Consider the following 230,686-nt stretch of genomic DNA (forward strand, 5'->3'; position numbering starts at 1 on the left):
AACCATGCGTTGGTGCTGCTCTTCGCGCGAAATATTCAGGAAAATCTTCAACACCGTGGTGTCGGTTTCAACCAAAAGCCGTTCGAAATCATTGGCTTGGCGAACACGCTCCTCCACCCATGTGGGCGACACATTGTCTTGAATAATTGGCATGATGATGCCGTCGTAATGCGATCGATTGAAAATAACCGACTGCCCAGCACCAGGCACATGCGGGTGCACGCGCCACAGAAAATCATGCGCTGCCTCGTTTTCTGAAGGTTCTTTGAATGACACCATGCGCAGTGCCATGGGGTGAACTGAGCGCATGATGGCGCGGGCTGCACCGTCTTTTCCGGCCGTATCCATGCCCTGCAAAATCACAAGCAACTTTCGTTCGCCTTGCGCGTACAAGCAGGTGAGCAACTGGTTCAAACGCTCGGATAGCTGATCGATTCGCTCGTGCATGTCCTCTTTGGAAGGCATGTCACCATAGCGTGTGGGCCATTGTCTCAAACGCACCGCCTTGCCGTTCACCATGCAGGCTTGACCCAGAATTTCCCACTGGCTTTCAGGCACCAAGGCGTCGGGAAGTACTTTTTCAGAGCGCTTTGACTCTTTTTTTCTGGTGGTTTTGATGTCAGGTTTGTTGTCTGTCTTCGTCATGCTGATCCAGGTTGGTCTTGTTTTCTACGGACTTTTGAATTTCGAACCGCACTTTGTCAAATGATTCAATTCGCACCTGACCAAATCCTTTGACTTGGTTAAACAGGTCAAGGGTGTGATTCACGCTTTTGCTGTGCTGCACCATTGAAGGATTATTGTGCATCAGTTCGATCCACGATTCAAACCAGTTCATTAGTAGAGTCTGGTTTTTACGTTCTAAAGTTCCCTTGAAGGGATCGATCCAGGTGCCTCGAATCCCGCGAATTGCAGCCAGGGCCTTGAGCACAGGCCGAACCCAAACACCCAACTTTATTTTTCGAGGGCGGTCTGTGTGCCCGGCCAACCAGGCTGGTGCAAAGTGAAAATACACATTGGCACCCGGTTCAAACTGACCCAGTGTTTCTTGGCGCCATTGGGGATCAGAATGCAAACGGGCCACTTCATATTCGTCTTTGAAAGCCAGCAATTTGTAGTAGGTGCTGCACAAACGCACCCATTGGTGCATGCGCCCGCACGCTTCAAACAAAGCGCGCAAGGGCAACACTCTGGCTGTGAAACGATCAGCCAGCGCCTTGTTTTGATAACGCGCTAACTCTTGCTGGTAGCGGTCAAGTTGTTCATCCGCACTTTCTGCCCGATAGCTTGTTTTTTGCATAGGCAACAGCAATTCAAGTGCAGGCAGGTCTTGCACAGCGAGGCGCCCCATATCAAAAGCCAGTAGGTTTTCCTTCACCTTCACACCATTCAACTCGATGGCTCGGCGCAAGGCGGCCAAATGCAGGGGCAAAAATCCGTGCTGCCACACCACACCCAGCAAAAATGCATTGGCATACACGGTGTCGCCTAACAATTGATCAGCCAGCCACTGGGCTCGAATGGGATGGAATTGCTTTTCGGGGTGCTTTAGGGCCCGCGCAATGTCGGCATGCGTTTGCTCAACAGGCACACACCAGTCTCGCTGGGCAATAAAATCGGCAGTGGGCGGCGTGTCGGTGTTCACCACAGCGAATGCCTCGTTGCTGAGCAACTCCAGCGTTTTTTCGTGTGCGGAAACCAGCAAGTCGCCGCCAATCATCAGGTCAGCTTCGCCCACCGGAATTTTCGAGGAGGCCAAGGGTGTGCCTGCGGGGGCAAACTGCACATGTGAAAAAACTGCACCGCCCTTTTGCGCCAAACCAGCCATGTCCAAGCCCAGTGCCTGCATGCCTTGAAGGTGTGCGGCCATGCCCAGCCAGGCACCAATGGTGACCACGCCCGTGCCGCCCACACCGTTGATTAACACGGCGTAGCGTTTGTCCAGCGCATCAGGATGAACAACAAAACGGGGTTCAGCCAAGCCAGCGCGGGCTTTCGCCAAGGCGTCGGCGGCGGTGGTATTTTTGCGCTTGACCAATTCAGCGCCTTCTACAGTCACCAGGCTAGGGCACAGACCTTCAAGGCAACTGTAATCTTTGTTGCAGGTCGACTGGTTGATGGTTCGCTTCACGCCCCATGGTGTTGAAACCGGTTCAATCGAAAGGCAGTTGGAGTGCTTGGAGCAATCACCACAGCCCTCACACACCCGCGGGTTGATCAGCACCCGCTTGGCCGGGTTGGGAAACAGCAGCTTGCCTGTTGCCGGGTCAGTGCGTTTGCGCCTGCGTCGTTTTTCCGAGGCACAGGTTTGCTCGTACACCAGCACGGTAGTACCGGAAGTGTTGCGCAGTGTTTTCTGCACTGTGTCCATGTCCCGGCGATCAAACACCTCAATGCCTTCGGCCAGTGGATCGACGGGTGACTTGCGCCGGTGTTGTTCCGGGTTGTCGCTCACAATCACGATTTTGGCCACCCCTTCTGCTGCCAGTTGACGGGTGAGTTGCGGCACAGTCAACGTGCCATCCAGTTGTTGGCCGCCGGTCATGGCCACAGCGTCGTTGTAAAGTAGTTTGTAAGTGATGTTCACACCTGCTGACACACTGGCCCGAATCGCAAGAATGCCGGAATGAAAGTAAGTACCATCGCCCAGATTGGCAAACACATGCTGTGTTTCAGTGAAGGGAGCTTGGCCAATCCAGGGCACACCCTCTCCACCCATTTGCGTGTAGGTTTGGGTGTTTCGGTCCATCCACACCGCCATGTAATGGCAGCCAATACCCGCCATGGCGCGGCTGCCTTCAGGCACTTTGGTGGAGGTGTTGTGCGGGCAACCCGAGCAAAAATACGGCTTCCGTTCCACTGGCAAATGCACGGGGCGGCCCACTTCGTGGCGTTGCGCAATGGCCTGTATCCTGCTGGCTATGTGGTTTTGTACATCGACGGGCAATTGCAGGTGTTGCAGGCGTTTGGCAACGGCTTGCGCAATTAGCGCTGGGTCCAGTTCATAGTGGCTGGGTAGCAACCAACTGCCCTGCGGCAGCGACCATTCGCCGCCTTCGCGACCATCCTCGGAAAGCCGTTCATCAAACTTACCGTACACCTTGGGGCGCACATCTTCTCTCCATGCATACAGCTCTTCCTTGATTTGGTATTCCACCAGCTGGCGTTTTTCCTCAACCACCAGAATTTCCTGCAAGCCTTGCGCAAAGTCGCGAATGCCCACCGCATCCAAAGGCCACACCATGCCCACTTTGAACACCCGAATGCCAATTTCGGCGCAGCGTTGCGGCGTCAAACCCAGATCATTCAAAGCCTGCAGCGTATCTTGATAGGCTTTTCCAGTGGCAACAATGCCAAACCGCGCATGCGGAGAATCAATGACTGTGCGGTTGATGCCATTGGCGCGGGCAAATGCCAGTGCAGCATACAGTTTGTGGTCGATTAAACGCGCTTCCTGGGCCAGCGCTGTGTCTGGCCAACGGATATTCAAACCGCCCTCTGGCATGGTGAAGTCGGTGGGCAACTGCATGCGATGGCGCTGCGGATCAATGTCGACGGTGGCCGAGCATTCCACCACATCGGCCACGGTTTTCAGGCCCACCCAAACACCTGCATAGCGGCTCATTGAGTAACCCAACATACCAAAATCTATGATTTCCTGCACATTGCTGGGGTACAGCACAGGAATCAAGGCGGCTTTAAGCACATGGTCGGATTGATGTGGCAAGGTCGAGCTTTTCGCGGCGTGGTCATCACCAGCCACCAACAACACCCCACCGTGCTTCGAAGTACCTGCAGCGTTGGCATGTTTGAATACATCCAGGCTGCGGTCTACGCCAGGCCCTTTGCCATACCAAAGGCCAAACACACCATCTACTTTCGCACCTTGAAACAAATTCAGTTGCTGGCTGCCCCACACAGAGGTTGCGGCAAGGTCCTCATTCAGGCCAGGCTGAAAATGAATGTTCAGCGGCTTCAAGAACTTTTCGGCACCCCAGAAAGCCTGATCTACGCCCCCCAAAGGCGAACCCCGATAGCCCGACACGAAACCACCGGTATTCAAGCCGTTAATTCGATCTACTTCAGCTTGCAACAGAGTGAGGCGAACCAGGGCTTGAGCACCGGTCAGAAAAACACGACCTTTTGGAAGAGAATACTTGTCGTTAAGCTCAACAGGACGGTATGCAGGGTGATACGGGGCATTCATAACTACGGTCCTCCAAGGAACAGGTGGGTTCCAGCGAGTAGCAGGTGCCCAGTGCTTGCCTTGTGAGCGGCACTGGACTTTTAATCCACTGAATTAATCCTCTGAATTCAGTTTTACACAGAGCCCCCCGGGCTTCAAGTCCCCTGGCGGGATGAAGGATTCAATTCTGCGTCCTCAATGTCGATGTCTTTTACTTTGTCGACCTTGAACATTTCCTCGGGGCGTGGGTAGCTTTTTTTGGTTCTGCGCGCGGGCAACTTCTCGCCCGAAAACATTTCAACCGCAGTTCGCGCCACTTCCTTGGTGTCCAACGCTGCGTAGGCAGACACAATTGCCGCACCCGCAAACGGCACGATTCGAGACGCAGTGCGCTTGGCAACACGCTCAAAAATTGCCTGCCCAATCTGCTTGCCAACCCGCACTGCAATGTCTTTACTGCCACTGCGGGTAAAGCGGTCAATCATATCAAGCACGGATTTGCCCGATTTGTCGTCATGGTCCAGGGGAATGGATCGCTCATATTCCCGCATGGCAGTGCCTGCCACATGGCTAAACAGGCAGCGCATCAACTCTTCTTCGGTTAAGGGCTTTTTGTGACCAAATGCAACTGCAATGTCCACCACCATCTGGGATTGAATGCGCCACACAATCACCAAGTCGGGCAGTACAGTCAGCATACCCAGTGGCCCTACCGGCAAGGCCAAGCCGCCAGACACCGCCGCAGCCTTTGCGCATGCTTTTTGGGTAATTTCTTTGGCGCGATCATAGGGTCTTTTCGCTTTGCCAGCTTCCTTGCTTTCTGGTACGCCACCGGTAACCATTCCAAACACTGCATGCAGGGGCCCCATAAGGGCTCTGGGTAAGTTGCTCTTTTGCATTAATAATCAACCAAAGGCAAATTGTTTCTAGTCGGATTAGTGATCAAGTCACATACTTGGTTTAATATCGTAACTCACAAGGTGTAATCACATCGGTGTCAGACCCCTGACTTTTTCGTGATCCTTGGGGTCAAAATTCGGAATAGACGGTGCAATACTCACTCTATTTTGTGTTTTGATCCATTTGGTGATCCCCTAATATGGGGATCTTCGACCTTGAGTTGATGTTTTCACACAGGAGTGAATGTCATGATTAAAGCAGCAAAAAAGCAGTTGGTTCTGAAACGCAAGCAAGAAGGTGCGTCTTTGATTGAATACGCGGTAATTGCAGCCTTGGTTGTGGCTCTGGCTGTGGCCGGCTTCGCTACCTTGGGTGGCGGTTTGGATACTGCATTTGGCAACATCGTTACCTCGCTGACGGGCGGTGGTGATTAAACAAATTATCACGAATTGTTAATGAACCTCAATATTCGGGCCAGCTCAGCAACTGGATTTCGCGCTGACCGACAGCGCGGCGCTCAGCTTGTTGAGCTGGCTCTAATGTTGCCGGTTGTTCTCACAGTGATATTTGCAATTGTGGGATACAGCCTTCTGTTTATGATTCAACACACTTTAAGTTCTGCTGTATCGCAGGGCGCCCGAAGTGTGGCAGTGGCAGGAAGCACAGCAGATCCCGAAGCAGCGGCAAGACAATTGTTATTGAATGCATTACCTAGTGCGATGTACCCCGCTGGATTCAGCTTTTCAACTGACCAGCTTGCTGGTGCGGCAGACTGTGGGAATGCGCTTGGCGGCGGAACAAACCCGACTCTAAATTGTTTGGAATTTCGCGGGTTTTTCACCACCTCGGAAAATGCATTTCTCTCTAACATTCCTTTCGCTGACACTTTTTTTCCAGATCAACTGAGCGCCTCTGCAGTCGTTTTATACCAAAGTACCGACGCACTTTAATTTATCCCGGGAGCACTTCGCGACATGTCAGGCAAAACAAAAATATTCGCATTGCTCTTGTTGGGCATCGGCCTAATTTTTATGGTCATGGCATTTTTGTCAGGCCAAAATGTGCGCAAGGGTGGAGAGGCCATCAAGACCGAGATCGAACGTTTCCCGGTGGTGGTCAGCGCGGTTGAAATCCAGTTCGGCAAACCGGTTACCCCTGAAATGTTGAAGGTCGAGAAGTTTGCAATTGCGCCAAGCGGCGCTTTCACCGACATCGGCGATGTCATCGGCAAAAAACCTCTTTTTAACATTGGCAAAGGCTTGCCTGTCACCAATCAATACTTCGAATCAGGTGCAGTGGCGGCAGAGGTGCGCGAAGGCTACCGCGCCTTCGCGTTGCGGCTTGATGAAAACAATGTGGCCACCGCAAAAATCAAGGCGGGCGACTACGTGGATGTGTTTTCGATTTTCAAGTCCAATACCCGAGACATTGAAGAAACCATTTCCAGATTAATCATGCCCAAACTTCGCGTACTGTCGGTTGGCGCCCAATTGGTGAATGCGCCAGAGACCGCCAACGCAGCCAATGAGAAAGACGTGAACAATCGCCAGGTTCGTCTGAAGGCGATGATGGTGGAAGTGCCAACTGGCGATGTAAACACGCTGGCGATTGCACAAACGGAAGGTGAATTGTTCGTAGTTTTGCGAGGCCCCGAAGAAGAAGAATTGCCTGACATGAGCAAATACCCTCAGCCTGACACGGTACTGAAGCCTTCTTTGGTTAAAGGTGAAGATGGCAAGGTTTTAAAAGTGCAGCCCCCAGTTGAATTGACCGCAAGCGACAAGGCTTTTGCAGGTATTTCACTGAACAACGCGATGTTACCGGGAAGCGGCAATTCCAAAGACAACAAAAAAACTCCACAAACAGGCCAGCGCAGCGCGCCTCAACCAGCAACTGTAGAAATTATTCGTGGTGGTGAATCAACCCGGGAAACAGCGCGATGAAGAATAAAAAGATGCCCATGAAAAGACTGTTTTCAGGCCTGGCCCTGCTAACAACGATCAGCCTGCTGACTCCGCAATTTGCAACTGCACAATCGGTTGACTCGACCACCAGCAGCGCTGCGCCTTTCGTACTCACGCTGAGCACCGGATTCCAGAAGATTGTTAATCTTCCAAGTATTCCCGCGCGAGTGTCGATTGGCGACCCAAGCATTGCATCAGTGACCGTGCTGAAACCTACCGACCGGGGCGGAAAAAATGCCGGCGTTTTAGTCACGGGACTAAAAACAGGCTCAACGTCATTGCTGATTTGGGACCGTGGCGCGAGCATGGCTCGGGTGATCACGGTGTCAGTCACTGGCAAGGCGGCTGAAACCATTTCCACCATGAAAGACCTGAATCTTGAAACCGAGGGTCAGGTATTGAAATTATCTGGCTCGACTCCCAGTGTGGCAGCCTATCAACAGGCCAGGGAAAGTTTGATTCGGCCGGGCAGCGACGGAAAGCCTGCCGAACTCATCGACCAAGCGACCATACAAACCTCTGGTACGGTTCAGGTGGATGTCAAGGTTGTGGAATTTACTCGAAGTGAATTACAGCGTTTGGGAATTAATCTCGCAGGTCAATTTGGCGGTGGCCAATTCAGCTATCAGATTGCAAACCCTATTGCTTCAGGCAACACTTCTGTGGCAAATGCATTTGGTTTAACACTGGGAAGTCTTGCAGGTGATCTGACAGCAAGTCTGAATATTCTGCAAGCCGATGGCTATGCCAAGGTACTTGCAGAGCCATCCCTGATTGCACAATCGGGGCAAGACGCATCCTTCCTGGCCGGTGGCGAAATTCCAATTCCCGTCCCGTCAGGCAACGGCACAATCGGCATTGAATACAAAAAATTTGGTGTCGGCTTAAGCTTCACGCCCACCATCTTGTCCAATAAAACAATTGCACTGCGAGTGTCCCCAGAAGTAAGCGATCTTGATTTCTCGCGTGGTACCTCCATTCAAGGCGTGCTGGTACCAGCAATCCTGACCCGCCGAGCCAGCACCACAGTTGAACTGGGTGAAAATCAAAGTTTCGTGATTGGCGGGTTAATCAGCCGCAATATTATTGCCAACGCCAACAAGGTGCCATGGCTGGCAGACATTCCGGTACTGGGCGCCTTTTTCAAAGGCAACACGTACAGCCGTGAAGACAAAGAATTGCTGATTATCGTAACGCCACGTTTTGTAAAACCACGTGCGGCCGACGCACCGGCCATGGCCCTTCCAGGTCAAAATGTAGGCATGCGCCCACGCAGTGTATGGAGCCAGCTTTTCCTTCCAGCCGCGAATGAGCCCGTACCTGGCTTCACACGCAATTAAGGGGAATCAGCGATGCAACAGAGCATGCCCCGAATATTGTTTATCAGCGGATCTGACGCCAATTGGCTCTGGCTATCTGACGCAGTGGGCGACCGCTTCATGCTGGTACGTGAATCAGGCACATTCACCGAAATTACAAAACGCGTTGGCTTGGTGTCGCCAACCATGGCGGTGGTGGATTACTCGCCCCATGTGGGCCTCGATGCCAGCCTGATCGTCAAGGAACTCAGGGAACTCGCACCCGACCTTCCTGTGGTGGCCATGGGCTCCAAAGACTCCACCGAAGACGTAGTAAACGCTCTTCGTTCTGGCGTCAAAGATTTCCTGAGTCTGGACTCCAATGCAGGTGAAGTCACCAAAATTCTGGCGGGTGTGGTTGAAAAAGCACCCAAGCAAAGCAACGAAAGAAAAGGTTACGCCCTGGTAATATTGGGCGGGCGTCAAGGGGTGGGTTCCACTACCTTGGCGGTGAATCTGGCGGTGCAGTTGGCCAAACAAAACAAAGACAGTACTTTGTTACTGGATTTCGGTTTGCCCCTGGGCGATGGCCTGGTGCATCTGCCCGCTGAAGACAAGCAGGGTGCCATGGATTTCGTGGAGTGTGTTCGCAACCTGAAACGCTTTGATGCCACCTTGGCAAAAACTGCATTTCGGCGCAACAACGCCACTGGCGTGGCAATACTTTCATTGCCACGCAACCTTGCAGACCTGCGCGACATTTCCGCATCAGATGCACTGAAATTTTTGAACCTGATCAAATCTTTCTTTGAAAACATTGTGATCGATTTGTGCGGTTTCTCGAACGTTGAATTCGTCGCCAGCCTGCTTCGAAGTGCCGATGCCACAATGGTGCTCACCCCCCAGTCGGTGCCGGGCATTGTGACCGCTGCGGAATTGATCAAAAGCCTCAACGACAAAGGCATTGCCACCCAGACATTCGACCTGGTCGTAACGCCTTATCACAAAGAGGTTGCGCTGGACGCTGAATCGATTGCAAAAAAACTGAACATTCAGACGGTACATACTTTGCCCGATCGGCGCGCTTCCTTGATTAATGCAGTGAACGGTGGGCAAGTACTCTCAAGCACGGACACCAAAGACCCCTATTCGAAAGCCGTTACCCAGTTATTGGGCAAGGTCAATGCCAACAGGAAACGGGTTGATGCAACAAGCGGACTGGGATCAACCTTCAAGAAGTGGTTTAACAAATGAGCGAAATCATTTTCGGCCAGGAAGCGCCACTGCCGAAGCCTGAAAGCATCGAGCAAAACGTTGCAGTTAACGATGATGCTGCGAATTCGGCAGAGGGCTTGCAGTTCGCTGCTGCGAAAGTCAGTGACATGGACTCTGCGGTGCTGGCCGACGTCAAGGAAATGGCGCACGAACACATCCTGGCCATTATTGAAAAGAAAGGCGCCACCTTTGCAAAAATGGACAACGCCGCACTTGAGAAATTTATTCAAGGTGAAGTGCAAAGTTTGATTTATGGCAAACAGATTCCACTGAATGATTCCGAAGTGGCTTTCGTTGCCGATTCGCTTTACAAGGAAATCGCAGGTTTTGGCCCGCTGGAAGATTTGCTGGCCGATCCCAATGTTGAAGACGTCATGATCAACGGCTACAAAGACGTATACGTCTCCAAGCTTGGGCGCATGGAACGTGTTCAAGCCCGTTTCGTCGACAACGCACACCTGTTGCGCATTGTTCGCAGAATTCTTGCCCCCCTGGGCCGCAGACTTGACGAATCCAGTCCCATGGTCGATGCCCGGCTGCCTGATGGCAGCCGAATCAACGTCATTATTTCACCATTGGCGCGCGACGGTGTGGTCGTTTCTATCCGAAAATTTCGAAGCATTCCACTGCGCGCAGAAGACCTGATGGGCCTGGGTACCTTCGATTCCCGAGTGTATGAATTGATGCAGGAAGCCGTTCGCAAACGCTGCAACCTTGTAGTCAGCGGCGCAACATCCACTGGCAAAACATCGATGCTCAACGTGCTAGCAGAGTTCATTCCAGCCGGCGAACGACTAATTACGATTGAAGACACGGCAGAACTTCAACTGAACCACCACCATGTGGTGCGTCTTGAAAGTCGCCCAGGTGGCCACGAAGGCGCCGGTGCGGTTTCCATTCGGGATTTGGTCAAAAACAGTTTGCGCATGCGCCCAGACCGAGTGGTGGTGGGCGAAGTACGCGGCGCAGAAGTGTTGGACATGCTCCAGGCCATGAGCACTGGCCACGATGGTTCCATGGGCACCATTCATGCCTCAACACCGCGTGACTGTTTACATCGCCTCGAAATGCTGTCGGGATTTGCTGGCTTTACAGGCAATGAAATGAGCCTGCGCCGCCAGATCGCTTCTGCACTGGATTTGATTGTTCAGATTGTGCGTTTGCCCTCCGGCAAGCGCCGCATTTACAGCATCACGGAAGTGGCTGGCATTGTCGACGACAACATTTTGTTACAAGACCTGTACCGCCATGAAAGTCGGCTTGGGCCAGAAGGGCAAGAACTGGACAACTGGGTCCCCGTGGTGCCCTACCCGAAAAACCCGAAAATCTCGCACATTCGACTGACATGACCTTCGGACTGATCGCCGCCGCTTTGGTATTCATTTCCCTGGCCCTGCTTCTGCTGGGCAGGGGTGCTGAAGAACAAAGCCGCAAACTTGCGGAAAGCCGACTGGACATTGCGCTGAGCAAGTCGAGAGACCCCCTGGCACTTGAAAAAGACCCCCTGCGCAAAAAATACGTGCCGCAGTGGATCACCGACAGCCTGATTTCTGCGGGCCTGACCATGGACCGTGCTTTGGGTATTCGGATGGGTTCCGTGTTGCTAATACCCGCGCTTGCTGCTTTTGTATTTCGCGGCGCCACAAGCGCAGTGGGTGCACTCATTCTGGCGACTTTGGGTATCGCGGCCTATGTGCTTTATCGCCAGCGCAAACGTCGACTGCAAATGCTGAGTCAGCTTCCAAACTTTCTGGATGGTGTGGTTCGGGTCAGCGCGGTGGGTTACAGCCTCACCGTGTCATTCAATACCGCACTGGAAAACGCAGAGTACCCGTTGAAAGAAGCGTTGGGACTGGCCGTGCAAATGCAATATGCTGGCCTGGAACTAGACCAGGCCATGCACAGGCTGGCCCGTGTATACGGCTTGACCGAATTCAAGCTGATTGCTTCAGTGGTTGCGCTGGCCCTTAACTACGGAGGCAAAAGCGATATTTTGCTGGGCCGCCTTGCGCAGTACTTGCGAGATCGCGAACAACACCATCAGGAAATGCTCGCCATGTCATCGGAAGCGCGTATGTCTGCGGTGTTCATGTGTTGCCTGACCCCAGCATTGGCTGGAATTATTTTAACGCTGAACCCTGCTTACCTGGGCACCATGTGGAACGACGACACGGGACGCATGTTGCTGTTTGTCGCGGGTCTATTGCAGATCGCCGGTGCTGCCATCATCTACCGCATGGTCAAAAGTATTTAGAGGCGCCCACATGAGCATGGATACATTTTTGACGATTGGTATTTTTTTCCTGGGTGTCGGTTTCCTTGGGCTTGCCTGGAGTTTGCTAGGCCAATCCAGTCGCAAAGAAAAGGCATTGGCTCGAATTGACGAGTACACCGAGCAACGCCGCCGGGTTCAAACCTCGGTAAACGTCAGAAATCAGATTCCCACCAGCGTATTGACGGGTCGAATTGACCGACTGGGGCAGCAATTCAGCCAAACCAAGGCTTTTTCCTACTTTGTTGAAGACGAAGACAAAAAACTTCTCGGCCGTGCCGGTTTTGGTCGAGAAGAAGATTTAAGCCGATTTGTGTTGATACGAATCGCCTTGGCCCTTTTCGGCTTGGCAATCGGCCTGTTTCTGAACTTCGATTCCGGTTTCGGAGCCATTCCCATGATCCAGGTCATCGCCACGACGGGCATTGGCTTCATGGCACCCAAATGGTTTCTTAAAACAATCGGAGAAGGCCGAGAGGCCGCGTTCGAGCGTGAATTGGTTGCGGTTGTCGATGTGATGCGCCTTTTGCAAGGCGTGGGCCTTAGCGTGGATCAGTCGATCGAAATTATGGCGACCCAACTGCGCGACCTGGTGCCGATCACAGGCCGAATGCTTTATCGATCCAGGGCCCAGGTCAAATCGGGCGTGCCTTGGAACGTGATTCTGAAAAAAATGAGCACTGTGTATTCCAGCGACGAGTTCAAATCGTTCGTACAGGTTCTGGGGCAAATCGAAAAATTTGGCGGTGCCGTTCAAGAGCCGTTGAAACAGTTCTCAGACCGATTGGTCGAAAAAGAAAGAGCCAATGCAAAAGAGGCAATGGGCAAACTGACTGTTAAACTAACCGGCGTGATGGTGATTACCATGTTGCCAGCCCTTTTGATCATGACAGGGGGCCCCGGTATCATCTCCATCATTCGTGCATTTGAACGGGTCGGAGGATAAAGCGTGTCAAGCAGTAATAAACAATCGGGGAAAATAGGCGGGAAACTGGCTTTGCTTTTGTTGCCGTTGCTAATGGCGGCCTGTGCTACGCCGCAACAGACAGCAACAGGGCCGCAGACAGCCACCGCGCCCGCACCGGCGCCCGCGGAATTGCCTTCATACAACATCACAGCAACCAGCCCCACTCAGGAAGCGCTGATTGAAGCTGAAAACAAAGAACAGTTTCGCGAAGACGAAGAAAGCAGACAGGCACGGGTGCTGCGGGAAAAGAACCTTCACCTGAAATTGGTGCAAACGATGATTGATCAAGACAACGCCTACGCTGCGTTGGCCCATCTGGATGCCTACGACCAAAAATGGGGAGCCGACCGACCCAGCAAGCAACTTCGGGCTGACTCATTGCGCAAAACCAGCCAACTGGACCAGGCCGAACTAGTTTACAAATCGCTGCTGGGTGGCGGTCAGGAACAGATGAAAAGCGGGCCGATTTGGTATGGCCTTGGCAAAGTGGCCATTGAACGAGGCGACCTGCGTGGTGCAGCGACCCGGCTTGAAAAAGCGGTACAAACAGACCCTTTGCACATCAATGCCTATTCAGACCTTGGACTTGTGTATTTGCTTGAAGGGCAAAAAGAACCCTCTTACAACACCCTGATGAAAGCCAATCAACTGGCCAGTGGTGACTCCAAGGTCATGGCCAACCTTGCGCTGTGGGGCCTGGTATTTGACGATTTCAACATGGCCATGGACATTGCCGATCGCTTGCAATGGTCTGACAGCACCCGCAACCAAGTCATGTCGCAAGCGAATTCGATCAAACGGCGGTTCGACGCCAAAGGAAATCAACAATGAACCCATTCGTTACCAAGCTAACTGGCCTGCTGTTGTGCGCACTTCCTGTGCTCGCAATTGCAGAGGAAAACAAGGGAACCACCGATCAGGAAACCGGCCTGAGCACGCGCACCTGGCTGAAAGAACAGGCCGAAGGCACCAACCGTGGAGAAGTGGAGCCTTACAGTGCTGAATCAGCGGGCAAGGCATATCGGTCCTACACAGAGTCCATTGGTGCAAAAGACCAGCCAGCCCCCACATCGCAAGTGTCGACCATTCAAACGAACTAATCTTAATCCGTGTTGGGATTTTTTCTTAAACTGTTGTCCATCATCACAGGCCAACGCTTGCTAACACCGGCACAGGCCAGCGAACAACAACGCGAGCTGGATGGCTTGCGCACCAAACAATTGGCACTTGAATCGCTTTGCAATCAGCTTCGAAGTGAGATAAAACGCCACGAAGAGACTGCACTGGACCAGCTTCGCCAAGTGAGCATGCAGCATGGAACAGATTTGATGGCCAAACAAACAGAAATCCTGGGCCTGAAAGAAACGTTGAGTCAACTTAACCAAAGTGTTGACTTGGTGAGTCAGCGTCAAATCAAAGAAAACAGTGAACTGCTGGACCAATTGAACTGGCTTTCCGGCACCATTGCCCACGACTTCCGTGCACCATTGCGCGCCATCGATGCCTATTCGTTTTTTCTCGCGGACGATTTGGGCAAGAACGCCCCACCGGAGGCCAACAAATCCCTGGAAGAAATTCGCCGCAACGGCAAACGCATGGGTGTTTTGCTGGACGCACTAATCGAATATTTGCGATTGGGTGTATGCCCACTCAACATTCAACAGCATGATTTAAGCGAAGTACTGGTGCAGGTCGTTAATGAACATTTTGACTTTTCACCCGTTGCCATTGAAATTCAAGTGCATGGCACCTGGCGCTTTGACAAACCCATGATGATGCGTGCATTTAAAGAACTGATCGACAACGCCGTGAAGTTCTCAAAACCGGTGGATTCGCCCCGAATCTTGATACGTCTACCCAGCCCGGACAATCTGGAAATTGTGGACAATGGTGTCGGATTTTCAGAAACCCACGACGCACAGAAATTCCAACTGTTTCACCGCATGCACGGCAATGACGAATTTGAAGGCGAGGGCGTCGGCTTGGCCATCGCCAAACGTATCGCTTCGCGCCACCACATCACATTGAACTTGAACCGCGTGGGCAACCAAACGGTCGCCAGCTTGCAGCGAACCGACCTGTTACCCAGCTAAACCACTTTCGACATCAATTCCAGTAGGCCTGGCAATTTACCCAAGTCACGGCGGGGCAAGGCATTGCGAACCTTGTTCCCCTCAGTCGAAGAATCCACCAAAGCAGCGGCTGGCCCTGGGGCGGGCAGGTTTCTGAACACCAGCACCACGGGGCTGATGGCTGTCTCACCCCGAATCAAGCTGCAACCGATTTGATTGCCTGTCAATTGAACCAAGCTACCTGCTGGGTAAATGCCAAGTTCTTCAAGAATGATTGCAGTGAAACAACTGTACAAAGGGTCTGCATGTGCGAACAAATCCTTGACTGCCTGCTCAGCAGTAAAATTGCTTCGATAATCGCGTTGTGCCATGCGCGCATTAAACGAGTCGCACACACTGAGCAAAACCGAACCCACATTGGTGTTGGGAACCTGGTTTGGGTAACCCGAACCATCCGGCAACTCATGGTGCATCAACACCGATTGCAACCAGATTTCGTCCTTCACGCCCAATAGCTTCAACTTGTTGGCGCTTTGCTCAGGGTGCTTTCGAATTGTTTCCCGCTGATCGCGCGACAAGGGCTCGGTTTGGGCACGCAAACGCGCCTGCAAGGTCAGCATGCTGACGTTCATGGTCAATGCCGCCTTCAAATGCGACATCAACTCGGCATCTGAAAACTGGTTGCTGCACATACCAACCCGCATCAGGGTTAGCGCCACAATCATGTGGTGCATCACGGGGTAATCATCCGAGGTGTGCCAAGCCAAGTAGGCATACGCCAAATCGAAATGATGAATGGCGATGTGTTTGAAGCGCTCTGCAAGCTCGTCCAGCACCAACAAAAACGCTTCAGGCTCTTCGTCCACAAGCGCTTTGGACAATACTTTGTGGCAACAGTCCAGTTCCTCAAACAAATCCCTGGCCTGCAAATACAGCAATGTGGACTGGGCCAACTCGGTTTCCAGCGCCACGAGTCTTTCGCCGGGGCTTCCTGTGACCGGGTTGTACCGCTTTCCGGAAGACAGGTACAAATGCTCAGGTGACAAAGACTTGCGTTGAAGCAAGGGTTGAACCACTTGAACATCTGAAATATTGATCAACATGGGCAGACTCCTATTTGTCCTGTTTTTAACGAACCAGAACGCAAAAAATAGATCGCCCGAATGGTTTAGCCCGAACCGCAGATCACTTGAACTGAAACAAAAAAAACCGCTTATTCGAAAATTACCAAGTGAAAAGAAAATGAGAATCTTGAACCCTGTCCTATTCAGGTTCAAAATCATGCAAGCCATTCAATTACTCGCAACGCCCCACCAAGACTTCCGTTTTCCGGAAACTGTCGAGTTGCAAGTGGCCGCGCCGCTACAACACGCGGAAACAGATCTGGACGATGCACTTGCTGTGGTTTTAAACGCGGTACGCCAAAGCAAAAACCCAAGTGCCATGAATGCCTTGGGCACCTTGCTGGCTTACATGGAAATGCTGGAGAAAAAACAGACCAAGCCCACAGGCACTGACGTCTGGGTGACCTTGGCCTGCCCGCTTACCATGACCTTCTGAACTGTTTCTTGGCCCGCAGTGCAAGTAGCAAAACAAAACCCTGCGCCAAAAATCCGATGCCGCTCCACATGGGCAATGACAATCCGTACAGCGGTGGGTATTCTTCGGTACACAATCCATCGGCCATGAACATGTCTGGCCAATATTGAACCCACGGCAAGGCATTCAGGGTGTTTTGTAAAGGGTCAACGCCACAGGTTTCCAAAGGATTGGCCAATACCCACACATGGTAAAACGCCACCCCTGCACCTGAAACGAACCCGGCAAGCGCAAGCAACGCAAATGCGCTACCCAGCACACCCTGCCTGGAGCTCAAGCCAATTCCCAGAAAGCCCAAAGCAGTTGCAAGGTAGGCATACCGCTGCAAAATACACAGGGGGCATGGAAACCATTCTTTGCTGATCTGAAAAAATAAAGCCGCAGCCAAGGCGCCCACACTGAGAAGAAAACCGGCAGTTGCCCATGGCTTTGCTGAAGATTGTTGCATTGTTTATTGCTTGCTTTGAACCCATTCCTGGGTGGATTGAAAAATGGACTGCATGGCAGCCACATAACGTAGCGTTTGCTCGCCCAGTGGGTTGTGTTCCATACACAAAAACACAAACCTCAGCTTTTGAAAGCCGATGGTACCTGCGGCACCGGCACTTCGATGTGCCATCGACTTGAAGGCTTTTTCTTCCATCGCCAATGGGTCGAGATCGGGGGCTTGCCAAATTTCCTGTGTTTCTTCGAAAAACTCTTGCGCAAACTCACACAGCATTTCCATGCCGAGTTCGCTCTCGAGCCTTCCCCATTGATCTTCATCAATCAATGGTTTTGAATCAAGTTCTTGTTCCGAATACATGGCCGTACTCTCATATTTTGTTGTGATTTTTTTTATTACTGCCTTAAGGATACTCTTTCATTCATCAAATGAAAGCGCGAAAAGCCTATACTGAATCGCACTTTTACCGGATTTAATAACTTGACACCATGAGCAATGCACTCAACCAATTGAAGCAAGCCACCACTGTAGTGGCTGACACAGGGGACTTTCAGGCAATTGCTGCTTTTTTGCCGCAAGACGCCACCACGAACCCTTCGCTAATCCTGAAAGCCGTTCAAAAGCCACAGTACATGCCCCTGCTGGAACAAATCAAGTTAAAGCATGGGCATGAACCACTTGAACTGCAAACGGATCGCCTGCTGGTGACATTTGGTACCGAAATATTGAAAATCATTCCTGGCCGAGTGTCCACTGAAGTGGACGCCCGCTTAAGCTTCGACACCCAGGCCACTATTGCGCGCGCCAGGCGCATTGTTTCCCTGTACAAGACAGAAGGCATTGACACTGAGAAGCGCCTGTTGATCAAGATTGCGTCAACCTGGGAAGGCATACAGGCAGCCAAGGTATTGGAAGCGGAAGGCATACACTGCAACCTGACCCTGCTGTTTTCACCCATTCAGGCACATGCCTGTGCACATGCTGGCGTTCGGCTCATTTCACCCTTTGTGGGAAGAATCTACGATTGGTTCAAAAAATCGGCGGGGGGCGCTTGGGATGAAGCTGCGAATGCCGGGGTTAACGACCCTGGTGTGAAGTCCGTGCGTCGCATTTACGCCTACTTCAAACAAAACGACATTCGCACTGAAGTGATGGGTGCAAGCTTTCGAAATGCAGGGCAAATCAAGGCATTGGCCGGCTGCGATTTGTTGACCATCAGCCCTGAATTACTGGCCGAGCTTCAAGCGGACGATTCTTTATTGAATTTGGAATTGGGCACCGAGTGGGCACTTGCCCAGCCACGCGAAACATTTCCTGAAGGCGAAGCGGCATTTCGTTATGAATTGAACGCCGATGCGATGGGCACAGAGAAACTGGCCGAGGGCATTCGCGCGTTTGTGAAAGACTCGATAACGCTCGATGGGTTGTTGAAGGCGTAAAGCGTTTCGTTAGATCGAATTTGCGAAGTCACATGCCCAGTCCATTCCAGAATTCGCAAAGTCGCATACCCTCCTCCGCCAGAAAGCCTGAATTCCCCTTGTTGAATTCACACTGACTCACCGAGATTCGGCAAAACTGATGGCCGAACTCGGTGTCGGCTTACAGCCGAACGTGGCGTGTGAGTTCAAACGGGCAGGCTTTCTTGAAGGCGGAATGACGGCAAAGCGAACTTTGCGAATTCTGGAACCGGCTGCTCGCCAGGTCACGAATTTTCTCCGCTCACCAGTAGGGATCGATGAGCTGCTCTTTGGATTTGCAGCAGCATCACATTGTTCTGCCGATTCAGGATCAAGTCGCCCGGTTTGATTCGCAGCGAGGGGCGACCTGTAAGGTCGATGCGAACACGCTTGGCGTTTCGCATGCCCCAAGCAAGATTCAACACCGGGAAATTCGACTTGGATCAAGGCAGAATGAGTGATGCGCTGCAAATTACGAATCACCATCACTAACCACCATTTAAATTACACCATCATCGGCCATTCGCTGAATGTCCTCAGCCGAATACCCAAGGTCCGCCAACACCTGCGCATTGTGTTCCCCAAGCTTCGGCCCAAGCCAGCGGGTTTGCCCTGGCGTTTCGCTTAGTTTGGGCACAACACCTGGCACTTTCAATGTGCGGTTCTCGCCAAACGCGTGTTCTTCAATCATGCCGCGCGCAGCAAACTGCGGGTCTTGAACAATGTCTTCAATGCTGTAAATTTTGCTGGCGGGCACATCTGCTTTTTCAAGCACTTCAAGTGCATCGTCAATTCTGCGTTCTTGGCACCACTGCGCAATGGTGCTGTCAATCAATTCGGTGTGGCGCACCCTGCCATCGTTGCTGGCCATGTCGGGATTCTCTGCAAAATCAGTTCGACCAATCGCAATCATCAAGCGCTTGAAAATTGCATCGCCGTTGCCTCCAATTACAATGAATCCACCGCAACCACAGGTGTAAGTGTTTGAAGGCACAATGCCCGGCAAGCTGGCGCCGGAACGTTTGCGCACCACGCCTGCAAAATCATATTCCGGCAACAGGCTTTCCATCATGTTGAACACCGATTCATACAGGGCCACATCCACCACTTGGCCCTTGCCGGTTTTGTGGCGGTGCTGCAGGGCCATCAACGCGCCGATTACCGCGTGTAGGCCAGCCAGTGAATCACCAATCGATATGCCCACGCGCACTGGCGGCCTGTCGGTGTCGCCGCTCAAAAAACGCATGCCGCCAATTGACTCGGCAATGGCACCAAAACCCGGCCGGTCTTTGTAGGGGCCGGTTTGCCCGTAGCCACTTAAGCGCACCACAATCAAGGCGGGGTTCATGGCCTGCAACTGTTCGGGGCTTAAGCCCCACTTTTCCAATTGGCCTGGGCGAAAGTTTTCCACCAACATGTCGGCGCTTTCAATCAGTTTGCGCAGCACCGCCAGCCCGTCTTCCGTTTTTAAATTCAACGTAATTGATTTTTTGTTGCGGGCTTGCACTGCCCACCACAGGGAATTGCCCTCGTGCAGCACGCGCCATTTGCGAATGGGGTCACCACTGCCCGGTGTTTCTACTTTGATCACTTCTGCACCGAATTCACCCAACATTCGGCTTGCAAAAGGCCCTGCAATCAGCGAGCCCAATTCAAGCACACGAATACCGGCCAAGGGGCCATTGTTGGTGGGTGTGGATTGCTCAGATTGATTTGTCATGGCGGCAGTTGGGAAAGCTGTAATTATTCCGGATCGGATCCCAACTGGCGGCGGTCCAACAATGCCCGCGCAACCGTGCTGGGGTCGGTGTATTCAAGCTCGCCACCAATGGGTACTCCGCGTGCAAGCCTGCTTACCTTCAGTGCCATGCGGCGAATTCTGTCGGTTAGAAACACCGCTGTGGCCTCGCCTTCGTTGGTGAAGTTGGTGGCCAGTATCACTTCCTTCACTTCGCTGTCATCCAGGCGTTGGCTAAGCTTCGGCCAATCGAGCGATTCTGGGCGAACCCCATCAAGCGGCGACGCCCTGCCCATTAAAACGTAGTAATACCCGCGGTAAGTTTGAGTGGCTTCAATGGCAGCCAAATCTGCGGGCGTTTCTACCACGCACAACAGGCCGGGATTGCGGCGTGCATCGCTGCAAATGGAGCACACATCGGCATGGCAAAAGTTGTTGCACATGCTGCAGTGGCGAATTTCAGCCACTGCTTTCAGCAACGATTCTCCCAAGGCCGTCGCGGCCTGGCGATCATTTTGCAACAAATGAAAAGCCAATCGCTGAGCCGACTTTGGCCCCACACCGGGCAAGCGTTTAAGTGCTTGCACCAGATCAACCAAGGGGTCGAGGCCATCGAAGGCGTCAAACGCAGAACGGCTCATGGGTGGGTTTTAGAATGGCATTTTGAAGCCGGGGGGCATGGGGAACCCAGCAGTCACTGATGACATTTTTTCAGTCATTGTGGCCTCGGCTTTGCGCACCGCATCGTTAAATGCAGCGGCCACCAAATCTTCCAGCATGTCTTTGTCTTCACCCAACAGCGAGGGGTCAATCGTAATGCGCTTGCAATCGTGCTTGCAAGTCATTACAACCTTCACCATGCCACCGCCCGATTGTCCTTCCACTTCAAGGGCACCAATCTCGGCCTGCATCTTGGCCATTTTTTCTTGCATCTGCTGGGCTTGTTTCATCAAGCCGGCCAGTTGACCTTTCATCATGTTCATATCCAAATTTCTCCTGTCAAATGTCGGCTGGGCCAGTGTTGCTCAGCGTACGTTCTGAACCTGAGACCACGGTAGCGCCCATCAAGTTCTGTATGTCTTTCAAAAACGGGTCTTCCTGCAAAGCTTGTTTGGCACCATCAAGGGCCTGCCTGCGTGTTTCACTTTGCACGGCATGCGCAGTTTGCTGCACCTCACCGAACTGAACCTGTAAGCGCACAGCGCAACCGTAGTACTGGCCCAGCGCACTTTCAAGCCGCGTCACCATGCTTACCTCAGTGTAAGCCTTTATGGCTGTACGCAAGCTGATTTGCAGCGTGTCGCCTTCACGGCTGGCTTCAACCAGTTCGGCCTGCACCAGCGCCTGGCGGGTCAAACCCTTTGCCGGCACTTCTTGCGACACTTGTGGCCAATTGGCTGCACTGGGCAAATCGCCGCTGGCGGATTGTGAAAATGCGGGTTGCGCGAAAGGCAAAATGGGCGCATTCGGTACATCGGCTGGCGCTTTCGCAATTGGGGCTGCGACCTGTGCCGACGCGGATTTAGAGGCAGGCACATCGTCGGCGGTGTCCCAGGGTGGCGACTCATCGAAATTATCAGTTTGTGCAGGCGCTGAAGCAGCAGCCGAAGTTACTACAGCCGGCACTACAGGATGTAATTCGGCGGCAGCGGGCTGCGTTGGTTGAGAAGCAACTAAGGATACTGCTGGCGGTGCTGTTTTTGCCATACTGGCCGATGCTGCGGGCGCCGACTTCTGAACTGGCACTGTCGCTTTCACCGCCGAGGGGGCCAAAGGCGCAACGCGAGTAACACCACCCTGCCCGCCCGGCTTGAAAGCCAACATGCGTACCAGCGCCATGGAAAAACCGATCGATTCTTCTGGCGCCAAGTGCAATTCAGCACGCGCGTGGGTGGCAATTTGGTAAATCAGTTGCAAATCTTCTGCACCGAATGCCCCTTGCAGGTTTTGCAGCGCAGCTTGGTCGGGGTCGTCTGCATCCAGCCCACCCGCGAAATGCGCCACTGAAAGTCGATACGCAATGGCGGCCAGTTCATCCAGAATGGCACCAAATGGCGCACTGGCGGTGGCCAGCGCATTGCTCAATTCAAGCAGGGCCTTGCCATCGCCTTGGGCCAAAGCTTGCAACAACTGGTGCACCACTTGTTGATCCACTGCACCCAACATGGTTCGCACTGTTTCTTCGCCCACATGGCCTGCGCTGTACGCAATGGCCTGGTCGGTCAGGGAAAGTGCATCGCGCACACTGCCGCGGGCGGCCTTGGCCAACAGGCGCAGTGCACCGGGCTCAAAGGCGATTTTTTCCTCCGAAAGAATGTGGGCCAAGTGGTCTGCAAGCTGATCGGGCGGCAATTGACGCAAGGCAAATTGCAGGCAGCGCGACAGCACAGTGGCTGGAATTTTTTGGGGGTCAGTAGTGGCCAAAATAAACAAGACATGGCCCGGTGGTTCTTCCAGCGTTTTCAGCATGGCGTTGAACGCACTGGTCGACAACATGTGCACTTCGTCGATTACATACACTTTGTAACGGCCAGCGGTGGGCGCATACATGGCGTTTTCAAGCAGGGCGCGCATCTCATCCACGCGCGTGTTGGTGGCGGCATCCACTTCCAGCAAATCAACAAACCGGCCTTGGCTAATTTCAACGCAAGCCTGGCATTTGCCACAGGGTGTGCGGCTAATGCCTTCCTCGCAATTCACCGCGCGGGCCAGAATTCGTGCAATGGTGGTTTTGCCAACGCCGCGGGTGCCGGTAAACAGGTAAGCGTGGTGAAGGCGTTGATTATCAAGCGCGTGGGAAAGTGCTTTGACCACATGCGCCTGACCCACCAGCGAATCAAAGTCTCGCGGTCGCCATTTCCGAGCCAAAGCCTGAGAAACTGAATGATTCATGCGGATTGGGTCCAGTGATTTGACCAAAACAAGAGGCGAGCCAGAACCCCGGCACTGACTTCACGGTTGTGGCTGCTTCCTTCCGGACCTGACCAGGTTGGCCGCTACGCCATGCGGGGAGGCCCGCCAGACTGAATTCTACACCGAAGTCAGCCAGTGAACTTCCCCGTGCCGGTCAATCAGTGCAGCTTGTGTGGGGGCCGGCTTGCTGCCCTTGTTCAGGGTCAGGTCAACTAAACCCACGTATTCAAGCACTTGCCCGGTGTATCCGGGCAAATTCAGTGAATTCACGGCCCATTTGTAGTCGAGCACCAGGAAACGATCTTCCAATTCAAGCACCCGGTCGGCCCGCAACGATCGCCCATCGCCCTGCACCCATTCCAGTTCATTAAACACCCGGTTTTCACTGCGGCCTGCACCCTGCAGCCAGGGCTGCAAATCTGGTTTGCTCACCAGCATGCGGCACGCCTGTTGCACCTGTTGCAGTTCATCATCCCGAAGGGGCCTGAACACCATTTCGCAACGCACCTGAATTTGCGCCCACCATTCATCAAATGGCTTCTCGGCCAGTTCATCCACCCATTCCAGAGCGGCATGCCAGGCCGTGCCCTTGCGCAATTCTGGCGAGGTGATTTTTGGCACAACTTTGCCAACGGGTGTGCTCATGGCTTGCAACACCGGGAATTGTGGGCGCACCCACACTGCGGGTGGGTCGAACAAACCCGCCAGTTCAATTTGGGCAGGGTGCTGGCCGGTGTTCGTGGCATCGGTCAGTACTTCCCGCCACTCTTGATGCACCTGCGTAGCAAAAGGCAGTAGCCGTTCATACCAGCCCTTGCTGGCGCCGCGTTTTTCACTGCCACTTAGATGAATGGAATTCCGTGCACGCGTTAGCGCCACGTACAGCAAATGGTCTTCCTCATCGGCATAAGCCTGTTGTTCAATTGCTTGTGCAGCGGCCCTGCCTGGGCTTGGGTTGCTCAAATTGTTCATCACTGTGACCGAATTCGGATGCGATTCACCCAAGGCCCAGTCAATTAGCAAACCCGCATTGCTGCCACCGGGTTTGGGAGCAGAGTTTGCATCGAACAACCACACATGGTCGGCCTCCAAACCCTTGGCAGAATGCACGGTCATAATGCGCAGCACATCGGGGTTGTTGGCTGCGCCCTCGCTGTCGGAACTGGCATAGGTTTGCAACTTGATTGCTTCTTCAAGCGCTTGTTGCAAACTCGGAAAACGCCCTTTGTTCAAACCCAATGCCCAGCCTTTCAACCAGTCCCAATGCTCGGCCATCATCACGCGTTGCCGCGGTGTTGCTGAATTCAAATACTTTTCAGATGCGTTGGTGTCGGCCACCACTGTCGACAAGGTTTCAAACAGCGGCAAGGCGCGCGCCATGCTAAGCCACCCTGAAAGTTGCGCGTACAAATCAGACCATGGCTTTTCACCCTGCTGCGCCAGGTTTTCTAGCGTGCCCCACACGGTGGTGGTTTGTGTGGTTTTGGCGGCTTGCATCAGTTCTTGAAACTGGACCGAGCTGATCGAAATCAATGGACAACGCAGCAATTGCAACAGGTACAAATTGGCATGGGGGTCGTTCAAAAATCCAAGCAGTGCAATGGTGTCTGACCACACCTGCGAGGTGTAACGCTCGCCCTTGTCTTTAATGGTATAAGCCAGCCCAGCTTCACGCAAAGCAGCCATCAGCGGCACACCACTTTTGTGCGCACGCACCAGCACCATCACTTCGCTTAAATGCTCAATGCTGCCGTTGTTCAACCACTGTTGCAGGGTTCGCACCACGCGCTGGGCTTCATCCGGGGCCGCCTCATTTGGACCACTCTCATCTTTCAACAGCTTGGGGTAAATATTCAAACCACTCAAAATTTGTTCTGAGTCCACTTTTGCCAAACTGGTGTGTGCACGGAAAGCGGTTTGCCCCCGCGTTTGCCCCGGCTCGAACACCTTGTTCACCACATCCACCACAGCCTGTGCGCAACGCCGTGTTGAATCCGATTCCAAAGTTTTTGCATTGAAATTTTCCACCAGCCAACTGCGTGCATGGTTGAACAAGCGCGCTTCGGCGCGGCGGAACCGGTAAATGGATTGTTTGGGGTCACCCACCAAAAACACGCTGGGCTTGTCTTCCCCACTGTAATCTTGCAGCCACAGTTTCAAAATGTTCCACTGCACCGGGTTGGTGTCTTGGAATTCATCCACCAACAAATGCCGCACACGTGTGTCCAGCTTTTGCTGCATGTAGGCGCGTTGCTCGTCATTCATCAACATGCGCAAGGCAATTTCTTCCAGGTCGTCGAAATCGCAAATGCCTTGCTCGTCTTTAATGGCCTTGTAGGTTTTGAATAGCGGCTCAATCAGCTTGGCCAGTGCATCGGTGGCCTGCAGGTCAAGCTGGTCTTTTTCCAGTTGCAGGGCTTGTGCAGTTTGCAAGGCAAGGCCTTCAAGAACTTGCACATAATCCGCTTCGTTCACAGCAGCTTTTTGCCCAGCCGTGGGCTTGCTGAAAGTTTTGCTGGGTTCACTTTTGGAAGTCAAACAAACTGTTTTTAGAAGCGAAAAAACTTCAAGCTTGTCCTCGCCTGCTTGCAAGGCAGTCAGTGCGCGTTCAATTTCCACCGCAGTGCTTTGTTGCTTGGGTGTACCCAAAGCCAGCCAGTTTGCGGCCTGTTGCCATTGGCTCAAGTAATGCTTGTTCTTCAACACCTCGACTGGCCATTCTTCGCTGGGGTCGATGCCAAACACAAAGCCCAAGGGTGGTGCTTCGCTGTTGTGCAACCACAGGCTGCAGGCCACGCGATTGGTCAAGGCCTTGTACAACACCTGCCGCACCACAGCCCGGTCCATTTGCGAGGCCAAAGTGTCAAAGGCATTCAACAATTCTGATGGTTCATTCAGCAGGTTTGCGGTGAACACATCAATGGCTTCGTCCATCCAGAACAGGGTTTGATCTGTCGGTTCACTTTGCCGCGAAAAGCCGCTGGCCAGCGGTGCCATTTGACACAAGGAAGCGAACCAGCCGTGAAAGGTATCAATGGTTACACCACGGGAATTCGTCAGCACCTCGCCCGCCAGCGCACGGGCTTTTTGCAGGTTGGCCTCATTGGCAACTGCGCCGCGTTCGGTTAACAACTCAACAAGTTTTTCGTCGTTGACCAAGGCACATTCCCGCAGCAGCCCGAACAGGCGTTCTTTCATTTCCTGCGCCGCTTTGCGGGTAAAGGTAATCGCCAGAATTTGATCGGGCCGGGCACCATCCAGCAACAGGCGAAACAGGCGCGCAGTGAGCAACCAGGTTTTGCCACTGCCCGCGCAGGCCTCCACCACCACACTGTGGGCAGGGTTGCAGGCAATTGAGGTGAAGTTAACGTTTGATTCACTCATCATCGCCCTCCTCGCCTGCGGTGTTCTCATTGAGTTCCGACCGGCTTTCTGGCCTGCAAACACCACGCACGGAACACCATTCACAGGCATCGCCAGGGTTGGCTTGCCACACAGCCTTGCCTGAGAAAAAAGTATCCAGTTCATGCGAAAGTGCGCTGAGCAGCACCTCGCCCCAAGACTCGAACCCCTGCTCGCGGTGCTCATCGCTCAGTGGCGGAAAGCTGACCCAATCCACGTTGTCTTTGTGCAAACCCAGAAAATCAAGCTGGGCATTGGGGCTGCGCAACATTGCTTGGTAAGCCGGTAGCTGGGGCTGGCTTAAGGGGTCGGCCAATCGTTTTTTCAGGGCTGTGGGGTTGGTGAATTTAATGTCTGAAATGGCCAAGGCATCGCCCCGCGCATCCAGCCTGTCTACCCGGCCTTTCAAGGCGAGCGATGTACCACTGGGTTGAAGCACCAGGGCATTTTCCACTTGTTGCTCAGCACCTTTGAACTGCCAGCCTTGAATTTGGCGCTCCATCAACTTGCCTGCCACACGGGGCACAATTTGATCAAAAAATTTCAGAAACGGGTAAACGGTGGCGCGGTCATCCTGTCCCAGTTTGCCCCACACCGCTTGGGCTTGGTCCAGTAAGGCTTGTTTCCAGGCCTCTAGCTGGTTCACAGCCTGGCCTGCCTGGGACATGTGCTGTGCTGTTTTTTCCAGCACCTTGTGCACAAAAATGCCGCGCAATTGTTCATAGCGCATGGCACCTTCTTCACGCTGCTGGGGCCAGGGCAAGGCATGCTTCAGACCAAAACGCAGGCGGCAGGCGGCCCAGTCGTCCAGCGCTGTCACCCTTACCGATTCAGGCAACGACCCCCCATTGCCCAAAGCGCTTAAATTCAATGGCAGCTCGGGCTGCTCACGCACTTCAATTTCAAGGGGTGCGGGTTGGTGGTGCCAAGTGGGCGACCAATGCAGGTCAAGGTTTTCTGCGCGCCTTAAAACAATGTCCAGCCAGGTTAATTCAGGCAGCAGCATTTCCGGTTTGCCAGCCACCTGGGCGCTGTGCAGTAGCGTGACCTGATCGCTGCGCAACAGCAATTCATACAATGCGGAAATTTTTTGAATGCGCGCAAGCCTTGGGCCGGGAAAACCCAGTTCCTGTGCCACCGCCGGCGGCAACAGGCCAGGTGGGCTTTCCTGAAAATGTGATTGCGCACAACCCAGCACCAACACGCGTTTGAATTGCCGCATTCGGGTACTCAGCAGCGGCACCATGCGCACCGAGCTTTCAATGTCCAAAGGCCGAAAGCGCTGCGATTCAGCCCAGCTGCGCCATGCGGCCAAAAACTCGTCGGCATCAAATTCAGTTTGGGCGGGTACTTGGCGCATCAGCCCCAATGCGGTCAGTAACTGCTGACCAGCTTCATCCTGTTGCAAGGCTTCATCAAGGCCATGCCTTGAAAAAAATTCTGAAAATGAAGTGGCCCACTTTGCCAATGTGTAGCGTTCGCTGATTTTGCCAAATGCCCAAGGCTCGAAGTGTTCAAGCGGCTGGCCAGTGAAAGGCTGTGTCACATCGCTTAGCTGCCCCTGTTCTGCATACTGTTGCAACAAGTGATCAAACCAACCTGCCACGTTCGATGTCGACAAGCGCCAACCAGTGCGGTCGTCGACCAGCACGCCCGCATCGGCCAACAAACCAACCATTCGGCGGGCGGCCAAACGATCAAGAACCGCCACTGCAATTTCAGTGTTGGGGTCGGTATTCAACCAATCCAGTATTTGTCGGGCAGCCTGTTGGGCTTGGGTGGTTTCGTCGGGTGCAACTTGTAATACCACCGGGCTGGGTTGTTGTTCGAACCGCTTTTTACCCAGTTTTTGCCAGGGTATTGGACCTTCTACAGCAGGCAGTTTGAATACCTGTACAGGTACATTGGGGTAGAACAGCTCAAGCCACAAACCGGGTACGGTTTCACCATCGTCAAACCAAACAATGGTTTTGGGGTTGTGGGTTAATGGCACCGCAGGCTTGGGCAGCAAAGCGGCAAGTTCTGTGTGATAGGTTTGGGCAAGCGTGGCGACAACTTGTGCCTCTTCGGCCGCAAATGCATTGTGGTTTGAATACTCGGCCAACGCGGTGCTGTTGCGTTTTTGCACCAACACCTGCCGCAGGGCCAATTCCAGATATTCCTGTGCAAGCCCCCACAGCTGCATGCGCGAAGACCCACCACCCAGCAAAGCCAGTTCACGCAGTACGCCAACCAAGTCAGCCTGCAAGGCCAACCATGGCCCCATTGCAGCGGGCTGGCTTAGCCGGTCAGCGGTTTGTACCCAAGGCCCCAGGCTGGCCTGCCCGTGATGGTGCTGGGCCCAACACCGCTTAAAGCTTGAAACCGTTTCAATGCGCGGCATGACCCACAACACATCGGCAAAACCAGACCCCGCCTGTTCAAGCCAGGCGAAAGCAGACTGAAAAGGGCTTTCTAAAAGTGGATCCAGGGCAATGGGCTGTTGGGTCAAAACGTGCGGTGAGTGTAGGTAAGGGTCATGAAAACAAGCGTTTGTTTGTGTTTTTGTTCAATTTCGCTGTACCATTCAGAATAGCATGTTCTTAAATGAAGAACTTTCATTGTCTGCGCGTGTGCTTTAATCACCCAGACACGCTTTGTGAATACCCTCCAAAGCAATTACCCACTTGAGGATTTAAATGAGCAGTGACCTGATCAAACACGTCAGTGACGCATCTTTCGACAGCGATGTTTTGAAAACCAGCGGCCCCGTGCTGGTTGACTATTGGGCCGAGTGGTGTGGTCCTTGCAAAATGATTGCACCGATTCTTGATGATTTGTCATCGGAATACAACGGCAAACTGCAGATCGCGAAAATGAACGTGGACGAGAACGCTGAAACGCCTGCCAAATATGGCATTCGCGGCATTCCTACCTTGATGTTGTTCAAAGACGGTGCAGTAGTGGCCACGAAAGTGGGTGCCTTGTCGAAATCTCAGTTGGCTGCCTTTATTGATAGCCACCTGTAATACAATAAGAATGAAGTTGCCCGGCGTGTGCCGGGCTTCAAAACTCCCCACGTAAAAAACTCCCAACCTTCGTTAACCTGTTTACCTCGCGGCATTCGCCACCTACACAAATAGCCAAACATGTATCTATCTGAACTAAAAACGCAACACGTCTCTGCCCTGCTTGAAGTGGCTGGTGGCCTGGAAATTGAAAACGCCAACCGCATGCGCAAACAGGAATTGATGTTCGCAATCCTGAAAAAGCGCGCCAAAAATGGTGAACAGATTTTCGGTGACGGTGTGCTCGAAGTACTGCCCGATGGCTTTGGCTTCCTGCGCTCGCCTGAAACATCGTACCTGGCCAGCCCAGACGACATTTACATATCTCCCAGCCAGATTCGCCGCTTCAACCTGCACACAGGTGACAGCATTGAAGGCGAGGTTCGCACCCCGAAAGACGGCGAGCGTTATTTTGCATTGGTGAAAGTAGACAAGGTGAACGGCGAAGCGCCTGAAGCCAGTAAGCACAAAATTCTGTTTGAAAACCTGACACCGTTGCACCCCAACCAGCCCCTGAAGCTGGAACGCGACATGCGCGGCGAAGAAAACAACACCGGCCGTATCATCGACCTTGTGGCCCCAATTGGTAAAGGCCAGCGTGGTTTGCTGGTGGCACCGCCAAAGTCAGGTAAAACCGTGATGCTGCAGCACATTGCGCATGCCATTACAGCCAACCACCCCGACATCACCTTGATCGTATTGCTGATCGACGAACGCCCGGAAGAAGTAACCGAGATGATGCGTTCTGTGCGCGGCGAAGTAATTGCCTCCACATTCGATGAACCAGCAACCCGCCACGTGCAAGTTGCGGAAATGGTGATTGAAAAAGCCAAGCGCCTGGTTGAACACAAGCGAGACGTAGTCATTCTGCTCGACTCAATTACCCGCCTGGCCCGTGCGTACAACACCGTGGTGCCGTCTTCAGGCAAGGTGCTGACCGGTGGTGTGGATGCCAATGCCCTGCACCGCCCCAAGCGTTTCTTCGGTGCTGCCCGTAACATTGAAGAAGGTGGGTCGCTGACCATCATCGCAACTGCACTGGTTGACACCGGCAGCCGCATGGATGAAGTGATTTACGAAGAATTCAAGGGCACCGGCAACATGGAAATCCACATGGAACGCCGCATGGCGGAAAAGCGTGTGTACCCTGCCATCAACATCAACCGTTCATCGACACGCCGCGAGGAATTGCTGATCAAGCCCGATTTGCTCCAGAAAATCTGGCTGCTGCGTCGCCTGTTACACGACATGGACGAAATTGCTGCGATGGAATTCCTGATGGACAAGATTCGCCAAACGAAGAACAACAACGAATTCTTCGAAATGATGAAGAAGTAAGGCGAGAGTATCTTTTATGTCCAAAGCCCATGCTGCAGTTGCACCATGGGCTTTTTTAATTGCACAATCAAAGCAAGCAACCCCAAAGGAGTGTCTGAATGAACCGTGTACTTTCCCGTGCAATGCCTGTATTTGCCCTGCTGTTTGCCCTCTCGCTCAGCGGCTGCGGCTACAACACCATTCAAACCACCGATGAACAAATAGCAGCCGCCTGGTCCGAAGTGTTGAACCAGTACCAGCGCCGTGCAGACCTGGTGCCCAACTTGGTGAATGTGGTAAAAGCAGAGGCCAATTTTGAGCAGGAAACCCTGACTCAGGTGGTCGAGGCGCGTTCCAAGGCCACGTCCATTCAAGCCACGCCAGAATTGATCAACGACCCAGAGGCATTCAACAAGTTTCAGCAAGCACAAGGCGAACTGAGCGGTGCCTTGTCACGCTTGCTGTTGATCACGGAAAACTATCCAAACTTGAAAGCCAACCAGGGTTTTCGGGATTTGCAGGCCCAGCTGGAAGGCACAGAAAATCGAATCGCAGTGGCCCGCAACCGTTACATCAAATCGGTGCAGGACTACAACGTAACCGTGCGTTCTTTTCCGAATAACCTGACCGCCATGGTGATGGGTTACGACACCAAAGCCAATTTCACTGTTGAAAACGAGGCGGAAATTTCCAAACCGCCCACAGTCGACTTTGGCACGAAATAATGCAAAACCTGAACATGGCCATTGCGCGCTTTTGCCTGTGCGCACTCGTGGTGTTGGCCCCTTCGCTATTAAAAGCGGAAGTACCTGTTCCTGAGTTGACCGCGCAAGTGGTCGACACAACAGGCACTTTAAGTGCCCCACAACAAGCGGAGCTGATTCAGAAGCTGCAAACTTTTGAAGCCGGCAAAGGCAGCCAGATTGCGGTTTTGCTGGTGCAAACCACCCAACCGGAAACCATTGAGCAATATGCCCTGCGCGTGGCAGAAAGCTGGAAAATTGGCAGAAAAAGTATCGACGATGGTGCAATTTTGGTGGTGGCGCTTGAAGACCGTGCACTGCGCATTGAGGTGGGCTACGGCCTTGAAGGCGCGTTAACCGACATCACCGCAAATCGCATTATCGAAGAAATTATTGTTCCGCAATTTCGCCAAGGCGATTTTGCAGGCGGCGTGGTAGCTGGCGTGGACCAAATGATCAAGGTGATTGAAGGCGAACCACTGCCTGCACCAACACCTGCCAAGGCGGGTGGCAATTCCAACCCGATTGAAGAAATGGCACCCCTGTTGTTCATGCTGGCACTTTTCCTGGGTGGCGGCTTGCGCAAGGCGATTGGCAAACTGCCGGCGGCACTGGCCACGGGTGGCGTGGTGTTTGCGGTGGCGTGGTTTTTCGCAGGCACGGTGATTATTGCTATTCTGGCTGCGGTTGTTGCGGCATTCCTGACCCTGTTCGGCAATGCCGGTGGAATGGGTAGGCGTGGCGGGCTGGGTGGCGGCTTTGGTCGAGGTGGCGGCTTCGGTGGGGGCGGTGGCTTCGGTGGCGGGGGCGGCGGCTTTGGTGGCGGTGGCGCCTCAGGAAGATGGTGAGGAGCAGGACATGAACATGAAACGAATCTGGAACCACCTAACCACGACTGAACGACATGTGCGCAAAATTTTCACGCCCACGCGCCTTGAGCACATTGCGCACACCATCAAAGCCAGTGAAACCCAACACTCGGGTGAAATACGCTTCGCTGTGGAAAGCTCGCTCGAGCTTCAACCATTGCTGCAAAACCTCAGCCCGAGGCAACGCGCCGTCGAGGTGTTCAGTGACCTGCATGTGTGGGACACCGAACTGAACAACGGTGTGTTGATATATGTATTGCTGGCCGACCATGCCATTGAAATTGTGGCCGACCGCGGCATTCACGCGAAGGTGGGCACTACCTACTGGGAAGATTTGTGCAAGGCCATTCAAGCGTCCTTTGCCCAAGGGCACTTTGAGGAAGGTGCAATGAACTGTATTTCGGCGGTCAGCGACAAGCTGATTGAACACTTTCCGCACGACGGGGGTGGCAAGAACGAACTTCCCGACACCCCAGTACTTGTCGGATAAATTTACATTGGCTGAATCGGGCAGCTGTTGGCCACTTTGTAGCCTTCTGGCAAACTGCACTCGGATGCAGCGCCGTTCACTGAGCAACGCACCTTTTTCAGCAAGCGCAGCGCACAGCCATTGTAAACGCCGTCGTTGCTTAGGCTGATTCGTGCCTCACGCATCATGGTGGTGTATTCCACTTTGTCTGCATCGCTCATTTTCATCCAGGCTTTGTCGGGAATCTGGCGGTCAATTTTCTTGACAGCCTCGAGTGCCTTGGGCATTTCCTGTGCAACATAGGCGCGCAACTTCTGACCTGAACCCGGTTGGAATTTTGATTTCCGTAAAATAATTTGGTAGGTCACCATGGCCACTGGCAACTGAATAATGCCGCCTTTTTTGCCAATGCCTTTGTAAAGCTCAAGCGGCGAATAGGCAATCGAAGGGGCCACAATAATATCGACCGCGCCGTTGTTGAACATAGAACCGTAATTCGACACATCGGCGGCAATCGGCTGTGCACCCACCTGCTCAATCAACTTACGCTGCGATTCATCATGTGAAAGCGCGGCCACGCGCTTGCCGGCTGCCTTGGCCAGTGAATTGATTTCACGATCGCGTACAAACACATACGCAGTGCCAAAAGGCAACACACCGCCCACTTCGAAATCGCTTTGCTGCATCACGGACTGTAACTGAGGGCTACCCATTGATTTCAACGCCAACAAAACTGCGTCATAGTTGGGCAAGCCGCCTACAGCGTCCAGGCTGCCTGTGAAGCTGTTGTACTTGCGGGTTCTAATACCCGTGGCCACCAAACCATCACAGGCACCTATTTCGAAATCCTTGGCTGCAACCGACTCATTGGTGTACACCACAGGCCTGAAACCATAACCATTCTTTCGACCTTCCAGGGCGTATTCTTGTGCAAGGTTGTAGATAGGGCCTTTTGCGCCCAACAAATCAAACACGCAAATATTGGGTTCCTGGCCGCTTACAGTTTGCGCCTGTGTGGGCGATAAAATCCCCAACGCCAAAAATGTTGCACCGAAGATTGCGGCAACACTGGCCTTATTTTTCAAAATTGAATTCATGACTTTTTTCCTGTTTGCATAGCGCGCAGGGTAATGATCTGGGTCAGGTTCACCAAGGTTTTGGTCATCATTCTGTGCCAGATCAAATCCACCACCAGCGCTTTAAATACGATTCGCTTGGGCGTGTGGCCCAAGCCGGTTTTTAAATAAAACAGATAACGCCAGGTCACTAGGGTGCCGTCGCCATCCTTCTCAAATTCAAACGAACCTTTGGCATGGTCAAGCCAATTCAACAAAGGCTGGCTAAAACCGGTTCCCTTGTAAACAAACTGCCTGTTGGGGACAAAAGCCAAAACTTCTTCATCAATAATTGCGCCACCCTTGAACGTGATTCGCTGTATATCGCCCACTTCATTGAACGATTTGCCCTGAATCATTTCTATGTTTGTGATGGGTGCGATTACTGCATCGCTGTGAATGTATTCATTCGCCTTCAAGCGGGTGTACAGGGCAAAACAATCAGCCAAGCGCACAGGTATGCGGCATGAATGCTGGATCATCAAAGGTGCTTGGTTCACAATAGGGCCTCTTTTGCTTGCTGGGTATTGCACATGTTTACTCGTTTTTTTCCGATTCTGACCAAACTCAAAGCACTTAAAACCCATGGCCGCATGCTCTGGCATGCGTTTCGCCATGCCGACACGCCCAAATGGATCAAGGGGTTCATGCTGGCTGTGGTGCTTTACCTGTTCAGCCCGATCGACCTGATCCCCGACTTTCTGGTGCTGTTTGGCATCACCGATGACTTGGTGGTCATTTCAGCTGCAATGTGGTTTTTAGGCAAAGTGGTACCAGACAAGGTCAAAAACAGCCTGCCCATGGACGACGCTGAAACCACAAAACCTGCAACGTCTGCAAAACATGCCGAAACACAAGTTAAATCCGTTAAACCTGCTGGCCCCGTAAAAACAAGCCCGCTCAAGCCTTTTGGCCTGGTACTGCTGGTAGGTTTGTTGATCGCCGCATTGGCCAGCCACCCTTGGGTACAGGCCCAATTTTCCAGCATTGGAGCATTTTTTTAAGTGTGGTAGTAAAAGGTTTACTCTAGAAAACAAAAAGCCCGGTGATTTCTCACCGGGCTTTTAAACTTCCTGCGCCCTGCCTTTCAGTGAAGGCAGTGGTTATTGTTAATTAGTCAATCAGTGACCGGTCGCCATGCCCGAACCACGTGGGGTACGAACATTTTCAACCAAGTGCTGAATATGCTCTGGAGGTGGTGCCGTAACCTTGCTCACCAAGTAGGCGATGGCAAAGTTACAGATCGCGCCCACGGTACCGAAGGCTTCAGGCGTGATGCCGAAGAAACCGTTGGTGCCACCCACAAGTTCAACATACTCAGTGCCCTTGATGAACAAGATGCCTTTGTGTGCAAACACGTAAAACAGCGTTACGACCAAACCAGTCAACATACCCACGATGGCGCCTGTGGAGTTCATGGTCTTGGAGAAAATACCCATCATGATCACTGGGAACAATGATGATGCTGCAATACCGAAGGCCAAGGCCACAGTACCGGCCGCGAAGCCTGGCGGGTTCAAGCCCAAATAACCGGCCAGAACAATCGCGCCAGCCATGGAAATCTTGCCGGCCAGTAATTCGTTCTTTTCAGAAATATTGGGGTTAAATACACCCTTGATCAAGTCGTGTGACACCGCAGACGAAATCGCCAGCAACAAACCCGCCGCAGTCGACAGCGCAGCAGCCAAGCCACCCGCAGCCACCAAGGCAATTACCCAGTTGGGCAACAACGCAATTTCAGGGTTGGCCAGCACCATAATGTCGGCGTTCACTGTCATCTCGCTGCCTTTCCAGCCAGCGGCTTCAGCCTTGGCCAGGAATGCCTCGTCTTTGGACTTGTCGTTGTAATACTGAATGCGACCGTCGCCGTTCTTGTCTTCAAAAGTCAGCAAGCCCGTGGTTTCCCAACGACCCATCCAAGCTGGTTTCTGTTCGTTTGGAAGTTGCGCTTCAGGTGCAAACAAATCACCACCGGTGACCACGTTGGTGTTCACTGTGGCGTGCAGGTTGTAACGGGCCATTGCGCCAACAGCAGGTGCTGTGGTGTACAGAATCGCAATAAACACCAATGCCCAACCGGCTGACGAACGCGCGTCTTTCACAGTAGGCACTGTGAAGAAGCGGATGATCACGTGGGGCAGACCCGCTGTACCAATCATCAAACTGATGGTGTAGAAGAAAGTGTTCAGATAGCTACCCGCCGGTGTGGTGGTGTAAGTGCTGAAACCTAGATCTGTCACCACTTTGTCCAAGGTGGCCAGCATGGGTTGGCCATTGGCCAGCATGTCGGAACCCAGACCCAATTGCGGCAGAGGGTTGCCTGTCAGGTTCAAGGAAATAAAGATTGCGGGGATGGTGTAAGCGAAAATCAGCACAACATACTGTGCAATTTGCGTGTAAGTAATGCCCTTCATGCCACCGAATACAGCGTACATGAACACAATACCCATGCCGACATAAATACCCACTTCAGCAGACACACCCAGGAATCGGGAGAATGCCACACCCACGCCTGTCATCTGGCCGATTACATAGGTAATGGAAGCGACCAACAAACAGATCACAGCGACTGTACGTGCTGTGTTGGAGTAGTAACGATCACCAATGAATTGGGGTACCGTGAACTTGCCGAACTTGCGCAGGTAAGGTGCCAGCAACATCGCCAACAACACATAACCGCCTGTCCAGCCCATCAGGAATACGGAACCGCCGTAACCCATGTTGGCAATCAAACCCGCCATGGAAATGAATGAAGCGGCAGACATCCAGTCAGCCGCAGTCGCCATGCCGTTGGCCACCGGGTGAACACCACCGCCAGCCACATAAAATTCACCCGTGCTGCCAGCACGGGCCCAGAACGCGATACCGAGGTACAGCGCAAAACTCAAACCCACGATAACGTAGGTGATTGTTTGCAAATCCATTTAATGGTCTCCTTACTGTTCGTCGACGTCGTGTTCGCGATCAATCTCGCCCATTTTCTTTGCGTAATAGAAAATGAGAACAATGAAAGCGTAAATAGAACCTTGTTGGGCAAACCAAAAGCCCAGTGGATAACCACCGACGCTGAATTGATTGAGTTGCTCAACAAACAGAATGCCAGCGCCGTAAGACACCAAAAACCACACGATCATGATCTTGGTCAACAGGCCGATCGTCGCTTTCCAGTAGGCATCACCGCCCTTTGGGTTGCTCATCGCTTGTCTCCTTTTTTAAGGTTGTTGTTACCCCAATTCCCGGAATACAGGGTCACATCCCTCCGGGCTTAGGCTTGCGAACGAGTATCAAAGCGAAAACTTACGCCAAACTGAAAGACAAGCAGATACATTCCCCACCCCTCCCCCCTAAAAAGGGATTCCCAAAACGTCCAATTGCTACAATTGCCCAGCTTTTCCCCCCTTAATTGGGTGATCGTAGTTTTTGATCAAAGACAAAATAAAAGTCATATAGAGAGTGCCAACCCTTATCCAATTGAAGGCAAGCCATGACTTTGAATACCGAACAACTCGCAAGCAACCCGAGCCATCGTGCCCATTTATTCGACGCGCTCACCGCGAGCCAGGCTTGTATCGAATTTGATCTGAATGGTCAGGTTCTGTACGCCAACCCAAACTTTCTGCAAGTATTCGGGTATTCCGAAGTTGATGTACTTGGCAAACACCACAGCATGTTTTGCACGCCCGACACCGTGGAATCAGACGAATACGAATTGTTCTGGAACAAACTTCGGACTGGCGAGTTTCAAGACGGCGAATTTCTGCGGCTCGACTCGCAGGGTCAAGAGGTGTATATCCGAGCCAGTTATAACCCGGTTAGAAATGACAACGGCGATTTGATATCTGTCATCAAAATTGCAAGCAACATTACGCAGGCGAAAAGCAAATCGCTGGTGAATGAAGGCAAAGTGGCCGCAATTGACAAAACTCAAGCTGTAATTGAATTTGACACATCGGGTCGAATACTGAATGCGAACGACAACTTCTTGAACACCATGGGCTACCGGCTGCAAGAAATTGTGGGCCAGCACCATCGCCAGTTTTGCGAAAAGAACCACGCGGAATCTGAAGACTATAAGCACTTCTGGGCAGCGCTGGCCCAGGGTGAATTTAAATCAGGCGAGTTCATGCGCATAAACAAACAGGGGCGCCCGGTGTGGCTGCAAGCCACTTACACACCGATCATTGGTGTAAATGGCAAGCCAGTGAAAGTGGTTAAATTTGCCAGTGACATTACAGCGGCAAAAACAAAAGCAATTGAAGACGACGGCAAAGTAAGCGCCATGAACCGGTCACAAGGAATTATCGAGTTTGATTTGGGCGGCCATATTTTGCATGCCAATGACAATTTTTTGAATTTGACCGGTTACGCACTAAACGATGTTGTGGGCCAACACCACAGCATGTTCGTGGACAAAGAAGAGGCCAGCAGCGGCGCATACCGTACCTTCTGGCGCAAATTGGGCCAAGGTGAATTCGATTCTGGCGAATACCTGCGTGTGGGCAATCATGGCAAGCGCATTTGGATTCAAGCCAGTTATAACCCAATTCTTGATCTTGAAGGCAACCCAATCAAGGTCATCAAGTTCTGCAGCGACATTACCCAATCGAAGCTTCATGCCATTGAAACCCAGGCGCGCATGGATTCCGTTTCAAGCACCAGTTGCATTGTTGAATTCAATGCCGAAGGCAAGATTTTGAACAGCAATGAGCTGATGCAGAAAGCACTGGGCTACAGTGCAACAGACCTTGCAGACAAATCAGAATCTTTTCTAATGTTTGATGAAGAGCGCAATGACAGCAGCCATTTCAAAACCTGGAACGACCTGCGCGACGGCAAGAACCTGGCTGGTGAATTCCGATACAAAGGCGTTGGCGGTAAAGAAGTGTGGCTTTCAGGCACACGTAGCCCTGTGATCGGGCTTGAGGGCCAGTTGATCAAAGTGGTGCTGATGTTACAAGACATCACGGAATCGAAACTTTCTCGTCTGGATTCTGAAGGCAAGCTGGGTGCAATTGATCGATCACAGGCAGTGATTGAATTCGACATGCAAGGCAAGGTGCTTTCGGCCAACAATAACTTTTTGAATCTGATGGAATATTCCGCGGAAGAAATCATTGGCCGTCACCACCGCATGTTTGTTGACCAGGCCTATGCAGCCACACCGCAATACCAGGCGTTCTGGGAAAGCCTAGGCCGCGGGCAGTTTGAGTCGGGTGAATACAAGCGCGTGGCCAAGGGCAATCCTGAGGTCTGGATTCAAGCCACCTACAATCCGATTTATGACCCGCGTGGAAACCTGGTGAAGGTGGTGAAGTTCGCAAGTGACGTCACCGAAAGCAAACTGAAAAATTCTGAATTCGAAGCGAAAGTAGAGGCCATCAACCTGGGGCAGGCCGTGATCGAATTTGATCTGGATGGCCATGTGCTGAAAGCCAACCGCAACTTCTTGAACGCAATGGGATACACCTCGCGCGAAATTCAAGGCCAACACCACAGTATTTTCTGTTCACTGGAATACACACAAAGTGAAGAGTACCGCGACTTCTGGCTGAAACTGAATGAAGGCAAATTCGTGAGTGGTCGTTTTCACCGCGTGGGCAAATTCAACCGCGATGTCTGGATTCAGGCCACCTACAACCCGATCATGGACTTGAACGGCAATGTGACCAAAGTGGTGAAATATGCCTACGACGTAACGAAGGAAGTGATGCTGGAACAAGGCATCACCAAGAAGTCGACTGAAATGCGTGATCGTGTTTCAAAATTGGTCGAAAGCATTACTACCATTGCAGGCAACTCGAATACAGCAACCCAGTTGGCGCAAAAAGGACTGGATGCAGCCAATTTGGGCAGCCGGGAATTAAAGCGATCCATCGCGGCCATCCACGCCATTCAGAATAGCTCCAGCAAGGTGTCGGAGATTGTTCGTGTAATCGGCGACATTGCGAACCAAACCAATCTGCTGGCATTCAATGCGGCCATTGAGGCGGCGCGCGCCGGGCAACACGGCGTGGGTTTCTCGGTGGTGGCAGCCGAAGTACGCAAGCTGGCTGAAAGCAGTTCAAGTGCTGCGCGTGAAATTTCTACGTTGATTGAAGAATCAGTGGCACAGGTTGAAGAAGGGGTTGAGGTTAGCCAGAACGCAGCACACAGCTTTGAAGGAATTTTAAGCAGCGTGACTGAAACCGGCGAAAGCGTGAAACAAATTACACATTCAGCCGAGCAGCAACGCGATCTGGCCATTGCGGTGAACCGTTTGATTGAAGAACTTACAGGCGGATTGACCAAGCACACAGGCAATCAAACCGCATGAGCGAGTTGACCCGTTACGAACAGGGCTTCGGTTCGTTTCGCATTGGCGAAATGACACTGGCCTTGTCGATGAAATCGGTTCGCGAAGTGGTGCCATTTCATTCACTTCAGGCCTTGCCGTGCCCACAAGCTTGGGTGAAGGGTGGGCTGAACTTGCGTGGCGTCAGCATTCCAGTGCTGGACATGGAGTGTCTGTTGGGTAGACCCGGCCACGTGTATGCCCCTGGCTGTATTCTGCTGGTTGCGCATGAAGACCATTTGCTTGGCCTGATCGCCGATCAAGTCAAGGCACTTTTTTTCGCAGACCCGGCTGATGTGCATCCAGTGAACTCATCGGATCCGATCGCTGGGGTGTTCGCAGGCAGCTTGATGAACACTGAACTGAACCAATTGGTAAGTGTTCTTGATCCAGCTGCACTGTTCAGGCTTCCCGGCCTGCCCAAGGCCAAGGACCCAGAGCCCCACCGCCAATCGTTGGAACAGCAAACATCGACTGACGATGTTGCAGTGAACACTCGCGCACCTTTGATGTTGATGCAAAGTGCCTCCACCCTGTTTGCAGTCAATCCCAAAGACATTGAAACCACTGTGGTAAACCCGGTACTTTTGCCCAGTGAATATGCAGGTGGGTATTACAAGGGCAACCTGAACTACCGCGAACAAACCATTCCAGCGATTGATCTGGCAGCTTATCTGGACATGGGTGCAGGGCAGCGAACAACGCAGCAAACACAACAAGCCTTTGTGCTTCGAATCAACAACAATCCGTTGGCATTTTTGATCGACCGTGTCTTGGACATTGTTCATGTTGCTCAAAATGCAGTACTCGCCCTGCCCCCCTTTGGCTTGAGCAAGGCTGCTCAACTTCAGGGCGCTTTGCCATGCACTGCATTTGAAAAAAGCGATGCCCATTCACAGCGAGGTCCCCAGTATTTTGTGTTGTCTTGCTCAAGTATTTGTGAGGACCAGGAACTGCTTGAACTTGCAAACATTTTGGCCAAAGCCAATGCGTCAGCACAGCAAAATGTGGCGGACGGTTCCGCGAGAAAAGCTGCAGATCTGGACAGGCTGATGGTGTACCGATTGGACACCGAGTTTTCTACACCGATTGACCAAGTTCGTGAAGTCTTGCCCTACCGCGCCGACATTGAAATATTCGAACGCAGTAATCCAATGCTGGGCATGCTGACGCACCGCGATGAATCTGTGCCTGTGTTCGACCTGGCACAGTGGCTGGGTGCAGCACGCCAAAGCTTGAGCAAAGAATCGAGTATCTTGCTGATCAATGCGCATGGCGTAACCATTGGCTTTGCAGTCAGTTCGCTGACCGCCATCGAGAACGCGCAGTGGGAACCCAGCGTTCCGGTGTTGGGCGACCAACGGCAAGTGCTGAATGGCCGACTGAAAACCAGCCAGCGATTGGCCGAAATTGGAGCGGCACCCAATTGCAGAATGGTCGAAGTAATCGACTTGCAACACCAGGTGTTGTTGATTCTGGACCAGTACGGATTAAAGCCTACTGAGCAAGCGGTTGATCACTCACTTGGCTGTTTGCCGCACGATGCGCATGAAATTCTTTAACGAATTCATCGAAGCGGGTTTGCTCGATCGCTTCGCGCATTTCACCCATTAACTCAAGGTAATAGTGCAGGTTGTGCATGGTGTTCAAATGCGCACCCAGAATTTCTTTGCTGCGGTCCAGGTGGTGCAAATACGCGCGCGAAAAATTCTTGCAGGTGTAGCAGGCGCAGGTGGCATCCAGCGGGCTTTCGTCGTTTCGAAATTTCGCGTTGCGAATTCGAATGTCGCCTGTGCGCGTGAACAGCCAGCCATTGCGCGCATTGCGGGTGGGCATTACACAATCAAACATGTCGATGCCTTTGCCCACTGCATTGACCAAATCTTCGGGTGTACCCACACCCATCAAATAACGTGGTTTGTGTTCAGGCAACTGCGGCGCTGTGTGCGCCAAAATTCGCTGCATGTCATCTTTCGGTTCACCCACAGAAAGGCCGCCGATTGCATACCCATCAAAACCAATTTCTTCCAAGCCTTTCAGGGAAATGTCGCGCAGGTCTTCATACATGCCACCCTGAACAATGCCGAACAAACCATTTTGATTGCCCAGCGCATCGAATGAATCGCGGGAACGTTGCGCCCAGCGCATGGACATTTCCATGGAGACCCGCGCCTCTGTGTGGGTGGCGGGGTATGGCGTGCACTCATCGAAAATCATCACAATATCGGAATTCAGCACGGTTTGAATACGCATGCTTTCCTCGGGTGTCAGGAACAGTTTGTCCCCATTCACCGGGCTGCGGAAATGCACGCCCTCTTCCTTGATTTTGCGCATGGCACCCAAACTGAATACCTGAAAGCCGCCGGAATCAGTCAAAATCGGTCCTTTCCACCCCATGAACTGGTGCAAGCCGCCGAACTTTTCCATGATGTCCAGGCCAGGCCGCATCCACAAATGAAAGGTATTGCCCAAAATAATTTGGGCATTGATCTCGTTCAAATCGCGCGGCGTCATGCCTTTCACGGTGCCGTAAGTGCCCACTGGCATAAAAATTGGTGTTTGAATAACGCCATGTGCCGTGGTAATTTCGCCGCGGCGGGCATTGCCCGATTTGGTTTTTAGTTTGAAAGACAGTGCGCTCAAGGAAAAAGCCTTTTTGGCCACAGGGGCCCAGGATTCAAAAGTGGCCGTATTTTAAATCATTTCAAGCACATGGGCCTGAAAACCACGATTTGAACCTCAATTCCAGCAATTCAATCACTTGTTTGGCACAATGAGGCCATTCGATACAAAAGAAGTACCCCATGCAATCACCTGCCAAACCCGAATTCATTCGCGCCGAGAAACGCGAAGGCGACGCCGAGCTAGACGCGCATCTGTTTCGGCAAGCACTGGCCCAGTTCGCAACGGGCATCACCATCATCACCACCAAAAATGCCGATGGCAAGTATGTGGGTGTGACCGCCAATTCATTCAACTCGGTTTCATTGCACCCACCCTTGGTACTGTGGAGCCTGTCCAAAAAAGCCAGCAGCCACGATGCATTCGCAGCGGCCACGCACTACGGTGTCAGTGTGCTTTCTGCTGACCAGGAAGAACTTTCGCACCACTTTTCGACATTCAAGGGCGACCGGTTTGCAGGCCTTGAGGTGATTGAAGGCTTGGGCGGCGCGCCGCTGATTCCAGACGCCCTGGCGCATTTTGAATGCAAAGTGCGCAATCGCCATGATGAAGGCGACCATTTCATTATGGTGGGCGAGGTGTTGCGCTGCGATTTTCGGGAAGGCGAGGCGCTGGTGTATCGGTCGAGGAAGTACTTCCGGAACTGAGCGACGGTTGAGTGAGCAATCGGCGTGAGTTACACACCCAATCGGCGCGAGTCCCAATCTTTCGCCTGAAAACCTGTAGATCCCTTTTTGAAATTCACACTGACTCAATCCGCTCGACAAAACTGAAGGTCGATCGGATTGTCAGCCTACGGCTGAACGTAGCGTGTGAATTCAAACGGGCAGGTTTTCTTGAAGGCAAAACGATTGGGACATCGCTACCGATTGGGCTTGAATTGGGACATCGCTACCGATTGGGCTTGAATTGGGCCAGCAACCAGGCCGGTGGTTCATCACGCATGCGCGATTGACCACTGTGGTAAAGACTCGTCAGCACCGGTTCAGCCAACTCGGCAGTGGATTTGCTTGGTCCGCACTTGAAGAAAACCGCCCCGTTTGAATTCATTCGCAGTGTGCGGCTGAAAGCCGACACCGAGACTCGGCCATGTTTTTTGCCGAGCTCGGTGAACAAGAATAAATTCAACAAGGGATCAAGCGGCTTTCAGTGCGGAGCAAGTAATACGCGACGAGGTGGCGAGAAGCGGTTTTCAGTGCGGAACAAGTGAACCACGACGAGAGGGCTCAAGAAACCAACACAATGCGCAATCACGCAACGGAATCGTTCAACGCCGCAAGTAACCGGGCTTCAGTCAAATCGTTGTTGCACAACTCAATAAACTTGTAGGCAAACGACCGCAAGTAATGCCCTTTGCGAATCGCAATGCTGGTGGTGTTCCAAGGCAAATCAGCCTCTACGTTCAGCACCGACAAGCCTGTGTCTTTCAAAGGGTTGTACGCCATGCTGGCAATAATACCCACGCCCAGCCCAAGCTCCACATAGGTTTTGATCACATCTGCATCCAGGGCAGAAATGGCCACATCCAGCGTCAACCCCAGTTTACTAAACGTCTCATCGATTTTTATTCGACCAGTAAAACCCTCTTGATAGGTCACAATCGGATATTCCGCCACATCTTGTAAAGTGGGCTCAGCAAGCCCAAGCAGTGGGTGCCCCTGCTGAACAATCACCTGGTGTTTCCATTGGTAATAAGGAAAAGAAACCAAATCATCCACATTGCCCAGCACCTCAGTGGCAATGCCAATGTCAGCTTGACCGTCCAATAACATTTGGGTAATTTCCTTTGGGCTGCCTTGGTGCATGCGCAAGTGTACTTTTGGAAATGCCTTTTTAAATTCACCAACCACCGAAGGAAGGGAGTAGCGTGCCTGAGTGTGAGTGGTCACTACAGTAAGCTGCCCTTCGTCGCGGCTGCTGTATTGCTCAGCCAGGCTTTTGATGTTTTTTGCATCCAGCAACATGCGCTCAACCAACACCAGCAATTCCTTGCCGGGGTCGGTCAACCCCATCAGTCGCTTGCCTTTTCGAATGAACAGCTCCACGCCCAGCTCTTCTTCAAGATCGCGAATGTGCTTGGATACCCCCGGCTGTGAAGTGTACAAACTATTGGCCACTTCCGTCAGGTTGTAACCTTGCCGCACAGTTTCCCGAATAATTCGCAGCTGTTGAAAATTCATGCTGTACCCACCGCATCAAATATTTTTAGTTGTCGAGCCGACAAACGCACCAACTGACCTTCCTGTAAATTCAAATATGAGGCCCGCTCCGCACTGATTTCGACATCGAAGTGCTGGGTTGCCAGCAAATCGGTTGAATCAAGTTCAACCCGTGTATTCAATCCAAAACGCAACACTCTTACCACTTTGGCAGGCACGCCAAAAGTCGATTCAGAATCAGTGTGAATATCAATTTCATGCGGCCGTGCAAATGCAAGAACATCCGCCCCCGGCAACACCGCACCGCCATGATTCAACACAGTTCCGGCATGTGCAAGGTTCGATTCGCCCACATGCACGCCCCCCTCCATGTGCCGTCCCTTGAACAAGTTCACGGAACCCAAAAAGCCATACACAAAAGGCGTAGCCGGGTGTTGATACACTTCCTCTGGCGTACCAATTTGCTCAACATTGCCTTGGTTCATCAACACCACTCGGTCCGCAACTTCCAATGCTTCCTCTTGATCGTGTGTTACAAAAATAGAGGTGATGTGCAATTCATCGTGCAGCTTACGAAGCCAGCGGCGCAGTTCTTTTCTAACCTTGGCATCCAATGCGCCGAAGGGTTCGTCCAGTAACAAAACCTTGGGTTCTACAGCCAATGCACGGGCCAATGCGATTCGCTGGCGCTGACCGCCACTCAGTTGTGATGGAAAACGGTCTGCCAACCAATCCAGTTGGACCAGTTTTAGAAGACTGTGCACTTTGTCTGCAATTTCAGCCTTGCTTGCCCGCTCGCTGCGTGGCTTCATTCGCATGCCAAATGCAACGTTGTCGAATACAGTCATGTGCTTGAACAGGGCATAGTGCTGAAACACGAACCCCACATTTCGGTCACGGACATGGGTATCGGATGTGTCTTCACCATCCAGAATCACTGTGCCAGCGTCGGCCCGTTCAAGACCCGCAATAATGCGCAGCAAAGTGGTTTTACCGCAGCCCGAGGGGCCCAATAAGGCCACCAGTTCGCCGCTGTTAAAGTCCAGGCTGACATTGTTCAAGGCTTGAAATTCGCCAAACTGTTTCTGAATATTTTTAACTTGAATGCTCACGATAATTCCCTAATTTCGATCGCCAGAATGCTTAATGCACACCTTGTTGAGAAGCCTGATGTTCAACCCAGGTTTTGATGCCTAAAGTAACTAAAGCCAAGAAAGCAAGAATTGACGCCACCGCAAATGCAGCTGAAAACTGGTATTCGTTGTACAAAATTTCAACATGCAGCGGCAAAGTGTTTGTTTCGCCCCGAATGTGGCCCGAGACAACCGACACAGCGCCAAATTCGCCCATGGCGCGCGCATTACACAAAATAACGCCGTACAACAAACCCCATTTGATGTTGGGCAAAGTGACATGCCAAAAGGTCTGCCAACCCCTGGCACCAAGCACCACAGCCGCCTCTTCTTCCTCTTTGCCTTGTGCTTCCATCAATGGGATCAACTCGCGGGCAATGAAAGGAAAGGTCACAAACACGGTGGCCAGTACAATGCCTGGTACTGCAAAAATAATTCGAATTTCGTATTCCACAAGCAAGGGTGCAAACCAGCCCTGTGCGCCAAACAACAGCACGTACACCAAACCTGCAATCACCGGGCTGACTGAAAAAGGCAAGTCAATCAAAGTGATCAACACGTGTTTTCCGCGAAACTCAAACTTGGCGATTGCCCAGGCCGCTGCCACGCCAAACACCAGGTTCAGCGGCACAGCAATGGCTGCTGCCAGCAAAGTAAGCTTTAGTGCGTACACGGCGTCAGGTTCTCTCAGCGCCTCCAGGTACACGCCCACGCCCTGTCTAAAAGCCTCCACAAATACCGCAATCAATGGCGTCAACAAGAAGAACCCAAAAAAGGCCACACCGGTGATGATCAAACCCCACTTTACCCACGTCGATTCACGCGTGGCCGATGAGCTTTGTAGTTTTTCCGCTCGAGAGGTGTGAATGTGCAATGCAACTGAACCCGACATTATTGAGTTCTCCCGGTGCGTTTGGCGGTCCACGCTTGCAAGCCGTTGATGGCCAGCAACAGAATGAATGAAATGATCAGCATGACGGATGCAATCGCAGTTGCACCCGCATAGTCGTACTGCTCCAGTTTGGTGATGATCATGAGCGGTGTAATTTCAGACACGTAAGGAATATTGCCTGCAATAAAAATAACCGATCCGTACTCGCCCACCGCGCGAGCAAAGGCCAGCGCAAAACCGGTTAACAAGGCTGGAAATACGATAGGCAAAATAACGTGAAAGAAAGTTTGAAAACGGTTCGCACCCAGACTGCTGGCGGCCTCTTCCAGTTCACTTTCCATGTCTTCCAATACGGGCTGCACAGTGCGTACAACAAATGGCAAACCAATAAACACCAAAGCCACCAGAATTCCAGCGGGTGCAAATGCCACTTTCATGCCCATAGGCTCCAGATATTGCCCAATCCAGCCGTTGCCGGCATAAAGTGCTGTCAATGAAATGCCTGCCACAGCGGTAGGCAAGGCAAAAGGCAAATCAATCAAAGCATCAACAATCTTTCGACCCGGAAACGTGTAGCGCACCAAAACCCAGGCCAACAAAAGACCAAACACTGCATTGATACAGGCTGCAAGAAGGGAAATACCAAAAGACACGCGATACGTGGCCATGACCCGGGGGTCAGTCACAGTTGCCCAAAACTCGGCGAAACTTAACTCGAAAGTCTTGATGAACACTGCAGACAAGGGAATCAAAATAATCAGACACAAGTACGTGACTGCAAAACCCAAGGTAAGCCGAAAGCCAGGCAAGACACGTTTTGTTGAATAAGACGAAGCCACAATTAACCTTGTTGAAATGTAAGCCAGCAGTCTATTAGAGTGCGCGCGCGGACCGAACGATTAAAAAATTGGATCGATATAAGAAAAACTTATGAGCGCGCTTGCCCGCTGGCAAAAAAATCACAAGCAATTAACGCTTGAAAATTTGATCGAACACGCCACCATCTTCAAAGTGGGTTCTTTGGGCTTTTTGCCAACCACCAAATGTGTCGTCGATGGTAAATAACTTCACCTTTGGAAAGCGGTTTAACAACGCCTTGTCGCTAAGCAGTTCGGGCTTATTGGGGCGGTAGTAATTGGCAGCGGCAATTTGCTGGCCAACCGGTGAATACAGGTAATCCAAATAAGCCTGCGCAACCTTGGTGGTGCCCTTTTTGTCGGCGTTGCCCTTTACCAAAGCAACAGGAGGCTCAGCCAAAATGGAAACTGACGGAACAACAATTTCGAACTTGTCTTTGCCCAATTCATTGATCGCCAGAAACGCTTCGTTTTCCCAGGAAATAAACATGTCACCTATATTTCTTTGCACAAATGTATTGGTGGAACCACGCGCACCGGAATCGAGTACCGGTACATTTTTGTACAAGGTGGTTACAAAATCCTTTGCCTTGGCCTCTGTACCGCCCGGCTTTTTCAGGGCATAACCCCACGCAGCCAGGTAATTCCAGCGCGCGCCGCCCGATGTTTTGGGGTTGGGCGTGATCACCTGAATGCCAGGCTTAACCAAGTCGTCCCAGTCCTTGATATTTTTTGGGTTGCCCTTTCGAACCAGAAACACAATAGTGGAAGTGTAAGGCGAGCTGTTGTGGGCCAGCTTTTTCTGCCAATCTGCAGGAATTTTGCCGGTTTTATCAGCAATCGCGTCAATGTCGTAAGCAAGTGCCAAGGTCACTACATCAGCTTGTAAACCATCAATGACTGACCGTGCCTGTTTGCCTGCGCCACCGTGGCTTTGTTTGATCGTTACGGTTTCGCCGGTTTTCTCTTTCCAGTGTTTGGCAAATGCGGGGTTGAATTCCTGATACAACTCTCGAGTGGGGTCGTAAGACACATTCAGTAACTCGACGTTCGCAAAAGCCGTCGATGATATGGCCAAGGCCGTGACCAGGCCCAGAGTTTTCTTGATCAATAAGTGCATTTTGAAATCCTTGTGATTGTGCGTGAAGTTGACGCCATCATAGGGAAAGGGTTCTTGACCGTGAACGAAGAAAAACTTCTTTGCTTATCACATTCTTGAACACAAGCCCGCACTTGATCAGATGCATCCCGCGAATTGAACTTTAAGCAGCTGGCCTACACACAGAGCAGTAGCAAACTTATACACGCAGGGAACAATGATTCAAGGCAGCGGCGAGACGCCACCCAATACCCAAAGGGTTGACAACAGCATTCACAGCAACTCACCGGCCCACGCCGAGCGAATCCACCTTGCAAACCTAAGCCCCGAGGCACTGTGTGAACACCTGTTGAATCAGGTTACACACCCTGATTTCTCAGCAATAAGAAGCGAAAAAAAAGCAGCGTACCCAGAACTAACTTACATGCAGATCCAAGACCGCGTGCTGGAGGATTTTCAACAACATGTAGCACACCGCGAATTGGCCAGCGCCATGGTCAGCACCATTCGCACTTTGGCCGACCTGTTTCCAAACCCGGCCGATCAGCAGGCCATTTATTTGTCACTCAACAAAATACTGGAGCGCAGCGGCTTAACCGGTTTATCCACTGCGAGTTTCAACGGCTTTGGCAGACAGACGGTAAGCGTGCTCGAATTAACTTGTTTGCGTTTGAAACAATTGGCCCATCTTGCAAACTTCACCCGGCTTAACCCAGACAAAGTGAAAGGCCAAAATCCAATCGGCATTCTTCAAGACGCGCTAAGGAACATCGCCGAAGAGGCCAAATACTGCGCCCCTGGCTTAATCCAGAAAACTGAAAATATTATTGTGGATGTAAAAATGCGGCTGTTTCCACCTTCCTTGGACAAGGTGGTTCAAACTTTACGAACAAAAATTTGCCGGCAGCTTATTCGCGATTTTTGTGATCAAACCTATTCGCATGAACAAACGTATGAAAATTCTGAAGTTCATTACGTGGCTGCTTGGCAAAACAAAATTCGCAGCACACAGAGTAATTATTCCTTCTTGCCCGAAGTGGACGATCTGTACGCGCCCAACCTGACCGAGGAAACCGACATCGACACACAGATGGAAACACTTGTGAAAAAGCTGGACAAACACGCCTGCCTTTCTGAAGTTTTCATCGACATCGGACTTGAAACGCTCAACGAGTTGAGAAGCACGCTGGGCTCTAAAGGCAATGATCTGTCTCAATATTATTCCCAGTTTTCCGACGCTGTTCGCGCACTCAATACGCTATACCAAAACCTAAAAGAATCTGATTTCATTGATTTTGCTAGTGACGCCATTACGCCAAAGTTAACCAGCAGACCTGATCTTTCAGCAACTCGCCTGCTGTCAAACCACTTGGCAGCGGATTTTAAACCAGCAGTGATTTCACAGGCTGAACATGCCACAGTATTAAATCACGAACGGTTGTACTGGACTGGCTCGGCAGAACCCCAACGTGGCGAACTGATTTCCCGGGTATCGCTGGAAGACCTTGGCGATACATTTCTTTCTAATGTATTGAATTCCCCCAATGATCAAGGCCATGCACATGCCGAGTTGCTGGTTGAAACAATTCATCACGCCGATTCAGAAAGTGTTGAGAAATTCGCCAATTCAAATCTCGGCAAACAATTTGGGTTACAACACTCGCTGAAGGCTGCCCCTGAGGGCTACACCGACAGAAACCGCATTCGGCTTGTTCTAGCGATGGCCATGTTTTCTCGCCAAGACAACGCCGTAACCCAAGCAAACCATTTCACGCGGTTTGGACTTGGTCGAGAGGACTGTTTGAAAGCCTTGGCTGTTGAAAACGCTTCACTTTCTTTACACGACCCACAGGCAGTGAAACACTTGATTGCTGACTTTACGAAACAGGATCGATCCGGATGGCAGCTTGTTTTCGATGCGATTGAGTGGAACCACTGCGAAATCATGGAGGGCCTGCTGATCGAATTGACACGCGCTGGTAGGCTGCCGGCTTCAGGCCGAGGTATGCACCCGGAGACCACATCGCATGCCGTACGCAACAATAAAATGAGGTCGGCTGCAGCCATGCTAAAGCACACAGGCCATTTGAATACCCGCTCAACGGAATTTGGGCATATTCTGCACCACTTGGTTTACAACGGCGACCTTGCGGGCGTTCGTTATGTATTGGCGAATGGTACCAACCCAGATGTGAAAGCAACAACCTATCGCGGCAAAGTGTCTGCACTTCGCCTTGCGATAGAACGCGACAAGATCGACGTTGTTCGCGAGCTAGTGAATTGCGGGGCGAACCTGCAAGAGACCTGGAAAAGTCCAATCAACACTGAAATGAACCCTTTACGGTATGCCGAGCTTTCAGGCAAACACCAAATTGCAATCTTGCTGAAACAGGAACAACCGGGCCTTGCCTTAACGCTAAATAATCGTGATACAGACGAACTGATTTGTGCGATTGAAGGAGAAAATTACTTAGGCGCAGCGCAGCAACTGTATGTTCAACGCATGCTTGACCGTCATTTCTACAAGGGAAAAACTATCTTGCATTTGGCAGCTATCAAAGGCGACGTTCTGGCAATTCGTTACGCGGCTGCGCGCGGTGCAAACCTTGAAGGCAAATCATCAAGTCTTACCCTAAGTAAAACCCCCTTGATTCATGCGATTAAACATGGTCATGTTGACGCAGTCAGGGAATTGCTGGGGCATGGTGCCAATCCCAATGCCAAAATCGGGAATAGGAAGGCGATTGATTACGCTGTAACAAGGGGAAACAACACAATCATCAACCTGATCTATGCCGCGGTTGAACAAAACATGCGCAATCAATTGCGGGCAGAAAGGCGCGTAGCAAATGGTGAATTTCCAGATGACCCACCAAATATATTGGGTTAGGGCAGCACTTTTTTTCGCCCAGGCACCAGAATCACAGCCATCGCTCCAAGGATCAACAACAGTGCGGCAAAGTCAGGCCAGTGCGGCACTTCGCCCAGGAAGAAGCTGCCCGACATCACGCCCACCACAGGAATGATCATGATCGACAAACTCGACACCACAGGCGGCAGCGACTTCGCAAGACTGAACCACGCCACCTGGCAAAAGGCGAACACCCCGAAAGCGTTGTAGAAAATTGGCCACCATTGCGACCAACCTTGCGGCGGCCCGACATCAGCACCTTCAAACCAGAAGCCTGCCAAACCCATGGCCACAATAGTGGCTGGCATCATTGCATGTGTGAAAGTAAGGGCATGCAAACCAGTGGGGTAGTGGCGAATCAAGGTGGTGCCAAAACCCCAGCATGCTGCGGCAATCAACATTAAAATTACGCCCAAGGGGCTGCCCGCAATGGCGGCAAATTCAGATGAAAGCAGCAACATGGCCGCCACCATGGCCAGGCTTAAGCCAATCCAGCCGCGCCGGCCAACCGGGTGCGCAAACATCAGGCCCGACAACACAGCCCACACCGGCATGGTGTAGCCCAGAATTGCTGCCCGGCCAGAACTTAATTCCTTCACAGCCAGAATACAAAATAAATGCCAGCCAATCATATTGGGAATACACAGCAGCGCCAACCTGCCCCACATTTCACGCGGCACCTTCAGTGAAATTTTCATTTGCCGCGCCACCACCCACATGGCCACCATGCCAAACACCATGCACAGGGTGCGGAAATGCAAGGGCGGGTATTGCGTAACCGCGTACTTCATCACGGGCCAATTCATGCCCCAAATGGCAGTAATTCCGAGTAGTAACTGAATCTGAGGTAGGGTTAATTTTGCAGCTGGCACGGGGGTAAACAATCATTGGGCAAGGCGCCCCAGTGTAGTGCATCGACCCGGCATTTCCCCTAGGGGCTTGCCCTGATCCTGTACAATACGTGCTAATTCAACAGCACAAACGCGCAATGGCCAGCAACCGTTTTTCTCAGTTCAGCAGCTTTCCACAACGCCTCTCGCACAGCTGGCAGCACAGCAATTCAATGCTGTGCGTGGGCCTGGACCCCGACATTGCACGCATGCCCGAAGGCTACGGTACAAGCCCCGCTGAAATTGAACGCTTCTGCATGGAAATTATTAAGGCCACTGCGGAATTTGCCAGTTCCTTCAAACCGCAGATTGCCTATTTTGCAGCCAACCGGGCTGAAGCTGCGCTTGAAAATATTCTGGCTTACGCCAATGAAATAGCGCCCCATGCCACCACCATTCTGGACGCCAAGCGTGGCGACATTGGGGCCACCGCCAAGCAATACGCAATTGAAGCGTTCGAGCGTTACCAGGCCGACAGCGTTACTTTAAGCCCCTACATGGGCAGCGATTCAGTTCAGCCCTACCACGCTTACCCTGATCGCGGCTTGTTCCTGTTGTGCCGTACATCCAACCCCGGTGGCAACGACCTGCAGTTTCTAAACACCGAAAAATCCGAACCGCTGTACCAAACCGTGGCCCGGCTTGCCACCAGCACCTGGAACCCGCACCAGCAAGTGGGCTTGGTTGTAGGGGCAACCTACCCCGAAGAGATTAAAACAGTGCGAGGTATTGTGGGCGACGCCCCGCTTCTTGTGCCAGGCATTGGCGCACAGGGCGGCGACCTGTTGAACACCGTGAAAAACGGCTTGTGCACACAAGGCTGGGGCTTGTTGATTAATTCATCGCGCGCCATTTTGTACGCCAGCAGCAAGGCCGATTTTGCCAGCGCCGCAGCCCTTGAAGCGCGAAACACCCGTGACGCCATACAAGCTGCCAAAGCGGCGGCGGTTTCAGGCTAAAATCGAAGCAACAAACACAATTCAAGTGCAAGTAAAAAGAGCCGAACAGGCCAGCAAGCACCGAGGAGACAAGGATGAAAATACTTCTGGCCGAAGACGACAGCCTGTTGTCGGAAGGTTTGTCGCAATCGCTGCGGCAGGCAGGCTACGCCGTCGACTGCATGTTCAAGGGCAGTGACGCCGACACCGCACTGACCACCATGAACTACGACATTTTGATACTCGACCTGGGCCTGCCCAAAATGAGTGGTCTGGAAGTGCTACGCCGCCTTCGCGCGCGCAACAACAAAATGCCTGTACTTATTTTGACGGCTGCCGACAGTGTCGAACAACGGGTGCAAGGATTGGACGCGGGTGCCGACGACTACATGGCCAAGCCTTTCGACCTGAAAGAACTGGAAGCCCGCGTGCGTGCACTGGCCCGACGCGGCACCGGTGGCGGAGCAAGCATTTGGAAACACGGTCCACTTACTTTCGACCAAGTGGGTCGCATTGCCTACATCAACGATGACATGCTTGACCTTTCTGCACGGGAAGTGGGGCTGCTGGAAGTTCTGCTACAGCGCGTGGGCCGATTGGTCAGCAAAGAACAGTTCGTTGATCATTTGTGCGAATGGGGCGAGGAAGTCAGCAACAACGCCATTGAAGTTTACATTCACCGCCTGCGCAAGAAAATTGAAGTCAACGGTGTTCGAATTGCCACGGTGCGCGGCTTGGGTTATTGCCTGGAAAAATTTGTTGAGAAAGAAGCAGCACCCAATGTGTAAAGTGAGCGACTAGTTGGTTTGGTACAAACGCAACCCGCTTGCATCGGGCCAACAGCAACGCCGCTCCCTGTTTGGTGAAATTCTTGACTGGATGCTGGCCCCACTGTTGATTTTGTGGCCAATGAGCATTGGCGTCACCTACCTTGTTGCGAAGTCCATCGCCAACGATCCTTTTGATCACATTCTCGACGACAAAATCACTGCCCTTGCGCAAGAAGTGGCCGCACAAGCCAGCACCGATCGCTTTGAAATTCCCAAAGAAGCCATGGAAATTTTGCTGGCCGATGGCACCGACCAATTGCGCGTCCAGGTGTTGAGCAAAAGCGGAGAATTTTTACTGGGTGACGAACGCGATCTGCCCATACCCAAACGCGAGGCACGACAGATTGGCGTGGTGAATTTTCGGGACATCGTGGTGAACGGTGAAGACTTCCGCTCCGGCTATTTGTGGATTGAACTGCCCACCGTGGGCGAAAACCGCTTCATGTTGATTCAGATCGCGGAAACCCTGGGCAAACGCGATGGCCTTGCCAACGAAATTATCAAAGGCGTGATCCTACCGCAGTTTGTCATTCTGCCGCTTGCCGTGTTGTTGGTGTGGTTTGGTTTGTCGCGGGGTATTGCTCCGCTAAACACCTTGCTGGAAATTATTCGAACTCGTAAACCCGACGACTTAAGCGCTCTTCAGACCAAAGACACACCGGAAGAATTGTTGCCGGTAATCACCGCACTGAACGAGCAACTGGAGCGGCTTGAACACACCATCGACACTCAGAAACGTTTTGTGGCCGACGCGGCACATCAGTTAAAAACCCCACTGGCTGGCTTGCGCATGCAGGTGGAACTGCTCAGCGACGAAACCGACGAAGCCGCCAAACTACGCAGCCTGCGCAGGCTTAAAGTGGGCACCGAACGCTCTACACGCTTGGTCAACCAGCTGCTTGCATTGGCCCGCACGGAAGCGCCCTCTGTGCTGCAGTTCGAAAAGCTTGATCTAACCCACATCGCCCGAGCCGTTACCCGCGACTTCGTGCCCGAGGCCATGACCAAACGCATTGACCTGGGCGTTGAAGTACCGGACCACCCTGTGTACATGAACGGTCAAACCCTGATGCTGACGGAAATGCTAAAAAATCTGGTGGAAAACGCCCTGCGCTACACACCAGAGGCAGGCTGCGTAACCGTTCGTGTGGACGACAGCTTGCAGCGAGAGGCCATTGTGCTTGAAGTGGAAGACGACGGCCCCGGCATTCCAGCCAGCGAACGCAACTTGGTGTTCGACCGCTTTTACCGCGTACTGGGCACAAGCGAAGACGGTTCAGGACTTGGCCTGGCAATCGTTCAGGAAACTGCGCACCAGCACAATGCCAACGTCAGCATTCACGACAACCCGAAATCGATCCACCCAGACCGCAGTGGCACCTTGATGCGTGTCAGTTTCCCGCCGCACCACCGGCAAATGGAAGATTGATTGCTTAGAATAGAAGTTCAACGTTTCTAGAAGCACCCCATGAAAGCAAAAGGCAGTGAATGGCAAGCCCCCGATGACGACAATCACAAGCTGGCCAATCTGTTCGGCCCTGTAGATGCCAACCTTCGGCAAATCGAAGCGGCCCTGCAAGTCAAAATCACCCGCCGCAATGGCACCTTGAATGTGCTGGGCGACAAAGAAAATGCAAAACAGGCTTTTATCCTGATCAATCATTTTTTTGAGAAAAGCGACAAGCCGGTGACTGCCGACGAAATTCAGCTGGCACTGGTTGAGCTGAAAAATACCAGCACCGTGGCCAGCGCGAAAAAAGAAATCCCAGTGATTTCAGGTGAAGATGAGCCTGTGGTGTTGAGAACCAAAAAAGCCGATTTGCAACCCCGCACCGCCCGCCAAAAAGATTATCTTAAGGCAGTGCTGGAACACGACCTGACATTCGGCATTGGCCCAGCGGGCACCGGCAAAACCTATCTTGCCGTGGCGTGCGCTGTGGATGCGCTTGAACGCGACAGCGTGAAACGAATCATACTGACCCGCCCTGCCGTGGAAGCCGGTGAGCGCTTGGGCTTCCTGCCAGGTGACCTGAACCAGAAGGTAGACCCTTACCTGCGCCCGCTGTACGATGCGCTCTATGATTTGGCCGGCTACGATCGTGTTCAAAAATGGTTTGAACGCAATGTCATTGAAATCGCACCGCTGGCCTACATGCGCGGCCGCACACTTAGCCACGCCTTTGTCATTCTGGACGAAGCCCAGAACACCACGCCCGAGCAGATGAAAATGTTTTTGACCCGGATCGGGTTTGGAAGCAGGGCCGTGATCACTGGCGACGTAACCCAGATCGACCTGCCGCGTGGCCAACAAAGCGGACTTGTTCAAACCCAACACGTGTTGCGCAACGTGAAAGGCATTGCCATGACCTACTTCACCAGCGCAGACGTAGTTCGCCACCCGCTGGTGGCACGTATTGTTGAGGCCTATGAGCGTTACCACAACCCCGAACGAACCGGTACAGCCGGCGAAACCAATGACGAGTAAGGTCGCCCCCCCCATCAGCGTGGCGATTCAGTGGGCAGTGCACGCTGACCACCCGCCATTTTCTGAAGTGGACAACAGCCGCATTCGGCGCTGGGCCAAGGCCTGCTTCATGGACCGTGCCGAAATTACAATTCGCCTGGTGGGCGAAGAGGAAGGCAGGCAACTGAACCGCGACTTCCGTGGCAAAGACTACGCGACGAATGTACTCACCTTCCCCATGGACATGCCCGACCTGGGTGCAGATTCCGGCTTGCCCGTGTATTTGGCCGATATCGTGATTTGCCCGGCTGTGGTGGAACGTGAGGCTGCCGAGCAGCAGAAAGACCCCATTGACCACCTGGCGCACCTGGTTGTTCATGGCTGCCTGCATGCCCAAGGCTATGTTCACGAAAGCGATAGCCAGGCTGAATTGATGGAAAACCGGGAAATTGAAATCCTAAAACGTTTCAAGATATCAAACCCTTACATTAGTTCGTCCAAAAAATAGTGGGAATATGGCACTTCAGGGCTTGACCACTTTTGAAAACTTGGCCATAATCGCGGTCTTCGGTTGAGGGCGAAAGCCTAACAGCGAAATGTGGGTCGTTAGCTCAGCTGGTAGAGCAGAGGACTTTTAATCCTTTGGTCGTGAGTTCGAATCTCGCACGACCCACCACAAATTCAAGGACTTAGATGCGCAAGCGTCTAAGTCCTTTTTCATTTCTGGCGATCTGGTACCAAACTGGTACCCAAGTACATTCAATTCGACCAAAAAATCAGCGCAAAAATACTTTCCGCTCAACTACCCCACACTGTATTTCAAACAAGTACCTTATTTTGGGCCACCACTCAAAACACGGGGCGTGTTGATTTCACAGATTTTCACAACTTTGACTCAGCATAATTCTGTAAAACTTAATAATTATTCGGGCGATTGCTGTTCACGCCGAGTTTATAAACAATCGTTTGTACCCTTACCACAGTAAATTTAACAGTGGTATGTCATATCCATTAGGTATATACAAAGTATTTGTGGAGGAGAAGTATAGCGGCATTACATGTCCTTATGCCGATTCTCACTATGCGTCTATCCTACTTGGCAGCAACATTTTCAATCGCAATGCTTGGTGGGTGCGCCACCGTTAGCGAAGTTCCAACTTCATCTGGCGGAGTTGACGAGGCCATCGTCAAACTAGGAAAACCCTCTTCCGACACAGATCTTCTCCACTTCATGGAAAAAGGCGAATTGCTTCGTCGCAAGGGGCAACAACACGAAGCGCGCGAGAGCCTATTGCAAGCCGATGCGGTTGTACGTTTGTGGGAAGATCATGCGCGTAACCCAGTTGGCCGAGTTGCAGAAACTGCTGGCAGTCTGTTTCTGAATGACCAGGTTCGCACCTACGAAGGGCGGGATTTCGAAAAGGTGTTACTGAGTAACCGACTTACGGCCAGTCATCTTGCACTTGGCGAATGGGACAAGGCCCGAACAGAAGTAAAAAAAATGCACGAGCGCGAGGCGATTATTGCAGAGTTCCGTGCCAAAGACATCGAGAAAGCAAAGGCAGAAGCCCAGGAAAAAGGCGTAACTGCCAGCAGCTTCCGTGAGATTAATGGCTATCCGGTTGAAACCCTTGACCACCCTGAAGTCAACGCACTCAAAAACTCATACGAATCTGCATATTCAAATTACATTGCAGGCTTTGTGTATGAAGCGTTGGGTGAAGGCGGTTTGGCCGCCGCGGGGTATCGCAAAGCCATTGAAATGCGCCCAGGCGAACCACTGCTTGCCTCCGCGCTGGAAGGATTGGACGCACGCATTAGCCGCGGTGGTGTAAAAGCTGGAATGGTAGACACTTTGTTTATGATTGAAGCTGGCAATGCGCCCCAGTTGCAGTCTGTTCAACTGCCATTGTTGCTGCCTATTCCTTCTACGAGCACCGGTATAAACATCATTGCAACACCGATCTCGTGGCCCACGGTGGGTCCGGTTCGCACACCCGAACCCCCCGTTTCCTAACTGTCAACGACACGCAAAATGTAAACCTGGCTTTACTCACAAACCTGGATTTGATGATCCGCAAATCGATTGCTGATGAAATGCCGGGCATCATCGCGCGCTCTTCCATTCGGGCAATCACGCGGGGAGCAGCTCAACAAGCGATTGACGACAACGCCGGACAGTTCGGTGCGTTTGGATCAATTTTGAGCATTGTTTCCAAGGGTGCAGCATTCGCACTTGAACAGGCGGACGTGCGCAGTTGGCGCAACGTACCAGGTGAATATTCTGTGGGTCGTGCAGCGTTACCCGTGGGCAGACACAAAATATCGATTACCGACTCAATCGGTCAGCTTCACACGCAGGAAGTAGAAGTCACTGGGCGTTACGCCGTGGTTCTGCTGAATGTAAACAGAAATGAAATTCAACTGGCCAGCAATGGCTACGGTGACAACGCGGTAATTGCCGAGGTGCTACCTCCTCCAGTTATTAAGCCAGTTGCAACAAGCGTCGAGAAAACCAAAAAGGTAAGCAAGAAAAAGACGCAAAGCGCCAGCAACACGGCACAACCAAAAAAATAAACAGAAACCAAAGGTAAATCCAACATGAAAAATATTTTCGCTGTAATTTTGTTGTTGTGGAGTTCATTTGCCTTCGCGCAAGCTGCCGCCACCAAAGTTGAATTTGCCGGCACATCCGACGCCATCAAAGTCAACAAAATCATGGTTAAGCAAGGTGCCTTAATGCAGGTGCAGGCCGAAATGTATAACGATCTTCGCAAGCCGATGACCGTTTACTACCGCACACGCTGGCTTGACGAGGGTGGATTCCAAGTGTGGGAAGATGAAGCGTGGAAGCCCATGGTATTCCAGGCGTTCACTACACAGCGCATCCAAATGACGGCTCCAACACCCAAAGCCCGCGATTTCAAAATTCAGCTAAGCACACAGGACGCGACCCAAGCACCTCGTGAATCGCTGAACCAATAACATCAAAACACACCAAGGAATTATCCATGCAAATGTTAAGCAAAATCCGCCTACAAACACTGGCCCTACCTTTAGCATTGTCCCTTTTGGCCAGCGGCTGTGCTGTCACCAATCCAATCGTCGGCGATGGTTCCGTACAATACGGCGATTCAAAAGCTGTTGAAACAGTTAGTAATGAGTTTGGTTCTACAGACCTGCAAACTATTGCGGAAAGCATGTCACGTTCGCTAACGCAATTTTCCGCAACGGCCTACAAAGACCGCCCCTTGGTCACTGTGGCCGAGGTTAAAAACAAAACCAGCGAGTACATTGACACCCGTTCGATCACCGACTCAATTAAAACCCAAGTGATCAAGGGCGGCACCATGCGCTTTGTTACTGACATCAATCAGATGCAAAACCAAACCGATGAACTGGCCCGCCAAAATCAATCTGGCCTGTACAAGAAATCCACCACTGCAAAAACCGGTCAAATGCAGGGCGCAAAGTATCGCGTGGAAGGCAGTATTACCTCAATCGTCAAGCGCAGCGGCGACATCAAAGACGTGTACTACAAGTTCACATTGCAAATGTTTGACATTGAATCGGGCGTAACCGAGTGGATGGACGAACGTGAAATCCGCAAAACCTCCAGTAAATAAGCAGGAGTTCTCGATATGAGCAATATCCACCAGCGCCTAGTGCGTCTTCTCCGCTTCACTTTACTCGGTATTGCCAGCCTTGCCGGTACCACGGCATTGGCCGAGGTGCGCATTGCTGTTACCGATCTTTCGTATGAAGAAAGTGTGGCGCATTACTTCTCGGAAACCAGCTACAGCTTCAAAGGCAAGTCAGATTTTCGTGATTCAAGTTCGGCCCGAGACACCAACACCACGTCTCGCGAAAGTTCGAATACCAGCCTTAGTTCTTCTGTTGACATGGCCTATTCGAACAAGCAAGGTTACCGACTCATCATTCAGCGTGGTGAGCTTCGCAAATTTACAGGCGACATCAAAGGCGGTTTGATTAAAAACGGCTACCGGGTGGTTCAGGGGAAACCCTGGACATCAACCAACACTGAAACCCTGTATGACATTATTGCCCGAATTAAAAAAGGCTTTTATCCCAACACCGACTACGTGCTGTTCGGTACGGTGACAGCAATTGATTTCCGCAACGACAACAACAAAATTCAGGGCAGCAACGCCACCAATTACTCCACTAACCTGGAACTGGTAGCCGAATTTTCTTTAATCAATGTGAAAACGTATGAAGTTAAAGCGGGTTTTTCTGCAATAGGAGAGGGGTCTGAATCGAAGCTGTTAACAGGCGATGGCGTCACCAACTTTTCGCCCAGCATTCCCAGAATCATGAAACAGGTTTCTGAGAACCTAGGTGCCGATGTATCCGGCCAAGTGTATTCACAATTTTCCGAAGGTGCACGGCCAGTTATTCGCGGCAGCAATGTTGATATCCAGCAGAACATCTCTGTAGAAGAAAAAGTAATCACGTATCGTTAGGGCTTTCCGCACCGGCCCGTGTTCGCAAAGCATCTAGCCATCTGCAACATGGGCTACTCTGCCATGCAAGCAGCTCAACCCTGCTTCATTCTTTTATTGGACATGGCCATTTAGTTGCTGCAGATCCTGCTCGGGCAGCATCCCAAAAACAAATGATTTATTGCTGTCACTCACAGCATGCATTTGCACTCAATTGTCACCTAACGCGCATGGGCCCCTCTCCACACCGGAGACAGGCGTCTGTCCACAAACCTCCCCGTGCTAAGGTGGTCGTTGCTGAACACGGAAAGCGTGTCGTTTCGCTAAATCAAGCTCAGTCCGGATAACCCATCTTCATATTGTTAAGGAACTGACATGAGCAAGACCATCCTCTTGGTCCACGGGCTTGCAGGGAACTCTGCTGCAATGGGTTTTCTGGCCGCATCTCTAAGACTTCAGGGCTATAAAACCGTGTCGCTTGACTATCCTTCAACCAAACACACCATTGAAGAATGCACTCACCTCTATTTAAAACCTGCAATTGAAGCACTGGCCTTTGAGGAAAGTTTGAACATTGTGACCCACTCCGTCAGTGGAGTAATGCTTCGTTATTACCTGGCGCACCACAAAGTTCATAACCTGGAGCGCGTGGTAATGCTTGCGCCTGGGCATGGCGGCAGTAAAACCCTGGCGGTGCTGCGGCGCCACCCTTTGTTTCCGATGTTGATGGGTCCGGCTGGAATTCAATCTGGAGACGATGCGCGTCAGTTTGACCCTAAACTTGGGCCTTACACTGGCCCCGATCTGGGAATAGTGGCTGGGTGCATTGCATTGGACCCAATCGGCTGGGCTGTGATGCCCTGGCCAAACGATGGAAAATTGACCGTCAACTCGACGCATCTTGAAGGCATGAAAGACCACATTGTGCTGCCTGTCAGCCATGACTCTATCTTGATTGACCCACTGGCAATTTTTCAGACAAGCCATTTCCTGAAACATGGCACATTCAAGTCTTTGATTGCCGAACGGCAAAACAAGGCCGCCTGAAGATTCTTTTTCATTGTTTGCCGCGTTGTTCGTGGAACTACCCAACCTGGAAAGTAACTTAATTTGCACACCTTGAGGCCATGCTTTTGTCATGGCCAAAACCTTGCAAAAACAAAAATACTCTCAGGAAGTTTTCATGAAGAAATTAATAGTTCTGTCGGCCTTTATTCTGTCAGCATGCGGCGGTGGTGGTGATGGCAGCAGCCCGTCCGCACCTGTTGCACCATCTGAAAGCACGTTGTCCTTCGAATTGAACAGTGCCGCCACCAACATCTATGAATTACCACATACTTTTTATGTGAATGGCCGAACACAGGCCGGGCTTGATGTGTCTGCCACCCTCAGCTTTGATCCGCAACCTGAGGCCACATTTGAAGGGCAACTCTCTAAAATTTCACGACTCACTTTTACGCAGCGTAAAGGCAATGCAGATCCTGTTGTTGAAAGATTCACAAGGTTCTTCAAATTCTTCCCACTGTTGATCACAGGGGCAACGGCCAGCGGCGAGAAAAGTGGATTCAACTACTTTGTACCAACTTCAACCAGCCGACTGCCTGCCTCTGCCAATGTGGGGAGCACCGGGCCGGTGGCAAGCGGCCAATTTTTTACCGATGCCTCAAAAAGAGTACAAAGTGGTACCGGGGTCATTACTTACTCGGTTGAAGCCGACACAGCCAACACCGCTTTCCTTTGCACTCACAGCACCTTCCAGAACACGTTCAATACAGTTAGGGCAACTCAGTCGGAATGCTTCCGCATCCGCCCCGACGGTACGGTGATTGGTTTGAAGCTTACCCTTGGGGTTTATGACAACGACACGCTGCTGGAGACGATTCAGTTTCAATAAGTCTTCCGCATTGTATTGGAGTGAAGTTCACAAAGCCCCTCACTGTCGAAGTGTCGGGCTTTTTACATTACTGGCATTCTCACTGTCACAACTACATCTGAATACCGAGCCCATTCAGTAACAACCCATCGCCACCTAAAACTCGATGGGGTTTGTCTGATGAATGTGAAATCACTTCTTGCCATTGGCACTACAGCAGCACTCCTTTCCGCTTGCCTTTCAAGCGGCGACACGCCCACCACAGCCACTGGTCCCGGCCAACCCGTTAACCCCAACGAAGTTCAACCCCTGTCCCAGTTTTCAGTTGCCAATGGTTGCTTTGGTTTGCAATCGGCGTTCAGCCGCCAGTTTGTGCAGCCTGCTGCGGCCCGCTATGCCGCAGGCCCCGCCACCCAAGCTGAAAACTTCACCCTGCGCCCCACTGAATTGGGCAAGTACCTGATTTACGGCAGTGACCGGCAAATGGTTACCCTACAAGGCAACACACTGGTGGCCAGTGCCGAGCCCACAGACGCTGCGGTGTGGCAAGCCAGTTTCGACCAAAGCAAAAGCCAGTTCAGTTTCACCGACGCTTCAGGACGTTTTCTGACTCTGGATGAAACCGCAGGTTTGACCACTACCACAGAAGAAAACGAACGTACCCAATTCAAACTGCTGCCTGCAAGCGATTGTGCAGCCTACCCGGAAATGCCCACCGCTATGGAGGGTACCCCTTACACTGGCAAAGGCGAAAATCAACCCATTATCGGTTTTGCCGACACCCACACCCACATGGGTATGTCCAGTGAAATGTCGCTGGCAGGCGATGTTGGCCCTTCAGCCGGTGGCGTTTTGTATGGAGAGGTGGTGCATCGTTTCGGTATCCCGCACGCCTTGGACAATTGCCAGGCATTCCACGGACCCAATGGCATTCGTGATGCCAACAACATTCTTGAAACCAACCCCACAGGCACCCACCAAACCCAGGGTTGGCCAACCTTTGTGGATTGGCCGCGCAACAACTTTCTGACCCACCAGGTGATGTACCACGCCTGGGTTGAACGCGCTTGGCGCGCCGGGCTGCGCCTGATGGTGAACCACGGCACCAACATTGCAGCGTTGTGCCGAGTAGGCCAGACTTATTCGGGCAATCTGGACGCTGACTGCAATGACATGAGTGTGGCCAGCAAACAGGTCGAGTATCTGTACGACGTACAAGACTACATCGATGCGCAATTTGGCGGCCCTGGCAAAGGCTGGTACCGAATTGTTAAAAGCCCGGCTGAAGCACGCCAGGTGGCCAATGAGGGAAAACTGGCCGTGGTGCTTGGGGTTGAGGTTGCGCAAGTGTTTAACTGCGGCGTTACTTTTTTACCCGGAGGCGGAGAAATCCGCAAATGCGACCAAAGCCAGATTGATGAAGAAATCGACAAACTCTGGGCCTTGGGTGCGCGCCATGTCTACCCCTTTCACGACATTGACAGCTCGCTGGGTGGCGCAGGTATTTTCAGCGGCGATGTCATCAATTTCCTGAACTTTCTGGACACCGGTGCGTTCTGGAAAACCACGGAGTGCCGCGACTTTCCAGAAAATGAACCTTCAGTGCGTGAACCTGGCACCAACATGACCACCGCCATACCTGGCACGGGCGGCAATGCTCTGACCAAGATGTTGCTGGAAGCAGTGGGCGGCATCACCCCACTGTACCCGGACGGAAAACGCTGTAACGCACGCACCGTGACCGACTTGGGTCAATATGCATTGACTGCTTTGATGAATCGCGGCTTTGTGATCGACATTGACCACGCTGCGTACCACAGCAAAGACCTAATGCTGGATTTGGCTGAAACAATGAACCCGCCCTACCCCATGGCTTCTTCACATGACGCGCATGGCGGTTTGACCAGTGACCAGGCCGTTCGCATGCTAAAAAGCGGTGGTGTGATTTATCCATACAAAGGCAACGGCATCAAGCATGTGGAGTTTTTGGAGAAACTCAAATTCTGGCGCAACAAAGCTGGATTGAACAACACATTGCTTGGCTTGGGTTATGGTGCAGACGGCAATGGTTTTGGCGGACACCCAGGCCCGCGCGGTGGCGACAGCGTGCCGGTTCAGTATCCCTTCACCCTGTTCCGTGGCGAAGGTTGGGGGCCGCGTTATCAGGCCCTGCCTGAGATGAAAGTGAACATGCTGACCATTCCTGAAAGCGGCAAGTTCTGGCACATCGACGAAGTGGGCATGGCGCACTACGGCATGGTGGCTGACTTCGTTGAAGAAGTTCGCCTGGAAGGCGGCGGCGAGGCCATTGATGCACTGTACAACAGCGCTGAGGCCTACGTACAAATGTGGGAGAACGTGTACTACCGCAACAACCCGAAATGAGACCTCGATTAACCGGTGCGGCGCTGCTGCTTGCAGCACCCACCATCGCATTGGCACATGCTTTTGGCGAACCCGTTCAACTGCCCATGCCCTATGGGCTATACATTCTGGGTTCAGTGGCGGCATTGGTGTTGTCATTCCTGTTGCTGGCCCTTGGTGGCAAAATAGCACACAGTCTGAATGGGCACCGCCAGTTGGCTTTCCCCACCTGGCCTGCCAGGTGGATTCATTCGGCTCGTGCAGCAGGCTCATTGTTCTGGTTAAGCGCACTGATGTTTTGCATCATCACTGGCCTTCTGGGAAGCAACGACAGCCACCGCAACATCAACATGACCTTGTTCTGGATTGTGTTTGCGCTGGGTGGTGCCTACGCGTCCATGGTGATTGGCGACTGGTATAAGCACCAACACCCTTGGCGGTTCCTGCTGCCTATACGCTGGAATGGCATTCGCAAATACCCACGGTGGCTGGGCCACTGGCCTGCATTGCTTCAACTGGCTAGCCTGGTTGCCATTGAATTGTTTTTTCATAGCACGCCGCGCAAGCTGGCCTTGTTGCTGATTTCATTCGGCGCACTGAACCTGGCGGGCATGTGGCTGTGGGGAACACGCCGCTGGTTGCAACGTGGCGAACCATTTGCTGTGCTGTTTCGAATGTTTGCAGCGTGTGCACCCCTGCGGCGGGCACAAAACACGGACGGAAAATACCATTGGCGCGTCACCCTGCCATTTGCTGAGTTACGTCGCTTGCGGTTGTGGCACCCGGCGCAATGCATGTTTGTTTTGTTCTTGTTGTCTTCAACCGCTTACGACGGGCTGCGCGAAACAGCGGTGTACTTCAATATCTTCTGGCAAGACCCCTTTGGCATTTTAACTGCCGCCTTTGGCGACCACCCACTTAAAATTTATCCACAGGTTCGCCCTTGGTTCGTTGCTTGGGAAATTGTGCTGTTGATTGTGTCGCCACTTTTGTACTTGCTGCTGTTTGTGTTGTTTTTGGCTTTGGGCCGAATATTGACTGGTAACAAGCAGAGCATGGCACTGTTGCTGCGCCGCTACTTGCCCAGCTTGGTGCCCATTGCAGTGGTGTACCACCTAACCCACTACTACACCTTGCTGTTCAGTCAGGGTTTAAAAATTCGGGGCTTGGTGTCTGATCCCTTTGGTTGGGGTTGGAATTTATTTGGTACCGCCATTACTGGCCGCCTGCCTTGGCTGCCCGACATGGCTGGCATCTGGACCAGCCAGGTGGTATTAATTTTGGCAGGCCATGTGGCTGCAGTGTGGTTGGCCCACCAACAGGCTTTGCAGCTTGAACGCAGCACAGGGCGTGCAGCCCTCAGCCAGCTGCCCATGCTGTTGCTGATGGTGGTGTTCACCAGTGTCGGCTTGTGGATACTTGCGCAGCCACTTCAGGGTTGATTTTTTGTGGGGCTAGCCGCCAAAGCCCTTCAGCAACACCGCAGTTAAATCATGCAAGCCACCCATGGGAGCACGTTGCTTGGGGGTTAAACCATCAGTAAAACCCATGGCCCGGAATTGGTCCAGCAAGCGGTCGTCTCTGGAAACAATGAACACCGGCACATCCCAGGGCGTGGCCTCGTGTGAAACGCTGCCGGTTGGCTGGTGGTCGCCAATCATGACGTACACCGTTTCACGGGGCTCAGGCTGCCTGAAGTAACCGGCCAACCAAGTGTTGGTGTAGTTGATGGTCCGCAGGTAATCGGGCTTCATGAAATCCCAGCTCACCGTTTCAGCCTGAGCTTTGGCTGCGGCCTGCGCATCAAAGGGCTGTGGCCCCAACAACTTGTTCCAGTCATCCTGATATGGAGGCACTTGGTGAAACGGGAAGTGGCTGTTGATGGTGGGGAAAAACAAAAAGCGCGGCTTGGCCGACGAATTGCGCGGGTGCAATTGCTCAATTCGCGCAGCCGCGTATTGATCTGGAATTTTCCAGAATCCAAAGGCTGGGCCTTCATAGCCCAGATCAGGGCCATGAATGTATTGGTCGTAGCTGTAAAAGTCGCGTTCTACCCAATCCCAGCCCACGGAATGGTACAGCCCAAAAGTTTCATAGCCTTCGCGTTCGAATACATCCATCAAGGTGGGGCGATCGGTGGTCAGCAACACATCGTGCTTGCGTGAATCTTTCAGATCAATGCCGGAAAGGACAGATAAATGTGCCAAATCGCTGGCCCCGCCAATCGTGGGTGACACATAAAATGCGGACACCACCTTGCGGCCGCTAGCCAGAATCGATTGCTGCAATTCAGCTCGTGTTTGGGCCACCGCGTCTGAAGATTCTTTTTGGTCGTACAGCACGGCGCCATAGGTTTCCAGAAAAATCATGTGAACATCGCGGTTTTTTAAAGCCCCCAACAACGTGATGTCAGGGTCAGCCAATGCGTCGTTGATCACGGTGGTGGCAGGCAGCAGTTTCGCAGCACGCCAAGGCACCAAAATGTCGCGCAGCTTCTTGGCTTCCTTCCAGTAAACTGGCACCACCGCTTTCGACACAAAAGTGGGCTGCTGCGGGTCTTCGGAATAGTTCGCCACCACGATTACGCTGACCAGCAGCAACGCTGCCCAGAGCCGAAAGCTTCTGGCCACCGGTTGCACCGAATGGGTCACGGTTTTCATGGACATCAAAAGCAAGCGGTAATACACCCACACTGCGGCACAACCCAGCATCAGCACGGCGGCAGTTAGCCACACGGGCAGGCCTTGCACGGTGACCCACACAAAACGCGGAAGCTGCGGTACATCCCAATACAAGTTCACGGGGCGGCCCAACAGGTTGGGCACCACCACGTTGGCGTAATGGCCAAAGGCCATTATCAGATAAATTGCCGAGATGACCCCCAATGCGCGTGCAGAAGGCTTGCCAAACAAGGCCACCCAAGCAGACAGCAGCATAATCAGACACAAAAATTCCGATGACACGCCAAGGTCGGGCCGCACATACACGGTGGGCCAAATCGCGGAAAAACACAGGGTTGAATTCAGGAAAATCAGTGCCAGCAACAGCTGACCACCAAAACGCCATTTAGAAAAATCGGGCCGATTGCTCGCTGCCAAGCCCAGCCGGGTGGGCAAGGCTGCATTGCTTGAACTCATGACTGCTTCACACCCATTTCATTGCATGCCGAAGCCCTCGCAGGCGCGGCACTGAGTAAGGCGACCACAAACGCAGCCACGAATGGCAAGCTTTGCGACACCAGCACAAGACACCAAGTCAGGTTTTCCTTGGAATCAAAACCAAGCTGAAAATAAATCAACCCTACTGCACTTAACAACACAATGGCCAAAATGGATTCATCGCGTGCTGCATTGATTGCATAAAGCACGGCCATTTTGTTGGCCATCTTAGGAGTTCGAATAAATGGTATTTTTCGACCGATGAACAAACCCGACAAGGTTGCCCGGCCTATTGCATAGCTTAGAGACAGGCCCGCCAACGTGGCGGCCAAGGCGGTTTTCACATCGGCTTTCACCTGAACCAAATACAGCGTAAACAGCTTGGTGATTTTGAACGTAAAAAACATGATGGGCACCACGCTGATTAACAAAGGTGGCGCATTGAAAGCCAGGGGGTCAAACAGCATCAAACCGGACCACACCACCGCCAGCAGCGTGAAGATCAAATTGATTCCATCTGCAATCCAGGGCAACCAACCCGACACAAAGTGGTAGCGCTGGCCCGCAGTCAACTTGCTGCGTTTGAAACCAAACAACTCGCCCGCATGTTCCCGCAGAATTTGCATCGCCCCGTAAGCCCAGCGGTGGCGCTGCTTTTTGTAATCAGTGAAGGTGTCAGGAATTAAACCGTGGCCATAGCTGTGGTCAATGTATGTCGCTTCATGACCTTGTTCGAAAACCCGCAGCCCCAGCTCGGTGTCTTCGGTGATGGTGCTGACGCCCCAACTACCTGCTTCTTCAAGCACCGAGCGGCGCACCATGGTCATGGTACCGTGCTGGATAATTGCATTGCGTTCATTGCGGGTCACCATGCCCAAATGGAAAAAGCCTTTATATTCAGCATAGCAAATGGCCTTGAAGGCACTTTCTGCGCCATCGCGATAGTCTTGTGGGGCCTGCACAATCGCAATTTCAGGCTTTTCGAACTGGGGTGCCAGGTCTTTCAACCAATGCGGCAGTACTTTGTAATCGGCATCGATCACGGCCACAACTTCGGCTTGGGTGCAGGTGCGTTCCAGCGCATAATTCAGCGCACCTGCTTTGTAACCGGCCAGTGGCTTGACGTGGAAAAACCGGAACCGCTCGCCCAGCTGTTCGCAATGCTGTTGCACTGGCCGCCAGGTAGCTTCATTGGCTGTGTTGTTGTCGACCACCACCACTTCAAAATTTGGATAGTCCAGCCGTGAAAGTGCGTTCAGCGTGTCGATCAGCATTTCAGGCGGCTCCTCATAGGCCGGCACATGAATGGATACAAAAGGCATGAATGCAGGCGACACGGCCGCAGTGGGGTCTTCTGGCTTGGGCAATGCCAAAAGCCGCCGCCGGCTGCGGTACCACATGGCTTCGGCCCACTCATGCGACTCCGCCAACACGATCAGAAATACGCCAGCGACCCCTACGAGCAAAAACACCGAAATCGCGATGCTCGCCCAGGTGTGATATTGCAGCGTGAAGTCGTAGATTACATAAATAATCAGGCTTGAAATCACAAAGGCATTGAACATCAAAAAGGTTCGGCCACTGTCCCGCAGAGCAGCACTGTCGATCAGCAGCAGCACGGTGATCAGCAAGGCAACCAGCACAGACGCCGCTGCCAGCAATTTCCACTCAGGAATCGCGATGATTGGGCGATCAGGTTCAAACTTTGCAGTTCTGAATGAATCGAATACGCCCCAATGCCCTCCCACACTGCCTTCAATATCTGATTTCCAGGGCTGATCGAACGCTTCCATGACATAGAAAACAATGTTTTCCTGCTCGGCCCGCTGAATGAATCGCCTTAAAAACTTGGCCTGATTCGCCTGGGATGCGTTGGCTGCTTTGATTGACCTGCCGTTGCTGGGCCAGCCTACCTCGGTGACCACAATGGGTTTGTCGGGAAATGCCTGTTGCAACTGCTTGTAGGTGTTGATTGAGAAATCCACTGCGTCATCCAGCGCAATGCCTTCCCAGAACGGCAACAGGTGCACAGCCAGGTAATCGACATGCTCAGCCAACTTCGGGTTTTTCAACCACACATGCCATGGCTCGGCGGTGCTCACTGGCAATTCGGTGGCTGGCCGAACTTTGTCCAGATAGGCGATCATTTGCTCAACGGTCAGGTCTTCACGCAGTATGGCCTCGTTGCCCACAATCAAGCGAACTATGTTGTAAGGGGGCAGGTGCGCCAATTCAATCAGGCGCTCAATTTCCTTGTCATTCGCTTCTTGATCTACACTTAACCAAGCACCCAATGCCACATTGATGTTGTGTGGCTTGGCCAAACGTGGAATTTCGCCAAATACGCCCGCGACGGTGTAGGTTCGAATCGCTTGGGTTTTTCCAGCCAACAGGGAAAGGTCTCGGGCAATGTCGTCTGCATTGGGTTCAATGCGGTCAACCGGGCTTTGACCATCCTGGTAAGGCGAAAATGCAAAGCCGGGGATTACCTGTGTCCATGGCGGTTCCTGGGCTGGCTGGTTGATGTAACCATAGCCGCCCAACACCAGTAAAACAAAGGCAAACATTGCAAAAACAGCGGGCATGAATTAACGCTCGAAAAATTGATTATGTGGTGAAATTGTTATCGCAGTAAAGTAACGCGATGCGATCATTGTGCGTCAAAGTGCGCCAGCAATTTGGAAAGCACTGCATCGGGTTGCTCAGCATGCAGAAAATGTCCGCAATTGCTGAGTATTTCCGACCGAATGCCGCGCGGAAAGCACGTTGGCTCGATCATCACATTCAGCAAAGCAGCCTGCATGCATCCGTCATCTTGCCCAGCCATGGCCAGTGTAGGCACGTTTAGTGGCTTTCTGGAGCTGGCATAAATTGAACGCGTTGCAACTCGGTGCAGGGTGAACAGTGAACGGTAATAACGCGTTGCCGCCCAGGCCACCTTTGGGTTCGAAAAGGCTTCCAATACCGGATCAATGTCCGAATTGGTAAACTTCCAACCCGGCGACCAACTTGACCACAAGGCGCGAACTCTACCAAACTGATTGGCTGCCAATTTGACTGGTGCACTTGCTGCCTGCATTTCCAGCATGTACTGCGACATCACCATTTGCCTGGGCAATAAGCGCCATGCCCTTTCAACCCGCTGAAAGGGCGGAATGGCCAACAGTGAAAGTGTTTCCCATGCATTGGCCTGGGTTGCCACTGCGGCCATCGCCGCCACGGCGCCCCAATCGTGCCCGACCAAATGAACCTTGCGCCCGGCAAACATGTCCCGCCAGGCAAGCAGGTCAAGCCCGGCGGTGTAAGGGTCGTAACTGGCACCATGTTTGACGGACGCAGGCGTGTAACCGCGCAGCCAAGGGCGCACCACCGTGTAGCCGGCTTGCACCAGCCCCTGGGCTACCTTGCCCCAACTGTGGGGAGTGTCGGGAAAACCGTGAACCAGCATGGCCACCGGGCTGTTTCCAATGCCACCCGGCGCATATTCAATTTCTGGATAGTCGACAAGAGCGCTCAGATCAAGCTGATCGCGCTGCAAAATCTGGGTATTGGACATCATAAGGCTCGACTGAAATTGCCCCGGAAAAAAGCTTCAAGTCGAAAGGTTAAAGCCAAATAAGGGTCGCGACCAGCCTCGGTTGGGAAATGGATTTCAGGAATGATGTCCATGAACAAAACATTCTTGTGAATGTCCCGCCGGTAGTAGGCTTGCAAAATGTAGTCTTTGATGGTGTTTGGGCCCCGGTCTTCACCCACCACAATCAGTGCATAGCGCAAAGCGGTGCGCGAATCCAGTATCCGGTTAATCTCCGCAGTTTGGGAGAATACGGTCGAGTCGCGCATCTCCTCAAATTCCGCGTACGTTTGGAAACGCAAGGCCACATCGTCGGCCAAGGGCTTGTTTACATCAAAGTTGGTGCGCACCTGCAAGCCCCGCTGATTGAACTGGGTGACCCGGCTTGATGAATTGAGTTGCCACTTGCTTTCGCTAAAATTCCATTGTCGAAGCGCTGAGTAACGAATGTAGGGATCAAGCGGTGCGCCAAACTTCACACCCAGCCCCAGACCCTGTACCCATGATTCTGACGGGTCGTTGGATGAACGCTGTTCAAGGCCGACCGCAGAGTTACTGGTATCAAAACGTTCACCGCCGCGTACCTCCCGAATACCTTGTTCTGAAAGCCGGTTCAACGGTTCTTCAATGTCGCTTTCAATAATGAGTCGCAAGCGTTTTTTGGTGGTCGGCATGTCGACACGAAACCGCACACTGGGATCGAGTTTCGAATCACCTGGTTGCAGGCGCGTGTCCAGCGCCACCCGCAGAAAAGACTGGTTCTCGACAAAAAGGCTGTCTTCAGTGCCAAAAAACTGGTCAAGGTTACGCGCAGTGTTGTCGACCATGCGTGTTAAATCATAATGCACAGGCTCAAAACGCTCTTGCAGCCAAACCGGCAAATCGCTGTCGGCATGGGCAACGTTACTTAACAGACCAGCAAATAAACCTATTACTGCAACAGCGGGGGCAACTTTCAAAGCCGTCTCCTGATTAGGTTACACCGCAATTAAATTTATAATACCAATGTACGCTTTTAAAGCTGGGGGCATAAGTCCCCGAATCTGGCGATTAATCCCACAAAAGCATTTGAATTCAGGTCTTTGAGTCGGTGATTGCCGGCCTCCTGTTCAGCAAGCTGACCACCAGGGTGATCACTGTGATGGGCACCACAAAACTGAGCATGGTGCTGGAATAAAGTTCTAGCGCATCATGGCCTTGCGCATCCAGAATCAGATACACCACATAGGCGGCGTAGTAGGCCAAAAATACAGCCCCCTCCCAACGCGCAATTTCACGCCCAGTCAAGAAAATTGGCAAACATGCAAAAGCCACTGCCAACATAACCCACATGTCAAAAGCCAGCAGAGAAGGCGCTACCGCCAAGCCTGCTGGTATGGCAACCAAGCTGGAAATACCCAGGCAGGCAAATACGTTGAAGGTACAACTGCCCACCACATTGCCCACGGCAATGTCGCGCTCTCCTTTCAATGCAGCGGCGATCGACGTGGCCACTTCCGGCATGGACGTTCCCGCTGACACGATGGTCAAGGCGATAACCACATCGCTAACACCCATGGCCTTGGCAAAAACCACAGCGGAACTGACCAACCACTCAGACCCCAGCACCAGGAGCAGCAGGCCCACCGCAATCAATCCCAATTGAACGGGCAACTTCGAATCCCAAGACCCAGAGACTGCAGGCTGAATCTCCTGCTCATAATCTGCTTGTTCAGCCTTGACCTGTGTTCGAGATTGAACAATCAAAAAAGCGGTGTAGGCCACCATAAGCACAACAAGAATTCCGCCGTCGGACCAGCTTAGCTGTCCGTCCAGGCTCAACAACAGCAACAGGACAGAAGCCCCAATCATGATGGGTACTTCTTGGCGAATAAGCTGCAAATTGACCACCAGCGGTGTGATCAGGGCGCTAACACCCAGCACGAACAACACGTTGAAAATGTTGCTGCCCACCACATTGCCAATTGCAATGTCGGTGACTCCATCCAAAGCAGCGCCCACGGACACTGCAATTTCAGGTGCGCTGGTTCCAAACGCGACCACCGTCAAGCCGACCACCAAAGGCGAAATACCGAACGACAAGGCCAAATTCGATGCGCCGCGAACCAGCACATTGGCACCCAACACCAACAAAACCAAACCTGCTGCGAAAAGCAAAACATCCAACATCATGCTGCAAACACCCCATATAGAGGGATAGGATTTCGAACAATTTCCCACCCACAGACCATTTCTCGTAGCATTGAAAAGTTACCGCAACATTCCGACAAACGCATGAAACCAGTAATTTTCTGCCTCGAAGATTTTGAAATGCACCGATTTGTGCTTGAAACACACTTGACTCGCCTGCTGGCTGACCGTGTCGACGTTCGATATTTTCGTAGTTTGGCACAATTGAAGGCATCTGGAATGCCCTGCCAGCTATTGATTTCAGATTTGAATGTGTGTGATTCCAAAGCAGAAAACACCGCCCGCTTTCTGCTTGAATTTTGCGAGCACACGCCTGTGATCGTCCAGTCCTCAGAAATCGATCTTCCCTTGCAGCTGGAACAACAGGCGCCCGGTCGAATTCAGGCTGTTGAAAAGGGCGGACAGGGCCAGTTGTTTGCAACTGCCATCGAAAATTTCATGGCACAAATAGACCAGCGAGTTGCTTAGTCCCTGAAAATAAAATATGCAGCTCCGACCAAACACAGGCCAGCCCAAAGATAATCAAGCTTCAGCGGCTCTTTCATGTAGAACAGGGCGAAGGGCACAAAAACGGTCAGGGTAATTATTTCCTGCATCACTTTCAATTGCCCCACCGACAAGACCGTATAACCAATTCGGTTGGCCGGCACTTGAAACATGTATTCAAACAGCGCAATACCCCAACTCAGCAAGGCGGCGATCATCCACGGCTTCTGGCTCATGTCTTTAAGGTGGGCATACCATGCAAAAGTCATAAAAATATTGCTGATCAGTAACAAGACAATGGTGACCGGGACCGCAGGCATGGCAACTCCACTTGTAAAGATGAATTTGCGGTAGTGTAACCAAAGCACCACTTGATGCGAATAATGTTGTGCTGACGGAACCTGTGACATCGGTTCACGCTCCAAATACACTCTAAATTCAGGCCGATACAACCCATGAAGTTTTTGAAAAGCCTTTTGTTGATGTTGGCTCTCACTTTAAGCAACCACAGCATGGCCGCATCATTTGACCACGAGTACGCCTCCTGGAATAATTTGCTGGCCAAACACGTGACTTGGCTGCCAGGCAACAAGCAAACTGTGGTGAATTACGCTGGCTTTCAAAAAGACCGGGGAACACTGAAGCAAGTGTTGAACGAGTGGTCAGCAGTCAGCAAAACTGAATTCGATGCATTTAACAGAAGCCAGCAAATGGCGTTTCTGATCAATGCCTACAACGGCTTTACCGTTGAGCTGATTTTGACCAAATACCCCAACATCAAATCCATCAAAGAAATTGGCAGCCTGTTCAGCAGCCCATGGAAGCAGGAATTTTTTACCCTGCTGGGCCAAAAACGCCACCTGGACTGGATTGAACACGAGCAACTTCGCCCAAATTACAAAGAACCCCGAATTCATGCGGCTGTAAACTGCGCCAGCATTGGCTGCCCTGCCCTGCGCAATGAAGCCTTCACCGCAACCAAACTGAATGTGCAGCTCGACGACGGAATGCGTCGTTTCCTTAGTGACTCCAGTCGCAACCGGGTGAAAAACGGTGAACTGCAGGTCAGCCCGATTTTCAAGTGGTTTGCGGAAGACTTCGAGAAGGGGCATCAGGGGTTCAAAGAAGTGAAGGACGTATTTGCCAAATGGGCCAAAGACATGAGCAGCTCGCCTGAAATAGTCGATAAACTCGCATCCAAATCACTGCACATTGCGTATACAGATTATGACTGGTCGTTAAACGACGCCAAACGATAATTCGAACTTCAAACCGCCCAGCCCACATGCCGCACCCAAAAACACTGTTGTTGTTCAATTATGACTGGGATGAACTGGGTGCCGAGCGCTTGAAAGATCAATGGCCCAGCACCAGCTCGGGGTTTGATTTGTTCACCTTTCCCAGCAATGCGCGCCTGGCCTGGTTCGACACTGAACGATTTGTAGCCAAAGCAGCTGTGCTGGCAAAACTCGCGGGCGCCAAAGCGGTGGCGTCAAGCCACGAGCAATTCGGTGCACTGTGCGCAGCCATGCTGGCTGAGAAAATGGGCTGGCCCGGCACACCCGTGAAAGCCATTTTGGCCTGCCAGCACAAACTGTACGCACGCCAAGTGCTGGAACAGGTGGCGCCCGAGGCCAACCTGCCCTTCACACGCCTCGATGCGGCTTATGGCGGCCCGGTGCCCGGCAACATTGAATATCCCCAGTTTGTAAAACCGGTCAAGGCGGCGTTCTCGGTGCTTTCACGTTTGGTAAAAAACGAACATGAACTGCACGCCCATACGCGATTTGGCGCTTGGGAACTTTGGGTCATCAAGCACCTGGTTGAACCCTTTGAGCGGGTGGCCAAAAAGCGCCTGCCTGAAGCAGGTACAGCCCACAGCCTGATGCTTGAAGCGCCCATGCGCGGGCGGCAATACAACCTGGACGGTTATGTGTGGCAAGGCGATGTGCGGCCTTTGGGCGTGGTGGATGAAGTGATGTACCCGAACACCGACGCCTTCATGCGATTTGAATATCCCAGCAAATTAAATGCAAAGGTGCAATCCCGGGCGGCCGATGTGGCACGGCGGTTTCTGACCGCGGTCGGGTTTAGTCATGGTCTGTTCAATATGGAGTTTTTCCATGATGAAGCCACTGACAAAATTACTGTGATTGAATTTAACCCGCGCATGGCGTCGCAATTCTCAGATTTGTATTTGCGCGTAGATGGCATCGACCTGCATGAAGTTGCCTTTGCACTTGCACATGGCATCGACCCCGCCACCCTGGGCAAAGCCAAACCCAGTGCAGGTGCGGCGGCAAGTTTTGTTTACCGCTCATTCGACCCGAGCGGTGCGGTTGCATTTCCAAGTTTTGCCCAGAAGAACAGTTTTTGGGCTGAATTTCCTGAGGCCTTGCTGTTCGAATACCCCAAAGACGAAAAAGAACTTCGGCGCGATTTCAAATGGTTGCGTAGCTACCGTTACGGCATTATGCATTTGGGCGGAGAAAACACGCGCAACCTTCGGCAGCGCTGCGAGCAGGCCAGTGCCATGCTGGGGTGGACTGCACCTTATCTTGAGGATTCACGCGACATGAATATGGGCGAGCAAAAAGCGCCCGAGGAACTGTTTGCCGCCCAGCGGGTCAGTTCGTCGACTTGATTCAATATAGCTACAGGAGAAGTATTTTGAAATTTACGCGCACCCACAAACTTTTAATCGCAGGCAGTTTGGTAATTGGCCTGACTGGTTGCTCCGCAATGACAGCACAAAACCCGGCCAGCGAACTAAGCCCGGTGAATGCCGCTGAAGTGGCAGGCGACAGCCGTGTAATGTTGTTTGGTGCAGATGTGGTGGCCTACATTACGCAAGAGGCCTATGTGCAGGGTTCCCCCCAATTCAAAAGTACCTTCGAAGAAGTTGACTTCCACTTCGCCAACGCCGACAACAAAGCTTTGTTCGATTCGGAACCCACGAAGTACGTGCCCCAGTATGGTGGCTACTGCGCCAACGGCATCATGTTTGGTATTCCATGGGGCGGCAATGCAACCGACTTCCGCGTTGTGAACGGGAAAACCTATATTTTTGGCGGGCAAGTTTCGCAAGCCGCATTTGAACTTGAAATGGAAAAGAACATAGCACTGGCTGATGACTACTGGGCACAAGAAGTGAAAGGCAGTAACAGTTTTATTCAGCGGGCCAAGCGCTTGGTGGTTCGCGTGCCCCATTACAAGAGTGGCGAAGAGCAAGCTGCAGAAGTTCAGGCTGCCGGAAAAACCGGTAGTTAAATATCACCCGCACGACCATTTAATAGTTAAAACGTGAAATGTTTGTGCGATTATCAATATCCGGGTTATTTCCAATCGTTCTGTACAACGAGGTACTCATGAAACGTTCATCAATTTCCATTTCACGCCGACTCTTCTCTGTGGCAGCCATTGCGCTGGCAGCGGGGTTTTCCGCATCTGCACATGCCGAGCAGGTACTTAAGGTAACAACAATTCCTGAAGAAGCAGCCACCGAGCAAATTCGCAAGTTCGAACCGCTGGCCAATTACTTGTCCAAGGCTGTGGGCATGAAAGTTGAGTTCACTCCCGTTAGCGATTACCCAGCGGCGGTGGAAGCTTTGGTGAACAAAAAAGTAGATTTGGTGTGGTTTGGCGGCTTTACCCATGTTCAGGCGTCCTTGCGCTCGAACGGTAAGGTGATTCCAATTGCCCAGCGCGTGGAAGACACGAAGTTTCAGTCGGTATTTATCGCGAAAACCGATTCGGGCATCAAAAGCCTTCAAGATATGAAAGGCAAACAAATTTCCTTCGGCTCACAGAGCAGCACATCCGGTCACCTGATGCCACGAAGCTTCTTGCTTGAAGCTGGCCTCGAACCTGAAAAGTCATTCAAACGTATTGCCTATTCTGGCGCACACGATGCAACCATTGCCTCTGTGGTAAGCGGAAAAGTGGATGCGGCGGCACTGGACATCACCGTGTGGAAGAAGTTTGTGGGTGAGAACAAGGTCGACACAAAAGCAGTGAACGTGTTTTACACCACGCCACCCTATTACAACTACAACTGGACTGTGCACCAAGACATGCCAGCGGAGTTGCGCGCCAAGATTCAGAAAGCCCTGTTTGACCTGGACCCGGCAGTACCAGAGCATGCAGAAATTCTGCGCTTGAATCGCGCCACGCGTTACATCGACACCAAGCCCGAGAACTACAAAGGCCTGGAAAGCGCCGCACGCAGCGCTGGCTTGTTATAATTCAGAAAAGGGGCCCGACTCGCGGGCCCTGGCAGCAACATGGGGAAGGCAACGCAGTGAAGCTTCAAATTCAGGGCATCGATGCCTGCCACCCTTCTGCCGCTCCGGACAGCGCACCGGCAATCAAGAAAATGAGTCTGCACATCGACAGTGGTGAACAAGTCGCATTGATCGGCCCCTCGGGCGCAGGTAAAACTACACTTCTACAAGTGCTTTCCTGCACAATCAAACCGCAACATGGCTCTATTTCCCTGAATGATCAGAAGCCGTGGGCCTTGAGCAAACGCAAATTACAGAAACTGCGAGGCCAACTGATTGTTGCCCCCCAGGTACCTCCTTTGCCGCCACGGCAGCGAGTGATTACTTCCGTGTTGGCGGGTCGCTTGCCCGCAATGAACCTGATGCAAAGCATCAAATCACTTTTTTACCCCGTGGACATTCCAGCGGCACACAGCGCATTAAGCAAACTGGATTTGCCCGAGAAAATTTTTGAACGAGTCGACCGGCTTTCCGGCGGCGAACGCCAGCGCGTGGGTTTGGCACGCCTTTTTGTGTCACCTGCCAAGCTTTGGCTGGTGGATGAGCCCTTGTCGGCACTCGACCCAACCCGCGCCCGGCAGGCCATGTCGGCACTCACCGAAACAGCTCAGTCCAATGGTATTACCTTGGTGTGCACGCTGCACCAGGTTGACATGGCGCTGGCGTTCTTCACTCGAATTGTCGGCCTGCGCCACGGCGAAATTGAATTCGACTTGCCGACTGAACAAGTTACTCCCGCAATGTTGAAATCACTGTACTCGCAATACGAACATGAGCTTTTGGGCAATCAAGACCGAGAATTGATTGAAAAGCAATTCGAGCGCGCCGCCCCCATTGTGGTGGTGAACAATTGTCGATGAGCAGTTTGCCGGTGCACAACCCGCGCTTTGACGTACCCCTGCGCGACCCGGCCTGGCACCAACGCCTTTTCTGGATGGTGTTCGCCATTGTCATGGTGTGGCCACTTGCCGTGGCCACAGAGTTCCGCCCTGCCGTTTTATTCGAACCCGAAAACATGCGCATCAGCGCTGAATTCATCGGCAGCTTTTTCCCGCCAGTGCTTGAACCTGATCTGCTGTGGCGAATTGCAGACGCCACTTGGACCACTGTGGCCATAGCAACTGCGGGCATGGTGATGGCCTTGGTTATCGCATTTCCGCTGACCATTTTGTCCACCCGCGTGTTGTCTATTTCTGCCATTTCCGGTCGCATGCATGCCTTGCCCTTTGTGGTTCGGCAATTCATTCGCTGGACGCTGATTTTCCTGCGCAGCATTCCTGAACTGGTGTGGGCCTTGGTATTTGTGCGCGTGGTTGGCTTGGGGCCCACTGCCGGTGTGCTGGCCATTGCACTGACCTATGGCGGCATGCTGGGCAAGGTGTACGGCGAAATTCTTGAAAGCGGCGAAACCACCCCCACCGAAACCTTGCTGAGAAACGGCACTGGCCGCTTGCAGGCTTTTTTCTATGGTCTGTTGCCGCAAAACGTGATGGAACTGACCTCATACACGGTATACCGCTGGGAATGTGCAATTCGTTCTTCGGTGGTGCTGGGCTTTGTGGGTGCAGGTGGCCTGGGGCAGGAACTCGACAATTCCATGAAAATGTTCAATGGCGGTGAAGTGTCCACCATGCTGATTGTGTTCATTTTGTTGGTGGCACTGGCCGATGCGGTGAGCGCATTTTTCCGGAAGCGACTGGTATGAGCAACAACCTCGCTCACACCCAGTGCCCTACCAAAGCACCGCCAGTTATGAAAGCAGGAACGGCGATATTGTTGCTGGGCATGCTGGCATTGGTCTTTGCCAGCTTCCTGACCTTGGGCTTGAAGTGGGGCGACTTTCTTTCGCTGGAAGCATTCGCGTCGATGGGACGTTTTATTGCAGAATTCTTCCCGATGGAAACCGACCCGAAATTTCTGGTCAAGGTTGGCTGGGGCACCATTGAGACCCTGGCCATGTCGCTGATGGGCACTGCACTTGCAGCAGTTGCTGGTTTGGCTCTGGCCATTCCTGCCAGCAAACTGCACAGCAACGACAAAAGCTTATTGCGAACGCCCACGCGTTGGGTGCTGAATGCCCTGCGCTCCATTCCCGAACTGGTGTGGGCTGCATTGTTGTTGATTTCCGCTGGCCTGGGTCCATTTGCAGGAACGTTGGCACTGGCATTTCACACCACCGGAGTACTGGGCCGCCTGTTTGCCGAATCGATCGAAAATGCACCACCCGAACCAGCCGATGCCCTGCGCACCCAAGGTGTTGGTAACCTGAAAGTGTTTTACTTCACCACCCTGCCGCAGGTTATTCCACAGTTAATGAGCTACACGCTTTACCGCTGGGAAAATAACATTCGCGCTGCTGCCATTCTTGGGGTGGTTGGCGCGGGTGGGCTTGGTCAATTGCTTTCGTTTCACATGGGCCTGTTTCAAATGGGTAAAACTGCAACCATTCTTGCAGCCATGCTGCTGTTGGTGGCGATTGTCGACAGCATGAGCTACCACCTTCGCCGCAGAATGACCCGATGATTAATTAAGAACCATGAACCCGACACCACAATTCATTCAGATTTACCAAGCCCAAGCTGACCACATTCGTGAAGAATTGCTCAGCGGCTTGCGCGCCAGCAAAGCACACACCTCCCCCAAGTATCTATATGACGAACTGGGCTCCAAACTGTTTGAAGCCATCACCTGCATTCCTGAGTACTACCCCACCCGAACCGAAGCGCTAATTTTTAATATGCATGGCCACGACATGGCCAAGCAAATTCCCGCAAAGTCGGTGTTCATCGACCTGGGTGCAGGCAATTGTGACAAGGCGGCCAGCTTATTCAATGTGTTTCACCCAGCCCGCTATGTGGCTGTCGACATTTCCGTGGACTTTTTGAAAGGCTCACTGGAATGCCTGCAGCGCCAGTTTCCTGAACTTGAAATGAGCGGTGTGGGCATGGACTTTTCCAGCGAGCTAACCCTGCCCGCGGGCCTGGCCCTGAACCCGGCACAGTCCAAAGTGATGTTTTTCCCTGGGTCTAGTATTGGTAATTTCACACCTGAAGAAGCCCTGACATTCCTGAAACAAGTTCATGGCGAGTGTGCGTCGGCTGCGGGTGGCGGCCTGCTGATTGGTGTGGATCTGGTCAAAAACAAAGCAGTGCTTGAAGCCGCTTACGACGACGCGCTGGGCGTTACAGCAGCATTCAACCGCAATATGCTGCTGCACTTCAACACCTTGGCAGGCACGAATTTCCAATTGGAAGACTGGAAACACATTGGGCTTTACAATACTGAGCGAAGCCGGATTGAAATGCACCTTGAAGCATTGCGGGATGTAACTGTGGCTTGGGAAGGTGGTGAACGCCAATTCGTTGAAGGTGAAAGCATTCACACCGAGAATTCTTACAAGTGGACGTTGACCGGGTTCGAAGACATGCTGAAACGGGCGGGGTTTGTGGCGTGTATAGCGTACACAGACCCGGAACAGAAATTTGCGGTGTTTTGGGCGAAGGCTTGAAAGGCTCGCGGTTGCTTTTTTAGCCAACCCGTCGTGGATTGCTTACCGTAACTTGTCAACACGTCGTGGGTTGCCCATTCCGCACTGAAAACCGCTTCATCCCTTTTTGATGGTCACCCTTGCTCAAAGAATTCAGCAAAACAAATGGCTAAATTCTTTGTCGGCTTGTAGCCGAGCGCCGCGGCTGACATCAAACGGGGCGGTTTTCTTGAAGTGCGGAACAAGCAAACCCACTGCCGAGTTGTCTTGATAGCGGCGCTTTTGATCAATCACTGGCCAGTTTATGGCCGAATCGGCGACGATGTCCCAATGTCCCGCCTTCAAGAAAACCTGCCCGTTTGAATTCACACGCCACGTTCGACCGAGGGTCGACACCGAGACTCGGCCATGTTTTTTGCCGAGCTCGGTGAGTCAGTGTGAACTTCAAAAAGGGGAAATCAGGTTTTCAGGCGAGGCATTGGGACTCGCGCCATTTGGGCTCTTGACCAGTGCATTGGCAACGGGCACTGGTGTTTAGTTGGCAGCAAGTCAAGCCGCAGCAAGTCGCCACAAGCTGGTCACTTCCTTCGATCTTGCATCAAACAGCGCATCACTGGCATCAAAAGCCTTGCCGTGCTTGGGCTTGGTATCAATCCGCGCGAGCACTTTCAAACCAGCCAGTTCAATCCAGCCCAGCAATTCTTCACGCGTGCGCAGTTTCAGGTGTTCAGCCAAATCAGACAAGATTAACCAGCCCTCGCCGCCCGCATTCAAATGCGCAGCCAAGCCGACCAAATACGCTTTCAGCATGCCGCTGTTTTCATCGTAAATGGCGCGCTCGATCGGTGAAGTGGGCTTGCCCGGCAACCAAGGCGGATTACACACAATCAAATCGGCTTTGCTGTCAGGAAACAGGTCGGCTTGCACCACTTTCACCTGCTTGCCCATGCCCAGGTTTTGAATGTTGAATTCCGCACATTCCAGCGCGCGCGGGTCGTTGTCAGTCGCAACAATATTGCTTAACCAGCGGTGTGCCAGCACTGCTGCCAACACGCCGGTGCCGGTGCCCACATCGATTGCTGAGCCATTCACTTCACAGGCTTTGGGCATGGGGGCTTTTAATACCAAATCAACATACTCGCCACGCACTGGAGAAAACACGCCGTAATACGGATGAATGCGATTGGTGGGGGGGTCGCCAAGCGCGGGAATGTCCACACCTTTCTTGCGCCATTCATATGCACCCACCACGCCCATCATTTCGCGCAGCGAGGTCACAATCATCGGGCCATCAGCCTGTGGTTCACCCCATGCTTCGGTACAGGCTGCCAACACATCGGGGGCGCGGCGCAGTGGAATGCTGTAATCCGCATTGAATGGAATCAGGATTGAACCCAGAATGCGTGCGCGCTGGGCTTGGGCCTGGCGGTACAGGTGAAATTTTTGAGGGTATTCCACATCAGCCTTGCCCGCCTTGGCCACTTTGCTTTTCTTGTGTTCTGCGTTTTTGTCCACACGGCGAACCAAGGCTTGCATCAACTGGCGGGCGTTCTGAAAGTCGCTTTGCCACAAAAACACATTGCCCTCGCAGGCCAGGCGGTACGCCATGTCGGCGGTTAGCGTGTCGTCAGCCAGCATTACTTTGCCGGGCACCGCCAAATGCCGCTCCGATTGCCAGCGCGCAACAAAGGTTTCTTCGCCTTTGGACCATTGGATTACAGGGTTTTCATGGGCTGGGTGCATGCGGGTTCTCGCGGTGAATAGCGTGTCGGTTCGTGTAAACTTCTTCAGGGTCGCAGTGTACCACCTTGGGTGCTTGGCACTTCGAACCGCCCCCTGTCAATTTAAGTGGCTGTTGTCTTGATCAAACCATCCATCGTCATTGTTAGCCCGGCACTGGCCGATTCCAACAACGGAAATTGGCAAACCGCCCGCCGCTGGCACCAGTTTTTATGTGACCAATTCAATGTACGCATTGTGAAGCACTGGGAGGAATCAACCGCCACCGCCAATGACGCGGCCATGATTGCCCTGCATGCACTCCGTTCAGCCAAATCAATCGCCGCATGGGCACAAAGCCGTGGCACCGATGCGCAAGGAAGTCCTGGGCTGATTTTGGCCTTGACCGGCACCGACCTGTACCGCGACATTGAAAGCGATGAAACTGCACAAAAGTCGCTGGAACTGGCTCAGCACTTGATTGTGTTGCAAGAAAAAGGCGTTGAAAAACTCAGCGAAGCTTTGCAGACCAAAACCACGGTTATTTTTCAATCCACCACCACGCGCAAAACTTTGACCAAGGCCAAGCGCCGCTTGAAGGTGGTGATGGTAGGCCACCTGCGGGATGAAAAAATGCCGCAAACCCTGATGGAAGCTGCGGTGTTGTTACGTGGCTACGGTGATATTTTCATTGACCACATTGGTGGGCCTCTTGACCCTGAGCTGGCCCAGGCCGCCGAAGAAACCATGCAGGTGTGCCCCAACTACCGTTGGTTGGGCAACCAACCACATGGTGCCACCCGCACCCGCATTCAACGCGCCCACGTGCTGGTGCATGCCAGCAAAATGGAAGGTGGTGCGCATGTAATTATGGAAGCAGTGTGCAGCGGCACCCCAGTGGTGGCCAGTTACATAGATGGCAATATTGGCATGCTGGGCGCAGGCTACCCCGGTTACTTTCCTCTGGGCAATTCACACGCACTGGCCAATGTGCTTACACAATTGCAGGAAGACATTGTGAATCCGAAACCCCTGCCCCCGGGTAAGTCTAGTTTGTACACCAAGCTGAAAAATCAATGCGCCGAGCGGGCGAAATTATTTGCCCCCGAGAACGAACAAAATCACTTAATTCGACTCGTACAACGAGCCATTCAAAACAACAAAGAAGTAACCAATGCAAACATCTGACCAACCCATTCTTCGTGACATCGTGCTGGTAGGCGGCGGTCACAGCCATGTGGGGGTGCTTCGCATGTTTGGCATGAAGCCATGGCCGGGTGTGCGCTTAACGCTAATTTGCACCGACATTCACACCCCCTATTCCGGCATGCTGCCCGGCTACATTGCCGGCCACTACAGCTATGACGATGTTCACATCGACTTGGGTCGCCTGTGTGCATTTGCGGGTGCCCGGCTGTTCAAAGACGAAGTGGTGGGCATTGACCGTGCCAATCAAAAAGTAATTTGCAAGAACCGCCCCCCCGTGGCCTACGACGCGTTGTCTATCAACATTGGCAGCACACCGCAGGTACAACTGGTGCCAGGTGCATTGGAAAATGCAGTGCCTGTGAAACCGATTGCACGGTTCAATCAGCGCTGGGTCAGTTTGCTGGAACGTGTAAAAACCCATGCTGGCAAAACCACCATTGCGGTGGTGGGTGGCGGCGCAGGTGGCGTGGAACTGGCCTTGGCCATGCAGTTTCGCTTGCGCAATGAACTCAGCGCCATGGGTCGCAACCCGGATGAACTTGAATTCCATTTGTTCACAGCCGATGCCGATGTACTGCCCACCCACAACACTGGCGTGCGTGCGCGCTTCGAGAAAGTACTGGCTGAACGTGGCGTGGTGCTTCACCGCGATGCCGAAGTGGTGCAACTGAATGGGCATACCCTGCAAACCAAGCAGGGCGAGCACTTGCACGCCGATGAAATTATGTGGGTAACGCAGGCAGGCGGCGCAGCCTGGCTTGCGAACACCGACCTTGAACTGGACAGCCGTGGCTTCATCAATGTGGGCCCCACATTGCAAACCAGCCGAGACCCGAAAATTTTTGCAGCGGGCGACATTGCCAATTTAACCAGCACTCCGCTGGAAAAAGCAGGCGTGTTCGCCGTGCGCATGGGCAAGCCATTGACCAAAAACCTGCACCTGTTTGTTCAGGGTGCAGAACTGCTGGAATATCGCCCACAAAAAACCTGGCTGGCCTTGATCAGTACAGGCGACAAATACGCGGTGGCATCCAAGGGATCGCTTGGTTTTGCGGGTTCTTGGGTGTGGCAGTGGAAAGACTGGATTGACCGCCGCTTCATGGCGAAATTCAGTGAGTTTCCCGATATGGATCCGAATACCAAATCAGCTGCTGGCAACAGCACGCCGAATTTGGCATTGACGCAGGAAGAAAGCCTGCAAGCCATTTCTGCGATTGCCATGCGTTGTGGTGGCTGTGGTGCCAAAGTGGGCTCCACGGTTTTATCTCGCGCACTGGGTAACTTAGAGCCGGTTGACCGCGAAGATGTGTTGGTGGGCCTGCATGCACCCGATGATGCCGCGATTGTGAAAGTGCCACCCGGCAAGGCCATGGTGCACACCGTCGACTTTTTCCGGGCCTTCGTGGACGACCCTTATATTTTTGGCAAGGTTGCTGCCAACCACGCATTGGGCGATGTATTCGCGATGGGCGGTGAAGCGCAATCAGCCACCGCCGTAGTCACCGTGCCACCCGGGCTGGAATCAAAAGTTGAGGAGCTGCTATTTCAGATGATGAGTGGTGCGGTGGAAGTATTGAACGATGCCGGCTGCGCGCTGGTGGGCGGACACACCGGTGAAGGCCGCGAACTGGCGCTGGGTTTTGCCATCAACGGCCTGGTCGATGAAAACATGGACGGCGTGATGATCAAGGGCGGCATGCGCCCGGGCGACGCGATTGTTCTGACCAAACCAATTGGAACCGGAACACTATTTGCAGCCTTGCCTCAGTTGAAAACAAAGGGTCGCTGGATTGATGCTGCACTGGAATCGATGGTGAAAAGCAACCGAATCGGCGCACAATGCCTGCGCGAGTATGGCTCAAAAGCCTGTACAGATTTAACTGGTTTTGGCCTGCTTGGCCACCTGGTGGAAATGACACGGCCTTCTGAGGTGGATGCAGAGCTTGACTTAAGCGCCCTGCCCTTGCTTGATGGTGCGCTTGAAATGGTGAGTGCTGGCATTGTGAGCTCGCTTCAACCCGCCAACGTGCGTTTGCGCCGAGCCATTCGCAACCAGGCCGAGTATGTGAATGACCCACGTTACCCGTTGATTTTCGACCCGCAAACCGCAGGTGGTTTGTTGGCCACCGTGCCCGGCGACAAGGCTGACGCCTGTGTGGCCGCACTGAAGAAATTGGGCTATGAGCACACCGCAATCATTGGTCGCATACTGCCGCAAGGCGAAGCGATCGAACCAATAGTATTGAAAGGCTAAGGAAGCACCCCATGCCACAGGCTGTTCAACAACACTGGAAGAAAACTGCACTGCTGCTAGTCGCAGCCGTGTTGCTTTTGGTGTGGTTGAATGCAGACGTGTCGCTGCAAGACATGCTGGCCGCACAACGCGAGTTGGCCATGCACTTCATGGAATACCCCACGCTGGTCACCCTGATTTACTTTGGCGTGTTTGTATTACTTACAGCCCTCTGCCTGCCCGGCGCGGGTGTGTTGATGCTGGTGGGTGGCGGCTGCATGGGCTTTGGCTTGTGCATGGTGGTTTCTACAGCAGCTTCTGCGTTCGGCGCATTGCTCACCATGCTGTTCGCGCGGCACTTCTTTCGTGAATCTGTTGAAAAACGTTTTGCGGACAAGCTTCGCGACATCAACAAGGGCATTGAAAAAAATGAAGTGGCTTACCTGATCAGTCTTCGCTTGGCTCCCATTATTCCCTTCGTTGCATTCAATTTGCTCGCCGGCCTCACGCGCGTGAAGCCATGGACATTTTTGTGGACCAGCTTTGTCGGCATGCTGCCCGGCACAATGCTGTACGTGAATGCGGGCAATGAACTGGCCAAGGTGAATCGGCTAGAAGAGCTTATTTCACTTGAGGTTGTTGTTTCAATTGCAGCGTTGGCGTTGGTGCCGTTCTTGATCCAGTGGGGAACACGGCAATTTCAATTGCGCAAGGCCGCTTAGCTTAATCGGAGCGAGTTACAGCCCAATCGTCGCGTGTCCCAATCGCTGCCAATTGAGCGTGAACCGCTCTGGTGATTGATCAGCCAACTCGGCAGTGGGTTTGCCTGTTCCGAACTTCAAGAAAACCGCCCCGTTTGAATCCATTCGCAGCATTCGGCTTCAAGCCGACAACAAATTCGGCCATCTGTTTTGCCGAATTTGTTGAGCCAGAATTGATTCAAGAAGGGATCAAGCGGTTTTCAGTGAGGAATCAGGCAACCCCGACGAGTTGGCTATACAAACATGCAATCTCGCCCAGCTGGCGACAAATTATCGAATGTCAAACAACTCAACATCGAAAATCAAATCAGTGTTGCCCGGAATGGGGCCTGCACCACGCGCGCCATACGCCGTGTCCGAAGGACAAAACACGATTGCACGATCACCCACCACCATTTCGCACAACGCCTGTGTCCAGGCTGGAATTACGCGGTTCAGCGGAAAAGAAATTTTTTCGTTGCGCTTGATTGAACTGTCAAACACCTTGCCATCCAGAAAGGTGCCTTCGTAGTGCACTTCCACGATTGAATTGGGTGTTGGCTTTTGAGTGCCGTTGCCGCGCTTTTTAAAAGTCAGCTTCACGCCAGAAGGCAATACAAGTTCATCGCCAGCGGCGGCATTGTTTTCAGTTGAATTGGTCACAGCTTTTACCCCAGGTAAGAATTGATACAGACCTCTATTCTAACCCGGGGTGTTTGGCTGTCCCGAAATACAGCCATGAAATCAATAGGTTTTGTAAGGCAGGAATTTACCGCTCATATTGATGCTGACTCGGTCGCCCATGGGGTTGGGTTCACGCTGCAAGTCCATCTTGAAGTCAATCGCGCTCATGATGCCGTCGCCAAACTCTTCATGAATCAGCTCTTTGAAGGTGGTGCCGTACACACTGATCAATTCGTAAAAACGATAAATTAGCGGGTCGGTGGGCACAGCCGTCGGCAGTGAACCCTTGTAAGGCACCACCTGCAAGCAATCTACTGCCTCGGGTGGCAAGGCCAGGAACTCGCCAATCTTCTTGGCCTGTTCTTCTGTCAATGTCATTTGGCCCAATAGCGCGGCGGTGCTCCATTCCTTGGACTGACCCAATACTTTGGCGCAGTCGTCCCAAGTGCATTTTTTCTTGCGCTTGGCCAATACAATCATTTCAGTTACGTCGGTTCTTTTCATGGTGCACTCCTTTGAATCAAATTAAGTGGGGGTGTTGTCTCGGTGTTGGCCAGGGCTTTCAAACCGGGGCGAACCACCGTGGGTTGCTTGTGTAATTCAGTGACGGCTTGCTTGCCTTTGTCATCACCCGGCTCAGGCGCTGGCGCTGCCCGGTTCACCAAAAAATCAACCAGGTGGTTGCGTATGGCGTAGTACTGGGGATCGTGGTGCACGGTGCTGCGGGTGCGTTCACGGGGCATTGTGTTCTCGACAATTTCTGCAATGCGGGCACGCGGGCCATGGCTCATCAACATGACTTTGTCGGCCAGCAAAATGGCTTCGTCCACATCGTGGGTAATCATGAAAACCGTTTGCCCGGTGGCTTTCACAATTTGCAGTAATTCGTCTTGAATGGTGCCGCGCGTCAACGCATCCAACGCGCCGAAGGGTTCATCCAGCAAGAGCATTTGCGGCTGAATGGCAAACGCACGGGCAATCCCAACTCGCTGCTTCATGCCACCTGAAAGTTCATGCGGCTTTTTGTTCGCAGCCTTGCCCAGGCCCACCATATCCAAATACTTCATGGCGTGTTCACTGATTTCTTGTGGCGACTTTTTTGGCCAACGCGAACGCACACCAAACTCCACGTTTTTCAACGCCGTCATCCACGGCATTAGCGCGTGGCTTTGAAACACCACACCGCGGTCCAGTGACGGACCCACCACTTCCTTGCCGTTCATGATCACATAGCCTTGAGTGGCCTCGTCCAACCCGGCCAGAATGTTCAGAATGGTGCTCTTGCCGCATCCCGAATGGCCGATGATGCAAACAAACTCGCCCTTCTGAATATCAAAATTCACCGCCTCAAACACAGGGGGTACTTCCGCGTTTTCAGGCGCATAACTTTTTACCAGACCCTCAACTTGCAAGAAGGCTGCAACTTTCTCGGTGGGCACAAGGTCCTTGCTGAATATTTTGTGTTCAGTCGTCATTGTTGTTCACTCCTTGTAGCTGACAAGCTTGGCCATGCGGGCCAGCAGCGTGTCAAGCAACATGCCGATCAAGCCGATGAATAAAATCGCACTGATAATGTTCGCGATCGACAGGTTGTTCCATTCGTTCCACACGAAGTAACCAATACCCGTGCCACCCACCAGCATTTCAGCGGCCACAATCACCAACCACGCAATGCCCACGGAAATGCGCATGCCAGTCATGATGGTGGGCGCGGCCGCTGGCAAGATCACTTGAAATGCAGTGCGCAGTGAATTGACCTCCAGCGTTTTGGCCACGTTCAACCAGTCGCGCCGAACCCCTGCCACGCCGAAAGCCGTGTTCACCAACATTGGCCATATCGAACAAATGAAAATCACGAAAATTGCCGAGGTGTCACTGTCTTGAATCGTGTACAAAGCCAGCGGCATCCATGCCAACGGGGAAACCGGTTTCAAAATCTGGATGAACGGGTCAAGCGCCTTGTAAAGCAAAGGCGACATGCCGATCACAAAGCCCAGGGGAATGGCCACCAAAGCGGCCAAACCAAACCCGACAAGCACGCGAAAAATGGAGTAGCCCAGTTGAATGCCAATGCCCTTGTCGTTGGTGCCCCGGTCGTAAAACGGGTCACTCACATGGCCCCACAGCTTTTCACCCACATCGCCCGGTGTGGGCAATGGGGTTTTGCTGCCAGTGGATGCCGCTTGCCCAACCAGCGCCGCGTACTCAGGGTCCACATTGACCTCCGCCTCTTCAGGCAAGGTGGCAATGGTCCAAATCGAAATCAACACCACCAATATCAGTGCTGACAGCGACCAAGGCGCCCACTTCTGCTTCTTGAAATCTTTCATCCCGTTAGCCCTTGGTTCTGGAAATGGCAAAACTGTTGATGTATTCCTCGGGCTTCTTGGGATCAAAAGGCTTGCCCATCACGCTGAACTTCTTGTCCAGCGATGCGGGTGGCTGCATGCCCACCTCTTTCATCAGGCGAGTGGCATCTGTTGCCAGGAATACCTCTTTGGCAATCTTGTTGTAATCCACATCACCTTTGATCTGCCCCCAGCGTTTCATCTGAGTCAAGATCCAGATCGCGAAACTTTGATATGGGAAGGGATCAAAGTCGATGCGTTGAGGATCTTTCTTGATGCCGCCCAAGCCATCCGCGTAGGTACCGGTTAATACCTGCTCCACCACGGTCAACGGCTGGTTCAAGTAATTGGTTGGAGCAATGGCTGCTGCGATTTCTTTGCGGTTCTCGGCTTTGCGAGCGTAAGCAGTGGCATCCAATACTGCCTTCAACAAGGCTTTGTAGCTGTTGGGGTTTTGGGTTACGAATTCTTTGCTGGCGGCAAATGCACAGCATGGGTGGCCCGACCAGATTTCTTTTGACAGAATGTGAATAAAGCCCACGCCATCGTACACAGCGCGTTGGTTTACAGGGTCAGGTGCCAGGAAGCCGTCAATGTTGTCAGCGCGCATGTTGGCCACCATTTCGGGAGGAGGCACTGAACGAATCTGCACATCGCGATCGGGGTCCAGCCCAGCCTCGGCCAGGTAATAGCGCAACAGGTAGTTGTGCATGGAATAATCAAAAGGCACCGCAAACTTGAAGCCTTTCCAGTCTTTGGGGTTGCGTTTGTCTTTGTGCTTCATGGCCAGCGTAATGGCCTGACCATTGATGTTCTCAACGGCAGGCATGGTCCATGGAATGGCATTCGATCCTACGCCCATTGAAATAGCCAAAGGCATGGGCGAAAGCATGTGCGCCGCATCGTATTCTTTCGCAAGTGATTTGTCCCGCACCACAGCCCAACCAGCAGTTTTAACAACTTCAACATCCAGACCCTGCTTGGCATAGAAACCCAAAGGCTGCGCCATGATGATCGGTGTTGCGCAGGTAATTGGAATGAAACCCACCTTCAACTTTTGCTTTTCCAGCGGGCCATTGCTTTGCGCAAACGCTTCCTTGGCAGCAGCCAAGGGAAACAGGCTACCAATTGCAGCCATGGCAGTACCACTGCCCACTGCACGCAAAAAATTGCGGCGCAATTGNGCCAATTGCTGGTCGTGCTCGGCTTGGCTGTTGTGTTGCCCGCAGGCGCAGCGCATGCCAAGGCGTGTATTGGGGTCAAACGGGTTCTTGAAAAAAGACATGGTGAACTCCTATGCGGGTTTACAACAATCAGGCAGAAGCGCGATTCAGCGCGGGTCGAAAATAATCAATGTCGTGTTGGTATTGCTGGTAGGCCTTTGTGTACTCCATGACGCGGGCCACCTCGGCGATGAATTCCTCGTCGTAGCCCGCACGGCGCAGCAAGTGAAAGCCAACTTCCATGCCGCTGGCAATTCCACCACCAGTCACAATTCGACCGGCGTCAACCACACGTGCGCGGCTAACCTGACAAGCGGGTGCAATTTCTGCCAAGCGGTCGATGGGTGTTTTGCCAAGATGCGACGCTTCAAGGCGATCAGGCTCTTTTCGATTGGTGGCAGCAAGGCCATCCAGAAGACCCATGCGGGCATAAATCCATGAACCGGTACATACACTGGTCAGAAGGCAGTTCTTCGGCAGGGCGTTGATGTAACGGTGCAGATTGCCGTTGTTCATTTCCTGCCGGGTACCGTAACCGCCTGGAATCAAAAATGCATCCATGGCTGGTGTGTCTGCGAATGCATAATTCGGAAGCACTGTGAGTCCGGCTTGAGTTTGTACCGGGCGCATGCTCTCGGCAATCAAAAACACTTCCAGCTCGGGGTCAAAACGCTTGGCCACAGAGAACACACCGTAGGGTGCTGCATAGTCCACCACCTCGGCTTCCTTGAACACATAAACGCCCAACCTGAAACCCTGCATTCTGGCCATTGAATTTTCCCCGGCATCATTGCGTTGATCATGAGGACCAGTTTGCCGATGCTTGCTTGGGGTGGGTATCGCACCATTTGTGATTGTTGTGTAGTGCTGGCCCTACAAAGAAAACTACAGTCCGAGTTATTACAGCCCATGCAGCTTGGTGTAATTCACCAGGTCAACCAGATTCTTCAATTCAAGCTTTTCAAAAACCCGGGCACGATAGGTGGACACAGTATTGCCTGACAAGCAAAGCACTTGCGCGATGTGTTGAACGGTTTCGCCTTGCGCCATCAAACGCATCACCTGCATCTCACGATTCGAAAGCCGTTCATGTGGCGCGCGGTCGGCTGGCCTGCGCAAATCACTTGCCATTAAATTTGCAGTGGCTGGCGTTAGATAAACTTGCCCCGCGCTTGCCATTTGAATGGCCTGGGTCAGCTCCAGTGGCGAACACCCCTTGTTCAAATAGGCATTCGCGCCACTGCGAATGGCGCGCAGCGCAAACTGGGTTTCCGGATACACCGACAACATCACCACACCCAATTTAGGAAACTCACTTCGCACACTTTTCAGCACATCAAATCCATCTCGCTCGCCCAAGGCCACATCCAAAAGCATGGTGTCGAACCGGGCTGCACGTAACTTCTGCATGGCCTCTACACCGTCTTGCGCCTGGTCAATGATGTATTGGCCTTCAAACTCTTCAAGAATTTGCACCAGACCACGGCGAATAATCATGTGGTCGTCTACGATCAAAATATTCATGTGGCCAGTACCTCGGGCAATCGCAGTTTGATACAAACGCCTTGCCCCAAAATCGAATCAATTGAACAACGCGCGCCAATGTCCCAGGCACGCTCCTCGATCCCCATCAAGCCAAACCCTGTGGTGAAAGTACGCACCGCCATGCCACGGCCATTGTCTTTGACTTGAAATACGACAGCCCGCCCCTCTGTTTGCACCAACACCTCCACCTTGTTTGCGCCCGAGTGTTTGCTTATGTTGTTCAAAGCCTCTTGCAGAATTCGATACAAAGCCGTCTCTGTCGCCTTGCTCAAACGAACATGTTCAAGCGCAGGGGCAAGTTCTAAAGAACACACCACATTGGTGCGTTGTGAAAACTCGCCCAGTAAATGCTCGACCGCCGCCCACAAACCAAGATGATCCAAAACCCCAGGGCGCAAATCGGAAAGAATGCGCCGCAAACTTTCCATCGCACCCTGAGCAAGATCAAGCATGCTTTCAATTCGCAAGGTAAGTTTTTCATCGTTCGCGCAACGGTAAGAAAGTGCCTTTAGCTCCAAATCAAAAGCGGTCAGCTTGGCACCCAAATCGTCGTGCATTTCACGTGCAATTCTGGTTCGCTCTTCTTCCCTAACCGAGGTCAAGTGGGCTGAAAGCCGTCGCATTCTATCGTGCGCCTTTTGCAATTGCGCGGTGCGCTCCACCACCCTGCGCTCAAGTTCAAGCTGTGCTGCCTGTCGAATATTCTGGGCCTCGACTCGCTCGCTAATGTCATTGAACGTGACTACAGCGCCCACCACCGCTTGATCTTCAAAAATTGGATAGGACGCATACTCGGCATGAAAACAGCTTCCATCACGACGCCACAATACCTCGTTGTCCACGCGGCAGCCTTTGTTTTCCTGAAATGCCCGAAAAATATGGCACTCACACACCGGCATTAAATCGTGATTGGCATAGGAATGGTGCATCAGGTAATGCATGTTTCTTCCCAGCACTTCATCGGCGGTGTAACCCAACATTTCTGCGCCCGCTTTGTTGATAAAAACGCAGCGTCCTTTGAGGTCGATTCCATAGATGCCTTCACCTGTTGAATCGAGTAACAACTCAAGTTGTCTTCGCCATGCAGCGTGATGAGAAAGTTTGGAAAGATGCTTGAACACGGCCTTGCGCCAAAAGTGAAATCAACTAGAAACTAGCAAGAGCAATGCCAATGAAACTGAAAAATTATTTTGAAATTCGCACACACATGGTGCGAAAAAAAAACGACAAAACCAAGTGAAAATTACACACAAACGGGTTGTTGATCATGTATTGATGAAAAAAGCTTTTCAGTTAATTAAATTTGATGTACACATAACTCACCACACCGTTTAAGGAAGGTTACACAACATGGTTACAACAGATCAAAAGCCAGTCGAAGCCGAGGCAAGCAAAACAACCCCAGCTCCCAAAAAACCAGCAGCGAGAAAACCCGCTGTTAAAAAACCAGCCGCTGCAAAACCAGCGACCGCAGCAAAACCTGCTGCAGCAAAAACTCCAGCAGCCAAAAAACCAGCAACTGCAAAACCAGCAACTGCAAAACCAGCTACTGCAAGAAAACCAGCCGCGGCGAAAAAGCCAGTAGCTGCAAAGCCTGCCGTAGCGAAAAAGCCAGTCGCGGCGAAAAAGCCAGTAGCGGCCAAAAAGCCAGTGGTTAAAAAAGCAGCTGCGAAACCTGCAGCGAAAAAGCCAGCCACATCACGCGCCAAGGCTGCAACAGCAAGCGTAGCGAATGCAGCAGCCAAGGCGAAGAAAACTGTGGGCAAAGTCAAGCCAGCCGCCAAGGCGAAAGCCGCCGCAGCCAAGTCAGTTTTCAGCGCGACAGATCGTAAGAAATTGTTGAGCGATGTTCAGAAGCAGATCAAGGACCTTGAAAAACAAGTCAAGGGCATGGTGAAGTCAGTTCAAACTGATGTGATCGCCAAGATCAAAAAGCAACTGGGCATGAAGTAATTTAGAAATAGCAAAAATAATAAAACCGCTACTTGGCCCTTTGTATGAAGGGCATTTTGTAGACTTGACTAAAACCCGCCTTGCGCAAGCACTGCGGGTTTTTTATTGATTGTGTTTTACAGCACCTGTTTCAATGGATTCATCTGTGGATCAAAATTATCCAGGCTTGGGTAAGCGATACAGGCACGTGCAGGAAGTGAATCGATTGTCGAATCAAGCTGATCGAGTATTTCGACCCGAGCCTCTTGTGAAATATAGGGGACATGGTAGGCGGCAAATGGCTCCAGCACATCAAAGCCCGCATAGCCCAGGCTGCCGCGTAGCACGGGGCGAAGCATGGTGTTTAATTCACCATGAACGGCATTTTCGCCAAACATGTTTTCCCGGCCACCCAGCGTAAAAGTAAGCCAAGCTTTTTTCCCTTTCATCAAACCACGGTCATAAAAATTCCGCCCGCCGTACACCGCACCCGACAGAAAAACACGGTCAATCCAGCCTTTCAGGATTGCGGGCAACGAAAACCAGTACAACGGGAAATTCAGAATCAGAAGATCACATTGCTGAAGCAAGGCAAGTTCTTCAGCAATGTCGGAGGGCAAGGAATTTGTTTTCTGGGCGTGACGCTGCTCCAGTGCATACACAAGATAATCCGGATTGCCTCGTTCAGAAAAATCAGCTGCACTGGCCACTGGGTTGAACTGCTTGGCATACAAATCAGAGACAGAAACCGTGTGCCCCTGCGATTCGAACCGTGCACGCATGCGGTGCATCATCGCGGTGCAAAAGGATTGCGGCTCAGGGTGAGCGTGGACGATTAAAACATTCATAGCGTGACTCTTCAAAATAAGACAAACCATGCTACCAAAAGAAAAGGGGCTGCCCTTTCAAAGGCAACCCCTTTCTTCAGCAAATCGATATGCCTCAAATGATCCCGTAGGCCAACATTGCGTCGGCCACTTTGACAAAGCCGCCCACATTCGCTCCTTTCAGGTAATCAATGTGCCCGTCTTCTTCTGCACCGTACTGCACACATCGCTTGTGGATGTCGCTCATAATCACGCGCAGGCGCTGGTTCAGCTCATCTCGCGACCAAGACAAGCGCATGCTGTTTTGCGTCATTTCCAGACCCGACACCGCAACGCCACCCGCATTGGCCGCCTTGGATGGCGCAAACAAAATTCGTGCTTTTTGAAACACATCAATAGCGCCTTTCTCAGAAGGCATGTTGGCCCCCTCCGAAACCCCAAGGCATCCATTTTTCACAAGCATCTCCGCCTCTTCAGCATTGATTTCATTTTGTGTGGCACATGGGAAGGCCAAGTCGCAGGGAATGTGCCAAGGGCGTTTTTCCGGTATGTATTCTGCCTGGGGGTACTTGTCGAGGTAGGCACTAATGCGGGCGCGTTTGACCTCTTTCAACTCTTTGATGTGTGCAAGCTTTTCGAGTGTGATTCCATCCTTGTCGTAAAGGGTACCGGATGAATCCGACATCGTAATCACCTTGCCACCCAAGGTCAGAATTTTCTCTACCGCATATTGCGCAACGTTGCCTGAGCCACTGACCGAACAAACCTTGCCGTCAAACTTTAGACCTTTCTGACTCAGCATGTCCTCCATGAAATAAACCACGCCATAGCCCGTGGCCTCGACCCGAATTTCACTGCCGCCAAAAGCCAAACCCTTGCCGGTCAACACACCAGTAAATTCATTACGGATTCTTTTGTATTGGCCAAACATGTAAGAAATTTCTCGACCACCCACGCCAATATCACCAGCAGGAACATCGGTAAAAGGACCGATGTGGCGGCACAGCTCAGTCATGAAAGATTGGCAGAAGCGCATAATCTCTCGATCACTTTTGCCTTTGGGATTGAAATCAGACCCGCCTTTTCCGCCGCCCATGGGCAGGCCAGTCAAGCTGTTTTTAAAGGTCTGCTCAAATGCGAGAAATTTAAGAATACTTTGAGTCACGTTGTCGTGAAAGCGAATGCCGCCTTTGTACGGTCCAATTGCATTGCTGTGCTGTACTCGGTAGCCCCTTTGGGTTCTTACATTGCCTTGGTCGTCTTCCCAACACACACGAAAGCTGACAATGCGATCCGGTTCGGTCAAACGTTGAAGGATTTGAGCAGCCTCGTATTTCGGATTTTTTTCCACAAAGGGAATGATGTGTTGCGCAACTTCATGTACAGCCTGGTGGAATTCTGGTTCGCCGGGGTTTCTGCGAATTAGTCCACTCATGAACTCTTCAAGTTGTGGCGAGGTGCTCATCTCTTACTCTCCTGGTCGGTGACAACGTTGGACTGCGTGAGAGCAGTTTACCTAAACGGCTGAGAATGCACATGAAAGGATTGGTGTGGATATCCCCAAAAAATGGGCACAACCTCGGGGATAGCATGTGGACAAGTAGTCCAAGCCATTCAAAACATGAGGAATTAGATCGTGTGACTAATTATTGTGCAGACTCGGCTCTGCTCGACTGTTTTTTCGGATCTGGGTGTGGCGATAAATGATCGATGCTTCCATGCGGTTTTTCGCTTTCAATCGTTCAAGAATCTCTTTAACGTGGCCTTTCACTGTTTCAACACTGATACTCAGCAATTCGGCAATGTCCTTGTTGCTGTGCCCAGCACCAATCAACTCAAGCACTTCAACCTGCTTAGAAGTCAAACTTCGTGAAACCTTGGGTATTTCCATTAAATCAATATTGGCCTGGGCCAAACCAATCCGGATCAGGTCAATCAACTTGGGGAACGGCGTGAATTTGGAAAATGCAATGAAGCGATCAATTTGATGACGCTTGAGCTGAGCCATTACTTTGTCATCATTGGCGGTAATTAATACTGGAATGCTTGGAAACAAGGTTTCGAACAAGCCAATGAAGGTATCGGCCTGAACGTCCCGCAGGTGAAAATCAGAAATGATCAGCGCGGGAAATTCAGCCACGGCATGGCGAGCGGCTTCTTTTAAAGTTGAGAATTGGCGAATGCGGGCGTGGGGGGCCACATCCTTGACCATTTCCACCAAGCCAAAACTGACGATTGGGTGATCATCCACCACAAACACCACTTGCCGTTCCAGATTGTCCAGTTTTTTTACCACCATGCATCCCGCACAAACAATTCACGATGATTCCACTTTAAGCCACCGGACTAAAAAACAGCACACCAAACAAGTCCATAAAAACAGCGTAAATCTGAATATTGATGCTGAACAAAGAAAATTCATTGACATTCTGTCAACAGCTGAACTACCATCCAAACCATGAACTATGTCACCGAACGTCGAGAAGAAGAAAAAGAGCGCCGCAAAGAAGAAATTCTGGATGCGGCTGAACTGGTTTTTTCTGAAAAAGGCTTTGACGCAGCCACCATGGACCAGGTCGCCAGAAAAGCGCGAGTTTCGCGAGCACTGGTGTATGTGTACTTCAAGGACAAAACTGCCCTGCACCTGTCGATCTGTTTGCGCGGTCTGAAAATATTGCGTGCCATGTTTGAGAATGCCCGCAAGCAACACGCTACAGGCGAGGATCAAATACGTGCAATTGGCCAGGCGTATATGCAGTTTTCAGAGGAGTACCCCACGCACTTCGCCGCCATGTCTCGGTTTGAAGCATCCACCCATGAAATCATTCAGGGTGATCCATGTTGCGCCACCATGGAAATGATCCAGGCTGGGCAACAGGTTCATGAACAAACAGTGTTGGCTTTGGCCACTGGCATGGCAGATAAAACCCTGCGAGATGACCTGGACAACCTGATGCAGATTTCAATTACGCTGTGGGGGTTTACTCACGGCACCATTCAGTTGGCTCAAACGAAATCGAATTTCATGGCCACCATGGGAATCAGCAAAGAATCATTCATGAACCAGGCTGTTGAGCTGGTCATGCAATCATTGATCAACCGCAGCAGCGGAGGCAAAAAATGACCTTTCCAAAATTAAGAAGCGCCCCACACCAAGGCGCTTTTTTTTGTGCTTTGCTTGACACTTGTCTAATAGCTGCATTGGTGTTGATTCCCATGCTGAATAATGCATTTGCAGCGTCGCCTTTGGACACCTACCTGGACGAAGCCATGGCCAACAACCCGGCTCTGGCACAAGCTGGATTTGAAGTAGAGGCCGAGCGCCAACGACTTGAAAACCTGCGAGCCCGCTTTTATCCCAGCCTTGCCTTGCAAGCGCGCGCCAGTGTTGCCGAAGGTGGCCGCACCATCGACTTTCCTGCCGGCGACTTGCTGAACCCCGTGTACGCCCCCCTGAATGCACAAGCTGTTGCGAACGGTCAACCAGCGCAATTTCCAACGGTACAGAACCAATCCATCCCGCTGCTACGCCCAACCGAGCAAGACACACGCCTGATTGTGCGTGGCCCGATATATGAACCTGTTCTGGACAGGCAACTGCAAGCACAAACCCAAGCCGTTGGCGCGCAGGAAGCGGCACAGCTTCAAGTGAAGGAAGAATTGATTCGAGACCTGAACACAGCCTACTGGCAGTACGCACAGGCCAAGGCGCGCATTTCAATTCTGGAAGCCAGCCTGCGCACCCTGAAAGAAAACGAACGCATTAACACGGTGCTGTACAAGGCGGGCGAAACCACGCTCGATGCACCCAAACGCGCCGAAGCCGAAACACTGGAAATTCAGGTGGCTTTGCGCGAAGCCCAAACCCAGGCGTTGCTGGCCAAAGAATATTTCAACTTGTTGCGCTATGCCCCCAACAACAGCGCTGTTGAATTGCCGCAAGAAGAACTTACCCCCGACTCAATTCAAGCCACGCTCGACGAACTAAGCCCAAAAACACAAGGCAACACAGCAGCACCCGCGCTAACTCGACTTGAGCGCAGCCTTGCCGCACAGCGCGCGCAACTGGAAGCCAGCCGTGCCAGTTACAAACCCACATTGGGCTATTCAATTGAAGGCGGTTACCAAGGCCGCGACTACAGCACGGGTCCCAACACTGGCTTTGCGAGTGCATCAGTGGTGTTGAATTGGACCCTGGCCGACGCGGGCATTCGCAGCAGTGAGGTGGCCCGTAGCCAGGCACAGGTTCAAGCGCTGGAAGCAAGAACACGACAAGTAAACCGACAGCTTCAACTGGCCAAGCTGCAAGCACGTGAAAATTTGCTGGTGTCGCTCGACAGTATTCAGGCCCGCATGGCGCAACGTGCCGCTTCGGAAGAAAGCCTTCGAATCAATGAACGAAAGCGCGACAGCGGCGAGACCACGCAGATTGAATTTTTAAGTGCGGAACAAAGCGCAACCCGTGCGCGCCTGGGCTTGGTAGCCGCAGTTTACCAAGCGCGAATTGACCACGCCATTTGGCAATACAACAACCGAAACATACCCGAGCCAAGCCCACAGGAAGGAGCTCAACCATGAAACCCCTGATCCTTATTCCCATCCTTTCCTTGTTGGTGCTGACTGCGTGTGGCCCAGCCACACCGGAAGAGACTGGCGAAGTTGAATATCGCCTGGTCAAAACCGAAACAGTGAGAACCGGCCCTGCTGCCAGCCTGATTGAAGTATCGGGCGTGGGTGCATTCCGTGACGAGACAAAGCTGAGCTTTAAAGTAAGCGGGATCATCGAACGCATCAATGTGCGTGAAGGTGAAAACGTTCAGAAAGGCCAGCGACTTGCCGCTTTGAACAAACAAGATGTGAACGCCGCAGTAAGCCAGGCCAGTGCGGGATTTGAGAAAGCACAACGAGACTTGGTACGTGGTCGAACACTGCGTGAACAGGAAGTCATTTCCAAAGTGCAGTTGGACAATCTGGAAACCGCTGCACAAGCAGCGCGGGCACAACTTAGCCAAGCGCAGTTTGCCAGCCAAACCGCCGAAATTCAGGCGCAAGCCAATGGCGTGGTGCTGAAACGTTTTGCGCAAGCGGGCGAGGTGGTTTCCGCGGGTCAGCCAATTCTGTTACTTGGTAGCAAAACAAGCGGCTTTGTGATGAAAGTCAGCCTTGCTGACAAACAGGCTGTTCATGTACAAATGGGCGCAACTGCAGAAGTGGAATTTGATGCACTGCCCGGTGTGAAATGGCCGGGCAAAGTCATTGAACTTAGCCAGGCTGCTGACCCAGCCACTGGCACCTATGGTGTTTTGGTGGCCCTGCAAACCGACGCACATGAAAACGTCAACTTGCTTTCCGGCATGCAAGGCAGGGCCCGCATAGAACCTGCCAATTTTAGTGGCAAGCGCAGTTATGTGCCCATCGAGGCTGTCGTAGAAGGCGACAACAACTCCGCATGGCTTTTCACCGTGCAAGATGACAACACCGTTAAACGCCAGGCTGTGCAGGTGGCGTTTATCAATGGTAACCAGCTTGCCTTGCAAACCACTTTGCCTGAAGGCACACGCGTGGTAAGCACGGGTGCTGCTTACCTGCAAGATGGTGAAACCGTGAAAGTTCAGGAGTAATTCAAATGAAACTCTCTGACTTTTCCATCAAGAACTACCAGTTCACGCTGGTGATATTTTTTCTGCTGACCGCCATCGGTATCAGCGCCTATCAAAATATTCCCAGAACTGAAGACCCATACTTTGACATCAGCGCATTTCGAATCAATGTAATTTATCCTGGTGCCGACCCGCGCGAAATGGAACAGCAGGTCGCCAAGCCTATTGAAGACGCACTGCGCAGCCTGGATGATCTTAAAGAAATGCTTTCTACCTCGCGCAACAGTGGTGGCGTGGTGTTTGTTCGTTTCAATGCCGAAGTGGATGTCGACAAAAAGTTTGATGAAGTCAACCGCGAGTTGAACAGCATTCGTGACCAATTGCCCGCTGGCATTCAAAAGCTGGAAATTGAACGCATCAACCCGGGCTTCACCAACATCATTCAGTACTCGCTGGTTTCTGAAACTGCCAGCTACGCCGACTTGGCTACCTATGCAGAAGATTTGTCCGAGGCTTTTGAGCGAATTTCATCGGTGCGCGAAAGTGAAAGCTGGGCCTACCCCGAGCAACAGGTACGCGTTAGCTTGAACTTCAAGAAACTCGCTGAACTGGGCATACAGGCAGCCGATGTAGCACGCGTTATTCAAGGGGAATCTCTTAATATTCCAGGCGGCCCGGTTGAACAGGGCGCGCGGCGCTTGAATGTGCAAACGTCTGGACAATACCGCAGTGTTGAAGAAATTCGAAACACTGTGATTGCGGGTACTGGAACTGGCGGCGACCTTGGTGGCAGGCTCATTCGCGTTGGCGATGTGGCCGATGTGCAGTGGGACTATGAAAACCAGGAAGTGATGGCACGATTCAACGGCCAGCGCGCTGTGTTTGTTACAGCCAACCAGAAAGACGAGCGCAATATTTTTGTGACTCAGAAAGCAATACAGGAAACTGCCGATGAGTTCGAGAGAACGCTGCCCCCCAACATCCAATTAGAACGCGGTTTCGAACAATACAAAAACGTCGAAAAACGAATTGATCGCCTAACATTCGATTTTGGCCTGGCGGTCACACTGGTGCTGATCACGCTGCTGCCCTTGGGCTTGCGGGCATCTGGCATTGTGATGGTTAGTGTGCCCTTGTCGCTGCTCACTGGCCTGGCCTGTTTGTATTACGCAGGCTTTTCATTGAACCAGCTTTCAATTGCTGGTTTGGTGGTGGCGCTGGGTTTGTTGGTCGACGACTCCATCGTGGTAATCGAAAACATTTCACGTTACCTGCGCATGGGTTACAACCGGGTCGACGCCGCACGGCTTGCCACCAAACAAATTTCACTGGCCGTGGTGGGTTGCACCGCCACGCTGCTATTTGCTTTTTTGCCACTGCTCATGTTGCCCGACAACGCGGGAAAATTTATTCGCTCGCTGCCAGTGGCAGTCGTTTTCACAGTAATCGCATCGCTGTTTGTGGCGCTAACCATCATTCCGTTCTTGGCCAGCCGCGTGTTGAAAAAAGACGAAAATGAACATGGCAACATTGTGCTGCAAAAGCTGATGGGCTTGATCGATCGCATTTACACCCCACTGCTACACCGTGCCCTGCAAACGCCAAAAACTGTGGTTGCAGCATCGCTGGTGTTGTTCGCGGCCAGCTTGGGCTTGGCCCCCCTGATGGGCATGTCGCTTTTCCCCAAAGCCAACACCCCGCAATTTGTCATCGAAGTAGGATTGCCACCTGGTTCCAGCCTAACGGCCACCAACAGCGTGGTGCAGCAAGTGGAAAACAAACTGACTCAGTTTGATGAAATCACAGACGTGATGGCCACGGTGGGCGAAGGCAATCCACAAATTTATTACAACGTGTTTCAGCAAGACAAGCAATCGAACGTGGGTGAGTTGTTTGTTCAACTCAGGGAATACAATGACGACACGCCGCAGTTGCTGGATGACATTCGCAATCAACTGAAAACCATTGCAGGCGCCAATTTGATTGTGCGTGAATTCGAGAATGGCCCGCCAGTAGATGCACCCATCGGAATCCGTTTGGTGGGGCCGGAGATCGAGACGCTGCGGGAACTGTCGGCCCAAGTAGAACGACTCATGCTTGCCAACCCGGGCACCCAAAACGTAGACAACCCTCAACGCACAGGCCGAAGCGACCTTCGCCTGAAGGTGAACTTCGAAAAGGCGGGTTTGCTGGGCGTGAACTCGGCTGAACTGGACCAGGCCGTGCGCCTTGCGTTGGCAGGTGCAGCCGCTGGCGAAATTCGCCAAAGCGACGGCGACGCCTACACCATCAGTGTGCGTGGCCCGGCGGGTGAACGCAGCAGTCTTAGCGCGCTGGATGACTTCCATGTGATCTCGCGTACTGGACAAGCCGTTCCGCTAACACAGCTCACCACGCTTGAACTGGATGACAATCTGAACAGTATTTACCGCTTTGATCGCGAACGCGCCGTCTTGCTGACCGCCTACACACGCACCGGGTACAACACAGAAAAAATCAGCAATGAACTTGCACGGGAAATCGACAACATGGGCCTGCCCACTGGCTACCGATATGCAATGGCCGGTGAAGTGAAAAGCCGGCAGGAAAGTTTTGCAGGTTTTGGCACAGCCATCCTGATTACCGTGTTCGGCATTCTTGCCATTCTGGTGCTTGAGTTTGGAAGTTTCAGAAGCACATTGATTGTGCTGTTTGTCATCCCCCTGGGCGTTACTGGCGGCATGGTGATGCTATTCCTTACAGGAAACTCACTCAGCTTCACCGCCATGATCGGCTTCATCGCCTTGATTGGCATTGAAATCAAAAACTCGATTTTGTTGGTGGATTTCACGAACCAGTTGCGCGAAGAAGGCAAAGGGCTGGATGAATCGATTGAAGAAGCGGGGCGAATTCGATTTCTACCGATTCTGTTGACCAGCGCAACAGCAGTGGGTGGCCTGTTGCCCCTGGCACTTCAGGGCGGCGGGCTGTACTCGCCGATGGCGTGGGTCATCATCGGCGGTTTGATCTCATCCACCTTTATTGGTCGACTGGTCACGCCTGTTTTGTACAAACTCTTGCCGCCCGACTTGCAGAGAACATAGCCTAAGCCCTTGATTTCACCTACAATACGGCCTCAACGCAATAGGACACCCTGAAATCATGAAAAAACCCGCAGGCCGCAATGGCAGCGCAGGTCGCAATGGCGATTCGGGCCGCTCTGGCCCACCCGCACGCCCAAGTAATCGCACCAAACCTGATGCCGCTGCCAAGCCAACGGCGGCGGGCCGGGGGCGCCCTGCCGCTGCCGGCAAATCAGCCGCAACAGCCAAACCTGCGGCACCCAACCGCAACCGTGCGGCCACGCGCAGTGCCCCCGCTGCGCCTGCTGCAGGCACAGTGCGCCCACGCCGCAGCAAAGTTACAGGCACTAACACGCTCGACATGCTCGATCCGTTCGAGCCCCAACGCCTTAGTAAAATCATGGCGGCCAAAGGCCTGTGCTCGCGCCGCGAAGCAGATTACCTGATTGAAAACGGCTGGGTTCGCGTGAATGGCAAAGTAGTCGACGAATTGGGTGCGAAAGTGCTGCCCACCGTCACAATTGATCTGGATGCACGCGCCAAGAATGTACTGGGCAAGCAGGTCACGATTTTGTACCACAAGCCCATCGGCGTGGTGTCAGGCCAACCCGAGGGCCGCTACAAAGCCGCCATGGAATGCCTAAGCTTGGAAAATCAGGCTGACCGCAAAACCGCCACGCCCTTTCAACCTGCCATGTTGAAAGGCCTTGCCCCCGCAGGGCGCCTGGACATCGACTCAACCGGCTTGCTGGTACTGACCCAGGACGGCCGAATTGCCAAACAACTGATTGACGCCAATTCGATTGTGGAGAAGGAATATTTAGTGCGCGTTGAAGGTGAATTAACGGATCGGGGCTTGGACATGCTGCGCCACGGCCTAAGCCTGGATGGGGAAGCGCTGAAGCCCGCGCGGGTCAGTTGGCAAAACGAAGACCAGCTTCGCTTCATTTTAAATGAAGGAAAAAAGCGCCAAATTCGTAGAATGTGCGAAATTGTGGGCCTGAAAGTCATTGGCTTGAAGCGGGTTCGAATTGGTCGAATCATGCTGGGTGACCTGCCCGTGGGGCAGTGGCGTTTGCTCACCCCCGAGGAACGTTTCTGAGCGGGTAAAAATCCACTCTATTCAGGTGATTGATTTAAAAGACCGTGGCGTATTCTCGAATTTAATCTTTAGTCCAAGTTAAATTCGAGAATACGCCATGCAAGCTCAACCCCAGGCTTTGAATCACATCACGGCCAGCCCTCCCGCTATGCCGCAGCCTTTGGGCTTTTCCTCCATTCTTTCAAAACTGTCGGGCGTCAGCGCTACCCCCACAGACATCGTTTCAATTCGCATTCAAGCAGACTGGATCTGTACGGTGGTCAGCCTGTTTTGCCTGATTTTTGCCGTAATCGAAGGGATTGCCTACAGCAATGTTGGCGAAGCCCTGGCGTGGGGCGTTCCGCTTTTTCTAATTAGCCTGGTTGTCAGCAAGTGGCACGCCGGAAAAACCTGGACCATGCACCTGAATGCAGCGCTGCTGGTGGGCATGGGTGCCCTGCACGTGCACATTGCCCGGGGCATGCTTGAATACCATTTCAGCTTCTTCATGCTGCTGCCGGTGATGCTGGCCTACCGGGATACACGCCCAATAATCAGCATGGGCCTCGTGATTGTTATTCACCATATTGTGTTCGATATGCTGCAACAGGCTGGCTATGAATGTTATGTATTTCGTGGCCCGTTTTCAGGGCTGCCTGCTGTCGCATTGCACGGATTTTATGTCGCTGTTGAAGTTCTTCTACTGTCGGTTATCGCTCAAACATTGAAGCAGCATGCCGTAGTGGCGGACGAAAGCAGCAAGCTACTTGCATGCCTCGACAAGGAAAAAGGAATCAATTTGCGCATGCGCGCCAAAGCAGATGAGCACGGCCACCTGTCACCGACCGGAAAGGTATTCAACGACTATGCGGACAACATGTCTTTTGTGGTCGCTGCATTCAAGATGCTGCGCACCGATATCCGGGAACTTTCCGGCATCGCAAAAGACTTGGGTGCGGATCATTCGCAACAAGTGGAAGACAGTTCACTGGCCTCAAGAAAATTACGCGATTTCGTGCAGAGCCTGGGCAATCAAACACGCTTGGGTCAAAGCACTGCGGAGCTGTCAAAAAAGGTCACTGAAGACTGTTTTGACCTGCTCAATGAACTGAATCAATCACTTGAGCAACTGCATAAAATCAGCAAGCAAGCCTTTGACAGCAACCAGCAAATGCAGACGCTGACCAAGGAAATTGGAAAAACCATGACCGGAGCCTCTGGTCAGCAATGGCAAACCACCCTGAGCTCGTTGGACAGCCTCAATGAACGCACCAATTCCTTCATGGGGAAAATGGATGTGTTGAAAAGCGGGCTAAGCGCAATCGAGAACCAGGTGGTTTCAATTGACCACGCCACGCACCAATGGGTTGAAAACGGCCACGGCAATCAACGCCAGGGTTGGGAAGTATTGGGTGCAATGGAAGGCATGCAGGCTCGCACGGAAAGTGCTTTTAAAACATTGGGCAATACAGTTCAAACGATTTTACGGTCGGACGACCTGATGCGTGAAATGGAAAAACGCCTATCGAGATTTGATGTATGAGTCTAGGCAATCTACTTGATGACCCGATGGTCAATGAATTTCTGGAAAGCAACACAGCACGTTATGCCCTGCTGGGTCATGTCGCTGATGAACTAGGAATGATCGCAGCCAGCAAGCTTTTCCGGCAGGACATTGGATTCAAATCGGGATCCGAATTGATCGTGGCTCGCTATGGCATGTCCATCTACAGGGCTCTGTCGAATGCCTTGCACAAACACCAAGGCTGGACCGGTCACGTGAAAGTCCATGACCAGTGGCTTCGACTGCAAATGCTTGTACACAGCGAATTTGGCATCCTTCACGAACAAGACAGCCATGAGCATAGGAACTTAACCGGCTTTCCCTTGCCTTTAAATGTTGAAGCAAGAACCAGCGAACAAATGGTACTGGACAAAAAAGTTCCAACCAGCGTGCTCTTAAATGTCGACGACAAGGGCCGCATCAAACGGATCAGCCCTTCTCTGGAAATTTTTCTTGGACAGAACAGTGAACAGTTGGAAAATCTGGACGCCGCCAACTTGGTGTTTAGAACAGATGTAGGCCATTTCAAACGCCTGCTCGACCAAGTGAAATATCAAACTCGGTCGGCTGAAGGGTCTTTCCGCCTGCGCAACACCTTGAACGAAGTGTTTTATTTCGATTGGACAGCCGCTTGCAGCGGCAGCGACATTTTACTGATTGGTCGCTCCAGCAACATTCACCTTGAAGAAGCCTTGCTGAAAAGCGAAGAACGAATCAACAATATTCTGGAATCGATGGACGATGCATTTTTTGCCATCGACATGAATGGTTATGTGAATTACCTGAATGAAAAAGGTGCTGAACTGCTCGGAAAAAGCGCACAACTTCTGCTTGGTCGGATGGTTTGGGAACGTGCACCCCATTTGAAAAAAACTCCTCTGTTCAAGTACGTGAATCAAGCCAAAGGGAGCATGAAGCCTGAAACGTTTCAATGGCAAGACCCTTCCAATGACATGTGGTACCAGGTAAAGGCGTATCCCAGTGAGGAGTTGATTTCGATTTTCTTCACAGATGTAAGTTCGATTAAGCGCAATGAAAGCAAGATGCGCCACCAAGCCACACATGACCCCTTAACCGGTTTACCAAATCGTTTGGCTTTGTCGCAAACCTTGCAAGAACTGCTGGGCAACGATCAGGTTCAAGGATTTAAATTGGGCTTGCTGTTTATCGACCTGGACGGATTCAAAGCAGTGAACGACACCTTGGGCCATGACCGGGGCGATGACCTGTTGATCGCCGTGTCCAAACGATTGCGAAGTGTAGTTCGAAGTTCAGACATCGTGGCCCGCCTGTCGGGCGATGAATTTGTGATCACGCTGCCGTACATTGCTGACCAAGACACCGCGTTCAATGTGGGCCGCAAGGTGGTGGATGCGATCAGCAAAAAGCCTTTCGAGTTGGGTGACAAGAAGATTTATGTGGGCGCCTCGGTTGGCGTCGCCTTATTCCCCACCGACGCGGCCGACGTGGAAGGTTTGCTTAAGCACGCGGACATCGCCATGTATCAGGCCAAACAGGCCGGAAAAAATACTGTGCGTGTTTTCCACGCCCAAATGAGCGCCAGCCTGCAAACCAAGGTTGATCTGGAAAACGACTTGCACGATGCAATATTGCACGACCGGATTGAATTGCATTACCAACCTCGCTTCAATGCCAACGGCGCGATTTGTTCACTGGAGGCACTGGCGCGGATGCGGTCCCGCACTGGTGAGGTTATTCCACCGTCGCAGTTCATTCCGATTGCTGAAGAATCTGGCTTGATCATTCCGATGGGTGAACAGGTGATGCGCAAAGCATGCAAATGGCTGCACGAAACCAACAAGAAACTGAAAAATCCGATTGGTGTTTCCGTGAATGTCTCGGGAATTCAACTGCTGGATGGAAAACTATGCGGCACCGTTGAAAAAATTCTGAAATTGGCCAATTTGCCGGCCCATCTGCTTGAGCTTGAATTGACAGAAACTGTGTTGATGCAAAATCAGGACGCGGTACTGAGTGACCTGAATAGTTTGCACACCCTCGGTGTCATTTTATCGATTGATGATTTCGGAATTGGTTATTCATCACTGGCCACGCTGCACCGCATGCCAGTGCAGTCAATCAAGCTTGACCGTTCCTTCGTCAGTGAACTACCCAACAAAATTGACAGTGTAATTTTATCGCGAACTGTTTTGGCAATGGCCAAGGCCTTGGGCCTGAATGTAGTCGCGGAAGGTGTTGAAACCGCAGAACAACGCGATTTTCTGATTGAGGCGGGTGTGCTTGAATTGCAAGGCTTTGGCTTGGCCCGCCCCATGGCTTCTGATGACGCAAGGCAGTTTGTGTGGGCGCAGCAAATTACCAACGCGTCGGCGAAAAAAATTCTGGCGTGAGTCGGCCCCATCAGCACGAGTCCCAATCATCCGCCTGAAAACCTGATTTTCCCTTTTTGAAGTTCACACTGACTCACCGAGATCGGCAAAACTGACGGCCGAATCTCGGTGTCGGCTTGCAGCCGAGCGCGGCGTGTGAATTCAAACGGGCAGGTTTTCTTGAAGGCGAAGCGATTGGAACATCGCTGCCGATTGGGCTGAACTTGCAAGTTGTTGCACGATGACCGGTCAGAAAACTTGCCGGATTTGTGTGCAGAGCCAAACGGTCTCGATCCGCGAAAGCCAATATCCGACCATTACTTTTGGAGGGCTTGGCTTAGTGCGGCACCAGCAGCAAAGCCGAAATGCCAAGTTTTCGGGCAGCGGCGACACTTCAAGTTCAGATCACACACCAAAACAGTTTTCAGCATGGAACAAGCAAACCCCACGATGGGCTGGCATTCAAACCGCCACGAGTGGATGTTTAAACCCGCCCTTCTGCCTTCGCATCCTCAAGATCGAATTCCACCCCAAACCCGATCGATCCACGAAACACCTTAACCTTGATCAATGGCCCTTCAGGGCGCAACTGATCCCATATCCAGCGGGCAATGTTTTCGGAAGTGGGTAGTTCAATGTACTCATTCAGATAAGAATGGTCCAAACGTTTTCGAACAGCTTCAACCTGCACACTCAAAAGGCTTTCAGGCACCACATACCCATCGGTCGCGGGGCCTTCAAACCACACCTCTGCGGTGTAACTGTGGCCATGCAGACCAGGCCAGTCTGGCAACTGGTGAGCAACATCAAAGGTGAACTGTTTAAAAACTTTCATGGCATTCCAATTACTTTGTGGGTTTGAACACTCAAACGCCATTGAGGTTTATTCAGGCAGGTTTGTATAGCCACTTGCAGATTCTTTGCTTTCTTGCCGGTGTCGGCGTCGTCCATGGCCTGCACAAAAAAATGATCAAACGCCAAGGTTCCCAAGACATCAAGGTTCTGCCCCAGCTGCGGCACAACCACTTTCAGTTCATGCCCGCTGGTTTGAACCAGCTCACTACCAAACTTAGGGCTTACACATATCCAGTCAACACCTTCGGGTACAGGCAGCGTTCCATTGGTTTCAATGGCAATCTCGAACCCACGTGCGTGAACAGCTTCAATCAGCGCCGCATCCAACTGCAAGGTGGGCTCTCCACCAGTAAATACAACATAGGGTTTGGCCTTCGGTGAATCACTTTTGAAGGTGGCACTGATGGCTTGTGCCAAATCATGCGCATTCTTGAATTTCCCACCACCAACGCCGTCTGTGCCCACAAAATCAGTGTCACAGAACTTGCACACCGCGGTGGCTCTATCTTCTTCCCGACCGGTCCATAAATTACAACCCGCAAAGCGACAAAAAACGGCCGCTCTGCCTGCTTGCGCACCTTCACCTTGCAGGGTGTAAAACATTTCTTTGACAGAGTAAGTGGCCACGGTGTGTTCGCTTGTTTGTTACAGGCGCAATGCTACTTGAATTGGGAAACAGTGCCCAGAAAAAGGGCAAAAAAAATGCCCGATATGGTTAATCGGGCAAACCTCAGAAGCAAAAGAGGAGGGATGTGAGCTCTTAGTTTGCAAGCACCCTGCTTTTCTTTCAACTCCATTTTTCGAGGCTTTCCTCGAAACTCCAGAGTTACATCCGAGATTTTTGACTAGAAGAAAAACTCCAAATTCAGGAAATACAAAGCCAGCTTTGTTTTCAGGTTTACAAGTGTTGCCGCTGCCAAATTTAGAGCCAAATACCCAATACCGGCACGTTCCTGCGTTTTACAAAAATGACGTATCGATTAGGCAACAAAAACGCGCCCGGGGGCGCGTTTTCGAAACAAGTAAGTCGTGAATTACTCGACCAAGTTAGTCCAGTAAGTCTGCCGGAATATTGCCACCGTTTTCGGCAAGCTTTTGCAGCACTGTTTTATGCAACCACATGTTCATTTGCGCTGAATCGCCCATTTTTTCAGCCGGGCAAGCAAGTTCCGCGGCCAATTCCTTGCGGGCAGTCAAGCTACTGTCCAAGCCCAACAATTTCAACAAATCGACAATCGATACTTTCCAGTTCAACTTTTCAGGATTGGCTTTTGCCATGGCTTCAAGCTTGGCAACCACGTCCACCACCGGAATTGCCTGAGGTGTTGCAGCGGTCGACACCACGGGAGCCGGTGCGCCTTGTGTTGACGCAGTGCTTACCACTGGGGCAGGCGTAGCAGCTGGCGTTGCAGGCTTGTCGTCACCAAGGCCAAGCTTGGATAAAATTTTGCTGAAAAAACTCATAAGGTCTCCCGTTTGTTGGTAAGACTCTTGAACTTAACAGCAAATTGTTAAATTAAGTGACTTCCGCACTTAATTTGATCAACACGGCTTTTGAAGACAGCCCGCCAAAATAGCGCGCAACTTGTCGGCACCTTGTTCATTCATGCATTGAATGTTGCGCTCGGGAATCAGGTCGACATCTGGGTAATTGTCAATCGCCAAGGTCAAGCTGTCTTCACGTAACAGGTGAAGCATGGGGTAAGGTGAGCGATTGGTGTAGTTTTCGGCATCACTGGGCTCAGTGCCGCCAAATTGGTAATCGGGATGAAAGCTGGCGACCTGGTAAATACCTTCCAGGTCCATCTCGACCAAAAGCGCATCGGCCACTTCCAGAAAGTCGTTGTACTGAAAAAAGTCTTGCAACACCTGCGGGTGAATCAGCAGGGTAGTTTCAATCGATTCATTGCTATTCAGCAATGCCAACTCACGAGCCAACTCGTCCAGCAAAACCGCCTCGTTGTTGGCTTTACTCACCACGAAGCGCACGCGATCTTTCACCAGTTCACGTTTGGCAAAGGGGCACAAGTTGAAGGCAACAACCACGTTCTCCACCCAACTGCGGGTGGAGTCAATGATTTGCTGATCAGTCAATGGGCTCATTGGCAACAACTAAAACGGCAACTTCACTTCAGGCGCAACCGCCAGAATGGCTGCCTTGAACTCGCTTTGAATTCGCGCCAGCGCAGCGTCGCTGTCAGCCTCGAAACGCATGACAACCACCGGCGTGGTGTTCGAAGGGCGGGCCAGCCCAAAACCATCTGCGTATTCGGCGCGCACACCATCAATGGTGTTCACCGATTCAGAAGTGGGGAATTTTCCTTCTGCTTGCAAACGCTTCACGATTTCGAAATTCACACCTTCTGCAGTTTGCAATTGCAGTTCAGGCGTGCTTGATGAATTGGGCAATGCGTTCAATTCAGCGCTGGGGTCGCTGCCGCGCGACAAAATTTCAAGCAGGCGAACGCCCGCATACAAGCCATCATCAAAACCAAACCATCGTTCTTTGAAGAACACATGGCCGCTCATTTCGCCGGCCAAGGGTGCGCCGGTCTCTTTCAGCTTGGCTTTAATCAAGGAGTGCCCTGTTTTCCACATCAGTGGTTCACCACCGGCAGCTTTCACTGCTTTGGCCACATGGCGTGTGCACTTTACGTCGTAAATCACAGTGGCGCCAGGGTTGCGCGAAAGCACGTCGCGTGCAAACAAAATAAGCTGGCGGTCGGGGTAAATAATTTCGCCGTCTTTGGTCACCACACCCAGGCGGTCGCCGTCGCCGTCAAAGGCCAAACCGATTTCCGCATCGCCATTTTTCACACAGGCAATCAGGTCTTGCAGGTTTTCAGGGTGTGCGGGGTCTGGGTGGTGATTTGGAAAGTTACCATCCACTTCACAGAACAATTCGGTAACCTCACAACCCAACGCTTCATACAAAATTTTGGTAAATGCGCCAGCCACGCCATTGCCACAATCCACCGCAATTTTCATGGGGCGAGCCAGCTTGATGTGGCCCAGAATGTTGGCCAAGTAGTTCGGCCACACATTCATTTCAGTGTACGAACCACGCTGCACGCCAGGAACCACACCACGCACTGGTTTTTCGTTTTGAATCCACTGCAACAAGCCCTGAATGGTGTCGCCGTACAATGTTTCCCCAGCCACCATCATTTTCAAGCCGTTGTATTGTGGGGGGTTGTGGCTTCCAGTCACTTGCACGCCTGTGCCGTTACCCAGCAAGAAAGTAGCAAAATAAACAAGCGGGGTAGCCACCATGCCCACATCCACCACATTCACACCCGCATCGCGAAATCCATCGGCCAAAGCCCAGCACAGCCGTGGACCGGACAAACGACCATCGCGCCCCACCACCGCTTCGTTTTTACCCCTGCTTAATGCCAATACCCCCAAGGCTCGGCCCACGCAGTAGGCGGCTTCTTCGGTCAGGGTGTCATCGACAATCCCACGAATGTCATAGGCTTTGAAAATGGAAGAAGAGATAGTCATGAGTCAGCACCTGAAATAGTCGAATAGGAAATAGATGGCTGGATAACGTTGCCGCACGCCTAGCGTGTACACGGGCATAATACTACTTTCGATGTTCAGGTTAGATTTCAAGATGGCCAACTATGTGATTGGCGACGTGCAAGGATGCCTTGACTCCCTGCTGAAGTTACTGGAAAAAATCCGGTTCGATGCACAGGCCGATGTGTTGTGGTTTGCCGGCGACCTGGTGAACCGTGGCCCGCGCTCCCTGGACACCCTGCGGTTTATTAAAAACCTTGGCGAGCGCGCCTACACAGTATTGGGTAACCATGACCTGCATTTGCTGGCCCTGTGGTGCAGCAGCGGCCGCACTCATGAAGCAGACACAATCGCCGAAATAGTGAATGCGGCTGACGGCGAAGAACTTGTGAACTGGCTTCGAACCCAGCCTTTGGCCCTGCAGCTTCCTGAATTAAAAAACGCCCTGCTGGCCCACGCCGGAATTCTTTCTGAATGGAGTTTTCAACAAGCGCTTGAATTGTCTGCCGAAGTTCAACGCACTCTGTCTGGTCCAAACTGGAAAGCGTTCATGGCTGAACTGTATGGCAACAAGCCCAACCGCTGGGATAACACCCTTGTTGGGTTCGACCGCCTGCGTTTAGTGGTTAACGTGTTTACCCGCATGCGCATGGTGCGTGATGATGGGAAAATCGATTTCAAGTACAAGCTGGAACCCGCCGACGCGCCGCCCGACTTAAAACCCTGGTTCGACGCGCCCCGTCAGTTTCCCGGCGAAGGTCCGATCATATTTGGGCATTGGTCGACTTTGGGTATGCTGAAGAACAAGGTGGGCTACTGCCTGGACACGGGTTGCGTTTGGGGTGGCCAATTAACAGCACTTCGGCTTGAAGATGAGAAAGTATTTCAAGTGAATGCAGTAGAACCGCCAGCGCCCACCGTACATTAAAAAATAAGTGAAGCGTTAATTGGAACCAGGAATGGTGTGATGGCACTTAATCGTGTCTTATTCACTGATCGGCTGCACCATGAACGTTCAAACACCACCCTCACCCACGCCAACGCCACCTGGTTCGCCTTTGCGACAGCTTTCGACAAACGCGACCACGCCAAACAGGTGGCCAAAGCAGGAAAGCAACCATGCGGGTCAGCCACCACTTGCCCAAGCGGCTGGCGCAATTGCGGCACACCACACGCCTCCAGTCCTGGCATCAATCGCGAACTTGATGATGGGTGTATCGCTGGGCTTGATGGCGGGGGCAACATTGTCAATCATTGAACATGAAGCCGCTGGCACCGCGCTGCCAGAGTCCACCAAACAACAACTATTTGGAAGTCTGTACGCTTTCCTACTTGGCGTCTCAGCTCAATTGGCTCAAAACTTGCGCTGAACGCGCAACCGGATTTCTTTCATGAACACCGCACAACCGTCACCCGCATCTTCCAATTCTGGCAACCCTTTCCCAGAGGCCTACCCAGTTGAGCGCCACACGCACAACACAATCAACATCAACCTCAATAACCCTGTGAACGCATCACAAGAAGCAGCAGTAAGAAATTTCAATATTGTTGTGGGAGGACTGGCCGCCGGTCTTTCTGCAGGGGTGGTTTCAGGAATTATTTACGCAATCGCGGATCCACACAAAGTCGATGCACTCACTTTTCCGGTACGGATACTTGGGGGTGTCGTGGCTGGGCTGTCAGTGGCTTTGGGCTACATTGGCTTTACATCCCAACGCCGGGCCACGCAAACAACTGCAACTGCGCGACCAGTGGTGAACGCCCAAATTGATCATTCGGTGAACATCATGAGAATAGACGCTCAGTGGGCCAATATTTGAGCCTGGCAAATGGTTCGTATACGCTCGTGTGCTTCATCGCTTAGCTCATGACGGGTACGGCCCTCGGTGTTGATGGGCGCGTGAATGTACAGCTGCACCACAAAACCAGTTTTGCTGTTCAGCAGCACCTTGATGTTCTCCAGTATGGTTTGATCGCCAAGGAATGCAGGTTCAGTAGAAAATGACCCGTCAGGTTTGAAGTATTGCAAGCTGACGGGCAGCAAAGGCACGCCAGCCTGAATCGCGGGCTGAACAAAATTGCTGTGAAAGTGCAAAGGGGTGTTGCCTGCCCCGGTGGTACCTTCAGGAAATACGGCCACACAGCGCCCAGTGCCCAACACTTTCACCGCTGCATGAATGACGTCGCGCACAGCGTGGCGCTTGCCCCGTTCAATAAACAAGGTACCGCTTCGCTTTGCGAGCAAACCCCCAATTGGCCATTTTGAAATTTCAGATTTCGCAATAAAGGTAACCGGGTGAATACTGTTGAATGCAAAAATATCCAGCCAGGACACATGGTTGCTGTAGAGCAGACAGGGTTTGTGGATTGAATAATCTGCCTCGGGCTTTTCATACACCACCCGTACCTGCACATTCAGAATCAACAACAGTTGCCCGGCCCAGCATTGCTCGATCATCTCTTTTTGTTTCTTGCCAAGCAAGGGCCAAAGCGTCAAAGCCACGACGAATCCGTACAACAAGTGCACTACCAAGCGGAATACCATCCATGCTTTGCGCATTTTTAATAGCCTTTTTTAAATTAAGCGGCCAGCACTTTCATTTTGCTTTTCTCCAGGCTACTGTAGCCAACATTGCCATTGACCATGGTCAACTGAACTTTACCTTGCATGGGAAAGCCATTGAAAGGCGTGTGCTTGCCTTGACTCATCAGACTTGCTTCACCCACAACCCAGTCCACTTCCGGGTTAAACAGGCACAAATCGGCTGGCATGCCTGTGCGCAAGCTGCCGGCCTGGACTTTGATAATGTCGGCCGGTTTGCTGCAAAGCAACTCAACAATTCGGGCTGGCGGAACGTTTTGTTCGCGCATCCATTTCACCGCGAGCGTTAACAACAATTCAAGCCCGGTGGCGCCCGCTTCACTTTCTGCAAAGGGCAGTAATTTGGCGTCATCGTCCACAGGGGTATGGTCTGAACAAATTGCATCAATGGTGCCATCGAGCAAACCGGCCCGAATAGCGTCGCGGTCGCGTTGCTCGCGCAGGGGCGGAATCAGGTGTGCATTGGGGTCGAAAAAACCAATGTCAAGGTCGGTTAAATGCACATGGTGGATGGCCACGTCACAGGTCACTGGCAAACCCTCGGCCTTGGCTTGGCGAATCAGTTCAATGCCTTTGGCTGAACTGATTCTGCAAATGTGCATCTGGGTACCGGTGGCACGCACCAGTTCGAAATATGCTTGCAAGGCAATGGTTTCAGCCATCACTGGTATGCCACTTAAACCCATGCGTGAAGCATACGCACCCGCATGCGCCACGCCTCCCCGGCTGAAATTGGGTTCTGTGGGCCGAAGAAACACGGTAAAGCCAAAGTTGCGCGCGTACTTCATGGCCTGCAACAACACGCGCAAGTCTTCAACAGGCGATTCCGCTTGGCTAAAACCTACACAACCCGCCTCGGTCAACTCTGCCATTTCGGTCAGGGTTTCGCCTTTCAAACCACTGCTTAGCGCTCCCAAGGGGTACACCTTAGACAAATTCAGTTGGCGTGCCTTGAACTTTAACATTTCAATCAAGCCGGGTTCATCAAGAACCGGTTCAGTGTCTGGAGGGCAGACCAGTGAGGTAATGCCACCAGCCATCGCGGCTTCAAGTTCGCTTTCCAGTGTGGCTCGGTATTCGTAACCGGGTTCACGCAAGCGAGCCGACAAATCCACCAGACCGGGCAACACCCAAAGCCCGGTGGCATCAATGGTTTTACTGGGCGCGAAGTCGGCAGGCATTTCGCCCTTCGGGGCCACGGCCACCACACGGCCTGCGGCCACCGCCACATCCATGATTGCGTCGGCACCAATGCTGGGGTCTATGACACGCCCACCAGAAATCAACACTCGCATTGCTTTTCCTTTGTAAGAAACTTGAGCAGCTTTTTGCGTACCTTTTTTAAGCACCTTTGCTGGCCGAGGCCAGAATGCTCATCACGGCCATTCGCACTGCAATACCGAAAGTAACCTGATTCAAAATCACGCTTTGCGGGCCATCGGCCACTGCAGAATCAATTTCAACACCGCGGTTCATGGGTCCGGGGTGCATCACAATGGCATCGGGTTTGGCATGGCGCAGCTTTTCCTCAGTCAGGCCAAAGTGCTTGAAATATTCCTGGGCAGATGGAATCAGGGCACCCGTCATGCGTTCTTTTTGCAGGCGCAACATGATGATCACATCGCAATCCTTAATGCCTTCCACCAGGTCGTGATAAACGCGCACGCCCATGTTGTCTAGGTGGTTGGGCAGCAAAGTGCTGGGACCCACAGCACGCACTTCCGGGCAACCCAGGGTGGTCAGGGCATGAATGTCAGAACGCGCAACGCGGCTGTGCAGAATGTCGCCCACAATGGCCACGCGCAGCTTGGTGAAATCTTGCTTGTAGTGGCGAATGGTGTACATGTCTAGCAAGGCCTGCGTAGGGTGCGCATGCCGCCCGTCGCCTGCGTTGATCACATGAATGTTGCCACCACTAACCCGGTTCAAGTGCTGGGCCATGAAAGTGGGCGCACCGCTTTCAGAATGGCGCATCACAAACATGTCGGCCGACATGGCCGCCAGGTTGTCGATGGTGTCAATCAGCGACTCACCTTTGCTGGTGGAAGATGAACCGATGTTCAAGTTCACCACATCGGCAGAAAGCCGCTTGGCTGCAATCTCGAAGGTGGTGCGGGTGCGGGTTGAATTCTCGAAAAAAACGTTAAACACTGATTTCCCGCGCAGCAGCGGCACTTGCTTTACTTCGCGATCGGTGACCGACAAAAACGATTCTGCCGTGTCCAGAATGCGGTGGATCATCGCCTTGGGAAGCCCTTCAATGCTCAACAAGTGAATCAGCTCACCTGCGGCGTTCAGTTGAGGGTTATTCAATTTTCTTTTACCTCCAGCTCCAGGCGGAACGCACCTTGATCGTCTTGGGTCAATACAAACGCTTCTTCGGGTTTCAGTGGCCAATGTTTGCCCACATACTGCGCATCCACCGGCAATTCGCGGCCCCCGCGATCAAGCAACACAGCCAGTTCAATTTTTGCAGGGCGGCCAAAATCAAAAAGATGGTTCACAATGGCGCGTGTGGTACGCCCTGTGTACAACACATCGTCGACCAACAAAATGGTGCGGCCTTGTACTTCGAAAGGCACTTCAGCGGGCTTGGGCGCATCTTTTAAGCCGCGCTCGGAAAAATCGTCGCGGTAAAAGGCGCTGTCGAGAAAACCGCAGGGCAAAGTGAAACCCAAATCGACATGCAAACGTTCAGCAATCCAGGCACCACCGCTGTGCACACCAATCAGGCCAAGTTCACTTCGGTCAGGAAACGCCTTGTCGATCTGATCGCGCAGGCGGGCATACAGGGCTTCGGGGTTTGGCAGGCTCATCGCCCCTCCAGAAAAAATTGTTCCAGAATCAGGCAGGCGCTGCCCATGTCGACACGGCCTTTGTTCTCTCGGGCGGCTTTGCCACCCATACAACTCTCCATAATGGCACTGGTGTAACGTTCGTCAACCATGGCGCAGGGCAAAGCGAAACGCCCCTCCAACTGACGGGCAAACCTTTCACAGCGCGCGGTCAACTCATTTTCTGCACCATCGGGTTGGCGGGGTACCCCTACCACCAGGCCTTCGGGCTGCCATTCCTTCACCAAACTTTCAATTTTGGCAAAACGCTGATCGTCGTTTTGTGCTTCAACCACTGCCACGCCGCTGGCGGTTTTGGTCAGAGAATTCCCAAAAGCCACTCCAATCCGCTTTAGACCAAAATCAAAGGCAAGGTACTGGGTGGGCCTGGGCGATTGCATGGGTTTTTGCGAGGGCTTTTCCATGGGTCAGGCGTGCCCCGCTGCGCCAGTCATCAGAGTGGGGTCAATGCCCAACAAGGCGTAGGCGCGGGAAAAACGTTCCTCAAGTGGCGTGTCAAATAAAATTTCATGGTTGGCGGGTACGGTGAGCCAGGCGTTTTGCGCCAGCTCTTCTTCAAGCTGGCCTTCGCCCCAACCGGCATAACCCAATGTAATCAACCACTTGCCTGGCGCTTCACCCCGGGCCACGGCTTCAAGAATGTCTCGAGAAGTGGTCAGGGAAAGTTCATCGTTCACTTTCAGCGATGAATTCCAGTCCAAGGGTTGAGTGTGCAGAACAAAGCCTCGTTCACTGGCCACCGGGCCACCCATCATCACCGGGAAGTGGGTTGGCAAGTTTGCCTCAACATCCAGATCAATTTTTTCAAGCAGGCTTTGAATGTCCAGGTCGGTGGGGCGATTAATCACCAGGCCCATGGCACCTTTGCCGGAATGTTCACACAGATACACCACGGAGCCCGCAAAACTGGGGTCGAGCATGTTCGGCATGGCGATCAACAACTGACCGGACAGGCTAAATTCATTGGGTGTGGAAATTTCGGTCTCGCTCATGCCAAAATTGTAATGCCTTTTGACTGTGTGAAATCGGGTAGGCGTTCCTCTACCCGCCTTTAGCGCACAGACCAACCCAAATTTAAGCTGTTTCCATGCCTGCATCACTTCTTGAAAATCACCCATTGTCGACTCAACCCAAACCGGGCCAATACGCCAAAGGCTTGATGTGGTTTCGCCGCGACCTGCGCACACACGACAATGCAGCCTTGTTTTACGCACTGAAACACTGCGAGCAAGTACATTGTGTATTCGTGTACGACAAAACCATTCTGGACCAGCTTGCCAACAAAGCCGACCGGCGGGTGGAGTTTATTTGGGAAAGCTGCATGGCCTTGAAAAAGAAACTGCAAGGCTTTGGAGGCGACCTGCACATGGTGTACGACAAAGCAGAAAAAGCCATTCCGGAATTGGCTACAAAACTGGGCGTGCAAGCCGTGTTCACCAACAAAGACTACGAGCCCGCAGCCATCGACCGCGACATCACCGTGGGCAAGACGCTGCAAGGCAATGACGTGGCTTTATTTCGGTTCAAAGACCAAGCCATTTTTGAAGAAGATGAAGTGCTGACCCAGGCAGGTAAATTTTTCAGCGTATTCACGCCCTTTAAAAATGCCTGCCTTAAAAAACTGGATGAATTCCACTTAACACCCTACCCCAGTGAAGCCCGTCTTGGTGCTTTGGCCCAAGAATCCAAGCTGCCCGTCCCTGATCTTGAAGACATGGGCTTTAAACGCACGAATTTACTGGATATGATCAAGCCCGGTGAGGAAGGCGCGCTAGATGCATTTGACGATTTTCTGAACCGCATCGACAAGTATAAAGTTGCGCGTGATTTTCCGGCCGTGAAAGGCGTGAGCTACCTGAGCGTGCACAACCGCTTCGGCACTATTTCAGTTCGCAGGCTGGCCAAAGCCGCTTACGACCGATTCAAACTGGACGGCAGCGAAGGCGCGATGGGTTGGTTGAATGAGCTGATTTGGCGCGACTTTTATTTTCAGATTATTTACCACCGCCCCGATGCAGCGGAAAAAGCCTTCAAGCCCGAGTACGACCAAATTCGCTGGGACGATGATGAAAAAGCGCAACAGCTTTTCAAGGCCTGGTGTGAAGGTAAAACCGGCTACCCTCTGGTGGACGCCGCCCAGCGACAGCTGAACCAAACCGGCTTTCAACACAACAGGCTGCGCATGGTAACCGCCAGTTTTTTGACCAAAGACCTTGGCATCGATTGGCGCTGGGGCGAGCGTTATTTCGCTGAACAGTTGAATGACTTTGATCTGTCTGCCAACAACGGCGGCTGGCAGTGGGCGGCATCCACAGGCTGCGATGCCCAACCCTACTTCCGGATTTTCAACCCCTACAGCCAATCGGAAAAATTCGATGCGGAGGGCAAGTTTATTCGCAAGTACTGCCCTGAATTGGCCAAGCTTTCCAACAAGCACATTCACAACCCGGCCGAATGCCCGCCGTTCGAATTACAAATGGCCGATGTGGTTCTAGGCGAAACCTACCCAAGACCCGTGGTTGAACACGATGTAGCTCGAAAGAAAACGCTGGAACGGTATGCGGTGGTGAAGAAAGAGAAGAATGACTGATTTTGTCCGAACTTATGATGGTCAGCGCGAGCAGCTTCACCCATAATCAGCGGTGAAATTTCTGGTACGCAAACCAATAATAAGGAGACAAAAACAATGAATGCTTACACCACTGTATTGCTTTACGCCGGATGGATTCTGGTTTTGGCGTTGTTCTACGCCCTACCCCGTGTACCCCAAGCCCTTTTGGGCCAAAAACGGATCGACAGCTGGGAACGCGGCAAGGAATCCACCGACCCGATGTTTTTGCAGCGTGCAAAATCAGCGCACTTGAACTGCCTTGAAAACTTCCCGGTTTTTGCTGCCGTTGTTGCGATTGCAGGCCTGATGGGTCAGGTAGAGGCAATCAGTGCCGTTGCAGTGTTTGTGCTGTACGCCCGTATTGCACAAAGCGTGTCTCATATTCTGGGCACGTCGTTTATTTTGGTGATGTTGCGTGCCACCTTCTTCCTGCTTCAAGTGTTCATTACTTTGTACATGGTGTATCTGCTGCTCTGATCAATCAAACTTAACCAGACAGAAAAATGCCGGTTAATCAAATCGGCATTTTTCTGCACCAAACACCCTATTTAATCGCCGCGAACGATCGGTCAATCGCCACCTTGGTGGCTTCAATGACCGCATCGTCGTGCGTCACTGAAACAAAACCAGCCTCGTATGCCGAAGGCGCAAGGTAAACCCCCGCATCCAGCATGGCGTGGAAAAACTTGTTGAACCGGTCTCGATTCGATGCGCTCACTTCAGCAAAACTGGTGGGCACTTTTTCGCTGAAATAAATACCAAACATGCCACCTATGCTGTCAGCACAAAAGGTTTCGCCGTGGGCATAGGCCATTTGGTTAAATGCCTCCACCAGCTTGCGGGTTTGGGTTTCCAGCCTTTCGTAAAAGCCTTCCTGCTTTAGCAAACACAGGGTGGTTAAACCGGCAGCCACGGCAACCGGGTTGCCGCTCAGCGTGCCGGCTTGGTACACGGGGCCAAGTGGGGCAATGCAAGCCATGATGTCTTTGCGGCCACCGAATGCGCCCATGGGCATGCCACCGCCAATAATTTTGCCCAAGGTGGTCAGGTCGGGCGTAATACCGTACACACCCTGCACGCCCTGTGGACCCACACGGAAGCCTGTCATCACTTCATCGAATATCAACACAGCGCCGTGCTGGGTGCACAACGCGCGCAGCGTATTCAAAAATTCATGGGTGGGCCGAATCAGGTTCATGTTGCCAGCCACCGGTTCGACGATCACGCAGGCAATGCTGCTGCCACTGGCTTTGAACAACTCGTGCAGTTGCTCCACATTGTTGTAGTCCAGCACACGGGTGTGTTTGGCAAAGTCCTCAGGCACACCAGCTGAAGTGGGGTTACCAAAAGTCAGCAGGCCTGAACCAGCTTTCACCAAAAGGCTGTCCGCATGGCCGTGGTAGCAGCCTTCGAATTTCACAATGGTGTCGCGGCCAGTAAAGCCGCGAGCAAGGCGAATTGCGCTCATGGTGGCTTCCGTGCCTGAACTGACCAAACGAACCTGTTCCATCGATGGCAGCATTTCGCACAAGGTTTCAGCCATCACAATTTCGCCCTCGGTTGGGGCACCAAAACTTAAGCCACCAACAGCGGCATCTTGCACGGCCTTGATCACTTCCGGGTGAGCGTGACCCAGCACCGCAGGCCCCCAGGAACCAATGTAGTCAATGTAACGCTTGTCATCAGCATCCCACACATGAGGGCCATTGGCACGCTTGAAAAACCGCGGCGTACCACCCACTGAACGAAATGCGCGCACAGGCGAATTCACGCCACCGGGAATTGTTCTTTGCGCACGTTCAAACAGCACTTCGTTCTGGCTCACTTCTTTACCACTCATTCTTAAGACTCCGAATTATTGACTGCATCCATTCACTGCATCCACCCACTGCTGCGCCACACTGCAAACCTGCACTGCATTGGGTTCCATTCCAAACAAACCATTCACCACTGCCACTGCGTGGGCACCAGCTTTCATCAATTCAGGCACACGGTCGATTGTTATTCCACCAATCGCCACTGTGGGCACATTCAAAGCGCGCGCCTTGGAAAACAGATCCAGTTCGGCGCGCACCGCATTGGGCTTGGTGCCGCTGGGGTACATGGCGCCGAAAGCCACGTAGCTGGCGCCTGCCTGCACGGCGTTCTCGGCCAGTTCAAACTGATTGTAACAAGAAGCACCCACCACCCACTTGGCGCCCAAGCGGCTTCGCGCCTGTGCAATGGCTTCATCGGTTTTGCCCAAATGCACGCCTGCAATCGCTGCGCCTGTGAATTTCGGAAATTCGCTGGCAGGCACATCATTCAAAATCAAGGTTGCGTCATACTTCTCGCACAGCGCATTCAGCTGCCCGACAAATTCGATCAGCTCATCTTCATCCCAATTCTTCTGACGACACTGAAAAAGCTGAACACCACCTTCCAGCGCAGCGGCCACGCAATCCACAATTGCATCAGGGCTCCAAATTGCCGATCGTTCAGGCGTAATGGCGTACACACCACGAATTAAATTATTCGTCGCCATCGTCTACTTCTTCTTCACCCAGATGCTGCATCAGGTGCATGCGGTCTGGAATCAACTGCCCCTGGCCCACAGCGAACCCATAATTCAAGGCCTGCCAGGTGTATTCCAGCGCAAGTTCAACAGCTTCCAGCACACTCAAGCCCTGCCCCAGGCCCACTGCGCAGGCACTGGCCAGCGTGCAACCTGAACCATGGTATTGCCCGGGCAAACGTTCACAAGGAAACTCCACCACTTTCTGACCCGCTACATACAGGCGGTTGACCACAGCATCTGATTCCATGTGCTGGCCTTTCAGCAACACGGCCTTGCAACCCATCTGCAACAGGCGCTCACCTGCCTCGTCCACGGTTGAAGCACCCGTGAAGGCTTGCGCCTCGGGCCAGTTCGGGGTTAACAAATCCACCACCGGGAACAGCTCATTTCTGTAACAGTCGAACAAAGCCTGCCCGCCAAAGGCATCGCCGCGGCCTGAAGCCCGGACCGGGTCAACCACCAGCGGTACGCCCGGCCACAGGGCCTTGGTTTTCAACACGGCTGCTACAGCCGCGGTACTGCCCAACACGCCTGTTTTAATTGCACTGGGGGCAATGCTGTCGTCGAGCAACACTTGCAACTGGTCATCAATCCAGCTGGATGAACAGGCTTCAAAGCGCTTAACACCTACCGTGTTTTGTGCGGTTAAGCCAGTAAGCACGGTCAATGGGTGCGCACCCAGTGCGGCGATGGTTAGCGCATCGGCCTGCAGGCCTGCGCCAGAAGTGGGGTCTGATGCTGAAAATGTCAGCACCAAAGGTACGGTCTGTGTCATTCAAAACCCAAAAAAGACTAGCGACCTTGGTTGCTGGCCGCCAACCTAGTATTATCCACCGGTTGCAATTTTTTTTCTGGAAGTAGCTCAGAATGAACACTTGGATTTGTTTGATTTGCGGTTGGGTTTACGATGAAGCAGCGGGTTTGCCCGAAGAAGGCATTGCCCCCGGCACCAAATGGGAAGACGTTCCGCCAAACTGGGTTTGCCCGGAATGCGGCGCCCGCAAAGAAGACTTTGAGATGACTCAAGTCTAAAACCGACCTTCTGGATCAATGACCGAACAGCAAGCCGACCCCGCCACAGCGTTTGAAGACCACGCCCCAACGCCGGTCAGGCCCAGGTTTGTTCGGCAATTGGGCCAGTTTTCGCTCGGGCTGCTTGTTGCAGCTGCATTGCTATTTCTGGGCGGCTTGTACGCTCAAAGCCAGTCAAGTGGCAATCGAAATACCCAGTTGTCTCAAATCAACTTGGTTGAAGGTCGCATTCAACAAGAACTTTTGGCTTTGAATGGCCCTGCTGTGGATTCCGTTCAGCCTTTGGCATTGAAAGCTTTACTTAGCCTGGGGCAGCAGGTCAGCCAACAAAACAAAGGCATTCAGTGGTTTGGTGGCCTGCACAATCAAAACCTGCAAGTGCTGCTGACCCAATCCATTGAAGCCTTGTCGCGCCCGGTGGCCGGGGTGAATTTAAACGAAGACACTCAACGCCAACTTGAAGCGCAACTGCGACTTGATGCGCTGCCCAAACTCGCCCAGCTTAAACTTCACATCGCCCAATCCACCAACGGTTATTTGGTGCTGTTGTTCGGCCTTGCAACTTTGCTCGCCCTAATTGGTTTTGTGCTGGGTATTCAATGGAACACCCACCGCAAAACCCTGGCACTGAATCGCCGCATTCAAATGCTAAGCCGTGCTTTGCACAGCCAACAGCAAAACGATCAAAAACGTGAAGGCGCGCATGCCGCGCTTGAGGGCGTGCTGAAAGCATTGAACAGCAACCAGCAACTAGAGCACCGGGGCACGCTGATGCAAATCGGCCAGCAGCTTGAAGAGTTGAATCAAAGCGGCCGGGCAGTGCTGCAGTTTGCGAAATCGTTTCATCAATTGTCGAACCAGGGCACGCAGGTGGTGAAGTCAACACTGAACAGCGAGCAGCGCAATGCCAGGGCTGAAAGCCACATGGAGACAGTGCAAGCCCAGCTTGAAGGTTTGCGTTCAGACATACGAAGTGCTGCCCAGGGCCTGCGCAAGGCTGGCGAGGTAAGCCGCCAGTTGCTGGGCAGGCTAGATTCATCGCAAATGGAATTGACACTGACTGAACCAGAAAACAGCCGCCAGCTTCAACAGTTGGTGGAGCAAAGCCAGCAAGCTTTGAAAGAATCGATTGAGGGCTTGGTTCTCGCCAGCCAGAAAATAAACATGGGCCAGCATGAATCAAACAAACTGGCCGAGTACATGGCGGTGAATCAAACCGCGTGGTCTAACCTGCTAAGCCAGGTTGAGCAAGTGGCAGAATCTGCTTCCAAGGAATCTGAAAGTGCCTTGAGGCTGGCCAAGCGCCTGATGAACAAAGGTCAACAAAACCCGTTGACCTTGGCTGGTGAGCGCCCGGTTGATCAGGCCGCCAAAGCACCGCCACAACTGCTGCCCTGACCCGCGGTACAGCCGTAGCAATGGTCACCCACCACGACTTCAATTGAATCAAGCGCGGTTTGCGTTAAATCAGCAAGCGTCAATGCCCTGCCCTGCGCATCGCGAACTGGCCAACCCAGTTGCTGGTTGAAATCGCAATCGTAAAGTTTGCCTTCATAATCAATCGACACCAAACTGCGGCACATTACCGCAGCCAGGTTGCTTTCACGGTAAGCACCTTTCAAGGTGTTCATGTAGGTCTCGAACGTGCCCTTGCTAATCAAAGTGCTGCCAAAACGCGCAATCGGCATGTTGGTGATCGTCACCAAACCGGTGAAGCGAATGCCAAACTTCTCGAACAGCACCGCTTTGTAATCGGCTTCCAGCGCTTCTTGCGGGGGCGGCAGAGCTGGGCCTTGCGGGTTAAACACCAAGGTTAAACGCAGCTTGTCGCCATAACCCAGTGCATTCAGCTTTTGCAGGCCAGCGATGCTGGCATCAAATACACCCTTGCCGCGCTGTTTGTCCACATTGTCTTCCAGGTAACAGGGCAAGGATGCAAAAATTTCAACTTCGTTGTCAGCCAAAAACTGCGCCAGGTCTTCATAGCCAGGTTCGCTCAAAATGGTCAGGTTACAGCGGTCAATCACATGCACACCGGCCTTGCGGGCCGCCACCACCAAGCGCTTGAAGCGCGGGTTCATTTCAGGTGCACCACCAGTCAAATCCAGTTGTTTCACCCAGCCCTGATTCATCAATGCGATTAGTTGGTCGATCTGTTCATCTTGCATCAACTCGGTGCGGTTCGGCCCCGCATTCACATGGCAATGCGTACAACTCTGGTTGCACAGGTAACCCAGGTTCACCTGAATGGTTTCCAGGTTCAGCCGCTTCACGGTGGGGAAAGTGGTACTTTTTAACAAATGAACTACTGAGTGCATGTAGGCTCCGGTTTCTGTGCGCCGCGCGGGTATTTCGTTTTCAGATAATGAGAGAATCGAGGCTCACAAAGAACCTCAACGCGAAATGTTTATCGCGTTAATCGATAGTATCAAACTTACAGAAGCTCATTCGCTCAAGTCATGATCCAAGTTACAGTCAACGGTGAAAATCGTGAAATGCCCGAAAACAGTACCGTGGCCCACTTGGTGGAAACCTTGTCGCTGACCGGCAAACGAATCGCCGTGGAACTGAATGGCGAAATTGTGCCCAAAAGTCAGCACCCCACCACCCAGCTTCCTGCAGGGGCCAGCCTTGAAATCGTGGTCGCCGTGGGCGGCGGCTAAACAATCTGGAGCAGTACCAAGATGCAAAACACCAACGACACCTGGAAAGTAGGCAACCGTGAATTCACCAGCCGCCTGCTGGTGGGTACTGGTAAATACGCCAGCCTGGATGAAACGCGCGAGGCCATCACCGAAAGCGGCGCCGAAATTGTGACTGTGGCCATACGCCGCACCAACATTGGCCAGAATGCCGGTGAAGCCAGCCTGCTTGATTACATTCCCCCCAGCAAATTCACCTACCTGCCCAATTCAGCCGGGTGCTACACCGCCAAAGATGCTGTACGTACATTGCGCCTGGGCCGCGAACTGCTGGATGGGCACAACCTTTGCAAGCTTGAAGTGCTGGGCGACCCCACCAACTTATACCCCGACATGGAAGAAACCCTGATTGCCGCCAAAGAACTGGTGGCCGATGGTTTCGATGTGATGGTGTATTGTTCCGACGACCCAATCTATGCCCGCAAGTTGGAAGATGTGGGTTGTTTGGCCATCATGCCGTTGGCCTCGCTCATTGGTTCAGGCATGGGCATCTTGAACCCCTGGAACATCAATTTGATTCTGGAAAAAGCCCAGGTACCGGTGATTGTAGACGCGGGCGTGGGCACAGCCTCTGATGCAGCCATCGCCATGGAACTGGGTTGTGCAGGCGTGTTGATGAACACCGCCATTGCCAAAGCACAAAACCCGGTGCAAATGGCACGCGCCATGCGTTTGGCCACACAGGCAGGTCGGGAAGCCTTTCTTGCAGGTAGAATGCCGAAAAAGTTTTACACGGCCAGCCCCTCTTCCCCCGTGGAAGGCGTAATTTCCTCCAGTTCAAAATGACAGACCAAACCCCAGACAATCCGTTTCGCGACCAGCACATCAAAAGTTTTGTGAAACGGCGGGGGCATATTTCACGCGCCCAGGAAAGGGCTGTTGAAGAAGGCATGCCCAAGTGGGGCATCGTCTACAATTCGCACATGCAAATTAACTTCGACCAGCAATGGGGCACCACAGGCCAGCCCAACTGGCTTGAAATTGGCTTCGGCATGGGCGAAACCACCGCCAAAATTGCCAAGGCGCACCCACAGGTGAACTACTTGGGCGTAGAAATATACACCGCAGGCGTGGGCTCGCTAATCAAGTTGATCGAAGAAGATGGCATACCCAACGTCCGCATTATTTCCCACGATGTGGTTGACGTGCTTCGCGACATGATTCCGGACAACAGCTTGGACAAAGTGCTGCTGTATTTCCCCGACCCCTGGCGCAAAGCCCGCCACCACAAGCGCAGGTTGATTCAGCCCGAATTTGTGGCCAAACTGGCCAAGAAAATGAAACCGGGTGGTGTGCTTCATTGCGCCACCGACTGGGAAAACTACGCCCACCACATGCACGATGTGCTTAGTGTTGCACCCGACTGGCAAAACCTGGCCGACACACCCTTCGCCCCCCGCCCAGATGATCGTCCACTCACAAAGTTCGAAAACCGGGGTCTGAAATTGGGCCATGGCGTGTGGGACCTTCTGTACAGGGTGCGCTAAGCGAAGCGGCGCAAACACGGCACAAACGCAGCACAAACGGCCCACCCCTCTTGCGGTATGCCGAAAACAGGGTGATTTTGATTTAATGGTGCCTAACCCCGGTAACCTGGTAGCGGCATGCATTCAGCGCAAGACAATGGACTACTGCGTGCCCTGTCCAGCAGTGGCACAAGAATCTCGCTAAGAACCCGCACTTTGCTGGTCAGCCTTGTTGCGCTTGTCATTCTGGCAATTTGCCTATTCGCGATACTGAATCACCAATACGCAATTCAGCATACCGAACATGTCGAGCAATTGCTGCGCAGCAAAGCTCAGGCTATCGGACATGCTCTTGATTCTCGAGAACAGGCCAACAGAATCCAATCGCTCCCCGTGTATTTCCATCAAGGGGACATCGACACCGCCCAAACAACCTTGCATTGGCCAAACAACTGCTCGGCCATCGACCGGAAGTCACCTTCGGGAATCAGGCAATTTAACTGCCCGAATGAAACTGATCTGTATGCCCTCCAGACAGAAATGACACTTGGAGGATCGGTTCCGCAACAAGTCACCTTGTGGGCAATAAGCACGTCCGAGATATCCGCTTTTGCGATAAGCCTTGAAGATGCGCTGGGCATGGCCATTCTTGTGTTGGTAATCAGCGTACTGTGCAGCCGATGGATAAGCCGGGCGATCACGAAACCTTTAACTGACATCAACACCATTGCTGAACACATGTCCGCTGGAAACTACGATTGCCAACTACCCTCCAGTTCGATTCGAGAAATCAACCAGCTAGCCAGCACATTCAACTTAATGGCCAAAAATTTGCAGGAACGCGAGAAAATCATTCGCCGTACCGCCTACAAGGACCAACTGACGGGGCTGGACAATCGTGCATTTTTGACCTTGGCCCTTCACGAACGAACCCAATCCGCGCGTGAGCCTTTGTCAATCGTCATCTGGGGAATCGACAATCTCGACAACATCAATGAAGTTCTAGGCCATGAAGTTGCCGACAAAGTGCTTGTGAAAGTAGCAAGAAAAGCGAGTCGAATCTGCCGTGAGAACTTGGTTATCGCCAGACTAGAGGGCAATGTGTTTTGTATGTTGCTTCCGCGCATATTGCTTGAAAACATGATCAGCAAGCACACAATCAAACGCTTGATGCATGGTTCACTTCGAGTACACAACTATCAACTCGACATTCAAAGCCATGCGGGCATTGCCCACTATCCAGAACATGGTCAATGCCACGAAACCCTGATGCGCAGAGCAGAAATTGCTCGCCAACTTGCCAAAAAAACCAGGCAGGCCAGCATTGTGTTTGAACCCCGCCTTGAACAGCGCTCGGCCAACCGTTTGGAACTGATTGCTCAATTGCGCAAGGCCATCAACGAAAATGAGTTTTGCCTGCACTTTCAACCCAAACTGAATCTGAGAACCAACAGCATTAACCAGGCCGAAGCGCTTTTGCGCTGGAACCACCCGACTCATGGATTGATTGGCCCTGGCGGCTTCATTGAACTGGCCGAACAAACCGGCATGATCAAAGAAATTTCACGAATCGTGTTGACGCAAATTTATTCCATCATTGGCTTGTGTGCAAACCAGAATATTCGTTTGTCCGCCAATCTGTCAGCCATGGACCTTGAAGACAACGGGCTCATTGAGTTCATCAAACACCTGCATGCCAGGCAACCGGATGCGTCCCGCCACATTGTGCTGGAAATTACAGAAAGCGCGGCCATGCGCGATCCAGAGCAAGCCCTCGACATTCTGAATCAATTGGCCAGCATGAATTTTCAAATTGCCGTGGATGACTTTGGCAGCGGTTACTCCTCACTGGCTTACTTGAAACGATTCCCGGTCACCGAATTAAAAATCGACCGCGCATTGGTTCAGGGCGCGGACATGGACACCGATGGCCAGATCATTCTTGAATCCACCATCGAAATGGGCCACATCATGGGCTTGCTGGTCACCACGGAAGGCGTTGAAACTCAAGCTGAATTCGACCTGGTCAAAAAACTGGGGGCGGACTACGTTCAGGGTTTTTGGCTTTCAAAACCGATGCCCTTCGAGGAATTCAAATTGAAACACCTGGTTGGCAATCACGACCAACTTGTAGGACAACTCTAGGCGCAGCAAATTGCGCATCAATTTTGTACAAGCTTTCCCAGAGAAGCCCCCGCTTCGTTATGATGTCGAAATGACAATTCACACAAAGTAGCATCGCCGTGAAAATGAAACAGTTTGACGTGGCCATAATAGGCAGCGGCTTGGCAGGCCTTACCACCGCCCTTCAGTTGGCCGACAAATTAAAAGTGGCGATTATCTGCAAACGTTCGGTATCCGACTCCGCAAGCCGATGGGCACAAGGTGGAATTGCTGCTGTGCGAGACCCAGCAGACAGCGTTGAAGAACACGTGCAAGACACCTTGGTGGCAGGCGGGGGGTTATGTGAACGCGATGCAGTGCAGTTCATTCTTGAGAATGCATCAAGATCCATCGACTGGCTGGTTGAACAGGGCGTACCGTTTTCTCGGGAAGACGAAGAAGGCCCAAGCAACACGGAACCCAATGGCTTTCACCTGACTCGCGAAGGCGGTCACAGCCGCAGGCGAATTCTGCATGTGGCCGACGCCACGGGCGACGCTGTACAAACCACACTGGAAGCCAAGGCCCGCAACCACCCCAACATCGAGCTGTTCGAACACCACATGGTGATCGACCTGATTACCGGCGACCGCTTAAGCGAAAAGAAAGCCGGCATTCTGGGGGCTTATATTCTGGACGAACAGTCGCAACGCGTTCTGACACTTACCTGTCCGTACATTGTGTTGGCCTGCGGAGGCGCAGGCAAGGTGTACAACTACACCACCAACCCCGACACCGCCACAGGCGACGGCATAGCGATGGCCTGGCGCGCTGGCTGCCGAATTTCCAATATGGAGTTCATTCAGTTTCACCCGACCTGCCTGTACCACCCCTATGCAAAAAGCTTTCTGATTACAGAGGCAGTGCGCGGTGAAGGTGGTGTGTTGAAGCTGCCCGATGGCACCCGCTTCATGCCGGAACATGATGAACGCGCGGAACTTGCCCCCCGCGATGTGGTGGCCCGCGCAATCGACTTTGAAATGAAAAAACGGGGTCTGGATTGTGTTTATCTGGACATCAGCCATGAACCCGCAGAGAAGCTCAAGAAGCACTTTCCGACCATTTACAAACGCTGTCTTGAACTAGGCATTGACATCACCAAACAAGGTATACCTGTGGTGCCCGCCGCGCACTACACTTGCGGTGGCGTAGTGACTGACCACAACGCCCGCACAGACATTCCTGGCCTGTACGCCGTGGGTGAAACAGCCTATACCGGACTGCATGGTGCCAACCGTTTGGCCAGTAACAGCCTGCTGGAATGCGTGGTATTGGGCCAAGCTGCGGCAAACCATATTTTGACCAAACCACACCGTGAAACCATGGGCCTGCCGGATTGGGATGAAAGCCGCGTGACCGACCCGGATGAAGAAGTGGTGATTTCCCACAACTGGGCCGAATTACGCCAAACCATGTGGAACTACGTGGGCATTGTGCGAACCGACAAACGGCTGGAGCGGGCACAACACCGTATTCAATTGTTGCGCGGAGAGATTCTGGAGTTCTACAGCAACTTCCGCGTAAGCCGCGATTTGCTGGAATTGCGTAATTTGGTGGATGTGGCCGACCTGATTGTGACCAGCGCATTAAGCCGCAAGGAAAGCCGTGGATTGCATTTCAGTTCTGATTACCCAGGTACCTTGCCCAAGGCATTTCCTACGGTGTTGCAACGACCGAAAAAAAGTAAGTCAGGATCAGCGTGAGGGTTGATTAGTCGCCCACGGGTTTTAGAAAGCCCAAATCAGCGCGAGTCCAAATCACTCGCCGTCGCTGGAAGTGTTAAACCAACTCGGCAGTGGGTTTGCTTGTCCCGCACTTCAAGAAAACCGCCCCGTTTGAGTTTATTCGCAGCGGTCGGCCACAAGCCGACACCGAATCAGGCCGTCTGTTTTGCCTGATTCGGTGAGCAAGAATATATTCAAAAAGGGATTAAGCGGTTTTCAGTGCGAAACAAGTAAACCACGCCGAGTGAGCAAAATAACGAACGCCAAATTGCCCGAAAGCGGTCAATCCAAAACCCGCAGTGAATAATCCACCGCAATCACGTCTTTCGTCAGCGAACCTATCGAAATTCGATCGACGCCAGTTTCAGCAATTGCCCGCACGGTGTGTTCATTCACCCCGCCAGATGCTTCCAGAATTGCGCGGCTCTTGTTCAATTCCACTGCCACGCGCATGGCCTCTAGGTTGAAGTTATCCAACAACACCGACTTGGCACCTGCCAGCAAAGCTTCTTCCAGCTGAACCAAACTCTCCACTTCGATTTGAACGCTGACATGCGGCGCGCCCAAGGCATCCGCATTGGCCAGCACCTGCGCAATTCCACCTGCCGCTGAAATGTGATTTTCCTTGATCAGAATTCCGTCATACAAGGCCAATCTTTGATTCAAACCGCCACCCACACGTACCGCATATTTTTGGGCCAACCGCATGCCAGGCATGGTTTTTCGAGTGTCCAGAATGGACGCCTTGGTGCCTTCAATCAACTTCACAAAATGCCGTGTGCGGCTTGCCACTGCAGAAAGCAACTGCAGGTAATTCATCGCTGAGCGTTCCGCGGTCAGCAAAGGCCGGGCAAATGCTTCTATTTCGCAAACAACGGTGCCGGGCTGCACTTCCTGCCCTTCCGGCACCTGCCAGCGCACCTGCGCATTCGGGCACAAGGTATTGAACACACCATTGAACCAATCCTGACCACACACTACCGCTTTGTCGCGGCATAGCAACTGCGCCTTGCATCGCTTGCCTTCCGGCACAAGCATTCCGGTCCAGTCAGTATTGCCCATGTCTTCAGCAATCGCGTCGTGTACATTTTTTAGCAGGGCCAACTCCAGAGCTGGCCCAAACGATTGAAACAGTTCCGAGCGCGTCATGCTGGGCCCACTCCCTTGTGCGCTTGGGCAAGACGACCTTGACCTCGCGGCCCTGAAATACCGTGCGTTTTTGCAAAATCAAGCATTCGATCAATACACCGGTAAGCTTGCGTACTTAGCGCTAAATCCACATGCACCTCACCTACTCCGGTATCGAAGCCGGTTCTCAACACATCGCGCAAATTCTTCAAACCATTCATCGCCATCCAGGGGCAATGCGCGCAGCTTTTGCAGGTCGCAGAGTTGCCGGAGGTGGGTGCTTCAATCAGTGTTTTGCCCGGTGCAAACTGGCGCATCTTGTGAAGAATCCCGTTGTCGGTTGCCACGATGTAGGTGTTGACACCCGACGTTTGAGTGGCCTTGATCAATTGTGTAGTCGACCCCACTACATCCGCCAGTGCCACCACATCGGCAGGCGATTCCGGGTGCACCAGCACCATGCTGCCAGGATGCTGGGCTTTCAGCATTTTTAGTTCTTCCGCCTTGAATTCATCATGCACCAGGCAGGAACCCTGCCACAGTAACATGTCGGCACCCGTTTGCTTTTGAATGTACTGGCCCAAATGGCGATCGGGTGCCCAAATAAGTTTTTCACCCTTGGCGTGCAGGTGCCCAACGATGTCAAGGGCAATGCTCGATGTCACCATCCAGTCTGCCCGTGCTTTCACTGCTGCGCTGGTGTTTGCGTACACCACCACGGTGCGGTCGGGGTGCTGGTCACAAAAGGCATTGAATTCATCAGACGGGCAACCCAGATCAAGCGAACATGTGGCGTCCAGATCGGGCATGAATACCCGCTTTTCAGGATTCAGGATTTTGCTGGTCTCGCCCATAAAACGAACTCCAGCAACTACCAAATTCTGTTGCTTGCTTTCCCGGCCAAAACGGGCCATCTCAAGTGAGTCGGATACACATCCCCCCGTTTCCTCCGCCAGATCTTGCAACTCGGCATCTACGTAATAGTGCGCCACCAACACCGCATCGCGTGCCTTAAGCAACGCCTTGATTTCAGCTTTCAACTCAGCACGTTCGGCGGCACCGGGGGTTTGTGGCACCCGCGCCCAAGCTTGCGAAGGCTTGCAACTGGTTGAGGGGTCTGCCTGACTGGGCAAATCAAACTCGACGGGCTTTGTTTCTATTTCGTTCACGGGGCGCTCGGCTGATTTCAGCTAAAACCACATTTTACTCCGTTGGGCCCGGAAAATCCGGCTCTTCCAGAACGAAGGCACACAATGAACTTTCCGGAGCTTCCTGTCACTCAATCAAAGCATTTCTTCAATGCGACAGCGCGCAATGCCTAAACAAGGACGATTCGCTGTCTTTTAGATCTTTTTTCCTTCTTGGAGCTTTCCTCATGTTGAAGCAATCCGTAACAACCATTTCTATCCTAGCCGCGCTGCTGTCAATGCACTCCGTTGCTTCAGCCACCTGTACAGGCACTGACTGTCAAGTTGAAGTTGAAACCAACATCGATTTTGAAGCGTCTTACCACCTGGATCCCAACCACAAGGGCATCTACATTCAGAGCAACACCGGCACCAACGCAGCCATTGTTAATCTGCAAAACGTAGTAATGCGCAACAACGGCGACATCACAGGCTCTGCCACCGCAATCGGCAACAACATTGGCATCGAACTAAGCTCGGGCGCAACTGTGCCAGTGCGTCATGTTTCTCAGGGCAACTACGGCGACCAGTTGGCTTCGGTTGAACTAATGCAAAACTACAAGTCTGTAACTGGCGAAGTAACACTTGAAGCCATTTCCATCGGCAACAACTTCAGCCTGAATCTGGACAACACCAGCCTGGCCGAGTTGTCAGTTGCACAGTGCAACGTCAGCGACAACATCGCCACTGTTGAATACCGTTGGGACCCCACGCGCCTGACAGCGTCTGCAACCGCTGTTGGCAACAACATTTCAATTGGCGGCGTTCGTCCCTAATTGAACTTTTTTGCTCTGGGTGACACACACAGCCAACATGTCTGTGAAAGGGTGCCCGGAGCAATTTCTCCTTCTGCACCATCCAGCAAAATAAATTACGGAAACAGTCGAATGAAAAAATCAAATTTGTTCATCGCCATGCTTGTTCTGCCAATGGCAGTTGCAAACGCCCAAACCTTTGAAGGCAATGTCAGTTCATTCGAAACCCCCTTCGGTATGCAAAGTGTGACCGACATCGACTCACCTGCAGGCACCCGCCGCAACGAGAACTTTAATCGCACACAAGTTCAATCTCCTGGCTGGGGCTTCGCCTCCACCGCCATTGGCAACTTGATCAATGTGCAAACTGACGGCAACAACAACACCGTCGTGATCAACGCAACACAGATCAACAACGGTTCCCAGAACGCCTCCATAGACGGTGGCTTCTAAAACAGCAATAAGCGGTAAATCACTGTATCGCTCCTGAATACACAAAGGCCCACTATGCTTCGCACTTCGACTTTTAAACTCGCCTTCATTGCAGGCACTGCCCTGTCCGCCAGCGCCTGTACCACTTTGCCGTCATTTGATGAAGCCGAGTATGTCAGTGCCTTTGACGGCGCAAGCGTGGTGGAAAACAAAACCCGATACAGCGCGGCGCTTGAGTGCTTGAAACCAATGGTGGGCAGCCGCGGTCCCCAGGCCAAGCGATTCGCAGTGGGTCGAGTTAGCGACTTCACTGGCAAAGAAGACCTGGTCAACGGCAAAAGAATTACCCAAGGCGCCGCATTGATGGTCATTTCAGCCTTGGCCAAAACTGGTGTACCAATTGTGGAACGTTTCGACACATCAATTGCCGACATGGAACTGAAGTACGCCGACAACAAACTGATTACCGACAATCCAGAAAACAAAGCGCACCGACAGATTTTCTCGGGTTCACTGCCAGGCTCGGATTACCACATCGTAGGTGGCATCACCGAAGTGAACTACAACATTCGCAGTGGAAGCCTTGAATCTTCAATTCGATTCATCGGCGCTGCTGCACGTTACTTTGTAATGAATGTGGCAATCGATCTTCGAGTTGTTAATACAAAAACACTTGAAGTGGTCAACACCCAAAGCCTGCAGAAACAAATTATCGGCACTGAATTGAACGGCGGCTACTTCCGCCTGTTCAGCGATGGCTTGCTCGACGTCAATGCGGCTGAGCGTACCCAGGAACCCATTCAAAAAGGTGTTCGCATGGTCATTGAACAAGCGGTGTTCAACATGCTGACTGAAATGAACAATGTGCCCGCACAAAACTGTGCGCGCCTCGCGACTCTGCCAGCACAGGCCGCTGAACAAACAGCAGCTGCAACAACAGCTCAAAACGCTTCCTTCAAACCCGCTGCAGCGGCGCCACTGGCGGCAACACCCGTTAAAACAAAGCCGATTGAATTGACACCACCCCCTGCTTTAAATGCTGCTCAACAACAGAGTCAGGAAAGCGTGCTGATTGACCCATACACTGGTGAAATCATTCGTCAGCCGTCCAACAACGAAACCATCAGTGAAACCACCGCTGAACGAACAGCGCCACAAAGCGCTGTCACTGAACTGAAAGGATTGTTTGGCAGCGGTGCCACGCCGGAACAGCAAGCGCCTAGCAATAACACACGTGAAATGCAGGAGAAACTACTTTGGGGCAACCGCCCACAAATTCGATAATTGCTAAGCCGATCAAAACAAAAAAGCCTCAAGTGTTCTTGAGGCTTTTTTGATGCTACAAACATTGTTCCGAAATGTTATTTCATTACCCTGATTATCCCAGCAAAGCAGTTTCATCCTTGATTGGCATGGCCAAGATCTTGTCGATTCGTTTTTGATCCATGTCCACCACTTCGAATGTCCAGCCTTCCCAGTCCACTTTGTCACCAGTCGCTGGCAATCTGCCCGTCAGCAACATCACCATACCGCTTAAGGTGTGGTAACGGCCCTTTTCCTCTTCAGGCACTGTTTTGATGTTTAAAGTGTCTTTCAATTCCAGAATGGCAATTGCGCCATCAAGCAACCATGAACCATCTTCACGCTGAACAGCCCATGAGTCTTCTTTGTTGTGCGGAGTAAACTCGCCGGTCAATGCTTCCATCAAATCATGCAGGGTCACAATACCCTCAAGTTCGCCGTACTCGTCAATTACAAAAGCGATGTCCATGTTGTTGCTTCGGAACTGGGTCAGCAATTCCATGCCAGTCAAAGTTTCCGGCACAAACACGCACTGCTGCAAATCAGTTGAAAAATCAGGCATTTTGCCTTGTGCGGCATAGGCCAAGGCTTGCTTGGCATGAATAACACCGATCAGGTTGTCCAAGTTTCCGTCTACAACCGGAAAACGTGAATATGCCGATTCGATGACACGCTTCAGGTTTTCTTCCTTCGGCAGACGAATATCAAGGTAAAGCACGTCCGAGCGAGGAATCATCAGAGACCCAAGCTGCCGGTCGTCCAGTCGGAACACATTGCGCAGCATGGTGTGCTCGCTGCTTTCAATCACGCCCGAAACGGAACCTTCGTCGAGCATGGCGTGGATTTCTTCCTCGGTCACGCCATTGTCTGTGTTTTCCTTTACGCCCATTAAGCGTAGCAAACCACGGGTGGAGAACGACAAGAACATCACAAAAGGACGCGTGGCAATGGCCAGAATTTGCATTGGCCGAGCCACCAAACGGGCAATGGCCTCAGGATTAAGTTGCCCCAAGCGTTTGGGAACCAACTCACCAATCACAATGGCCACGTAAGTCACACCAATAACCACGATGGCGGTTGAAACCACATCGGTGGTCGACGCCTCAAGGCCAAAGGTTTGCAACCAAATGGCCAAAGGCTTGGCCAAAACAGCCTCACCGACAATACCGCTTAACACGCCGATCGATGTAATACCGATTTGCACCGTCGACAAAAACTTGGTGGGATCTTCCGACAACTTCACAGCAACCGCAGCGGCTTTGTCGCCTTCTGCTGCCAACTTCACCAAACGTGCTTTTCTCGCAGTGACTAGTGCAATTTCGGACATGGCAAAAAGGCCGTTTAATACAATCAAACCAATCAGTATCAGCACTTCCATTCGAACTCTCCATGCACCATGGGCGCAACTGTACCGTCAAGCGCAAGGCTTGATTGAGCATTGTCTGGCTGGAAGGGCTTTGAAAGATGGCGCGCTAGAAACGCGATAAGGGGGGGTGCCACGAAGGGCGCGGTGAAGTTAGAACAACTTCGACAACTGGAACTATCCATAAACTTTCGGGGAAGGCCCGAACACTCCTATATAAAAAAAACACCGCCTAATCGTACAAAGACGACAGGGCGGTGTCAATTTTTCTTTTAAAAATCAGGTCTTGTGGTAAATCTCAGACCCTTTCTTGATGAACTCAATGGATTTTTCTTCCATTCCCTTGCTCAGCGCTTCCTTCTCCGATAGTCCCAGCTTCTCGGCGTATTCACGTACATCCTGGGTAATTTTCATCGAACAGAAGTGCGGGCCACACATGGAGCAAAAATGCGCCACCTTCATGCTTTGCTTGGGCAAAGTTTCGTCGTGGTATTCCCGTGCAGTGTCGGGGTCAAGACCCAGGTTGAACTGGTCGTCCCAACGGAACTCGAAACGCGCCTTTGAAAGCGCATTGTCGCGAATCTGGGCACCAGGATGGCCTTTGGCCAAATCTGCCGCGTGGGCTGCGATTTTGTAGGTAATGATGCCGTCTTTCACATCTTTCTTGTTGGGCAGACCCAGGTGTTCTTTGGGGGTGACGTAACACAGCATCGCGCAGCCATACCAACCAATTTGCGCGGCGCCAATGCCACTGGTGATGTGATCGTAGCCGGGCGCAATGTCGGTAGTCAGTGGGCCAAGGGTGTAAAACGGCGCTTCATGGCATTCCTTCAACTGAATGTCCATGTTTTCCTTGATCAGCTGCATGGGCACATGGCCTGGGCCCTCGATCATCACCTGCACATCATGCTTCCAGGCAACCTGAGTTAGCTCACCCAAAGTGCGCAGCTCGCTCAACTGTGCTTCGTCATTTGCGTCCCACACTGAACCGGGGCGCAGGCCATCGCCCAGCGAGAAGCTGACGTCGTAGGCCTTCATGATTTCGCAAATGTCTTCGAAATGCTCGTACAGGAAGCTTTCCTTGTGATGCGCAAGGCACCACTTGGCCATGATTGAGCCACCACGGCTCACAATACCGGTCATGCGGCCAGCGGTCATGGGCACATAGGCCAAGCGAACACCGGCATGGATGGTGAAGTAATCCACTCCTTGCTCGGCTTGTTCAATCAGCGTGTCGCGGAAAATCTCCCAAGTCAGGTCTTCAGCCTTGCCGTTCACCTTTTCCAGTGCCTGGTAAATCGGCACGGTACCAATGGGCACAGGGCTGTTGCGCAAAATCCATTCACGGGTTTCATGAATGTGCTTGCCGGTGGACAAATCCATCACCGTGTCGCCACCCCAGCGAATGGACCAGGTCATTTTCTCGACTTCTTCGCCAATCGACGATGAAACAGCCGAGTTGCCGATGTTGGCATTGATTTTCACCAGGAAATTTCGACCAATGATCATGGGCTCGATTTCAGGGTGATTGATGTTCAGGGGAATAATGGCGCGGCCGCGGGCAATTTCCTCACGCACGAATTCAGGCGTAATTTGCTCTGGAATGGATGCACCAAAGGATTCGCCGGGGTGCTGACGTGTCAGCAGTTCCACCATTTTCGAGCCGATTTTGCCACCTGCATGCTTCAAGCTTTCAATGTATTCCTGGCGGCGCATGTTTTCGCGAATCGCCACAAATTCCATTTCAGGCGTAATAATGCCTTGGCGGGCGTAGTGCATCTGCGTCACATTCTTGCCGGCCTTGGCCTTGCGGGGCTTGCGCTGCAGGTTAAAACGCAATTCAGTCAGCTTTGGGTCGTTCAGGCGCTCAATGCCATACTCAGAACTAGGGCCATCCAGCACTTCCGTGTCGTTTCGCTCCTCAATCCACTTGCTGCGAATTGGGGGCAAACCAGAACGAATGTCAATTTTTGCATCGGGGTCGGTGTAGATACCCGAGCAGTCGTACACATAAATTGGCGGGTTTTTCTCGCCACCAAATGAGGTGGGAGTGTCGTCTTGCGAAATTTCGCGCATGGGCACCTGAATGTCGGGGCGCGAGCCCTGCACGTACACTTTACGAGAATTGGGAAGTGGCTTGACTGCGGCCTCATCAACCTTGGCGGTTGCGGCTAAGAAGTCGGGATTGGCGCTCATTGATACTCCTGTATGGCGTAAATTCGGGTGTAAATGTTTTTGCCATATGCACGAACATTCCACCCAGCCAAGCTCGAAGTAAGGCCTGTGAAACGCTTCCTGCAAACAGCATTATCTGCACAGGTGTGAGGGTTTTTCTCACCCGGCAACAATTTGCCAGGACCCCTGCGTTAAACTTCAGTAAGCTCAAAGTATAGGCCCGCCGGCTTTGCTGCTCAACAGGTGGTAAGCACAAGCGGCCCTTTTTGTTCAACTTTATCGGATCACGCAATTTCATGGGCAATAGACTCAGTTCAATCACCACCCGCACCGGTGACGATGGCACCACTGGCCTTGCGGACGGAAGCCGTTTGGCGAAAAACGACTTGCGTGTTCACGCCATGGGCGATGTCGATGAACTGAATTCACATTTGGGCCTGATACTGACCGAGCCCCTGCCTGAACGCTTGGCCACGGAATTGACCCGCATTCAACATGATTTGTTTGATTTGGGTGCAGCCCTGTGCATGCCCGGCTTTGACGTGTTTCCACCCGAAGCAGTGGCACGCCTGGAAGAGTTGATTAAAGAATTCAATGAACCCCTGCCCCGGCTGGAAGAATTCATTTTGCCCGGTGGCAGCAAGGCCTCGGCCTACACCCACATTGCCCGCACGGTGTGCCGCAGGGCTGAGCGGGTGCTGGTGGATTTGAACCATAAAGAGGCGCTGCCCGACGACTTGCTGCTATACCTGAATCGTTTGTCTGATTTTCTGTTCGTGGCCTCGCGCTGGATTCACCACAAGAAAGGCGTGCGCGATGTACAGTGGAAGAAAGGGTTTAATCGTCCACAGGCTTAAGTTTCACCTGTTTTCAGACTTCGCGGAAGAAGCATTGACGCCATCTTTCTGTTCTGCATCTTTCGGTGGGTAAAAAAACTCGCTTGGTGCAGTAAAGAATCGTTTAATAACGCGGCCCGCCAACGAAAAGGTTTCTAGTCTGCGAACCCCACGGGCACGAAGCGCCGTGTAAAAAGCCAAGCTGAAACTGACACCCAAGTTCACCATCCCAATTAAAAAAACACCCAGGGCAGCGATAGATACAGCGACCCCACTGAGCATGAATTCATGCGCCTGTACTCCGTAAGCCATGTTCGCAGCCGCGAACGTGATGTGCCGAATATCGATTGGTAGACCCAAAATGAGACCGACAAATCCCGCTGACCCCAACATGCAACCGAAGAAGAAATTGCCCGCCAAGGCCCCTGTGTGCTTGCTGAGATAATCAGCCAGTTTATTCACGCGAACCACTCCCAAGCGCCTGCGCAGCCAGGGTACCTTGCGAATACGATCCGGGACTCGGTGATAAATCGACAAATTGTCGTAGTAGCCCGCAATAACCCCGGCCAAAAACAGGAATACCCCGGCAATCGCTGCATGTGGCAAAGCTGCTGACAACAAGGGATTAAGCTCTGTCAGCATTTTTTCGCCCTTCTCAATGTCAACGGGTGGACTGCCCAGCAAGAAGGTAATCGCAACTGCAACCACGGTAGCTGTTGCAAAAGCAGGCAACACATTACCCCATATTGAAATGAACTGAGTGCGAGCCACCTGAGTGATCAGATCTGCAACCCGATCAGCAGAGCTCAAACGCCCATTCGCCGCGTCAACAGCAGCAGCAATTCGGGCCGCAGTCATGGCAGGCTGCTTGGTAGCAATGGTAAAACCCAGCAAGTGAATGATTACAAAACCAATGCCATAATTCAAACTAAAGAACACAGCCTCCCAGAATGGTGGCAGCTCCCACCCAGAAATGTAGGCCTTAAACAAAGAAAGGATTGCAATAATCACACCTGCACCCATGGCAGCACGGGCCATTTTCCAATATTCGGAACGGGTCTCCGTGGCGTATTTTTCACCCGACTTACTGGCATGTTCGGTAATGCGCAATGCCAATTTGTCAGTCAAACCGCGCCACAAGTCGCTGATGGAATGTTTGCGGTTTTCTTCACGGGTCAATGTGCAGAAAAATTGCACGCATGAGGCTACACGATTGTTGGTGGGTAGAGCGCCGAGCAACTGAAGCAAGCGGCGCATGCGATTGATGGATTGCTCCAACCGGATCAACTGCATGCTTAACGTGACGGAGATACCCTGCACACGCGCTTGGGCATACGCCTTCTTGATTTGCCCCTGACATTGATCAAGCAAAACATCGAGATGGTCGCCCAGGTCGTTTAACGGCTCCATATTGCTTAGCTTTTGGTGGGCCTGCCCAATCATGTTTCGCAGTTCCAAGTGCTGCTCCACAAAAGGTGAAGTGTGCCGCTCGGCAATACCCAGGCAGCGCACCACCTCAGAATCAATGCCCACGGCAGCAATGCGAACTGCCAACATTTCCATGGCCTCCAGCATTTCATGCTGGATTCGCTTCCACAGCGGCATGGCGGGGTCTAGCCATTCCAGCACGTGGAAAAGTCGGGTCCAGCTTTCTACGCTGATCGATTCCAGCCACTCATGATCGTCGGATTTGGTGAACATCAGGCTTAAGGATTCACGCACAGTTTTGTCTTCAACGGTGGCCGGCAGTAGCCGTTGAAAAATCCGGTTTTTCATGGCCTGGCCAAATGTTTCATTGCCCAGAATACCCAGTTCTGCGAAGGTGTACCGGTAACGCGCCTCCCTCAAAAACTGCTCAAGGTAGCCTTTGACTTGAACCCGCAGATCATTGGATTGCTCAAGCGCCTCCACAAACATGGAAAATCGCCGTTCGATTTCAAAATCGGAACCAGAAGCCCCTTCCCGAAACCACTCCATAAAGTGGCATAGGTGAGCGATGTCTGCCTCGTGCTCCGCATCTGGGCCCATTCCGTTGAGGATGGTCAGAAGCGCGCCCCGGATGTTGTAGTTTGGGTTTGTTGCCATGTCATGAGTACCTATTTCGAGGGCAAGTGTACCCGATGAATTCCCTATTTACTCCAACTGTCCTTCAGTGTGGTGGCCCGGTTAAATACCGGAGCGTCCAATGTATTGTCTTTTAAATCAGGCACAAAGTAACCATGGCGCTCAAATTGATACACCGTGCCTGACCAGGCGTCCTTCAAACCGGATTCCAGGTAAGCCTGCACTTCAGTCAGTGAATTCGGGTTCAGGCTGTCCATGAAGTTCTTGCCACCGGAATCTGGGTGTTCTTCAGTGAACAAGCGATCGTAAAGGCGCACGGTGGCAGGCAAGGCATCCTCGGCATCCACCCAGTGAATGTTGCCTTTTACCTTGTACGTATCTGCGCCGGGCGTGCCCGATTTGCTGTCCAGAAACACATTGGCATGCACGGCGATTACCTTGCCCAGCGCATCTTTTTCGCAGCCTGTACACTCCACCACATAGCCGTAACGCAGGCGGACCCTGTTGCCTGGGAACAGGCGGAAGTATTTCTTCTCCGGATTTTCCTGAAAATCCTCGGCCTCAATCCACAGGCGCTTGCCAATGGTGAACTGCCGCACACCCCACTGGGGCTGATGCGGGTGAACGGGGGCTGTGCACATGTCGGCCCAATCGTCATCGACATTGTCCAAAATTAATGGGATCGGGTCGAGCACGGCAATGGCACGGTGCGCGACTGGGTCTAGCGTGTCGCGCAAAGCGCCTTCCAACACAGAATAGTCAATCCAGGAATCGGATTTAGACACACCAATGCGCGCACAAAACAATTGAATGGCAGCGGGCGTGTAGCCTCGGCGGCGCAAGCCCACGATGGTGGGCATGCGGGGATCGTCCCAGCCACTCACTTTTTCCTCGGTGACCAACTGCTGTAATTTGCGCTTGCTGGTGACCACATAGCTTAAATTCAAGCGGGCGAATTCAATTTGTTTGGGCAGTGGGTGGCTTAGCATCGGCTTCAGCACAGCGCCATCGGCGGTGTTGTGTTCGCTGGCCAGTTGGCTTAACAACCAGTCGTAAAAAGGTCGCTGATCTTCAAACTCCAGCGTACAGAATGAATGGGTAATGCGCTCAAGCGCATCTTCAATGGGGTGCGCAAAGGTGTACATGGGGTAGATACACCAGGTGTCGGCGGTGCGGTGGTGATAGGCGCGGCGAATTCGGTAAATGGCTGGGTCACGCATGTTCATGTTCGGGCTGGCCATGTCAATTTTGGCACGCAACACGGCTGCTCCATCGGGCAGCTCACCAGCGCGCATGGTGCGGAAGCGAGCCAAACTCTCTGCGGCTGAGCGATCCCGAAAAGGTGAATCCACACCCGCCTGTGTCAGCGTGCCGCGGTTGGCGCGCATGTCATCGGCATTTTGCTCATCCACATAGGCCAAGCCGGCCTGAATCAGGAATTCGGCGGCTTCATACATAAAATCAAAGTAATCGCTGGCGTAGTACAGGTTGTCGTCGCCAAAGTTTTCCCACTTGAAACCGAGCCAATTCACAGCATCCAGAATTGAATCTGCAAACTCCTCGCTTTCTTTCTCAGGGTTGGTGTCGTCAAAGCGCATGTGACAGGCGCCGCCGTATTCCTGGGCCAAGCCAAAGTTCACGCAAATGGCCTTGGCATGCCCCACATGCAGGTAACCATTGGGCTCAGGCGGGAACCGAAGCCGAATGGCTGCGGGATCGGCGGGAGCACCTTGATGCGCATCGGCCCCACCGGGCTTGCCACCCCATGGGCGCACTTGGTACTCGGGCTTTTTCAGGTCCGCATCAATGATGTTGCGAAGAAAATTGGAGGCTGGGGCGTTGTCAGCCCCGGCATTGGTGTTTTTGTTTGCAGAATCAGACATCAGCACATCCTGTTGGCGAATGCGCTGATGTTAGCAAAAACAAGCCTTAGGCAACGGCCAAGGCCTCGCCCTTCTTGGAAGAAATTCCAGTAAATGCGAAATCCAGTTCGGGCTGCTTGCCGTTCATGATAGAAGCGATAGAACGGCCAGAGCCACAAGAGTGGGTCCAACCCAGCGTGCCATGCCCCGTGTTCAGGAACAAGTTTGCTATTTTAGACACACCGATGTAAGGCACATTCGATGGTGAGGCAGGGCGCAAACCAGTCCAGTACACAGCTTGTTCCGGGTCAGCCATGCCTGGGAACAACTCCATTACGCGGCGAGTAATCGCCTTGCAACGCACGTCGTTCAATTCAGTGCTGTAGCCGTTCAATTCGGCAGTGCCTGCAATTCGCAGTTTGTCGCCAAGGCGGCTGAAAACCAACTTGTACTCGTCGTCGGTCAGGCTAACCTGCGGTGCTTTGCTGGCATCGTTAATTTGCAGGGTGGCCGAATAGCCTTTGGCGGGGTAAATCAGCAGGTCTACGCCCAAATCCTTTACCAGCATTGGGCTGTAGCTGCCCATACACAGCAGGTATTTGTCGGCTTTCAGCACTTGAACCTGGCCATCGGCACCGCGAACCCGCACGCCACTGATTTGCCCGCCTTCTGTGTCCAGGCCCAAAATGGCCGTTTCATACTTGAATTCCACGCCTTTGGCTGCACACAGCTTGGACAGGTTTTGGGTGAACATGTGCGCATCGCCACTTTCATCTGCATCGGTAAATGTAGCGCCAGCAATTTTGTCTTTCACGGTGGCCAATGCGGGTTCCAGGCGAACAGCTTCTTCAGCGCTGATCACTTTGCGATCACAGCCAAATTCGCGCATGATTTCAGCTGGTTCCAGTGCGTCATCGAATTCTTGCTGGCTAGTATAAAAGTGCAAAATGCCCTTGGTCAGGCAGCTGTATTCAATACCAGTTTCAGCGCGCAATTCTTGCAAGGTGCTGCGGCTGAACGTACCCAAATTCACCATCTGAATAATGTTGTGGCGGGTTTTTTCGGGGGTGCATTCACGTAGAAACTGCATGCCCCAGCGCCACTGACGGGCATCTGCTCGCAAACGGAACAGCAAAGGCGCGTCTTCTTTCATCAAATATTTCAACACTTTTTTGGGTGCACCTGGGTTGGCCCAGGGCTCTGCATGTGAAACGGAAATTTGACCGCCGTTTGCGAACGATGTTTCCATGCCGGCGGCAGGCTGACGGTCGACCACAGTGACGTCAAAACCTTCTTTTTTCAAAAACCATGCGGAAGTGATACCAGTAACACCGGCACCTAAAACGATTGCTTTCATGAGGATTGGCTCCAAGAACATTAAAAGGGCTTTTGGCAACACTTGTTGCCAGCTAGCCCCTCTCTGTCCATTTGCCTGAAAGATTCACAACGGTTTGCGTTGCTTGCCTCTTCGGCGGCTGTACTTACGCAGCGATTGGCCGCGCACAGCGCTCTCCAGATTTGAATTCCTGAACCTGTACTGAAGCCTGAGCGTTCATGGGGATTGCGCCTTCGGCGAACCAGCGCAAATGCGCGCTAGTCACTCTCCAGATTCAGCTTGCAATTGTACTACTGCGGATCCGGAGAAGCCAACCTAATTCAGGACTTGTTTTTACTTGTTATTTAAGGCGTCACGAATTTCACGCAACAAAAGAACATCCTCTGGCGTGGGCGGCGGGGCGGCAGGCGTAGCAGCTTCCTCACGAACCAGCGCTGCGGTCAATTTACTAACTTGGCGCACCATCATGAAAATAATGAAAGCCAAAATGAAAAAGTTGATCAATACGGAGATGAAACTGCCGTACGCAAGCACAGGCACGCCGGCCGCCTTAACAGCAGCCAAAGTGGGCTCAATGCCAGCAGGAAGATCTGCCAGGGGCAAATACAGGTTAGAGAAGTCGAGACTCCCAAAAATACGGCCCACGATTGGCATAATCACATCGTCAACCAGGCTTTTCACAATGCCGCTGAATGCGCCACCGATTATCACTGCCACCGCCAAGTCAACCACATTGCCTTTTACTGCGAACGCCTTGAAGTCTTTGAGCAAACTCACGTTGCCTCCTGAAAAATTGTATACAAATGTAAAAGTCCAATACCCGCGCAGATTATCGCTGTGGAATCCTTTCAGGGCAATACGGCGGGTGCAGGGTAATGATAAAATCGCACCTCTTTGATTCAACAACAGAAAGTGAGCCATGGCAGGACACAGTAAATGGGCCAACATTCAACACCGCAAAAACCGCCAGGATGAAAAACGCGGCAAGGTGTGGACCAAAATCATTCGTGAGGTGACCGTGGCAGCCCGCGTGGGCGGGGGCGATGTGGCTGTTAACCCGCGCTTGCGCCTGGCCATTGAAAAAGCGGCTGATGCCAACATGCCCAAGGACAATGTGCAGCGCGCCATTGCCAAGGCGACTGGCGAAGCCGAGGGCGTGAACTATGAGGAAATTCGCTATGAAGGCTATGGCGTGGGCGGTGCGGCAGTGATTATCGACTGCATGACCGACAACAAAGTGCGCACAGTGGCCGAAGTTCGCCACGCGCTGACCAAACACGGCGGCAATTTGGGCACCGATGGATCGGTTTCGTTCATGTTCAAGCACTGTGGTCAGTTTATTTTTGCACCCGGCCACAGTGAAGACGCCATCATGGAACTAGCACTCGAAAACGGTGGTGATGATGTTGTTACATCCGAAGACGGCGTGATCGAAGTCACCTGCCCCGTGCCAGAATTCCACACCTTGAAAACCGCATTTGAAGCAGCCAACATGAAGTTTGAGAATGCTGAATTGACCATGAAGCCTGCCAGTGAAACTGAACTGGAAGGCGATGATGCAGTTCGAATGCAAAAGATTATTGACATGCTGGAAGACCTGGATGATGTGCAACAGGTTTACACCAACGTGATCATCAACGAATAAAACGGAGCACAGCGAACATGAAAATTTTGGTGATTGGATCAGGTGGCCGTGAACATGCCATGGCGTGGCGCATCTGCCAAACCCCAGGCGTAACGAAAGTGTTCGTGGCCCCTGGCAACGGCGGCACCGCCCTGGAAACCAAAATGGAAAACGTTGCCATCAGCGATCTAGGTGAGCTGGCCAACTTTGCAGAGAAAGAACAAGTGCACTTAACTGTGGTTGGGCCAGAAGCCCCACTGGCCGCTGGCGTGGTTGACCTGTTTCGCCAGCGTGGTCTGCGTATTTTTGGCCCGGCCAAGCTGGCTGCGCAACTGGAAAGCTCGAAGGATTACGCCAAAGCGTTCATGAAACGCCACAAAATTCCCACCGCTGAATATGAAACCTTCACCGATGCGGCCAAGGCCCACGATTACGTGAATGCCAAGGGTGCGCCCATCGTAATCAAGGCCGACGGTTTGGCTGCAGGCAAGGGCGTGGTTGTGGCCATGAGCCTGGACGAAGCGCACCAAGCCATCGACGACATGCTGCTGGGCAACAGCATGGGCAGCGCGGGTTCACGCGTGGTAGTTGAAGAATTTCTGGAAGGCGAGGAAGCCAGTTTTATTGTGATGGTAGACGGTGTAAACGCCTTGGCCATGGCCAGCAGCCAAGACCACAAGCGCCTGCTGGATGGCGACCAAGGTCCCAACACCGGCGGCATGGGTGCATACAGCCCCGCCCCGGTGGTAACCCCCACCATGCACGCCCGCGTAATGCGTGAAGTAATTTACCCCACCATTGCCGGCATGAAAAAAGACGGCCTGGTGTACACCGGCTTTTTGTACGCCGGGCTGATGATCGACGACAAAAACGACATCAAGGTACTTGAATTCAATTGCCGCATGGGCGACCCTGAAACACAGCCCATTATGATGCGCTTGAAAAGCGACTTCGTGAATTTGCTTGACCATGCCATTGATGGCACGCTCGACAAAGTGGAAGCCGAATGGGACCGCCGTACCGCGCTGGGTGTGGTGATTGCTGCACACAACTACCCACAAACCCCGCGCACTGGCGATGAAATTACACTACGCGGCGAAGCCAGCGACGACGCAGTTGTGTTTCATGCTGGCACGGTAGAAAAAAACGGCAAGGCTGTAACTTCTGGCGGGCGCGTGTTGTGCGCCACCGCCTTGGGCGACACCGTGCGCCAAGCCCAGGCCAAAGCCTATGAATTGATCGACACCCTTAGCTTTGATGGCATGCAGTTTCGCAGCGACATTGGTTACCGCGCCATCAATAGAAAGTGAATTGAAAATAAACAAGGATTTTTGCAAGCATGACGCCCACCGAGCTGAACCAAGTAAAGCAGTACCTTCAAGGCTTGCAAGCCAGCATTATTGAAGGCATTGGTCAGTTTGAAAGCAAAGCTTTCTTGAATGATTCATGGGAACGCCCGGAGGGTGGTGGCGGTTGCAGCCGCGTGCTGGAAGAAGGCAGCCTGCTTGAACGTGGCGGCGTGAATTTTAGCCACGTGATGGGAGACAAACTACCAGGCTCGGCTACAGCCAGCCGCCAAGGCCTGGCCGCTGCCAGTTTCGAAGCCATGGGCGTTTCACTGGTGTTTCACCCCCGCAACCCCTACGTGCCCACCGTGCACATGAATGTGCGCTTGTTCGCAGCCACTACAGTGGAAGGTGAATCAGTGTGGTGGTTCGGCGGCGGCATGGATTTGACGCCCTATTACGGCTTTGTAGAAGACGCCAAGCACTTTCACCAAAGCTGCAAAAATGCGCTTGACCCATTCGGTGCGCAATACCACCCCAAGTTCAAAAGCTGGTGCGATGAATACTTTTATTTAAAACACCGCAAAGAACCCCGTGGCGTGGGCGGTGTGTTTTTCGATGACTTTTCCGAACTGGGGTTCGAGCAAAGTTTTGCAATGACCCGCAGTGTGGGTGATGCTTTTCTGAAAGGCTACTTACCCATCGTTGAACGCCGCATAAATATGCAATACGGCGAGCGTGAGCGCGACTTTCAAGCCTACCGCCGTGGGCGTTACGTGGAATTCAATTTGGTGTTCGACCGGGGCACCCTGTTCGGCCTGCAAAGCGGCGGGCGCACCGAATCCATTTTAATGAGCATGCCCCCACAAGTGAAGTGGCGCTATGACTGGCAACCCGAGGCGGGCAGCGCCGAGGCACGCTTGTACACCGAGTTTTTGGTGGACCGCGACTGGCTATCGGTTTAAGCCATGCCCAATCGGCAAATCTGCATCATCGGCGGTACGTTCAACCCCATCCACATGGGGCATTTGCAGATGGCGCGCTCGGCCCAGGCCCAGTGCATGGCAGATGAAGTATGGTTTATGCCTGCTGGCCAGCCCTGGCAAAAGCCAAACGCCGAGCTTGCACCTACCGACATTCGTAAAAAACTCGTTGAACTGGCCATTGACGGCGTGCATTCCTGGCGCGTAGAACCCTTTGAAATTGAACATGTTGGGCCTACCTACACCGTTGATACACTGGAGAAATTTTCCGAAAAGTACCCCGACGACAAGTTTTCTTTCGTAATTGGTGCTGATCAGCTGGCCAACTTGACGAGCTGGAAGCACTGGCAAAGCCTGTTTGATTACGCTCGAATTGGCGTGGTTGACCGCACGCAGTGGGGCGACTTTAAGGTACCCGAGGCTTTAAAACGACACTTGCTGCAAGACCGCCTGTTTCGCATACCGATGCCAAGCGTGAATATCAGCTCTACCCAAATTCGCAGGCAGTTCGAGCTGCTGGCCTCGCCCAATGCGGAATTGGCCGAAACTGCACGCTTCACGCTGGAAGCCTGCCTGCCAACCGCCGTGTACAAGTACCTTACAGAGCACCCAGTTTATGGTCGCGCCCAGCCCTGAAAGTTGTTAGAATTCAGGCAATTAACAAACCTTTGGAATTGCATGGAATTGCGTAAACTGCAGCGCGTCGTGATTGACGCCCTCGAAGACATCAAGGCACAAGACATCGCCATCTTCGACACGACCCACCTAACTGGTGTTTTTGACCGAGTGGTCATTGCCTCGGCCTCCTCAAACCGCCAAACCCGCGCTTTGGCGAACAATGTTCGCGAAAAAACCAAGGAAGCTGGCGGTGAAGTTTTCAGTACCGAAGGTGAAGACACGGGCGAATGGGTTCTGGTCGACTTGGGCGATGTGGTGGTGCACCTGATGCAGCCGGCCATTCGCGAATACTACAACCTCGAAGAAATTTGGGGTGACAAGCCAGTGCGCGTTAAACTGAACCCGCACAGCTTGAGCAAACCCATGCCAGGTGTGGACTATTTCCCGCAGCAGGCCGAAGCTTACTCAAGCCAATACAATTAATCATTTGTTTCATCCTTGAAAATCCACGTCATCGCCCTGTCTCACAAAATTGAGCCGTGGGCCCAACTTGCCGTCGATCAGTTTCAAAAGCGTTTTCCGAACGACTGGAAACTGACCATCAAAGAACTGAAACCTGAAGATCGGTCTGCGCGCAAACCCGTGGACCAAATTCTCGCAAAGGAAGCCGAGCGCATTCGCGCGGCCATACCCAGCGGCGCACGCGTGGTTGCGCTGGATGAACGGGGCGAACGCCACACCAGCAAAGTCTTGGCAGAGCATCTTCAAAAATGGCACAACAGTAGCGAAACCCTGTGCCTGTTGATTGGCAGTGCCGATGGCCTGGATGAAAACCTGAAACAGCAATGCCAGGGCATGTGGCGGCTTTCCGACCTGACCCTGCCCCATGCGCTGGCGCGTGTGTTGTTGGTGGAAGCGCTGTACCGCGCATTTTCCATTACCATTGGGCATCCGTATCACCGAGAATAAATTCTCGCTCGCACACCAATGACAAAACCCCTTCGTCCTGAGCAAAGCGGCATGCCTACCCAAATTTGGCTTGCTTCCCGCAGCCCGCGCCGGCTTGAATTGCTTCAAACCCTTGGTTTACAAGTGCGCGTGTTTCTGGCACAGAACAGCCCAGAGGCCGAAGCGCTGGAAGCCCCCTTTGAAAACGAAGACCCCTTGCTGTACGTACAACGCGTCACCCAGCTGAAACTGAATGCGGCACTAGCAGCCATGCGTATGCAACAATTAAGTGGACTGGTGCTGGCTGCTGACACCACGGTGGCCCTGAACGGCACCATTCTCGGCAAACCCCAAAACGATGCGGAAGCATTTCAAATGCTGCGCAGCTTGTCCAATACCACCCACCAGGTGCACACCGCTGTGGCAGGTGCGTGGTTGAATGCCATTGGCCGCAACACAGCCAGTAAAAACACTGTACAAACTTCCCATGTGGAATTTGCAACGCTCCCGGAAACTTTCATCCATGCCTACATTGCCAGCGGCGAACCTTTCGACAAAGCGGGTGCTTACGGCATTCAAGGTATCGCGGGGCAATACGTTCGTCACATTTCAGGCAGTCATTCTGGCATCATGGGTTTACCACTGTTTGAAACCAGCGAATTGATGCGCCATATCCAAACAGCGGCCTAAGTAATAAGTAAGCTGCGACAAGAATCGATTAATACCCAAAGAAGCAACAGATGATCAACGAACAAATACTGGTGAATGTGACACCGCAGGAAACGCGCGTGGCCGTTGTTCACCATGGTGCTGTGCAAGAACTACATATCGAGCGCACGTCGACCCGCGGTATTGTGGGCAATGTGTACCTGGGCAAAGTGGTGCGTGTGCTGCCCGGCATGCAATCTGCGTTTGTCGACATTGGGCTGGAACGCGCTGCATTTTTGCATGTGGCCGACCTGTGGGAACACCGCACCTACAACCACCACCAATCGAAACAGAATGGCAACCCGCCGCCCGCCATCGAAAAAATGGTGTTTGAAGGGCAAACCATCATTGTGCAGGTGAGTAAAGACCCCTTGGGCACCAAGGGCGCGCGGCTAACCACGCAAATTAGTCTGGCAGGCCGCATGCTGGTGCACCTGCCACAAGACCCACACATTGGGGTTTCACAGCGCATTGAAAACGAAGGCGAGCGCGAAGAATTGCGCGCCAAGCTGACCCGTTTGCTGCCTGAAAACACCGGTGGCTTTATTATTCGCACCCACGCCGAAGAAGCGAACGATGACGAACTGACTGCCGATGTGAATTACCTGCGCACTCGCTGGCGCGAGATGCTGGAGCTGACCCGCAGCAAACCGGCCCCCAGCCTGATTTATGAAGACCTGACCATGGCGCAACGCGTGGTACGCGATTTGGTCAGCACAGAAACGCAAGCGATTTTAATCGACTCCAAAGAGACCTTAAAAAACCTGCTGACCTTTGCTGAAACCTACGCACACGAAACCAAAGACCGTTTGCAACTGCACCAAGGCGAACGCCCGCTGTTCGAGCTTTACAACATTGAAGACGAGCTTCAGAAAGCCTTGGGCCGTCGGGTTGATTTGAAATCGGGTGGTTACGTGATTATTGATCAAACCGAGGCGCTGACCACCATCGATGTAAACACTGGCGGCTACATCGGTGCGCGCAATTTTGAGGAAACAATATTCAAAACCAACCTGGAGGCTGCGCACAGCATTGCCCGCCAACTGCGCCTGCGCAACCTGGGTGGAATCATTGTGATCGACTTCATCGACATGAGCACCGAAGAACACAAGAAAGCTGTGCTGGCTGAACTGCAAAAGGCCCTGGACCGTGACCGTGCCCGCACCAGCGTTACCGAATTTTCCGCGCTTGGCTTGGTAGAAATGACCCGCAAGCGCACACGCGAAAGCCTTGCGCATTTGTTGTGTGAACCTTGCCCAAGTTGCCAAGGCAAAGGGCAGGTAAAAACTGCACAAACCGTGGCCTATGAAATAATGCGGGAAATTGTGCGGGAAAGCCGCCAGTTCAACCCCAAAGAATTCCGCATTCTAGCCAGCCCAGCCGTGATCGACCTGTTTCTGGAAGAAGAAGCACAGCACTTGGGGATGCTGGAAGAATTCGTGGGCAAGCCAATTACCCTGCAAGTCGATAATTTGTTTGTGCAAGAACACTACGACATTATTTTGACCTGAACAGCCATGTACCTTAGCGATGCCAGCCAACAGCGCCTTGATCTTCTGGCCGAACAAAGCCTGAAGCGGGTGTTGTTGCCCTGCCCTTTGGACCAACGCCAATTCGACTTTTCCAGCAACGATTATTTGTGCTTAAGCCAGCGCAGCGACATTGTTGAAGCAGGCCATGCCTGTGCAAAACAATATGGCGCAGGGGCCACAGGTTCGCGTTTGTTGTCGGGCAACCTGGACTGTTTTGAAGCACTGGAAGCACAAGTTGCACAATTTAAAAATGCACAAGCCGCATTGGTATTTTCAAGCGGCTACCAAGCCAACGCCAGCGGACTGGCCGCACTATTGGACAAAAGCCTGTGGAGTGGCGTGGTTGGTGGCACTGAGCCCCTGGTGTTCACCGACCGTTTGAACCACGCCAGCCTGCACCACGCTTGCCAACTGGCGGGGGTGAAGCAAATTCGATTTCGTCACAACGACATGGCGCACTTGGCTGAATTGCTGAGTAAACATATTGAATCCAGACAGCCAAAAATCATTGCCACAGAAACCGTATTCGGCATGGAAGGCGATTTGCTGCCGATTGAACTACTGGCTGAAACTGCCCTTCAACACCAAGCAGTGGTGTACCTGGACGAAGCCCACGCCACCGGTGTGTGGGGCCCCCAAGGTAGAGGCTTGGGCGCAATACAACACCCGGCAATCGATGCACTGAAAGCATTGGGGCACTGGGTGGTCATGGGCACCTTCAGCAAAGCGGTGGGCGTTAGCGGAGCCTACATTGCGTGCAGTGAAATATTCAAACAGTACTTGGTGAACCGCTGTACGGGCTTTGTGTATTCCACCGCGCCCTCGCCTTTTGTGATCGGTGCAGTGGCCAAAGCTTTGGAAATTATTCCGGACTTGAATACCGAGCGTGCTGCCCTGCACACTGCCGCCGAACAACTGCGCGCGCAAGTGCATGAACTGGGGTTCGATACAGGCCTATCAAACACCCACATTGTGCCGCTGGTGGTGGGCAGCAACACCGCCTGCCTTGAACTGAAAAGCCACTTGCAGCAAGCAGGCATTCGTACATCGGCCGTGCGGCCACCCACTGTGCCGCCCAATGCGGCGCGAGTTCGCTTGGCACTGAACACGGGCCACAGCGCGAAAGTGTATGCACAATTGCTGCAAGCCTTGGCCAATTGGAAAGTAGCCGCATGAAACAGCCTGAAATTACTCAAGTGCTGCTAATGGCCCACGGCTGGGGTTACAACCACCGGTTTTTTGATGCTTTTCTGAACACCCTGCCCTTGCAACTGCGAAACACAACGCTGTTTGTTTGCCTTGAAGCAGGCTATTTTCCCGACCAAGGCAAGGCTGGCCTGATGATTCAAACCGAAGGCAAATGGCTTCACCACCCTGCTGAAGCACTGCACAGCTTGGTACTTGCCCATGCCGAGGTGCCCTGGCTGGGTTTGGGGCATTCGCTGGGGTTGTCGAAGTTATTGGACTTTTCGGTGCGCTGGCACAGCCTGTTCAGCTTGCACGGATTCACACACTTCACTAGCAGTCCAGATCAACCTGAAGGCACATCACCCCGTGTTCTGGCCCGAATGATCCAGAAAGCAGAACAGAACATGGCCGAGGTACTTGCCGATTTCCACTTGCGCTGCGGGCACAGCGCGCCTTGGGCAAAGCTTGATGAACCCACCTTGCTTGCAGACTTGCGCAGCCTGCAAACCATGAATACGGCGATGGCACTTCAAAAAGCCCTTGAACATGGCGCAGATTTTCATGGCTGGGCCAGCGAAGCGGACCACATTGTGCCGCTGCAACTGGCGCAAGCCTGCTTCAGCACGGCGCTGGGCAATCAAAGCCGCGCCTTGTACCAGCTGCAGTCAAACCACGCCGAGTTTGCAAGTGCCCCTGCGCGTTATACTGACACCTTGTTGCCTTTGCTAAGCCAGCACTAACACCCACACTGCTTTCAAATGACTGAACCCGTTGTGCCGCGTAAATCGAACATTGCATGGACCGCATCGAAACGATTTTCCGATGCTGCGCGCGATTACGACCACCATGCCCGCGTACAAAAGCATTCAGCCCAGCACCTGTGCCAATGGCTTGAGCAAATGTTACCTGCCCCTTTCGAACCCAAGGCTTGCGTGGATGTAGGCAGCGGAACCGGATTTTTGTCTGAGTACTTGTTGAACAAATTTCCGAAAAGCGCAGTTCATGCCGTGGATTTGGCGCAAGGTATGCTGACTGAACTCAAGCGCAAATACCCCACAGAGCGTTTGCACACCCATTTAATCAATGGCGAGGAACTGGCAGTTGAACACCTGTGGATTCCGAATCATTCCCTGTTAATTTCCGGCATGTGCGCCCAGTGGTTCAGCAACCTTGAAGAAGCCATTCGCAGATGGCTTTCGGTGTCCAACACCGTGGCGTTCAGCGTGCTGCTGGATGGTTCGTTTCAGGCGTGGGAAACCGCGCACGAAGACACCGACCAAAAAAGCGGTTTGCGCCAATTGCCCAGCCACGAAGATTTGCAAGACATCATGCACACGCTGGTGGCCGAGGGCATTGCCGCCAACACCGCCCACCACACCAAAGATTTTCTGGACCACCACCCTGATGGTCTTTCATTTGCGCGCAGCCTGCGTGCAATCGGTGCAGACCAGCCCCGCGTAAACCACACCCCAGTGAATTTGCGCAAAGTACTTTCAGCGCTGGGTGAAGGTTGCACCATGAACTACCACATCGGTTTTTACTACCTGGAACGGCCGTGAAACACGTGTTTATTACGGGAACCGACACCGGCATTGGAAAAACAATCACCAGTGCCTGGCTGTGCAAACACTGGCAGGCCGATTACTGGAAGCCGGTGCAAAGCGGGCTTGACGGCGGCACAGACAGCCAACAGGTTGCGTACCTGAGCGGCGCATTGGTTCACCCGGAAACCCATTGTTTAAGCAAGCCCTTGTCGCCGCACCAAGCCGCTGACATCGATGGCATTAAAATTCAGCTCAGCGATTTTGCGTTGCCACAGGCCCAGCGCTTGGTGGTGGAAGGCGCTGGCGGCTGCATGGTGCCGCTGAACTGGCGTGACACCATGCTCGACCTGATGAAACACTTGGGCAGTTGCGCCCTGCTGGTGGCCCGCAGCGGCCTTGGTACCATTAACCACACTTGCTTGTCGCTACAGGCGTTGAAAGCCGCTGGCGTGCCTGTGTTGGGCGTGGTGATGGTCGGCGAACAAGGCCGGTTGAGCAATGCCGCCAACCGCGAAGCCATTGAACATTTTGGCGAGGTGCCTGTATTGGCTGAACTGCCTTTGTTCAGTGACACAAGCCCGAAAGCGCTAGCCGAGTTCAGCATGCCAGAACGCATGGTACGTGCACTTGAAAGCCTGTAACGCAGCACTGTGATGAAACAACTTACCCACACCGAACTGCTAGAACTGGACGCCCAATATTGCTGGCATCCGTTCACACAAATGCAAACAGCCGCACCGCCCCTTGCCGTGGTGCGCGGAGAAAATGAATTTTTGTTTGATGCACTGGGCAACAAATATTTCGACGCTGTTTCAAGCTGGTGGGTGAACATTCATGGGCACAGCAACCCGGTCATTGCGCAGGCCATTGCCAAGCAAGCCACCGAACTTGAACATGTGATGTTTGCCGGTGTTACCCACCCAACCGCCGCGCTGCTGGCTGAAAAGCTGATTCAGCACGCACCTGCCCCCATGGCCAAGGTGTTCTACTCCGACAACGGGTCGACTGCCATTGAAGTGGCCCTGAAAATGGCTTTTCAGTATTGGCAGAACAAAGGGGCAAGCGATAAAAAACGAATTGTTGCGTTAGAAGGCGGCTACCACGGCGACACCTTCGGGGCCATGGCAACAGGCAAGTCCAGCGGCTTTTATGACCCGTTTGCCTCGTGGCTGTTTTCAGTTGATTTCATTCCCACCGGGGGGTGTGCCTGCACCGAAGACGACGCCCTGGCCGCGCTAGACCAGCTGTTGGCGCACAGTGCCAGTGAAATTGCAGCCCTGGTGATTGAGCCGCTGATTCAGGGCGCCCGCGGCATGCGCTTCATGCGCCCAGCCCATGTGGCGGAATTGTGCAAGCGCTGTGAAGCCGCAGGCGTGCTGGTGATATTCGATGAAGTGTTCACAGGCTTTGGCCGCACCGGCACCCTGTTTGCCGCCGAGCAGGTGGCCCAATTTGGCGGGCAAGCCGACATCATTTGTATTTCCAAGGGCCTGACCGGCGGCTTCATGCCCATGGCAGCCACCCTGACCAGCCAGCCTGTGTTCGATGCGTTCTTGAGTGATCAAGTAAGCCACGCCCTGCTGCACGGCCATTCCTACACCGCCAACCCACTGGGTTGCGCAGCCGCCCTGGCCAGCCTGGCTTTATTTGATGAAGAAAGCACCTGGGCAAATATTCAGCGCATTGAAGCCACCCACCAACGCTGGCTACCCACCCTAGCGTGCCACCCCCGGATTGAAAACCCGCGGGTATGCGGCACCGTGGCGGCCTTTGAGCTAAAATCCAGTCACAGTCAGTATGGTTCTAGCGCAAGCCAATGGATACGCCAAACGTTTCTTGAACTGGGCATTGTGGTTCGCCCCCTGGGCAACACCGTGTATTGGGTGCCACCCTATTGCACCGCGCCCGAAACACTTGAAAACGCCTACCAAACACTGATGCATGTATTACAACGCTGGGGCAGCATGAATGCACCCAGCCCCGGAAGCGAATTGTTCTGAAGGAAGCACATGGAAAGCCAAATTACCTGGGTTGAAAACAAAAAAGCAGCCCCACCCGCCGACAACACGCAACGCTGGAGCATCGAGGCCATTGAAGCCCTGTTCGCCTTGCCGTTCAACGATCTGCTGTTCAAAGCCCAACAAGTGCACCGCGAACACTTCGATGCCAACACCGTGCAGCTTTCAACCTTGCTGTCGATTAAAACTGGCGGCTGCCCTGAAGATTGCGGCTACTGCCCGCAATCTGCCAAGTACAACACTGGCGTTGAAGCTGAAAAACTGATGCCCATTGATGAAGTATTGAAAGCCGCCCAAGCCGCCAAAGACAAAGGCGCAACTCGCTTTTGCATGGGTGCCGCCTGGCGCAGCCCGAAAGACCACCAGGTTGAAGCCGTGGGTGAAATGGTTGCCGCGGTAAAAGCCATGGGCCTAGAAACCTGCGTAACCCTGGGCATGTTGAAAGAAAGCCAAGCCAAGCAGTTGCAAGAAGCTGGGCTGGACTACTACAACCACAACCTGGACACCTCGCCCGACTTTTACGGCGATATTATTAGCACCCGCACCTACCAAGACCGTTTGGACACACTAGAACATGTTCGCGACGCCGGCGTCAAAGTGTGCTGCGGCGGTATTGTGGGCTTGGGTGAAACCGTAAGCCAACGGGCAGGCTTGATCGCCCAGCTGGCCAACATGGCCGAGCCACCAGAAAGTGTGCCTATTAACAATTTGGTGAAGGTAGAAGGCACGCCACTTGCCGAAAACGAAGAAATTGACCCACTCGATTTCGTGCGCACCATCGCAGTTGCGCGAATCACCATGCCCCGAAGTTTTGTGCGTTTGTCCGCAGGCCGTGAAGACATGAACGAGAGCACGCAAGCGCTTTGTTTCCTTGCGGGTGCCAACTCCATTTTCTACGGCGAAAAACTGTTGGTAACAGACAACCCGGAACTGGAACGAGACACCAAGCTGTTTGAAAAACTGGGTTTAAAGCGACTTCAGAATTAAGCCCTGAAACCTATTGTTTTTAATCAAAAAATTGCTTTAAACGGTCATTGGAAACATAAGAATAACTGATTCAAATCAACAGTTTAAAGGGGATATTTACCCCTTGCTTGTGCTTTGTACAGTCCGGGTTTACGCGCATAATTAAGACCTTACATGCGGAACAGCTCAAAATGCTTGAATTGACGCTGTTGAAGGGACCAATAACATGAAAAATATACTGCTCTGCATATGCATTGCCCTAATGCCAGCATTGGCAAGCGCCCAGGCTGGCGGCGTTACCCTGACACTTGACAGCCAAAGTCCCTTAAGCAAATGGGGCCGTTGGACCAGCGCTGAAAACGGCGGCCTAGGGTATGGATTCAAGCTTGGTCAAGACCGCAGCCGTGCGCCCGCAAGCGCCCAATGGGGCACCGGCGACTGGGTGTTCAAGTTAAGTCGTGATGCAGACAGCAAACGCCCCGATTTGTTTTTCGGTTTGAAAGTGTCAGAGAACCAACTGCAAACCACCTCGCTGGGTTGCATGAGCGACAGCGGAAGTGCCACACGTTACAGCAGCACACTGTGCGGTGTTCAACTGGACATGAACCTGCAATAAACCAGCATATTCGTTCTATTTCTCGGCACGAACCACGATGGTTCGGCCGAGCAGCATTTTCAATGAATTAACCTTCTCAACAAACTCCTCATTCGAGGAATCAATTGTTTTGTATTTTTTTCGCTCTTTGCCAGAAGCAAAATAGGTGGCCAACGCGATCAAAGGCCAAAAGACAATCAACTTGGGTATCGCCGAACGCTGTGCCTTGTCGAAATCGACCTTGATATTCTTGAATCCACATTCAGCCAAAGCATGCGCAAGATAGAAATAAGACACCGGTGTAATGTGCCCCACTGTTGAAAAGCGCTCCGCACGCCCCACAGGCAACGGACCAAACAAATTCCAAAAACCGTATTTAAAAAAGCGCAAGCGTGACTGCAGGTTCAAAATATTTGGCGTACTGATCACAACAAGCCCGCCTGGCTTTAAGACCCGAGCAATTTCTTTGATCAGTCGGTGATAATTCTCCAGGTGCTCGACCACTTCTGTACAGGTTACCAAATCAAATAAATTGTCACCATAAGGCAAAGAATCTTCATTCAAGTTTGCGACTTGAACAGATTGATCTTTCAATTCCATCAAAGAATCAATGTAATCGCAGGCATAAGTTTGCGCAGAAGGGGCTTTTTCGCGGACCAACGCAATTAAGGCACCGGAACCAGAACCAATATCGAGGCTTGTTGAAACCACCGGGTCATTTTCGAAGGCCAGCGTCGCGGCCTTGGTCAATATTTTGTCGGTACTTAAAGTTGCTGAATTCATAGAATAATAATTGGATTTAAAATTTTTGAGAATTAAATAAGCTTACTGTTTTCTAAAAAAAGCACTTCCTGATTTGTCAGGCATTAGAACGATGTATACGCCATGTTCCGCACAAAACTCGTCAATGGCTTGCTTGGAACCAGGCCAATAATGGCTGGAATAATCGTGCAAAAAGAAAATTCCTCCCTTGGGCATTCTTGGATAGAAAAACGCCAAACCAGCTTTCATCGGTTCATACAAATCACAATCCAGACTAACTGCGGAATAAGTTCTTTCGGCATGTTCAGGCTGTAAACTTTCCGGAAAATAGCCTTGAACAATGTGGCTACAGTCCACGTGGCCAACAATGCTCCTTACCAATTCAACACTGGTATTCTGGAATGCACCTTCAACATGCTTTTGGTCAACACCTTTCAAATCGTTGGCGTTAAAACCTTCGAATGTATCAAACAAAAATACCTGTCGGCCTTGTTGTTTTGCGTAATGCGCCAGCACCGCTGCGGTGTTGCCCCGCCACACGCCCAGCTCTGCAAAATCACCTTGCACCCCCTGTTCCTCAAGCTGCTTCAAGTTCAGCATTAAACTCCAGAGTCGAGAAATATCGCCCCCGTTGTTCTTTTGATTTTCAGCGGTGAATTTCTGCGAAAGTTGCTCGAATTCCGAGTGTTGGTCGAAATGAACTTTCGAGTCAGGCTGATATTGAATGAATATATTTCGGTAATTGCTAAAGCCAAACTTGATGAATGCAAACTGAATTTGACGCAGAATTTTTTGAATTCGACTGCGTAGGGTTTTCTTTGGCATGAATAATAAGACTAATAAAAGATGGTAGGCAGGTTGAAGAATAACTTGCCGAAATAGAAAAAGCCACCCGAAGGTGGCTTTCTCAAACTTTTCATTCAAACCAGGCTAGCCTGGCGCTGAATTAGAAGTTGTGACGGATACCAGCGATGATGGCGTCACGTTCGTTTTGCGCAACTGTGCTGTTGGCTTCCAAACGGTCAAACATCACGTAGGTCATTGTGCGCTTGCTGAAGTCGTATGTGTAGCCCACTTGGAACTGATCACGTTCAACTTGTTGACCAGCGATTGCTGACAAAGGTGCGTCATCACGTGTGAAGTAGTTACCGATGATGCTTGAATTGGCAGTCAATTTGTACTTGGCAGACAAACCGAGTTCAGTTTCGTCGTCAAACTGAGCTTGCTGGTATGTGTTTTGAGCCAAAGTACCGCCAACACGCAGGTTGCCGAACTGGTAACCAGCTACAAACTGGATACGATCTTCAAAAGCGCCTGCTTCTGCAGCTTGAACTGTGTAGTCGTCACGCTCGTAACCACCACCGATGTCCAAACCACCAATTTTTGTGGTTGCAGCGATAGAGAAGTTACGTACACCTTGCTCGCCATTGATCGAAGCGTTTGGTGCAGCGCCTGGGCCTTGCAGCGACAAACGTGAATCAATTTGAACTGTGCCAACATTGATGCTGTGACCAAAGGCGTTGGAAACGCGCTGGTTACCACGCAATGTATCGGCGCGGCTTGATGCGAATTGAGCAGTACCACCATCGTGGTTGATGTGGTTAATGCCCTTGAAAATCTGATTGTACAGAGGAGCAGAAATTGCGCCGTCCAGACGACCTACAGAGAACTTACCGAAGGTTGGGGTGTCAAGACCTACATATGCATTGCGGGCGGTGGCTGAAGCTGTACCAGCTGCGCCGTTAACAGCAAAATCGCCGTCGTCAGAATCGAAACCCTGTTCGTAACCAAAAATGGCCTTCAAACCGCCACCCAGATCTTCTACACCGCGGATACCGAAGCGTGAAGAAACACCTTCAACGTCAAAGCGCGATGCGCCGCCGTTAACGATGTCGTTGCTTTGGGAAACAACTGAAGTGTGCACACGGCCGTACAAAGTTACATTTGATGAATCAGCAAATACTGGAGCGGCAAATGCCAGGCCCAGAGCAGCAGCTACTAGCTTCTTGTTCATATTTCACCCTTATTAGTGTTGGTTGAATCTTTGCCGCCATTTCTAGCGGCACGAGAGACAATGTACACGTGGACCCTAGGGGCAACCAACCAAATCATGGTGTGAGAATCGGTAAAGGGCTTTTTTTGTCGCTGACGTGCAACAGGTAAAATCGATTGCCCACATGGTTTTGGACTATCGGAAAGCCGTTAAAAAAGTCCGCAGAGCCCCTAAAAGCCTTGTGATTCAAAAAACTAGGCAAACAGAAACATCAAATTGCAGATGGCGGCGCTACCCCTGCTTGGGCGCCGATCTCACTGTTACTTTTACCCAACAAAATACGATCTTGCCGACCCATTTCCTGGCAAATCCGGGTTACCACTTCAGAGTTTGAAATCACTCGATCCGCGTAAGCAATCAAGCCCATTGCCTGCGCATAGTCCACTTGAAGCCAGTCTGGATGTTTTTGCACCAGTTGCCGCGCCAACAGGCGGTCGCCATTTGTAATCACAGCGACTAAAACACTGGCTTGTTGATTTGGAAACGGAATGGTTTGCACATCAAGCTGTGTGTTTGCTGAAAATTCAAGATCACCTTCGGCCGCATTGTACAAAACCAAAACCTTGAGATGAGCAGGGTTTATCTTGCGGTGATATTGAGTGGCAAAGGCTAGCGCCTGTGGGCCAGCTTCCAACAAAGGGCGCTCAGCTGCCAGAAACACAGACAACTCACGTTCGATAAACCGACCACCTACACCCAACATGCGTTGAACATGCTTAAACTGCGTGTGTTCGATTTTTTGGTAGTTGCTTGATTGACTGGTCGACCCACCCGACAACAAAGACACGCCAAAGCATTCATTCAGTTGCAGCCCGCGCAGCTTTTTAAATTGAGCACGTTTTTCCAGAAAGTATGAAAGCCGGGACTGGGCAGAACGGCGTGGCTCCAAAGCGCGCAGCGGAATGTAAACTGCCACGCGGTCGTCCATTTCAAAAAGAAAAAGGCTGCTTCGAGGACCAAACAACACCCAGCCTGCGCCCGGGCGTTCCGCTTGCAGTTCGTTTAATACCGCACGTGCGGCCAACGCGCTTTCGAGCCCCGCCCCAAACCACAAGCCAACTCGCTGAGTACCCGCCATCACGAACGGCCCAGGCGTGGTGTTTGAATGGTGCCTACCAAACCATCGATATTGCTTTGCTTGCCAAACTTGGCGACTACGGTTTGGCGACCACGGTCAGCCATGTTCCGCGCTTTTTGTGGCTCTGCCAAAGTATCGCTTAAAGCTTTTACCCAGGCGTCGCAGGCACCTGGCGCATAGGGTGCAGGGCATACGAACCCGGTTACACCGCTTTGCACTGTTTCAGGCAAACCGCCCACATTGCTGACGATGACGGGTACGCCAAGGCCCAATGCCTCGATCTGCCGCATGCCAAGGGGCTCGTAGCTGGAAGGCATCACCAGCACATCGGCACGCCTGATTAACGGCGCCACTGGATTCACCAGCCCAGGCAACACCACATGCTTGGTCAAACCCAAACGGTGTACTTCTGTTTCAATGGTTTGGCGGGTTTCTCCTTCACCTGCAGCCATGTAAAGCAAATTTGGAAATCGGGGCAGCAGTGCCTTCACCACTTGCAACATAAAACTGTGACCATTCTCAACGCGGAACGAGGCGACATGCGCAACAACAGGACGTTGTTGCAAGTCGTTCAACTGGCAGTCCAAATCATCGGGCAATTCAAGCGCGGCCAAAGCCACAATATTTTCGAAGTCAACAACCGGGTAAAGCACACCAATTTTGTCGGGCAGCACCGCTTTGGTTTGAACCAACTGGTCTTTCAGTGCTTGGCTGGCAACAAAGCATTGATCAAATAGATTGTTGTAAGTAAATGCTGTTGCTTGGTTGGCCAGTCCATCGTGCATTCTAATCAATGTAGGGCGCGGCTTGAGCAAACCCATTTTTGCCAAGGCATGCACGCTGATTGAACATAAATTTGCATCCTTGTTGCTGTGGCACACAATTGCCACAGGCTTGTGCTGTCGAAGCAAAGCGGCGAATCGCAGCATGCTGGGCGGATGCAAGGCGTTTCGAAACTCCACAAACTCCACTTTCAACCCCAGTTGGTAAGCATCTTGAGAAATTCGGCTACCCGGCCTGCACAAAATGTAGGGCGTGTATCCTTTGGCCTTCAAACCCACGGCCTGATCCAGCAACTGCCGCTTTTGACCGCCGGTATGTCTGGAACTTTCAGAGAAGAAAATACTGGTCATTTGTGGTGATGGGCTAAATTGGTAAGCTTGGACCGTCTATATTCACGCCCAATAGGTCGCAGTTTAATGTGTACCTGCGCGCACATGGGCGTGAATTCACTCTAAACCACAACTGGCTGGAACACCTTGAAAAAAATTCTGGTGATCAAACTGAGGCACCACGGCGATGTGCTGTTGACCACAGCGCTTTACCAAGCGCTGTATGACCAATTCCCTGGAGTGCAGGTGGACACCCTGATTTACAAGGAAACGACGCCCCTGTTACAGAACAATCCACACCTGAACCGGGTGCTGTGCATTGACCGGAAACTGAAAGGCTTCGCTCGCCTGAAAGCCGAGCTTGGTTTGGTGTTTCAGGTTCGAAACACCAAGTACGACGCAGTGGTACATTTAACTGACCAGTGGGTTGGTGCGCTGCTGGCCGGTTTTTCAAAAGCACCTGTGCGTGTACAAATGGCTTACGCAAAGCGCGACAAGCCGCTGTGGCATGCCTGTTTCAACCACAGAATTGCACCCCCGCCCCGTGGGCAAGCGCACGCAGTGGAATTAAACCTGCTGTGCCTTCAAGCCCTTGGCGTGAACCCTCACAGTGTTCGTGGCGAAATGGTGTTGCGCCCCAGCCCGGAAAACCTTGAATTGGCTGACCGCCTGCTGAACGAGCATGGCGTGAATGGCCCGTTCGTACTAATACACCCAGCCGCCCGCTGGCCGTTTAAATGCTGGGAAGACGAGAAGTTTGCGGACGTTGTCGTACACTTGTTAAACAAGGGTTTGCATGTGGTTTTAACCTGCAGCCCCGACCCGGTTGAAGTGGCCATGACTGCGGAAATTGAACACCTTGCGCGGGCCAAGTTTGGCGATGATGGCTCCAGCAAGCTGGTGAATGTGGGCGGGAAAATGAGTCTGCCCTTGCTGGCAGCCTTTTTGAGGCTAAGCAAATTTTATGTAGGCGTTGATTCAGCCCCCATGCACATGGCGGCTGCGTTGAATGTGCCTCAGGTGGCCTTGTTTGGGCCTTCTTGGGTACAGGAATGGCGACCTTGGTCTGACAGGGCCACCGTAATTTATGCGGGCGATTTTGGACCGCTTCCCCACCCCGACAGCATTGACACCGATAACACCACGCGTTTGCTGAAGGCCATTCCTACAGACGTGGTGATCCAGGCCGTCGACCGTTTGCAATCATGACGAACTGAATTCAAGCGCTGGGTTTTATCCAGCTTAAATCCGCTGTGCGAGCCAAATCCACACCAGACCAGCCATCGTCCAACATTTCCACGTGGCCCCCGTTTCTGGATGCGTCGATTCTCCAAACCTTAAAACGCTTGCCATACAAATCCAGGCGAGCGAATTTCGGCTCTGCAGACGTACAACCCGGAACAGGAACTATCGCAGTAGTCGGCTTTCCCAACACATTGGCAGCCCAGTGCGAGTAACCTGAAAACGGTGTGGCCAACAGGGTTGGACAGCATGCCAAGGCGAACAAATCAGCGACAGGATTGACTCGAGACGCATGATCCGTGCCTTTGTATTTGTACGGCGACTGTAAATCGAGTTGAAATACATCGAACTCGTCAAACAGCCTTGCCAATGTATTTGCACTGCCATTGTGAGCCAGAAAGAAAATTGCGTTTGGTTGGATCTCGCGCGCTTTGTGCATGGCTTCGTAATACCACCACACGGGTACTGCCGGGTACTGGGTGTTGATGCTATAAACCGCATCCTCAACCAGCTGGTAATCACCCTGCCGCACATGCACGCCAATCACTGGGCGATGGCTGTGTTTTTCAAACGCGCTGACAATGCCATCTACAACAAACGTGGCGGCCTTAACGCGCGCAGCAACCTCAAGATAAACTTGATCCAGATACTCTGAAGGGCCATCCAGTGACCGACAAATAACATTTTCTTTGGACAGTTCGCGAAATTCCGAGAGCGAGCAATCCCGCAAACGCCTTGCACCCAGTTTATGCCATGGTTTTATTTTGGCCTGCCGAGTGCCTTCGACGCTGAAAGAGTCCAGCTCACTCCAATCCAGTATTATTTCGTGACCATATTGCTTCTGAATGGCGAAAGCCAAAGGCAAAGCCTCGAGGCGGTTGGAAATTCCTACAAATTCGTCAATGTAGACTTTGGGCATAATTATTTGTTCAGGAATAAAGCAATAGTGGCTATATCAACACGTGTCATTTTCACCAACTTTTGTGGCTGTTCAAGGACGTAAGTTGCTTGTATAAAATAATTAATAAGCTGCAGGCATTAAATAAGTTATGCGCTGGCAGCGAACGGGATTCTGTATAAATACGTCAAATCAATATTACTTGGAGTTTTCAGTATTTTGGTTTTGAATCGAATGAAGATAATGATATTTACCTTGTTTGGTCAACAACTCAGGGTGGGTACCCTGTTCAATCAATTGGCCTTGGTCCAGCACAATGATGAAATCGGCTGTGGTTAGGGTCGACAAGCGGTGGGCAATCACCAAGGTGGTTCGCCCATGGCGCAGGCGTTCCATGTCTTCCTGAACTTCACGTTCAGCTTCGGAATCGAGGGCGGATGTGGCTTCATCCAGTATCAGGATAGGCGCGTTTTTCAGGAATGCCCGGGCAATTGAAATTCGCTGGCGCTGCCCACCAGAAAGCCGCAAGCCGTTGTCGCCCAGCATGGTATCCAATCCATGCTCAAGCTTTTCAATAAAGGGCAAAGCATTGGCCATGCGGGCGGCTTCCAGAATAGCAGCATCGCTGGCGCCACGCATTTCACCGTAGGCAATGTTGTTGCGTACGCTGTCGTTCAGCAAATGACTTTCCTGAGTAACCACTGCAATTTGCCTGCGTAGGCACTGCAAGTCCCATTGCTTTAAATCAACACTGTCCAGCTTTACAGTGCCATCTGTGGGGTCCAGAAATCGGGGCAGCAAATTAATCAGGGTTGATTTGCCGCCGCCTGAAACGCCAACAATACCCACAGTTTGCCCGGGCTTCACCCACAAATTGATGTTGTTCAGGGTGGCCACTTCTGCGCCAGGAAAAGTCAGGCTTACGTTGTTGAATTCAATGTAGCCCAAGGCGCGGTCGGTTTTGTGGGTACCGCTGGAATTTTCGATCGGGCGGTCGACCACACGAAACACATTGTCGGCAGCAGCGAGGCCCTTTTGCAACTGCTGATTAATATTGGTAAGGCGTTTCACTGGGGCGAGCAGCATCATCATCGCGGTCATGAACGATGCAAAATCGCCAGCCGTCATGCTGTCGCTTTCAGCCAGAATTCCGGCGAAGTACACCACGGCAGCCACAGCCGCAGCGAGAATCCACTGCACAATTGCCGAGTTGGCCGCGCTGGTGGCGACCAGTTTCACCCGCGACTTCATGATTTCATCGGCGCTTTTCATGAAGCGCTCGGTTTCAACTTGTTGTGCACCGTAAATCTTGATGATTTTCTGGGCACCGATCACTTCTGAAATACTTTGAACCAAATCAGCATGCGAAGTTTGCGCACTGTGCGCGAAACGGTTCAAGCGCTTGGCCGCCACCGACACGCCAATAGCGATCAGCGGCAATATGGCAAAACAGATCAGGGTGAGTTGCCAGTTGGTGTACAGCAGTATGGCCATCAAGCCGATGACGATGGCGCCATCTCGTATCAACACCGTGATGATGTTGAAACCCGCCTCAGTGACGGCATCCACGTTCGTGGACACTGTAGAAATAATTTTGCCTGCGGGCTGTTCAACAAAATAAGAATTCGGGAAACGCAAAATACCGGAAAGCATGTCAAAGCGCAGGTCATGGACCACCAAGCCAGCAAGCTTGGCACTGCAATATTCGTTGATGTAAGTGGCCAGCCCCCGCACCAAGAACAACACAATAATTATTACGGGGAGCCATTTGGCCATCTCCGTGCGCTCACCCGAGAAGTTCTCGTCAATCAGCGGTTTCATCAAACTGGCGAACAAAGGCTCGGTAACTGCCGCAAACACCAAGGCAACCAGCGAGGTGGCAAAAAGGGGCCAATACCGCAAGCTGTAAGAAAGCAGGCGTTTGTACAGGCCTTTGGCGGTGTAATCAGTAATTTCTGGCATGCAGCTTGAACAGGGCTTGAATGCTCGAAGTTTACACGGGAATGGATAAAGCATGAGTTCTCAGCCAATGTGAATGAACCTTCACTCGGCCAGTGGGTACTCAATGGTTAATGTTTCTTTTTGAGTACGCCACTTTGCCTTCCTCACCCATTCGCCCGCATTCGTCCTCTGAAAGCATTTTGCCCAGTCGGCAAGGCCCGGAAAAAGCAAAACCTATGCTGAGTGCGCTTGAAGAAGCCGCGGCAACACTTGCAGACACATTGCCAACGCGAGCAGTGCCGAATTCACAGAACGTTGCCAAACCATTGAGTCGACAATCCAGTGCCAATTCTTTGCAGGGCAGGTATACACAATTGCTGAATTCTTCTGATCTTGATGATAATGAAGTATCCGGCTCGGATGATTTCGAAATTGTTAGTGATGATGAAGATGACTTTGTGGAGCTGACTGCACAACAGAAACAGACCGCTTATTCTGAATGCCAGATGAGCGGGTCTGCGCTTGTACAGAGCAGGTTTGAAGAAAACGGATTTCCCGAACTATTGACCAAGCTTGGCGACATGCGAAATGAGTTGGCTAACATACACCAAGACCCAAAAAAAGCGGATTTCGGAATACACCGGGAGCCTGACACCGGCATAAGGCGGAATCACTCCAGCACCGAGGTGAACGACCACAACTATCCCGAGCACATGGTGGCTTTAACCCAATTCTTGAAAGGGAAAATTGGCGAATTGACTGGCGAAGAAAGTACGCTGGCTAATTTTTCGCACCACTATACGACTGAAACTGGTGACGACATAACAACAACAGAAATGATTGTGTTGTCGAGAAACGTTGCTTTGGACAGAATTCCTTTCAGACTGGGCCACACCAACGCGACACACTTTAAAACGCTTGAAGCAGAAGCTTCTAAATTTTTCAACCAAACGGTAGACCGCTTCAATGTAGGCGACACTCCTGGTGCGGTTAGCGCACTTTCAAAATTTGTGTATGTGTTTGCCCATGCAATGCCTTTTTACAGAGGAAGTGCAATGGTGGGCGAAATTTTTACCCACGGTATTCTGGAAAAAATCGGGATAAGCAAAAACTTCCAGGATTTGAAGGGGCTGGACTTCTTGGCGTTTACCAACACACAAGAAAGTTTTGAAGCAGCGTTCAAGGCAAAGCTGGCACTCTAAGTTGAGTAAACAGTTACCCAAACACCCACTTTGCCTTACCCTCGCCCAGCCAGCCCTGCATTTCAATCAGCAGGTCTTCTTCCGGGCGAACTTTCCATTCACTGCTTAACTGGGCCACGCAAGCCGCCTGGCCATTGTGGTAATCAATTTCTACCAGGCAACCCTGCTCCGGGTCGCGGTAGGGTTCAAGCAGGGCGCGCAACTTTTCTGCGTCCGATTGCCCATTCATGTTCAGGCGCAATCGGCTAACAAAGTGAGCGCGCGCGCTGGCCAATGAATGTAAATTCTCGGCAGAAATTCGCAAGCCACCAGTGTAAGAATCTTCAGACACCTTGCCCTGCAACACCAACAGTGAATCCTCTTTCAGCAGATTGCGGTTGGCTTCAAATTGTTCATTGAAAATAGACAGCTCCACCTGCGCGGTGGAATCATCGAGCAACACAATGGCCATTTTTCCGCGCTTGGTCATCATGGTGCGCAACGATGCAATTACGCCGGCCATCCACACCATGTCCCGGCCAGGCGAAAGGTCTTTCAAGCGCAGCTTCACAAACTGGCGCACATTCGCTTCATCGGCTTTGAACAAGTGGCCGCTGAAGTAATAGCCCAAAGCCGCTTTTTCCTGCTGTAGTTTTTCGCGTTCGCTCCAGGTGGGTACATCCACCAGTTCCGGCGGGGCATCGCCACCCAAGGCCTCACCAAACAAACTGACCTGTGCTGCGGTTGCAGCCTGTTGGGCCGCCCACTCCATGGCCTGGCTTGAACTGGCCAGCAACTTGGCACGGTCGGGGTTAATCGTATCGAATGCACCTGCGCGAATTAGCGCTTCAATGACCCTGCGGTTGATTTGTTTGCTGTCTACCCGCTTTACAAAATCAAACAGGCTGTTGAAGGGGCCATTGGCATTGCGCTCGGCCACAATGGCTTCGCATGCGGCTTGGCCGGTGCCCTTTACAGCGCCCAAACCGTAGCGAATGGCGCTGGCGCGCTTTTCACCGTCAATGCGCACCGCCGTGAAACGGAAATTGGATTCGTTCACATCCGGGCCAAGCATGGTCACTGTGGTGCCCGCTTTCTTGCCGGGCACCTGGCACATGGCCATGGCATCTTCAACGAAAATTTTTACCTTGTCGGTGTCATCCATGTCTGAACTCATGGACGCAGCCATGAATTCAGCCGGGTAATGCGCCTTCAACCAAGCCGTGTGGTAAGCAATCAGCGCGTAGGCAGCCGAGTGCGATTTGTTGAAGCCGTATTCCGCAAACTTTTCCATCAAGTCGAAAAGCTGCTTGGCCACTGCCGGGTCCACGCCACGCTCGGTGGCACCGGTCGTGAAAATTTCACGCTGCTTGGCCATTTCCTCGGGTTTCTTTTTACCCATGGCGCGACGAAGCAAGTCTGCACCGCCCAGGCTGTAACCCGCCAAAATTTGGGCGACCAGCATCACCTGTTCTTGGTAAACAATCACACCATAGGTGCTTTTCAGAATGCCTTCCAGCTTGGGGTGGAAGTACCACTCTGCACGCCCCCTGCCGGTTTTCGAGGTTTCCTTTTTACGGGCAATGAAGTCGTCCACCATCCCGGAGCCCAAGGGGCCGGGGCGGTTCAGCGCCATCAAGGCGATGATGTCTTCGAAGTTGTCGGGCTTTAGCTTCTTTTCCAGGTCTTTCGCGGAACGCGATTCAGACTGGAACACAGCTGTGGTGTTTCCATCAGAAAACAACTGGTACACCGCCGGGTCGTCCAGCGGTAAATCTTCCAGACGGAAGTCGCGCTGGTCTTCGTAATTTTCGCGCACCCAGCGCACAGCCCAATCCAGAATGGTCAGGTTGCGCAAGCCCAAAAAGTCGAACTTCACCAGGCCCACGGCTTCCACGTCGTCTTTGTCGTACTGCGACACCACGGAATCAGTAGAACCATCGGCGCAATACAAAGGGCAGAAATCAGTCAGCTTACCCGGCGCAATCAACACACCACCCGCGTGCATGCCCACGTTTCGGGTCAGCCCTTCAAGGGGCCTTGCCACAGCAATAATTTCCTTGGCTTCATCCTCGTTTTCCACACGTTCGCGAAATGTGGGTTCGTCGGCCATGGCGCGATCCAGGTCCCAGGGGTCAGCAGGGGTTTGCGGAATCAGTTTCGACAAACCATCACAATACATGTAAGGCATGTCGAGCACGCGGCCCGCATCGCGAATGACGGCCTTTGCGCCCAGCGTACCGAAGGTAGCAATTTGACTAACCGCATCGCGCCCGTAGTTTTGCTTTACGTAGTCAATTACGCGGTCGCGGTTGTCTTGACAAAAGTCAATGTCGAAGTCGGGCATTGAAACCCGCTCGGGGTTCAAGAAACGTTCAAACAGCAAATCGTAACGAAGCGGGTCAAGGTCGGTAATGCCCAAGGCATACGCCACCAGCGAACCCGCACCTGAGCCCCGGCCGGGGCCCACTGGCACGCCGTTTTTCTTGCCCCAGTTAATAAAGTCTTGAACGATCAGGAAGTAACCGGGAAAGCCCATGCCGATGATGGTGTCGCATTCAATTTTTAAACGCGCTTCATAGTCGGGCCGCATTTTTTCCCGTTCCTCAACGTTCGGGAACAGGTGGGCCAAGCGCTTTTCAAGCCCTTCCTTCGACAAATGCACCAGGAAATCATCCAGCGTCATGCCGTCGGGCGTGGGGAATGCGGGCAGCTTGGGCTTTCCCAATTCAAGCGTCAGGTTGCAACGCTGGGCAATTCGAATGCTGTTGCGAACGGCGCTGGGAATGTCAGCAAACAGTTCTGCCATTTCCTGCGCGGTTTTGAAATACTGCTCCTCAGTAAAGCGGCGCGGCCTGCGCGGGTTCGACAAGATTTCGCCTTGCGCAATACACACACGCGCTTCGTGCGCGCGGAAGTCTTCGGGCTTCAAAAACTGAATGGGGTGGGTGGCCACCACGGGCAACTGCAATTTGGCGGCCAATTGGCAACTTAAATTCACCAGGTTCTCGGCCTGGGTAGAACCGTCGCGTTGCAACTCAATGTAATAGCGACCTTCGAAGTACTTCAAGAATTTTTGTGCTGAAGCTTCTGCACGGGCCATGTTACCGCCCAGCAAGAACTGGCCGACATCAGAACTCGCAAAGCCTGAAACGGCGATCAGGCCGTCACAGCCTACTTCATCCAACCATTCAAACTTCAGCGTGGCTTTGCCGCGCTTTTGATTGCGCAAAAATGCTCGGCTTAGCAGCTCACACAGCTGCAAATAACCCTTGTGGTTTTGCACCAGCAGCAGCACGCGGGCAGGTTGTTCTTCGTCGCGTTCACTCTCGATCCACACATCGCAGGCGGCAATTGGCTTAACGCCAGCGCCACGAGCCTTGCCATAAAACTTGATCAAACCAAACAGGTTGGACAGATCGGAAATTGCCAGCGCAGGCATGCCACAGCCAGCGGCGGCCTTCACGGCCTCGCCCACGCGCACCATGCCGTCTAGCACCGAAAACTCGGTGTGCATGCGCAGGTGAACGAAAGTTGAAGGTAGGGGATGGGATGGATTTATCATGCGGCCATTTTACTACCAAGTGGCTGGCAAACTATTGAGAATGACGAATCCACGGACTAGAACAAGGGGTGGGCTAGCTGCTGTATAGCAGCATTCGACTTCCTTGCTGGACTTCGATTGAAATAATCGTGACGGACCTTTATGTTTGAGTAGTTAACCGGCAAAACCGCCAAGAAACGCCCCCGAAGATTATCTTCAATATCTGATTCATGATTGTTCCACATATCCAAAAATTGAGATTTACTCAAAGTGACATGTCCTAGCGATGGGTCTGCCAAATGCACGGTATTTCGACCAATCCCCTTAAGAACAGAGAAATGCTCGGTAGTCCTGTGTTTTAAGTACACAAGCACAGGGGCTTTGAGGTTGAGCAACTGATCATAGGTTGCAGCGAAACCTTGTGCTTTAAACCCAAAACTGGGCAATGTGCGCTGCATATCAGCAAAGCTTGCTCTGGCATCGCCTTTATCCAATACTTTTAACAACTCCTGCTCAGAAATTGACTGCCCGTAAAACTGATTCAGGATCGTAGCAAGCCCAGCCGCCCCGCATGAAAAATCAAGGTTTTGCTTGACTATTCCTTCATCACGAATTGACTTCCAATTTTTCAATTGCAGATTCACAACAGACGACGGGGTCAAGTAAGTAGGTTGAGCTGAAATATGTTCTGAAAACATCACAAAAATAACCAGAACAAAAATGGCATGCAGCTTAAAAATGCTCATAAATAATAGGTCAAATATATAGTGCGCAATCAATAGATTCCCGGGCTCGAAATCAAACACTCTAATAGAGTGAGATTTCTGTTTATTTTTTTCCGTTTCGTTTACGTTCGTAGAGAGCAATCGCTGCCACGAAACAAGCACAAACAATTCCTAGTATAATCGATGAAATAGACAACTTTACTAAATTCGTATTTTCATCAAATAAGACCTTCCATAAAAAGAAAACCGTGGTCACAGAAATCATAATCGACGAAAATAATTTAACCAAACTCCAACTAGCGACCAAGAACTTCTCTTTCAAGAACACCGCTAGAAGAATAATTAGATCTGCCATCCTATTCCCAATATAAACATTTCAAGTGCGCATTATTGCGCACTTGAAAACCTTACCAGCCTCGGTAAGAACTGTACTGTGAGAAACCATAATTGAGACCAAACATACCTGGTCTCCAAGCAGCATTTCCTGCAAAACCACCACCAGCAGCCCTAATTAAAGAACCACCAACACCGCCAGTTAGCGCACCAACGCCAGCAGAATAAAAAGATCCCTGTAGAGAGATTGGTTCACCATAATACGTTTGTTGTGCAGCGTAAGTTGCAAATCCAACTCCTCCTCCAACAACAAAGTTTAAGAAAGATCCTTGGGTCTCAGTCATATCCTTGGTGCTCAAAGCCGCAACTTCAACAGCCTTAGACTCTGACTCAAATAGAGCCTCATAATCCACAGCTTCAAACGCCAGCGTTTCAGTTGCTTGCTTCTGCTCTGCAAATACAGGGGTTACTACGCTTCCCACCAGAAGTGTTGCCATAAGACTTTTATTCAGCTTGTTCATATTCTTCCTGAAATAAATCTGGGTGCTGTTAGAAATGTTGCTGAAAACTATAAAGTTTGCAGCCAACTTAGCCTCAGGTCTGCACCCTGCCCACCTGAAGTATTCGTTTTTAGGGATAGATTGATTGATGAGCCTTCTTGCAAGCCATAGCCAACACCCAAAACCAAACTTGTTTGGGTTCGGCGAGCAAATTGGAATTGACCATTCACTGAGTCTGCCAATCGCGCTGTCCATTGAAAGGCTGTGCTAAGCGAAACACGATCATTGGCCGCAAAAATAACAGTTGGGGATATAGTCCAGATAGCGCCAGGTTTCACGTTAGCGCCGTTCTCATGGCGAGAAGCACTTGCGCGATAAGCCGCAGTAACTGCAAATACGACCGGGTCAATTGCTTTATAGGCCGTTAAGCCGATCAAGGTAGATTTCAAATTACTTGAATCTGAACCGCGATTTTCATACAAGGCAAGTTCACCAAATCCAAGAATGGCTGGCGTTGTATCATCGGTCTTAAACTGATGTGACACACCAAGCCAAGCATCTGCAATGTAGGAGTCTGACTGAGAGTTAAACCCCATTCCACTCATTTGGCGACTCTCAGTGAACAAATATGAAGCACGAGATGTGATTTCTGTGCGGGCGCTCAGTCCATAACGCAGCCCCAGTGAACCGACCAGAGTATCGGCATTATTTTGAACCTGACCAATTTGAGTGGGAATCAAAACAAATGACGTGGGACCTGTTTGAAGCAACAGTGGCTCACCTGCGAATAGGCCTGTTTGATCACTATTTGAATACGTACCTGACAACTCAAAACGGTATCGACCTTGATCAGTCAAAATATCTTCAACAGCTAATGGAATATCAGCATTAGCTGCCCCTAGGCTCATACCAATGAATTGACAGAACAGAGCAAAACGCCACAAAGTACGACACATAAAAAAACCTCCTGATACATCGGAGGTTAGTTAAATGCATTTGTTGATCTAATACAAAACGGGTAACCCTCGCGAGCTACCCATGGTTAACCACTTGAAATCAAACGGACAACTTCTTCGCAAACTCCGCCACCCTACTACCGTAAATTTTTGCGGTTTCAAGGTCTGAAGCAGGCGGAGTAACATCTGCAGGTGCGTTGTCTGATTGCGTCATCACACCCACCCAGGAGCCAACTCGGTTCAACTCGCCCACATCACCCGGCTTTTGCGCGCCCGGTGTGGCACTGCCCACCCAAATCATGCCGTGCTGCATGGAAAAGGTAACGAAATACTGCAGCGTGCTCAGCTTGTCGCCACTCATGGAAAGCGAGTTGGTAAAGCCACCTGCTACTTTATTTTTCCAGCCCTGGCTGAACCACACTTTGCTGGACGCATCGGCAAATTTTTTGAAGTCCGCAGAAGCGCCACCCATGTAAGTGGGCGAACCGAAAATAATCGCATCGGCTTTGGCCAGCACGTCCCAGGTGGCGTCGTTCACGTCGTTAACGGAAATCAGGTGGCTTTGTACGCCATCCACCGCATCCACGCCTTTCTGAACAAACTCGGCAACCTTGGCGGTGTGGCCGTAACCACTGTGATAAACAATTGCAACTTGTGTCATGTCAAAACTCCTTGATTAAAATTATGCAGGCAGGTCGAAAAACAACACCTCGGCCTGATCGCTCACATCAAAATTCAATTCACGCTCTCCACTAATCAACAGCGCATCGCCGGTTTGCAGCAGCACATCACCCACCGTAAGCGCTCCTTTGGCCACATGCAAATAGCCTTTGCGGGCTGGGTCCAATTCGCGGTGTACGCTTTGCTTGTTCAAGCGGCCTGCATACATCTTTGCGTCTTGGTGAATAAAAGCGATGTTCTTCGCCTGCGCTTCATCTTTGTCACCAGTCACCACCAGCCCCAACTGGCCCGTGATGCTTGCCACATCCAGGTCGTGGTCTTTGTAACCCGGCTCAACGCCGTTCACCGCAGGCTCAATCCAGATTTGCAGCAAGTGCGCGGCATCGGTTTTGTGTGCATTCATTTCAGAATGACGAATGCCTGTGCCCGCAGTCATGCGCTGAATCTGGTTTTGCTTGATCGCTGAACCACCGCCCAAGCTGTCCCGGTGGCTAAGCTCACCACCCAGCATGTAAGTGATAATTTCCATGTCGCGGTGACCATGCGTACCAAACCCGGTCTGTGGTTGAACAATGTCTTCATTGATCACGCGCAAGGGCCCAAAACCCATGTGCTTGGGGTCGTAATAGCTGGAAAAGGAAAAGCTGTGATAGCTCTCAAGCCAGCCATGATTGGCGTAACCGCGTTCATTGGATTTTCTGATCTGAAACATGTTCAACCTCCTGTTGAATGATGAATCCAGTGTAGGTGGTGCAGTACGCGCCAACAAGGCGTAGAATTTGACGAACTCATTCAAAAAAACTGAACCCATGACCATCAACCTCGACAGCCTGGCCCTGCTTGAACTGATTGAAGCGCGGGGCAGTTTTGCAGCCGCCGCAGTGGCTTTGAACAAAGCGCCCTCGGCAATTACCTACCAGCTACGCCAGCTTGAAGAAAGTCTGGACGTATTGATTTACGACCGTTCAGGCCACAAGGCGAAATTAACCCCGGCAGGCAAAGCCCTTCTGGAAGAAGGGCGCAAGTTGCTGGAAGGCACCGAAGCCCTGACCAAGCGCGTGAAGGCCGTGGCCAGTGGCTGGGAAGCGGAGTTGCGAATTGTGCTGGACTCGGTGGTCCCGTTTGAACAGACCATTCCATGGATTGAGGCTTTTGATGCGCTGGAAAGCCCCACACGCTTGCGTTTTTCCAGCGAGGTGTTGTCGGGCACCTGGGAAGCTTTGTATTCAGGACGGGCCGATCTTTTAATTGGCAGCAGGCTGGATCAAAACCAGTTTGCCAGCGCCACCGGGCTGCACATTCAAAGCTTTGGTCAGTCTTTGTTTGTATTTGCCGTGGCTCCTGGCCACCCATTGGCCAGTGCAGAAGAACCGATTTGCATCGACACCATACGCCAGTACCGTGCAGTGGCTGTGGGCGACACATCGCGTAACTTCAAGCCACTTACATTCGGGCTGCAAAGCGGGCAAGCGGTGCTGACCGTGCCGAATTTGCAAGCCAAAGTGAAAGCCCAACTGGCAGGGTTGGGCTGTGGCTGGTTACCCTGGAATTTGATTGAACAGGAAGTGGCCACCAGCGATTTGATCGTGAAGAAAACCGAAGACGCTACCCGCCAAAGCAGCCTGTGTTTTGCCTGGCAGCGTGGCAGCCAGGGCAAGGCACTTGATTGGTGGACTCAGCACCTGGCTACGGTGCAGCTGAATTTTCAGCCACCACAATAAAGCGCGCCGAGCATGCCCACACCTTACTTAGGCCGATTTGCCCCCTCGCCCACCGGCCCGCTGCACATGGGTTCACTGGCCACAGCGGTCGGCAGTTTTCTGGATGCGAAAGTGCACAGCGGGCAATGGCTTTTGCGCATTGAAGACATTGATGAAGGGCGTTGCGATTCAGCATCGGTGGAACACATTCTGCACACATTGACCCGCCACGGCCTGCAATGGCAAGGCGAGCTGTGGGTACAGTCGCAAAGGCATGCGGTTTACCAGGCCGCGCTGAATCAACTCAGCACTCAAAACCTGACTTACCCCTGCGCCTGCACCCGCAAAGAAATTGACGAGGCCAATGCCCAACGCGCGCCCGGGGAGAACCGAATTTACCCTGGCACTTGCAAACACGGTATGCCTTTGGGCCGCGAGGCACGCGCCATTCGTTTTCGTTGCCCAGCAGAACCTGTGAAATGGCGGGACCACAGGCTGGGTAATTTCAGAGATGACTTAAATGCGAGCAGTGGCGACTTTGTGTTGAAACGCGGCGATGGTTTCTGGGCCTACCACCTGGTGGTGGTGCTTGACGACTTGGCCAGCCATGTAACGCACATTGTGCGTGGGGAAGATTTAACCGACACCACTGCGCGGCAAATCGCCCTGTGGCAGGCGCTTGCAGATACAACACCCCCACCCGCTTACTGGCACCTGCCGGTAATATTGGCCGAAGACGGGCAAAAACTTTCCAAACAAACCGGCGCGCTGGCCGTACCTGAACACGACCCCGTACTGAACTTGAATACCGTTTGGCAACACTTTGGATTGGGCAAAATAAAAGCCACGTCCGCAATGGAGTGGCTTGAATCGGCGGCCCCGGTTTGGGCCAACTACCGGGCAGATCAAGCTGCGCGGTAGCTCTTAAAACTTAGTTACGTGGATTACCACCCAACAAGAACGCCACTGGCGCAGCATTTTTGTTTTGAGCCTTGTTGCTCAAATTCGACTGTTGACCTGCGGTGTTGTCGCCGGCCGTTTTGTCTTCTTTCGATTCCTGATAAGGCTGATTGAATAGTGAATCTTTCACGCGTGTTTGGGCCAACTTAGCGCGCAAACGCTCGTATTCTGCATCACGGTGAATTGGGGCGTTGTCGTTAAACCGTGCACCTTGGTAGGAAGTATCCCGTGCCGGGCGACGTTCGCGAACCGGCGCTGCGTCATCGGCAGTGCGGGCCGGGCGGCGGTCCGCGCGACCTTCGTAGCTGCGCCCTTCGGAACGCGAGCCACTTCTACTGTCACTTCGCCCCTCGGCTCGTCCTTCACCACGGCCCTCACGCCCACCGCGTTCTTCACGCGGCGCACGTGCGCCTGGAACAAACCCTTCAAGCTCTTCACGCACAAAGGCTTTGTTCACCAGTTTTTCAATGTCTTTCAAAGCGCGTTCATCGCGCTTTACCACGAATGAATAAGCCGTACCCTTGGCGCCAGCGCGGCCAGTGCGGCCAATGCGGTGTACATAGTCTTCTGGCGTGGTGGGCAAGTCGTAGTTGATTACACACGGCAAATCGGCAATGTCCAGGCCACGCGCAGCCACATCAGTTGCAACCAGCACGGTGACTTCACCGGCCTTAAAAGCTTCCAGCGATTTGGTACGCTCGCCCTGAGTTTTGTCGCCATGAATGGCAGTGCTCGATACGCCTTGCTTTTCAAGGTAAATCGCCAACCGCGCAGTGCCCAGCTTGGTGTTCGAAAACACGATAACCTGGCTCAGCGCTTTGCTTTTTATCAGGTGGCAAACAGCCATGCGCTTGTCTTCTTCACTGTCGAGCGCAAAAATAACCTGCTTGATGTTCTCGGAAGTGGCATTGCGGCGCGCAACTTCAATCAGCGTGGGCTCCACCATGAAGCTTTTCGCCAGCTTTTGAATTTCAGGCGAGAACGTGGCGGAGAACAACAGGTTTTGGCGGGTTTTCGGCAACAAATTGATGATTCGCTGCAAATCGGGCAAAAAGCCCATGTCGAGCATGCGGTCGGCTTCGTCAAGCACCAACACCTGCACTTGGCCCAAATTAATGCTTTTTTGCTGTACGTGGTCCAGCAAGCGGCCTGGGGTGGCAATCACCAATTCCACACCGCGGCGCAAGGCCTGAATTTGCGGATTAATATCAATGCCACCGTAAACCACAGCAGAACGCAGCGGGGTGAACTTGGCATAGGTGTGCACATTGGCGGCAACCTGATCGGCCAATTCACGGGTGGGCGTCAGAATCAAGGCACGGACCGGGTGGCGCGCTGGCGACGTGTTTTCCGTGGCCAGGGGCATTAAGCGATTCAAAATTGGCAGGGAAAAACCTGCTGTTTTGCCTGTGCCTGTTTGGGCTGCGCCCATGACGTCCACACCAGTCAGCACAACAGGAATTGCTTTGGCTTGAATTGGGGTTGGCTGGGTGTAGCCCTGTGCATCAATGGCTTTCTGGATGTCAGGGTGCAGCCCAAAGTCTGCAAAGGTCACATTTGCGAGGGCGGCTTCTTCAGCGGCGGTGGCGGTATACGTTTCGGTTTGTGTCATGCACGCATTCTAAGCCTTTTTGATGCTTATTATTTGTGCAATTGCCTTAAATTCACCTGCTGCACCGGCTAGGTGCAGCAAATGTACTTTTCATACAACAGGCAACAGGATGCATGCCATCACATATTTTCAGCAATAAACTCGTCCACATGCTTTACAGCCAAACGGCCCGCATTGGCCTGTGAACTTTCGGTGCCCCACGCCACATGCGGGGTAATGATGCAACGTGGGTGATGCCACTGCACCATCAAATGGTCGCGTGGGGGTGGCTCTACTTCCAGCACATCCAGCGCAGCGCCGCCCAAGTGCCCGCTTTCAATCGCTTGCTTCAGCGCATCAAACTGCACCAAACCGCCACGCGCGGTGTTGATCAAAATTGCACCCTTCTTCATTTTGGGAATGGTTTCGGGACCGATCAAACCCTTGGTTTGTTCGTTCAACGGGCAATGCAGGCTGAGTACATCGCTGTGGGCCAAACCATGCTCAAAGCTCACATACCCTTCGCGCGGCTTTTCTACACCTTGACGCTCAATGTGCAAAATACTCATGCCAAATGCCTTGGCAAATTCAATCAGCTTGCCGCCAATGGCACCACTGCCCAGCACGCCCAGTGTTTGCGTGTGCAAACCACGCATGGGCAGTGTATGCAAACAGAAGAAACGGGATGCACTCCAGCTGCCGTCATGCACCAAATCCTGCCATTCCGGTACGCGGCGGGTAAGTTGCAAAATACAAGCCATGGCATGTTCGGCCACCGACTCAGGGCCGTAGTTCACCACATTGCTTACCTTGATGCCACGCCCGGCACAGGCTGCCTTGTCCACATTGTCGGTGCCTGTGGCCACCAGTTGAATCATTTTCAGCTTGGGTGCAGCAGCCAGCTCAGCCGGGCCAATTTTTACCTTGTTGATGATCAGAATTTCAGCGTCGGCAATCCGCTCTTTCAGCGTGTCCACTGTGGTGAAAGGGTATTCAGTCCAGGTGTGCGCGCAAGTTGGGCGTGGCAAAGGGGTGCGTACGGTTTCGCTTTCAAGCCAAACAATGTTCATGGGTTAGGTCTCCAGTTTAGTTGCTAGAAGGCTACCGGCTAATTGCGAGCTTCGACACTGGGGCTAACCATGAAAATGCGCATGGGGTTACACTGAGACGCACTATGGGAGATCAACCAGTGGCAGGCAAATACGAAGGCAAGTTAAACATCGCTTTGGGGGTGACGAAGCAGAAACTTGGGCAGTTGACTGGCAACAAAAAACTGCAACGCGAAGGCCAGTTTCAAAAGCTGAAGGGCGCTACCCAAGATGCCACTGAAGGTGCGAAAGTGGCGGTAAAAAATACGGGGAAAACAATCGAAAAAGAACTGAATCGAGGCTTGCAACACATTCGAAGCAAAATCAAACCTTGATGGTGTCTTGCTCATCGATAGTTTCAATCACCCCGGCGATTCGATAACAGTTTTTACCTGCTTTTTTGGCTTGGTACATTTGTTCATCACTTAGCTCGAGCAAATGCGAGATTGACTGCCCATGGACCGGGTACATGGACGCACCGATGCTGCAGGTCACACTTAAACCATGATTCTGACGAATACGCACAAGAAGCTTGTCGCAAGCAAACGATTCGATAATTCGCTCGGCAATGTTTTTCAACAATTGAATATTGCAGCGAGCCACGATAATTGCAAATTCGTCCCCGCCCAGGCGAGCCACATGGTCTACATTGCGTGTGGCACCTTTTAGCAAAGTGGCGCTTGTTTTCAAAATTTGGTCGCCTGCCTTGTGCCCCAATGTGTCATTCACTGCCTTGAAGCCATCCAGATCAAGGAATATCAAACCCAAGGTTTCGCCTGGCAACAAACGGGAAAGGCGAGCCTCTAAGGTCATGTCAAACCCACGGCGATTCAATACGCTGGTAAGCGGGTCACGCTCTACCTCGTTGCGCAGGTCTTCAACATTTTTACGAATGCTGACGTCGTCGACAATAAGCACGGCATGCGCGCCCTGGGTTTTGTCGTTGTAAACAGCGAACCGAAACTGAAGCATGCGACCATCGTTGAAGTTCAACTCAATCGGCATTTCATGATTACCAAAGTAATCTGTGACCAAATCTTTTAACCGAATTCGCTGTTCCTTGACCACGCCGGCCACGATCAGAATTTGCTCAAGCCGAACTGGCTGAGCTGGTTGAACCGTAAGTTTCAACATTTTTGCCAGAGCACTGTTCAAGTAAAGCACCCGGAAATTTTCATCCAGATAAGCCACCCCACTTCCCAGCGACGACAGCAACACATTCAGCCGGTTTTTTTCTGAAACAGAACGGGCATGGCTTTCCTCCATGGCCTTCATTTGCTCCTCAATGGATTGGGCCATGCTGTTAAAAGCGGTGCCAAGACATGAAATTTCATCACGCCCTTTCACCTCGATTCGAGATTGAATTCGGCCAGACTGCAATTCCATGGCTTTGCTGCGCAAATCTTCGAGTCGGGCAGAAAGGGTATTGCTTAAACCCAGCAAAATCATTGAGCATGCAATGGCACTGAGTAAAAAAACCCCCGCCAGGTAAAACACCATGTCGTTTCGACTTCGATAAACCTCGGCCTCATCAAACAACACCATCAGTTGGTGGTTGGGTATGTTTAAACTGAACGAAGTGAGCAATGGAGTTGAAAGCGGCTGTGGCAACGGGGGCACTTGCCCTAGAGTGAACAGAGTTTCACTTCCAGATTGGACCCACACTGCCGTGGGCTTGTAACGAAGGTGGAATTCGCGAACCATCGAGGAGACCGCGTCCATGGAGTACGCCTTTTGCGGCGGGTTGACCTGTGCCAATTCAGAGGCAAGACTCTCCCGAACCTTCAAAAGGTCTGCCTGCGCCACGCTGCCCATGTGAAAGAACTGAATACCCGTGAAAATTCCGCCCAACAGCAGTTGTGCCAAAAAGGTCGCCAGTAACCATTTCCATTTAAAAGACATCGAGGATTAGCCAGTTTTTTGCTTGATTTGCTGCAAGTATCCAGCTTCTCGCTGCTCCCTTGAATCCCACGAGAGGGGCATCTTTTTATGAATTTCGAAATAAATGACTTATTTCTGCAAACTGCTGTTGTGTTCAATATTGTTTTTTGCCATAATTGCGGGCTTGCCGAGGTGGCGGAATTGGTAGACGCGCTGGACTCAAAATCCAGTGGTAGGAATATCGTGCGGGTTCGATTCCCGCCCTCGGCACCACACCCAAAGAACAGCTTGTTCACTCTCAGCCGGTGTCATTTTCTTGGAATGACAGAATGCGCTGACCATGAGTCCAGAATCCTCCTACATTCAATTGCTCGTCGCTGCTCTACATTGTGATTTAACGCCCCAGCGTTATGCGTCTTTACCGAGCAATCACCTCCAAGGAGAAAACCATGGAAAAGCAAACAGGCAACTACAATGATTCGGCCAACAGTCAAAATTCATTCAACCAGTCCTCAGGAAATGGTAGTGGTCAAAATTCCCAGCGGGGTGAGTCATTTGGACAGAACGGAAATTCAACCGAAAGCGGTTTGAGAGGTGGTTCGGGTTCTGGTAATCAAGAAACCGGCTTAAGTGATTTGGCGTACAACTGGATTTCCTTTGTTCAGTGCAAAGCCGATGCGGTGAAATCGTATCAGCAGTATATTTCGGATGCTGAAGAGGCAAATTCGAGCGAATGTGCGGACATGTTTCGTGAAGCATGCAAGGCAGACCAAAAGCAACTGGAGCAAGCCAAGCAACACCTCAGCGCAGTGCTTCAAGGAACAATGTAAAACCCAAATCGGGTTGTTATCTACAGTTCATCCATGCGGCTTGAGTTCATCGACTCTGGCTGTGTGTTGAGCTCCCATGCAAATGCCGCAGTAAACAAGTTAAAATTAAAAGTCAGAATCGCGCAAGATTGGTAGCGGTTGACTTTATAAATCTTGTTTGGCCTTTGCTCGGTGATCATGAAGCTTTCAGATTTTGACTTTGTTCTTCCTGAACACCTTATCGCACAGCACCCCCCCACAAATCGTGGCGAATCTCGCTTGCTTGCTTGCGCCCAAGGAAGATCCCTTGAAGACCAGCATTTCAAGCATGTACTGAACTTGCTACAACCCAACGATGTGCTGGTAGTGAATGACACCAAAGTACTCAAGGCCCGCCTTCAAGGCCAAAAAGTCAGTGGCGGTAAAATCGAGGTGATGCTTGAACGCATCCTCGACGACAAACGCTTCACTGCAATGATTCGCGCAAGCAAATCCCCCAAACCCGCCACCGACGTAATCTTGGCGGGTGTGGCCACGGCCCGCGTGCTTGCCAAGCACGACATGATGTATGAACTGGAATTGCTGGAAAGCAGCCTGAACCTGCCCGACTTGCTTGAAACCCACGGTGCCCTGCCCCTGCCGCCCTACATTGAGCATGATGCCAACGCGCAAGACGATGAACGATACCAAACGGTTTTTGCGCGCGAGCCAGGCGCAGTGGCGGCACCCACTGCCGGCTTGCACTTTACGGATGAATTGTTGCAGCAGGTGAAGGCGCAAGGCGTGAATGTTTTGCACCTGACCCTGCACGTGGGGGCAGGCACCTTTCTGCCCGTAAAAACAGACAATGTTGAAGAACATGTCATGCACAGCGAACGTTATTCGATTTCAGGTGCACTGGTTCAAGCACTGTTGCAGGCCAAACAAACAGGCGGGCGAATCGTGGCTGTGGGTACTACTTCCTTGCGTGCTTTGGAAGCCTGGGCCACCGAAACCGGCTGCGATTTCAATTCTGCTGAAGGGCTGGAAAATGCCTCTACCTTTGCCAAGCTTGGCCACGCCGGTGACACACAAATTTTCATCAAGCCTGGCTATTCGTTCAAAGTGGTCGACTGCTTGATTACCAACTTTCACCTGCCCAAAAGCACGTTGCTCATGTTGGTGTCGGCTTTTGCGGGCAAGTCGACCATTTTCAGTGCTTATGAACATGCGATTGCGCAACAATACAGATTCTTCAGTTATGGGGATGCCATGTGGCTTGAAAGGGCAGGCATCACTGGGGTTTAACCAAGGTACCCAAGTACTGAACCAAATCCGAGATCTGCTCGTCAGTCAGCTCCTGTTCCCAAGGCGGCATGAACTTTGAGCGGCCCAATGCTTCTCCGCCCCGGCGAATAATCATCTCTTTGTACACGCTTGGATATGGACTGCGCATTAAATTCGCAGGCTTTGGATCGTATTGTTTTGCTGCACGCCCTTGCCCATCGGCCTCCACGCCATGGCACAACACACAATACCGCTTGTACACATTTTCTCCACGGATCAATGCAGCTTCCATGGTCGATTTTGGCGGAAAACCGACCTGAGCATCTTGCACATCTTTGGCCACGGCGAGACATGGCAAGGTGGCCAGAACCATCAATTGAAACCACACAAGAAATGATTTCATTTCACGTTAACCTCCATCCGCATATCCGGATGAATTGCGCACTCAACTTCAACCATGCCCGCTTTGTCGAAAGTAACTTTTCGCGCCTGCCCTTTGGGATAAGAACCTAGGTCAAAAGTTTTTGTGTCTGACAATGAAAATACATTGTGATTCACATCATCCGAATTCTTGAATGACACCGAATCACCAACGGTCACATTCAGTTGCTTGACAACAAACTTCTTGTTTTTTTGCTCCACAACGTGTTCTGTGGCATGTGCCTGAACGTGGGCGAACTGAACCACAAAAAAAGCAATGCCCAATGAAAAACGATTCATTCTTATTCTCCTTAAAAATTTGACGAGATGCGACTTAGGTCGCACTCAATTCGTATCCCGACACAGACTGTTTAAGAACTCCCAGCGTGTTGGTGGTGTTCAAACTAACCGCCTGCAAGGCGTTTTTCAGATCAGCCGTCTGGTTCAGTAAAGACTGCATGCTGTGCATGCTTTTCTGGGTTGACTCGACTTGCCCTAACCACAGCATCGTTTGGCCCACCGTGTTCTCAACCTGAGCGGCCACTTCCGAATTACTGACCAGAATTTTCTTGCTGTTCTCGCTGATCTGCACTGCCGAATCATTGAAGCCAGCCATGGATTGTTGAACAAGGCCAAGTGACTCCATGGTTCCTGACATACCCTACGCAATCTCGGTAATCAAGGCATTGATTTCATGGGTGGCCTGGTGACTGCTCTCTGCCAATCGACGAACTTCGTCAGCGACCACAGCAAACCCCCGGCCATGTTCACCAGCACGCGCAGCCTCGATAGCAGCATTTAATGCCAACAGGTTGGTTTGTGCAGACACCTTGGCAATTTGCTCACTGAATTCGGCAACTTTCCAGATTGATTTCTGCAAAAGCGATGCACGATCTGTGCAGTGAATCATTTCCTGGGAAAGCGCATGCGCTTGGTCGGAAACTGCCACAATTAGTGATTCCGAGGCCCGAACCTGTGCCAGGCTTTGCTGCACCTGACCTGCAGTGCACTTCAGCGAAGTGGCAGTGCCCGCAGAAGCTTCTCCCAACTCGCCAAATACCTGGTCCAACGCGCCGGCATTCTCAAGCAGTTGATTGGTATTGCTCTCGATGGTCCCCGACACTTCCGATACACTCAGTATTGAGAGCTCGAGCCGCTTGCACTCCTTTGACACCGCATCGATTGTATCGGTCAACGTGCTGACCGCCTTCTCAAGGCTTTGGCCCATCTCAGCAAGTTCGTCTTTGCCCAACCCACGAATTTTTTGCTGCCGCAAGTCACCTTTGGCCAATTGGAACAACCATTGCTGCACCGACTTGAGGCGTCCCACAATTGAACGCGCCATCCACACTGACGCCGCGAACTGCGCCATCAACACAATCACAAGACTGGCCATGGCCAACATCATCGCAACAAGCAACTCATTTTTCACATGGTTGGACTGATCAATGCCAGCTTGCCGTACCTCATTTTCATACTGTCTGGCCAAGTCAGCCATGACCTGAATTTCGGGTTTGATTTGCTGATAACCCTGAAAGGCTTCCTCGGCCCGCCCTCTGCGAGACATCACCACCACTTGCATGCGCAACGGCTTTAGCAGTTCATGTTGTGCGGTCAATTCCGCCAAAATGTCGGCGCCAAAAGAAAAGGTAGCGGCATTCTGAAAAATTTCTTCAAGCTGTGAGGTGATTCGTACCGTGTCGATTGCTGCTGCACGCACCTCATCGGCCTTGTTGGAATACACCACTTTGATCAAAGCCTGCTCAACCTCCGCCAAAGTTAAATTGGTGGTTGCGGCCAGCGACTGTTGCACCGTTCCGTCTTGATAACCCTTGTCCAAGCGTTCAATCAAAGTGTGGGCGTACAACCCAGCCACCACGCAAATTGCCATCAAGATGACAAAATTGCAGCCAGCTTGCAGCACCAATCGCTTGAAAATTCCCATTGTTCTTCTCGCTTCAGGTAGTCGCTCTGCCTTAGGGCAAACTCGGCACATCGAATGACTTCGGAGCGGACGAAAGACTGTACATAAACTCCACAAGGTCCTTTTTTTCCAGTTCCGTTAAATCCAAAGCAAACATGTTGGGCGACAAATTGGTGCGAATCTCTCCACCTTTGGTGTAATGGTCGATCACTTCACTCAAGGTGCCAGACGAACCATCATGAAAATAAGGCGCTGTATTGGCCACATCACGCAAGGGTGGTGTTTTGAATGCACCTTTGTTCACTTTGACTTTTCGAATCAGGTAACGCCCCACGTCGGCTTTTTCGGTTGCAAGCTGGGACAGCCCGATGTTGTGGAAACCATCGTCAGTGAAGTTGGTGGCTGAATGGCATTTCGAACACATGGCCTTGCCTTTAAACAACTGAAAGCCGCGCCATTCGGACCAACTTAGCGCGGCTGTATCGCCTGCAAGCCAGCGGTCAAATCTTGAGTCGTTGACCACTACAGTGCGTTGAAAGTTGGCTAGGGCCTTGGCCATTGCAGACGTGCTAACGCCTTCCGCTGGGAAAGCCTGCTTGAACATGGTCTGATACTTCGCATTTGAACTCAGAAAACCGAGAACCTGTTCGAAGTCCGTGTTCATTTCGTCTTCCGATTCCATGGGTCCCAGGGCCTGCGATTCAAGGCTTGGGTGGCGTACATCCCACATCAGGATTTTGCTATACGCCACATTGGTAATGGTCGGCGTGGCCCTTGGCAACAATTTGCCGTGGTCTCCACGCGCTGTTTTCAAGCCATCAGACCAACCCAGCGACGGATTGTGGCAAGAAGCGCACGACATATTGCCATTGCGCGACAAGCGCGGATCGAAAAACAGTGTTTTGCCCAGAGACACGCTGTTTTTGGTTAAGGGATTGTCAGGTGAAGCAGGCAGCGTGGGCAATATCCATTCTTTGTCGGCCACCGTCGCTTGCGGCACAGGACTTTACTGCGCCAAGGCCAACAAAGAGGAGACAGAAAACAAATACAATGAATAGCGGATCAGCAGCTTGGCGGCCTGTGCAATAGTCATTCCTAATTCTCTCAATGAACGATTTCAATGTATTTATTGTCGGCTGGTGAAGCAGAATGCTCATCCCCCAAATTACCCGGTAGATGGGTTACCCCAAGCCGCAGCAACTTTCGACCACATTAACTAGTCACTTATGAAACCCATGACGGAAACGACTTTCCCGGTTATAACTCCCGATGGCGCCGCAATTCACATGACGCGCTGGCATCACATCGCCGGTAAGCCGCACCTGCACTGGGCCCATGCCACTGGCTTCAATGCGCTTGCTTACGAACCTTTACTGCGGGAGCTGATACCTCACTTCAATGTGCACTCTTGGGACATGCGCGGGCATGGGGAAAGCAGATCAGCCGGAAATCCAAAAACCTTTGGTGGCTGGAACACTTATTACGATGATTTGGTCGCAGTACTCGACCAATCTCCCGAGCCAATGTGGCTGGCCGGTCATTCAATTGGTGCCACCGCCAGCCTGGCGGCAGCATCAAGACGCCCTGATAAAGTGAAGGGCTTGATTTTGATTGAGCCGGTTTTACTGGACGCCCAACAAGGCTGGGCCTTGCGCCTGGCCAACTGGTTCGGATTTGCAGACCGCATTGCCATGGCGGCAGCAGCTGCACGCCGCAGGGCCAGCTTTGCTTCACGTGAAGAAGCATTTCGGAATTACCGCAGCAAGAATGCATTCAGCACGTGGAGTGATGAATGGCTAAACGCTTATGTAGAGCATGGTTTTGTTGCCAACGATAAAAACGAAGTTGAATTGGCCTGCTCGCCCAGTTGGGAATCGCTGACCTTTCAACACACCGAACCGAATGCTGCACGCTGGATTCGCGACCCAGAATGCCCGATTCATATTTTGGCGGCCTCGAAAGGCTCCACTTTTCCGTTTACTGCGCACGCTGGGATACGCAAACGATTACCCAATTCACACATTGAAGTGATTGCTGATGCCACTCACTTTTTGCCGATGGAACACACGGAGTTGGTGGTGCAGCGGATTCGAGAAGTGGCGGGAGTTTAAGACAGCTGGTAGCTGAATCGGTAGTGCAATTAAGTGCGCGTAAGGCTGCTTTCGAAGGCTATTCACCCTGCCTCGTCTCCGCATTTTTTCCGGCTGCATGGCTCTTGCTTGGGGAGTGCGAAGCGCAATGGCGTCTTCGCATCGCTTGCTTCGCAAGCGCCCGCATGACCTTGTAAAGCCTTTCATGCCATTTGCTGGTTTGCGATTCAAGGAAATTTGCCAGCGGCTTGAAAAGGCCAGAAGGCTGAGTAATACGCAATGCGTTCGCCTTCCAGAGCGATGGTGCTAAATGAAAAAAGCCCCGTGATTGCTCACGAGGCCTTTCAATCCAAAGTAATTGCGATCCGAATTTACTCGACCGCTTTCACCATGTCTTCAATCACTTTCTTGGCGTCGCCAAACACCATCATGGTTTTGTCCATGTAGAACAGCTCGTTGTCCAAACCAGCGTAACCGGCGTTCATTGAACGCTTGTTCACGATAATGGTTTTGGCTTTGTAGGCTTCCAGAATTGGCATGCCGGCAATCGGGCTCTTGGGGTCTTTCGCAGCTGGGTTCACCACGTCGTTCGCGCCCAGAACCAACACCACGTCGGTTTGCGCGAATTCGCTGTTGATGTCTTCCATTTCGAAAACCTGGTCGTAAGGCACTTCAGCTTCAGCCAGCAACACGTTCATGTGACCAGGCATGCGGCCTGCCACTGGGTGAATCGCATACTTCACCGTCACGCCCATGTGGGTCAGCTTTTCACTGAGTTCTTTCAAAGCATGCTGGGCTCGGGCCACCGCCAAACCATAGCCGGGAACAATCACCACGGTTTCGGCGTTGGTCAGCAAGAATGCCACGTCGTCAGATGAACCACTTTTCACAGTGCGCTGTTGACCATCGCCAGCAGCGGCCGCGTCGGCTTCGCCACCGAATCCACCCAGAATCACATTGAAGAACGAGCGATTCATGGCTTTACACATGATGTACGAAAGAATCGCACCGGAAGAACCCACCAGCGAACCCGCCACAATCAACATGCTGTTGTTCAGCGAAAAACCGATACCCGCCGCTGCCCAACCGGAATAGCTGTTCAGCATGGACACCACCACAGGCATATCAGCACCGCCGATTGGAATAATCAGCGTAACGCCCAGAATGAAGGCCGCAATGGTCATAATGATGAAAGGAGTCCAGTCTTGCGTGATCGCAAACCAGATACCGCAACCAATCATCACAATTCCAAGAATTGCGTTCAGCTGGTGCTGACCCGTGAAGCGCACGGGCGCGCCCTGAAACAGGCGGAACTTGTACTTGCCACTCAGCTTACCGAAAGCAATCACGGAACCTGAGAAAGTAATTGCGCCCACAAACGTACCGATAAACAACTCAATTTTGTTGCCCAGCGGAATGTCGAAGCTACCTTTGGCCGTGATGCCAAAGGCATCGGGCTCTGCAACCGCAGCAATCGCAATCGCCACCGCTGCCAAACCAATCATGCTGTGCATGAAGGCCACCAGTTCTGGCATTTTGGTCATTTCGACGCGCTTGGCCATCATGGTGCCCAAACCGCCACCCACCACCAGACCAGCCAAAACCCAGCCCATGCCAGTGACTGCAGACTGACCCGCAATTTCAGCAAGCTTGAAGATCAAACCAATGGTTGTGACAATCGCGATTGCCATGCCCACCATGCCGAAGGTGTTACCCAGGCGCGAGGTGGTGGGGTGTGAAAGGCCCTTCAAGGCCTGAATAAAACAGATTGACGCCACCAGGTACAACAGCGTCACTGCGTTGAAACTCAATTCCATAAATTTCTCCAGATCGCTGTTGGTTTATTTGTTCTTTTTCTTGAACATTTCAAGCATGCGACGGGTGACCAAAAAACCACCAAACACATTCACAGCAGCCAGCGCCACGGCCAGCACACCCATGAATTTGCCCAGCGGGGTTACAGTCAATGCAGCTGCCAGCATGGCACCCACAATCACGATTGCAGAAATCGCGTTGGTCACCGCCATCAAAGGAGTGTGCAGCGCGGGGGTTACGTTCCAAACCACGTGGTAACCCACGTAAATGGCCAGTACAAAAATAATCAGGTTGACCACGGTGGGGCTGATTGCGTCCATGTTGGCTCCTTCCTTAAGCGTTTTTGCGTTTGAGTTCGCCACCGGTGCACATCAGGCACGCGGCAACAATGTCGTCTTCCATGTCGATCTTGAAAGCGCCTTCGGCATCGAACACCAGCTTCAAGAAATCGATCACGTTGCGGGCATACAGTGCAGAAGCATCTGCGGCCACCATGGCAGCCAGGTTTGCATAACCCACAATTTTTACGCCATTCACGTCGACAATCTCGTTCAGTTTAGACAAGGGGCAATTGCCGCCCTGCTCCACCGCCAGGTCGATTACAACTGAACCGGGCTTCATGGCGCGCACTGTTTCTTCGTGCAACAGGGTTGGTGCTTTGCGGCCAGGGATCAGCGCCGTGGTAATCACGATGTCGCTTTTCAGGGCTTTCTCGTGCACCGCCACTGCTTGGCGCTTCATCCAGCTTTCCGGCATGGGGCGGGCATAGCCACCCACGCCTTTGGCGATTTCACGTTCTTCATCAGATTCAAAAGGCACGTCAACAAATTTCGCACCCAGCGACTCAACCTGTTCCTTGGTTGCAGGGCGAACGTCAGATGCTTCGATTACTGCACCCAAACGCTTTGCAGTTGCGATGGCCTGCAATCCGGCAACACCGACACCTAGAATCAGAACACGTGCTGCTTTCACGGTACCGGCAGCCGTCATCAACATGGGCATGAAGCGCTGGTACACATTGGCTGCAATCATGACCGCTTTGTAACCGGCGATGTTGGCTTGTGAAGAAAGCACGTCCATACTTTGGGCACGGGTTGTGCGGGGCGCAGCTTCCAGTGCAAAGGCGGTCAGGCCCGCTTTGTTCATGGATTCAAGCGCTGCGCTGTCGAACGGATTCAACATGCCCACAACAACCTGGCCGGAACGATAGGCTGACAACTCGTTTTCCGCAGGCGCACGCACCTTCAGAATCATGTCGCAATTGCTGATGACGTCCATTGCACGATCAACAATTTTGGCGCCCACTTCTTCATAGGCTTTGTCGGTAATTGAACTGGAAAGTCCAGCACCGGCTTGCACGAACACATCGTGTTTTTGGGAAATGAGCTTCTTCACCGTTTCAGGTGTGGCGGCTACACGCGTTTCTCCGGACCTTGTCTCGGCCGGGATTCCGATTTTCATGGAACTTCTCCTTGTGGGAAAGCGCTTTTATGTGATGTTTAAGAACTGCGAATACACTGATGGTGCGGACTATAGCACGGTAGTATCACTCAATCTAAGGGAATACCACAACCCGGTAATTGACAATTTACCATGTCAAATAATAATTTGGCCGGACTGCGCCTTGAAACAACTTTCATCGAAACACTAAATTTCTACAGTGAGAAGGCACCACCCCACTTCTGGCAATAAAACTACGGACGGAGCGCCGAACGTGCCTTGTCTATGTGCGCACAAACCAGCTTCGCCGCTTGAAGCAACCGAGGCCCGTTGCGCACCAGAATATCATCTGGAACAGTGTGCATTCGGCCGTTTTGTACCGCACGCAATTGCGGCCAGGCAGCCCATTGATTGACAAGCTGCTGGTTGTCTGTAAGCGAACCACTGTTGAGAAGCACTGCCGGGTTTCGTTTAAGCACCCCTTCCACACTGACCTGTGCAGCCAAACTGGGCAAATCTGCAAATACATTTTGCCCACCACACAACTCGATGACTTCCGATACAACATGTTGCCCGCCCAAAGTCATCAAGGGTTGATTCCACACTTGATAAAACACCGGCACTTTGGTGCGGCCTGCATGTTCAGTTCGCAAAGTCTCGAACTGCTTTGCCCATTCATTGATAGTGGCTTGGTTTGCAGCACCGGTGCCAAATAACGTTGCCACGCGCTGCATGGTGCTGGCTACTTGCTCAATGCTTTTGGGCTCACTGACAAACACAGGCAAACCGGCCTTGCGCAACTGCGCGACCACGTCCATCGAAATACCTGACTGCCAGACCAGCACCAAATCAGGCTTTTGGGCCAGAATGGTCTCGGCCCCGAGCATCCAAGGATTGCCAAGCTTGGGCAAAGTTTTTACTGATTCCGGAAAGTTGCTGGAACCATCCACTGCCACCACCCTGCCCAAGCCGCCCACAAAGTCGACGATTTCGGTAAGGTGGGGGGCGAGCACCAAAACGCGCTGGGTTCGTTTTGCACACACGGTTTGATTGAGGTCGTCTTGGACGCAGGGTGTGGCCAAAGCCACTTGTGCAACCCAAGACAGACCAAGCAATAAAATCAGGCGAGTCAGCTGAGCCACGGGCTAAAACTCTGAATTAAAACTAAGGAAAACCGCACGTCCAATTTCCGGATAAATTCCACCCGCTTGGAATTGCTGCCGATAATACGATTTATCAAACAAGTTTTGCACTTGTAAAACCAGACTGTAACTTTCTTCACGCATTCGAAGATTAATGTCCAAGACACCGTACCCGGGCACCTGAAGATCAGTGTCACCAGCCGCTCGCTGATTTGAGCGTGCATCGAATATTGCTTCACTAGACCATTTTGAATTCCAGTCGTACTCAGTTGATACTTTCAGATTGTGCGCCGACACCAAGGGCACCCTTCCCCCGCTTTGATTACCAGATCTGAATTCGGCGTCAATGTACTGATACGCCATCGCCAGGCGCAGATCGTTGTATATCTCACCACTCCAACGAAACTCACCGCCTGTCCTCCTCAACGCGTCTAAGTTCGTATTGGCACCGGAGAAGAAAGGAGAAATAACCACGCTTGGATCATTGAACAATTCATTTTCAACGTCCATCAAGAAAACACTACCTGCAAACTCGCCGGAAAAAAGGTTTGTCTGAAAACCAGCTTCAAGCTCGTCTGCTACCTGCGGATTTAAAAACGGAACCTGTGTCGTTCCAAATCCTGCGAAGCCATTTTCATCAGCATTCGGAATTCGAAAACTTCTTGAATATTTTGTATATAAAGTTAGCGCCTCTGCTGCGTTCCACGACACCCCAAGCTGATGAGCAAGCAATGAATATTCGCGCGTTTCACCGCTTAATTTTTGCTGTTCAGAACGCTCATAACGACTACCCGTGTTAATTCGAACAACTTCATTTACGGTCCAATCGTCTTCAATAAAAACTGCATTGGATTCCAAAGTACCCGAGTTAAATCCTCGAAGTGCGGCTTTCTCAATGTCATAACCAATACGTACATTGTGCGCACCCTCACCCTGCTTCAGCGTGAACGTCAAATAAGGACTAATTTGATCCTGTTCGTAGCTAGAAGGAACAGGGAAACCTCCGAATGATCCAAACGAGTCATGTTTGCGACGACTAAGTCGAATACCAGAACCCCAGCTTCCGTAATCTGCAATGCCATAAAATCGAAAAATGTTTCGGTCAAACTTGCCAAAATCATTTGGATTATTAGTTTGCTTTGGATTCTGTTCAAACTGCGCGCGATTCAATACACCGGGAAATCTTGACTTGGAACCCTCTGCGGAAAAAGAGGCGCCAGCACTGTACACATCGCCCTGCCAATCCAGGGCCAAACTGCCAAGGTCTCGGCTGGCTTCGCTGTTGTCGCGGTAGCCATTGGTGGTTTCTTTTGAGCCATTAAACGCCAACGAAAAACCATTTGCTCCACCATACACAGTAGCACCCAGTTCTTTGGTGTCGTAAGAGCCATACGAAGCAAACACGTCGCCTCCAACACCTTCCCGGCCGCGGCCTTTCTTGGTGGTAATTCGAACAACCCCGCCACTGGCACCACTGCCGTAAGCCACAGAATTTCCGCCGCGAATTACTTCGATGGTTTCAATGCTGCTGACCGGAATACTGCCATACCGAGGCGTAACACCCTCGTTGTCATTCAGCTTCACACCATCGACAACAAACACCACGTTGGCCGAAGCGGTTTCACCAAAACCGCGCAGATCAACCGATGCGCTGCGGCTACCATCCAGTGGCGTACGCACATTCACCAAAGCCAACTTGGACAAGACATCGCGCACTGTGGTGTAACCCGATTTTCGAATTTGCTCGGAAGTGATTACGGTTGTTGAGAAAGGCGGATCCTGTTCAGGTGCGGCGGTTTGCGTAGAAGACACAAAAACCGGCGGCAGTGATGAAAATGCAAGCTCCTCTTGCGAATGGACAGGCATGGCGACAGCCAAACAAACGATTGATAGTTTTTTTGACAGAACGAGAGATAGATTATTTGAAAGTTTAGACACCTTGAACTCCAGTTAACCGCACCCACCGTACGGCAATAAATTCACTGGAGAAGACAAACCACAGGCGAGGAACAATATACGCAACAATGTCCACGGCAGTAAGCCAAGGCATGCACGGAAAAAAGTTCGATTTGAAGCAATTAGCCGCCTGCGCACTGCCTCCCCGCAGCACCAGTCGCTCGCCTGAATGGGACAGGCTGAACGGTCAAGGCCGGTATCCGGGCTTGTAAGTTTTGATGTGTCGCCTTCCCAGTTGCTTCTTTTCAAAAGCTTGACTACCAGTGGCAAAATGACACACCCGCACTTACTTACCGTTGCGGGGGCAGCGCAGGCTTGAACCTGCTTCCCGTTTAACTGCGCTCAAAAAATGAGCACAAGCACCTTAACCCTGCTATTCTAACGTGTTTTTTTAACTCCACCTCTCGGCGCACCCTGTTTAGGTAGTGCGATTTAAAACCCATGTCACATGTCTGGAAACCCAGCGTTACTGTAGCCGCCATTGTTGAGCATCAGGGCAAGTTCCTGATCGTGGAAGAACACACGACCGATGGCATCAAGCTCAACCAGCCCGCAGGCCACCTGGACCCAGGTGAAACGCCGCAGTTTGGTGCTGCCCGCGAAGCCCTGGAAGAATCGGCTTGGGAAGTTAACCCGTTGGGCTTGCTGGGCATTTACATGAGCCGCTACACGAGTTCCCGCACGCTGGAGGACGTCACCTACTTGCGCTTCGCTTTTGCCGCGGAAGTGGTCAAACACCACACAGACCGTGCGCTGGACGAAGGCATTATCCGCACCCTGTGGATGACTGCCGACGAACTGCGCGCCACCCAAGACCAGCACCGCAGCCCCTTGGTGATGCGCTGCGTGGAAGACTTCCTGAACTGGAAAGCCGGCAAACAGCCCATTATGCCGCTGGACCATGTTTACACACACCCCAGCGTACTTGCGGGCCCCATGCCACCCGGCGTGTCGTAAACACCATGGCTAAAACAGTGGTCATTGGCATGTCGGGCGGGGTGGATTCTTCTGTATCGGCATGGCTATTGAAGCAACAGGGGTACAACGTCATCGGCCTTTTCATGAAAAACTGGGAAGACGACGACGATTCTGAGTATTGCTCGAGTCGGCAAGACTGGCTTGATGCCGCCAGCGTGGCCGATGTGGTGGGTGTAGACATTGAAGCCGTGAACTTTGCCAGTGAATACAAAGACCGCGTGTTCTCGGTGTTTCTCGAAGAATATTCTGCGGGCCGCACGCCCAATCCTGACATTCTTTGCAACAGCGAGATCAAATTCAAGGCTTTTCTGGATCACGCTTACAGCTTGGGAGCCGACTACATTGCCACCGGCCATTACGCCCGCGTGCGTGAATTAAACGGAGAATTCCAGCTGCTAAAGGCTGTGGATCACAGCAAAGACCAATCCTACTTTTTGCACCGCCTGAACCAGGCACAACTTAGCAAAACCCTGTTTCCGCTGGGTGAAATCCAGAAAACAGAAGTACGCAAAATTGCGCTTGAACTGGGCCTGGCCAATGCCACCAAGAAAGACAGCACCGGCATTTGTTTCATTGGCGAGCGCCCGTTCCGGGAATTCCTGAACCGCTACCTGCCCACCGCACCTGGCCCAATTCTGAATGATGAAGGCCAACAGATCGGCGAGCATGTGGGCTTAAGCTTTTACACATTGGGCCAACGCAAGGGCATTGGCATCGGCGGCCAGAAAGAGGGCAATGGTGAGCCCTGGTTTGTGGCCCGGAAAGACGTGAAAAACAACACCCTGTATGCAGTGCAGGGACATGATCACCCTTGGCTACACCAGAAGGTACTTGCAGCCGAACAGGCGCACTACATTTCAGGCTATGCACCAACTGAGACGCACATGGCTTGCAAAGCCCGCTACCGGCAAGAAGACTCGGCCTGCACTTTCAAACTGACCGAGCAAGGCTTCGAGTTGAACTTCGAGGAAAGCCAGTTTGCGGTAACCCCTGGGCAAAGTGCAGTGCTGTACCAGGGCGAGGTGTGTTTGGGTGGCGGCGTGATTGCTTGAAACTGATCGCCTGAACCTGCGCTTGTATTCACATTTAAAAAAAGCCCCGAACTTGTCGGGGCTTTTTCATTGAGTAACTGCGCTGAATTACTCGGGTTTCGTGTCTTCAAAACTTGGACGGCATGCAATTCGCTCGGAATATTCATTCAACTCCGGGTACAGTTCACGCCACTTCAGCTCGGGCATGCGGAAATCGAGGTAAAACAAAGCACAGCCCACGGTTATGTCAGCCAAGCTAAATTGCTCAGTAAGGTAAAAGCCGGGGGTGGTCTTGATTCGGTGGGACACCCAAGCCAGTCCGTTGTGAATTTTCTGGGTCTGGCGATCAATCCACACCTGGCTTACTTTGTCGCCCTCATGGAATTTCTTTTCCAGCTGGATATCCACGGCAGCCTGGCTAATGCCCTGCCCCAATGACTCCATGGTGCGAACCAAAGCCCGACTGTTTGGATTGGTAGGAAGCAGGGGCACGGTTGGCATCATGTATTCCAGCATACCGGAAATAACCAATGAATCGAACACGGTTTGGCCACCGTCCAGAATCAGACAAGGCACCTTGCCCAAAGGGTTGTGGTCGGTAATGCGGGTGTTGGCGTCCCACACATTTTCCAGAACAAACTCGTACGGAATTTCTTTTTCTTGAAGCTGAACGCGAATTTTGCGCACGAAGGGGCTAGTCAGGGATCCCACTAGTTTCATCACAGTTCTCCTAAATACAATCCTGGATGAGATTGCGTCTTGTTTTTTACGACCTGAAAGTGTCTAACAGATTTACGAATTGAACAAGCAGTATTCCAAAATACAGCTGCGGGCATCACTCTCTTCAAGCAGTGAAAGGCGCGACAGGTTACAATACAAGGCTTTGAAAAACATCAACTTTCACCACACGCATGATCTCTTCCGACTCTCTAAGTACCCTGACCGCAATCAGCCCGCTTGACGGCCGTTACCAGTCCAAAGTGGCCAATTTGCGCCCTCTGCTGTCTGAAGCAGGGTTCATGCACCATCGCGTTATCGTTGAAATCGAGTGGCTTAAAGCACTGGCCAACGCTGGTTTTTCTGAACTGCCAGCCTTTTCTGCATCTGCCTTGGCAAAGCTTGAAGCCATTAAAACCGGTTTTTCGGAAGCCGATGCCCAACGCATCAAAGAATTCGAAGCCACTACCAACCACGATGTGAAAGCTGTTGAATATTTTATTAAAGAAAAATTTCAAACCGATGAAGAACTGAAGAAGGCGGCAGAATTTGTACACTTTGCATGCACCTCAGAAGACATCAACAACATGAGCCATGCGCTGATGCTGAAAGCAACGCGCGAGCAGGTCATTTTGCCGACCTTGGACCGCATGGTCACCACCCTGCGCAATTATGCCCACCAGTTTGCCGACTTGCCCATGATGTGCCGCACCCATGGACAGCCCGCCAGCCCCAGCACCATGGGCAAGGAATTCGCCAACGTAGTGCACCGCCTGGAACGCGCAATCGACGCCATCAAAGCCGTTGAATTGCCCGCCAAAATGAACGGCGCTGTGGGTAACTACAATGCCCATCTGTCGGCCTACCCTGAATTTGACTGGGAAAAACTAAGCCGCGACCTGATTGAAAGCCTGGGATTAACATTCAACCCCTACACCATCCAAATTGAACCACACGACGGCATCGCCGCCCTGATGGACGCGATTGCCCGCACCAACACCATTTTGATCGACTTAAGTCGCGACATTTGGGGCTACATTTCATTGGGTTATTTCAAACAAAAGCTGAAAGCCGGTGAAGTGGGTTCGTCCACCATGCCGCACAAAGTCAACCCCATCGATTTTGAAAACGCTGAAGGCAATTTGGGCATGGCCAATGCGGTTTTGAAGCACTTGGCCGAAAAGCTGCCTGTTTCCCGCTGGCAGCGCGACCTGACCGATTCAACCGTGCTGCGCAATTTGGGTGTGGGCATTGGCTACGCCATTCTGGCCTATGAAAGCTGCCTGCGTGGCTTGGGCAAGCTTGAAGTGAATGAAGCAGCGATTGCCGCCGACATCGACAACGCATGGGAACTTCTGGCCGAGCCGGTACAAACCGTGATGCGCCGTTACGGTTTGCCCAACCCCTATGAACAACTGAAAGAGCTGACTCGTGGCAAAGGTATTACGCAAGAAGGCTTGAAAACCTTCATTCAGCAACTTGATTTGCCTGATACTGAAAAAACCCGACTATTGGCCATGACTCCAGCCAGTTACATTGGCAAGGCTGCTGAACTGGCAAAAAGAATCTAGCCTTCAATTGCCAGTACTTGAGTACCCACACAGCAGGGGGATTCTGCTGCATTCCAAACTCGACTAGCCTGTCAACATAGGGCATACGTTTGGAAACGGGTCATGAACAGGTACAAAGGCTTCACAATCCTTGAGGTGTGTATAGGGTTGGCAATTGTTGGAATACTTGCCACCCTTTCCATCAATGGTTACGAAGGAATTCGCGAAAGAAACAATTTCAAGGCCATGCAAGAACTGGCCTCAAAGCTTGCCTTGGAACAACAGCACTACCGTCAGAAATTCAAACGGTATGCAACCCAAATTTCAAGCAGTGGCACGTCAAATTCAAGCTATCTGGTCATTCCAAACGCACAGCAGTACCAGATAGCCTTGTCTTCATCCAACACACGTGATTTCACCGCAACCATTCGCCCCACCGATCAAGCATTGCAAACCCCAAACAACTGCCGAAGTTTGCTTTTGTTCAGCAATCGCGGTTACCTGCGTTATGAAACACGTTCCGCTTCCGGTCAGAACACCACCTCGGAGTGCTTGTAAATGAAGCATGAACTTCGCGGATTCACCCTGATTGAAATGCTGATTGTGTTGGCAATTTCTGTCGTGGCAGTGGCCAGTGCCATGCCAAGCTTGAAAGAGTTTTACGCCAGACAGGAATTGAAGTCTTACATGGCACAGACCATGAATTTCATTCAAAGCGCGAGGCAAATGGCTTCTACCACCGAATGCCTTTCCCGGGTCAGCTTAAGGCCTGATGGAAATGGTACCTACATTCGATCGGAGGTCATTCGTAGCAGCGAATGGAAAGGTTGCGAGCTGTGGTTCCAGCAATCGGGGCAAGGCAGCACAAACAGTTTTCTGATTAATGATGCACGGGTAGAGCACATGGCGCTGCAACAGGCCACCACACTAGAATTTGACGGCGTTTCTGGAAGCCTTAGCCCCGCAAGTCAAAAAACCTTCATCGTACTCAGCAAGGGTTTGCGAGCCACATTCTCAATGGAAGGCATTGGTAACGGGGTCGTGACCTATGCAAATTAAACAGCGCCAGCAAGCTGGCTTTTCACTGGTGAACATGATGCTGGCCACGGCATTGATGGCCCTGGCTGTGGGTGGCGCCATGAATACCTATTCATTTCTTCTTTCCCGACAAGCTGGTGCAACGCAAGACGAGACGTACAACAAAGCTGTACGAATGGGCGAAATTGTCGCAGCCCGAATCAGTCGGGGGGGAGCGTACGCCGAAGACAGGAATCAAAAAACCACACTGTACGGTGGCATGAAGATATGCACCCTGAATGCACAATTGAATACATGTGGCCCATACAACCCCGCAGTGAATCGATCTTGCTTGGCCCTACCCACCAAGGTTGGCTATGGTGCACTGGCTACTTTTGAAATGAAGGGAATTCGTTTGGCGAACGGCCAGCTGCAACAAACGTCGTCGAACGGGCTAGACGACCAAGGGATGAAAAACTTTGATCTGCAGGGGTTCTGCATAGCGAATGACTGGATATCCTTGCATTCCAGAAATGATGTGGTGGTGAATTCTTTTTCGCTGTGCCGTTTTGATGCCCAAAGCAGCAATGACCTACAACGCAATTACCGAACCAATTGCCCAACCATTTTGAAAAACAACAAGAATGACAAGACATTCTGGATGATGTTGATAGAACTGGAAAAAACTGGCATTCAGTCCGACAGCATCATGTATTCCCGCATCATCCCATTGCTGAATGCAACAGAGGTAAAAACACTATGAAAAAACGGCAACACGGCTACATGGCCTTGCTTTTGTCTTCTATTCTTAGCGCAGGCTTGGCTTTGGCAGGTGCTGCATCAACCACTGGCACCAACATGAATATTTACCACAGCGACAACAAGGCAAAAATTGAGGAGGCCCAGCAACTGGCCGAAGCGGGCCTGAGCTATGTAAGATATTTATTGGACGGCGAAATCAATTACAACCCACGCATGGCGGCATTCATTGAGAAACACAAGAATGACCCAGATGTGGCCTATGCAAAGTGTAACTACGGCGTAGAAAATTCACTACCCGACGAGCTCGTACCCCAAAAAACTGTAGAAACCATTACCACGCCGAATGCGGATCAGAAAATAGAAATTCGCGTTTTCATGGCGCCTTACAATTGCAACATGATTGATTTGGAAGACATCAATTATCGGGCTGTGTTCGAGGTCATTGGCAGCACCAACTGCGCCAATAACAGTGAAGAATGTGTAACCCGGTCTATCACTTATCAAACCTATAATTCGACCGAAGACTTTTACATCACTTACAAAGAACCCGATTGCGCTACTTGCCCACCGAAAGGTGGCAACAGCGACGGCGGAGGGGTAAGCATGTGAAAACCTATGTCACTCCAAACACCCCGCAGGTTGGTTTTAGTCTTCTCGAAGTTCTCATTTCTATTCTGATTTTGTCAGTTGGGCTGACTGTGTACGCCAACACATCATCAGGGCTAATCGGCAGCTCAGTTGACAACAGCGAAAGACAACATGCCGCCGTAAAAGCAGCTGAGCTTGGAATGGCAATCCAGGCACATGTGGCCAACATGCCCAATACAGCCAACAAACAGGCCATTTATAACCAAGCTAGAAATTTTGCAAACCGCATGCAAAGCGACCTCGATGATGCAGCGGTTGGCCTTGGATATCAGTGCACCTCGGGTGGTATTCCGGTTCCCTTGGCAGGTGCGGGCGCTACGAACGGCGGTACAGATTCAACCCTCTACAAGTCTTTCGGACAAGGCCCTTCTTCATGCGTATCGTTTAATGTGAGTGCAGCAGGCCCAGACTTGATGTACGGCGCTGCGTGGGTGCAGACAACGATCACTTGGCTTCCCGTTAAGTCTTCAGACAATTCATCTTCAAGTATCACCATTTCCACCTTGGTAACTCCTTACCTGCTGGCTGAAAAATGACTCGCTAGCGGTGGTCATAGCCAAGCAACAAATCCCTGACTATAAGTAGCCCGCCTCGGGGATGATGCAGTAGTGACCCCTGCACCATACTCAAGAGTACAAGGACACTTTTCGGTGCTGAATATGCGTGCGGCTCGTGGTTTCACCCTGCTTGAACTTGCGATTACGATAGCAATTGTTGGTATTCTAGCGACCCTGAGTTTTGCGGGTTATGAATCCAGCGTTGAACGGTCAAACTTTCGTTCCATGCAGGAGTTCGGGGTTGAGTTGGCCCTAAAGCAACAAATGCACCGCCAACGATATGGCCGCTATGCACAAAATATTGCAAACAGCGGCAACACCGACGCAAATCGGCTGGTGATGCCCTCGGTCTCGGATTACGCTGTCAGTATTTCCAGCGCTGACTTTCGAGGCTTTCGAGCACAGGTTCAAGTTAACCAAGGCGACAGAATTCGTCTGCCCACTGACTGCAAAGTATTGGTGGTCGTAAGCGACATGGGCAATCAAAGATTTGCTTCTACCTCTGCATCGGGTCAAAACACCTCCGCCAAGTGTATTCCCCATGGATAAGTCAAATTCAGGCTTCACCTTGCCGGAAGTACTGTTCTGCCTGAGCATCATCGGCATTTTTGCTGTTGCGGTAGTTCCCGGCATGAGCGCGGTGTTGAACACACACGCTCTTAAAGTAAAAGTGTCACGTCTGGATACGTACGTAGATCAAGCGCGTAATTTGGCTGCGATTACGGAATGCCCGGTTCAAATGAATCTTCAACCCGCGCAAAGTGCGGTGAATGTTTCTGTACAAGTTGAACTGGACCCTTTTTTGAAGGGCTGCACAGCCTGGCATTCGCAAACCGTAGACCAAAACAATCGAGGGTTCAACGCCGTATTGGAAAACGTCACCTTAGCAAGCGTTACCGGTCTTCGATTCAGTGCGGTGTCGGGCAGGCTGGATGCTCAAAATCAAACAGACCTAACCCTGAGTTACAGAGACAGGATCGCCCAGATCAGGTACCAGGGCATTGGCAATGGCGTGGTGAAATATGAGTAAGAAAACGCAATGGGGCGCTTCGATTGTCAGCATGCTCATTGGGGTAGGTCTGCTGTCGATCACAATTGCGGGCGCATTCAAGCTGCTGGGTATCAGCATGAATGCACAAAACAATTTGAATACCGAAAACCTGGTAGATCAGGTCAACCGAATTGGCGAATTGGTAACGGTGCACCTGAACCGAGGCGGCAGTTTCAAGAACTCGGAAGTGGACGCCAAAGGAATCCAATTGTGCAGCCTGTCCGCGAATGCCAAACAATGCAATGGCTACAACCCTAACACAACAGAATTTTGTTTGAGCATTCCCACACGCGTGGGCAAGGGTGGTCGAGATGTAATCAACATGACAGGTTTCCGCCTGTTCCGGGGAGCGCTCGCCCAGCGAGAGATGCCTGACGCGGATATGGCCCAGTTCAACCACGCCACATTTTGCAGAGACGATGCCGCGTGGCGCAATTTAAACAACACGGAAGACTATGTTTTCAGTGCGATCCGCTTTTGTCGATTTACAGCGAATACGCCCCAGCAAGTGACTCAAAATTACGAACAAAACTGTGGTTCAGTGATTGAAAATGAACCACAGTCGAACATGTTCTGGATCGCCTTGTTCAAAGCAAAAATTGGGAATGGCTTGACTGAAGGTGAATATGAGGAAGCAAAAATCATTCACCTGTTAAACACCACTCGGGTAAGGAACGGCTCATGAAACGCACCTCAAATTGGGCAAAGAAAAATCAATGCGGTGCCGTTGGTGTATTCATGGCAATTGCGCTGGTTATTGTTTTTGGTTTGATCAGCTTGCAAAACATAACTTCTACAAGTACTGACCTGTATCTCTCCAACTCAAAACAACACATTGAAGAGGCGCGTCAACTTGCCTATGCAGGCCTTCGGCATTACACCCACAATTTTGGCAATGATGAAGCAATTAACAACTTGATCACTCAACACCAAGGCAATACTTCAATCATCGGGGAATGCTCGTTCGTGCAGCCCTTGCCAGAAACCCTGAACCCGCAGGTCCAACTCGCGAATCCGGCTGTTCCAGACGGCTCCAGACAGAACGTTGAAATTCGTGGATTGATTGTTCCCTACAATTGCGACAATGCAATATCAGACGACAACTATCGGGCGACTTTTGAAATTGTGGCCAGTGTGAACTGTTCAAACAATGAAAGTGGCGTGGGCTCTGGCTGCGTAAAACGTTCGTTTGTTTTCAACCGTGAAGATAACGATGACGGCAATTTGGCCTATTTGCCCTCGCCAAGCCCTCCGCCGCCTCCACCACCGCCCCAGGAGTACTATGAACCACCGAGCTATTGGTACGGTCATGAATACAGCAACAATGACAGTTACGAGAACAACGACCAGTCGGGACCGCCTGCAACCGAACAGCCAGTGCCCCCACCCTCCAACTCAAAAGGAAAACAAGAAGTTGGCTTTTAAAAGTGGTGGGTTCACTTTTGTTGAATCCTTGATCGCAATTTCTATTTTGTCGATCGGTCTTCTGCTTTACGCTGCCAACTGGACCGCTAACTTTGGTGCAAAAAGCGCAACACACGCACGATCGATTGCGGCGACACAAGTTGCAGAAATTGGCAATGTGCTATTGGCTAACATTTCTGATTTAAATCGCACCGCACCTCGCGGGCAGGTTATATCCCGCGTCCAACAGTTCTCCAATCAATTGGAAAGCCATCTGAATGGCTTCGCAGGGGCAAATGGATATACGTGCGACCAGTCGGCACCCAGAGTGATCGGTACACCTGATACCACCATCAACATTAACAACTCCACGTTACCCCGGGCTTGGGCTCAAGGCGCAGCAAGCTGCATAAAGATCAACCCCATGCCAAACATTGGCACTGACACCAACGGAGTTTGGGTGCGAATTGAAGCGAACTGGATTGACGCGCACACCCAACAAGGTCAAAGCGAAAACGTGAGTGTCTACACCCTGGTTAGTCCGCTCTAAGTCTTCGAAAACAGCTGTGGCCCCAAACGGTGATTCAAACGCTCGCTTACAAATGCATGAATTACCGCAAACTGATCGTCTTTGAGCGATTTCAATGCAAGGCCGTACCTGGAAGAAGAAACACCTGAATCGCGTGGTTTGGAGACCACCTCGGCATCACACTCAATCAAGTATTTTCTATCGTCGAGAATTATTTGAAAAGCCAGTGAAATGGTTTTTCCAATCGCCAAAACGACCGCTTTCGAAAGCAACAATTCCAACCCACTTGTGGAAATGTTATCGATCACTGCCGTAGTCGCCTCATCTTCAGTCGCTTTGTCCGTGTTCAAACGAACAGTGGCAGGCAAATCGCAATTGACTCTTCGTGCGCGGCGAATCGCCTGAGATTCAAGATGAGTTTCATGTGGCCAGGACATCACCAACAACGGATGCGGTGAAAGCAAAACCTTCTCAACCATCGAACTGAAGCGGTACAGGGAAAGACCATAAGTGGCATGGAACTCCCATATTTGCCCTTCTTTGGTGAAAATGCATTTGCCATCTCGCAGGGGATGGCTCACCAAAATAGCAGCTTGAGGAATGCTGCCGATTAAACGCACTTGAAATGGGTCTTTGGACTGACCTTGAGCAAACATTTTTAGCTGGCTGCCGGTTTCAAAAGGATCTTCGAAGGTCTGCCTGGCAGGCAAAATTCGCGGTAACACAGTGGAATCGAGAGAGGTCTTTCCGGGCTTGATTGAAAATTTCACAGCCCAGCGCGGGTTGTGATAAAGTCCCTTTTCCGCCAGTTCGTCGAGTTGCTTTTGGCTGCTGATCGCTTGGCCTTCGGCCAGCAACAACACACCGGTTCGATCAAAAATTGCGAACGGCAGTGCCTTGCCTATCTCAATATCGCCTTTGGCCAAAGGCGACAGGTCCTTGGAATTGTCCACACTGCCTCACGTGCTGTCACCCAGTATCAGGGCGTCTCGAACTCTTTCTCTTTTTTGACGGGCTTAACCAGGTCTTCACGTGTCAGGCCCATCCACATCAACATGGGGCTGGCAACCAGCACCGATGAATAGATACCAAACAGAATACCAATGGTCAAAGCCAAAGCAAAGCCGTGCAGGGTGGGGCCACCAAAAAACAACATGGAACAAACCATGATCTGCGTGGAACCGTGAGTAATAATGGTGCGGGAAATGGTGCGTGTGATGGCATGGTCTATGGTTTCGGGCACAGTCATTTTGCGCACCTTTTTAAAGGTTTCACGAATCCGGTCAAACACCACCACCGATTCATTCACCGAATAGCCCAACACCGCCAACACCGCAGCCAACACCGACAGAGAAAACTCCCAGCCAAAGAAGGCAAAGAATCCTAGAATAATGACCACATCGTGCAAGTTGGCAACGATGGCCGACACTGCAAACTTCCATTCAAAACGCAATGCCAGGTAAATCATGATGCCGATGATCACCACCATCAGCGCAATCACGCCGTTCTCGGCCAATTCACGCCCGACCTGGGGGCCAACGAACTCGACACGCATCAGTTGTACATCGGGGCCACCCAGATTAAGCACCTGGTCGGTCATGGCTTGTTGGTTCAACTTGCCTTCCGTACCCAAAACACCCGATTGCAAATCCTTCACGGCAAGGCGAATAAGAACATCTCGCGCAGTACCAAAATTCTGCACCTGCGGCTCATCAATCCCTTGGGCGCGCAAGCCCTCTCGAATTTTTTCCAGCTCGGCGGCTTGCGAATAGCGCGCTTCAACCAGCACACCGCCGGTGAATTCAACACTCAGGTTCAAACCCTTGTAGAGCAGGAAAAATACCGCAGCTGCAAAAGTAAGAAACGAGATGATGTTGAACACTTTGGCATGCCGCATGAACGGGATGTCGTTTTTGATTTTGAATAGTTCCATTTGCTTTTTATTCGCTCAGTTCGTTGGTGCTCAGGCTTTCTTGGCCACGGCTGTATTTGTATCAGGGCGCCAAATTTGCCCAATGCTGACAGACTCAAGTTTCTTTTTGCTGCCATACCAAAGGTTGACCACACCGCGAGACACCACCACTGCGCTAAATATCGAAGTAAGAATTCCCAGGCAGTGAACCACGGCAAAACCGCGCACTGGGCCTGATCCGAAGATCAGCAAGGCCAAGCCTGCAATCAGGGTAGTAATGTTCGAATCCAGAATGGTGGCCCATGCACGTTCATAACCTGCGGCAATTGCTTGCTGGGGCGCAGCGCCATCGCGCAGCTCTTCCCGAATGCGCTCGTTGATCAAGACGTTGGCGTCAATCGCCATACCCAAAGTAAGCGCCACTGCGGCCAAACCTGGCAGTGTTAGCGTGGCTTGCAACACCGACAGCAAAGCGAACAGCAACAGCACGTTGACCGCCAACGCAAATACTGAAAACACACCGAACAGCAGGTAGTAGGCCATCATGAAAATGCCCAAAGCGATGAAGCCGTACAGCGTGGAATTCAAGCCTTTGTCGATGTTGTCTGCACCGAGACTTGGGCCGATGGTGCGTTCTTCAATAATGTCCATGGGCGCAGCCAGTGAACCCGCGCGCAGTAGCAGCGCCAGGTCAGCCGATTCAACAGTGTTCATGCTGCCTGAAATTTGAACCCGACCACCGCCAATTTCACCGCGAATTACAGGTGCGGTCACCACTTCGCCCTTGCCTTTTTCAATCAGAACAATGGCCATGCGGTTGCCAATGTTTTCTGCGGTGATGTTACGGAAAATACGTGAGCCCTGGCTGTCAAGGCTTAGGTGCACTGCGGGCTCTTGGGTTTGATTGTCAAAACCCGCTTGGGCATCGGTCAGGTTGTCGCCTGTCAGAATCACTTCAGACTTCAACAACAGGTCGCGCCCGCCACGTTCGGTGTAGCGCTCAAGCCCAAACGGAACAATCCCGCTGGCAAGTGAAGACTGGGCTTCCGGACTGTCGTCCACCATCCGCACTTCCAGCGTGGCAGTTCTGCCCAAAATATCCTTGGCCTTGGCCGTGTCTTGCACGCCGGGCAGCTGAACCACGATCCGGTCCGCGCCCTGACGCTGAATCACAGGCTCGGCCACACCCAGTTCGTTGATCCGGTTGTGCAGGGTGGTAATGTTTTGGCGCAATGCATATTCTCGCGCCTGCTGCTCAATTTCCGGCGCCAGGCTTGAGTTCAAGGCGAAATCGGAACTGCCTTCAACCGCTTGTAACTGCAAGTCGGGAAATTCTTTTGCCAGTTCCGTTTGTGCCTTGTCGCGGGCAGCCTGATCACGGAAGGTCAGGTTGAAACCGGCAGGCGTGCGGGCGGCACTGGCGTAGCGCAGGTCTTCTTCCCGCAGGGTTTGCTTGGCACTGGCCAGAAGGGCGTCTTTGCGCTTTTCAAGCGCTGCGGCCATATCAACTTGCAACAGGAAGTGAACTCCACCACGCAGATCGAGACCCAAGTACATGGGCAGGGCGTTGATGCTGGTCAACCAATCAGGCGAACGCGACAACAGGTTCAAAGCCACGATGTAATCAGGATCGCTTTCGTCTGGATTTAATCGATTCTGTAAAAAATCACGGGCTTTCAGTTGCTCTTCGGAACTGTTGAAGCGTAACTTTATGGTGCCGCCACCCAAAGTGTCTTCAAAAAACATCCCGTCGGGCGGGATACCCTGCTCTGTGAGCTGACCGGACAGTTGATCGGCAAGTTCAGGCGACAACTTCAAAGTGGACTTGCCACTTGAAACTTGCACGGCAGGCGCTTCACCATAAAAGTTGGGCAAGGTGTACAACACACCAAGCACCAACACGATGGCGATCATCAGGTACTTCCAGACAGGGTATCGATTCATGACAGCTTAATTAACGGGTTTCTTTCAGGGTGCCGCGTGGCAGCAGACTTTGCACAGCAGCGCGCTGCATTACGACCTCGATGGGTTTGTCAGCCATTTCAGCCACTTCCAGCGTGATGTATGACTCATTAATTTTGCTGATTTTTCCCAGCAAACCACCTGAGGCAATCACCTCATCGCCTTTTTGCAATGCTTCAACCATGGCTTTGTGTTCTTTCTGACGCTTCATTTGGGGACGAATAGCCAAAAAATAAAGTACGCCAAACATCAAAATGAGAGGCAAGAAGCTTAATAGGCCACTTTCCGGGCCGGCGGCTGCGGATTGCGCAAACGCGGATGAAATCACGGTGATCTCCTTAAAGTTGTGATGGGTTCGCGCCGAGTATACAACGCCTGACACCTGAAATTCAGACCAAAAGGCTTGACTTGGGTTCCACTTACCGATTCACTTACTCATTGTGGGAATCATAAAAACAGGCTTTGGAACTATGTCGAGCAATATTGAGCAAGCAACTCTGGGCGGAGGTTGCTTTTGGTGCACCGAGGCAGTTTTCCGGCAACTGAAAGGAATCACCCTGTGTGAATCGGGCTACAGCGGCGGCGCTGACCCGAATCCCAATTACGACAAGGTGTGCGGGGGTAAAACAGGGCATGCCGAGGTAATCCGGCTGCATTACGACCCAGAACTGATTTCATTTCGAAAAATTCTGGCGGTATTTTTCGCCATCCATGACCCTACAACTTTGAACCGGCAAGGCAATGACATAGGTACTCAGTACAGGTCGGTAATCTTCTTTCACACACCGGAGCAGCGCGACACCGCCCTGGCTTTTGTGGAAGACCTTGAAAAACGGAAAATTTTCCGCGACAAGGTGGTTACTGAAATTTCACCACTTCTGAATTATTTCCCAGCCGAGAAGTACCACCAGGAATATTTCGAAAACAACCCAATGCAACCGTATTGCGCCTATGTGGTGGCCCCAAAAGTGGAAAAAGCCGAAGATTTGTTTGGCGATCTGTTCAAACGCTAGGCTTTAAAGCGCTGCGAAATAAGGTGTGAAATGGCCCAAGCCGCCATCTGCATGCCCATAGTGGCCGTAACTGTAACCACAGACCCGTAGCCGGCGCAATTCAAACCGGCGGCGGGTTCACACACCTCGTTGCGCGTAACCTGTTCTGCAGAATAAAACACTGGCAAACCCAACTTCTTTTTGGGGTCTTTGGCATAGCCATGCGCGCGGCGCAGCGTATACCGAACCTTCGCCAACAATGGGTCATTGGTGGTGTCACGCAAATCAGCGGGTTGAACCAGCCAGGGCTTGCTTTTTCCACCCGCACTACCTGAAAGGACCACGGCAATATTTAAACGCTTGGCCCAATGGGCCATGGCGACCTTGGCGCGCACGTTGTCACAGCAGTCCAGCAGCACCTTGTGTTCACCGGGGGCACTGGCGAATTGTTCAAGTAGGTTTTGCGCATTGTCGGGTTCGAGGAATGCGTCGACCAAGGTCGTTTTACAGACCGGAAAATAACTGTGAATATGGTGGGCCAAGGCTTTGATTTTTTCCTGGCCCAACGTGGCATCGCAAGCTTGAATTTGCCGATTGATGTTGCTTTCAGCCACATGATCCATATCGACCAGCGTAATGCGCCCTATACCGCTTCTGGCCAAAGCCTCGGCAGCCCAAGAGCCCACACCACCCACACCCACGACCATGGCATGTACTTGTGTGTTCAGAAAGTGATGTGCGCCATCGCCATACAAACGATCAAGCCCGCCAAAGCGACGGCTTAGGTCTGCAGAATCATTCGGCAAGCTCGACTCATCCACCATACTCATCAACGCACTTCCAGATCCACAATTTGCACGGCGACTTCGCGGGTGTCATCCCCCCGCATGACCAACAAATTGGCAGCGCCGCCCACTCCGATTGCCTCAAGCGCCTTCGACAATTGCAACACATTGGCGACCGGATTTCGGTTAACCGCAATAATGATGTCGCCCACAATCCCGGCCTGCAAATCAAATGGCTTTAACCCAGCCTGTGCTGCTGGTGAACCGGGTTCGACACCCATTACCGCAATGCCCCGAATGCCCAAACGGCGGGCCATGGACTCGTCTGCTACAGCAATGCCAATGCCGGGGCGTGGCAATGTACCTCGTTCAATCAACTGCGGCACAATTTCATTGACCAAATCCACAGGAATGGCAAAACCAACCCCGGCTGAACTGCCACTTTGCGAAAGAATCGCAGTGTTCACGCCAATCAGCCGACCTGCCGAATCCAGTAAAGGGCCGCCCGAGTTGCCTGGGTTAATCGCCGCATCGGTTTGAATCACATCGGGAATTTCACGACCATTGCTAACGGGCAAGGTGCGCCCCAAGGCGCTGACAATGCCCGCAGTCAGGGTTTTGGACAAACCAAAGGGGTTGCCAATGGCAAACACCGACTGACCCACCATCAAGTCGCCAGACGTACCCACCGGGATCGGCCGAAGATTTTCAGGTTTGCTGACCAAACGGATCACCGCCAAATCATAAGAAGGCGCAATACCCACCAAGCGTGCAGGCAAGGGCTCAGAATCGTCCAGCTGCACGCGTATTCGGCTCGCGCCTTCTACCACATGGGCGTTGGTCACGATGTGGCCCGCATCGTCCCAAATGAATCCGGAACCAGTGCCTTCCGCAACCCGGCGAAAGAACATTTGCCCCTGAACGCTTTCCGTGAATATATAGGCCACCGAGCCCTTGGACACTTCGAATAGTTCAACCACACTCTTTTCATTTGCGGCCAAATCACCACGGGCTTCGACCACGCGCGGCGTGACATTGTCAGGCCGGCTGGTGAACAGGTTTTCAATGTTGTTTTGGTTGTACAACACATACAACAGGGCCACAAACAACACAAAGGCGAGCAGCGCCATGGCCGAGGCACCACGCTGAGTTTTAAAAGGTTTCACTTGTTTGATTCCAGCTTGTTAACTTCAGGTTCCGGGTTGAATTTGAAGCGTTCAGCCACTTTGGCTGATTGAATGAATTCCATTTTGAACGAACAATTGCGCTGACCGGTGGACGTTTGCTTTTCACGACGCAGTTTGGTGCGTGCGGCAATCAGGGTATCGGGGTCGACTTCGGGCACCGCCCAGTCGGCGTTGTGATGCAGTTGACCATTTTTTTCCTGAAGGCCGCTGGCCAGCAAATCCATGTCATTGCTGTGCAACAGGCCGATGCCTTGCTCGCCCTGAATCAACACCCTGCCCTGCTCGTCTTGCATCATGGCCTGCGGCCAACCAACCAGGCCGGTGTGGGTACTCAGCATTAACGCACCATTTTCCAGCGGGTGAATTCGGTACACCCAAGGTGTATAGGCCAAATGCACATAGGCCTTTTGCGGCCCATTCTGAAAATAATAGCGGCCATCGGTTTCACAGCCATAATTGCGTGCCATGAAATTCAGAATGCGTGGGTGACTAATGGTTAAACCTTCCGGCACCGGGCCGGTTAACAACCAGTCGCCCTGCAGGCTCAATTTTAACCAACCGGCAATCGCTGGCACATTGGGCCACCTCGCCAAGGCTTTTTCTACAAGATCATCCAATGCGTGCCCCCAGGTGTTGCGCAAAGAAAGCATCGCATTGCTTGGGCAGCCAGTCCAGCCCCAAGCGCACATTCCAGCCATTGGCAAAGCCCACATGGCCGCCGTGTTGAGTAAACAGGCACTGCACCTTGGGCGACACTTCGTTAACTGTGGGCAAATGCTGCCCATTCATGAACGGGTCGTTCTTGGCATGAATCATCAAGGTGGGCACCACGATTTGCTTGAGCAGGGGTTTGGCCGACGACACCGCGTAGTAATGTTCTGCATCCCGAAAACCGTGCCAGGGCGCAGTAACCCGATTGTCGAAATCGAAAAAATCTTTGCAGGCAGCAATTTCATCAACGCGCCCAAGCTGCGGGTAACGCTGGATCTTCTCAATCGACTTTGGGATCAGTGTGCTCAAAAACATGCGGGTGTACACCAAATTAAACCCCCTGGCCAGGGAGTTTGCGCCTGCCTGTAAATCAACTGGGGCGCTAACGGACACCGCTGAACTCACGATCTCGCATGCCTTGTCTTCTTGCTCACCCAGCCATTTCAACAACACATTGCCACCCAACGACACGCCGGTCACGTGCATGTTTTGCACCGCAGAAAAGGTTTCGCGCAAGCGGCGAAGTATCCAGTCCATTTCGGCAGAATCACCGGAATGGTAGGCGCGCGGCATCAGGTTGTTTTCGCCCGAGCAACCACGAAAGTGAACCACCACGCCCAAGGCACCCGCCATGCGGGCCCGGTTCATCACTGCCAGGCTGTAATGGCTGCGGGAGCAACCCTCAAGCCCATGAAACAGCACCCACAGCGTGTGGTGTTTTGCAGCCGGTTCTGGAGGCTCAGTGAAATCCAGATCAATGAAATCGCCATCGGGTGTGGCCCACCGAACGCGGTGGTAGTGCACGCTGGGCTTGCTGGCCCAACGCGCGGCCAAAATGGTTTGGGAGTGGCCATCAGGCAGCCACCAGGGCGAACGGTACACCATACTGCTCGGTGCCTTTTTAATGCAAAGTGGGCTGCGGGTCGAATTCCGACAAATCGTCTTCCGCCAATTCTTCAGAATCCATGGCCGGGCTGGCGTGGTGCATCACGATTTTCCAGCCGCTGGGGCCCTTATGGTACACATTGGTGGCATTCACCTGCACCACATGGGGTTCTCCGCGGGAGCTGCTCATCATGACCTGCTCAACAATGTTGTGCACCGACACCATCACACCTTCCACGCGGTGAACAGGCACCACACGAATTTGCAAGGCCCCGGCAGACAGTATTTCTTTCCAGGAGTCGCGTACGTCGTGATAACCCTCTACACGGGGGCCACCTGGGTGTATACACACCACATGTTCATCATCGGCCCACAGGTCCATCAGCGCTTCCAGGTCGGCCGCTTCAAGCGCCTCATAAAACGCTTGCTCAATGTCTTGCGGTGAAGAATGAATAACTTTGGCTCGTGACATTCAACGCACTCCAATCGGTATCAATGTGTTTTGAATGAAGTTCACTGGAACACCACTGTTTTGTGGCCATTCAGCACCACACGGTGTTCGCAATGCCATTTCACAGCGCGCGCCAACACCATGCACTCGGTGTCACGGCCACGGGCGGTCAGCTCTTCCGGGGTCAGCGAATGGTCTACGCGGGCCACATCTTGTTCAATAATCGGACCTTCATCCAGATCGGAAGTCACATAGTGTGCCGTCGCCCCAATCAACTTCACACCCCGATCAAAGGCCTGCTGATAAGGCTTGGCCCCTTTGAAGCTGGGCAGAAAACTGTGGTGAATATTGATGACCCGACCCAACATGTCGCGGCACAGGTCGGGCGACAAAATTTGCATGTAGCGGGCCAACACCATCAGGTCGATTCGTTCGCGTTCAATGATTTGCCGAATTTGGGTTTCCTGCAATTCCTTGGCATCCGCCTTCACGGGCAGGTGGTAAAACGGCACACCATAAGAGGCCGCCAGCAAAGCAAAATCCTGATGATTCGACACAATAGCCGGAATTTCACAGGGCAACTGGCCACTTTTCCAACGAAACAGCAAATCGTTCAAACAATGTCCAAACTTGGACACCATTAAAAGCACCCGTGGCTTAACCCGCGCGTCAAAAAACTGGTATTTCATGCCGAAAGGCTGAGCCACTTCAGCAAAGTTCGCCTGTAAATCATGCTCATTGATTGTGCTGTCTGCGGGCAATGAAAAATGAACACGCAGAAAAAACAGGTTGGTGGACTCGTCGCCGAACTGGGCGGAGTCCAGAATATTGCACTGTTGGTCAAACAAAAATTTGCTGACGTTGTACACAATACCCGTGGTGTCGGGGCAGTAAATGGTCAGTATGTAATCACGCATAAAATGCCGAGGTGCATTGGTTGTGGGCTTTAACGATCATACTCCCTGAGAAGCAGGCACCAACTGGTCAAGCACCAATTTCGGGTCGAGCTTTTTCAGGCAATCCGTGTGGCCCAGCGGGCATTCCCGCTGAAAACAGGGGCTGCATTCCAGGTTCAGGTAATACACTTTGGCCTTGCCGCTTAAGGGTGGAGTGTGGTGCGGGCTGCTGGAACCAAATACAGCGTGCACTTGCACGTTCAGTGCTGCAGCCACATGCATCAGCCCTGAATCGTTGGTGAGCAACTGGCTGGCAGCCGACATTAAAGCGACCGCCTGCGCAAGGCTGGTTTTACCGGCAAGGGAAACTGCACGCGCCTGCAATTCCGAAGGCAGCTGGCCAACGATTTCGGCACAGAAGGCCTGGTCTTTCGGTCCACCGAATAACACCACACTCTGCAGCGCATTGCGGCGCAAAAATTCAGCAGCAACCTGCGCAAAATGTTCAGCAGGCCACCGTTTGGCGGGCCCAAATTCAGCGCCCGGCGCCAATGCCAGAAAACCGGCTTGCAAACCAAACTCATTGCAGGCCGTACTGCGCAGGCCGTCCTCCACATTCAACACCGGAAAATCAAGCAAATCAGGTGCATAAGCACCCAAGTCGCCGTACCACTGAATCATGGGCGGCTTCGCGGCTTTGGATGGTTTGGGCAAGGGGTGGGTGAGTATTGCGCTTCTTAATTCACCACTGTAGCCCACGCGTTTGGGGATACTGGCGAACCAGGGCACAAGGGCCGACTTCAATGAATTGGGCAACACCACCGCCATGTCAAACCCGCGTTCAGCCAGAAGTTTGCCTACTTGCCTGCGCAAGCCCCACTGGAGCTTACCGTGTGAAAATGGCTCCACTTGCACAGCCCGCACCGCCTGGCTGAACTGATACACAGGCGCGGTGATCGGTGGGGCCAGCACATGGATTTCGCAAGGTTTACCATCTGCTCCTTGCAAAGCCTTGTCTTGGTAAAAGGCCTGAATCAGCGACAGGCTCATTACCGCGTCGCCGATCCAGTTTGGGGCAACAATCAGAACTTTCAATGCGCGTGAACTTTCGCACCAGGTTTCAGGGTGTACACGGTGCCGCAATAGGGGCAAGCAGCCTTGCCTGTTTTGGTCACATCCAGATACACCTTTGGATGCGTATTCCATACCGGCATGGCCGGGTTCGGACAAAACGCAGGAAGTTGGTCTCCGTCCAGTTGAACGGTTTCGTGTTTTGCTTTCTTGTCGCTGATCATGATGATTAAACCCGTGTCAGCCAGTGTTCATATTTTGAATTTCGACCGTACACCACATCGAAATAACGCTTTTGCAATTCTTCAGTGATTGGGCCGCGCGTGCCGGCACCAATGGTGCGGTTGTCCAGTTCACGAACAGGTGTTACCTCGGCCGCAGTGCCGGTGAAGAAGCATTCATCAGCAATGTAAATGTCATCGCGGGTCAATCGCTTGCTTTTCACTTCCATGCCCATTTCGCGGGCAAGGGAAATAATGGTAGAGCGGGTAATGCCAACCAAGGCAGAAGCAATTTCGGGTTCGTAAATGCAGCCGTCTTTGATCACAAACACGTTTTCGCCCGCGCCTTCAGCAACAAAACCGTCGACATCCAGCAGCAAGGCCTCGTCGTAACCGTCTTGAATCGCTTCGGTATTCGCCAGAATTGAATTGGCGTAGGTGGCTGCGAACTTGGCACGAGCCATGGTCACGTTCACGTGGTGGCGGGCGTATGACGATGTTTTGACCCGAATACCTTTTTGCAGACCTTCTTCGCCCAGGTAGGCACCCCAAGGCCAGGCTGCAATGGCTACATGGGTTGCCGCACCCTTGGGTGACACACCCATTTTTTCGGAACCATAAAAGGCAATTGGGCGAATGTAGCAAGAGTCCAGATTGTTGGCCCGTACCACTTCGCAACAGGCGTCCATGATTTGTTCACGGGTATACGGCATGTTCATGCGGTAAATGTGAGCCGAATTGAACAATCGGTCGGTGTGCTCTTTCAGCCTGAAAATGGCTGGGCCTTTGTCAGTTTTGTAGGCACGCTCGCCCTCGAACACTGACAAACCATAATGCAAACTGTGGGTAAGCACGTGAATTTGCGCTTCACGCCACGGCACGAGCTTGCCGTCAAACCAGATAAAGCCATCGCGATCGGCCATTGACATGCTGAATTCTCCGAAATTCCAAGATTTACCAAACCGTCATATTCTACAACCCAACCAGCACCGAATTGAGCGCACTACGTTGACTCAGTGAAGAATGAACCACTATAGTGCAATCAACCACCCTAAAAAAAGAAGTACAACTATGAAGCAATGTCTGGCGAATGCTCAGCCCCGTTGGACGCGCAGAAAACAAGAGCGCCCACAAGAACTACTTGATGCAGCACTGACCATTTTCAGTGAAAAAGGATTTGCAGGCGCGCGCCTTGAAGACGTGGCCAAAAGCGCTGGAGTCAGTAAAGGCACGGTTTACCTGTATTACTCCAACAAAGAAGAATTGCTGAAGGCAGTGGTGAAAGAACATGTTTCACCCATTGTTGAGGAAGCAAAAAGCCTGCTGGAACCTGACAAAAGCTCGGCCAACCTGATTCGCGAGGCCATTCACCTGTGGTGGTTGAAATATGGCTCGACCAAGCTAAGCAGCATTACCAAGCTTGTACTTTCTGAAGCCAATGCCTTTCCGGAGCTGGCCCGCTTTTTTTACGACGAGGTGGTCCGCCCTTGGTGGGACTACCTGGAATTGGTTTTAAAACGCGGTATATCCCGTGGTGAATTTGCCGATATTGACACCGAATACGCAGCCCAAGTGCTTTGCGCACCGCTGGTGACGCTGGGTTTGTGGAAAAGAACAATGGATGGCTGTTGTGGCATTGAAACCAACCCCATGCGCTACATTGAGGCTCACATTCAAATGGTACTGAACGGCCTGACATGCGCCCAGAACGGTACGGAACATGTGAACGGACACTCAGTTCGACCCGCATAAATTTGCTAAAATAGCGAGTTATCTACTTTCCCTCTCGCGAGAACCCGCCATGGACTTCAAACAAGCCCGCTTCAACATGATTGAACAACAGATCCGCCCCTGGAACGTGTTGAACCAAAAGGTGCTTGATTTGCTCGAGTTGATCAAACGCGAAAATTTCGTGAGCACCGGGTTAGAAAAGCTTGCTTTTACCGATTGCGATCTGCCAATCCGAGTGAACGGTACCGATACGGGTGAGGCGATGTTCAGCCCAAAGATGGAAGCGCGAATTCTGCAAGAACTGGAATTGACGAGCCAGGAAAAGGTGCTTGAAATCGGCACAGGTACTGGTTACATGGCAGCTTTGATGGCGCAACAATGTGCGCATGTCACAACAGTTGAACTGAACCCTGCCATTGCTGAGTTGGCCCGAAACAACTTGAATAAAAACAACATCGCACGCGTGAAAGTGCTGGAGGGCTGTGGCTTCTCCTTGGCACCCACCCTTGGGCAATTCGACGTCATTGTGCTTTCCGGCGCCACTCCAATTATGCCAACCAGCCTTCTGGAAGCCGTGAACCCGCTGGGCCGCTTGATGGCTGTAGTTGGCAAAGCCCCAGCCATGCAATTGGTGTTGGCACGCAAATCCCGCGATGGTCAACTGATCACCACGCCTTTGTTCGAAACCATGACCAAAGTGCTGATCAACGCGCCGAAGGCCGACGAATTCGTATTCTAAGGAAGTGTTGTTCATGACCCAGCCCGATCGAACCAGGTTTCTCAATGGTATATCTGGATTCAAAGGGCTGGCGCTGGTGTTTGTGGCAATGCTTTGCCCTTTGGGCATGGCCCAGCCGCCAGCAGGTCAAAATCTTGAAAGCCTTTACGAGAAGGCCAAACAACACGATGCCATCTACCTGGCGGCAGCCTTTCAATTGCAGGCTGACCTGGAATCAGAAAACCAGGCCTTCTCAGCCCTGCTGCCCAATGTGAATTTCGGTGCCCGGCTTGAAAAGCAAGAAAACACTTACGACGCATTTGGCATGTCAATTGATGCCAGCCGCAACCCTGGCACCTACAGCCTTGTTTTGAATCAAGCGCTCTTCCGCCCGCAGGCATGGGAAAGCTACAAACAAAGCCAACTGGCAGGTGAAATCGCCAAATTGGCTTTTCAACAGGCCGAGCAAGACCTGATTTTGCGCCTGTCGCGAGCCTATTTCGATTTGCTGGCAGCCCAAGACGACTTGGCCAACCTTCGAAATCAGCAAACTGCCATTACAGAGCAACTTGCATTTGCCAAAGCCAGCTTTGACGTGGGCAGCGCCACCATCACCGACCAGCAAGAGGCGCAAGCCCGCTTCGATTTGGTCGTCGCCCAGCTGTTGGCCGCAGAAAACCAACAGGCCATTCGGCAACTACAATTGGAAACAATTGTGGGTACACCCATTGGTAATCTGGCCAAATTGCCAGCATCGACCCAATTAGGCAGCCCCACTCCAAACACTGCAAACGCATGGGCGGATCAGGCCAAAACCAGCAACCCACAGGCCTTGCAAGCGAAGCTTGCCCAACAAATTGCCAAAGGCGAAGCAAAGAAAGCAAAGTATGGCCACCTGCCCACGCTCGATTTAACAGCACAAATGGTTGAAACTGAACAACAGATATTCGATGGCAACACGGGCAGGCCTTTTGACCTGGGGGTTGACAGCACCACTGTGGGAATTGTGATGAACCTGCCAATATTCAGTGGTGGCGGCACACAAAGCAAAGTACGCCAGCAAGCGGCCCTGCTTGAAAAATCGCTGAATGATGTAGACCTTGCAAACCGCAGTGCGGAACAAGCCGCAAAGTCTGCCTTCCTCGGCGTACAAACAAGTCTGGCGCAAGTGAAGGCTTTGGAAACGGCGGTCGCTTCCAGCGCGCTGGCTTTGCAGTCAAACAAAACCGCTTATGAAGTGGGCATAAGAATTAATGTAGATGTACTGAATGCTCAGCAACAGCTCAATGCCACTCAGCGCGATTTATCGCGGGCCAAATACACCAGCCTCATCAACATGCTGGAATTGCAAGCAGTGACCGGGCAGTTGAATGCAGCCGTCTTGAGGCAGATTAACAACCTTCTTGAGAAATAAAAACAAACTTCACCGCCTGGCCTTTTTCAGATCATTCCATTCAACACATCGAAGCTACGCTGCGTGGCTCCGCGGTGCCCGCGGGCATATGCAAAGGCGGCTTTTTTGGCTTGCTCACTGCTTTGAAACTCGGTCAAATAATATTCACATGCGGCCAACAAATGTTCAAACCGGCGTGCAGCCTGCGCAGCCAGTGCGTCGTCGGCAGCCTTCGCAAAATTAAACGTATTCGGCCCCATCCAGACTGGGCAACCATACGCACAAGCCTCAATCAAGTTTTGACCGCCAAATGGTAGCCACGAGCCACCCAGCAAGGCCAAATCAGCCACGCTGTAATAGGCTGGCATTTCACCCATTGAGTCGCCCAATACCAAACGCGCCTGGCTAAAACCCGCCCGGGCAATGTTGTTGCCAGCGTTGAAAGAGTCACTGCGGCGCACAGGCCGCGCCACTCCCAAGCGCGTTGCAGCACCCGCCATTAAATCAAACACCTCATCGAAACGCTGCGGGTGTCGGGGCACAATCCACACGCTGGCTTTGGGCATGCGCTTAAAAAATTGACAACGGTTCAAGGCGTCCAGCAACAAGACCTCCTCGCCTTCCCGGCTGCTGGCAAACAACACAATTTGTTCAGCCTGTGTGGCTTGGCGCCACGCTTTGCCAACCAGGACCAATTCCGTTTTCAAAGCCACATCGAACTTCAGATTGCCGCACACCGCGTCAGCTGACCGCCCCTGCTGGTGGAAAATATCGGCATCCGCTTGAGTTTGAGCAATCAATTTACGCAAACTTTGCAGTACAGGTCTGCTGATAAAACCCAACTGCGCCAAACGCTTGCCAGTGCGCGGTGAAACCCGTGCATTCAACAAAGCCGTGGAAATACCTGCAGCACGTGCGCCCAACAACAGGTTGGGCCACAACTCGGTTTCAACAACCCACAAGGCCTGCGCTTGAACTTGCTTGAATGTGCGCGCCATTAAGTAAGGCAAATCGTAAGGCAGGTAAAAAAAACGAACATTGTTCAAGCCTGCATACAACTGCCTGCATGTGACCAACCCCGTGGGTGTAGTGCATGAAAACGCCCACTCGTGTTGCGGATACACCTTGGCCCAATGCTGCACCAAAGGTGACACAGCGTGCGCTTCACCCACAGACACCGCATGCACCCAGATGCGCTTTTGACCCGCAGTCAATTCAGTGAATTCAGGCAAGCGGGCCAGAAAACGCTGCCCCCACCCCTGCCTGTATTCAGGCTGCCGAACGCCGCGCTTTAGCAAATACAAGGCCAGCAGCGGTTGAAGTAAAAAAAGGATCAGGCTGTAAAGCCACAAGAACAATCGACCAAACCCACTCAAAGTTTATTTCCCCGAAGCAAACGTGTTGCAGCCCCAAACACTTCGCCCACTGCAGGTTCTTGCCCCACATCACCCAAACTGATGGCATGTGGATTGAACCTGGGTGCGAACCGCCAAGCTGGGGTCGCAAAAAATAAAGCGACCATGGGTAAGTAATGCGCTGCGGCCAAATGCGTTATACCGGTGTCCACACCAATTACCAATCCAGCTTTTTCCAAACGAATGCGCAATTCACCCAAAGTCATGCTGGGCAACACTTCAGCATGAGCAATACCCGCTGCAATTTTTTCCGCTTGAAGGCGCTCAGCCTCGCTGCCCCAAGGCAATTTAATGCAATAGCCCAGATCAGAAAAACGGTGGGCCAGCTCACGCCATTTCACCAACGGCCATTTCTTCTCGTCGCGAGCAGTGGCATGCAGAAACCAGATTTCAGCGCCGCGCGCCGCAATAGGTGCAATTTTCTGGGGGCGAATGTCGTAAAAAACCGGCTTGCCTTGCAAGCGATAACCCAGCAAACCTGCTGCCAACTCACGAAGCCGTTCAACTGCATGGGCTTGTGGGTCCCAACCTGCGCGCTTTGAGTAAAACAAACAGGCCAGGCTTTCCTTGGCGTATGAAAAACCGGGCCCCATGCGTGTGCCCCTGGCTGCACAGGCCAACAACGCGCTTTTCAACAAACCTTGAAGGTCGATGATTGCATCGTATTCTCGGTCTGCAAGCTGCGCTTTTAGTTGCTTCCATTGCTGCCAGGTGTAGCGAATGCCCTGCTTGCGCCATTTGCGCAAGTTCACAGGCACCACCTCATGCACATGGCGGCAGCCTTTGACCAAATCGGCAAAGGGCTCCTCGACCATCCAGTCGATCTGAACAGCAGGGTCTTGGATGTGAATGTCATTCAAAACCGGCAAGGCGTGAATGACATCTCCCATCGATGTGGTCTTAACAATTAAGATACGCTTCATCTAGCGCTTGGGTTGATCGCAACCGAATCATTGTAAGCGGCAAGCGAGCAGCCATTTTGAATCGGCTCAGCCAAGGAACGATAAATTTGAACACACAGCCCAACAACACCATCGCCTTGTCTGCCGTGTTGATCACCTTGAATGCTGGCAAGCAATTGGCAGCCGCACTGGAAAGCCTTAAATTTTGTGACGACATCGTCGTGATAGATTCCAACAGCGACGACAACACCGCTGAAATTGCGCAGCAATATGGCGCGCGCATACTGCAGCAAAGTTGGCTGGGCTTTGGCCCCCAAAAACAATTCGCCGTGGCGCAGGCCAGGCACGACTGGGTGCTTTGCCTGGACGCAGACGAGCGCATTACTCCACAGTTGGAAACCAGCATTCGCGCCATGGTGCAACAGGCCCAGCAAGGCTTGTTGCCAACAGAGGTGGCTGGATTCGACATGCCGCGTTGCAATTATTTCCTGGGCCGCTACTTGCGACACGGTGAAGGTTACCCCGACTATTCCCGCCGGCTGTTTAACCGCATGAAAGCCAATTGGAGCGACGATGCCGTTCACGAAAAAGTGGAAAGCTGTATGACTGGTGTGCGATTCGAAAAACTGCAGGGTGACTTGCTGCATGAATCAGCTGAAAGTCTTGAAAGCTATTTGCTGAAACAGAACCGTTACACAAGTATTCAAGCGCGGGCCCTTGCAGAGCGCGGAAAATGGCCCGGTGTGGGCAAGCTGGTGTTGTCGCCGGTGGTTCGGTTCATCAAGTTTTATGTGGTTCGCAAAGGATTTCTGGACGGATGGCCGGGGCTGGTGCACATTGCGATTGGGTGCTTCAACAGCTTTATTAAGTATGCGAAAACCCGGGAATTGATGCAGCAAAAGCGCGAGTGATAATGAGCGCGCGCCATGGGTGGATACTAAACCCTCGATCTGAGACAAGCCCCGTTTGCTTAAAGGCCCAAAGGAAAAAGGTCGCCCTTTGCTTTGGGAACCGGAGGACCAACTCGCGCTGCGCGCTCAAACAGGTCCATCCGGGGGCCCTCGGCCCATCCCAAAGCAGCGAGTCGACGTAGTCAGTGGGCCTTTTTGAATCGCAAACTGCGGCTTGTCTCAGATCGAGGGCTCTGCACCAAGCTAGTCCCGCACCGAAGAATCGGAAGAATTTCTACCCCGCTAAGTTTGCCCAACAGTCACGACTCGCCCGCCGTTTCCCCATCTGGAATGGATTAGACGCGAAGCGGCTCCGCAAGGCGCCATTGCGCTTGCGGCATCCATTCCACGTGGGACAAGAAACGGCCACAGCGACGCACATCACTTTGGGCGAGGCGGTTGGGCGAGGTTGGCGGGGTGGGGATTCTTTGCTCTATTTGTTTAGAGACTTGCACAATAAGATGCTACCGGAGCAATCGCCCCGGCAGCACAGAACACCGGATCAGTGACCCAGAATTTTTGACAAGAACAACTGCGCACGTTCTGAACGTGGCGTGCCAAAGAAGTCTTCCTTGGTGCAGTCTTCAACAATATTGCCTTGGTCCATGAAAATAACCCGGTCAGCCACCTTGCGAGCAAAACCCATTTCATGCGTTACGCACATCATGGTCATGCCTTCCTGGGCCAATTCAACCATCACGTCCAACACCTCGTTCACCATTTCTGGATCCAGTGCGGATGTAGGCTCATCGAAGAGCATGCAAATCGGATCCATCGACAAGGCGCGCGCAATGGCCACGCGCTGTTGCTGACCACCCGACAACTGGCCCGGGTACTTTGCGGCTTGCGCCTTCAAGCCCACACGGTCAAGCAGCCCCAATCCTTTGACTGTCGCCTCCTCTTTAGAGCGGCCCAACACTTTGATTTGCGCCAGGGTCAGGTTCTCGGTAATCGTGAGGTGCGGAAACAGCTCAAAGTTCTGAAATACCATGCCCACGCGGGAACGCAGCTTGGGCAAATCAGTGCCTTTAGCGCCTACAGAAATGCCGTCCACCATGATGGTGCCTTCCTGAAAAGGCTCCAGCATATTCACGGTTTTAATCAGTGTTGATTTGCCTGAACCTGAAGGACCACAGACCACCACCACCTCGCCTTTTTTGACCGAGGTTGTGCAATCGGTGAGCACTTTGAAACTGCCGTACCACTTACTTACTTTATTAATTTCAATCACAGTGCTCTCCTGCTATCGAATGATTTGAGTTTTCTTCTGGAGCGCCTTGACCAGCATCGACATGCTGAAACAGATCGCCAGATAAACCAGGGCCACAAAGGTGTACATCTCGACCAGAGAACTGTCACGCTGCGCAATTTTGGATGCGGCGCCCAGGAAGTCGGTCACCGAC

Annotated in this window: 224 protein-coding genes, 2 tRNA genes, 1 other RNA gene, 1 pseudogene and 2 riboswitches (2 of these 230 running past the window's edge); of the genes and pseudogenes, 117 read left to right on the forward strand and 111 right to left on the reverse strand. The window is 52.1% G+C overall.

Features of this window, described 5'->3' with window-relative positions:
• The 3 genes from NSP04_RS03115 to NSP04_RS03125 form a co-directional block, all read right to left on the reverse strand.
• Positions 1-645 carry the 5' portion of a PPK2 family polyphosphate kinase gene (locus NSP04_RS03115; protein ID WP_257510879.1) on the reverse strand. The gene continues 291 nt to the left of window position 1, outside the view, so only the first 645 of its 936 coding nucleotides appear in the window; it begins with the start codon at positions 643-645; its stop codon lies off the left edge, out of view.
• On the reverse strand, positions 620-4,207 hold the full coding sequence (locus tag NSP04_RS03120; protein WP_257510880.1) for an indolepyruvate ferredoxin oxidoreductase family protein: 3,588 nt from the start codon (positions 4,205-4,207) through the stop codon (positions 620-622). Before NSP04_RS03120 ends, NSP04_RS03115 begins: the two co-directional genes overlap by 26 nt.
• Positions 4,208-4,341: 134 nt before the next feature.
• A complete protein-coding gene (locus NSP04_RS03125; protein ID WP_257510881.1) occupies positions 4,342-5,055 on the reverse strand; it encodes an EcsC family protein in 714 nt (237 codons plus the stop codon).
• 279 nt (positions 5,056-5,334) lie between these two features.
• Here NSP04_RS03125 and NSP04_RS03130 point away from each other — a divergent pair, with 279 nt between their 5' ends.
• From NSP04_RS03130 to NSP04_RS03180, 11 genes are all read left to right on the forward strand, one after another.
• The gene (locus NSP04_RS03130) at positions 5,335-5,520 is read left to right on the forward strand and encodes a Flp family type IVb pilin (protein WP_257510882.1); all 186 of its coding nucleotides are present in this window, start codon (positions 5,335-5,337) and stop codon (positions 5,518-5,520) included.
• 21 nt (positions 5,521-5,541) lie between these two features.
• Entirely contained in the window at positions 5,542-6,036 is a 495-nt protein-coding gene (locus tag NSP04_RS03135) for a TadE/TadG family type IV pilus assembly protein (RefSeq protein ID WP_257510883.1), read from the forward strand.
• 24 nt (positions 6,037-6,060) lie between these two features.
• Complete coding sequence (gene cpaB / locus NSP04_RS03140; protein WP_257510884.1) at positions 6,061-7,029, forward strand: Flp pilus assembly protein CpaB; 969 nt, start codon at positions 6,061-6,063, stop codon at positions 7,027-7,029.
• Positions 7,026-8,390, forward strand: coding sequence for a type II and III secretion system protein family protein (locus NSP04_RS03145; protein WP_257510885.1), 1,365 nt, complete (start codon positions 7,026-7,028; stop codon positions 8,388-8,390). Before cpaB ends, NSP04_RS03145 begins: the two co-directional genes overlap by 4 nt.
• Before the next feature lie 12 nt (positions 8,391-8,402).
• On the forward strand, positions 8,403-9,602 hold the full coding sequence (locus NSP04_RS03150) for a CpaE/TadZ family protein (protein WP_257510886.1): 1,200 nt from the start codon (positions 8,403-8,405) through the stop codon (positions 9,600-9,602).
• A gap of 128 nt (positions 9,603-9,730) precedes the next feature.
• Complete coding sequence (locus tag NSP04_RS03155; RefSeq protein ID WP_257511209.1) at positions 9,731-10,972, forward strand: TadA family conjugal transfer-associated ATPase; 1,242 nt, start codon at positions 9,731-9,733, stop codon at positions 10,970-10,972.
• Positions 10,969-11,877, forward strand: a complete 909-nt coding sequence (locus tag NSP04_RS03160; protein WP_257510887.1) for a type II secretion system F family protein — start codon at positions 10,969-10,971, stop codon at positions 11,875-11,877. Before NSP04_RS03155 ends, NSP04_RS03160 begins: the two co-directional genes overlap by 4 nt.
• Positions 11,878-11,887: 10 nt before the next feature.
• Positions 11,888-12,841 (forward strand): type II secretion system F family protein, encoded by a 954-nt coding sequence (locus NSP04_RS03165; RefSeq protein WP_257510888.1) that lies wholly within the window; start codon positions 11,888-11,890, stop codon positions 12,839-12,841.
• Between the two features lie 3 nt (positions 12,842-12,844).
• Complete coding sequence (locus NSP04_RS03170; protein WP_257510889.1) at positions 12,845-13,693, forward strand: tetratricopeptide repeat protein; 849 nt, start codon at positions 12,845-12,847, stop codon at positions 13,691-13,693.
• Positions 13,690-13,962 (forward strand): hypothetical protein, encoded by a 273-nt coding sequence (locus NSP04_RS03175; RefSeq protein WP_257510890.1) that lies wholly within the window; start codon positions 13,690-13,692, stop codon positions 13,960-13,962. The genes NSP04_RS03170 and NSP04_RS03175 overlap by 4 nt, the downstream gene beginning before the upstream one ends.
• Before the next feature lie 9 nt (positions 13,963-13,971).
• On the forward strand, positions 13,972-14,955 hold the full coding sequence (locus tag NSP04_RS03180) for a sensor histidine kinase (protein WP_257510891.1): 984 nt from the start codon (positions 13,972-13,974) through the stop codon (positions 14,953-14,955).
• Here NSP04_RS03180 and NSP04_RS03185 read toward each other — a convergent pair.
• Entirely contained in the window at positions 14,952-16,037 is a 1,086-nt protein-coding gene (locus NSP04_RS03185) for an HD-GYP domain-containing protein (RefSeq protein ID WP_257510892.1), read from the reverse strand. The two genes, NSP04_RS03180 and NSP04_RS03185, sit on opposite strands and share 4 nt — an antisense overlap.
• A gap of 178 nt (positions 16,038-16,215) precedes the next feature.
• On the opposite strand from NSP04_RS03185, the gene NSP04_RS03190 reads away from it, so the two are divergent.
• Positions 16,216-16,494: a hypothetical protein gene (locus NSP04_RS03190; protein ID WP_257510893.1), complete on the forward strand. Its 279-nt coding sequence runs from the start codon at positions 16,216-16,218 to the stop codon at positions 16,492-16,494.
• Here NSP04_RS03190 and NSP04_RS03195 read toward each other — a convergent pair.
• Together NSP04_RS03195 and NSP04_RS03200 are read right to left on the reverse strand one after the other, a co-directional pair.
• Positions 16,478-16,981, reverse strand: a complete 504-nt coding sequence (locus tag NSP04_RS03195) for a disulfide bond formation protein B (protein WP_257510894.1) — start codon at positions 16,979-16,981, stop codon at positions 16,478-16,480. The two genes, NSP04_RS03190 and NSP04_RS03195, sit on opposite strands and share 17 nt — an antisense overlap.
• 3 nt (positions 16,982-16,984) lie before the next feature.
• Positions 16,985-17,338 (reverse strand): hypothetical protein, encoded by a 354-nt coding sequence (locus NSP04_RS03200; protein ID WP_257510895.1) that lies wholly within the window; start codon positions 17,336-17,338, stop codon positions 16,985-16,987.
• A gap of 128 nt (positions 17,339-17,466) precedes the next feature.
• On the opposite strand from NSP04_RS03200, the gene tal reads away from it, so the two are divergent.
• Entirely contained in the window at positions 17,467-18,417 is a 951-nt protein-coding gene (gene tal / locus NSP04_RS03205) for a transaldolase (protein WP_257510896.1), read from the forward strand.
• 517 nt (positions 18,418-18,934) lie between these two features.
• Here tal and NSP04_RS03210 read toward each other — a convergent pair.
• The 7 genes from NSP04_RS03210 to NSP04_RS03240 all read right to left on the reverse strand — a co-directional run bounded on the left by NSP04_RS03210 (position 18,935) and on the right by NSP04_RS03240 (position 28,979).
• Complete coding sequence (locus tag NSP04_RS03210) at positions 18,935-20,155, reverse strand: CaiB/BaiF CoA transferase family protein (RefSeq protein WP_257510897.1); 1,221 nt, start codon at positions 20,153-20,155, stop codon at positions 18,935-18,937.
• Positions 20,156-20,178: 23 nt separating this feature from the next.
• Positions 20,179-20,814 (reverse strand): recombination mediator RecR, encoded by a 636-nt coding sequence (gene recR / locus NSP04_RS03215; RefSeq protein ID WP_257510898.1) that lies wholly within the window; start codon positions 20,812-20,814, stop codon positions 20,179-20,181.
• A gap of 9 nt (positions 20,815-20,823) precedes the next feature.
• Positions 20,824-21,150, reverse strand: coding sequence for a YbaB/EbfC family nucleoid-associated protein (locus NSP04_RS03220; RefSeq protein ID WP_040512993.1), 327 nt, complete (start codon positions 21,148-21,150; stop codon positions 20,824-20,826).
• A gap of 22 nt (positions 21,151-21,172) precedes the next feature.
• Positions 21,173-23,065 (reverse strand): DNA polymerase III subunit gamma/tau, encoded by a 1,893-nt coding sequence (gene dnaX, locus NSP04_RS03225; protein WP_257510899.1) that lies wholly within the window; start codon positions 23,063-23,065, stop codon positions 21,173-21,175.
• Between the two features lie 31 nt (positions 23,066-23,096).
• Positions 23,097-23,193: signal recognition particle sRNA small type (gene ffs, locus NSP04_RS03230), an RNA gene on the reverse strand.
• A 10-nt stretch (positions 23,194-23,203) separates the two neighbouring features.
• On the reverse strand, positions 23,204-26,470 hold the full coding sequence (locus tag NSP04_RS03235) for a UvrD-helicase domain-containing protein (RefSeq protein ID WP_257510900.1): 3,267 nt from the start codon (positions 26,468-26,470) through the stop codon (positions 23,204-23,206).
• On the reverse strand, positions 26,463-28,979 hold the full coding sequence (locus NSP04_RS03240) for a PD-(D/E)XK nuclease family protein (protein ID WP_257510901.1): 2,517 nt from the start codon (positions 28,977-28,979) through the stop codon (positions 26,463-26,465). The genes NSP04_RS03235 and NSP04_RS03240 overlap by 8 nt, the downstream gene beginning before the upstream one ends.
• 187 nt (positions 28,980-29,166) lie before the next feature.
• Here NSP04_RS03240 and trxA point away from each other — a divergent pair, with 187 nt between their 5' ends.
• The 5 genes from trxA (at position 29,167) to NSP04_RS03265 (ending at position 32,954) form a co-directional block, all read left to right on the forward strand.
• Entirely contained in the window at positions 29,167-29,496 is a 330-nt protein-coding gene (trxA, locus tag NSP04_RS03245) for a thioredoxin TrxA (protein WP_257510902.1), read from the forward strand.
• 120 nt (positions 29,497-29,616) lie between these two features.
• A complete protein-coding gene (gene rho, locus NSP04_RS03250; RefSeq protein ID WP_257510903.1) occupies positions 29,617-30,873 on the forward strand; it encodes a transcription termination factor Rho in 1,257 nt (418 codons plus the stop codon).
• 98 nt (positions 30,874-30,971) lie between these two features.
• Positions 30,972-31,577, forward strand: coding sequence for a LemA family protein (locus NSP04_RS03255; RefSeq protein ID WP_257510904.1), 606 nt, complete (start codon positions 30,972-30,974; stop codon positions 31,575-31,577).
• Positions 31,577-32,443, forward strand: coding sequence for a TPM domain-containing protein (locus NSP04_RS03260; protein WP_371824988.1), 867 nt, complete (start codon positions 31,577-31,579; stop codon positions 32,441-32,443). Before NSP04_RS03255 ends, NSP04_RS03260 begins: the two co-directional genes overlap by 1 nt.
• Positions 32,444-32,453: 10 nt before the next feature.
• A complete protein-coding gene (locus NSP04_RS03265; RefSeq protein WP_257510905.1) occupies positions 32,454-32,954 on the forward strand; it encodes a TPM domain-containing protein in 501 nt (166 codons plus the stop codon).
• A gap of 2 nt (positions 32,955-32,956) precedes the next feature.
• Here NSP04_RS03265 and NSP04_RS03270 read toward each other — a convergent pair whose 3' ends face one another.
• Together NSP04_RS03270 and NSP04_RS03275 are read right to left on the reverse strand one after the other, a co-directional pair.
• Positions 32,957-34,030 carry a putative solute-binding protein gene (locus NSP04_RS03270; protein ID WP_257510906.1) on the reverse strand — a complete coding sequence of 358 codons (1,074 nt, stop codon included), beginning with the start codon at positions 34,028-34,030 and terminating at the stop codon, positions 32,957-32,959.
• A complete protein-coding gene (locus tag NSP04_RS03275; protein WP_257510907.1) occupies positions 34,027-34,548 on the reverse strand; it encodes an SRPBCC family protein in 522 nt (173 codons plus the stop codon). The genes NSP04_RS03270 and NSP04_RS03275 overlap by 4 nt, the downstream gene beginning before the upstream one ends.
• A 33-nt stretch (positions 34,549-34,581) precedes the next feature.
• On the opposite strand from NSP04_RS03275, the gene NSP04_RS03280 reads away from it, so the two are divergent.
• Entirely contained in the window at positions 34,582-35,052 is a 471-nt protein-coding gene (locus tag NSP04_RS03280; protein ID WP_257510908.1) for a YkvA family protein, read from the forward strand.
• A gap of 117 nt (positions 35,053-35,169) precedes the next feature.
• On the opposite strand, the gene NSP04_RS03285 is transcribed toward NSP04_RS03280, so the two are convergent.
• Both NSP04_RS03285 and NSP04_RS03290 read right to left on the reverse strand, forming a co-directional pair.
• On the reverse strand, positions 35,170-36,972 hold the full coding sequence (locus NSP04_RS03285) for a sodium:solute symporter family protein (RefSeq protein WP_257510909.1): 1,803 nt from the start codon (positions 36,970-36,972) through the stop codon (positions 35,170-35,172).
• 12 nt (positions 36,973-36,984) lie between these two features.
• A complete protein-coding gene (locus NSP04_RS03290; protein WP_257510910.1) occupies positions 36,985-37,245 on the reverse strand; it encodes a DUF4212 domain-containing protein in 261 nt (86 codons plus the stop codon).
• A 287-nt stretch (positions 37,246-37,532) separates the two neighbouring features.
• On the opposite strand from NSP04_RS03290, the gene NSP04_RS03295 reads away from it, so the two are divergent.
• Together NSP04_RS03295 and NSP04_RS03305 are read left to right on the forward strand one after the other, a co-directional pair.
• Positions 37,533-40,361, forward strand: a complete 2,829-nt coding sequence (locus NSP04_RS03295) for a methyl-accepting chemotaxis protein (protein ID WP_306815220.1) — start codon at positions 37,533-37,535, stop codon at positions 40,359-40,361.
• The gene (locus NSP04_RS03305; protein WP_257510911.1) at positions 40,358-41,941 is read left to right on the forward strand and encodes a chemotaxis protein CheW; all 1,584 of its coding nucleotides are present in this window, start codon (positions 40,358-40,360) and stop codon (positions 41,939-41,941) included. The genes NSP04_RS03295 and NSP04_RS03305 overlap by 4 nt, the downstream gene beginning before the upstream one ends.
• On the opposite strand, the gene tgt is transcribed toward NSP04_RS03305, so the two are convergent.
• Complete coding sequence (tgt, locus tag NSP04_RS03310) at positions 41,877-43,022, reverse strand: tRNA guanosine(34) transglycosylase Tgt (protein ID WP_257510912.1); 1,146 nt, start codon at positions 43,020-43,022, stop codon at positions 41,877-41,879. The two genes, NSP04_RS03305 and tgt, sit on opposite strands and share 65 nt — an antisense overlap.
• A 161-nt stretch (positions 43,023-43,183) precedes the next feature.
• Between tgt and NSP04_RS03315 the strand changes: the two genes are divergently transcribed.
• Complete coding sequence (locus NSP04_RS03315) at positions 43,184-43,708, forward strand: flavin reductase family protein (protein WP_257510913.1); 525 nt, start codon at positions 43,184-43,186, stop codon at positions 43,706-43,708.
• A 244-nt stretch (positions 43,709-43,952) separates the two neighbouring features.
• On the opposite strand, the gene NSP04_RS03320 is transcribed toward NSP04_RS03315, so the two are convergent.
• The 6 genes from NSP04_RS03320 to NSP04_RS03345 form a co-directional block, all read right to left on the reverse strand.
• On the reverse strand, positions 43,953-44,192 hold the full coding sequence (locus NSP04_RS03320) for a hypothetical protein (protein WP_257510914.1): 240 nt from the start codon (positions 44,190-44,192) through the stop codon (positions 43,953-43,955).
• Between the two features lie 119 nt (positions 44,193-44,311).
• Complete coding sequence (locus NSP04_RS03325; protein ID WP_257510915.1) at positions 44,312-45,241, reverse strand: CysB family HTH-type transcriptional regulator; 930 nt, start codon at positions 45,239-45,241, stop codon at positions 44,312-44,314.
• On the reverse strand, positions 45,238-46,332 hold the full coding sequence (locus NSP04_RS03330; protein ID WP_257510916.1) for a sulfate/molybdate ABC transporter ATP-binding protein: 1,095 nt from the start codon (positions 46,330-46,332) through the stop codon (positions 45,238-45,240). The genes NSP04_RS03325 and NSP04_RS03330 overlap by 4 nt, the downstream gene beginning before the upstream one ends.
• Before the next feature lie 31 nt (positions 46,333-46,363).
• Positions 46,364-47,245 carry a sulfate ABC transporter permease subunit CysW gene (cysW, locus tag NSP04_RS03335; RefSeq protein ID WP_257510917.1) on the reverse strand — a complete coding sequence of 294 codons (882 nt, stop codon included), beginning with the start codon at positions 47,243-47,245 and terminating at the stop codon, positions 46,364-46,366.
• Positions 47,245-48,084 carry a sulfate ABC transporter permease subunit CysT gene (gene cysT / locus NSP04_RS03340; protein ID WP_257510918.1) on the reverse strand — a complete coding sequence of 280 codons (840 nt, stop codon included), beginning with the start codon at positions 48,082-48,084 and terminating at the stop codon, positions 47,245-47,247. Before cysT ends, cysW begins: the two co-directional genes overlap by 1 nt.
• 130 nt (positions 48,085-48,214) lie before the next feature.
• Positions 48,215-49,222, reverse strand: a complete 1,008-nt coding sequence (locus NSP04_RS03345) for a sulfate ABC transporter substrate-binding protein (protein ID WP_257510919.1) — start codon at positions 49,220-49,222, stop codon at positions 48,215-48,217.
• A 196-nt stretch (positions 49,223-49,418) separates the two neighbouring features.
• Between NSP04_RS03345 and NSP04_RS03350 the strand changes: the two genes are divergently transcribed.
• The gene (locus NSP04_RS03350) at positions 49,419-52,091 is read left to right on the forward strand and encodes an ankyrin repeat domain-containing protein (protein WP_257510920.1); all 2,673 of its coding nucleotides are present in this window, start codon (positions 49,419-49,421) and stop codon (positions 52,089-52,091) included.
• Here the strand turns inward: NSP04_RS03350 and NSP04_RS03355 are convergent.
• A complete protein-coding gene (locus NSP04_RS03355; RefSeq protein WP_257510921.1) occupies positions 52,088-52,984 on the reverse strand; it encodes a DMT family transporter in 897 nt (298 codons plus the stop codon). The two genes, NSP04_RS03350 and NSP04_RS03355, sit on opposite strands and share 4 nt — an antisense overlap.
• A gap of 116 nt (positions 52,985-53,100) precedes the next feature.
• On the opposite strand from NSP04_RS03355, the gene pyrF reads away from it, so the two are divergent.
• The 15 genes from pyrF to NSP04_RS03430 all read left to right on the forward strand — a co-directional run bounded on the left by pyrF (position 53,101) and on the right by NSP04_RS03430 (position 67,376).
• A complete protein-coding gene (pyrF, locus tag NSP04_RS03360; RefSeq protein ID WP_257510922.1) occupies positions 53,101-53,961 on the forward strand; it encodes an orotidine-5'-phosphate decarboxylase in 861 nt (286 codons plus the stop codon).
• A gap of 74 nt (positions 53,962-54,035) precedes the next feature.
• Positions 54,036-54,728, forward strand: a complete 693-nt coding sequence (locus NSP04_RS03365) for a response regulator (RefSeq protein ID WP_257510923.1) — start codon at positions 54,036-54,038, stop codon at positions 54,726-54,728.
• Between the two features lie 13 nt (positions 54,729-54,741).
• On the forward strand, positions 54,742-56,199 hold the full coding sequence (locus tag NSP04_RS03370) for a sensor histidine kinase N-terminal domain-containing protein (protein WP_257510924.1): 1,458 nt from the start codon (positions 54,742-54,744) through the stop codon (positions 56,197-56,199).
• 39 nt (positions 56,200-56,238) lie between these two features.
• Positions 56,239-57,255, forward strand: a complete 1,017-nt coding sequence (locus tag NSP04_RS03375) for a PhoH family protein (RefSeq protein ID WP_257510925.1) — start codon at positions 56,239-56,241, stop codon at positions 57,253-57,255.
• The gene (ybeY, locus tag NSP04_RS03380; RefSeq protein WP_257510926.1) at positions 57,245-57,742 is read left to right on the forward strand and encodes an rRNA maturation RNase YbeY; all 498 of its coding nucleotides are present in this window, start codon (positions 57,245-57,247) and stop codon (positions 57,740-57,742) included. Before NSP04_RS03375 ends, ybeY begins: the two co-directional genes overlap by 11 nt.
• 92 nt (positions 57,743-57,834) lie before the next feature.
• Positions 57,835-57,910 (forward strand) — tRNA-Lys (locus tag NSP04_RS03385).
• A 405-nt stretch (positions 57,911-58,315) separates the two neighbouring features.
• Complete coding sequence (locus tag NSP04_RS03390; RefSeq protein WP_257510927.1) at positions 58,316-59,251, forward strand: COG3014 family protein; 936 nt, start codon at positions 58,316-58,318, stop codon at positions 59,249-59,251.
• Between the two features lie 53 nt (positions 59,252-59,304).
• Complete coding sequence (locus tag NSP04_RS03395) at positions 59,305-59,811, forward strand: COG3014 family protein (protein ID WP_257510928.1); 507 nt, start codon at positions 59,305-59,307, stop codon at positions 59,809-59,811.
• A 24-nt stretch (positions 59,812-59,835) separates the two neighbouring features.
• Positions 59,836-60,219, forward strand: a complete 384-nt coding sequence (locus NSP04_RS03400) for a YcfL family putative periplasmic lipoprotein (RefSeq protein WP_257510929.1) — start codon at positions 59,836-59,838, stop codon at positions 60,217-60,219.
• Positions 60,220-60,245: 26 nt separating this feature from the next.
• On the forward strand, positions 60,246-60,860 hold the full coding sequence (lpoB, locus tag NSP04_RS03405; RefSeq protein ID WP_371824989.1) for a penicillin-binding protein activator LpoB: 615 nt from the start codon (positions 60,246-60,248) through the stop codon (positions 60,858-60,860).
• A 15-nt stretch (positions 60,861-60,875) separates the two neighbouring features.
• On the forward strand, positions 60,876-61,718 hold the full coding sequence (locus NSP04_RS03410; protein ID WP_257510930.1) for a hypothetical protein: 843 nt from the start codon (positions 60,876-60,878) through the stop codon (positions 61,716-61,718).
• Between the two features lie 354 nt (positions 61,719-62,072).
• On the forward strand, positions 62,073-62,744 hold the full coding sequence (locus tag NSP04_RS03415; RefSeq protein WP_257510931.1) for an esterase/lipase family protein: 672 nt from the start codon (positions 62,073-62,075) through the stop codon (positions 62,742-62,744).
• Positions 62,745-62,835: 91 nt separating this feature from the next.
• Positions 62,836-63,591, forward strand: coding sequence for a hypothetical protein (locus NSP04_RS03420; RefSeq protein ID WP_257510932.1), 756 nt, complete (start codon positions 62,836-62,838; stop codon positions 63,589-63,591).
• A 159-nt stretch (positions 63,592-63,750) separates the two neighbouring features.
• A complete protein-coding gene (locus NSP04_RS03425) occupies positions 63,751-65,955 on the forward strand; it encodes a peptidase M19 (protein ID WP_257510933.1) in 2,205 nt (734 codons plus the stop codon).
• Positions 65,952-67,376 carry a hypothetical protein gene (locus tag NSP04_RS03430; RefSeq protein WP_257510934.1) on the forward strand — a complete coding sequence of 475 codons (1,425 nt, stop codon included), beginning with the start codon at positions 65,952-65,954 and terminating at the stop codon, positions 67,374-67,376. Before NSP04_RS03425 ends, NSP04_RS03430 begins: the two co-directional genes overlap by 4 nt.
• A gap of 12 nt (positions 67,377-67,388) precedes the next feature.
• Here NSP04_RS03430 and NSP04_RS03435 read toward each other — a convergent pair whose 3' ends face one another.
• From NSP04_RS03435 to NSP04_RS03455, 5 genes are all read right to left on the reverse strand, one after another.
• Positions 67,389-69,071 carry a sulfatase-like hydrolase/transferase gene (locus tag NSP04_RS03435; protein WP_257510935.1) on the reverse strand — a complete coding sequence of 561 codons (1,683 nt, stop codon included), beginning with the start codon at positions 69,069-69,071 and terminating at the stop codon, positions 67,389-67,391.
• Positions 69,068-71,677 (reverse strand): glycosyltransferase, encoded by a 2,610-nt coding sequence (locus NSP04_RS03440; RefSeq protein ID WP_257510936.1) that lies wholly within the window; start codon positions 71,675-71,677, stop codon positions 69,068-69,070. The genes NSP04_RS03435 and NSP04_RS03440 overlap by 4 nt, the downstream gene beginning before the upstream one ends.
• 65 nt (positions 71,678-71,742) lie before the next feature.
• On the reverse strand, positions 71,743-72,651 hold the full coding sequence (locus NSP04_RS03445; protein WP_257510937.1) for an alpha/beta fold hydrolase: 909 nt from the start codon (positions 72,649-72,651) through the stop codon (positions 71,743-71,745).
• On the reverse strand, positions 72,648-73,625 hold the full coding sequence (locus NSP04_RS03450) for a hypothetical protein (protein WP_257510938.1): 978 nt from the start codon (positions 73,623-73,625) through the stop codon (positions 72,648-72,650). The genes NSP04_RS03445 and NSP04_RS03450 overlap by 4 nt, the downstream gene beginning before the upstream one ends.
• Positions 73,626-73,740: 115 nt before the next feature.
• The gene (locus NSP04_RS03455) at positions 73,741-74,838 is read right to left on the reverse strand and encodes a calcium/sodium antiporter (protein WP_257510939.1); all 1,098 of its coding nucleotides are present in this window, start codon (positions 74,836-74,838) and stop codon (positions 73,741-73,743) included.
• 102 nt (positions 74,839-74,940) lie between these two features.
• Between NSP04_RS03455 and NSP04_RS03460 the strand changes: the two genes are divergently transcribed.
• Positions 74,941-75,324: a hypothetical protein gene (locus NSP04_RS03460; RefSeq protein ID WP_257510940.1), complete on the forward strand. Its 384-nt coding sequence runs from the start codon at positions 74,941-74,943 to the stop codon at positions 75,322-75,324.
• Here NSP04_RS03460 and NSP04_RS03465 read toward each other — a convergent pair.
• Positions 75,321-75,662 carry a DMT family protein gene (locus NSP04_RS03465; protein ID WP_257511213.1) on the reverse strand — a complete coding sequence of 114 codons (342 nt, stop codon included), beginning with the start codon at positions 75,660-75,662 and terminating at the stop codon, positions 75,321-75,323. The two genes, NSP04_RS03460 and NSP04_RS03465, sit on opposite strands and share 4 nt — an antisense overlap.
• Before the next feature lie 135 nt (positions 75,663-75,797).
• Here NSP04_RS03465 and NSP04_RS03470 point away from each other — a divergent pair, with 135 nt between their 5' ends.
• The 8 genes from NSP04_RS03470 (at position 75,798) to egtD (ending at position 83,133) form a co-directional block, all read left to right on the forward strand.
• The gene (locus NSP04_RS03470; RefSeq protein ID WP_257510941.1) at positions 75,798-76,601 is read left to right on the forward strand and encodes a DUF547 domain-containing protein; all 804 of its coding nucleotides are present in this window, start codon (positions 75,798-75,800) and stop codon (positions 76,599-76,601) included.
• Between the two features lie 26 nt (positions 76,602-76,627).
• On the forward strand, positions 76,628-77,986 hold the full coding sequence (locus NSP04_RS03475; RefSeq protein ID WP_257510942.1) for an ATP-grasp domain-containing protein: 1,359 nt from the start codon (positions 76,628-76,630) through the stop codon (positions 77,984-77,986).
• Positions 77,987-78,012: 26 nt separating this feature from the next.
• Positions 78,013-78,612, forward strand: coding sequence for a YHS domain-containing (seleno)protein (locus tag NSP04_RS03480; RefSeq protein ID WP_257510943.1), 600 nt, complete (start codon positions 78,013-78,015; stop codon positions 78,610-78,612).
• A gap of 98 nt (positions 78,613-78,710) precedes the next feature.
• Positions 78,711-79,586: a putative selenate ABC transporter substrate-binding protein gene (locus tag NSP04_RS03485; RefSeq protein WP_257510944.1), complete on the forward strand. Its 876-nt coding sequence runs from the start codon at positions 78,711-78,713 to the stop codon at positions 79,584-79,586.
• Between the two features lie 56 nt (positions 79,587-79,642).
• Positions 79,643-80,485, forward strand: coding sequence for a phosphonate ABC transporter ATP-binding protein (locus tag NSP04_RS03490; RefSeq protein ID WP_257510945.1), 843 nt, complete (start codon positions 79,643-79,645; stop codon positions 80,483-80,485).
• Positions 80,482-81,330 (forward strand): PhnE/PtxC family ABC transporter permease, encoded by an 849-nt coding sequence (locus tag NSP04_RS03495; protein ID WP_257510946.1) that lies wholly within the window; start codon positions 80,482-80,484, stop codon positions 81,328-81,330. The genes NSP04_RS03490 and NSP04_RS03495 overlap by 4 nt, the downstream gene beginning before the upstream one ends.
• Positions 81,327-82,148 (forward strand): phosphonate ABC transporter, permease protein PhnE, encoded by an 822-nt coding sequence (gene phnE / locus NSP04_RS03500; protein WP_371824990.1) that lies wholly within the window; start codon positions 81,327-81,329, stop codon positions 82,146-82,148. The genes NSP04_RS03495 and phnE overlap by 4 nt, the downstream gene beginning before the upstream one ends.
• Before the next feature lie 13 nt (positions 82,149-82,161).
• Complete coding sequence (egtD, locus tag NSP04_RS03505) at positions 82,162-83,133, forward strand: L-histidine N(alpha)-methyltransferase (RefSeq protein WP_257510947.1); 972 nt, start codon at positions 82,162-82,164, stop codon at positions 83,131-83,133.
• Between the two features lie 132 nt (positions 83,134-83,265).
• On the opposite strand, the gene NSP04_RS03510 is transcribed toward egtD, so the two are convergent.
• Positions 83,266-83,457 (reverse strand): hypothetical protein, encoded by a 192-nt coding sequence (locus NSP04_RS03510; RefSeq protein ID WP_257510948.1) that lies wholly within the window; start codon positions 83,455-83,457, stop codon positions 83,266-83,268.
• Between the two features lie 204 nt (positions 83,458-83,661).
• The gene (locus tag NSP04_RS03515) at positions 83,662-84,855 is read right to left on the reverse strand and encodes a methyltransferase (RefSeq protein ID WP_257510949.1); all 1,194 of its coding nucleotides are present in this window, start codon (positions 84,853-84,855) and stop codon (positions 83,662-83,664) included.
• A 117-nt stretch (positions 84,856-84,972) separates the two neighbouring features.
• On the opposite strand from NSP04_RS03515, the gene senB reads away from it, so the two are divergent.
• Genes senB through NSP04_RS03530 form a run of 3 tightly spaced genes read left to right on the forward strand, consistent with a single transcriptional unit; the run spans position 84,973 to position 88,995 of the window.
• Positions 84,973-86,019 carry a selenoneine biosynthesis selenosugar synthase SenB gene (senB, locus tag NSP04_RS03520; protein WP_257510950.1) on the forward strand — a complete coding sequence of 349 codons (1,047 nt, stop codon included), beginning with the start codon at positions 84,973-84,975 and terminating at the stop codon, positions 86,017-86,019.
• The gene (gene selD, locus NSP04_RS03525; RefSeq protein ID WP_257510951.1) at positions 86,006-88,294 is read left to right on the forward strand and encodes a selenide, water dikinase SelD; all 2,289 of its coding nucleotides are present in this window, start codon (positions 86,006-86,008) and stop codon (positions 88,292-88,294) included. The genes senB and selD overlap by 14 nt, the downstream gene beginning before the upstream one ends.
• A gap of 11 nt (positions 88,295-88,305) precedes the next feature.
• A complete protein-coding gene (locus tag NSP04_RS03530) occupies positions 88,306-88,995 on the forward strand; it encodes a TVP38/TMEM64 family protein (protein WP_257510952.1) in 690 nt (229 codons plus the stop codon).
• 309 nt (positions 88,996-89,304) lie between these two features.
• Here NSP04_RS03530 and NSP04_RS03535 read toward each other — a convergent pair whose 3' ends face one another.
• The 8 genes from NSP04_RS03535 to NSP04_RS03570 all read right to left on the reverse strand — a co-directional run bounded on the left by NSP04_RS03535 (position 89,305) and on the right by NSP04_RS03570 (position 95,934).
• Positions 89,305-89,676, reverse strand: a complete 372-nt coding sequence (locus NSP04_RS03535; protein ID WP_257510953.1) for an FKBP-type peptidyl-prolyl cis-trans isomerase — start codon at positions 89,674-89,676, stop codon at positions 89,305-89,307.
• 81 nt (positions 89,677-89,757) lie between these two features.
• Positions 89,758-90,201: a cyanase gene (cynS, locus tag NSP04_RS03540; protein ID WP_257510954.1), complete on the reverse strand. Its 444-nt coding sequence runs from the start codon at positions 90,199-90,201 to the stop codon at positions 89,758-89,760.
• On the reverse strand, positions 90,198-91,172 hold the full coding sequence (locus NSP04_RS03545; RefSeq protein ID WP_257510955.1) for an ABC transporter ATP-binding protein: 975 nt from the start codon (positions 91,170-91,172) through the stop codon (positions 90,198-90,200). Before NSP04_RS03545 ends, cynS begins: the two co-directional genes overlap by 4 nt.
• Before the next feature lie 6 nt (positions 91,173-91,178).
• Complete coding sequence (gene ntrB / locus NSP04_RS03550) at positions 91,179-92,027, reverse strand: nitrate ABC transporter permease (RefSeq protein ID WP_257510956.1); 849 nt, start codon at positions 92,025-92,027, stop codon at positions 91,179-91,181.
• 4 nt (positions 92,028-92,031) lie between these two features.
• Complete coding sequence (locus NSP04_RS03555; protein WP_257510957.1) at positions 92,032-93,330, reverse strand: CmpA/NrtA family ABC transporter substrate-binding protein; 1,299 nt, start codon at positions 93,328-93,330, stop codon at positions 92,032-92,034.
• 28 nt (positions 93,331-93,358) lie between these two features.
• Positions 93,359-94,039: a DJ-1/PfpI family protein gene (locus NSP04_RS03560; RefSeq protein WP_257510958.1), complete on the reverse strand. Its 681-nt coding sequence runs from the start codon at positions 94,037-94,039 to the stop codon at positions 93,359-93,361.
• Positions 94,040-94,168: 129 nt separating this feature from the next.
• A complete protein-coding gene (locus tag NSP04_RS03565) occupies positions 94,169-94,792 on the reverse strand; it encodes a response regulator (protein WP_257510959.1) in 624 nt (207 codons plus the stop codon).
• Positions 94,789-95,934 carry a sensor histidine kinase gene (locus NSP04_RS03570; protein WP_257510960.1) on the reverse strand — a complete coding sequence of 382 codons (1,146 nt, stop codon included), beginning with the start codon at positions 95,932-95,934 and terminating at the stop codon, positions 94,789-94,791. Before NSP04_RS03570 ends, NSP04_RS03565 begins: the two co-directional genes overlap by 4 nt.
• A gap of 229 nt (positions 95,935-96,163) precedes the next feature.
• Here NSP04_RS03570 and NSP04_RS03575 point away from each other — a divergent pair, with 229 nt between their 5' ends.
• On the forward strand, positions 96,164-96,766 hold the full coding sequence (locus NSP04_RS03575; protein ID WP_257510961.1) for a hypothetical protein: 603 nt from the start codon (positions 96,164-96,166) through the stop codon (positions 96,764-96,766).
• A gap of 116 nt (positions 96,767-96,882) precedes the next feature.
• Here the strand turns inward: NSP04_RS03575 and NSP04_RS03580 are convergent, their stop codons facing one another.
• From NSP04_RS03580 to NSP04_RS03590, 3 genes are all read right to left on the reverse strand, one after another.
• Entirely contained in the window at positions 96,883-97,593 is a 711-nt protein-coding gene (locus NSP04_RS03580) for an NAD(P)H-dependent oxidoreductase (RefSeq protein WP_257510962.1), read from the reverse strand.
• A gap of 94 nt (positions 97,594-97,687) precedes the next feature.
• A complete protein-coding gene (gene gdhA, locus NSP04_RS03585) occupies positions 97,688-99,037 on the reverse strand; it encodes an NADP-specific glutamate dehydrogenase (protein ID WP_257510963.1) in 1,350 nt (449 codons plus the stop codon).
• Positions 99,038-99,214: 177 nt separating this feature from the next.
• On the reverse strand, positions 99,215-99,871 hold the full coding sequence (locus NSP04_RS03590; RefSeq protein WP_257510964.1) for a response regulator transcription factor: 657 nt from the start codon (positions 99,869-99,871) through the stop codon (positions 99,215-99,217).
• Between the two features lie 159 nt (positions 99,872-100,030).
• Here NSP04_RS03590 and NSP04_RS03595 point away from each other — a divergent pair, with 159 nt between their 5' ends.
• From NSP04_RS03595 to NSP04_RS03625, 7 genes are all read left to right on the forward strand, one after another.
• Entirely contained in the window at positions 100,031-100,696 is a 666-nt protein-coding gene (locus NSP04_RS03595) for a TetR/AcrR family transcriptional regulator (RefSeq protein ID WP_257510965.1), read from the forward strand.
• A gap of 92 nt (positions 100,697-100,788) precedes the next feature.
• A complete protein-coding gene (locus NSP04_RS03600; RefSeq protein ID WP_257510966.1) occupies positions 100,789-102,150 on the forward strand; it encodes a TolC family protein in 1,362 nt (453 codons plus the stop codon).
• Positions 102,147-103,193 (forward strand): efflux RND transporter periplasmic adaptor subunit, encoded by a 1,047-nt coding sequence (locus NSP04_RS03605; protein ID WP_257510967.1) that lies wholly within the window; start codon positions 102,147-102,149, stop codon positions 103,191-103,193. The genes NSP04_RS03600 and NSP04_RS03605 overlap by 4 nt, the downstream gene beginning before the upstream one ends.
• 5 nt (positions 103,194-103,198) lie before the next feature.
• Positions 103,199-106,255, forward strand: a complete 3,057-nt coding sequence (locus NSP04_RS03610; RefSeq protein WP_257510968.1) for an efflux RND transporter permease subunit — start codon at positions 103,199-103,201, stop codon at positions 106,253-106,255.
• Between the two features lie 340 nt (positions 106,256-106,595).
• On the forward strand, positions 106,596-107,336 hold the full coding sequence (locus tag NSP04_RS03615; protein ID WP_257511215.1) for a pseudouridine synthase: 741 nt from the start codon (positions 106,596-106,598) through the stop codon (positions 107,334-107,336).
• A 97-nt stretch (positions 107,337-107,433) separates the two neighbouring features.
• Positions 107,434-108,858 (forward strand): hypothetical protein, encoded by a 1,425-nt coding sequence (locus NSP04_RS03620; RefSeq protein ID WP_257510969.1) that lies wholly within the window; start codon positions 107,434-107,436, stop codon positions 108,856-108,858.
• Positions 108,855-111,251: a bifunctional diguanylate cyclase/phosphodiesterase gene (locus tag NSP04_RS03625; RefSeq protein WP_257510970.1), complete on the forward strand. Its 2,397-nt coding sequence runs from the start codon at positions 108,855-108,857 to the stop codon at positions 111,249-111,251. The genes NSP04_RS03620 and NSP04_RS03625 overlap by 4 nt, the downstream gene beginning before the upstream one ends.
• Before the next feature lie 463 nt (positions 111,252-111,714).
• On the opposite strand, the gene NSP04_RS03630 is transcribed toward NSP04_RS03625, so the two are convergent.
• The 5 genes from NSP04_RS03630 to NSP04_RS03650 all read right to left on the reverse strand — a co-directional run bounded on the left by NSP04_RS03630 (position 111,715) and on the right by NSP04_RS03650 (position 115,589).
• A complete protein-coding gene (locus NSP04_RS03630) occupies positions 111,715-112,065 on the reverse strand; it encodes a 6-pyruvoyl trahydropterin synthase family protein (RefSeq protein WP_257510971.1) in 351 nt (116 codons plus the stop codon).
• A complete protein-coding gene (queE, locus tag NSP04_RS03635) occupies positions 112,062-112,712 on the reverse strand; it encodes a 7-carboxy-7-deazaguanine synthase (protein ID WP_257510972.1) in 651 nt (216 codons plus the stop codon). The genes NSP04_RS03630 and queE overlap by 4 nt, the downstream gene beginning before the upstream one ends.
• A 420-nt stretch (positions 112,713-113,132) precedes the next feature.
• Entirely contained in the window at positions 113,133-113,549 is a 417-nt protein-coding gene (locus NSP04_RS03640) for a DUF3597 domain-containing protein (protein ID WP_257510973.1), read from the reverse strand.
• A 78-nt stretch (positions 113,550-113,627) separates the two neighbouring features.
• Entirely contained in the window at positions 113,628-114,188 is a 561-nt protein-coding gene (locus NSP04_RS03645) for a DUF1415 domain-containing protein (RefSeq protein ID WP_257510974.1), read from the reverse strand.
• Between the two features lie 9 nt (positions 114,189-114,197).
• Entirely contained in the window at positions 114,198-115,589 is a 1,392-nt protein-coding gene (locus NSP04_RS03650; protein ID WP_257510975.1) for a phosphomannomutase/phosphoglucomutase, read from the reverse strand.
• 91 nt (positions 115,590-115,680) lie between these two features.
• Between NSP04_RS03650 and NSP04_RS03655 the strand changes: the two genes are divergently transcribed.
• The 3 genes from NSP04_RS03655 to NSP04_RS03665 are packed head-to-tail and all read left to right on the forward strand — an operon-like array spanning position 115,681 to position 117,427.
• Positions 115,681-116,535: a symmetrical bis(5'-nucleosyl)-tetraphosphatase gene (locus NSP04_RS03655; protein ID WP_257510976.1), complete on the forward strand. Its 855-nt coding sequence runs from the start codon at positions 115,681-115,683 to the stop codon at positions 116,533-116,535.
• A 52-nt stretch (positions 116,536-116,587) separates the two neighbouring features.
• Positions 116,588-116,977, forward strand: coding sequence for a hypothetical protein (locus tag NSP04_RS03660; RefSeq protein ID WP_257510977.1), 390 nt, complete (start codon positions 116,588-116,590; stop codon positions 116,975-116,977).
• A gap of 21 nt (positions 116,978-116,998) precedes the next feature.
• Positions 116,999-117,427 (forward strand): hypothetical protein, encoded by a 429-nt coding sequence (locus tag NSP04_RS03665; RefSeq protein ID WP_257510978.1) that lies wholly within the window; start codon positions 116,999-117,001, stop codon positions 117,425-117,427.
• On the opposite strand, the gene NSP04_RS03670 is transcribed toward NSP04_RS03665, so the two are convergent.
• From NSP04_RS03670 to NSP04_RS03695, 6 genes and pseudogenes are all read right to left on the reverse strand, one after another.
• Complete coding sequence (locus tag NSP04_RS03670; RefSeq protein WP_257510979.1) at positions 117,409-118,167, reverse strand: lysophospholipid acyltransferase family protein; 759 nt, start codon at positions 118,165-118,167, stop codon at positions 117,409-117,411. The genes NSP04_RS03665 and NSP04_RS03670 overlap by 19 nt on opposite strands.
• A 20-nt stretch (positions 118,168-118,187) precedes the next feature.
• Complete coding sequence (locus NSP04_RS03675) at positions 118,188-119,504, reverse strand: dihydroorotase (RefSeq protein WP_257510980.1); 1,317 nt, start codon at positions 119,502-119,504, stop codon at positions 118,188-118,190.
• Between the two features lie 46 nt (positions 119,505-119,550).
• Positions 119,551-120,516: pseudogene (locus NSP04_RS03680) on the reverse strand (aspartate carbamoyltransferase catalytic subunit); the annotation flags it as partial.
• 2 nt (positions 120,517-120,518) lie between these two features.
• The gene (gene pyrR, locus NSP04_RS03685; protein ID WP_257510982.1) at positions 120,519-121,025 is read right to left on the reverse strand and encodes a bifunctional pyr operon transcriptional regulator/uracil phosphoribosyltransferase PyrR; all 507 of its coding nucleotides are present in this window, start codon (positions 121,023-121,025) and stop codon (positions 120,519-120,521) included.
• Entirely contained in the window at positions 121,022-121,468 is a 447-nt protein-coding gene (gene ruvX / locus NSP04_RS03690) for a Holliday junction resolvase RuvX (RefSeq protein WP_257510983.1), read from the reverse strand. The genes pyrR and ruvX overlap by 4 nt, the downstream gene beginning before the upstream one ends.
• Before the next feature lie 3 nt (positions 121,469-121,471).
• Positions 121,472-122,056, reverse strand: a complete 585-nt coding sequence (locus NSP04_RS03695) for a YqgE/AlgH family protein (protein ID WP_257510984.1) — start codon at positions 122,054-122,056, stop codon at positions 121,472-121,474.
• A gap of 95 nt (positions 122,057-122,151) precedes the next feature.
• On the opposite strand from NSP04_RS03695, the gene NSP04_RS03700 reads away from it, so the two are divergent.
• Together NSP04_RS03700 and NSP04_RS03705 are read left to right on the forward strand one after the other, a co-directional pair.
• Positions 122,152-123,654, forward strand: a complete 1,503-nt coding sequence (locus NSP04_RS03700) for a cryptochrome/photolyase family protein (protein WP_257510985.1) — start codon at positions 122,152-122,154, stop codon at positions 123,652-123,654.
• 96 nt (positions 123,655-123,750) lie between these two features.
• The gene (locus NSP04_RS03705; protein WP_257510986.1) at positions 123,751-124,152 is read left to right on the forward strand and encodes an MAPEG family protein; all 402 of its coding nucleotides are present in this window, start codon (positions 123,751-123,753) and stop codon (positions 124,150-124,152) included.
• 67 nt (positions 124,153-124,219) lie between these two features.
• On the opposite strand, the gene hemL is transcribed toward NSP04_RS03705, so the two are convergent.
• The 3 genes from hemL to thiD are packed head-to-tail and all read right to left on the reverse strand — an operon-like array spanning position 124,220 to position 127,007.
• A complete protein-coding gene (gene hemL / locus NSP04_RS03710; protein ID WP_257510987.1) occupies positions 124,220-125,515 on the reverse strand; it encodes a glutamate-1-semialdehyde 2,1-aminomutase in 1,296 nt (431 codons plus the stop codon).
• Between the two features lie 15 nt (positions 125,516-125,530).
• Positions 125,531-126,199, reverse strand: coding sequence for a thiamine phosphate synthase (gene thiE / locus NSP04_RS03715; protein ID WP_257510988.1), 669 nt, complete (start codon positions 126,197-126,199; stop codon positions 125,531-125,533).
• A complete protein-coding gene (gene thiD, locus NSP04_RS03720; protein WP_257510989.1) occupies positions 126,186-127,007 on the reverse strand; it encodes a bifunctional hydroxymethylpyrimidine kinase/phosphomethylpyrimidine kinase in 822 nt (273 codons plus the stop codon). Before thiD ends, thiE begins: the two co-directional genes overlap by 14 nt.
• 92 nt (positions 127,008-127,099) lie before the next feature.
• On the opposite strand from thiD, the gene NSP04_RS03725 reads away from it, so the two are divergent.
• Both NSP04_RS03725 and NSP04_RS03730 read left to right on the forward strand, forming a co-directional pair.
• Entirely contained in the window at positions 127,100-127,264 is a 165-nt protein-coding gene (locus NSP04_RS03725) for a rubredoxin (RefSeq protein ID WP_105028229.1), read from the forward strand.
• A gap of 18 nt (positions 127,265-127,282) precedes the next feature.
• On the forward strand, positions 127,283-128,662 hold the full coding sequence (locus NSP04_RS03730; RefSeq protein ID WP_257510990.1) for a hypothetical protein: 1,380 nt from the start codon (positions 127,283-127,285) through the stop codon (positions 128,660-128,662).
• Here the strand turns inward: NSP04_RS03730 and arsS are convergent.
• On the reverse strand, positions 128,626-129,582 hold the full coding sequence (arsS, locus tag NSP04_RS03735; RefSeq protein WP_257510991.1) for an arsenosugar biosynthesis radical SAM (seleno)protein ArsS: 957 nt from the start codon (positions 129,580-129,582) through the stop codon (positions 128,626-128,628). The two genes, NSP04_RS03730 and arsS, sit on opposite strands and share 37 nt — an antisense overlap.
• A 144-nt stretch (positions 129,583-129,726) precedes the next feature.
• On the opposite strand from arsS, the gene thiS reads away from it, so the two are divergent.
• The 5 genes from thiS to nadB all read left to right on the forward strand — a co-directional run bounded on the left by thiS (position 129,727) and on the right by nadB (position 135,298).
• Positions 129,727-129,927: a sulfur carrier protein ThiS gene (thiS, locus tag NSP04_RS03740; RefSeq protein ID WP_257511216.1), complete on the forward strand. Its 201-nt coding sequence runs from the start codon at positions 129,727-129,729 to the stop codon at positions 129,925-129,927.
• Between the two features lie 21 nt (positions 129,928-129,948).
• The gene (locus tag NSP04_RS03745; RefSeq protein WP_257510992.1) at positions 129,949-130,752 is read left to right on the forward strand and encodes a thiazole synthase; all 804 of its coding nucleotides are present in this window, start codon (positions 129,949-129,951) and stop codon (positions 130,750-130,752) included.
• On the forward strand, positions 130,749-131,453 hold the full coding sequence (trmB, locus tag NSP04_RS03750; protein ID WP_257510993.1) for a tRNA (guanosine(46)-N7)-methyltransferase TrmB: 705 nt from the start codon (positions 130,749-130,751) through the stop codon (positions 131,451-131,453). The genes NSP04_RS03745 and trmB overlap by 4 nt, the downstream gene beginning before the upstream one ends.
• Positions 131,454-131,570: 117 nt before the next feature.
• Positions 131,571-133,577, forward strand: a complete 2,007-nt coding sequence (locus tag NSP04_RS03755) for a GGDEF domain-containing phosphodiesterase (protein WP_257510994.1) — start codon at positions 131,571-131,573, stop codon at positions 133,575-133,577.
• Positions 133,578-133,681: 104 nt separating this feature from the next.
• Complete coding sequence (nadB, locus tag NSP04_RS03760; RefSeq protein WP_257510995.1) at positions 133,682-135,298, forward strand: L-aspartate oxidase; 1,617 nt, start codon at positions 133,682-133,684, stop codon at positions 135,296-135,298.
• A gap of 303 nt (positions 135,299-135,601) precedes the next feature.
• Here nadB and nadC read toward each other — a convergent pair whose 3' ends face one another.
• Complete coding sequence (gene nadC, locus NSP04_RS03765; protein WP_257510996.1) at positions 135,602-136,468, reverse strand: carboxylating nicotinate-nucleotide diphosphorylase; 867 nt, start codon at positions 136,466-136,468, stop codon at positions 135,602-135,604.
• Positions 136,465-137,616: a quinolinate synthase NadA gene (gene nadA, locus NSP04_RS03770; RefSeq protein ID WP_371824991.1), complete on the reverse strand. Its 1,152-nt coding sequence runs from the start codon at positions 137,614-137,616 to the stop codon at positions 136,465-136,467. The genes nadC and nadA overlap by 4 nt, the downstream gene beginning before the upstream one ends.
• A 206-nt stretch (positions 137,617-137,822) precedes the next feature.
• Between nadA and NSP04_RS03775 the strand changes: the two genes are divergently transcribed.
• The 3 genes from NSP04_RS03775 to NSP04_RS03785 all read left to right on the forward strand — a co-directional run bounded on the left by NSP04_RS03775 (position 137,823) and on the right by NSP04_RS03785 (position 140,105).
• Positions 137,823-138,410, forward strand: coding sequence for a hypothetical protein (locus NSP04_RS03775; protein ID WP_257510997.1), 588 nt, complete (start codon positions 137,823-137,825; stop codon positions 138,408-138,410).
• Between the two features lie 111 nt (positions 138,411-138,521).
• The gene (locus NSP04_RS03780) at positions 138,522-138,842 is read left to right on the forward strand and encodes a hypothetical protein (protein ID WP_257511227.1); all 321 of its coding nucleotides are present in this window, start codon (positions 138,522-138,524) and stop codon (positions 138,840-138,842) included.
• Positions 138,843-138,896: 54 nt separating this feature from the next.
• Positions 138,897-140,105, forward strand: a complete 1,209-nt coding sequence (locus NSP04_RS03785) for a CsgG/HfaB family protein (RefSeq protein ID WP_257510998.1) — start codon at positions 138,897-138,899, stop codon at positions 140,103-140,105.
• A 94-nt stretch (positions 140,106-140,199) separates the two neighbouring features.
• Here the strand turns inward: NSP04_RS03785 and NSP04_RS03790 are convergent, their stop codons facing one another.
• On the reverse strand, positions 140,200-141,501 hold the full coding sequence (locus NSP04_RS03790; protein WP_257510999.1) for a hemolysin family protein: 1,302 nt from the start codon (positions 141,499-141,501) through the stop codon (positions 140,200-140,202).
• Positions 141,502-141,765: 264 nt separating this feature from the next.
• Positions 141,766-143,682 carry a phosphomethylpyrimidine synthase ThiC gene (gene thiC, locus NSP04_RS03795; RefSeq protein WP_257511000.1) on the reverse strand — a complete coding sequence of 639 codons (1,917 nt, stop codon included), beginning with the start codon at positions 143,680-143,682 and terminating at the stop codon, positions 141,766-141,768.
• Between the two features lie 275 nt (positions 143,683-143,957).
• On the opposite strand from thiC, the gene NSP04_RS03800 reads away from it, so the two are divergent.
• Positions 143,958-144,518: a cob(I)yrinic acid a,c-diamide adenosyltransferase gene (locus tag NSP04_RS03800; protein ID WP_257511001.1), complete on the forward strand. Its 561-nt coding sequence runs from the start codon at positions 143,958-143,960 to the stop codon at positions 144,516-144,518.
• A 3-nt stretch (positions 144,519-144,521) separates the two neighbouring features.
• On the opposite strand, the gene NSP04_RS03805 is transcribed toward NSP04_RS03800, so the two are convergent.
• The 4 genes from NSP04_RS03805 to mscL form a co-directional block, all read right to left on the reverse strand.
• Positions 144,522-146,582 (reverse strand): site-specific recombinase, encoded by a 2,061-nt coding sequence (locus NSP04_RS03805; RefSeq protein ID WP_257511002.1) that lies wholly within the window; start codon positions 146,580-146,582, stop codon positions 144,522-144,524.
• A gap of 44 nt (positions 146,583-146,626) precedes the next feature.
• A complete protein-coding gene (locus NSP04_RS03810; protein WP_257511003.1) occupies positions 146,627-148,444 on the reverse strand; it encodes a glutamine--tRNA ligase/YqeY domain fusion protein in 1,818 nt (605 codons plus the stop codon).
• A 46-nt stretch (positions 148,445-148,490) separates the two neighbouring features.
• Complete coding sequence (locus NSP04_RS03815; protein ID WP_257511004.1) at positions 148,491-149,780, reverse strand: D-amino acid dehydrogenase; 1,290 nt, start codon at positions 149,778-149,780, stop codon at positions 148,491-148,493.
• Positions 149,781-149,833: 53 nt separating this feature from the next.
• Positions 149,834-149,949, reverse strand: a riboswitch (glycine riboswitch).
• Positions 149,950-150,092: 143 nt separating this feature from the next.
• Positions 150,093-150,536: a large conductance mechanosensitive channel protein MscL gene (gene mscL, locus NSP04_RS03820; RefSeq protein ID WP_257511005.1), complete on the reverse strand. Its 444-nt coding sequence runs from the start codon at positions 150,534-150,536 to the stop codon at positions 150,093-150,095.
• Positions 150,537-150,678: 142 nt separating this feature from the next.
• On the opposite strand from mscL, the gene NSP04_RS03825 reads away from it, so the two are divergent.
• The 15 genes from NSP04_RS03825 (at position 150,679) to NSP04_RS03895 (ending at position 163,790) form a co-directional block, all read left to right on the forward strand.
• Positions 150,679-151,404, forward strand: a complete 726-nt coding sequence (locus tag NSP04_RS03825; RefSeq protein ID WP_257511006.1) for a YebC/PmpR family DNA-binding transcriptional regulator — start codon at positions 150,679-150,681, stop codon at positions 151,402-151,404.
• A 17-nt stretch (positions 151,405-151,421) separates the two neighbouring features.
• The gene (purD, locus tag NSP04_RS03830; protein WP_257511007.1) at positions 151,422-152,693 is read left to right on the forward strand and encodes a phosphoribosylamine--glycine ligase; all 1,272 of its coding nucleotides are present in this window, start codon (positions 151,422-151,424) and stop codon (positions 152,691-152,693) included.
• A gap of 29 nt (positions 152,694-152,722) precedes the next feature.
• Positions 152,723-153,634, forward strand: a complete 912-nt coding sequence (gene hemF, locus NSP04_RS03835) for an oxygen-dependent coproporphyrinogen oxidase (RefSeq protein ID WP_257511008.1) — start codon at positions 152,723-152,725, stop codon at positions 153,632-153,634.
• Between the two features lie 3 nt (positions 153,635-153,637).
• Positions 153,638-154,288 (forward strand): nicotinate-nucleotide adenylyltransferase, encoded by a 651-nt coding sequence (gene nadD, locus NSP04_RS03840; protein WP_257511009.1) that lies wholly within the window; start codon positions 153,638-153,640, stop codon positions 154,286-154,288.
• A gap of 42 nt (positions 154,289-154,330) precedes the next feature.
• Positions 154,331-154,753, forward strand: coding sequence for a ribosome silencing factor (gene rsfS / locus NSP04_RS03845; protein ID WP_306815223.1), 423 nt, complete (start codon positions 154,331-154,333; stop codon positions 154,751-154,753).
• A 15-nt stretch (positions 154,754-154,768) separates the two neighbouring features.
• Entirely contained in the window at positions 154,769-155,239 is a 471-nt protein-coding gene (rlmH, locus tag NSP04_RS03850; protein WP_257511010.1) for a 23S rRNA (pseudouridine(1915)-N(3))-methyltransferase RlmH, read from the forward strand.
• Between the two features lie 18 nt (positions 155,240-155,257).
• A complete protein-coding gene (locus NSP04_RS03855; RefSeq protein WP_257511011.1) occupies positions 155,258-155,908 on the forward strand; it encodes a Maf family protein in 651 nt (216 codons plus the stop codon).
• A 53-nt stretch (positions 155,909-155,961) separates the two neighbouring features.
• Positions 155,962-157,437, forward strand: a complete 1,476-nt coding sequence (rng, locus tag NSP04_RS03860) for a ribonuclease G (RefSeq protein WP_257511218.1) — start codon at positions 155,962-155,964, stop codon at positions 157,435-157,437.
• Between the two features lie 6 nt (positions 157,438-157,443).
• Positions 157,444-158,634, forward strand: coding sequence for an aminotransferase class I/II-fold pyridoxal phosphate-dependent enzyme (locus tag NSP04_RS03865; protein WP_257511012.1), 1,191 nt, complete (start codon positions 157,444-157,446; stop codon positions 158,632-158,634).
• Positions 158,631-159,386 carry a hypothetical protein gene (locus tag NSP04_RS03870; RefSeq protein ID WP_257511013.1) on the forward strand — a complete coding sequence of 252 codons (756 nt, stop codon included), beginning with the start codon at positions 158,631-158,633 and terminating at the stop codon, positions 159,384-159,386. Before NSP04_RS03865 ends, NSP04_RS03870 begins: the two co-directional genes overlap by 4 nt.
• Before the next feature lie 18 nt (positions 159,387-159,404).
• The gene (locus NSP04_RS03875) at positions 159,405-160,205 is read left to right on the forward strand and encodes a methyltransferase domain-containing protein (RefSeq protein ID WP_257511014.1); all 801 of its coding nucleotides are present in this window, start codon (positions 159,405-159,407) and stop codon (positions 160,203-160,205) included.
• Positions 160,202-160,831, forward strand: coding sequence for a dethiobiotin synthase (bioD, locus tag NSP04_RS03880; protein WP_257511015.1), 630 nt, complete (start codon positions 160,202-160,204; stop codon positions 160,829-160,831). Before NSP04_RS03875 ends, bioD begins: the two co-directional genes overlap by 4 nt.
• A 12-nt stretch (positions 160,832-160,843) precedes the next feature.
• Positions 160,844-162,190, forward strand: coding sequence for an adenosylmethionine--8-amino-7-oxononanoate transaminase (bioA, locus tag NSP04_RS03885; RefSeq protein ID WP_257511016.1), 1,347 nt, complete (start codon positions 160,844-160,846; stop codon positions 162,188-162,190).
• Positions 162,191-162,199: 9 nt separating this feature from the next.
• Positions 162,200-163,195, forward strand: coding sequence for a biotin synthase BioB (bioB, locus tag NSP04_RS03890; protein WP_257511017.1), 996 nt, complete (start codon positions 162,200-162,202; stop codon positions 163,193-163,195).
• Between the two features lie 241 nt (positions 163,196-163,436).
• Positions 163,437-163,790, forward strand: a complete 354-nt coding sequence (locus tag NSP04_RS03895) for a hypothetical protein (RefSeq protein ID WP_257511018.1) — start codon at positions 163,437-163,439, stop codon at positions 163,788-163,790.
• Positions 163,791-163,805: 15 nt separating this feature from the next.
• Here NSP04_RS03895 and NSP04_RS03900 read toward each other — a convergent pair whose 3' ends face one another.
• The 5 genes from NSP04_RS03900 to NSP04_RS03920 form a co-directional block, all read right to left on the reverse strand.
• Positions 163,806-164,585 (reverse strand): class I SAM-dependent methyltransferase, encoded by a 780-nt coding sequence (locus tag NSP04_RS03900; RefSeq protein ID WP_257511219.1) that lies wholly within the window; start codon positions 164,583-164,585, stop codon positions 163,806-163,808.
• A gap of 9 nt (positions 164,586-164,594) precedes the next feature.
• Positions 164,595-165,356 (reverse strand): TylF/MycF/NovP-related O-methyltransferase, encoded by a 762-nt coding sequence (locus NSP04_RS03905; protein ID WP_257511019.1) that lies wholly within the window; start codon positions 165,354-165,356, stop codon positions 164,595-164,597.
• A 121-nt stretch (positions 165,357-165,477) separates the two neighbouring features.
• A complete protein-coding gene (locus NSP04_RS03910; RefSeq protein ID WP_257511020.1) occupies positions 165,478-166,545 on the reverse strand; it encodes a porin in 1,068 nt (355 codons plus the stop codon).
• Between the two features lie 250 nt (positions 166,546-166,795).
• Entirely contained in the window at positions 166,796-167,662 is an 867-nt protein-coding gene (locus NSP04_RS03915) for a hypothetical protein (RefSeq protein WP_257511021.1), read from the reverse strand.
• On the reverse strand, positions 167,662-168,795 hold the full coding sequence (locus NSP04_RS03920) for a glycosyltransferase family 4 protein (RefSeq protein ID WP_257511022.1): 1,134 nt from the start codon (positions 168,793-168,795) through the stop codon (positions 167,662-167,664). The genes NSP04_RS03915 and NSP04_RS03920 overlap by 1 nt, the downstream gene beginning before the upstream one ends.
• A gap of 126 nt (positions 168,796-168,921) precedes the next feature.
• Here NSP04_RS03920 and rfaQ point away from each other — a divergent pair, with 126 nt between their 5' ends.
• The gene (gene rfaQ / locus NSP04_RS03925; protein WP_257511023.1) at positions 168,922-169,983 is read left to right on the forward strand and encodes a putative lipopolysaccharide heptosyltransferase III; all 1,062 of its coding nucleotides are present in this window, start codon (positions 168,922-168,924) and stop codon (positions 169,981-169,983) included.
• A gap of 10 nt (positions 169,984-169,993) precedes the next feature.
• Here the strand turns inward: rfaQ and NSP04_RS03930 are convergent, their stop codons facing one another.
• Together NSP04_RS03930 and msbA are read right to left on the reverse strand one after the other, a co-directional pair.
• Positions 169,994-170,935 (reverse strand): O-fucosyltransferase family protein, encoded by a 942-nt coding sequence (locus NSP04_RS03930; protein ID WP_257511024.1) that lies wholly within the window; start codon positions 170,933-170,935, stop codon positions 169,994-169,996.
• 177 nt (positions 170,936-171,112) lie between these two features.
• On the reverse strand, positions 171,113-172,930 hold the full coding sequence (gene msbA / locus NSP04_RS03935; protein ID WP_257511025.1) for a lipid A export permease/ATP-binding protein MsbA: 1,818 nt from the start codon (positions 172,928-172,930) through the stop codon (positions 171,113-171,115).
• Between the two features lie 56 nt (positions 172,931-172,986).
• Here msbA and NSP04_RS03940 point away from each other — a divergent pair, with 56 nt between their 5' ends.
• The gene (locus NSP04_RS03940) at positions 172,987-174,057 is read left to right on the forward strand and encodes a hypothetical protein (RefSeq protein ID WP_257511026.1); all 1,071 of its coding nucleotides are present in this window, start codon (positions 172,987-172,989) and stop codon (positions 174,055-174,057) included.
• 13 nt (positions 174,058-174,070) lie between these two features.
• Here the strand turns inward: NSP04_RS03940 and dnaE are convergent, their stop codons facing one another.
• The 6 genes from dnaE to NSP04_RS03970 form a co-directional block, all read right to left on the reverse strand.
• Complete coding sequence (gene dnaE / locus NSP04_RS03945; protein ID WP_257511027.1) at positions 174,071-177,601, reverse strand: DNA polymerase III subunit alpha; 3,531 nt, start codon at positions 177,599-177,601, stop codon at positions 174,071-174,073.
• A 56-nt stretch (positions 177,602-177,657) separates the two neighbouring features.
• Positions 177,658-178,326: a C39 family peptidase gene (locus NSP04_RS03950; protein ID WP_257511028.1), complete on the reverse strand. Its 669-nt coding sequence runs from the start codon at positions 178,324-178,326 to the stop codon at positions 177,658-177,660.
• Between the two features lie 386 nt (positions 178,327-178,712).
• Complete coding sequence (locus NSP04_RS03955; RefSeq protein WP_257511029.1) at positions 178,713-179,159, reverse strand: hypothetical protein; 447 nt, start codon at positions 179,157-179,159, stop codon at positions 178,713-178,715.
• Positions 179,160-179,206: 47 nt separating this feature from the next.
• The gene (locus NSP04_RS03960) at positions 179,207-180,094 is read right to left on the reverse strand and encodes a hypothetical protein (RefSeq protein ID WP_257511030.1); all 888 of its coding nucleotides are present in this window, start codon (positions 180,092-180,094) and stop codon (positions 179,207-179,209) included.
• 100 nt (positions 180,095-180,194) lie between these two features.
• Complete coding sequence (locus NSP04_RS03965) at positions 180,195-180,755, reverse strand: flavodoxin family protein (RefSeq protein WP_257511031.1); 561 nt, start codon at positions 180,753-180,755, stop codon at positions 180,195-180,197.
• Between the two features lie 21 nt (positions 180,756-180,776).
• The gene (locus NSP04_RS03970; RefSeq protein ID WP_257511032.1) at positions 180,777-181,487 is read right to left on the reverse strand and encodes a pirin family protein; all 711 of its coding nucleotides are present in this window, start codon (positions 181,485-181,487) and stop codon (positions 180,777-180,779) included.
• A 67-nt stretch (positions 181,488-181,554) separates the two neighbouring features.
• Between NSP04_RS03970 and NSP04_RS03975 the strand changes: the two genes are divergently transcribed.
• On the forward strand, positions 181,555-182,496 hold the full coding sequence (locus tag NSP04_RS03975) for a LysR substrate-binding domain-containing protein (RefSeq protein ID WP_306815226.1): 942 nt from the start codon (positions 181,555-181,557) through the stop codon (positions 182,494-182,496).
• Between the two features lie 12 nt (positions 182,497-182,508).
• On the forward strand, positions 182,509-183,396 hold the full coding sequence (gene gluQRS / locus NSP04_RS03980; protein WP_257511033.1) for a tRNA glutamyl-Q(34) synthetase GluQRS: 888 nt from the start codon (positions 182,509-182,511) through the stop codon (positions 183,394-183,396).
• A 10-nt stretch (positions 183,397-183,406) separates the two neighbouring features.
• Here gluQRS and NSP04_RS03985 read toward each other — a convergent pair whose 3' ends face one another.
• Complete coding sequence (locus NSP04_RS03985; protein WP_257511034.1) at positions 183,407-185,047, reverse strand: DEAD/DEAH box helicase; 1,641 nt, start codon at positions 185,045-185,047, stop codon at positions 183,407-183,409.
• Positions 185,048-185,166: 119 nt separating this feature from the next.
• Positions 185,167-186,096, reverse strand: coding sequence for an NAD(P)-dependent oxidoreductase (locus tag NSP04_RS03990; protein ID WP_257511035.1), 930 nt, complete (start codon positions 186,094-186,096; stop codon positions 185,167-185,169).
• Between the two features lie 104 nt (positions 186,097-186,200).
• Here NSP04_RS03990 and NSP04_RS03995 point away from each other — a divergent pair, with 104 nt between their 5' ends.
• On the forward strand, positions 186,201-186,449 hold the full coding sequence (locus tag NSP04_RS03995; RefSeq protein ID WP_257511036.1) for a CsbD family protein: 249 nt from the start codon (positions 186,201-186,203) through the stop codon (positions 186,447-186,449).
• Here the strand turns inward: NSP04_RS03995 and NSP04_RS04000 are convergent.
• Positions 186,439-188,016, reverse strand: a complete 1,578-nt coding sequence (locus NSP04_RS04000; RefSeq protein WP_257511037.1) for a GGDEF domain-containing protein — start codon at positions 188,014-188,016, stop codon at positions 186,439-186,441. The genes NSP04_RS03995 and NSP04_RS04000 overlap by 11 nt on opposite strands.
• 165 nt (positions 188,017-188,181) lie before the next feature.
• Here NSP04_RS04000 and NSP04_RS04005 point away from each other — a divergent pair.
• The 3 genes from NSP04_RS04005 to queA all read left to right on the forward strand — a co-directional run bounded on the left by NSP04_RS04005 (position 188,182) and on the right by queA (position 190,091).
• Positions 188,182-188,268 (forward strand) — tRNA-Leu (locus tag NSP04_RS04005).
• Positions 188,269-188,444: 176 nt separating this feature from the next.
• The gene (locus NSP04_RS04010; RefSeq protein WP_257511038.1) at positions 188,445-188,825 is read left to right on the forward strand and encodes a hypothetical protein; all 381 of its coding nucleotides are present in this window, start codon (positions 188,445-188,447) and stop codon (positions 188,823-188,825) included.
• A gap of 177 nt (positions 188,826-189,002) precedes the next feature.
• Complete coding sequence (gene queA, locus NSP04_RS04015; RefSeq protein ID WP_257511039.1) at positions 189,003-190,091, forward strand: tRNA preQ1(34) S-adenosylmethionine ribosyltransferase-isomerase QueA; 1,089 nt, start codon at positions 189,003-189,005, stop codon at positions 190,089-190,091.
• Here queA and NSP04_RS04020 read toward each other — a convergent pair.
• From NSP04_RS04020 to NSP04_RS04045, 5 genes are read right to left on the reverse strand one after another with little or no spacing between them, the layout of a single operon-like run.
• The gene (locus tag NSP04_RS04020) at positions 190,078-190,473 is read right to left on the reverse strand and encodes a c-type cytochrome (RefSeq protein ID WP_257511040.1); all 396 of its coding nucleotides are present in this window, start codon (positions 190,471-190,473) and stop codon (positions 190,078-190,080) included. The two genes, queA and NSP04_RS04020, sit on opposite strands and share 14 nt — an antisense overlap.
• Positions 190,470-190,790, reverse strand: a complete 321-nt coding sequence (locus NSP04_RS04025) for a plastocyanin/azurin family copper-binding protein (RefSeq protein ID WP_257511041.1) — start codon at positions 190,788-190,790, stop codon at positions 190,470-190,472. Before NSP04_RS04025 ends, NSP04_RS04020 begins: the two co-directional genes overlap by 4 nt.
• Before the next feature lie 34 nt (positions 190,791-190,824).
• Positions 190,825-191,148, reverse strand: a complete 324-nt coding sequence (locus NSP04_RS04030; RefSeq protein ID WP_257511042.1) for a hypothetical protein — start codon at positions 191,146-191,148, stop codon at positions 190,825-190,827.
• 3 nt (positions 191,149-191,151) lie between these two features.
• Entirely contained in the window at positions 191,152-192,435 is a 1,284-nt protein-coding gene (locus NSP04_RS14945; RefSeq protein WP_306815227.1) for a methyl-accepting chemotaxis protein, read from the reverse strand.
• 31 nt (positions 192,436-192,466) lie between these two features.
• Positions 192,467-193,414 carry a cytochrome-c peroxidase gene (locus NSP04_RS04045; RefSeq protein WP_257511043.1) on the reverse strand — a complete coding sequence of 316 codons (948 nt, stop codon included), beginning with the start codon at positions 193,412-193,414 and terminating at the stop codon, positions 192,467-192,469.
• 235 nt (positions 193,415-193,649) lie between these two features.
• Between NSP04_RS04045 and NSP04_RS04050 the strand changes: the two genes are divergently transcribed.
• Entirely contained in the window at positions 193,650-194,525 is an 876-nt protein-coding gene (locus tag NSP04_RS04050; protein WP_257511044.1) for an alpha/beta fold hydrolase, read from the forward strand.
• A 350-nt stretch (positions 194,526-194,875) separates the two neighbouring features.
• Here NSP04_RS04050 and NSP04_RS04055 read toward each other — a convergent pair whose 3' ends face one another.
• From NSP04_RS04055 to NSP04_RS04075, 5 genes are all read right to left on the reverse strand, one after another.
• Positions 194,876-196,321 carry an NAD(P)(+) transhydrogenase (Re/Si-specific) subunit beta gene (locus NSP04_RS04055; RefSeq protein ID WP_257511045.1) on the reverse strand — a complete coding sequence of 482 codons (1,446 nt, stop codon included), beginning with the start codon at positions 196,319-196,321 and terminating at the stop codon, positions 194,876-194,878.
• Positions 196,322-196,345: 24 nt separating this feature from the next.
• A complete protein-coding gene (locus NSP04_RS04060) occupies positions 196,346-196,639 on the reverse strand; it encodes an NAD(P) transhydrogenase subunit alpha part 2 (protein ID WP_008249635.1) in 294 nt (97 codons plus the stop codon).
• A 13-nt stretch (positions 196,640-196,652) separates the two neighbouring features.
• Positions 196,653-197,780, reverse strand: a complete 1,128-nt coding sequence (locus NSP04_RS04065; protein ID WP_257511046.1) for a Re/Si-specific NAD(P)(+) transhydrogenase subunit alpha — start codon at positions 197,778-197,780, stop codon at positions 196,653-196,655.
• A gap of 233 nt (positions 197,781-198,013) precedes the next feature.
• Positions 198,014-198,901, reverse strand: a complete 888-nt coding sequence (locus tag NSP04_RS04070) for a cobalamin-binding protein (protein ID WP_257511047.1) — start codon at positions 198,899-198,901, stop codon at positions 198,014-198,016.
• Positions 198,902-198,904: 3 nt separating this feature from the next.
• Positions 198,905-200,767, reverse strand: a complete 1,863-nt coding sequence (locus NSP04_RS04075) for a TonB-dependent receptor (protein WP_257511048.1) — start codon at positions 200,765-200,767, stop codon at positions 198,905-198,907.
• 158 nt (positions 200,768-200,925) lie between these two features.
• Between NSP04_RS04075 and NSP04_RS04080 the strand changes: the two genes are divergently transcribed.
• The 3 genes from NSP04_RS04080 to mnmA all read left to right on the forward strand — a co-directional run bounded on the left by NSP04_RS04080 (position 200,926) and on the right by mnmA (position 202,887).
• Positions 200,926-201,069, forward strand: a complete 144-nt coding sequence (locus NSP04_RS04080; protein WP_257511049.1) for a hypothetical protein — start codon at positions 200,926-200,928, stop codon at positions 201,067-201,069.
• A riboswitch (cobalamin riboswitch) is annotated at positions 201,032-201,239 on the reverse strand. (Overlaps the previous gene by 38 nt.)
• 59 nt (positions 201,240-201,298) lie before the next feature.
• On the forward strand, positions 201,299-201,814 hold the full coding sequence (locus NSP04_RS04085) for an NUDIX hydrolase (protein ID WP_257511050.1): 516 nt from the start codon (positions 201,299-201,301) through the stop codon (positions 201,812-201,814).
• Between the two features lie 5 nt (positions 201,815-201,819).
• A complete protein-coding gene (mnmA, locus tag NSP04_RS04090) occupies positions 201,820-202,887 on the forward strand; it encodes a tRNA 2-thiouridine(34) synthase MnmA (RefSeq protein WP_257511051.1) in 1,068 nt (355 codons plus the stop codon).
• Positions 202,888-202,974: 87 nt separating this feature from the next.
• On the opposite strand, the gene NSP04_RS04095 is transcribed toward mnmA, so the two are convergent.
• Complete coding sequence (locus NSP04_RS04095) at positions 202,975-203,586, reverse strand: glutathione S-transferase C-terminal domain-containing protein (protein WP_257511052.1); 612 nt, start codon at positions 203,584-203,586, stop codon at positions 202,975-202,977.
• Positions 203,587-203,777: 191 nt separating this feature from the next.
• Here NSP04_RS04095 and purB point away from each other — a divergent pair, with 191 nt between their 5' ends.
• The 11 genes from purB (at position 203,778) to NSP04_RS04150 (ending at position 211,122) form a co-directional block, all read left to right on the forward strand.
• Entirely contained in the window at positions 203,778-205,154 is a 1,377-nt protein-coding gene (purB, locus tag NSP04_RS04100; RefSeq protein WP_257511053.1) for an adenylosuccinate lyase, read from the forward strand.
• Between the two features lie 102 nt (positions 205,155-205,256).
• Complete coding sequence (locus tag NSP04_RS04105; protein ID WP_257511054.1) at positions 205,257-205,691, forward strand: type IV pilin protein; 435 nt, start codon at positions 205,257-205,259, stop codon at positions 205,689-205,691.
• The gene (locus NSP04_RS04110) at positions 205,692-206,192 is read left to right on the forward strand and encodes a pilus assembly FimT family protein (RefSeq protein ID WP_257511055.1); all 501 of its coding nucleotides are present in this window, start codon (positions 205,692-205,694) and stop codon (positions 206,190-206,192) included. It abuts the gene before it with no gap.
• Entirely contained in the window at positions 206,182-206,913 is a 732-nt protein-coding gene (locus tag NSP04_RS04115) for a PulJ/GspJ family protein (protein WP_257511056.1), read from the forward strand. The genes NSP04_RS04110 and NSP04_RS04115 overlap by 11 nt, the downstream gene beginning before the upstream one ends.
• On the forward strand, positions 206,910-207,521 hold the full coding sequence (locus tag NSP04_RS04120; RefSeq protein WP_257511057.1) for a hypothetical protein: 612 nt from the start codon (positions 206,910-206,912) through the stop codon (positions 207,519-207,521). The genes NSP04_RS04115 and NSP04_RS04120 overlap by 4 nt, the downstream gene beginning before the upstream one ends.
• Complete coding sequence (locus NSP04_RS04125; protein WP_257511058.1) at positions 207,518-208,096, forward strand: type IV pilus modification PilV family protein; 579 nt, start codon at positions 207,518-207,520, stop codon at positions 208,094-208,096. The genes NSP04_RS04120 and NSP04_RS04125 overlap by 4 nt, the downstream gene beginning before the upstream one ends.
• A gap of 123 nt (positions 208,097-208,219) precedes the next feature.
• Positions 208,220-208,666, forward strand: coding sequence for a type IV pilin protein (locus NSP04_RS04130; RefSeq protein ID WP_257511059.1), 447 nt, complete (start codon positions 208,220-208,222; stop codon positions 208,664-208,666).
• Positions 208,659-209,147, forward strand: coding sequence for a pilus assembly FimT family protein (locus NSP04_RS04135; protein ID WP_257511060.1), 489 nt, complete (start codon positions 208,659-208,661; stop codon positions 209,145-209,147). Before NSP04_RS04130 ends, NSP04_RS04135 begins: the two co-directional genes overlap by 8 nt.
• Positions 209,140-209,853 carry a hypothetical protein gene (locus tag NSP04_RS04140; RefSeq protein ID WP_257511061.1) on the forward strand — a complete coding sequence of 238 codons (714 nt, stop codon included), beginning with the start codon at positions 209,140-209,142 and terminating at the stop codon, positions 209,851-209,853. Before NSP04_RS04135 ends, NSP04_RS04140 begins: the two co-directional genes overlap by 8 nt.
• On the forward strand, positions 209,850-210,593 hold the full coding sequence (locus NSP04_RS04145) for a hypothetical protein (RefSeq protein WP_257511062.1): 744 nt from the start codon (positions 209,850-209,852) through the stop codon (positions 210,591-210,593). Before NSP04_RS04140 ends, NSP04_RS04145 begins: the two co-directional genes overlap by 4 nt.
• The gene (locus tag NSP04_RS04150; protein ID WP_257511063.1) at positions 210,583-211,122 is read left to right on the forward strand and encodes a type IV pilus modification PilV family protein; all 540 of its coding nucleotides are present in this window, start codon (positions 210,583-210,585) and stop codon (positions 211,120-211,122) included. Before NSP04_RS04145 ends, NSP04_RS04150 begins: the two co-directional genes overlap by 11 nt.
• On the opposite strand, the gene NSP04_RS04155 is transcribed toward NSP04_RS04150, so the two are convergent.
• Genes NSP04_RS04155 through yajC form a run of 4 tightly spaced genes read right to left on the reverse strand, consistent with a single transcriptional unit; the run spans position 211,119 to position 215,309 of the window.
• Entirely contained in the window at positions 211,119-212,054 is a 936-nt protein-coding gene (locus tag NSP04_RS04155; RefSeq protein ID WP_257511064.1) for a PilZ domain-containing protein, read from the reverse strand. The genes NSP04_RS04150 and NSP04_RS04155 overlap by 4 nt on opposite strands.
• A 26-nt stretch (positions 212,055-212,080) precedes the next feature.
• Complete coding sequence (gene secF / locus NSP04_RS04160; RefSeq protein ID WP_257511065.1) at positions 212,081-213,034, reverse strand: protein translocase subunit SecF; 954 nt, start codon at positions 213,032-213,034, stop codon at positions 212,081-212,083.
• A gap of 30 nt (positions 213,035-213,064) precedes the next feature.
• A complete protein-coding gene (gene secD, locus NSP04_RS04165; protein WP_257511066.1) occupies positions 213,065-214,957 on the reverse strand; it encodes a protein translocase subunit SecD in 1,893 nt (630 codons plus the stop codon).
• A 10-nt stretch (positions 214,958-214,967) separates the two neighbouring features.
• Positions 214,968-215,309, reverse strand: coding sequence for a preprotein translocase subunit YajC (gene yajC / locus NSP04_RS04170; RefSeq protein ID WP_257511221.1), 342 nt, complete (start codon positions 215,307-215,309; stop codon positions 214,968-214,970).
• Between the two features lie 136 nt (positions 215,310-215,445).
• On the opposite strand from yajC, the gene msrA reads away from it, so the two are divergent.
• Complete coding sequence (msrA, locus tag NSP04_RS04175) at positions 215,446-215,988, forward strand: peptide-methionine (S)-S-oxide reductase MsrA (RefSeq protein ID WP_257511067.1); 543 nt, start codon at positions 215,446-215,448, stop codon at positions 215,986-215,988.
• Here msrA and NSP04_RS04180 read toward each other — a convergent pair.
• Genes NSP04_RS04180 through NSP04_RS04220 form a run of 9 tightly spaced genes read right to left on the reverse strand, consistent with a single transcriptional unit; the run spans position 215,985 to position 223,103 of the window.
• Complete coding sequence (locus tag NSP04_RS04180) at positions 215,985-216,797, reverse strand: tRNA threonylcarbamoyladenosine dehydratase (protein WP_257511068.1); 813 nt, start codon at positions 216,795-216,797, stop codon at positions 215,985-215,987. The genes msrA and NSP04_RS04180 overlap by 4 nt on opposite strands.
• A complete protein-coding gene (locus NSP04_RS04185) occupies positions 216,797-217,918 on the reverse strand; it encodes a S1C family serine protease (protein ID WP_257511069.1) in 1,122 nt (373 codons plus the stop codon). Before NSP04_RS04185 ends, NSP04_RS04180 begins: the two co-directional genes overlap by 1 nt.
• On the reverse strand, positions 217,915-218,556 hold the full coding sequence (locus tag NSP04_RS04190) for a DUF2946 family protein (protein ID WP_257511070.1): 642 nt from the start codon (positions 218,554-218,556) through the stop codon (positions 217,915-217,917). The genes NSP04_RS04185 and NSP04_RS04190 overlap by 4 nt, the downstream gene beginning before the upstream one ends.
• The gene (locus NSP04_RS04195) at positions 218,549-219,535 is read right to left on the reverse strand and encodes a hydrolase (protein ID WP_257511071.1); all 987 of its coding nucleotides are present in this window, start codon (positions 219,533-219,535) and stop codon (positions 218,549-218,551) included. The genes NSP04_RS04190 and NSP04_RS04195 overlap by 8 nt, the downstream gene beginning before the upstream one ends.
• A 16-nt stretch (positions 219,536-219,551) precedes the next feature.
• A complete protein-coding gene (locus tag NSP04_RS04200) occupies positions 219,552-220,007 on the reverse strand; it encodes a YybH family protein (RefSeq protein ID WP_257511072.1) in 456 nt (151 codons plus the stop codon).
• A gap of 41 nt (positions 220,008-220,048) precedes the next feature.
• Positions 220,049-220,903: a formyltetrahydrofolate deformylase gene (gene purU / locus NSP04_RS04205; RefSeq protein ID WP_257511073.1), complete on the reverse strand. Its 855-nt coding sequence runs from the start codon at positions 220,901-220,903 to the stop codon at positions 220,049-220,051.
• Positions 220,904-220,939: 36 nt separating this feature from the next.
• A complete protein-coding gene (gene waaF / locus NSP04_RS04210; protein WP_371824993.1) occupies positions 220,940-222,025 on the reverse strand; it encodes a lipopolysaccharide heptosyltransferase II in 1,086 nt (361 codons plus the stop codon).
• Complete coding sequence (locus NSP04_RS04215; protein WP_130557702.1) at positions 221,974-222,177, reverse strand: zinc-finger domain-containing protein; 204 nt, start codon at positions 222,175-222,177, stop codon at positions 221,974-221,976. Before NSP04_RS04215 ends, waaF begins: the two co-directional genes overlap by 52 nt.
• A 5-nt stretch (positions 222,178-222,182) precedes the next feature.
• A complete protein-coding gene (locus tag NSP04_RS04220; RefSeq protein ID WP_257511075.1) occupies positions 222,183-223,103 on the reverse strand; it encodes a branched-chain amino acid transaminase in 921 nt (306 codons plus the stop codon).
• A gap of 142 nt (positions 223,104-223,245) precedes the next feature.
• Between NSP04_RS04220 and NSP04_RS04225 the strand changes: the two genes are divergently transcribed.
• From NSP04_RS04225 to NSP04_RS04235, 3 genes are read left to right on the forward strand one after another with little or no spacing between them, the layout of a single operon-like run.
• The gene (locus NSP04_RS04225; protein ID WP_257511076.1) at positions 223,246-223,926 is read left to right on the forward strand and encodes a TetR/AcrR family transcriptional regulator; all 681 of its coding nucleotides are present in this window, start codon (positions 223,246-223,248) and stop codon (positions 223,924-223,926) included.
• 49 nt (positions 223,927-223,975) lie between these two features.
• The gene (locus NSP04_RS04230; RefSeq protein ID WP_257511077.1) at positions 223,976-224,644 is read left to right on the forward strand and encodes a protein-L-isoaspartate O-methyltransferase family protein; all 669 of its coding nucleotides are present in this window, start codon (positions 223,976-223,978) and stop codon (positions 224,642-224,644) included.
• A 13-nt stretch (positions 224,645-224,657) separates the two neighbouring features.
• On the forward strand, positions 224,658-226,037 hold the full coding sequence (locus tag NSP04_RS04235) for a TolC family outer membrane protein (RefSeq protein WP_257511078.1): 1,380 nt from the start codon (positions 224,658-224,660) through the stop codon (positions 226,035-226,037).
• Positions 226,038-226,063: 26 nt separating this feature from the next.
• Here NSP04_RS04235 and NSP04_RS04240 read toward each other — a convergent pair whose 3' ends face one another.
• Together NSP04_RS04240 and waaC are read right to left on the reverse strand one after the other, a co-directional pair.
• On the reverse strand, positions 226,064-227,368 hold the full coding sequence (locus NSP04_RS04240; RefSeq protein WP_257511079.1) for a 3-deoxy-D-manno-octulosonic acid transferase: 1,305 nt from the start codon (positions 227,366-227,368) through the stop codon (positions 226,064-226,066).
• A gap of 20 nt (positions 227,369-227,388) precedes the next feature.
• Positions 227,389-228,354, reverse strand: a complete 966-nt coding sequence (waaC, locus tag NSP04_RS04245) for a lipopolysaccharide heptosyltransferase I (protein ID WP_257511080.1) — start codon at positions 228,352-228,354, stop codon at positions 227,389-227,391.
• An 86-nt stretch (positions 228,355-228,440) separates the two neighbouring features.
• On the opposite strand from waaC, the gene NSP04_RS04250 reads away from it, so the two are divergent.
• Positions 228,441-229,244 carry a glycosyltransferase family 2 protein gene (locus tag NSP04_RS04250; protein WP_257511081.1) on the forward strand — a complete coding sequence of 268 codons (804 nt, stop codon included), beginning with the start codon at positions 228,441-228,443 and terminating at the stop codon, positions 229,242-229,244.
• Between the two features lie 541 nt (positions 229,245-229,785).
• Here NSP04_RS04250 and NSP04_RS04255 read toward each other — a convergent pair.
• Both NSP04_RS04255 and NSP04_RS04260 read right to left on the reverse strand, forming a co-directional pair.
• Positions 229,786-230,514, reverse strand: a complete 729-nt coding sequence (locus tag NSP04_RS04255; RefSeq protein WP_257511082.1) for an amino acid ABC transporter ATP-binding protein — start codon at positions 230,512-230,514, stop codon at positions 229,786-229,788.
• Positions 230,515-230,526: 12 nt separating this feature from the next.
• Positions 230,527-230,686, reverse strand: partial view of an amino acid ABC transporter permease gene (locus tag NSP04_RS04260; RefSeq protein WP_257511083.1) — the end only. Its footprint extends 527 nt past the window's final position; the window shows 160 of its 687 coding nt (coding positions 528-687); its start codon lies off the right edge, out of view; it ends in the stop codon at positions 230,527-230,529.

The sequence above is a fragment of the Limnobacter parvus genome (assembly GCF_024623725.1).
GTDB lineage: Bacteria > Pseudomonadota > Gammaproteobacteria > Burkholderiales > Burkholderiaceae_B > Limnobacter > Limnobacter parvus.

Excerpts from the sequence above, each read along its gene's own strand:
- NSP04_RS03120 (WP_257510880.1), bottom strand. The coding sequence starts at position 4,207 with ATGAATGCCCCGTATCACCCTGCATACCGTCCTGTTGAGCTTAACGAC.
- NSP04_RS03125 (WP_257510881.1), bottom strand. The coding sequence starts at position 5,055 with ATGGGGCCCCTGCATGCAGTGTTTGGAATGGTTACCGGTGGCGTACCA.
- NSP04_RS03130 (WP_257510882.1), top strand. The coding sequence starts at position 5,335 with ATGATTAAAGCAGCAAAAAAGCAGTTGGTTCTGAAACGCAAGCAAGAA.
- NSP04_RS03135 (WP_257510883.1), top strand. The coding sequence starts at position 5,542 with ATGAACCTCAATATTCGGGCCAGCTCAGCAACTGGATTTCGCGCTGAC.
- cpaB (WP_257510884.1), top strand. The coding sequence starts at position 6,061 with ATGTCAGGCAAAACAAAAATATTCGCATTGCTCTTGTTGGGCATCGGC.
- NSP04_RS03145 (WP_257510885.1), top strand. The coding sequence starts at position 7,026 with ATGAAGAATAAAAAGATGCCCATGAAAAGACTGTTTTCAGGCCTGGCC.
- NSP04_RS03150 (WP_257510886.1), top strand. The coding sequence starts at position 8,403 with ATGCAACAGAGCATGCCCCGAATATTGTTTATCAGCGGATCTGACGCC.
- NSP04_RS03155 (WP_257511209.1), top strand. The coding sequence starts at position 9,731 with ATGGACTCTGCGGTGCTGGCCGACGTCAAGGAAATGGCGCACGAACAC.
- NSP04_RS03160 (WP_257510887.1), top strand. The coding sequence starts at position 10,969 with ATGACCTTCGGACTGATCGCCGCCGCTTTGGTATTCATTTCCCTGGCC.
- NSP04_RS03165 (WP_257510888.1), top strand. The coding sequence starts at position 11,888 with ATGAGCATGGATACATTTTTGACGATTGGTATTTTTTTCCTGGGTGTC.
- NSP04_RS03175 (WP_257510890.1), top strand. The coding sequence starts at position 13,690 with ATGAACCCATTCGTTACCAAGCTAACTGGCCTGCTGTTGTGCGCACTT.
- NSP04_RS03185 (WP_257510892.1), bottom strand. The coding sequence starts at position 16,037 with ATGTTGATCAATATTTCAGATGTTCAAGTGGTTCAACCCTTGCTTCAA.
- NSP04_RS03190 (WP_257510893.1), top strand. The coding sequence starts at position 16,216 with ATGCAAGCCATTCAATTACTCGCAACGCCCCACCAAGACTTCCGTTTT.
- NSP04_RS03195 (WP_257510894.1), bottom strand. The coding sequence starts at position 16,981 with ATGCAACAATCTTCAGCAAAGCCATGGGCAACTGCCGGTTTTCTTCTC.
- NSP04_RS03200 (WP_257510895.1), bottom strand. The coding sequence starts at position 17,338 with ATGTATTCGGAACAAGAACTTGATTCAAAACCATTGATTGATGAAGAT.
- tal (WP_257510896.1), top strand. The coding sequence starts at position 17,467 with ATGAGCAATGCACTCAACCAATTGAAGCAAGCCACCACTGTAGTGGCT.
- NSP04_RS03210 (WP_257510897.1), bottom strand. The coding sequence starts at position 20,155 with ATGACAAATCAATCTGAGCAATCCACACCCACCAACAATGGCCCCTTG.
- recR (WP_257510898.1), bottom strand. The coding sequence starts at position 20,814 with ATGAGCCGTTCTGCGTTTGACGCCTTCGATGGCCTCGACCCCTTGGTT.
- NSP04_RS03220 (WP_040512993.1), bottom strand. The coding sequence starts at position 21,150 with ATGATGAAAGGTCAACTGGCCGGCTTGATGAAACAAGCCCAGCAGATG.
- dnaX (WP_257510899.1), bottom strand. The coding sequence starts at position 23,065 with ATGAATCATTCAGTTTCTCAGGCTTTGGCTCGGAAATGGCGACCGCGA.
- NSP04_RS03235 (WP_257510900.1), bottom strand. The coding sequence starts at position 26,470 with ATGAGTGAATCAAACGTTAACTTCACCTCAATTGCCTGCAACCCTGCC.
- trxA (WP_257510902.1), top strand. The coding sequence starts at position 29,167 with ATGAGCAGTGACCTGATCAAACACGTCAGTGACGCATCTTTCGACAGC.
- rho (WP_257510903.1), top strand. The coding sequence starts at position 29,617 with ATGTATCTATCTGAACTAAAAACGCAACACGTCTCTGCCCTGCTTGAA.
- NSP04_RS03255 (WP_257510904.1), top strand. The coding sequence starts at position 30,972 with ATGAACCGTGTACTTTCCCGTGCAATGCCTGTATTTGCCCTGCTGTTT.
- NSP04_RS03260 (WP_371824988.1), top strand. The coding sequence starts at position 31,577 with ATGCAAAACCTGAACATGGCCATTGCGCGCTTTTGCCTGTGCGCACTC.
- NSP04_RS03265 (WP_257510905.1), top strand. The coding sequence starts at position 32,454 with ATGAACATGAAACGAATCTGGAACCACCTAACCACGACTGAACGACAT.
- NSP04_RS03270 (WP_257510906.1), bottom strand. The coding sequence starts at position 34,030 with ATGAATTCAATTTTGAAAAATAAGGCCAGTGTTGCCGCAATCTTCGGT.
- NSP04_RS03280 (WP_257510908.1), top strand. The coding sequence starts at position 34,582 with ATGTTTACTCGTTTTTTTCCGATTCTGACCAAACTCAAAGCACTTAAA.
- NSP04_RS03285 (WP_257510909.1), bottom strand. The coding sequence starts at position 36,972 with ATGGATTTGCAAACAATCACCTACGTTATCGTGGGTTTGAGTTTTGCG.
- NSP04_RS03290 (WP_257510910.1), bottom strand. The coding sequence starts at position 37,245 with ATGAGCAACCCAAAGGGCGGTGATGCCTACTGGAAAGCGACGATCGGC.
- NSP04_RS03295 (WP_306815220.1), top strand. The coding sequence starts at position 37,533 with ATGACTTTGAATACCGAACAACTCGCAAGCAACCCGAGCCATCGTGCC.
- NSP04_RS03305 (WP_257510911.1), top strand. The coding sequence starts at position 40,358 with ATGAGCGAGTTGACCCGTTACGAACAGGGCTTCGGTTCGTTTCGCATT.
- NSP04_RS03315 (WP_257510913.1), top strand. The coding sequence starts at position 43,184 with ATGCAATCACCTGCCAAACCCGAATTCATTCGCGCCGAGAAACGCGAA.
- NSP04_RS03325 (WP_257510915.1), bottom strand. The coding sequence starts at position 45,241 with ATGAATTTTCAACAGCTGCGAATTATTCGGGAAACTGTGCGGCAAGGT.
- cysW (WP_257510917.1), bottom strand. The coding sequence starts at position 47,245 with ATGTCGGGTTCAGTTGCATTGCACATTCACACCTCTCGAGCGGAAAAA.
- NSP04_RS03345 (WP_257510919.1), bottom strand. The coding sequence starts at position 49,222 with ATGCACTTATTGATCAAGAAAACTCTGGGCCTGGTCACGGCCTTGGCC.
- NSP04_RS03350 (WP_257510920.1), top strand. The coding sequence starts at position 49,419 with ATGATTCAAGGCAGCGGCGAGACGCCACCCAATACCCAAAGGGTTGAC.
- pyrF (WP_257510922.1), top strand. The coding sequence starts at position 53,101 with ATGGCCAGCAACCGTTTTTCTCAGTTCAGCAGCTTTCCACAACGCCTC.
- NSP04_RS03365 (WP_257510923.1), top strand. The coding sequence starts at position 54,036 with ATGAAAATACTTCTGGCCGAAGACGACAGCCTGTTGTCGGAAGGTTTG.
- NSP04_RS03375 (WP_257510925.1), top strand. The coding sequence starts at position 56,239 with ATGAAAGCAAAAGGCAGTGAATGGCAAGCCCCCGATGACGACAATCAC.
- ybeY (WP_257510926.1), top strand. The coding sequence starts at position 57,245 with ATGACGAGTAAGGTCGCCCCCCCCATCAGCGTGGCGATTCAGTGGGCA.
- NSP04_RS03390 (WP_257510927.1), top strand. The coding sequence starts at position 58,316 with ATGCGTCTATCCTACTTGGCAGCAACATTTTCAATCGCAATGCTTGGT.
- NSP04_RS03395 (WP_257510928.1), top strand. The coding sequence starts at position 59,305 with ATGATCCGCAAATCGATTGCTGATGAAATGCCGGGCATCATCGCGCGC.
- NSP04_RS03400 (WP_257510929.1), top strand. The coding sequence starts at position 59,836 with ATGAAAAATATTTTCGCTGTAATTTTGTTGTTGTGGAGTTCATTTGCC.
- lpoB (WP_371824989.1), top strand. The coding sequence starts at position 60,246 with ATGCAAATGTTAAGCAAAATCCGCCTACAAACACTGGCCCTACCTTTA.
- NSP04_RS03410 (WP_257510930.1), top strand. The coding sequence starts at position 60,876 with ATGAGCAATATCCACCAGCGCCTAGTGCGTCTTCTCCGCTTCACTTTA.
- NSP04_RS03415 (WP_257510931.1), top strand. The coding sequence starts at position 62,073 with ATGAGCAAGACCATCCTCTTGGTCCACGGGCTTGCAGGGAACTCTGCT.
- NSP04_RS03420 (WP_257510932.1), top strand. The coding sequence starts at position 62,836 with ATGGCCAAAACCTTGCAAAAACAAAAATACTCTCAGGAAGTTTTCATG.
- NSP04_RS03425 (WP_257510933.1), top strand. The coding sequence starts at position 63,751 with ATGAATGTGAAATCACTTCTTGCCATTGGCACTACAGCAGCACTCCTT.
- NSP04_RS03430 (WP_257510934.1), top strand. The coding sequence starts at position 65,952 with ATGAGACCTCGATTAACCGGTGCGGCGCTGCTGCTTGCAGCACCCACC.
- NSP04_RS03435 (WP_257510935.1), bottom strand. The coding sequence starts at position 69,071 with ATGAGTTCAAGCAATGCAGCCTTGCCCACCCGGCTGGGCTTGGCAGCG.
- NSP04_RS03440 (WP_257510936.1), bottom strand. The coding sequence starts at position 71,677 with ATGCCCGCTGTTTTTGCAATGTTTGCCTTTGTTTTACTGGTGTTGGGC.
- NSP04_RS03445 (WP_257510937.1), bottom strand. The coding sequence starts at position 72,651 with ATGATGTCCAATACCCAGATTTTGCAGCGCGATCAGCTTGATCTGAGC.
- NSP04_RS03455 (WP_257510939.1), bottom strand. The coding sequence starts at position 74,838 with ATGATGTTGGATGTTTTGCTTTTCGCAGCAGGTTTGGTTTTGTTGGTG.
- NSP04_RS03460 (WP_257510940.1), top strand. The coding sequence starts at position 74,941 with ATGAAACCAGTAATTTTCTGCCTCGAAGATTTTGAAATGCACCGATTT.
- NSP04_RS03465 (WP_257511213.1), bottom strand. The coding sequence starts at position 75,662 with ATGCCTGCGGTCCCGGTCACCATTGTCTTGTTACTGATCAGCAATATT.
- NSP04_RS03470 (WP_257510941.1), top strand. The coding sequence starts at position 75,798 with ATGAAGTTTTTGAAAAGCCTTTTGTTGATGTTGGCTCTCACTTTAAGC.
- NSP04_RS03475 (WP_257510942.1), top strand. The coding sequence starts at position 76,628 with ATGCCGCACCCAAAAACACTGTTGTTGTTCAATTATGACTGGGATGAA.
- NSP04_RS03485 (WP_257510944.1), top strand. The coding sequence starts at position 78,711 with ATGAAACGTTCATCAATTTCCATTTCACGCCGACTCTTCTCTGTGGCA.
- NSP04_RS03495 (WP_257510946.1), top strand. The coding sequence starts at position 80,482 with ATGAGCAGTTTGCCGGTGCACAACCCGCGCTTTGACGTACCCCTGCGC.
- phnE (WP_371824990.1), top strand. The coding sequence starts at position 81,327 with ATGAGCAACAACCTCGCTCACACCCAGTGCCCTACCAAAGCACCGCCA.
- egtD (WP_257510947.1), top strand. The coding sequence starts at position 82,162 with ATGAACCCGACACCACAATTCATTCAGATTTACCAAGCCCAAGCTGAC.
- NSP04_RS03515 (WP_257510949.1), bottom strand. The coding sequence starts at position 84,855 with ATGCACCCAGCCCATGAAAACCCTGTAATCCAATGGTCCAAAGGCGAA.
- selD (WP_257510951.1), top strand. The coding sequence starts at position 86,006 with ATGCAAACATCTGACCAACCCATTCTTCGTGACATCGTGCTGGTAGGC.
- NSP04_RS03530 (WP_257510952.1), top strand. The coding sequence starts at position 88,306 with ATGCCACAGGCTGTTCAACAACACTGGAAGAAAACTGCACTGCTGCTA.
- cynS (WP_257510954.1), bottom strand. The coding sequence starts at position 90,201 with ATGAAAAGAACCGACGTAACTGAAATGATTGTATTGGCCAAGCGCAAG.
- NSP04_RS03545 (WP_257510955.1), bottom strand. The coding sequence starts at position 91,172 with ATGACGACTGAACACAAAATATTCAGCAAGGACCTTGTGCCCACCGAG.
- ntrB (WP_257510956.1), bottom strand. The coding sequence starts at position 92,027 with ATGAAAGATTTCAAGAAGCAGAAGTGGGCGCCTTGGTCGCTGTCAGCA.
- NSP04_RS03560 (WP_257510958.1), bottom strand. The coding sequence starts at position 94,039 with ATGGCCAGAATGCAGGGTTTCAGGTTGGGCGTTTATGTGTTCAAGGAA.
- NSP04_RS03565 (WP_257510959.1), bottom strand. The coding sequence starts at position 94,792 with ATGAATATTTTGATCGTAGACGACCACATGATTATTCGCCGTGGTCTG.
- NSP04_RS03575 (WP_257510961.1), top strand. The coding sequence starts at position 96,164 with ATGGTTACAACAGATCAAAAGCCAGTCGAAGCCGAGGCAAGCAAAACA.
- NSP04_RS03580 (WP_257510962.1), bottom strand. The coding sequence starts at position 97,593 with ATGAATGTTTTAATCGTCCACGCTCACCCTGAGCCGCAATCCTTTTGC.
- gdhA (WP_257510963.1), bottom strand. The coding sequence starts at position 99,037 with ATGAGCACCTCGCCACAACTTGAAGAGTTCATGAGTGGACTAATTCGC.
- NSP04_RS03590 (WP_257510964.1), bottom strand. The coding sequence starts at position 99,871 with ATGGTGGTAAAAAAACTGGACAATCTGGAACGGCAAGTGGTGTTTGTG.
- NSP04_RS03595 (WP_257510965.1), top strand. The coding sequence starts at position 100,031 with ATGAACTATGTCACCGAACGTCGAGAAGAAGAAAAAGAGCGCCGCAAA.
- NSP04_RS03600 (WP_257510966.1), top strand. The coding sequence starts at position 100,789 with ATGCTGAATAATGCATTTGCAGCGTCGCCTTTGGACACCTACCTGGAC.
- NSP04_RS03605 (WP_257510967.1), top strand. The coding sequence starts at position 102,147 with ATGAAACCCCTGATCCTTATTCCCATCCTTTCCTTGTTGGTGCTGACT.
- NSP04_RS03610 (WP_257510968.1), top strand. The coding sequence starts at position 103,199 with ATGAAACTCTCTGACTTTTCCATCAAGAACTACCAGTTCACGCTGGTG.
- NSP04_RS03615 (WP_257511215.1), top strand. The coding sequence starts at position 106,596 with ATGCTCGATCCGTTCGAGCCCCAACGCCTTAGTAAAATCATGGCGGCC.
- NSP04_RS03620 (WP_257510969.1), top strand. The coding sequence starts at position 107,434 with ATGCAAGCTCAACCCCAGGCTTTGAATCACATCACGGCCAGCCCTCCC.
- NSP04_RS03625 (WP_257510970.1), top strand. The coding sequence starts at position 108,855 with ATGAGTCTAGGCAATCTACTTGATGACCCGATGGTCAATGAATTTCTG.
- NSP04_RS03630 (WP_257510971.1), bottom strand. The coding sequence starts at position 112,065 with ATGAAAGTTTTTAAACAGTTCACCTTTGATGTTGCTCACCAGTTGCCA.
- NSP04_RS03640 (WP_257510973.1), bottom strand. The coding sequence starts at position 113,549 with ATGAGTTTTTTCAGCAAAATTTTATCCAAGCTTGGCCTTGGTGACGAC.
- NSP04_RS03645 (WP_257510974.1), bottom strand. The coding sequence starts at position 114,188 with ATGAGCCCATTGACTGATCAGCAAATCATTGACTCCACCCGCAGTTGG.
- NSP04_RS03650 (WP_257510975.1), bottom strand. The coding sequence starts at position 115,589 with ATGACTATCTCTTCTTCCATTTTCAAAGCCTATGACATTCGTGGGATT.
- NSP04_RS03655 (WP_257510976.1), top strand. The coding sequence starts at position 115,681 with ATGTTCAGGTTAGATTTCAAGATGGCCAACTATGTGATTGGCGACGTG.
- NSP04_RS03665 (WP_257510978.1), top strand. The coding sequence starts at position 116,999 with ATGAACACCGCACAACCGTCACCCGCATCTTCCAATTCTGGCAACCCT.
- NSP04_RS03670 (WP_257510979.1), bottom strand. The coding sequence starts at position 118,167 with ATGCGCAAAGCATGGATGGTATTCCGCTTGGTAGTGCACTTGTTGTAC.
- NSP04_RS03675 (WP_257510980.1), bottom strand. The coding sequence starts at position 119,504 with ATGCGAGTGTTGATTTCTGGTGGGCGTGTCATAGACCCCAGCATTGGT.
- pyrR (WP_257510982.1), bottom strand. The coding sequence starts at position 121,025 with ATGAGCCTGCCAAACCCCGAAGCCCTGTATGCCCGCCTGCGCGATCAG.
- ruvX (WP_257510983.1), bottom strand. The coding sequence starts at position 121,468 with ATGGAAAAGCCCTCGCAAAAACCCATGCAATCGCCCAGGCCCACCCAG.
- NSP04_RS03695 (WP_257510984.1), bottom strand. The coding sequence starts at position 122,056 with ATGAGCGAGACCGAAATTTCCACACCCAATGAATTTAGCCTGTCCGGT.
- NSP04_RS03700 (WP_257510985.1), top strand. The coding sequence starts at position 122,152 with ATGCCTGCATCACTTCTTGAAAATCACCCATTGTCGACTCAACCCAAA.
- NSP04_RS03705 (WP_257510986.1), top strand. The coding sequence starts at position 123,751 with ATGAATGCTTACACCACTGTATTGCTTTACGCCGGATGGATTCTGGTT.
- hemL (WP_257510987.1), bottom strand. The coding sequence starts at position 125,515 with ATGAGTGGTAAAGAAGTGAGCCAGAACGAAGTGCTGTTTGAACGTGCG.
- thiE (WP_257510988.1), bottom strand. The coding sequence starts at position 126,199 with ATGGCGACGAATAATTTAATTCGTGGTGTGTACGCCATTACGCCTGAA.
- thiD (WP_257510989.1), bottom strand. The coding sequence starts at position 127,007 with ATGACACAGACCGTACCTTTGGTGCTGACATTTTCAGCATCAGACCCC.
- NSP04_RS03725 (WP_105028229.1), top strand. The coding sequence starts at position 127,100 with ATGAACACTTGGATTTGTTTGATTTGCGGTTGGGTTTACGATGAAGCA.
- NSP04_RS03730 (WP_257510990.1), top strand. The coding sequence starts at position 127,283 with ATGACCGAACAGCAAGCCGACCCCGCCACAGCGTTTGAAGACCACGCC.
- arsS (WP_257510991.1), bottom strand. The coding sequence starts at position 129,582 with ATGCACTCAGTAGTTCATTTGTTAAAAAGTACCACTTTCCCCACCGTG.
- NSP04_RS03745 (WP_257510992.1), top strand. The coding sequence starts at position 129,949 with ATGCAAAACACCAACGACACCTGGAAAGTAGGCAACCGTGAATTCACC.
- trmB (WP_257510993.1), top strand. The coding sequence starts at position 130,749 with ATGACAGACCAAACCCCAGACAATCCGTTTCGCGACCAGCACATCAAA.
- NSP04_RS03755 (WP_257510994.1), top strand. The coding sequence starts at position 131,571 with ATGCATTCAGCGCAAGACAATGGACTACTGCGTGCCCTGTCCAGCAGT.
- nadB (WP_257510995.1), top strand. The coding sequence starts at position 133,682 with ATGAAACAGTTTGACGTGGCCATAATAGGCAGCGGCTTGGCAGGCCTT.
- nadC (WP_257510996.1), bottom strand. The coding sequence starts at position 136,468 with ATGACGCGCTCGGAACTGTTTCAATCGTTTGGGCCAGCTCTGGAGTTG.
- NSP04_RS03775 (WP_257510997.1), top strand. The coding sequence starts at position 137,823 with ATGTTGAAGCAATCCGTAACAACCATTTCTATCCTAGCCGCGCTGCTG.
- NSP04_RS03780 (WP_257511227.1), top strand. The coding sequence starts at position 138,522 with ATGAAAAAATCAAATTTGTTCATCGCCATGCTTGTTCTGCCAATGGCA.
- NSP04_RS03785 (WP_257510998.1), top strand. The coding sequence starts at position 138,897 with ATGCTTCGCACTTCGACTTTTAAACTCGCCTTCATTGCAGGCACTGCC.
- NSP04_RS03790 (WP_257510999.1), bottom strand. The coding sequence starts at position 141,501 with ATGGAAGTGCTGATACTGATTGGTTTGATTGTATTAAACGGCCTTTTT.
- thiC (WP_257511000.1), bottom strand. The coding sequence starts at position 143,682 with ATGAGCGCCAATCCCGACTTCTTAGCCGCAACCGCCAAGGTTGATGAG.
- NSP04_RS03800 (WP_257511001.1), top strand. The coding sequence starts at position 143,958 with ATGGGCAATAGACTCAGTTCAATCACCACCCGCACCGGTGACGATGGC.
- NSP04_RS03805 (WP_257511002.1), bottom strand. The coding sequence starts at position 146,582 with ATGGCAACAAACCCAAACTACAACATCCGGGGCGCGCTTCTGACCATC.
- NSP04_RS03810 (WP_257511003.1), bottom strand. The coding sequence starts at position 148,444 with ATGTCTGATTCTGCAAACAAAAACACCAATGCCGGGGCTGACAACGCC.
- NSP04_RS03815 (WP_257511004.1), bottom strand. The coding sequence starts at position 149,780 with ATGAAAGCAATCGTTTTAGGTGCCGGTGTTACTGGTATCACTTCCGCA.
- NSP04_RS03825 (WP_257511006.1), top strand. The coding sequence starts at position 150,679 with ATGGCAGGACACAGTAAATGGGCCAACATTCAACACCGCAAAAACCGC.
- purD (WP_257511007.1), top strand. The coding sequence starts at position 151,422 with ATGAAAATTTTGGTGATTGGATCAGGTGGCCGTGAACATGCCATGGCG.
- hemF (WP_257511008.1), top strand. The coding sequence starts at position 152,723 with ATGACGCCCACCGAGCTGAACCAAGTAAAGCAGTACCTTCAAGGCTTG.
- nadD (WP_257511009.1), top strand. The coding sequence starts at position 153,638 with ATGCCCAATCGGCAAATCTGCATCATCGGCGGTACGTTCAACCCCATC.
- rsfS (WP_306815223.1), top strand. The coding sequence starts at position 154,331 with ATGGAATTGCGTAAACTGCAGCGCGTCGTGATTGACGCCCTCGAAGAC.
- NSP04_RS03855 (WP_257511011.1), top strand. The coding sequence starts at position 155,258 with ATGACAAAACCCCTTCGTCCTGAGCAAAGCGGCATGCCTACCCAAATT.
- NSP04_RS03865 (WP_257511012.1), top strand. The coding sequence starts at position 157,444 with ATGTACCTTAGCGATGCCAGCCAACAGCGCCTTGATCTTCTGGCCGAA.
- NSP04_RS03870 (WP_257511013.1), top strand. The coding sequence starts at position 158,631 with ATGAAACAGCCTGAAATTACTCAAGTGCTGCTAATGGCCCACGGCTGG.
- NSP04_RS03875 (WP_257511014.1), top strand. The coding sequence starts at position 159,405 with ATGACTGAACCCGTTGTGCCGCGTAAATCGAACATTGCATGGACCGCA.
- bioA (WP_257511016.1), top strand. The coding sequence starts at position 160,844 with ATGAAACAACTTACCCACACCGAACTGCTAGAACTGGACGCCCAATAT.
- bioB (WP_257511017.1), top strand. The coding sequence starts at position 162,200 with ATGGAAAGCCAAATTACCTGGGTTGAAAACAAAAAAGCAGCCCCACCC.
- NSP04_RS03895 (WP_257511018.1), top strand. The coding sequence starts at position 163,437 with ATGCCAGCATTGGCAAGCGCCCAGGCTGGCGGCGTTACCCTGACACTT.
- NSP04_RS03905 (WP_257511019.1), bottom strand. The coding sequence starts at position 165,356 with ATGCCAAAGAAAACCCTACGCAGTCGAATTCAAAAAATTCTGCGTCAA.
- NSP04_RS03910 (WP_257511020.1), bottom strand. The coding sequence starts at position 166,545 with ATGAACAAGAAGCTAGTAGCTGCTGCTCTGGGCCTGGCATTTGCCGCT.
- NSP04_RS03915 (WP_257511021.1), bottom strand. The coding sequence starts at position 167,662 with ATGGCGGGTACTCAGCGAGTTGGCTTGTGGTTTGGGGCGGGGCTCGAA.
- NSP04_RS03920 (WP_257511022.1), bottom strand. The coding sequence starts at position 168,795 with ATGACCAGTATTTTCTTCTCTGAAAGTTCCAGACATACCGGCGGTCAA.
- NSP04_RS03930 (WP_257511024.1), bottom strand. The coding sequence starts at position 170,935 with ATGCCCAAAGTCTACATTGACGAATTTGTAGGAATTTCCAACCGCCTC.
- msbA (WP_257511025.1), bottom strand. The coding sequence starts at position 172,930 with ATGCTTTATCCATTCCCGTGTAAACTTCGAGCATTCAAGCCCTGTTCA.
- NSP04_RS03940 (WP_257511026.1), top strand. The coding sequence starts at position 172,987 with ATGTTTCTTTTTGAGTACGCCACTTTGCCTTCCTCACCCATTCGCCCG.
- dnaE (WP_257511027.1), bottom strand. The coding sequence starts at position 177,601 with ATGATAAATCCATCCCATCCCCTACCTTCAACTTTCGTTCACCTGCGC.
- NSP04_RS03950 (WP_257511028.1), bottom strand. The coding sequence starts at position 178,326 with ATGAGCATTTTTAAGCTGCATGCCATTTTTGTTCTGGTTATTTTTGTG.
- NSP04_RS03955 (WP_257511029.1), bottom strand. The coding sequence starts at position 179,159 with ATGAACAAGCTGAATAAAAGTCTTATGGCAACACTTCTGGTGGGAAGC.
- NSP04_RS03960 (WP_257511030.1), bottom strand. The coding sequence starts at position 180,094 with ATGTGTCGTACTTTGTGGCGTTTTGCTCTGTTCTGTCAATTCATTGGT.
- NSP04_RS03965 (WP_257511031.1), bottom strand. The coding sequence starts at position 180,755 with ATGACACAAGTTGCAATTGTTTATCACAGTGGTTACGGCCACACCGCC.
- NSP04_RS03970 (WP_257511032.1), bottom strand. The coding sequence starts at position 181,487 with ATGTTTCAGATCAGAAAATCCAATGAACGCGGTTACGCCAATCATGGC.
- gluQRS (WP_257511033.1), top strand. The coding sequence starts at position 182,509 with ATGCCCACACCTTACTTAGGCCGATTTGCCCCCTCGCCCACCGGCCCG.
- NSP04_RS03985 (WP_257511034.1), bottom strand. The coding sequence starts at position 185,047 with ATGACACAAACCGAAACGTATACCGCCACCGCCGCTGAAGAAGCCGCC.
- NSP04_RS03990 (WP_257511035.1), bottom strand. The coding sequence starts at position 186,096 with ATGAACATTGTTTGGCTTGAAAGCGAAACCGTACGCACCCCTTTGCCA.
- NSP04_RS03995 (WP_257511036.1), top strand. The coding sequence starts at position 186,201 with ATGGGAGATCAACCAGTGGCAGGCAAATACGAAGGCAAGTTAAACATC.
- NSP04_RS04000 (WP_257511037.1), bottom strand. The coding sequence starts at position 188,016 with ATGTCTTTTAAATGGAAATGGTTACTGGCGACCTTTTTGGCACAACTG.
- NSP04_RS04010 (WP_257511038.1), top strand. The coding sequence starts at position 188,445 with ATGGAAAAGCAAACAGGCAACTACAATGATTCGGCCAACAGTCAAAAT.
- queA (WP_257511039.1), top strand. The coding sequence starts at position 189,003 with ATGAAGCTTTCAGATTTTGACTTTGTTCTTCCTGAACACCTTATCGCA.
- NSP04_RS04020 (WP_257511040.1), bottom strand. The coding sequence starts at position 190,473 with ATGAAATCATTTCTTGTGTGGTTTCAATTGATGGTTCTGGCCACCTTG.
- NSP04_RS04025 (WP_257511041.1), bottom strand. The coding sequence starts at position 190,790 with ATGAATCGTTTTTCATTGGGCATTGCTTTTTTTGTGGTTCAGTTCGCC.
- NSP04_RS04030 (WP_257511042.1), bottom strand. The coding sequence starts at position 191,148 with ATGTCAGGAACCATGGAGTCACTTGGCCTTGTTCAACAATCCATGGCT.
- NSP04_RS14945 (WP_306815227.1), bottom strand. The coding sequence starts at position 192,435 with ATGGGAATTTTCAAGCGATTGGTGCTGCAAGCTGGCTGCAATTTTGTC.
- NSP04_RS04050 (WP_257511044.1), top strand. The coding sequence starts at position 193,650 with ATGACGGAAACGACTTTCCCGGTTATAACTCCCGATGGCGCCGCAATT.
- NSP04_RS04055 (WP_257511045.1), bottom strand. The coding sequence starts at position 196,321 with ATGGAATTGAGTTTCAACGCAGTGACGCTGTTGTACCTGGTGGCGTCA.
- NSP04_RS04060 (WP_008249635.1), bottom strand. The coding sequence starts at position 196,639 with ATGGACGCAATCAGCCCCACCGTGGTCAACCTGATTATTTTTGTACTG.
- NSP04_RS04065 (WP_257511046.1), bottom strand. The coding sequence starts at position 197,780 with ATGAAAATCGGAATCCCGGCCGAGACAAGGTCCGGAGAAACGCGTGTA.
- NSP04_RS04075 (WP_257511048.1), bottom strand. The coding sequence starts at position 200,767 with ATGCCTGTCCATTCGCAAGAGGAGCTTGCATTTTCATCACTGCCGCCG.
- NSP04_RS04080 (WP_257511049.1), top strand. The coding sequence starts at position 200,926 with ATGTCCACGGCAGTAAGCCAAGGCATGCACGGAAAAAAGTTCGATTTG.
- NSP04_RS04085 (WP_257511050.1), top strand. The coding sequence starts at position 201,299 with ATGTCACATGTCTGGAAACCCAGCGTTACTGTAGCCGCCATTGTTGAG.
- mnmA (WP_257511051.1), top strand. The coding sequence starts at position 201,820 with ATGGCTAAAACAGTGGTCATTGGCATGTCGGGCGGGGTGGATTCTTCT.
- NSP04_RS04095 (WP_257511052.1), bottom strand. The coding sequence starts at position 203,586 with ATGAAACTAGTGGGATCCCTGACTAGCCCCTTCGTGCGCAAAATTCGC.
- purB (WP_257511053.1), top strand. The coding sequence starts at position 203,778 with ATGATCTCTTCCGACTCTCTAAGTACCCTGACCGCAATCAGCCCGCTT.
- NSP04_RS04105 (WP_257511054.1), top strand. The coding sequence starts at position 205,257 with ATGAACAGGTACAAAGGCTTCACAATCCTTGAGGTGTGTATAGGGTTG.
- NSP04_RS04110 (WP_257511055.1), top strand. The coding sequence starts at position 205,692 with ATGAAGCATGAACTTCGCGGATTCACCCTGATTGAAATGCTGATTGTG.
- NSP04_RS04115 (WP_257511056.1), top strand. The coding sequence starts at position 206,182 with ATGCAAATTAAACAGCGCCAGCAAGCTGGCTTTTCACTGGTGAACATG.
- NSP04_RS04120 (WP_257511057.1), top strand. The coding sequence starts at position 206,910 with ATGAAAAAACGGCAACACGGCTACATGGCCTTGCTTTTGTCTTCTATT.
- NSP04_RS04130 (WP_257511059.1), top strand. The coding sequence starts at position 208,220 with ATGCGTGCGGCTCGTGGTTTCACCCTGCTTGAACTTGCGATTACGATA.
- NSP04_RS04135 (WP_257511060.1), top strand. The coding sequence starts at position 208,659 with ATGGATAAGTCAAATTCAGGCTTCACCTTGCCGGAAGTACTGTTCTGC.
- NSP04_RS04140 (WP_257511061.1), top strand. The coding sequence starts at position 209,140 with ATGAGTAAGAAAACGCAATGGGGCGCTTCGATTGTCAGCATGCTCATT.
- NSP04_RS04145 (WP_257511062.1), top strand. The coding sequence starts at position 209,850 with ATGAAACGCACCTCAAATTGGGCAAAGAAAAATCAATGCGGTGCCGTT.
- secF (WP_257511065.1), bottom strand. The coding sequence starts at position 213,034 with ATGGAACTATTCAAAATCAAAAACGACATCCCGTTCATGCGGCATGCC.
- secD (WP_257511066.1), bottom strand. The coding sequence starts at position 214,957 with ATGAATCGATACCCTGTCTGGAAGTACCTGATGATCGCCATCGTGTTG.
- msrA (WP_257511067.1), top strand. The coding sequence starts at position 215,446 with ATGTCGAGCAATATTGAGCAAGCAACTCTGGGCGGAGGTTGCTTTTGG.
- NSP04_RS04180 (WP_257511068.1), bottom strand. The coding sequence starts at position 216,797 with ATGAGTATGGTGGATGAGTCGAGCTTGCCGAATGATTCTGCAGACCTA.
- NSP04_RS04195 (WP_257511071.1), bottom strand. The coding sequence starts at position 219,535 with ATGGTGTACCGTTCGCCCTGGTGGCTGCCTGATGGCCACTCCCAAACC.
- NSP04_RS04200 (WP_257511072.1), bottom strand. The coding sequence starts at position 220,007 with ATGTCACGAGCCAAAGTTATTCATTCTTCACCGCAAGACATTGAGCAA.
- purU (WP_257511073.1), bottom strand. The coding sequence starts at position 220,903 with ATGCGTGATTACATACTGACCATTTACTGCCCCGACACCACGGGTATT.
- NSP04_RS04215 (WP_130557702.1), bottom strand. The coding sequence starts at position 222,177 with ATGATCAGCGACAAGAAAGCAAAACACGAAACCGTTCAACTGGACGGA.
- NSP04_RS04220 (WP_257511075.1), bottom strand. The coding sequence starts at position 223,103 with ATGTCAATGGCCGATCGCGATGGCTTTATCTGGTTTGACGGCAAGCTC.
- NSP04_RS04225 (WP_257511076.1), top strand. The coding sequence starts at position 223,246 with ATGAAGCAATGTCTGGCGAATGCTCAGCCCCGTTGGACGCGCAGAAAA.
- NSP04_RS04230 (WP_257511077.1), top strand. The coding sequence starts at position 223,976 with ATGGACTTCAAACAAGCCCGCTTCAACATGATTGAACAACAGATCCGC.
- NSP04_RS04235 (WP_257511078.1), top strand. The coding sequence starts at position 224,658 with ATGACCCAGCCCGATCGAACCAGGTTTCTCAATGGTATATCTGGATTC.
- waaC (WP_257511080.1), bottom strand. The coding sequence starts at position 228,354 with ATGAAGCGTATCTTAATTGTTAAGACCACATCGATGGGAGATGTCATT.